This window comes from Nocardioides sp. YJ-D4 (assembly GCF_054031495.1).
Genome location: NZ_CM132932.1, coordinates 671,987 through 898,758, shown reverse-complemented (window position 1 = coordinate 898,758; position 226,772 = coordinate 671,987). Strand labels below are relative to the sequence as shown.

Genomic DNA, 226,772 nt, shown 5'->3' with positions numbered 1-226,772 from the left:
CCGACGCTCGTACGCCACCCTCACCAGCGGGACCTACGGCAAGCGCGCCGCGGAGGGATGAGCGTGTGATCGACGGCTCCGTCGGCGTCAACCGCGAGAGCGCCTGAGTGCGGTCGCCGCAGGTGCACAGCTGGGCGATCCCCGAGCGTGAGTACGCGCGCCAGGAGGCTCGCCGCGGCAGACGCCATGCGTACCAAAGCCTCGACCCGGCCAGGACCGCGCTGCTCGTCGTCGACCTCGTGCCGTTCTTCTACGAGGGGAACGCGACGTGCTTCGCGATCACCCCGAACGTGTGCCTGCTGGCCGGTGCCCTCCGCGGGGCCGGGGGCGTTGTCGCGTGGATCGTGCCGGGCGACCCCGGACCGACGGCCTGGGCGCAGGAGTTCCGCGGGGAAGAGGTGGCCGAGATGTTCCGGCGCAGCGGCGGGACCGGGCCGATCGAGGGTCGGCTCGGGCCGGGGCTGGAGGCGCGTGAGGGCGACATCCTCGTCGAGAAGACCGCGACCAGCGCGCTCTTCCCCGGCAGTTCGTCGCTGGACGACCAGCTCCGGGAGCGTGGCATCGAGACGGTCGTCGTCACCGGCACGCTCACCGAGGTCTGCGTCGCCGGTACGGCCCGCGACGCGGCAACGCTGGGATATCGCACCATCCTGGTCGCCGACGCCACGGCGGGTCGTGACGACGAGTCCCACAACGCGACGCTGACGACCATCTATCGCACCTTCGGCGACGTACGCAGCACCGATGACGTTCTCGAACTCGTCGCCGCAGGCGTACTGTCGTGACATGACCGACTACGAGGTCTCCAGGTCCGCGGTCCTTCCCGGCGACATCGGGCGCGTGCACGCGCTGCTCGACGACTTCCACCAGTGGCCGTCGTGGTCGCCGTGGGAGGAGCTCGACCCGGACATGTCGCGCACCTACTCGGGTGCCGAGTCCGGGGTCGGCGCGCGTTATGCCTGGTCGGGCAACAAGCGCGCAGGGGCCGGGGCGATGGAGATCACCGAGTCGAGGCCTGAGCACATCGAGGTCGCGCTGGAGTTCCAGAAGCCGTTCAAGAGCCGGAGCACGGTGACCTTCGACCTCGCCACCGTCGCCGGCGGCACACAGCTGAGGTGGACGCACACCGGGTCGGTGAGCGGTGTGATGGGGCTGATGACCAAGTTCTACTCGATGGAGAAGGCGATCGCGCCCGACATGGAGAAGGGGCTGGCCAAGCTGGCGACCGTGGCCGCACGCCCGGCAGGCACGGACTGATTCGGTCGGCGGGGCTCCGAAACCCGATTGCGTACGTATCCCGGGGCGGCCTACGTTGCCGGTCATGACACCTCGGCGGTTCGGGATCTGCATCGATGCCAACGATCCGGAGAAGGTCGCGAGATTCTGGGCAGCGGTGCTGGGCCGCGAGACCGAGACGAGTGGCGACGAGATCCGGCTGCTGCCACGCGCGGAGGACGATCTTCGGATCCGGTTCCTGCCCACGGACGCGCCGAAGACTCTGGGGAACCCGCACCATCTCCACCTGACCAGCAGCCTGCCCGATGACCAGCAGCGGACCGTCGACCGGCTGATCGGCCTCGGCGCGTCCCATCTCGATGTGGGCCAGCGGCCGGACGAGGACCACATCGTGCTCGGCGACCCGGAGGGCAACGAGCTGTGCGTGATCCCGGCCGGCAACCGGTGGCTGAAGGGGACGGGATTCCTGGGCGAGGTGGCCGCGGACGGGTCGCGGGAGAACGGGATCTTCTGGAGTACGGCACTCGGCTGGCCGCTGGTCTGGGACCAGGACGGCGAGACCGCGGTCGCGACCCCGTCGGGCAGCGCCAAGGTCGCCTGGGGCGGGCCACCACCGGTGCCGCGGGGGCCGCGGGACCGGTTCCGCTTCGATCTGATCGCGCCCGAGGACACCGGTCCTGCCGGTGAGATCCGCCGCCTCGTCGGGCTCGGCGCCAGGCTGATCGCCGAGACCCACGGTGGCGGGAGATGGGCCACGATGAGGGACCCGGACGGCTACGAGTTCGAGGTGCTGGCGCCTCGCTGAGCCTGTTCCTCCGTCAAGGTATGCAGCCGCGAGCTCGCTTCCCGTGCGGAGTTCCGCGCGGGATGTGTTCCTCGGTCTGCATACCTTGACGGAGGAACCGTCTCGCAGCAGGACGGCGGGGCAGAGGTGGCGACGTACAGAACATAGGATCGTCCCCATGGGTGACTACCTCGAGCTCCTGCCGGCCGTCGATGTGAAGGGCGGGCAGGCGGTACAGCTGGTCCAGGGCGTGGACGGGTCGGAGAAGCGTTTCGGCGATCCCTACGAGGCTGCCCTGAGGTGGCAGGAGACCGGAGCCGAGTGGATCCATCTGGTCGACCTCGACGCCGCGTTCGGCCACGGCAACAACCGCGAGATCCTCGCCGGGATCGTCGGCAAGCTCGACATCAAGGTCGAGATGAGCGGTGGGATCCGTGACGACGAGTCGCTCGAGGCCGCGATGGCGACCGGCTGCCGACGCGTCAACATCGGCACCGCCGCGCTGGAGAACCCGGAGTGGACTCGGCGGGCGATCGCGACCTACGGCGACCGGGTCGCGGTGGGTCTGGACGTACGCGGTCGCACCCTCGCGGCGCGCGGCTGGACCAAGGACGGCGGCGACCTCTACGAGACGCTCACCCGCCTCGACTCCGAGGGCTGCGCGCGCTACGTCGTCACCGACGTCAACAAGGACGGCATGCTCCAGGGCCCCAACCTCGACCTGCTGCGCGCGGTCTGCGAGGCCACCGACCGTCCGATCGTGGCGAGCGGGGGAGTGACCACCATCGACGACATCGAGGCGCTCATGGGTCTGGTCGAGGTCGGCGTGGAGGGTGCGATCGCCGGCACGGCGCTGTACACCGGCTCCCTGGACCTCGCCGACGCGCTCGACCTCACTCTCGGCCGGCCGCGCGGGGACCAGTCATGAGCCTTGCGGTACGCGTCATCCCCTGTCTCGACGTCGACGCGGGTCGCGTTGTCAAGGGGATCAACTTCAAGGAGCTGCGCGACGCCGGCGACCCGGTGGAGCTGGCTGCGACGTACGACAAGGAAGGTGCCGACGAGCTCACCTTCCTCGACATCTCCGCCTCCCACGAGGGGCGTGCGACGACGCTCGAGATCGTCACCCGCACCGCTGAGCAGGTCTTCATCCCGCTCACGGTCGGCGGCGGGATCCGCAGCGTCGACGACGTGGACCGGATGCTCCGTGCCGGCGCAGACAAGATCGCGGTCAACACCGCGGCCATCGTTCGTCCCGAGCTGATCGCCGAGATCGCCGACCGCTTCGGCAACCAGGTGCTCGTGCTCTCGGTCGACGCCCGGCGGGCCCCGGCGACCGACTCCGGCTTCGAGGTGACCACGCATGGCGGCCGCAAGTCCGCCGGGATCGACGCGATCGAGTGGGCCGCGAAGGCCGTCGAGCTCGGCGCGGGCGAGATCCTGCTCAATGCGATGGACGCCGACGGCACCGAGGACGGCTTCGACATCGACCTGATCAAGGCCGTACGCAGCGAGGTGACCGTCCCGGTCATCGCCTCCGGTGGCGCCGGCAAGGCGGAGCACTTCCCGCCCGCGGTCGACGCTGGCGCGGACGCGGTGCTCGCGGCGACGATCTTCCACTTCGGCAAGGTGCGGATCGGCGAGGTCAAGCAGGCGCTCTCCGGCGCGGGCACGCCCGTTCGCTGACGCCCGCACACACTTTCCCGCCATGGCGGGAAAGTGCTGCGTCCGCGGGGCGGTCTTCCCGGCAGAATCCCGCCATGGCGGGATTCTGCTTCCCATCCGTCAGATAGCCCGCGGCGCTATCGCACACCTGGGCCGTCCGCGCCGCTACCGCACAGCCCATCGCCAGGACACGCGGGCCCGGAGCATTTTCCCGCCATGGCGGGAAAATGCGCCCCGACGCCTCCCGGCTAGCTCAGCAGCGAGCTCGGGATCTGCCCGTGGCGTACGCGCTGGGGGTGGTTGCCGACGTCGAGGTAGGCGAGCTCCTCGCCGGTGCGGAAGTCGATGACGGCGACCGCGTCGGCCTCCGACAGCGATGCCCAGCAGGTGTTGCCGAGGCCTTCGGTGGTCCAGTAGGGCTTGCCGTAGTAGTGGCCGGTCGTCTCCTCGTCGAGGATGGTGTGCTCGCCCGTCGAGCGGTCGACCATCGCGACGTAGTCGTCCATCGTCCCCGCCGCACACAGGGTCTGGCCCTTGGAGTCGATCGAGAGGCCGTGATGGGCGGAGTCGTTGACGTAGAGCTCGCGCGGCAGCTGGGTGCGCTTGGGGAGCTGGATGACTCGGGTGACGGCGCCCGTGCGGGGCTCCTCGACGGAACCGGTGGAGTAGCCGACCTTCCCGTCGATGTCGGCCGCCTGGGTGTCGAACTCGACCAGGCCGTGCAGGAACGACATCTGGAAGTAGATGAACCGCTCACCGGGGGCGACCGCCATGGGGCGTACGGCCGAGGAGATCGAGGGGTAGCCCGCCTCCTCCAGCTCCTTGCCCATCTCCCAGCGCTGGGAGACCTCGAAGGAAGACTCGTCGACGATCTCGAACCAGCGGTCGCCCTTGATCGCGTCGTGGATCGGGCCGATCTTGATCGGCGGGAGCAGGTCGGTGCCGGGGATGGTGCCGAGGCCGAGCTGGTCGAGGTTGATCAGCGGCAGCGAGTCGAGGGAGATCTCCTTCTGGTCGCCGGGCAGGTAGACGCGGCCGATGGAGGCGTGGAAGATGCGCGAGCCGTCCTTGGAGTAGTTGTTCTCGTGGGGCGTCTCGCCGGACTCGAACGTACGCAGCCGCTCACCCGTCCGTGGGTCGCCGGCGCCGCCCATCCAGTACTCGTGCACCGAGCGCGAGGTCGAGTCCGAGACGAGCAGCTTGGTGCCGTCGGGGGAGAGGCCCATGTGGTCGGTGCGGTGACCGTCCATCTGCTGCTCGATCACGACGGAGTCCGGCGAGCCCGCCAGCGCCTTCTCGATGTCGATCCAGACCACGTCGGCGAGGCTGGGGCGCGAGACCGCCAGCAGCTTGCCGTCCCGGGTCGTGAACATGTCGTCCACGAGCTGGTCGTTGCCCTCGCCGGGGCCGTAGCGGACCAGGTAGTACATGGCCAGCCGCTCGGGATCCTGGTGGATCGCAGCGATCTCCTCGTCCTTGTCCGGCACCAGGTCGATGTCCTTGCGCAGCACCTCGAAGCTGCGGGCATCGACGATCGAAGCCGTCCCGTCCCAGTTGTTTCCCACGACCATCACGTCCCGCAGCTCTGGAGTCGCGCTCGCGCTCATTGCCGGAGCCGCTGCGGTGAGTGAGAAGACGAAGAGCATGGCGACGGTGACTGCTGCCGCACGACGCATCGTGGGACCTCCTGGGGGATTCGGTTATCTGAGACACAACGTCTCGGACCGCCGGGAGGTTACGGGCGTCCGCGGGAACGGGTCGTCACGCTGACGGATCCGAAGAAAGGCGTACGCCGATGCGGATCAGACTGGCGCCTGCATCAGCTCGGCGAAGGTCACTGCGTTCTTCGGCGCCTCGATCTCGTACGTCTCGCCCCAGCCCGTCATGATCGTCTCGACGCTCTGCCCGGCGATATCGAAGCTCACCTTCTGCATCAGGTCATCTGCGTCGAGCCAGTAGTCGAAGACCAGGCCGTCTTCGAGGCCGACCTTCTCGAGGATCTCAGTGTCGAAGCCGGCGTCCTCGGGAACCTTCTCCGGGTCAACAGTCACCTCGTAATGGGTGGTGTCGACGCCCCCGAGCTTCTCCTCGCCGATCCTCTCCACGTCAGTGACGGCGGGCTTGATGTCCTCGACGTGGGCCGCCGGGTTCATCGAGCCCATCTCCGAGATCGCTTCGCCGAACGGGTCGTTGGGGTCGTCGGGGTCACTGATGATCCACTGATCGCCAAGGTCGGCACTGTGGATGTACCACTTCTCCTCGACCAGCACGATCTTCGTCTCATCGCCCTCGAGATCAGCAGTCATGTCCAGGGCCATGTCCGCGTCGTCGTCTCCGAGGACCATGTCGGCCTCCAAGCCGCCCGCGGCGCCCATGTCCATCACGACGTGGACACTGCCCTCTTCGAGGCTTGCAGCGACGATCCGGTCCATGAACTCCGCCGGCGTCGGTGACTCGGCTGACCCGCCACTCGTCCCCACCGATCCGCAGGCAGCCAGGACCAACATGACTGTTCCGGCAACGGCAGTGACATGGAGCGGATTGGTGTGCTGACGCATGGGCTCTTCTCGCCTGAGGTCCCGACAGAGGACAGTCAACGCAACCAGATCTGCGGGCGCCGAGCCATAGTCCGTTCGGGCTCGTGGGGATAGCTCGAACGGTCATGCCGTGGCGTATTCAGAACCCGAGACTGGCGTTCTCCAACTGCGTGATCCGCTCCGCCGGGCCGTCGAACGTCAGGCCTCGCACCTCATGACGCCCGAAGCAGAAGAGCATGAGCTCGCCGACCGGGCCGGTGATGGTGACGGGCTCGTCGCCGGCGCGGAGGGTGGCGGTCTCGGTGCCGTTGCTCACCACGAGCGGGGTCTGAGCGGAACGGACCAGACCCTTGCCGAGCAGCTTCAGGGTGCGCCAGAGGTCTCGCTCGGCAGCCGCGGGGAGCGTACGCGGCTCCCAGCCCGGCTGGGCGCGGCGGAGGTCCTCGTGGTGGACGAAGAACTCGACGGTGTTGACGGCCCTGTCGACGGGACCGAGAGCGAACGGCGTGCCCTTCGGGTCGCGGAGACGGGCGGCGAGCGCCTCGAGGGGCTGAGCGGCGTACGCAGCCTCCGCCTTCCGGAGCACCGGCGCCAGCGGTGGCAGGAGGATGCCCGCCGCGGCCCACGGGCGGCGCTCCCGCACGAGCAGGTGCACCAGCAGGTCCTTGACCTCCCAGCCTTCGCAGAGCGTGGGGGCCGTCGGTCCGAGGGAGACGGCGGTGTCGCACAGGGCGATGCGCTCGGAGCGCGCGAAGGAAGCCACGGCCTGCACCCTATCGAGCCACTCCAGCGCCGGGCGGTCTCAAAAAAATTCGTCGCAGTCACGGTGCTGACCTAGGCTTTACCTCGAGATGAGCGACGAGGAACAAATACCCCAGCGGGCCACGACGACCGACGGGTTCAAGGTTCTCGGAGTCGCCATCCGGCGCGAGTGGGCGGTCTTCACGCTCTCGACCCTCGGCTCCGCGCTCTTCGGTGCGCTGACCGTCGCCGATGCCTGGGTGCTGGGCTGGTCCACCGACCATGTGCTGGTGCCGGCGCTGCGCGACGGTGAGATCGGTGCCGGCTGGCTGTGGGCCGTGGTCGGACTCTTCGTCGGTGTAGCGATCCTGCGGGCCGTCGGGGTCGTCGCGCGGCGGCTGGGCGCCGGGGTGATGCAGTACCGCATGCAGGCCCATTCGCGTCGCGCGGTGACCCGCCAGTACCTCGCGCTTCCGCTCGCCTGGCACCACCGGCACCCGACCGGCGAGCTGCTCTCCAACGCCAACTCCGACGTCGAGGCGTCCTGGGCGCCGATCGCGCCGCTGCCGATGGCGGTCGGGACGGTCGCGATGATGGTGATCGCGATCGGGCAGATGTTCTGGACCGACGTCGTCCTGGCCTCGGTGGCGATCCTGGTGTTCCCGGCGGTCGTCGTCGCCAACCTGGTCTTCCAGCGCTTCTCCTCGCCGCTGATGACCCGCGCCCAGCAGTTGCGCGCGGAGCTCTCCGGGATCGCCCACGAGTCCTTCGACGGCGCCCTCGTCGTCAAGACCCTGGGCCGCGAGGCCGAGGAGACCACCCGCTTCCAGGACAAGGCCCAGGAGCTGCGCGACGTCAACATCCACGCCGGCCGGCTCCGCGCCGCCTTCGACCCGATCCTGGCCGCGCTGCCCAACGTCGGGGTCCTCGCCGTCCTGGCCGTCGGTGTCGGCCGGGTCTCCAGCGGTGCCGCGGCACCCGGTGACGTCGTCCAGATCGGCTTCCTGCTCACGATCGTCGCCTTCCCGATCCGCTCCTTCGGCTGGCTGCTGGGTGAGTTCCCGCGCAGCGTGGTCGGCTACCGGCGGGTCCAGCGGGTGCTCGACGCGACCGGACGCCTGGCCTACGGCACCGCGAGGACCAGCCGCGAGCCGACCGGCGCCCGCGTCCGCGTCGACGGCATCTCCTACGCGTACGCCGACGGCCCGAGGCTCCTCGACGGGGTCGACTTCGAGGTCGAGCCGGGGCGTACGGTCGCGATCGTCGGGGAGACGGCCGCCGGCAAGAGCACCCTGACCATGCTGCTCGCGCGGCTGGTCGACCCCGAGGCGGGCCGGATCACCCTGGACGGCACCGACCTGCGCGACCTGGGCGCGGGGGAGTGGGCCCGGGTCGCGGCGCTGGTGCCGCAGACGGCCTTCGTCTTCGACGACTCCGTACGCGGCAACGTCACCCTCGGCGCCGACCTCACCGACGACGAGGTCTGGTCCGCGCTCAAGGCCGCCCAGGCCGACGGCTTCGTCACCGCGCTCCCGAACGGCCTCGACACCACCCTCGGCGAGCGTGGGGCGAGCCTCTCCGGCGGGCAGCGCCAGCGCCTCGCCCTGGCCCGAGCGCTCGTACGCCGCCCGCGACTCCTGATCCTCGACGACGCTACCTCGGCGGTCGACCCCGAGGTCGAGCAGCGGATCCTGGCCGCCTTGCGGGACGGGGCCGGCGACACCAGCCTGGTCGTGGTCGCCTACCGCAAGGCCACCATCGCGCTGGCCGACGAGGTCGTGCACCTCGAGGACGGCCGCATCCGCGACCGCGGCACCCACACCGAGCTGCTCGCCCGCGACGAGTCGTACGCCCGCCTGGTCAACGCCTACGAGACCCCGGAGACCATCCAATGACCGCGACCCTCGAGCCCGAGACCCGGGTCGGCAGCGGCGAGGAGCTCGGCGCGATCGAGACCATCCGCCGCGGCATCAAGCACTCCCCGGAGCTGGTCGAGGGCATCCGCGGCACCTTCGCGCTGGCCGTGATCGCGAGCATCGGGCAGGTCGTCGTGCCTGTCGTCGTCCAGCAGACCCTCGACAACGGCCTGAGCGGTCCGGACGGACCCGACCTCGGCTACGTCCTGCGCGCCGGCCTCGTCGCGGTGGTCGCCATCGCGGTCACCGGGTGGGCGTCGTTCAAGATGACCAGCCGGCTCTTCACCGCCGCCGAGCGGGGCCTGGCGACGCTGCGTACCAAGGCCTTCCGGCATGTCCACGACCTGCCGATGCTCACCCAGTCGACCGAGCACCGTGGGGCGCTGGTCTCGCGGGTGACCAGCGACGTCGACCAGGTCAGCCAGTTCATCGTCTTCGGCGGTCTGCTCTTCATCGTCAGCATCGGGCAGATGCTGATCGCCACCGTCGTGATGGTGATCTACTCCTGGCAGCTCGCGATCCTGGTGTGGCTCTGCTTCGGCCCGCTCTTCCTGAGCCTGCGGTTCTTCCAGCGAAAGCTGTCCGCGGCCTACACCCTCTCCCGCCGCCAGGTCGCCAAGATGCTCTCCGCGGTCTCCGAGCCGGTCGTCGGCGCGGCCGTGGTGAAGGCGTACGCCGTCGAGGACCGCACCCAGGAGCGCATCGACCGCGAGATCGATGCCACCAGCGCCGCCCAGATCAAGGCGCAGGCCTACACCTCGATCTTCTTCAGCCTCGGTGGCCTCTCCGGCGGCCTCGCCAACGCCGGTGTGATCGTCGGCGGCGTGCTCCTGGCGCTCGCCTACCAGGGCACCGGCGGCGCGCTGACCGTCGGCGAGATCCTGGCCTTCGCGTTCCTGGTGACGCTGTTCGTGGGCCCGGTGCAGATGGGCACCCAGATCCTCACCGACGCGCAGAACGCGATCGCGTCCTGGCGGCGCACGATCGGCATCCTGGACACCCCCGCCGACCTCGTCGACCCGGGCCCGGCCGGGACCGTCCTGCCCCGCGGCCCGCTCTCGATCGAGTTCGACGCGGTCACCTTCGCCTACCCCGGCGGCCGCCCGGTGCTGCACGACATCTCCTTCGAGATCGCGCCCGGCAGCCGGGTCGCCGTGGTCGGCGAGACCGGGTCGGGGAAGTCCACGATCGCGAAGCTGCTCACCCGGGTGATGGACGTGACCGACGGCCGGGTCCGGCTCGACGGTGTCGACGTACGCGAGATCGGCAACGCCTCGCTGCGCACCAGCGTCGTGCTCGTCCCGCAGGAGGGCTTCCTCTTCGACTCCACCCTGGCTGAGAACGTCCGTTACGGGCGGCTCGACGCGACCGACGAGGAGATCGAGGAGGCCGCCCGGATCCTCGGCCTGGGGGACTGGCTGGCCGGTCTCCCCGCCGGCGTCCGCACCCGTGTCGGGCAGCGCGGCGAATCCCTCTCGGCCGGCGAGCGCCAGCTCGTGGCACTCCTACGCGCCCAGCTGGCCGATCCCGACCTGCTCGTCCTCGACGAGGCCACCTCCGCGGTCGACCCCCGGCTGGAGATGCGGATCAACCGGGCGCTGGAGCGCCTGATGAGCGGCCGTACGTCGGTCACCATCGCCCACCGGCTCTCCACCGCCGAGGCGGCCGACGAGGTGATCGTCGTCGATGCGGGACACCTCGCTCAGCGCGGGCCGCACAGCGACCTGGTGGCGCAGGCCGGCTCGACGTACGCCCGCCTCCACGCCTCCTGGGTCGCCCAGCAGGGCAGCTGATCAGGCCGCCAGCACGGTGAACGGAGCCCAGGGGAGGTTGCGGACGACCGTGAAGACGACGGTCAGCGCCAGCCAGGTGTAGACCGCGGAGCGCGACCGGGCCCAGCCGGGCGCGGGAGGGCCGCCGACGCGGCCGCGGATCCAGAAGAACCAGAGCAGCGCGAGCAGCGGCAGCCCGAGCAGGAACATCAGTGCGTTGTGGCCGATCGCGCCGGATATGTCACCCGACAGCAGCGACATCGTGCCGCGCGTCATCCCGCAGCCGGGGCAGTCGATGCCGGTGAGAGCGTGGATCGGGCACGGGGGAACATAGGCGACGAGCCCGGGGGAGGTGGCGAAGACGGCCGCGAGGCCCGCCCCGCCGGCCACGACGGCCAGTGGGACGAGCCCCGCGCGCACCCGTGAGGGTGTGGTCACATGGTCCCCGACTGGGCGGCCATGCCGACGCCAAGGACGACCGAGGCGATGATGTAGAGGACGATCACGACGACGCCGGTGATGGCACCGATGAGGCCCCACTTCTTGGCGCCCTCGGCGTCACCCTGGACGGCCTTGACGATCGAGACGATGCCGAAGGGCAGGCAGCAGAAGAGCGTGACCAGGATGCCGATCACGAGGGCGCTGGTGTCGGTCTGCTTCGCCGGTGCCGGCTGCGGGGTGGGGTTAGCCATGGTGCGGTGTTCTCCAGTTTGAATAGTCGACTCGTTGAGTCGGCTGACAGGGCCGTACCGAGACCGGCCCAGATGACCGGGAGAGTCTGGCAGCCCGGCGCTTCAGGAGCGCCCGATGAGGGCCGCGACATGCCGGTTGTGTCCGTACTGTTGCCCAGCGGGATACTGGAGGCGTGACTGGACCCACGAGCGAGGGACTGGACCCCGCCATCGCCGACCGCCTCAAGCGCAACCCCGACGGGCTGGTGCCCGCGGTGGCACAGCAGCATGACACCGGCGAGGTGCTGATGCTCGGCTACATGGACGACGAGGCCCTGGCGCGCACGCTCGCGACCGGCCGGGCGACCTACTGGTCCCGCAGCCGGCAGGAGTACTGGGTCAAGGGGGAGACCTCCGGCCACCGGCAGTACGTCAAGGAGGTCCGCCTGGACTGCGACGGCGACACGATCCTGCTCAAGGTCGACCAGGAGGGCCCCGCCTGCCACACCGGCGACCACACCTGCTTCGACGGCGGCCTGATCTCATGAAGGGCGCCTTCGGCCCCACCGTCACCGCCGGACTCGCCGGTGCGGCCCTGGCCGCGTGGGCGGGTTCCAACGAGTGGGTGAAGGTGACCGCGCCGGCCCAGATGCCGGCCGACCTCAACGACTCCCCGGCCACCACCGGCCTGGCCCTGGTCGCCCTCGCGGCCTGGGGCGTGGTCCTGGTCACCCGGGGTCTCGTACGCCGCCTGGTGGCCGCCCTCGCCGGCCTGGCCGGGATCGGCGTGATCGTCACCTTCTTCGGCCATGCCGGGATCGACGCGCTCGGCCGGGCGATCGACTCCGAGGTGGTCTGGGGTGAGACCGAGCACACCACCACCCTCTGGCCCTACCTCGCGCTCCTCGGCGCGGTCGTGACCGTCGCGGCGGCCGTCGCGGCCGTACGGCTGGCTCCTTCGTGGCCCGAGATGGGCCGCAGGTACGACGCCCCGGCCGCCGCCACACCGGAGCAGAAGCCGTTGGAGGAGCAGTCCACGATCGATGTCTGGAAGTCGTTGGACGAGGGTCGGGACCCGACAACCGGGGATCAATGAATACACTGCAGCCAAGCCCACCTGGATCGCTTCGGGCTTCGCTTCAGCAAGAGAACTCGTAGAGGAGTCATCGCATGTCCGCCAGCCACGGCAACACCCCGGCAGCCTGGATCGCAGTCGCGGTCGGCCTCCTCGGCTTCCTCATCGGAAGCGTCGCCATGATGCTCGACCCGATCAGCTGGCTCGTCTTCTGGGTCGGCGTCGCCGTCACCGTCGCGGGCGGCCTGCTCTTCATCGTGCTCTCCAAGCTCGGCTTCAACGTCGAGTCACACTGAGCCTGTGAGACAGCGAGGCCCCCGGCGGATCCGCCGGGGGCCTCGCTGATTCCAAAGAGCCGAGCTCACATGGGGTGAGCTCAGTACGTGGTGGTGGTGCTGAAGTCGAGAGCACCGGACAGGTTCAGGATGAGCCCGATGACGAACAGGACGATGGCGACGATGCCGAGGATGAAGCCGGCGGTGGCCATGCCACGCCCGCCCTGGGCGCCACCGGAGGCGTCGATCTCGTTCTGGGCCATCTTGCCGAGGATGATCGCCGGGATACCGGTGAAGATTCCGCAGCAGATGCAGCCGAGGATGCCGAGGACAAGTGCCCAGATCGCCTTCTTGTTGTTGCCCGCAGGCTGACCGGGCTGCCCGGGTGCCGGCGAACCGTACGGGGGCGGCGGCGGAGGAGTTCCGTAGCTCATGTGTGTCTGACCTCCAAAGTCAGGCGAGTTGGGTAGAGATGGAAGAAACTTAACGTTTCCCGCCCGCACTGTGGCGCCAAATCGGGCGTGTCACGGTTCGGGTGAGAGGCTTTGCACGTGGGTCATACCCGGAAACGAGAGGTTTAAACATGTCGGTGCTCGAAAAGATCATCGACGGCGTACGTCTGGACTTGGCGCAGCGCCAGGCGACGGTGTCCGAGGCGGATCTGCGGGCCCGGCTGGCCGACGTCGCCGCGCCCCGCGACCCGATGCCGCACTTCCGTGCGGCGGGCAGCAGCGTGATCGCCGAGGTGAAGCGGAAGAGCCCCTCCAAGGGCGCCCTGGCCGACATCCCGGACCCGGCCGAGCTGGCCCGGAAGTACGCCGCCGGAGGTGCCGCCGCGATCTCGGTGCTCACCGAGGAACGCCGCTTCGGCGGGTCCCTCGCCGACCTGCGCGCGGTCCGCGCGGCCGTCGACACCCCGATCCTGCGCAAGGACTTCATCGTCGAGCCCTACCAGCTGCTGGAGGCTCGGGCAGCCGGAGCCGACCTCGCGCTGCTGATCGTGGCCGCGCTGGACGACGACACGCTGCGCAGCCTCTACGACCAGGCGCGTGAGCTCGGGCTGACCGTGCTGGTCGAGACCCACGACGAGGCCGAGGTCGCCCGGGCGGTCGACCTCGGCGCCGAGCTGATCGGCGTCAACGCCCGCAACCTGAAGACCCTGGAGATCGACCAGGACGTCTTCGGCCGGCTCGCGCCGCTCATCCCCGAGGACCGGGTGAAGGTCGCCGAGTCGGGCATCTTCACCGCCACCGACGTCAAGCGCCACGTCTCCGAAGGGGCCCGCGCGGTCCTGGTCGGCGAGGCGCTGGTCAAGCATGGCGACCCGCAAGGCACGGTCGCCGAGTTCACCGGAATCCAAGGCTAGGACCAGCCATGACAACTCACATCCACGAAACGACGAGCTACGACGCCGACGAGTTCGGCTGGTTCGGTGGCGAGGCCGAGGGATTCGGCGGCCGCTTCATGCCCGAGGCGCTGATGAAGGCGCTCATCGAGCTCGACGACGCCTGGCAGAAGGCGAAGGCCGACCCGGCGTTCGTGGCCGAGTTCGACGCGATCCTGCGCGACTACGCCAACCTGCCGAGCCCGCTCTACCACGCGACCCGGCTCTCCGAGCAGCTCGGCGTACGCGTCCTCCTCAAGCGTGAGGACCTCAACCACACCGGCGCCCACAAGATCCGCAACGTGCTCGGCCAGGCGCTGCTGACCAAGCGGATGGGCAAGACCCGGGTCATCGCCGAGACCGGCGCCGGCCAGCACGGGGTGGCCTCCGCGACCGCCGCCGCCTACTTCGGTCTCGACTGCACCGTCTACATGGGCAAGGTCGACACCGACCGCCAGGCGCTCAACGTGGCCCGGATGCGGCTGCTCGGCGCCGAGGTCGTCCCGGTGCCCTCCGGCAGCGGCACCCTCAAGGACGCGATCAACGAGGCGCTGCGCGACTGGGTCGCCAGCGTCGACCACACCGCCTACCTGTTCGGCACCGCCGCCGGGCCCCACCCGTTCCCGACGCTGGTCAGGGACATCGTGCGCGGCATCGGCGACGAGGCCCGGGCCCAGTCCCTCGAGCAGTTCGGCGGCCTCCCGAACGCCGTCGTGGCCGCGGTCGGCGGTGGCTCCAACGCCATCGGCCTCTTCACCGCGTTCCTAGACGACGAGGACGTCGAGATCCACGGCTTCGAGGCCGGGGGAGACGGGTTCGAGACCGGCCGCCACGCCGCCACCATCCAGGCCAACGACCCCGGCGTGCTCCACGGCGCCCGCACTTATGTGCTCCAGGACGAGGACGGCCAGACCATCGAGTCCCACTCGATCTCCGCCGGTCTCGACTACCCCGGGGTCGGGCCGCAGCACGCCTGGCTGGCCAAGTCCGGCCGGGCGAGCTACACGAGCATCACCGACAAGGAGGCGATGGACGCCTTCGCGCTGCTGTCGCGCTCCGAGGGCATCATCCCCGCGATCGAGTCGGCCCACGCGATCGCGGGCGCCATCAAGATCGCCCCGGAGATCAAGGAGCGCCACGGTGAGGGCGCCACGATCCTGATCAACCTGTCCGGTCGCGGCGACAAGGACATGGGCACGGCCATCGAATACTTCGGGTTGGGAGACACGCAGTGAGTACGTCCGTAGCGTTCGCAAAGGCGAAGGCCGAAGACCGCGCCGCCCTGGTCGGCTACCTCCCGGCGGGCTTCCCCACGGTCGACGGCTCGATTGAGGCGCTGACCACGATGGTCGAGGCCGGCTGCGACATCATCGAGATCGGCCTGCCCTACTCCGACCCGGTCATGGACGGCCCCACCATCCAGGACGCCGTGCAGCAGGCCCTCGACGGCGGCGTACGCGTCGACGACGTGTTCCGCGTCGTCGAGGCCGTGGCCGCGACCGGAGTGCCGACCCTGGTGATGACCAGCTGGAACCCGATCGAGCGTCGTGGCGTGGACCGCTTCGCCCAGCAGCTGCTGGACGCCGGCGGCGCGGGCCTGATCACGCCTGACATCACCCCGGACTTCGCGCCGGAGTGGGTCGAGGCCGCCGATGCCCGTGACCTCGACAAGGTCTTCCTGGTCGCGCCGAGCAGCACCGACGAGCGGATCGCGATGACCACGGCCCAGTGCCGAGGCTTCGTCTACGCCACCGCGGTCATGGGCGTCACCGGCGCCCGCGCCAAGACCTCCGACCTGGCCGCCCCGCTGGTCGCCCGCACCAAGAAGACCACCGACCTGCCGGTCGGCGTCGGTCTCGGGGTCAGCAACGGCGCCCAGGCGGCCGAGATGGCTGCGTACGCCGACGGGGTCATCGTCGGCTCCGCCTTCGTGCGTACGCTGCTGGACAACCGCTCCGACGAGCAGGCGGCGCTCAAGGCGCTGGCGAGCCTGACCGAGGACCTGGCCGCGGGAGTCCGCGCGCGTTGAGGTTCCTCGCTCTTCCCGTCCTGCTCGTCCTCATCGGCGTGCTCACCGGTTGCGGCTCTCCCGGCACCGGCCAGGCGCCTGCCTCGGCGATGACCGGGCAGGAGCACACGCCCTACCAGCTCTCCGACACCGCGCTGACCGACACCGAGGGCGAGCCGTTCTCGCTGGCCACCGATGCCGAGAAGCCGCTGACCCTGGTCTTCTACGGCTACACCAGCTGCCCCGACGAGTGCCCGCTGGTGATGTCGAGCCTGACCGCGGCGCTGACCCGCCTCGACGACGCGGACCGGGAGAAGGTCGAGGTCGTGTTCGTGACCACCGACCCTGCACGCGACTCCGAGAAGGTACTGCGCAAGTACCTGGACCGCTACGACAAGGACTTCATCGGCCTCACCGGCGACCTGAAGGACATCGTCACCCTGGCCGAGTCGATGCGGCTCTACATAGGGGAGGCCGACCGGCTACCCAGTGGGGGCTACGATCTCGGGGTCCACGACACCCACGTCTCGGCCGTCTCCCAGGGACAGGCCAGCGTGGTGTGGTCGATGAACACCTCTCCCAAGCAGTTCGCCGACGACATCCACCGCCTTCTCACTCAGAAGTAGCCAAGAAGGGCCCCGCATGATCCTCCCGATGTCCATCCCCAGCCCCGCCGAAGGCGTGCTCTGGCTCGGGCCGGTCCCGTTGCGCGGCTACGCCTTCGCGATCATCCTCGGCATCATCGTCGCCGTCTGGGTCTCCGAGCGGCGCTGGCAGGCCCGCGGCGGCCGGGCCGGCGACATCCAGGACATCGCGCTGTGGGCGGTTCCGTTCGGTCTGGTCGGCGGCCGGATCTACCACGTCATGACCGACTGGCAGCTCTACTTCGGCGACGGGGCCAACCCGATCGAGGCGCTCTACATCTGGCGCGGCGGGCTCGGGGTGTGGGGCGCGATCGCGCTCGGCGCGGTGGGCGCGATCATCGGCGCCAAGCAGAAGGGCATCAAGATCGTCCCGCTGCTGGACACGATCGCCCCGACCTGCCTGCTCGCGATGGGCATCGGCCGCTGGGGCAACTGGTTCAACCAGGAGCTCTTCGGCAGGCCCACCGACCTGCCCTGGGGCCTGGAGATCGACCCGTCGCGCTACCCCGACGGACCCAGCCAGTTCCCGGTCGGCACCACGTTCCACCCGACGTTCCTCTACGAGTTCTGCTGGGACATCCTCGCCTTCTTCGCGATCGTCTACCTGCAGAAGAAGCTGCGCCTGGGCGGCGGCCGTGTGGTCGCCCTCTACGTGATGGCCTACTGCCTCGGCCGCGGCATGATCGAGACCCTGCGCATCGACAACGTCCAGCTGGTCAACGTGCTCGGCCTGCGCTGGAGCGAGTGGATGTCGATCATCCTGTTCGTGCTCGCGGCCGCATGGTGGGCGTACGCCACCTTCACCGGCCGGGGTACCCTCGAGGAGGAGGTCTACAGCGATCCTGCCAAGGCCCCGGCGAACGACGTCGACGACGACACCGAGAACGAACCCGCGAGCGACACTGACGGCAACGCCGCCGACAACGGGACCGACGACGAGGAATCCTCGACAAAGGCCTGATCAGACGCAGATATTAGGCGCAACGTAGCGCCTCGCGGGAGGGTGTCCGCCGATGGACCCTCGTTCGCAACCTACGCGTGACACAGTGGTAACCTAGCCGCACTCGCGCGGGCCAACGCTGTCCCCTGCAGATTGCCAGTTTCATCCCCGCAAGGGCGCGCGCACCTGTCGCAGACATCCCCCGCTCCGGACTCGACTCGAAGCAGAGTCAGAGAACCGGGGCTATTGGGCTGCGTCGGTCGGTGCGTGCCTGAGCCCGGACAGACGGGAGATCCCGGTGCCGTACGAGCACTCGTATCCATCCCCCCAGGGCCTCTACGACCCTCGGTTCGAGAAGGACGCCTGCGGCGTCGCCATGGTTGCGACGCTGACCGGCGTGGCCAGCCACGACATCGTGAAGCAGGGCATCCGTGCCCTGGTGAATCTCGACCACCGCGGCGCCGCCGGCGCCGAGACCAACTCTGGCGACGGCGCCGGGATCCTGCTGCAGGTCCCCGACGCCTTCCTGCGTGAGGTCGTCGACTTCGACCTTCCGGCCGAGCGTGCCTACGCCGTCGGCACCGCCTTCATCCCCGGTGACGCCGACCAGGTCGAGCGCACCGTGAAGATGGTCGAGGAGATCGCGACCGAGGAGGGCCTCGAGGTCCTCGGGTGGCGTGACGTACCGGTCAACCCCGACTCGCTCGGCGCCACCGCCCTCGCGGTCATGCCGACTTTCCGTCAGCTCTTCGTGGCCGGTGCCAAGCAGCGCGTCACGGGCCTTGCCCTGGAGCGGCTCTCCTTCTGCCTGCGCAAGCGTGCGGAGAAGGAGACCGACGTCTACTTCCCGTCGCTGTCGAGCCGCACCATCGTCTACAAGGGCATGCTCACCACGCCCCAGCTGGCCGAGGTGTTCCCCGACCTGGTCGACGAGCGTGTCGCCTCGGCGATCGCCGTCGTCCACAGCCGGTTCTCGACCAACACCTTCCCGAGCTGGCCGCTGAGCCACCCGTTCCGGTTCATCGCCCACAACGGCGAGATCAACACCGTCATGGGCAACCGCAACTGGATGAAGGCGCGCGAGTCGCTGCTCGAGTCCGAGCTGATCCCCGGCGACCTCGAGCGGCTCTTCCCGATCTGCACCGAGGGCGCCTCCGACTCGGCCTCCTTCGACGAGGTCCTCGAGCTGCTCCACCTGGCCGGCCGCAGCCTGCCGCACGCCATGCTGATGATGATCCCGGAGGCGTGGGAGAAGCACGAGGAGATGGACCCCGCCCGCAAGGCGTTCTACGAGTTCCACTCCTCGCTGATGGAGCCCTGGGACGGCCCCGCGTCGGTGGTCTTCACCGACGGCACCCAGATCGGCGCGGTCCTCGACCGCAACGGCCTGCGTCCCTCCCGCTACTGGGTCACCGAGGACGGACTCGTCGTGCTCGGCTCCGAGGCCGGTGTGCTCGACGACATCGACCCCGCCACCGTCGTCCGCAAGGGCCGCGTCCAGCCGGGCAAGATGTTCCTCGTCGACACCGCGGAGCACCGCATCATCGAGGACGACGAGATCAAGTCCGAGCTCGCCGCCGAGCACCCCTACGACGAGTGGCTCCACGCCGGTCTCGTACGCCTCGACGACATCCCCGAGCGCGAGCACATCGTCCACACCCACGCGAGCGTCACCCGCCGTCAGCAGGTCTTCGGCTACACCGAGGAGGAGCTTCGGATCCTGCTCGCGCCGATGGCCAACACCGGCGCCGAGCCGATCGGCTCGATGGGCACCGACAGCCCGATCGCGGCCCTGAGCGACAAGCCGCGGATGCTGTTCGACTACTTCGCCCAGCTCTTCGCGCAGGTCACCAACCCGCCGCTGGACGCGATCCGCGAGGAGCTCGTCACCAGCCTCAACGGCACCATCGGCGCCGAGTCCAACCTGCTCAACCCGGGTCCGGCCTCGTGCCGTCAGATCGTGCTGCCGTTCCCGGTCATCTCCAACGACGACCTGGCCAAGATCCGTCACATCAACCGTGACGGCGACATGCCGGGCTTCGCGGTCCACATCGTCCGCGGCCTCTACGAGGTCGACGGCGGCGCGGAGGCGCTCCGCTCCCGCCTGGACGAGATCGCAGCCGAGGTGTCCCAGGCGATCGAGGACGGCGCGCGGATCATCGTCCTCTCCGACCGCCACTCCACCCAGGAGATGGCGCCGATCCCGTCGCTGCTCCTGACCGGGGCCGTTCACCACCACCTGGTCCGCGAGCGCACCCGCTCGCAGGTCGGCCTGCTGATCGAGGCCGGGGACGTACGCGAGGTCCACCACGTGGCCCTGCTGATCGGCTACGGCGCCGCCGCGGTCAACCCCTACCTCGCGGTCGAGTCCGTCGAGGACCTCGCCTACGAGGGCTACTACGTGAAGGCCGACGCCGAGAAGGCGATGGCCAACACGATCAAGGCGCTCGGCAAGGGCGTCCTCAAGGTGATGTCGAAGATCGGCGTCTCCACCGTCGCCTCCTACACCGGCGCGCAGATCTTCGAGGCCGTCGGCCTGTCGAAGGAGGTCGTGGACCGCTACTTCACCGGCACCACCTCCAAGCTCGGCGGCATCGGCCTCGACGTGATCGCCGAGGAGGTCGCGAAGCGGCACGCCACCGCCTACCCGCGCGACGGCGTCGCCAACGCCCACCGCGCGCTGCCCATCGGCGGTGAGTACCAGTGGCGCCGCGAGGGCGAGCCGCACCTGTTCGACCCGGAGACCGTCTTCCGGCTCCAGCACGCCACCCGCAGCGGCCGCTACGACGTCTTCAAGCAGTACACCGACCGCGTCAACGAGCAGTCCGAGCGGCTGATGACGCTGCGCGGGCTCTTCAAGCTCAAGAGCGCCGAGGAGCTGGGTCGTCAGAAGATCTCGATCGACGAGGTCGAGCCCGTCGAGGCGATCGTCAAGCGCTTCTCGACCGGCGCGATGTCGTACGGATCGATCTCCCAGGAGGCTCACGAGACGCTCGCCGTCGCGATGAACATCCTCGGGGGCAAGTCCAACACCGGTGAGGGCGGCGAGGACCCGGATCGTCTCTACGACCCCAAGCGCCGCTCGTCGATCAAGCAGGTCGCCTCGGGACGCTTCGGCGTCACCAGCGAATACCTGACCAACGCCGACGACATCCAGATCAAGATGGCCCAGGGCGCCAAGCCCGGTGAGGGCGGCCAGCTGCCCGGCCACAAGGTCTACCCGTGGGTGGCCAAGACGCGTCACTCGACGCCGGGCGTGGGCCTCATCTCCCCGCCGCCGCACCACGACATCTACTCCATCGAGGACCTGGCTCAGCTGATCCACGACCTCAAGAACGCCAACCCGAGCGCTCGCGTCCACGTGAAGCTCGTGGCCGAGGTCGGTGTCGGCACCGTCGCCGCGGGTGTCTCCAAGGCCCACGCGGACGTGGTGCTGATCTCCGGTCACGACGGCGGCACCGGCGCCTCCCCGCTGACGAGCCTCAAGCACGCCGGCGGTCCCTGGGAGCTCGGCCTCGCCGAGGCGCAGCAGACGCTGCTCCTCAACGGCCTGCGCGACCGGATCGTGGTGCAGACCGACGGTCAGCTCAAGACCGGCCGCGACGTGGTCATCGCCGCGCTGCTCGGTGCCGAGGAGTTCGGCTTCGCCACCGCGCCGCTGGTCGTCTCCGGCTGCGTGATGATGCGGGTCTGCCACCTCGACACCTGCCCGGTCGGCGTCGCCACCCAGAACCCGGTCCTGCGGGAGCGGTTCACCGGCAAGGCGGAGTACGTCGTCAACTTCATGCGCTACATCGCCGAGGAGGTCCGTGAGCTCCTCGCAGAGCTCGGCTTCCGGAGCATCGACGAGGCCGTCGGCCACGCCGAGGCGCTCGACGCCCGCGACGCGATCGACCACTGGAAGGCCTCCGGGCTCGACCTGTCGCCGATCTTCACCCGCGTGGAGTCGCCGCAGCAGTTCTCCGACCAGGCCCTCTACAACACCAAGGGCCAGGACCACGGTCTGGAGAAGTCGCTCGACGTCAACGAGCTGCTGCCGCTCGCGGCACCGGCACTCGAGCGCGGCGAGCCCGTACGCGCCCAGCTGCCGATCCGCAACGTCAACCGCACCGTCGGCACGATCCTCGGTCACGAGATCACCAAGCGCTACCGCGGTGAGGGCCTGCCCGAGGGCACGATCGACATCACCTTCACCGGCTCCGCGGGCCAGTCCTTCGGCGCGTTCATCCCCAAGGGGCTGACGCTGCGCCTCGAGGGCGACGCCAACGACTACGTCGGCAAGGGCCTCTCCGGCGGCCGGGTGGTCATCCGCCCGGAGCGTACGGCCGGGTTCCGCGCCGAGGAGCACATCATCGCCGGCAACACGCTGGCCTACGGCGCCACCAGCGGGCGGATCCACATCCGCGGAGGCGTGGGGGAGCGGGCCGCGGTCCGCAACTCGGGTGCCAGCATCGTCACCGAGGGTGTCGGCGACCACGGCTGCGAATACATGACCGGTGGTCGTGTCGTCGTGCTCGGCCCGACCGGGCGCAACTTCGCGGCCGGCATGTCCGGCGGCATCGCCTGGGTCCTCGACTTCCAGCAGCAGCGGCTCAACGGCGAGCTGGTCGAGGCCACCGGCGTGGAGGAGAAGTACGCCGCCGAGCTCGAGCAGCTGGTCCGCGACCACCTCGAGGAGACCGGCTCGGCCGTCGCCGAGGCGCTCCTGGCCGACTGGCCGAACTCATCGACCCGCTTCACGCAGGTCATGCCCAGTGACTACAAGCGCGTGCTCGAAGCCCAGGAGGAGGCCCTCGAGGAGGGTCTCGACGAGGACGAGGCAGCGCAGCGGATTATGGAGGTCCTCCATGGCTGACCCGAAGGGTTTTCTGAAGAACGGTCGTGAGGTCGCGACCCGGCGTCCTGTCGAGGAGCGGGTCAAGGACTGGCACGAGGTCTACCCGGGCAAGATCGGCAAGACCCTGCTGCCGATCATCAACACCCAGGCCTCGCGCTGCATGGACTGCGGCATCCCGTTCTGCCACCAGGGCTGCCCGCTCGGCAACATCATCCCCGAGTGGAACGATCTGGTCTGGCGCAACGACTGGGAGGGCGCCTCGGAGCGCCTGCACGCGACCAACAACTTCCCCGAGTTCACCGGTCGGCTGTGCCCGGCTCCGTGCGAGGCCGCCTGCGTGCTGGGCATCAACCAGCCCGCGGTGACCATCAAGAACATCGAGGTCGCGATCATCGACAAGGCCTGGGACGCGGGCCACGTCAAGCCGCAGCCGCCCGAGTGGCTCTCCGGCAAGGCGGTCGCCGTCATCGGCTCGGGCCCCGCGGGCCTGGCCGCCGCCCAGCAGCTCACCCGCTCGGGCCACACCGTGGCCGTCTACGAGCGGGCCGACAAGATCGGCGGGCTGCTGCGCTACGGCATCCCCGAGTTCAAGATGGAGAAGTCGCAGGTCGACCAGCGCCTGGCGCAGATGCGTCGCGAGGGCACGGTCTTCCGGCCGGGCGTCGACGTCGGCACCGACATCACCGGTGCGCAGCTCCGGGACCGCTACGACGCCATCGTGCTGGCCAACGGCTCGACCGTCGGTCGCGACCTGCCGGTCCCCGGGCGTGAGCTCGACGGGATCCACCAGGCGATGGAGTACCTGCCGCAGTCCAACCGGGCCTCGCTCGGCGAGGCGGTCCCCGACCAGATCCTGGCCGAGGGCAAGCACGTGGTCATCATCGGTGGCGGTGACACCGGCGCCGACTGCCTCGGCACCGCGATCCGCCAGGGCGCGGAGTCGATCACCCAGCTGGAGATCATGCCGCGTCCGCCGGAGGAGCGCCCCGAGGGCCAGCCGTGGCCGACCTACCCGATGACCTACCGGGTCGCGTCCGCGCACGAGGAGGGCGGCGAGCGGGTCTACGCCGTCTCCACCAAGGAGTTCCTCGGCACCGAGGACGGCCGCGTACGCGCTCTGAAGCTCGTCGAGGTCGAGTTCATCGACGGCAAGCTCACCGAGAAGAAGGGGACCGAGAAGGAGATCCCCGCCGACCTGGTGCTGCTGGCCATGGGCTTCACCGGCCCGGAGAAGGACGGCCTCCTCACCCAGCTGGGTGTGGAGTACGACGCTCGCGGCAACGTCGCCCGCGACGACTCCTTCGCCACCTCGGTCCCCGGCGTGTACGTCGCCGGCGACGCGGGTCGCGGGCAGTCGCTGATCGTGTGGGCGATCGCCGAGGGCCGCGCCGCCGCGGCCGCCGTCGACACCTACCTCACCGGCTCGACCAACCTGCCCGCGCCGATCCGTCCGACGGACCGGCAGCTGATGGTCTGAGACCCCAGCCTGAGGCACAACGGAGTGCCGACCACTGGCCCGGCACCTCCATCTCGGAGGTGTCGGGCCAGTCGGGTCTCAGCCATCGGATCGGAGGATCCGACAGCGTTCGTACACACTTGTGGCGCTGAGTTTGTGGCACACCTCCATTGCCCGCGCCTGCGGGGAGGGGCTAGCCGGCGGTGACCTCACGCCGGGCCCAGCGTGGAGCGACCACGTCTGACCCGGGCCACGGCGTAAACCTTGGATGAACGGCCTGATCAGGACGAGGTCCGGGTGCTGGTTTGAACGTTCCAGAGGGGTAGTCTGGGCTCCCGTGAGAAGAGCGAAGATCGTCTGCACCCTGGGACCCGCCGTCGGGACGGAGCGTCGCATCCGCGAGCTCGTCTACGCAGGCATGGACGTCGCCCGGATGAACATGAGCCACGGGTCCCACGACGACCACTCCAGCAACTACGCGCTGGTGCGGGAGGCGGCCGCCGCGAGCGGGCACAGCGTCGGCATCTTCGCCGACCTGCAGGGGCCCAAGATCCGGCTGGAGCGGTTCAAGGAGGGCTCCGCGACGCTGCGCCGCGGCCAGGCCTGGACGATCACCACGCGCGACGTGCAGGGTGACGACGAGATCTGCGGGACGACGTACAAGGGACTTCCCGGTGACGTGAAGGTCGGCGACCCGATCCTGATCGACGACGGCAAGCTGCGCCTGCGGGTCACCGCGGTCGACGACACCGAGGTCCACACCGAGGTGCTGGTCGGCGGGCCGGTCTCGAACAACAAGGGCATCAACCTGCCCGGTGTCGCCGTCTCCGTGCCGGCTCTGTCCGAGAAGGACGAGGAGGACCTTCGGTTCGCCCTCAAGCTCGGCGTCGACATGGTCGCGCTCAGCTTCGTGCGCAACGCCAGGGACTACGAGGACGTCCGCAAGATCATGGACGAGGAGGGGCGCGTCGTCCCGGTCATCGCCAAGATCGAGAAGCCGCAGGCGATCGACAACCTCGACGAGGTCATCGCCGCGTTCGACATGTTCATGGTGGCCCGTGGTGACCTCGGCGTGGAGTGCCCGCTCGAGGAGGTCCCGTTCCTGCAGAAGCGGATCATCGAGCTGGCCCGTCTCAACGCCAAGCCGGTCATCGTCGCCACCCAGATGCTCGACTCGATGATCTCCAACCCGGCGCCCACCCGCGCCGAGGCCAACGATGTCGCCAACGCGGTCCTCGACGGTGCCGACGCGGTGATGCTCTCCGCCGAGACGAGCGTGGGGGACTATCCGATCCACACCGTCGAGACGATGGCCCGCATCATCGCCGCCACCGAGCGCCACGCGCTCTCCTCGGAAGGCAGCCGCGCCGCCGAGCTCAGCCCCATCGACTGGGACCCGCACACCCGCTCCGGCGTCATCGCCAAGGCCGCTGCCGAGGTCGCCGACCGGGTCGGCGCGAAGTACCTGGTCGCCTTCACCACCTCCGGTGACTCCGCCCGCCGCCTCTCCCGGCTGCGCGGCGCGATCCCGTTGCTCGCCTTCACCCCCTCCGATGCCGTACGCAGCCAGCTCGCGCTCAGCTGGGGCACCGAGACCTTCCGCACCGACGAGGTCGAGCACACCGACGAGATGGTCCGCCAGGTCGACGAGAACCTGCTCAAGCTCGGCCGTGTCGAGGAGGGCGAGCTCGTCGTCATCATCGCCGGCTCGCCTCCCGGCATCCCCGGCTCCACCAACGCGCTGCGCATCCACCGCATCGGCGACGCGATCAACGAGGTCGCGCCCGCCTACGAGCGCAAGGGCTAGGTCTTCGGGCCGATGAGGCGGTCGAGCTCGGCGACTGCCTCGCGGCGCGAGACGCTGATCGTCTTCCAGGACGACCGGCGCCACGGGATGCCGACCAGATCGAGCGCCCATGTGCAGAGGTCGCGGATGTCGTCGGAATGGTTGACGAATTGCCACCGACCGTACGCGTAGCGCTTCTTCTCGCCCGCGACGACACGAGTCGCCCAGTTGTTCACCCGGCATCCGTCAGAGTGGAACAGCCCGCGTAGGAACGGTCCGGGATGAGCCGTCACGATCTCCTTCTGCCAGTCCTCCAGGGCGATGGGGCGCTCGTGTTTGCGGCCGGGGCCGAGTTGAGGAAACAGGCAGGGGAGGTGTTTCCACGAGATCGTGGTGATCACAGCTCCGGCCACGAGGCGAGTATGCGGACGACCGCCGGGTTTGAGCCGAGCCATCAGCACCGCGAGGCGCTCGTTGATGTCGGGGTACTTCCGGTCGTTGATGATGTGCAGATTGAACACACCGCGCCGGCCTTCGCTGATGTGTCCGTCCCCGAGATACCAGCCAAGAAGCTCGGAGTACGCCTTGTCATCAAGGTCGCCCCCGTCGCATCGTGGACATGGCGGAGCGAGATGGGTCTGGCCTCGGACGATCCCGCGACGTTGGTAGAGCCGGCGCCATCGACGGATCGTCTTGATCGCAACGCCGTGCTTGGCCGCATTGTCTGCGTCGCGCATCCCCTCGTCGGAGCAGCGCAGTGCACTGTCGACGACGGACTGGGGACGTACGTGGGGCATACGAGCATCATGAGCGTGGCCACCGACAATTTTGGTGCCGGATGTGGGATTCGAACCCACAAGCCCTTTCGGGCAACGGTGTTTGAGACCGCAGCGTATGCCGTTCCGCCAATCCGGCTGGATCGAGAAGAAATCTACCGGACCGTGGGCGGAATCACTGCACCGGGACGTGCCTCCGATGGCCTAGTCTGTGCTCGTGACGCAGAGCAACCCCAGCAGCACCCCGGAGAGCCAGGCGCGGCGTACGGTCGTCATCGCGGAGGACGAGGTCCTGATCAGGATGGACCTCAAGGAGATGCTCACCGAGGAGGGTTACGACGTCGTCGGTGAGGCGGGCGACGGCAAGGCCGCGATCGAGCTCGCCACCGAGCACAGACCCGACCTGGTGATCCTCGACGTCAAGATGCCGGTGCTCGACGGGATCGCGGCGGCGGAGGCGATCGCGCGCGACCGGATCGCGCCGGTCGTCATGCTGACCGCGTTCTCCCAGCGCGACCTGGTGGAGCGGGCCCGCGACGCGGGCGCGATGGCCTACCTCGTCAAGCCGTTCAACATCACCGACCTGGTGCCGGCGATCGAGCTGGCGGTGAGCCGTTTCCAGGAGCTCGCCCAGCTCGAGCGGGAGGTCGCCGGTCTGACCGACCGGCTGGAGACCCGCAAGGCGGTCGACCGGGCGAAGGGGATCCTGCAGGAGGGCCTGACGCTGAGCGAGCCCGACGCTTTCCGGTGGATCCAGAAGACCGCGATGGACCTGCGGCTGTCGATGCGCCAGGTCGCAGAGGGCGTCATCGAGCACGGCGTGAGCGGCCCACGTACCTGAATCCGTGTAAACGGCACGTCACAGATCGGTTGCGGTCTCCAATGAGGGTCAACCTGTGGCTTGTTCGTGGGTGATCTCGGCCTAGACTGCCCGCGCGGATCCGGCCGACCAGCGTATTCAGCTGGTGTCAGGGTCCGTCTTTAGGACACACAGGCAGGAGTACCCACGTGCGCAAGCGGCTCTACAGAGTCCTCGTCGCGCTCATCGGTGCGCTGATGGTGCTGTTGGTTGGGAGCCCGGGTGCCGCACAGGCAACCGAGACCCCACCGCCGGACGCCACCGCGATCCAGGTGACGCTTCAGGACGAGGCCAACAAGGATGCCCAAGGCAATCCGAAACCGATCCCGGGAGTGACCCTCGAGGTCAGCAAGGACGGCGAGAAGGCCGGTGAGGGCGTCACCGACGACAAGGGTGTGGCGATCATCGTCGTCGATGAGCTCGGGAAGTACACCGTGACCCTCGACGAGAAGACCCTCCCCGAAGGCACGGTCCTCGACGAGGACACCAAGGGCGAAGCCACCGTCCAGGTACGTTTCCAGGGGCCCAACAACCGGGCGATCTTCCCGATCGGGGTCACCGCCGGTGAGGAGTCGAACTTCGGCAAGGACCTCGCCCAGAACCTGCGCGCGGGCATCGTGTTCGCCCTGGTCCTGTGCCTGGCCGCCCTCGGGTTCTCGCTGATCTTCGGCACGACCGGCCTGTCCAACTTCGCCCACGGTGAGATGCTCACCTTCGGTGCGCTGATGGCATGGACCTTCGACCAGGTCTTCAAGACCGGTGCCCTGGCCTCGGTCTCGGTGCTCCTCGCCGGCATCATTGCGGTCCTCCTCGGTGGTCTGGGCGGCTTCGCACAGGAGAAGATCCTGTGGGGCCCGCTGCGCCGGCGCGGCACCGGCCTGATCGCGATGATGATCGTCTCGATCGGCCTGGCGATCTTCCTGCGCTACCTGTTCCAGTACTTCTACGGCTCCTCGACCCGGTCGCTGTCGCAGTACAACGGCCAGCAGCGTGAGCAGCACTGGTACTACCTCGGTCTCTCGCTCGCCGACCGCGAGGTGGTCATCGTGCTCGTCGCGATCATCACGATCACCGCGGTCTGCCTGTGGCTGGCCAAGAGCCGGATGGGCAAGGCGATGCGCGCGGTCTCGGACAACCCGGCTCTGGCCGCGTCCTCCGGCCTCCGGGTCGACGGCGTCATCACCAACGCGTGGGTGATTGGTGGCGCGCTGACCGCGCTGTCCGGTGTGCTCTACGCGATGCAGCTGCAGGTGAACAGCTTCATGGGTATGCGGATCCTGCTGGTCATCCTCGCCGCGGTCACCCTCGGTGGTCTCGGCACGATCTGGGGCGCTCTCGTCGGCTCGCTGGTGATCGGGCTCGTCTACGAGCTCGGGCCGCTGTTCGGCGTACCCGCCTCGATCAAGGAGATCGGCCCGCTGCTGATCATGATCGTGATCCTGCTGGTGCGGCCCCAGGGCATCCTGGGTCGTAAAGAGCGGCTCGGGTAGGAGAGACAATGGATATTCTCGACATTCTCCGGGCAGCGTTGCAGCAGGCACTCGGCCCGCAGGCAATCGTCTTCGCCCTGGCCGCCATCGGCCTCAACATCCACTTCGGCTACACCGGGCTGCTCAACTTCGGCCAGGCCGGGTTCGTCGCGGTGGGCGCCTACGGTCTGGCCGTCTCCGTGGTCACCTACGGGGCGCCGTTCTGGCTCGGAATCGTCATGGCGATCGTGGCCCCGCTGCTGCTCGCCGTGGTCCTGGGTGTGCCGACGCTGCGTCTGCGCGCCGACTATCTGGCGATCGTGACCATCGCCGCAGCCGAGGTGCTGCGGTTCGTCTTCGGCTCGGTGGAGATGAAGGACACCTTCGGAGGCTCCAACGGGCTCAACGGATACGCCAGGCCGTTCCAGGAGGCCAACCCCTACAGCAGCGGCCTCGACCTGGGGTTCATCTCCTTCGGGCGCAACGACCTGTGGTCGCTGACCGTCGGCTGGATCCTGGTCGCGCTGTGCTGCCTGCTGGTGTGGGCGCTGATGCGCAGCCCGTGGGGCCGTGTGCTCCGCTCGATCCGTGAGGACGAGGACGCGGTCCGCTCGCTGGGCAAGAACGTGTTCGCGTACAAGATGCAGGCCCTCGCCCTCGGTGGTGTCATCGGTGGTCTGGGCGGCATGTTCCTGGCTCTCAAGCAGGCCTCGGTCGTGCCGAGCGACTACTCCACGCTGCTCACCTTCTACGCCTTCGCCGCGCTGCTCCTCGGCGGCGCGGGCCGAGTGATGGGCCCGGTCATCGGCTCCGTCCTGTTCTGGTTCCTGATCGCGGGGCTAGGCTCGTTCTTCAGCCAGTCGGCAGGTAAGGGCGGATGGATCCCGACGGTGATCATGACCGACACCCAGGCCAGTGTGATCCGCTACATCATGCTGGGGCTGGCCATCATGCTGCTGATGATCTTCCGTCCCCAGGGGATCATCGGCGACCGTAGGGAGATCGCGATCGATGGACGCTGACATGACTGACCAGACGAGCACCGAGACGAGCGACGTGGCGAGCAAGACCGGGCCTGCGGGCCTGGTCGGGGCGAGCACGGAGCCGGGCAGCAAGAAGTCCGACCCGATCATCGTCGCCGACAACATCACGCGTACGTTCGGAGGACTCACCGCCGTCGACGTCGACCACGTCGAGATCCAGCGCGGTGCGATCACCGCGCTGATCGGCCCCAACGGAGCCGGGAAGACGACGTTCTTCAACCTGCTGACCGGCTTCGACCAGCCCAACACCGGCTCGTGGAGCCTGGAGGGCAAGTCGCTCAAGGGCGTGGCTCCCTACAAGGTCGCCCGCCTCGGGATGGTGCGCACCTTCCAGCTCACCAAGGTGCTGGCCAAGCTCACCGTGATCGAGAACATGCGCCTGGGCGCCACGGGGCAGAAGGGTGAGCGGTTCTGGGCCGCGCCGTTCAAGTTCCTGTGGGGCAAGCAGGAGGACGCCGTCACCGCGAAGGCCGACGACCTGCTGGCCCGGTTCCTGCTGGACAAGAAGCGCGAGGACTTCGCCGGGTCGCTCTCCGGCGGTCAGCGCAAGCTGCTCGAGATGGCCCGCGCGCTCATGGTCGACCCCGAGGTCGTCATGCTCGACGAGCCGATGGCGGGTGTGAACCCGGCCCTGAAGCAGTCGCTGCTCGGCCACGTGAAGTCGCTGCGCGACGAGGGCCGCACGGTCCTGTTCGTGGAGCACGACATGGACATGGTCCGCGACATCTCCGACTGGGTCATCGTGATGGCCCAGGGCAAGATCGTCGCTGAGGGCACTCCTGAGTCGGTCATGGCCGACCAGCGTGTCATCGACGCCTATCTCGGGGCCCACCACGACACCGACCTGAGCGAGCTCGACGAAGAGGTCCTCGAGGCCGAGGTCGAGGCAGAGCTCGAGGGCGACATCGCCCAAGAGGAGGACTCGAAGTGACTTCCACCGAAGCGGAGGAGTTCCGCGAGAAGCATCTGAGCGAGGCCGAGGGTGCGGTGCTCCGCGCCGACGGGCTCATCGCCGGCTACCTTCCCGGGGTCAACATCCTCAACGACACCGACCTCTACTGTCAGCCCGGCGAGCTGGTCGGCATCATCGGCCCCAACGGCGCCGGCAAGTCGACTCTGCTCAAGGCGCTGTTCGGCCTGGTGAAGATCCATGAGGGCACGGTCAAGCTGAACGGTGAGGACATCACCGGAAAGCGTGCCGACGAGCTGGTCTCGCGGGGTATCGGGTTCGTCCCGCAGAACAACAACGTCTTCCCGAGCCTGACCATCGAGGAGAACCTCGAGATGGGCTGCTACCAGGCCCCGAAGAAGTTCGCGGAGCGGTTCGAGTTCGTCACCGGGATCTTCCCGGCCCTCGGTGAGCGCCGCAAGCAGCGCGCCGGTGGCCTCTCCGGTGGTGAGCGTCAGATGGTCGCGATGGGCCGGGCGCTGATGATGGAGCCGTCGGTCCTGCTGCTCGACGAGCCCTCCGCGGGGCTCTCGCCGGTCATGCAGGACGAGGTCTTCGTGCAGACCCGCAAGATCAACCAGGCGGGTGTCTCGGTCGTGATGGTCGAGCAGAACGCCCGCCGCTGCCTGCAGATCTGCGACCGCGGCTACGTGCTCGACCAGGGCCGCAACGCCTACACGGGGGCGGGGCGCGAGCTCGCCGACGACCCCAAGGTGATCGAGCTCTACCTCGGCACTCTGGGTGCCAAGGAGGACTGAGGGGCGTACGTCCTGAAGACGGCCAGGGCCCCGGAGCAGCATGCTCCGGGGCCCTGGCCGTCGGTGCTCAGGCGACGGTGTGCGAGCGTCGCTGGGAGCGCCGGGCGGCGAGCAGCTCGCCGACGGCGCTGGACTGCTTCGGGCCGCGCTGCAGGCGGGCGTGGTGGGGCAGGGCCCGGCCCAGGACGGTGAGCCGGGAGCGTACGACCGCGGTCGGGGCCACCCGCATCACGGCCTGGGCGCCGAGGCCGATCCGGGCGAGGAACCGGTTGCCGTCACGGCCACCTGCGGAGGCCGCGGCCGCGATCGTCCTGATCCCGCGTTCCTCGGCGAAGGAGACGGCCGACTCCATCAGCATCCGGCCCACGCCACGGCGGCGGAAGCTGGGGACGACGTGGGGCGCGAAGATCTGCACCGTCGGCTCCAGGTTGAGCGGACCGAAGGTGGTCGCACGCACGTAGACCGCCCCGACGGGCTCGCTGCCGCACTCGGCGACCAGGAGGCGCTGGTCGGGGGAGGCGTCGGCGTCACGGATGATCGTCTCCAGGTCGCTCAGCTGCTCTTGGGCGTCCGCCATCCGCAGCGAGTCCTGCCAGATGCCGAGAAGGAAGAGCGCGTCGTCGGCTCGTGCCTCTCGCATCGTCACCGGCACCCTCATCGAGTCCGTCCTCCGAGAGTGCCGTGCGTACAGATGATCACAATTCCTCCACGATCGTGGCTGTTCCTGGGCGGAATCGGGTTTCCCGAGTGATTATGGGTCACCACGGCGCCGATAGTACGGAGCCGATGATGGCGGCAACCCAGGCAATGATGCCATGGGGGAGATGTAACGGATTGGTGAAAAGACAGGTCCCTCGGGTGATTCGCCCTCCATGCGTCTCTAATGTGTCTCCGCAAGGTCCGGCGTGAGCCGGGCCAGCCCATACGAAAGAGGGACTAAGCAGTGAACTCATCATCCTCTACCTGGATGAAGCTGACCGCAGGCGCCGGCGCCTTGGCGCTCAGCTTCACCCTCGCCGCCTGCGGCGGCGAGACCGCTTCCGAGGAGCCGGAGAAGAAGGCCGCCGCCAAGGGCGACGGCACTCTCACCATCGGGCAGCTTCTCCCGCAGACCGGTAGCCTCGCGTTCCTCGGCCCGCCCGAGTTCGCCGGTTCCGACCTGGCGATCCAGGACATCAACGCCGCCGGTGGTGTGCTCGGCAAGGACGTCGTCCCTGTCGTAGCGGACTCCGGTGACACCACCTCCGCGATCGCCCCCACCGAGGCCGACAAGCTCATCGACGCCAAGTCCGACGTCATCGTCGGCACCGCGTCCTCGGGCGTGTCGATGACCGTGATCGACAAGATCATGTCGTCGGGCACCGTGATGTTCTCCCCGGCGAACACCTCGACCGAGTTCGACGAGGGCGACTTCGCCAAGCCGGACCTCTACTTCCGCACGGCTCCGTCCGACATCCTGCAGGGCGCCGTCATGGCCAACCTGCTGCTCGAGGACAAGCGCACCAACGTGGCGATCCTGGCCCGCCAGGACGCCTACGGCGAGACGCTTGCCGAGGAGATCAAGGCCAACCTCGAGGGTGCCGGCTCCAAGGTCGCCACCACGGCGTTCTACTCCGAGGACGCCACCTCGTTCGACGCCCAGATCAACGAGGTCGCCGGCTCGGGTGCCGACGCGGTCGTCGTGGTCGCCTTCGAGGAGACCAAGAAGCTCATCCCGCAGCTCATCGCCGCGGGTGCCGGTCCGGCCAAGCTGCCGACGTACTTCGTCGACGGCAACCTGTCGGACTACTCCAAGGACTTCACCAAGGGTGAGCTCAAGGGTGTCAAGGGCACCCTCCCGGGCGCCGAGACCACTGGTGACTTCAAGGAGCAGCTGCTGAAGGTCGACCCGAAGCTGGCCGACTACTCCTACGCCGCCGAGTCCTACGACGCCACCATCGTCTCCGCGCTGGCGGCTGTGAAGGCTGACAGCGACGCCGGCGAGGCCATCGCCGAGGAGATCGTCGACATCACCACCGGTGGTGAGAAGTGCGAGACGTACGCCGACTGCGTCAAGCTCATCGAGGACGGCAAGGACATCGACTACGACGGCAAGTCCGGTCCGATCGAGCTCGGCGAGACCGGTAGCCCGACGGCCGCGTCCATCGGTATCTACCAGTACAACGACAAGGCGACCTACGCCCCCGTCAAGTACATCGCTGGGGAAGTCTGATCCACCCAGTGAAGGGCCCCGGAGCGACGCGCTCCGGGGCCCTTCTACGTACGTTCCTACATCGAGATCCGGTCGGCGTCGATGAGCGAGCAGGTGATCCGCGAGGTGCAGACCCGCTTGCCGCGCTCGTCGGTGATCACGACCTCGTAGGCCGCCGAGCTGCGGCCGAGGTGGATGGCGGTCGCGGTGCCGGTGACGATGCCGGAGGTCGCCGACCGGTGGTGTGTGGCGTTGATGTCGACGCCGACGGCGATCTTGCCGAGGGACGCGGCGTGCATGCCGGAGCCGGTGGACCCGAGCGTCTCGGCGAGCGCGACCGAGGCGCCGCCGTGCAGCAGCCCGTACGGCTGGGTGTTGCCCTCGACCGGCATGGTGCCGACGACCTTCTCGGCCGAGATCTCCAGGATCTTGACGCCCATCTTGTCGTTGAGGCCGCCCATGCCGTGGGGGAGCGAGGCGAAGAACGTCTCGCCCGCGGTCTTGTCGGTCGGCGAGACGGTCTGGTCGGTGGTCGATGCATCGGTCATGGATGCATCGTCGCATGTGCTGCACGGGGTCGGGGCGCGGGGGACGCGCGGGTCTCGACCCGCGGTCGCGCCGTTGTCGGTGGTCGTGGATAGAGTCGGACCGTGGCTGACGTGACGCGTGACCGACTGCTCCTTCTCGATGGGCACTCGCTGGCCTACCGGGCCTTCTTCGCCCTGCCGGTGGAGAACTTCTCGACCGTCACAGGGCAGAACACCAATGCCGTCTACGGCTTCACCTCGATGCTGGTCAACGTGCTGCGCGACGAGACCCCGACCCATGTCGCGGTCGCCTTCGACCTGTCGCGCCAGACGTTCCGGCTGGAGGAATACTCCGAATACAAGGCCAAGCGCAACAAGACCCCCGACGAGTTCAAGTCGCAGCTGCCGCTGATCCAGCGACTGCTCGACGCGCTGCACATCCGCCACCTGTCCCTCGCGGGCTATGAGGCCGACGACATCATCGCGACCCTGGTGACCCAGGGGCTGGAGGCCGGGATGGAGGTGCTCATCCTGACCGGCGACCGCGACTCGCTGCAGCTGGTCACCGAGTCCTCCACCGTGCTCTACCCGATGCGTGGTGTCTCCGACCTGGCGCGGATGACGCCGGAGGCCGTCGAGGCGAAGTACGGGGTGCCGCCGCACCGCTATCCCGAGATCGCCGCGCTGGTGGGGGAGGACTCCGACAACCTGCCCGGCATCCCCGGCGTCGGCCCGAAGACCGCGGCGAAGTGGATCAACACCTACGACGGCCTCGACAACCTGATCACCCACGCCGACCAGATCAAGGGCAAGGCCGGCGACAACCTGCGCGCCCACCTCGGCGACGTGATGCGCAACCGGCGGCTCAACGCGCTGGTGCGAGACCTGGCCCTGGAGGTCGGCCCGGCCGACCTCGGGCGGGTCGAGTGGGACCGGGCAGCGGCGCTGGAGCTTCTCGACGAGCTCGAGTTCCGCGGCGAGATCCGCACCCGGATCACCGACGTGCTCGCCCCCGAGGATGACGTCCCGGTCGATGAGAGCGGGTTCGCGCTCGAGGGCGAGACGCTGGCTCCCGGCGCCGTCGCGACCTTCCTCGAGGAGCTCGGGGCCACCCCGGTCGGCGTGCATGTGCGCGGCACCTGGGGTTCCGGCACCGGCCGCGTGGACGGGTTCGGCTTCGCGACACAGGAGCGGGCTGCGTACGTGGGGGTGGAGGAGCTCACCCCTGAGGACGAGGCCGCGCTGGCGGGCTGGCTCGTGGACGCCTCGAAGCCGAAGATCATGCACGACGCCAAGGGTCCCGAGCTCGCGATCGACGCCCACGGCTGGTCCCTGGGCGGGCTGGTCACCGACACGGCGCTGTCGGCCTACATCGTGGCGCCCGACCAGCGTTCCTACGACCTCGCCGACCTGACGCTGCGCTACCTCAAGCGTGAGCTGAAGCAGGAGGACGACGGCGGCCAGGAGTCGCTCTTCGGCGACGACGAGGTCGGCGGCGACGGTGTGGCCAGGACCTCGATGCTCTACGCCCGGGCAGTGATCGACCTCGCCGTCGAGCTCGACTCGGCGGTCGAGGCCGCCGGCGGACACCGGCTCCTGTCCGAGGTGGAGCTTCCGCTGCTGCATCTGCTGGCGCGGATGGAGAAAACCGGCATCGCGGTCGACACCGAGCACCTCGACGCCCTGGAGCGACACTTCGCCGGCCAGATGAAGCAGGCGGCCGACGAGGCCTACGGCGTGATCGGGAAGGAGATCAACCTCGGCTCGCCCAAGCAGCTGCAGGTGGTCCTCTTCGACGAGCTCGACATGCCGAAGACGAAGCGCACCAAGACCGGCTGGACCACCGACGCCGACGCGCTGCAGCAGCTCTACGTGAAGACCGAGCACCCGTTCCTCCTCGCGCTGCTGCGCCACCGCGACGTCACCCGGCTGCGGGTCACCATCGAGGGCCTGCTGAAGACCGTGCAGGACGACGGCCGGATCCACACCACCTTCAACCAGACCATCGCGGCCACCGGGCGGCTCTCCTCGACCGAGCCCAACCTGCAGAACATCCCGGTGCGCACTGAGGAGGGTCGCGGGATCCGCAAGGGCTTCGTGGTCGGCGACGGCTTCGAGTCGCTGATGACCGCCGACTACAGCCAGATCGAGATGCGGATCATGGCGCATCTGTCCGAGGACGAGCTGCTCATCGAGGCGTTCCGCTCCGGACGCGACTTCCACTCGATCACCGCCGCTCGGGTCTTCGGTGTCGACCCCGACGCGGTCTCCAGCGAACAGCGGGCGAAGATCAAGGCGATGAACTACGGCCTCGCCTACGGCCTGTCTGCCTTCGGTCTCTCCCAGCAGCTCGGGATCGAGCCGAGCGAGGCGCGAGGGCTGATGGAGGAATACTTCGAGACCTTCGGTGGCATCCGCGACTACCTGCGCAGCCTGGTCGAAGAGGCGCGGCGCACCGGTTACACCGAGACCATCATGGGCCGCCGCCGCTACCTTCCCGACCTGCTCTCGGACAACCGTCAGCGGCGCGAGACCGCCGAGCGGATGGCGCTCAACGCCCCCATCCAGGGCTCGGCCGCCGACCTGATCAAGGTCGCCATGCTGCGGGTCCAAGCCGCCATCGACGAGGCCGGCCTCTCCTCCCGGATGCTCCTCCAGGTCCACGACGAGCTCGTCTTCGAGGTCGCGTCCGGGGAGCGGGAGGCGTTGGAGTCGCTCGTACGCGAGCAGATGGGCTCCGCCGCCGACCTCAACGTCCCCCTCGACGTCTCCGTCGGCAGCGGTCTGTCCTGGCACGAAGCCGCCCACTGACCGCCGAGGCGTCGCCCCGGTCGGCCGAGGCGTCCCCCACGTCGGCCGAGACGTCAGTTGTGACGTACGAGATGGCAGTTGTGGCGAGCCGAACCGGTAGTTATGGGCGACGAAACTCGATCTTCGTCGGCCCTAGCTGCACTTTCGGTCGGCATAACTGACGTCTCGGACGCCACAACTCACGTTTCGGCCGACGCAAGTGACGTCTCGGCACGCCAGAAGTGCCATCTCGGCCGACGCAGCTGACGTCTCGGTGGGTCAGGGGCGGGAAGGAGTCTGGCTGAGGCGCCAGAAGGTGGTCGCGAGGAGGACGGCGGCGAGGACGGCGTCGACGCTGAGGACGGCCCAGACGAGGCCTTCGACGGTGGTCTGCATCGCGCCGAGGGCGAGGGCGGCGGCGACGGCCATCCAGAGGAGGTACGCCGAGAGCCGGCTGCGCCGGGCGAGAACCGAGTAGACGAGCAGCTGGAGCACGGACAGCACCATGCCGAGGATCGCGAAGACCCAGAGCAGGCCCTCGATCTCGGCGTAGTCGGGGCCGCCGATGAAGATCATCGCGAGCCACGACAGCAGCCACGAGCCGGCGATCGCACACGCGCCGAGACCGCCGACGAGCGCGAGCGACTTGATCAGCGCGGAGCGGCGGCTGGCCTCGGCCGACATCGACGGAAAGGCGATGATCACCACGAACTGCGGTAGGAACAGCACCGCCTTGGTGAGGATCAGGCCACCTGCGTACAGGCCGGAGACGTGGTCGGTGAGCACGTTGCGCGCGATCAGGATGTCGACGTTGGAGAGTGCGAAGAAGCCCAGCAGCGCGAACGAGCCATGGAGCATCTCGACGACGACGGGCTTCACCGGCCCGGGCCTCGCGTCGGTGTCGGCGCGACGTCGCAGCACCCACCAGCCGACGATCGCCGGTGCGAACTGGGCCAGCGCTACGCCGGCCATGGCGGCGCCCTCGGTGGGGCGGATCCACATCGCGGCGGTGGTGACGATGACGCGGGGGATACCGAGAGCCAGGTAGACCATCGCCAGGGCGAGCCACCGGCGCTCGCCCTGGAGCACCCCTGCCTGACCACCCATGATGGTCAGCGGTACGGCACACACCGCGACCAGCATCGCGGGATAGATCGAGTCGAGCCGCAGCACCCGCCACACCAGCGGTGAGGCGGCGAGCATGACGATCCCGACGACGATGGCCGCGCGGTAGGTCGCGCGGAGCACCGTCTGCTCGATCACGCGCTCCTGGCCGGGCGTCTCGGTCACCCGTCGCGACGCCGTCGCCTGCATGCCGAGCTGGACCACGCCGACCACGAGGAGCAGCGACATCATCGATGCGACGCCGCCGTACTGTCCGGGGCCGAGGATCCGGGCGGCGATGATCTGGAAACCGTAGGTCGCGACGTTGGTGACCATGATGCAGACGGCGAGGAACCCGCTGCTGCGGATGAGCGCGGACAGCCTGCGCCTGCGGGCGCTGGTCGGGCTGTCGGTCATCGTGGGCACTTGGAAAGCCTATGGTGCCGTACGCCACATGCCGGCACCGGCATCCGCCCAGGACCGGAACTCGATCGCCACAACTGACGTCTCGCCCGACCTAACTGACGTCTCGCCCGACACAACTGACGTCTCGCCCGGCGTAGCTGACGTGTCGCGCGACCGGGGTGACTTCTCGGCGTGGGGCTTAGGGTTGCCGCGTGATCGAACGGGCGGCCCCGACCGTGTGGGCGGGTGTGCTGGCGGTGCTGATGCTGGGGCCGGCGCTGGGGGCGGGGTTCGTGCTCAGCTACGACATGGTGTGGGTGCCGGATCTCGCGCTGACCCGGGATGTGCTCGGCCTGGGGTCGGGACTGCCGCGGGCGGTGCCCTCGGACGCCGTGGTCGCGGTGCTGGACGAGGTCGTGCCGGGCCTCGTGCTGCAGAAGCTCGTGCTGATCGGAGCGCTCGTGCTCGCCGGGGCGGGTGCCGCCGAGCTGGTGCGGGAGCGCTCGCTCGCCGCGCGGCTGGCGGTGGTGAGCCTGACCGTGTGGAGCCCGTACGTCGCCGAGCGGCTGTGGATGGGTCACTGGCCGATGCTGCTGGCCTATGCCGCGGTGCCCTGGCTGGTGCTGGCCGGCCGCCGTTGGGCCGCGGCCGAGCGTGGCCCGGTGTGGCTGCTCCCGGTCCTGCTCGTCGGGAGTCTGAGCGCCAGCGCGGGGATCGTGTCGGCCGCCGTACTGCTCGCGACCGGTCTGCGCCGGGGTCGGCGACCGGCGCTGCTGCTCGCGATGGTGGCCGCGGTCAACGCGCCCTGGGTGATCGCCGGCCTGACCCACGCGGGGGAGGCGGCGTCGGCGACCGGGTTCGAGGTCTTCGCGCTGCGCGGCGACGCTCTGCCCGCCCCGCTGGCAGCCCTGAGCCTCGGCGGGATCTGGAACACCTCGGTCGTCCCCTCGAGCCGCGAGAGCTGGCCGGCCTGGGTGGCCCTGGCGCTCCTGGTGGCGCTGATCGGTGCCGGACTGCGGCGGTGGTGGGCCGCCGACAGCCAACGGACCGCGATCCTGGGGCTGTGGGTGGCCGGGATGGCGATCGCCGTCGCCGGCTGGGCGGCGCCCGAAGCCCTCGACGACCTCGCCCAGCACATCCCCGGTCTCGCGCTGATGCGGGACAGCAGCCGCCTGCTTCCGCTGTGTCTCCCGCTGATCGTCCTGACCGCCGCGGCCGGGGTCGACGCGCTGCGCGATCGGCTTCGCGGGACCGCACCCCGATGGGCCGCCGCCGTCGCCCTGGCCCTCGCCCCGATCGCCGTGCTTCCCGACGCCGCTTGGGGTCTCGCCGGCGGCATCGGCACGGCCGACTACCCGACGTCGTGGCAGCGGGCCGGCGCGACGCTCGCCGAGGAGACGGCACCTGGTGACGTACTCGTCCTGCCCTGGTCCGCCTACCGGGTGCCGGCGTGGAACGAGCATCGTCCCGTCCTCGACCCGCTGCCGAGGATGCTGCCCAGGGCGAGCGTGACCGACGGCGACCTCGTCATCGGCAGGACCGAGATCGCGGGAGAGGACCCGCGCGCGACGGCCGCCGCCGCGGCCCTCGCCGCACCGGACCCCGAGGCACGGGCGAGCGAGCTGAGCCGCCTCGGGATCGGGTACGTCATCACCGACCGCACCGCGGGCGAGGCGCCGCAGGTGGCCGGCGAGACCGTCCACGACAGCGGCGGCCTGCTCCTGCAGCGGCTGCCGGGGGAGGCGACCCGGCCGGCCGCCTACACCATCGGCCCGGTGGCCCTGACGGCGGTGATCGTCGGGTGGGTGGCGTACGGCCTGGCCTGGCTCGGAGCCACAACATCAACAGTTCTGCTACTGATCAGTATTGTTCGCCGGCCGGCTGCTAAAGTTCGCCGCTAGGAGAGGGAGGTCACATATCCATGGGCAACATCATTGCCATCGTCGCCAGCATTCTTGTCGGCGGCGGAGTCGCCGCAGCGACCATCGTCGGAGTCGTCACCAGCAGCACGGACAACACCGTCGAGAATCCTCCGAGCGTCTCTGAGTCGACGGTTCAGTACGGCACCAACGACTGAGCTCGACGTAGCGAAAGAGGCCCGGCGGTGATCCGCCGGGCCTCTTCTCAGTCTCTACGACAGTCCAGAGCAGTCAGTCCGCGCTGACCACGTGCCCCTGGAGCGCGGAGGCGAGCACGGCGTTGAAGTTGAGCTGGCTCTGCTCCCAGGTGTGCTTGCGCGCGTGCCACCGGGCGCCCTCGGCCAGCTCCTTGCGTCGGATCTCGTCACCGAGCAGGTGGTCGAGCGCCGCCACGAAGCCGGCCTGGTCGTCGACCAGCACCCCGGACTCGCCGTCGTCGATCGACTCGGTCGTCCCGCCCGCGTCGCGGAAGGCGACGGTCGGGGTGCCGTGCTGGGCGGCCTCGGTGACGACCAGACCCCAGCCCTCCTTCAGCGACGGCAGCGCCATCAGCCAGGACCGCTCGTAGACCGCCTCCTTGGTCTCCTCGTCGACATGCCCCAGCATCTCGACGAAGTCGCCGGCCCCCACCCGGGAGACGTACGCAGCCAGCTCGTCGGCCCACCAGCCACCGCCCACGATGCTCAGCCTCAGGTCCGGGTAGGAGGCCCGCAGCGCCACCGCCGCGTCGACGGCGAGCTCGACCCGCTTGTGCGGCACGAGCCGCCCGACGACACAGATGGAGGGATGCTCGGTCTTCGCCGGCCGGTCGCTCAGTGCCGGCGCGGCGCCGTTGTGCACGACCGCGACCCGGGCGGGGTCGACGCCGAGCGTGGCCAGCTCGGCCCGGGTGGCACGGGAGACCGCGACGTACTGCTTGTGGCGGTAGAGCCGCGGCGCGAGCCACGACTCGACCCACCAGCCGATCCGTCCGGAGAGCCCGGGGTAGACCACCGGCCACTGCTCGCGGTGGACGTGGTGGACGAGCACCGTGACCGGCGCCCTGGTGCCGAGCGGGCAGAAGAACGGCAGGCCGTTCTGCACGTCGACGACGGCGTCGACGCGGCCGATCGGGCCCAGCCGGCCCAGCGCCAGCAGCAGCACACCCCACAGGTAGATGCTGAGCTTGCCGCCGCGGCGTACGTAGCGGATACCGTCGCGCTCCTCCCGGGCACGCGCGCCTGGATAGGTGGCGGTGAACACGGTGACCCGTGCTCCCGCGCCCACCAGTCCGGCGGTGATCTGGTGGAGGTAGTGCTCGGCTCCACCGGCTTCGGGATTGTCCGTGTCGCGCCAGCTGAAGACCGCCACATGGCGACCATCCAGCTGCGCTCCCTCGTTGGCGCGCAAAACTCAGTTCTCCCCTGACTCGCAGTTTCCCCGCACTGAGCGCTCCCTCCCCAGGGGTCACGCAGTTACCGGAGAGTAGGACACTTCGTGACCAAATGCACACCCGTTGGGGTAATTCGGTTAGGGTTCCCGCCGTGCCGAACCTCCTCGACCCCCGGAGCGGGGACCAGATGGACGCCCCGGTCGGCAACGACTGGCGGGCGACGCTGCGGCGCTCCGTACGCCTCTTCAGCGACTTCCGCGTGGAGCAGACCGATCCCGCGCGCTTCTACACCGCGCTGGCGGCGGACTCGGTCGGCCAGCTCGCGCACTACACCGACGGAGAGACCCTTCAGGGCACCGTCCTGCTCGACGTCGGCGGCGGCCCGGGCTACTTCCGCGACGCCTTCATGAACGCCGGCGCGACCTACCTCGCGCTCGACGCCGACGCCGGTGAGATGCAGGGCGCCGGGATCGTCGCCGAGGGCAGCATGCTCGGCGACGGGATGCGGCTTCCCGTCCGCACCGGAAGCGTCGACGCCTGCTACTCCTCCAACGTGCTCGAGCACGTCCCGACCCCGACCGCCATGCTCGACGAGATGCTCCGGGTCACAAGGCCCGGCGGCGTCCTCTTCTGCTCCTACACCCTGTGGTGGGGCCCCTGGGGCGGCCACGAGACCAGCCCGTGGCACCTGCTCGGCGGCCGCTTCGCGCGCCGGCGCTACCTGCGCAAGCACGGCCACGAGCCCAAGAACAAGTTCGGCGAGTCGATGTACGCAGCGACCGCCTCCGCCGGGCTGCGCTGGGCGCGCGCCCAGCGCCGGGCGGGCAACGCCGAGATCCTGGCCGCGGTTCCGCGCTACCACCCGGCGTGGGCGGCGTGGCTGATGCGGGTCCCGGTGGTGAGGGAGGTGCTCTCGTGGAACCTCCTGCTCGTGCTGCGCAAGACGTGACCCCGGACCCGCCGAGCCCTACTTCACGACTGAGGATCGCGGCGTACGTCGCGATCCTGACCGCGATCACCTTCACCCAGGCCCCGGGCCGGATCGTCGCGGACACCAAGTTCGACCTGAGCGCCGACCCGTGGGCCTTCCTGGCCCGGGCGCTGAACATGTGGGACGCCCAGGGCGCCTTCGGCCAGGTGCAGAACCAGGCGATCGGCTACCTGTGGCCGATGGGCCCCTTCTACGGTCTGGGCCAGCTGGCCCAGCTGCCGGAGTGGGTGATCCAGCGGCTGTGGTGGGCGCTGCTGCTCAACCTGGCCTTCCTGGGAGTCCTGATAGTCGCCCGGGAGCTGCAGCTGGGGAGGCCGTGGGCGCAGGTCGCGGGTGCTGCCGCGTACGTCCTGACGCCACGCGTGATGACCATCCTCGGCGCCAACTCGGCCGAGCTGTGGCCGACCGCGGTCGCGCCCTGGGTGCTGCTCGCGGTCATCCGCGCCAGCGGCACCACCACGACGAAGGACCTGGTGCGCTGGTGCGCTGTGGCCGCCCTCGCGGTCGCCTGCGCGGGCGGGGTCAACGCGACCGCGGTCTCGGCGGTGATCGTCCCGGGCGTGGTCTTCCTGCTGACCAGGACAGGTGCCCGGCGGTTCGCCGCACTGGCACTGTGGGGCGTGTTCACCATCCTCGCCACCCTGTGGTGGACGATCCCGCTGGTGCTCCAGGGCCGCTACATCCCGCCCTTCCTCGACTACATCGAGACCGCCGCGGTCACCTCCTCGACCACCGGCCTGCTGCCGACGCTGCTCGGCACCTCCGACTGGGTGGCGTACGCCGACCCGCTCTACTACCCGGCCGGGCAGAGCCTGCACGCCACGCCCTACCTCGTCCTCGACGCGGCCGCCGTCGTCGCGATCGGGCTCGCCGGGCTGGCCGGGGTCGGCCGCGCGCGTCGCCACCCCGAGACCCGGTTCCTGATCGGCTGCGTGCTGGCCGGCGCCGTCCTGGTCGGGATCGGCTACACCGGTGCGCTGGCCGGCTGGGGAGCCGAGGCCCGTCAGGACCTCGTCGACGGCGCCCTGGCCGCGGTGCGCAACAGCCACAAGTTCGACGCGGTGCTCCGCCTCGGGCTCGCCGCCGGGGTCGTGCTCACCGTCGAGACCATCCTCTTCCGCGCCGAGCTGGCGCGAGCCTCCGGGACGGCCACGAAGGCCGCGCAGTGGCTCCGGACGGTGTTCGTCATCGCCGTGGTGGCCGCGCTGGCCGGCCTGGCGGTGCCCTGGGTGCGCGGCCAGGTCCCGCCACCCGGGTCGATCGAGAACGTCCCGACCTTCTGGACCGACGCCGCCGACTACCTCTCCGAGAACGACGACGGCGGCGTGACGCTCGTGGTCCCGGCCGCCCGGTTCGGCGACTACCTGTGGGGCAGCACCCACGACGAGGTCCTGCAGCCCTACGCCGACTCCCGCTGGGCCGTACGCGGCGTGGTGCCGCTGGCCGAGCCCGGAAACGTCGTCTGGCTCGACCGGGTCACCGAGGAGATCGAGCGCGGCATCCCCAGCGCGGATCTCGCGCCGATGCTGGCCAAGGCCGGGGTGACCCGGCTGCTGGTACGCAACGACCTGCACTGGGGCACCACTGGTGCCCCGCCGCCCTCGCTGATGCACGCCACCCTCGCCCAGTCGCCCGGGCTGACCCGAGAGGCGAGCTTCGGCACCGAGTTCGGCAACACCACCTACCACCGCGAGAAGGGCACCCGCGTCCTCGTCGACGGGGGCCTGGCGGGGGAGTACCCGCCGATCGAGATCTACGAGGTCGACGACGCCACCTCCGACGGGACCCTCATCCCGGCGAAGACGACCGTGATGGGCGACCCGGGCGAGCCTGCCAGCGGGGCGCCGGCGGTGCTGACCGCCGACGACACCCGGTCGGCCGCCGACGGCTCCGGGGAGAGGGCCGATGTCATCCTGACCGACGGCCAGCGGCGGCGTACGACCCTCTTCGCCGGTGTCCGAGCCAACTCCTCCGCGACCCGGACGGCCGAGGAGGGCGTCGACTCCGACCAGCCCGAGAGCTTCCACCGCTACCTGGAGAACCAGGAGCGGTGGCAGAGCACGATGGTCTGGCGCGGGGTCGAGGCCGTGGAGGCCTCCAGCTCGGCGGCGACCCCGGAGGAGGTCCCGGTCGACCGCGGCCGGGCGCCCTCGGCGGCCCTGGACGGCGACCCCGACACCGCGTGGCGCACCGAGACGGGATGGGACCACGATCCCGAGGGCTCCTGGCTCCGGGTGCGGTTCGAGGACGAGACCGACCTCGGCAAGGTCACCATCACGATCCCGGCGAACGTTGTCGGGGTCGAACGGCTCGAGCTCGTCGCCGGCGCCCAGATGCGCAAGGTCTACGCCCCGCAGCCGGGGGAGGAGGCGACGTACGACCTCACCGGGTTCAGTGCGCGCAACCTCACCATCACCGCCCGCGGAGCCACCGCGTACGGCCCGTGGGGGATCAGCGAGCTCGACATCGAAGGCGTCGACGCCCAGCGCCTGGTTGCGCTCCCCGAGCCGCCGGAGGACACCACGATCCGCAAGATCCGGCTCGGTCGCGACGCCGACCGCAGCGGCTGCATCGACCAGGGTGGCGTGCTCTACTGCGAGCCGTTCCTGGCCGCCACCGGCGACGACGGCGACGATCTGGACCGGCTGATCACCCTCACCCGCGGGCAGTCGTTCGACGTCACCGGAACCGTGTCGCTGCGCCGCGACCACGCCTACGCCGCGGCGGCCGCCGCCCTCGCCGGTGTCGACATCACCGCGCCCAGCCGCGGAGACATCGCCCAGTCGGCGCTCGCGATGGCCGACGGCGACGACGGCACCTCCTGGCGGGCGCCATCGACCGGCCCGGCCACGGTGACCGTCGGGCTGCCCGAGCGGCAGCGGATCAGGTCGCTGCGGCTCATGGTCAACAAGGCCGCCCCGGTCAGCATCCCCACCGAGGTCGAGATCACCGACCTGCGCCGCCCCAAGCGCACGGTCACCCGCGAGGTCGACTCCGACGGGGACATCGAGGTGCCGAGCGGCTGGCGCACCGACCGCCTCCGGATCCGGATCACCGAGACCGACGCCGCCTACGACCAGCCCTCCAGCATGGCCGACGCGTCCGAGCTGCCCGCCGGCATCTCGGAGGTGGAGGTCAACGGCCGTCCGCTCGGCGACGGCACGCTCCGGGCGGGCTGCGCCGACGGTCCTCGCATCCGCGTGGGCGAGCGGGTGCTGCGTACGGCCGTCAACGGGTCGCTCTCCGCGCTGCTGCGCGGTGGCGAGCTGCCGCTGAGGGTCTGCGGTACGGCCCCGATCAATCTCGCCGCCGGCGAGAACACCCTGCTCGCCGACCCGGTGGACGCGCTCCGTGTCGACAGCCTCGAGCTCAGCGCGGAGGTGATCGCGGACGCGGAGTCCCCGGAGGCGGTCGAGGTGGAGCGCGACGACCGCGACGCCGCGGTCTCGGCGACCGTCTCCGCCGAGGCCTACGACCGGGTCCTCGTGCTCCCGCAGAACATCAACACCGGCGCCACCGCGACCCTGGACGGTAAGGTCCTGCGCGCCCAGCGGGTCGACGGCTGGCAGCAGGGCTGGATCGTGCCTGCCGGCGCCGGGGGAGAGGTACGTTTCGGCTTCGCGCCCGAGGGCACCTACCGTGCCGGGCTGATCGCCGGTGCGGGCGGCGCGGCGCTGGTCCTGGCGCTGGCACTGGTGACCTCATGGCGCCGCCGCGGCACCCCGCCGAGTCTGGAGTTGTTCCCCGTGGCCGCGCCGTGGCGGTGGTACGACGCCGGGCTGCTGGTCCTCGTGGCCGGTCTGCTCGCCGGCTGGTGGGGCGCCCTGGCCGCCGTCGTCGCCTGGCTGCTGCCGCGCCTGACCGGCCGCCGGCCGGCTCTCGTACGTCTTCTGGCCGCCGGGTCCGGGGCGGCGCTGCTCGCCGGCGCCTTGGCCGTCGAGATCCTCCCGACCGCCTGGGACCTGCCCTGGGACCCGCCCGCCTGGACGGCTCAGGCGCTGTCGCTGGTCGCGATCGTGCTGGTCGCCGCGGCCGCCTCGGTCTCACCGGGCTCTGACGCAGCCTCCGGCTCAGGCTCGGACCGCCGCTTCGGCCGGCGCCCGGAGGGACGCCAGCCGCGCAGCCGCATCACCCTGCGCTCGAAGAGGACGTAGGACAGCGCCGCGACCGGGATGGTGACGGCGAGCGTCATCCCCAGGACGGTCCAGAAGCGGTCGTTGAAGGTGCCGAACCCGAGCAGCTCCATGCCCATCAGCAGCACGAACATGTGGATCGAGAAGATGCCGTAGGAGATCTCGCCCAGCGCGCTGGGCACCGGACCGGCCAGCCAGCGGCGTACCGGGCCCTCGAGCTCGGGCCCGAAGACCAGCGGGAAGATGACGCACACCGCGACCGCGCCGTAGAGCACGCACTTGAGCGCGGACTCGGCCGGCGTCGGCGCATCCACCAGCCCGATCGGGCCGGTGATGGGCGTGCAGGCCGCGACGAAGAGCCCCAGCGCCAGCAGCCACCAGCCGGCCAGGTCGCGCGCGGCGGCGTCCAGCCGCGCGCGCATGCCCGGGTCGACCGAGCAGGCCGCGAGCGCGGTGCCGGCCAGGAACCACGGCAGGTACGCCGGCAGCCACTCGGCAGCGAACGGCTGGTCGAACCAGGTCCGGGCGCCGGCGGCGAAGGCCACGCCGCCGATCGAGAGCAGCAGGCAGACGACCAGCACGCGGCGTACGTCCAGGCGGTCTCGCGGCGTCAGCAGCCGCACCACCAGCGGCAGCGCGAGGTAGAAGGCGACCTCGGTGCACAGGCTCCACATGTGCGCCAGGCCGTAGGCGTGCGTGTCCTGGGTGTAGATCTGGGTCAGGGTCAGGTTGGCGATCCAGCCGCCGACGCCGACGTCGGAGTTCGCCGGCGCGGCGATCAGGCAGACGGCCACGACGACCCAGTAGAGCGGCAGGATCCGCAGCGCGCGCTTCCACAGGTAGCGTCCGGTGCTCGGCGGCGGCGCTCCGGCGGCGCTGGCCGCGAACCACGGCCGGGCCAGCAGGAACCCGGAGACCACGAAGAAGAGCGCGACGCCGAGGTCGAAGTGGGCGAGCATCGCCCCGGTCCAGCCCTGCGGGTAGCGGCCGGTGTGGAACCCGACGTGGGTCAGCACGACCATCAGCGCGCCGACGGCGCGCAGCGCGTCGAGCGTGAGGAACCGGCGATCCATCATCAGCCGTCCTCCTCGGGCCCTGAGATCGGGTCGCCGAACGGCACCACGCTGCCGACCTCGATGCCACCCAGGCAGGGCTTCGATCCCGGGGTCAGACTCTGGAGGCTGATGGTGTCGAAGCGTCCCTCGCCCGTACGCAGGTAGAGGCTGCGGAACCCGGGCGCGACATCCACGTCGTAGGAGTGGTCGCCTGCGGTCACGCGCATCCGGCCGGCGTCCTTTTCGGCAGCCACGTAGGCGACCCGGATCCACCACCCGGCGCCGTCGACGCCACCGTCCAGTCCCACCTCGAGCGGCGTCTGCCGCACCCGCAGCTTGCACTTGTCCAGGCTCGGTGTTGGGTCGACGGCGCCGACCGAGCGTCGCTCGGGCTCGACCAGAGCCGGCCGGATGTGGCCGTCCTTGTCGACCAGGTAGAGATTGTCGGTGCTGGCCCGGGGGAACGCCATCTTGTCTGACAGCGGCCGGAGCACGCGGCTCACCTGGTTGTAGGGGTACGACGCGCCCCAGACCATCCACTCGGGCACCGGCCCGTCCGCCATCGGCAGCGGCTCCTCGACCTCGGCCAGGTCAGCACGGACGGTGTCGACGTAGCGACGGGTGTTGTCGTCGTCGTGCCAGCCCTGGACGTAGGAGTAGGACGAGAACAGCCCCAGCGCGGCGACGACCGCGGTCGCCACCGCGACCCGCCGTGGGTTGTCGAGGAAGGGTGACGTACGCGTCGGGGTGAGCGTCTCCACCGCCCCGCGCAACGGCAGCGTGGCCAGCGCGAGCGCCATCGCGGTGACTGCGACCGTGTCGGTGAGGTAGCGGTAGGCGAGCGCGATGTCGGCGCCGACCCCGCCGGCCCGGATGGCGGTGATCAGGGCGATGTCGATGACGAGGATGCCGCCGACCAGCCACCAGGCCCGCAGCGCGATCGAGCGGGTGCGGGCGAGCTCGAAGGTCAGCAGCGCCAGCACGCCGACGGCGAGCACCGAGACCACCGCGCCGGGCTCGGCCCAGCCGGCGGAGTTGCCCTCGATCCACTTCCACCGCAGCGGCCCACCGACCGCGCCGGGCGCCCACGACTCCAGCAGGAACCGCTGTGCGACCAGCGCGAACCCGTTGGCGTCGGAGCTGCCCGACGCCTTCGACGATCCCGCGCCCAGGGTGAGGTAGGCGATCACGGAGCCGATCGAGACGAACCCGTAGAGGAGCACACCGGGCAGGTAGCGGCCCAGGATCGTCCGCAGCCGGGTCAGGATGTCGCCGGTCGCGAACCAGCCCAGCGCCAGCACGGCGTACGGCCAGAACAGCAGCATCGCCTTCTCGCCGAAGGCGATGGCGGCCAGGGTGATGAGGATCGTCAGCAGGGCCCAGCGGAACCGCCGCGTACGCAGGTAGTTGAGGTGTGCCCAGGAACCCCAGAAGATCGCGGCGAGGAACGGCAGCTGGGTGATCCCGGGACCCCAGGACAGGAACGCCGGCAGGCTGATCGAGCTGAACAGGAACAGCGCCAGGGGCGGCAGGATGCCGCGCCGCTTCCCGAACGCGGAGCAGAGGAAGACCAGCGCGCCCAGGTTGGCGATCGCCTGCAGCACGAGGAGCTCGACGGCCGGATAGGCCCAGGCGTACGGGTCGAGGCCGAAGTTGTAGGCCGTCAGCGCGAACGCGCCCGGCATCAGGTGCCCGGCGAACCCGTGGAAGAGCAGCTCGGCCGAGAGGCCGTCGGACATCAGCTTCGACATGAAGTTGGCGTCGTCGAAGCGGTACCACGAGCCGCTCAGCGCCCAGGCACGGAAGGCGAGCTGGGCCACGATCAGGGCGAGCGCGGTCGCCACGACATTCCGGGGAGTCGCGAGCAGGCCGTCGGCAGCGGGCGCGTCAGTAGGCCCGCCGGTGTGCCCGGCAGCGGTGGTGGTGGAGTGGGGGGAGGACACGAAGAGGAAGTGTCGCACAGCGGTTTGTGACCCGTTGCACACCGGACCGGGTATTGCTGCTACGGTTCGCGGATCGAGGGGGGAACTGAGGCCTTGGGAGGGGCAAAAACATGCGAAGAGTGATTGGTTACATCTTCTTGCTGGTCGGCGCGTTCGCGCTGGTCGCTGCCGCGGTAGCGGGCTTCTGGGGCCGGGACGCCGCGGCGACCGTGCCGCTCAACGTCAACACCACGACGGTCCTGGACGGCACCGCCAGCGGCGCGCTGGCCAAGTCGGATACCCCAGTTCCGGTGAAGTACACCCGGACCACCGAGGCGGCGCCGAAGGAGTCGACCGACGACGTCGTCGTCTTCGTCGAGGCCGGCTGCATCATGATCCAGGAGGGCGACACGCCTCCGTGCGCCCGCGCCGAGGACGACGACCGCGTGGTGACTACCACCGAACGCGCCTACGCCATGGACCGCAAGAGCTCCGAGGTCGTCGAGGACCAGGCCAAGTACGTCGGTGAGGACCGGGCCGTCGACGGCATGACCGGCCTGGCCGGCAAGTTCCCGTTCGAGACCGAGCGCCACGACTACGAGTACTGGGACGACACGCTCGGCACGACCGTCATCGCCACCTACGTCGACGACGTCGACGTCGAGGGCGTGAAGACCTACCAGTTCGAGGTCTCCGCCTCCGAGGACGACGCGTCGCTCTCGGCGGGAGAGGACGGGGTGAAGGACACCGAGGACGACATCCGGGGCACCTACGAGGCGACCCAGACGATCTTCGTCGAGCCGACCACCGGTTCCTACATCGACCAGAGCGCGACCCAGAAGATGGTCACCAGCACCGGCATGGTGCTGATCGACGCCGACATGAGCTACTCCGACGAGACCGTCTCCAACAACGCCGAGGACGCCAAGGACAACATCGCCCAGCTCAACCTGATCGGCACCTGGATCCCCGTCGGCGGCGTCGTCGCCGGCCTGATCTTCCTGCTGATCGGCCTGTGGCTGGCGCTGCGCGGTCGCAAGCCCAACGGTGGCGCCCACGCCGCCGCGGACGACCGCACCCTGGTCGACGCCTGAGGCTCAGCACGCACCAGCATCGACGTTCGCGGGCCCGGGAGCTACCAGCTCCCGGGCCCGCGCTCGGCTTTTGTGAGCGGGTCTAGCCGCCCGCCAGGTCGGCACCGAAGATCGCGGTCCCGGGGGTCAGCAGACCGCGGGTGCGCGACCAGCCGCCCCAGACCCGCTCGTGGTCCTCGGGCCACTCGGGCTCGACCAGGTCGGTGATCCGGAACCCGGCGCCGGCCAGCAACGAGACCCAGTCCCCGAGGGTGCGGTGGTGCTCGACGTACGACACCTTGCCGGTCTCGTCGTCGACCTCGACGTAGGGGGTGCGGTCCCAGTAGGACTGCGCCGCGATCAGGCCCTCGGGGCCGGGATCGTCGGGGAACATCCACCGCGTCGGGTGGGTGATCGAGAACGCGAAGCGGCCGCCGGGCCGCAGGACGCGGGCGGTCTCCGCGAGCGCGTGGGCGATGTCGCTGACGAACTGCAGCGCACCGAAGGAGCAGAAGACCACGTCGAAGGCGTCGCGCGCGAAGGGCAGATCGGTCGCGGTGGCCTGCACGGCAGGTACGACCACGCCGGTCTGCTCGTCGAGGCGCCGGGAGTGCTGGAGCTGGCGGCCCGAGAGGTCCAGGCCGATCGCGCGCCCGCCCTGGGTGTTCACCCACCGGGAGCACTGGCAGGCGCCGGAGCCGAGCTCGAGCACGTCCTTGCCGCTGATGTCGCCGAGGATGCCGAGATCGGCCTCGGTCAGGCCCTCCGGACCCCAGACGAACCCGGCCTCACCGAGGAACGGTCCGTGCGTGGCCTGGTACTCGTCGGCGTAGCGGTCCCAGTCGGGGCCGTTCGCGCGGCGCGACTCGGCTTCCCCGACCGTACGCCGCTCGGCTCTGACCACAGGGCCGGTCGTTCCGATGGTTTCGATCGCGCCGAAGGGATCGATGGGCGCCTCCGGTCGAACGACCGGGCTGATGGCTTGGTCCACGCCTACAGGGTATGCCCAGCGGGGTGACGTCGACAGTTGGACGGAGCCTGTGACTGGAGCGTAGGCTAAGAAACTGCGTCTGAAGTCTGCCCGGGTCCCAGACCTAGTGGACCTTGGCTTGCTACCTCGACCGCCGGTTCACGCCGGGCGACGAAGCCTGTTTGTGCTGGTGCCGGCGAGGGGTGGCCGACCCGAGACTTGAGCCGTGTGTGACCCGACGATATCTGTCCACCCAAGGAAACCACCTCCCTTATGACGAGCACGCTCAACATTCCTCTTCCCGACTACGACGCGCCTCAGGTCGCGATCAACGACATCGGGTCGGAAGAGGACTTCCTCGCCGCGATCGACGAGACCATCAAGTACTTCAACGACGGCGACATCGTGGACGGTGTCATCGTCAAGGTCGACCGGGACGAGGTCCTGCTCGACATCGGTTACAAGACCGAAGGTGTCATCCCGTCGCGCGAGCTCTCGATCAAGCACGACGTCGACCCGTCCGAGGTTGTCGAGGTCGGCGACAAGGTCGAGGCCCTGGTGCTCCAGAAGGAGGACAAGGAAGGCCGCCTGATCCTGTCCAAGAAGCGCGCGCAGTACGAGCGCGCCTGGGGCACGATCGAGCAGGTCAAGGAGGAGGACGGCGTCGTCGAGGGCGCGGTCATCGAGGTCGTCAAGGGTGGTCTCATCCTGGACATCGGCCTGCGTGGCTTCCTCCCGGCCTCCCTCGTCGAGATGCGTCGCGTCCGCGACCTGCAGCCGTACGTGGGTCAGACCCTCGAGGCCAAGATCATCGAGCTCGACAAGAACCGCAACAACGTGGTCCTGTCGCGCCGTGCCTGGCTCGAGCAGACCCAGTCCGAGGTTCGCCACGGCTTCCTGACCCAGCTCCAGAAGGGTCAGATCCGCAAGGGTGTCGTCTCCTCGATCGTCAACTTCGGTGCGTTCGTGGACCTCGGCGGCGTCGACGGTCTCGTCCACGTCTCGGAGCTGTCCTGGAAGCACATCGACCACCCGTCCGAGGTCGTCACCGTCGGTGACGAGGTCACCGTCGAGGTTCTCGACGTGGACATGGACCGCGAGCGTGTCTCCCTGTCGCTGAAGGCGACCCAGGAAGACCCGTGGCAGCACTTCGCCCGCACCCACCAGATCGGCCAGATCGTCCCGGGTAAGGTCACCAAGCTGGTGCCGTTCGGTTCGTTCGTCCGCGTCGAGGAGGGCATCGAGGGCCTGGTGCACATCTCCGAGCTGGCCGAGCGCCACGTGGAGATCCCCGAGCAGGTCGTCCAGGTCAACGACGACGTCATGGTCAAGATCATCGACATCGACCTCGAGCGTCGTCGCATCTCGCTCTCGCTCAAGCAGGCCAACGAGACGGTCACCTCGACCGACGTCGAGGAGTTCGACCCGACGCTCTACGGCATGCCGGCGACCTACGACGACCAGGGCAACTACATCTACCCCGAGGGCTTCGACCCGGAGACGGGCGAGTGGCTCGAGGGCTACGACGAGCAGCGCGCGAAGTGGGAGGAGCAGTACGCTCAGGCCCACGCTCGCTGGGAGGCCCACATCAAGCAGCAGCAGGAGGCCGCCGAGAAGGCTGCCGAGGCCGGCGAGGCCACCTCCTACTCCTCGGGTGGCTCGGTCGACGAGACCGTCTCCGAGGACGAGGGCGGCTCCCTCGCCTCCGACGAGGCGCTGCAGGCTCTTCGCGAGAAGCTGACCGGCGGTCAGTGATCATCGCGAGCTGATGCTCTGAAAACGCACGAATGCCCGGCCCCTTGGGGCCGGGCATTCGGCGTTTTAGGGCCACCTGACGCCTGGCAGGCTGCTCTGCGGCTCGAAGGCCGGGTCGGTGGCGTGCGACCGGGGCGCGGTCTTGGGGCGGTCGCTGCGGACGGAGGCGAAGGTGGCGTACGCGGCGACGGCGAGCAGGGCGATGAGGACGATGAGTGCTGTGTTCATGGCAGTAATTCTTCGCTACCAGGTATTCCTGCCACATTGGCAGAAATGCCTAAGTTGCGCGATTTCCTGCCAACTGGCACCCTTCTGAGGTGCTTAGGAACGTCGCTGCGGTGATCTGGGACGGTGTCGCCCCCTTCGAGTTCGGTGCGGTCTGCGAGGCCTTCGCCATCGACCGGCGCGATGACGGGGTGCCGTTCCTCGAGTTCGGAGTGTGTGCGCCGACGGCGGGCATGGTGCGCACCAACCTCGGCTTCATGCTCGAGGCGCCGCACGGTCTGGAGCGGCTCGAGGAGGCAGACCTGATCGCGATCCCCGCCTTCGGTGGTCCCAACGGGTCGCTGCCTGAGGAGGTGCGGCAGGCCCTGTTGCGCGCTCACGCGCGCGGTGCCCGATTCCTGACCGCCTGCTCGGGCGCCTTCGCCCTGGGCGAGGCTGGCCTTCTCGACGGGATCGAGTGCACCACCCACTGGAAGTACGCCACCGAGCTGCAGCGCAGGTTCCCGGAGTCGAGGGTCGTCCCCGAGGTCCTCTACGTCGACACCGGCCAGATCGTCACCAGCGCCGGCACCGCCTCCGTGCTCGACGCCGCGCTGCACATCTGGCGGCAGGAGTACGGCGCCGCGGTCGCCTCCGCCGTGGCCCGGCGCATGGTCGTCCCGCCGCAGCGCGACGGGGGACAGGCGCAGTTCATCTCCCACCCTGTGCCCGAGCCCGACGCGGAGACCCTGGGCCCGCTGCTGGCCTGGATCACGGCCCATCTCCACGAGGAGCTCGACGTGGACTCGCTGGCCCGGCAGGTGTTGATGTCGCCGCGTACGTTCGCCCGCAGGTTCCGCGCCGAGACCGGGGCGACGCCCTATGCCTGGATCACCGCCCAACGGGTGCGCCGGGCCGAGGAGCTGCTGGAGCGCACCGACCGGTCGGTGGAGTGGATCGCGGGCGAGGTCGGCTTCGGCAACGCCGCGGCACTGCGCCACCACTTCACGCGCGTGCGAGGGCTCTCCCCGCAGGCCTACCGGCGCCGGTTCGCCTGCAGCGACAGCCTCGACTCGGCCATGCCGGCCTAGGCGGCGTGAGGCGCCGACGGCGGTCCCATTAGGTTGGGGCCATGCGCGTAGGACTCACCGGCGGGATCGCCTCGGGGAAGAGCACGGTGTCGGAGCTGCTGGCCGGGTTCGGGGCGGTGATCGTGGACTCGGACAAGATCGCCCGGGAGGTCGTCGAGCCGGGCACACCGGGGCTCGCCCAGGTCGTGGCGGAGTTCGGGCCGTCGGTGCTGACCGAGTCCGGTGCGCTCGACCGGGCCAAGGTGGGGGAGATCGTCTTCGCCGACCAGGGTGCTCGTGAGCGGCTCAACGCGATCGTGCACCCGTTGGTCGGGGCACGCTCCGCGGAGCTCGAGGAGGCCGGTCGGGCGGCCGGGAAGCTGGTCGTCAACGACATCCCGCTGCTGGTCGAGGTCGGCTACGCCCCCTTCTTCGACGAGGTGATCGTCGTCGACGTACCGGTCGAGACCCAGGTCGAGCGGGCGATCGCGCGTGGGATGACCGAGATCGACGCCCGGGCCCGGATCGCCGCGCAGGCCAGTCGCGAGGATCGGCTCGCCGCGGCGACGTACGTCATCGACAACACCGGCACCCTCGACGACCTGCGGACGCGGGTGCAGGAGATCTACGACGCACTCGCCGGAACGCGGTAATGGGTGGGGGTTGCTGACATACTCGGCCGCGTGACTGGGGGCAAGCACACCGATTCAGAGGATCAGCGGCGTCGGCCGAGGCGTTGGATGCGACCGGTGATCGCGGGTGCCGTGCTGGCCCTGGCGGCCGGTGCGGGCGCGGCAGCGGTGACCGTCGGCATGCCGACGAGGGTCGAGGACGAGCCGAACAGGCCGGCCAATGCCACCACGAGGACCGACCCGACGAAGGACACCACGCCCCTGGCCTGGGGTCCCACGCGCGGAGAGCTGGCGACCGCCCGCGAGCTGGTGTCGGGCTGGGACGAGGAGCAGCTCGCCGGACAGGTGATCGTCGGTCGCTACCACGGCACCGACCCAGCCAAGGCCGCCAAGATGGTGCGCAAGCTCCACCTCGCCGGCGTCAGCGTGACCGGCGAGAACGTCGTCGACGAGGCCCAGGTGCGCGAGACGACCGCCGCGGTCTCCCGTGCGGTGGCGGCTGATGGCCGCTCGTTCCCCGCGGTGATCGGCGTCGACCAGGAGGGTGGCGTCGTCTCCCACCTGCGCGGCGTGGCCACCGAGTTCCCCGAGTTCGCGCGCACCGGCGATGCCATCGAGGCGAAGCCGGGCAAGGGAGTCACGGTGACGACCGAGGCGGCGCGGACGACGGCGCTCGAGCTGCGCGACCTGGGCTTCACCTGGGCGTTCGCGCCGGTCGCCGACGTGACCGTCGGCGCGTCCGATCCGACCATCGGCTCGCGTTCCCCGAGCGAGGACCCGAAGATCGCCGCGACGGCGGTCTCCGCGGCCGTGCAGGGCTACAACGCCGCCGGTCTGGTCTCCACCACCAAGCACTTCCCGGGGCACGGCGCGGTCACCGGTGACACCCACCTCGGGCTCCAGGAGCTCGACTTCGGGAAGAAGAAGCTCAAGCGCCGCGACCTGGTGCCGTTCGACGCCGCCGTGGATGCCGGCGCACCGGCCGTCATGATCAGCCACGTCGACGTCAAGGCCGTGGCTCCGGGGAAGCCGGCCAGCATGGCGGCTCCCATCTACGACCTGCTCCGCGAGGACCTCGGCTTCGACGGCATCGCCGTCACCGACTCCTTGGGCATGGGCGCGGTCACGACCACCACCAAGAAGCCCTCTGTGGCCGCCCTCGAGGCCGGCGCCGACCTCCTGCTGATGCCGGCCAACTCCAAGGCCGCCCACCGCAGCGTCGTCAAGGCGCTGCGCTCCGGTCGCCTCGACCGCTCGCTCGTCGAGGACGCCGCCGCGAAGGTCGTCGCCATGCAGCTGTGGCAGCAGCGCACCGCCGGTGCGGTGCCGGTTCCCGGTGACGTACGCCAGCAGGCGGAGCGTGCCTCCGCGGCTCTCTCCGAGGCCGCCTCGCAAGGCTGACGCCTCGCTGCGGCTGTTCGTGGCACCATCGACGCATGAGCGAGCGTCAGCGAGCGACCACAAGCATGACGGTGGTGCTGCACGTCGACCTGGATCAGTTCATCGCGGCGGTGGAGGTGCTACGCCGGCCCGAGCTGGCCGGCCGGCCGGTGATCGTGGGTGGGCGCGGGGACCCGACCGAGCGGGCGGTGGTCTCGACGGCCTCCTATGAGGCTCGGGCGCACGGGGTGGGCTCAGGGATGCCGCTGCGGCTGGCGGTGCGGAGGTGCCCCGACGCGGTGCTGCTGCCGGTCGACCACGTGGCCTACGACGAGGCCTCCGCGGGCGTCATGGACACGCTGCGATCGCTGGAGTGGGGCGGCGTACCTGTTCTGGTCGAGGTCCTCGGCTGGGACGAGGCGTTCCTCGGGCCCGGCCCCGACCACGGCGACCTCGGCGATCCGGCGGCCTTCGCCCAGGACGTACGCGATCGTGTGCTCGAACGCACCCGGCTGCGCAGCGGCGTCGGTGTCGGCGACAACAAGCTGCAGGCGAAGCTCGCGACGGGGTTCGCCAAGCAGCGGGTCGACGGTGCCCTCGCGCGGGAGGCCGGTGCGGGCGGTCACGAGCCCGGGCCGGGCGGACAGCTGCGGGGGACCGGCGTCTACCGGATCACCCACGAGACCTGGGACGCCGAGATGGGTCACCGTCCGACCGACGCGCTGTGGGGGATCGGGGCGAAGACCGCGAAGCGGCTCGCCGGGCTCGGGATCGAGACGGTCGCCGACCTGGGAGCGGCCTCGGCGGAGCGTCTGGCCGCCGAGATCGGCCCCACGACCGGCCCCTGGCTGCGCCGTCTGGGCCGTGGCGCCGACACCAGCCCCGTGGACCCCTCGCCGTGGGTCGCGCGCGGCCACGGCCACGAGGAGACCTTCCAGCAGGACCTCGTCGAATGGCCCGACATCGTCGCCGCGACCCGCCGCCTGTGCGGCGAGTGCCTCGCGGACGTGGTGAAGGAGGGCCGCCCGGTGACCAGGGTCGAGATCAAGGTGCGCCTCAAGCCGTTCTTCACCGTCACCCGCGGCCACAAGCTCCCCGAGCCCACCCTCGACCCCGACCGTCTCGCCGACGAGGCGGAGGCGCTCCTGGAGCGGGTCGAGAAGGACCGCCCGATCCGCCTGATCGGCGTACGTCTGGAGATGGCTCCGCCGCCCGGCGGCTACTGACCGCCCGAGACTGCAGTTGTGGCGGTCGAAACCGCAGTTGTGGAGACCGAATCGGCACCTTTGGGCGGCGAAACTGTAGTTTCGTCGCCCAGAACTACCTTCTCGGCACGCCAAAACCACAGATTCGGCGCCCCTCCTGGAGGAGCGCCGAATCTGGGGTTGGGATCAGGCCGCGAGGTCGGGGTCTGCGAAGCGGCGCAGCTTCTGCAGGGCCTCGCGCTCGAGCTGGCGTACGCGCTCGGCGGAGATGCCGTGCTTGACACCGATGTCGGCGAGCTTGTGCTGACGGCCGTCGGTGAGCCCGTAGCGGGAGCGGACGATGTCGGCGGAACGCTCGTCGAGCTGGCCGACCAGCGAGTTGAGCCGCTCGCGCGACTCGACGTCGATGACGTCCATGTCGGGCGACGGCGAGGACTCCTGAGCCATCAGGTCACCCAGCGAGGTGTCGCCGTCCTCGTCTATCGGCGTGTCGAGCGAGACATGGTCACGACCCCAGGAGAGCAGGTCGAGGACGCGGTCGATGTCCATTCCGAGCTCGGCGGCGATCTCCTCCGGCTCCGGGTCACGGCCGAGCTGACGCTCCAGGGTGCGGCGGGCGCCGCCGACCTGGTTGAGCTCCTCGACGACGTGGACCGGGAGCCGGACCACACGCGCCTGCTGCGCGATGCCACGGGTGATCGCCTGACGCACCCACCACGTCGCGTACGTCGAGAACTTGTAGCCCTTGGTGTAGTCGAACTTCTCAACGGCCCGGATCAGGCCGGTGTTTCCTTCCTGGATCAGGTCGAGCATCGGCATCTGCGCGCGGCCGTACTTGCGCGCGATGGACACCACCAGTCGCAGGTTGGCGTTGATGAACTGACGGGTGGCGCGGTGGCCTTCCTCGGCCAGCCACTCCAACTCGGCTCGGGTGGCTCCACCGGGTGCTTTCTTGCGGCCGACGCGGCCCTCGGCCAGCAGATGCTCGGCCATCAGGCCGGCCTCGATCGCCTTGGACAGCTCAACCTCTTTGGCAGCATCCAGGAGCTCGTTGCGGGCGATCTCGTCGAGATACAGCCCGACGCTGTCACGGCCCTCGATCTCTCGGGTGGCAGTGGCGGTGCGTGTCGCCATGGGAACCTCCTCACGGTGAGGTTTGTGGCCTCACGGTGGTTTCAACGCTTCGCCCCTCCCAGGTGTTCCCTGGTAGAGCGCCTGTCATCGAATCCGTCTTCGATCTCTTGTCCGGTTCGACGTACGCGGCGGGCGATAAGTTGCATCGCGAGGTGAATCTCAGGGGTTTCTCATGGAGTACCCCGAGATCCCCACAGATATGCCCTACGAAGAGGTCACCTGGTCGATCATCCAGGCAAGGCTGAACGCTCGGTCCTCCCACGCCTTGTAGCGCCCCGAGACTCCACCGTGTCCGGCCGCCATCTCCGTCTTCAGCAGTACGTCACCAGGATTCTCTGCCGTCGCGCGCAGCTTGGCGACCCATTTCGCGGGCTCGACATAGAGCACCCGGGTGTCGTTGATGCTGGTCTCGGCCAGGATCGGCGGGTAGTGCTGCCGGGTGACGTTCGTGTAGGGGTCGTAGGAGGACATGTAGTCGTACGTCTCCTTGTCGGCCTCCGGGTTGCCCCACTCGTCGTACTCGGTGACGGTCAGCGGGAGCGTCGCGTCGAGCATCGTGGTCAGCGCGTCCACAAAGGGCACCGCGGCCACGATCGCGCCCACGGCGTCGGGCGCCTGGTTGGCGACCGCCCCCATCAGCAGCCCGCCGGCGCTGCCGCCCTCGGCGATGATCTGGCTGGGCGTCGACCAGCCCGTCTCGGCGAGGTGGCGCGCGCAGGCGATGTAGTCGGAGAAGGTGTTCTGCTTCTTGAGCATCTTCCCGTCGTCGTACCAGGCCCGGCCCATCTCGCCGCCGCCGCGGATGTGGGCGATCGCGAACCCGATCCCGCGGTCCAGCAGGCTCAGCCGGGCGATGGAGAAGTACGGGTCCATGCTGGCCTCGTAGGAGCCGTAGGCGTAGAGCAGCACCGGGATCGGCCCGGTCTCGTGGAGCCCCTTCTTCGCCACGATCGAGATCGGCACCCGTACGCCGTCCTCGGCCGTCGCCCAGAGGCGGTGCTCCTCGTAGTCGTCGCGGTCGTAGCCACCGAGCACCGGGGCCTGCTTGAGCAGGGTCAGCTCGCGGCTGCGTACGTCGTAGTCGTAGACCGAGGCCGGGGTGCGCATCGTGGTGTAGCCGAGCCGCACGACCGGGGACCCGAAGGTGGGGTTGGAGCCGGAGCCGATCGTGTAGAGCTCGTCATCGAACTTCACAAGGTAGTCGTCGGCGACACCGTTCTCACCGAGCTCCAGGATGCGGAGCTGGGTCAGACCCTCGCTGCGCTGGTGCACGACCAGGTGGCCGGCGAAGGCGTCGACGTCCTCCAGGCGTACGCCCTGGGTGTGCGGGACGAGCGGCTGCCACTCGGTCCGCGGGGTCGGGGCGATCGGCACGGTGGCGATCTCGAAGTCCGGGCCCGAAGCGTTGTGGGTGACCAGGAAGACGTCCTCGCTGGCGATGGTGGCGTGCTCGATGGAGTATTCGACGCCCTCCTCGCGGGCGGCGAAGACCTGCCAGCCGGCGTCGGGGTCGTCGAGGTCGAGGAAGCGGTATTCGGCGGTGATCTTCGCGGCGGTGCCGATGAACATGAACCGGTCGGACTTGGTCCGTCCCACGCCGACCCAGAACCGGTCGTCGGTCTCGTGGAAGACCAGCTCGTCCTCGTCCTGGCTGGTGCCGAGGCGGTGACACCAGATCTTGTCGGCACGCCAGGACTCGTCGGCGGTCGTGTAGTAGAGGTTGGCGGAGTCGCGGTCCCAGGTGGCGCCGCCGTGGACGTTGGTGAGCTCGTCGGTCAGCAGCTCGCCGGTGGTGAGGTCCTTGACGCGCACGGTGTAGCGCTCGTCGCCGGTCACGTCGGTCGCGTAGGCGAGCAGGGTGGTCGACGGGCTGACGGAGGATCCGCCGAGGCTGAAGAAGTCGTGGCCCTCGGCGAGGGCGTCGAGGTCGAGCAGCACCTCCTCGCCGGGGAGAGCAGGCTGGTCGTGGGTGACGTCGGCCGGGGTCGGGGGAGTCCAGTCGTCTTCGTCAGCGACCTTCACCCGGCAGCTCGCGCCGTACTGCTTCCCCTCGAAGCTGCGGCCGTAGTACCAGTAGCCGCGCGACCGCGTCGGGACGCTCAGATCGGTCTCGAGCGTGCGCGCCTTGATCTCCTCGAAGATCTGGGTGCGCAGGTCGGCGAGGTGGTCGGTCTGCTCCTTGGTGTAGGCGTTCTCGGCCTCGATGTAGGCGATGACCTCGGGGTTCTCCTTCTCCCGGAGCCACTCGTAGTCATCGGTCCGGGTCAGGCCGTGGAACTGCTTGGACGAGGGCTTCTTGGGGGCGATCGGCCAGGGGGTCGAGGAGAGGTCGGCAGACATGAACGAGACCCTATCCCCGCGACCCTCGAAGCCCCGAGCACGGCACCGACGCGCCGGTCGCATCGCATCGCGCTATCGCACACTTTGGTCGCCTGGCGCGATACTGCACCCGCTCGCCGCGACGGCGAGATCGAGCCGGGGAGCGGGCGTCAGGACGCGCTGAACGGCTGCAGGTCGGGGTCGTCGACGGCGTACGACCTCACCGGACCGGCAGGAGTCTCGGCGGTCTCGAAGCGCACGGTCACGACACCGCGCCCCGATCCCCAGACCCAGCCGCGGCCCATCTCGGCGTGGACGACGTCCATCCCGGCCGCCCAGGTCGGCCGCCGCACCGGCTCGGGCAGCGGGAGGTCGGGCTCGGCGTCCTCGTCGGTGTCGTCGCCGAAGAGGTCCTCCTGGATCCAGTCGGCGAGTCCGGAGACGCCGACCCCGAGAAGGCGTACGCCCCCGGCGGTCTCGCCGGCAGTGAAGAGCTCGCCGAGCAGGGTCCTGGCCAGGCGGGCGATGGTGCCGGCCTGGTCGGTCGGAGCCGGCAGGGTCGCGGAGCGATTGATCGTGGTGAAGTCGTAGAGCCGGACCTTGATCGTGATCGTGCGGCCCGAGAGCCCGCTCTTCTTCAGCCGGGCGGCGACCTCGCCGGCCTGCCGGGTGAGGATCTGCTCCATGAGCGGCCGGTCGGTCAGGTCGGTGTCGTAGGTGCCCTCCACGCTGACCGACTTGGTCTCGCGCTCGGGCTCGACTCGGCGGTCGTCCTGGGCCCTGGCCAGCTTGTAGAGGTTGGTGCCGTGGGACTTGCCCACCAGGCGTACGAGCTCCTCGACGCTGACCTGCTCCAGGTCGGCCACCGTGTGGATGCCCGCGCGGCGCAGGCGCTCGGCGGTGGCGGGGCCGACGCCGGGGATGACCTTGACGTTCATCGGGCGGAGCAGGTCGAGCTCCGTGCCGGGCGGCACCACGACCAGGCCGTCGGGCTTGTCGAGATCGCTGGCGATCTTCGCGATGAACTTCGAGCTGGCCAGGCCGACGCTGGCGGTGAGGCCGCCGGTGACCTCTGCGACCTCCTCTCGGATCCTCGAGGCGGTCGCGGACACCGTGTCGACCCCGAGGTCGGGGAGCTCGGCGGCGGCGAGGTCGACGAAGGCCTCGTCGAGCGAGAGCGGCTCGACCAGCGGCGAGAGGTCGCGCAGGATCCCGAAGACCTGCTCGCTGACCTTCTTATAGGCATGGAAGCGCGGGTAGAGGAAGGCGGCGTGCCCGCACAGCGCGCGGGCCTCGCGGGTCGACATCGCCGAGCGGACGCCGAAGGTCCTGGCCTCGTAGGAGGCGGTGCTGACCACGCCGCGTCCGCCGATGCCGCCCACGACCACCGGCTTGCCGCGCAGGGACGGCTTGTCGCGCTGCTCGACCGAGGCGAAGAACGCGTCGAGGTCGAGGTGCATCACCGACGCCTGCGCTCTCATGGTGGCAACCTATCTGGCAGCGGGGACAGTCTGGCCCGGGCCGCTGACCATCCACAGGCGAGGTTGGGGAGGAGGTTGTCCACAGGCACGGTTATTGGCGCCGAAACTGTCGGTGGGTCGCGGGGAGTGTGTCCGCATGACCACGAAACTCTCCATCGCCCGTCCAGAGGACGTTCTGGCGGCAGTCCCTGTCATCCTCGGCTTCCAGCCCGAGAAGTCGATCGTCATGCTGACCTTCGGCGGTGAGCATCAGGTCCACGGCCGGATCGACCTACCTCCGCCGGACGAGGTCGAGGGCTGCCTGGACAGCCTGCTCCTGCCCGCCGTCCGCCACCAGGTGCGTGGTGTCCTGCTCGTCCTCTACGACAGTGGCCCGCGCTTCGGGGTGAAGATCGCCCGCCGTCTCGCCGAGCGGCTCGCCGAGTGTGAGATCGACCTGATCGGGTGCCTGCGGGTGCAGGACGGCCGGTGGTTCGACCCGCTCGGGTTCCACGGCGTTTCCGAGGACGGTGTGCCCTTCGATGTCGGGGCGCATCCGTTCCGCGCCCAGGCGGTCTACGACGGACATCTGGTGCGCCGCTCGCGCACCGAGCTGGCCGCCTCGATCGCCGCGGTGCCCGAGGCCGTCGCCGAGACCGAGACCGCGCTGGAGCAGGCGTCGTCGATGAAGATCTACGAGGTCGGCCGGCTGGTCGACGACGCGGTCGCCGGGACGGTGCTGTCACCCGCCCAGATCGCCTCCCTGCTGCTCGCGCTGCGCGACCCGCAGCGACGTGACGCCGCCTGGGGCGGGATGACCCGGGAGGAGGCCAGGGCCCACGTGCGTCTGTGGACCGATGTCGTACGCCGCAGCCCCGACGACCATGTCGCCCACCCCGCAGCCGTGCTGGCCTTCGCCGCCTGGCTGGGCGGTGACGGTGCGCTTGCCTGGTGTGCGCTCGACAGGTGCTTCGCGAGCGAGCGTCACCACGGTCTCGGGGTGCTGGTCGCGCAGATGCTCGAGGGTGCCGTTCCTCCGACGGCCTGGGAGGAGGTGCGATCGGATCATCCGGCCTAGGGCGTGTCTCCCAAATCCACGCCCGCTACGCGACGTTTCGCATCCGATCTGGCTGCGTTGGCGCCGCTCGACAGCCGCCAGGATGCCTTCGCAGCGCCGCCTTGCCAGATCGGCCCGAAACGCCGCTCGCGGCCGCCGTGTCTTTGCGAGACACGCCCTAGTCGTTGCGGTAGCGCAGCCGCTTCCACCGGCGACTGAGCCCGGAGCGTGGGTCGACCCACGCGTTGCGGGTCACCACGACGTACGTCAGGGGTGCCCCGATCTCCCGGAACGCAGCCCGGGCGGCGGCGAGCCAGCGGAGGTCGACGTCCTCGATCCCCAGGTCGCCGGCCCGAGTCAGCCACACGATCGGATCCGGCGCGCCGACTCGGCGGCGCATGCTGTGGATGATGTCGGTGCGCAACCAGTGGTCGGTGGGCTCGTCCTCGCGATGTGCGTGGGCGACCTCCTTGCCGCCCGGGACGCCGAGGTGTACGAGCGCCAGGAACGAGCGCCGGTGCTCGGTGGCGGTGTGGTCGAGCACAGCACGTCGCAACCGCTTCTCGAGCACTGGCGAGAGCGGCTCGTGCAGTCCTTCGATGGACGTCTCGGACAGAGTGGGCATGGTGGCCATGGGCCTAGCGTGCAACGGACGCCGGAATCCCGCGACCGTCTTTCCACAGGGCCCGGATCTCAGGCGCGGCGTGACGTCCTGGGGGTCGCCTGCCAGCTCATAGCCCAGCTTCGATGATCCGGGCGGATGCTGCGGCACCATCCGCTCCGGCGTACGCCTGCTGCACCTCCGAGGCGGCGGCGCGGATGCCCGGATCATCGAGGACACGACGCACGGCGTCGACGAACGCGGGTGACCCGACGCGTTTCGGCGATACCGCGATCGCGTTCCCGCGCCGTTCGCACATCCGCACGTGCCAGGTCTGCTCCGGCTGCAACCCCATACCGACGAAAGGGATACCGGTGGCACAAGCCGTCTGGATCGTGCCTTGTCCGCCGTGCAGCACAGCCGCGTCGACCAAGCCGCCGAGTCGGTGCGCGGGCAGCAGCCCGGTCACGTGAACATTCGGGGGAAGCGTCTCGCCAGCGCCCAGGTAGTGGGAGATCGGGGCGATCACGTTCACGGGAAGCGTGCCGAGCGCGTGGGCCGCAGCGACGGCGAGCCGACGGTTCGCCGAGGATCCCAGGCCGAGGTAGACCAGCGGCCGTGATGCGGCCGCCAGCTCCTCGACGATCGACGGCATAGGCGCCTCGATGTTGGCGAAGATCGGGCCGACTCGCTCGAAGCCTTCCGGCAGCGTGAACCCTTCGAGCTCCCAGGGCATCTCGGTGATCAAGTTGCGATCAGCGGTGAGGAGCGAGGAGATGGTCCGCATCGGAGGCACGCCGTTCGCGATTGCCACGGTCGTGAACGAGCGTGGGGCGAGCGGGGCCTTGGTATAGATCCAGCGAAACGCGGCGGTGGCCATTCGATCTATGAATCGCGCGGTGCGCCCCCTTCCCTCCACGAGGAACAGCTGCCGTGCCTGGCGCACCTGCGGCTCGGTCAGTGCGAACGGGACCGGATAGTAGAGAGGTACGCCTTCGGCACGGGCGGAGATGTAGGACGTCAGGTTCGACCCGGTCGCGACGGCCGAGGCGCCCTGCTCACGGATGACCTGCCGCTCGATCGAGACGCGGTCGGCGACCACTCGCTCGGTGAAGGGGTTCTTCAACGTCTTGCCCTGATCGAACGCGATCAGCTGCTCGCGTTCCTGGTGCGTGAACGCAGGAGTCTGCGAGATGTAGGCGAAGCCAGCGTCGCGGATGAGGTCGACGTAGTCGTCCTCATAGCCCATGAACACGGCACGGTGGCTCGGACTCAACGCTCGAGCGACCTGGATCATTCGCGTGGTCTCGGCCAGGTTGAAGGTCACCGGACAGAACAGCACGGTCGCCATCGAAACGTCCCTCCTGGACCCGGGCGGTCTCACCCCCGGTGTGCCGACTGCACGAAACCGTATCGCCTCCCTGGCGGCTGCCTTCGGCTTCGACCGCGTGTTGCTTTCCTGGATGAGGCAGGATGTCCCTTATGCCTTCTCTCCACATCACCGGCGACGAGGCCGCCGACAAGCTGCTCTCCGAGGATCCGTTCGCGCTGCTGCTGGGTATGGCCCTGGATCAGCAGTATCGGATGGAGGATGCGTTCAAGGGAGGTCACAAGCTGGTGACCCGCCTCGGCCATCTGGACCCCGCCAAGATCGCCGAGATGGACCCCGAGGAGTTCAAGACGATCGCCTCGACGCCGCCCGCGATCCACCGGTTCCCCGGCTCGATGTCGGCGAAGGTGCAGGGGATCGCGACCATCGTCACCAACGAGTACGGCGGCGACGTCACCCGGCTGTGGACCGAGGCCACCAGCGGCAAGGACCTGCTCAAGCGGGTCCAGGCGCTCCCGGGCTTCGGGAAGCAGAAGGCGCAGATCTTCGTCTCCCTGCTGGCCAAGCAGTTAAGAGTGCGGCCCGATGGCTGGCAGGAGGCCGTCGGTGACTACGCGCTCGATGGTTACCGTTCTGTGGCTGACGTCGTCGACGTTGCGTCGTTGCAGAAGGTACGTGACTACAAACAGCAGAAGAAAGCCGCAGCCAAAGCGGCCGGATGAGTTGCTGGGGGACATAATGCCCCGGATGGGGAATGTTCACCACCATCGTGGCAGAATGAATCTGCGGCTCTTGACGACCCCGGGCCCTGCCGCGCCCAAACTCAGTTTTTGATAAGTCTCGACCAAGTTCGACGGAGAGGTGTTCGTGTCCTCGAACGCGCGCAAGATACCCGCTGAGGTACTCGCCCACCCTGCCGTGAAGGCGCTGATCGACCAGGCCAAGCCAACCGGACGGGTCAGTCCCGACCAGGTCCGCCAGGCCAGCGAGGATGCCGCGGTCGAGCCCAGGCACCTCAAGGCACTGCTCGGTCACCTGAGCACGCTCGGCATCTCGGTGGACCTCGGCACCGCCGTCACCGGCCGTGCCGCGGCGGCGACTACCTCGACCCGCAAGACGACCACGGCCAAGGCGCCGGCGAAGAAGGCCGCCGCCAAGAAGGCGGCGGCTGCGCCCGCGAAGCCGGCTACCGAGGTCGCGGCGAAGAAGGCCGATGAGCCCGAGCCGAAGAAGACGACCGAGATCGACGAGGACGGCGAGGAGATCGTCCTCGAGGACGTCGAGGTCGATGTCGACGACATCGAGGTCGACGACACCGATACCGACACCGACGACGAGACCCCGGTCGTCCAGCTCGGTCCCGACGGCAAGAAGATCCTGCCCGACATCCCCGACGAGCAGTTCGAGAAGGATGTCGCCGCCGATCCCACGATCAAGGAAGACGAGAAGGAGGCCTCGAAGCAGAGCTTCGTCGTCTCCACCTCCGACGACACCGACGAGCCCGAGCAGACCGTCATGGTCGCCGGCGCGACCGCCGACCCGGTCAAGGACTACCTCAAGCAGATCGGCAAGGTCCCGCTGCTCAACGCCGAGATGGAGGTCGAGCTCGCCAAGCGGATCGAGGCCGGCCTCTTCGCGGAGGAGAAGCTCGGCAAGGGCGGCAAGATCACCCCGAAGATCCTCGACGAGCTCGAGTGGATCGCCGAGGACGGCAAGCGCGCCAAGAACCACCTCCTCGAGGCCAACCTCCGTCTCGTCGTCTCGCTCGCCAAGCGCTACACCGGCCGCGGCATGCTCTTCCTGGACCTGATCCAGGAGGGCAACCTGGGCCTGATCCGTGCGGTCGAGAAGTTCGACTACACCAAGGGCTACAAGTTCTCGACGTACGCCACCTGGTGGATCCGTCAGGCGATCACCCGCGCCATGGCCGACCAGGCCCGCACCATCCGTATCCCGGTGCACATGGTCGAGGTCATCAACAAGCTCGCGCGCGTCCAGCGCCAGATGCTCCAGGACCTGGGCCGCGAGCCCACCCCGGAGGAGCTGGCCAAGGAGCTCGACATGACCCCGGAGAAGGTCATCGAGGTCCAGAAGTACGGCCGTGAGCCGATCTCGCTCCACACCCCGCTGGGTGAGGACGGCGACTCCGAGTTCGGCGACCTGATCGAGGACTCCGAGGCGATCGTCCCGGCCGACGCGGTCTCCTTCACGCTCCTCCAGGAGCAGCTGCACGCGGTGCTCGACACGCTTTCTGAGCGTGAGGCCGGCGTCGTGAGCATGCGCTTCGGCCTGACCGACGGTCAGCCGAAGACTTTAGACGAGATCGGCAAGGTCTACGGGGTCACCCGCGAGCGCATCCGCCAGATCGAGTCCAAGACGATGTCGAAGCTGCGACACCCGTCCCGATCGCAGGTTCTGCGCGACTATCTCGACTGAATCTGGCTAAGATCTCCTCGAACGCCTTCCCGGACTTCTGGGAGGGCGTTCGCCATTTCCCGCAGACGCGGGACGCCGAGAATGCAGTTGTGGGCGACGAAGGTCTACCTTCGTCGCCCACAACTGCATTCTCGGCGCGCCAGAACTACCGATTCGGCGGGGAGGGGTCAGCTGGCGTCGGCGTTGAACTCGTTGTCGACGTAGATGTCCTCGGTGGCCGGGGCCTTCTTGATCATCTCGACCGACTCCATGAAGTCGGCGAACTCGCCGAAGCCGGTGGGGGTCAGGGACCAGGTGACGTCGGGGTCGGTGATCTGGGTCTCGACCTCGGCCGCGGTGAGCTCGCCCTCGGACTCGGCGGAGAGGAGCTCGGCGGCCTGCGCCGGGTCGTCGCTCAGCAGGGCGTTGGACTCCTTCAGGGCCGCGTAGAAGGCCTTGGTGAAGTCGGGGTTGGCGTCGAGGAAGTCGGGCTTGGCGTAGATCGCGTTGAAGGTGGTGCGACCGAAGAGGTCGTAGCTCTTCAGGATCGGGTGGGCGCCGGCCTCGGCCTCCTGGGCGACGAACGGCGGAGCGGTGAGGTGGCCGGCGATCTGGCCGGAGACGAGCGCTTGGAGGCCGTCGGGGTGGCCCATGCCGACGATGTTCTTGTCCAGGGCGTGCGGGTCGCCGAGCTGCTCACCGGCGGCCTTGCGCAGCGGCAGCGACTGGATCGAGTCGGGCGCCGGCATGGCGATCTTGGCGTCCTTCGGCAGGTCCTTCAGCGACTTGATCGCGGGGTCGGTGACCATGAGCTGGAGGTTCATCTGGTTCATCGCGGCGACCGTCTTCCAGCCGACGCCGGCATCGACGCCGACCAGGAACGGCGAGGCGCCCATGGAGGCGACCTGGACGTCCCCGGCGATGACCGCGTCGCGCAGCGCGCCACCGGAGTCGAGCTCCTGCCAGGTGATCTCGGTGTCGGGCAGCGCCTTCTCGAGCGTCTTCTGCTCCTTGATGATCAGCAGGGTCGCGTACCCCAGGCCGGGCTGGTAGCCGATCGTGATCGTGTCGGCCGGTCCGTCGTCCGCGCCGGCGCCGCAGCCGGCGAGTACGCCGGTGAGCAGGGTGGCGGCGAAGACCGCGGCCAGGCGTACGCCGCGACGCGATCCTCGGCGGGAACCTCGATAGGACATGGTGGAGCTCCTTGACGTGGGGTTGGCGGAGAGTGTCAGGCGGTCTTCATGCCCCAGCGCACGACGGTGCGGCGCTCGAGCCAGCTGAAGACGAGGTCGAAGAGGATCCCGATCAGCGCGATCGTGACCAGGCCGGCGAAGGCATCGGCGATGTGCAGGTAGGTCTTGGCGTTGTTGATGAAGTAGCCCAGACCGCCGCCCTCGCCGGCGACGCCGAAGACCAGCTCGGCGGCGATGATCGTGCGCCAGCCGAACGCCCAGGCGCTCTTCAGACCGGAGACGGTGTGCGGGAGGGCGGCGGGGACGAGGACGTACCAGACCAGGCGTACGCCGCGTAGCCCGATGTTGCGCCCGACCGCGACCACCGTGGGGTTGGCGGTGCGGAAGCCCTGGCTGACGTTGATCGCGATCGGCCAGGTCACCGCGTTGGCGATCACCACGATCAGAGCCGTGGTGTTGATGCCGAACCACAGCATCGCCAGCGGCAGGATCGCGACGGCCGGGAGCGGGTTGAGCATCGAGGTGAGCAGGACCAGGAGGTCCTCGCCGATCGTCGTCCAGGTGGCGAGCGTGGTCAGCACGGCGGCGGCCACGATCCCGATGGCAAGCGCTTGGCCGAGGATGCGCAGGGTCAGCACGGTCGAGTCGACCAGCGCTCCGCTGCGTACGCCCTCGACCATCGCCTGGGCGACGTCGAGCGGCCCGACGAGCACGAGCGGGCTGACCCCGCCGAACCGGACGCCGAGGTCCCAGGCGAGCAGCAGGGCCAGGAGCAGCAGCCCGCGACGTACGGCGGTGGGGATGTCGCCCCAGCGGGGCAGTCTCCGCTGCAGGGCGTCGGGCAGGTCGGCGGCGGTCCGGGAGGTGGTGGGCGGGGGAGCGGTCTGGGTCATGCTGCCGCCTCGCTCTCGCCGGACCCATCGACCCCGTCGCCGGCGAGCAGGGACCGCAGGCGGGTCTGGGCGGCGACGAAGGCCGGATCGGTGGGGTCGTCGAGGCCGCGTACGTCGAGGGTGTCCACGACGTGTGACGGCGGCGTCGAGAGGACGACGACCTGGTCGCCGACGTAGACCGCCTCGGCGATGCTGTGGGTGACGAAGAGGACGGTGATGCCGGTCTCGGCGGCTACCTGCTTCAGCTCGCGCTGCAGGCGATCACGGGTCTGGGCGTCGAGGGCGCCGAACGGCTCGTCCATGAGGAGTACGTCGGGTTCGAGCGCCAGCGCGCGGGCGATCGCGACCCGCTGCTTCATCCCGCCCGAGAGCTGGTGCGGGTAGCGCGCCCCCGCCTGGTCGAGCCCCATCGTCGTCAGCCAGCGGTCGGCCCGCTCCCGGGCCTGCTCGCGGGTGCGTCCGTTGGCGCGCAGCGGAAACTCCAGGTTGCCTCGTACGGTCCGCCACGGGAAGAGCTGGTCGAACTCCTGAAAGACGACCGCCCGGTCCGGCCCGGGCGTGGTGACCGAGGTGCGGCCGGAGACGGTGATCGTGCCCGACCAGGGCCGTAGGAACCCGGCCGCTGCCTTCAGGATGGTCGACTTCCCGCAGCCCGACGGACCGAGCAGCATCGTCGTCGATCCGCGTGGCACGGAGAACGAGACCCCGCCGACGGCGAGATGCGGCTCGCCGTCGACGAGATAGCCGAGGCGTACATCGCTGACCTCGAGCATGGACACGGAAGGCCTCCAGGGATGTGGTCGTCAGAGTCGACTTAGAAAACTAAGTAACTCGACTATAGCGACCTGGAGAAGTGCCCGCCGGAGTGGCCCAGGGGTCGGACTTCTCGGGTGTTTCCTGCACTTCTCGGGCATTGCAACACCTGAGAAGTGCAGGGATACCCGGTTAACCGGGTATCCCTACCGGGGGACTACCGCGTGATGACGACCCCCACGACCCAGGTGATGGTGGCGAAGGTGGCGGCGGTGGCGTCGATGAGGATGAACAGGCCCATCGCCTTCAGGGCGGTCCAAGTGGAGGTCCAGGCGGCACCGGCGTCACCACCGTGGCGGCGGAGCTCGGCGAGGAAGACGCCGACGGGGAAGCCGACGAAGATGCCGACGACGGGGATCACGAAGAAGCCGATGATGGCCAGGGCCGCGCCGACGATCTGGGTGGACAGCGGCATCCCGGAGTCCTTGAGGCGCTTGCCGGGGATGGCGTACTTGGTGATCAGCCCGATGGCGATGAAGGCGGCCGAGATGCCGAAGATCACCCACCCGGTGGACTCGCCCAGCCAGATGGCCCAGCCGAGGATCGCGGCGGCGACGAGCAGCGCTCCGCCGGGGAGGACAGGGACGATGATGCCGGCGATGCCGAAGGCGATGACCAGCGCGACGAGAACTTCGACGAGACTCACGGAGCGAACCCTAGCCCCGTGCCACCCCGCAGACGCCGAAGGCCCGGACCGTCGTGGTCCGGGCCTTCGGGGAGTCGGTGGGTGGGGTCAGTTCTTCTCGGTGAGCTTGTGGGTCTCGTCGGTGATCGAGCTCGCGATCTCCTTGAGCTTCTCACCGTGCTCGCGGGCGTGGTGGGCGCAGAACAGCAGTTCGCCGCCGGAGTGGAGCTCCGCGCGTACGTAGGCCTGCGCTCCGCACCGGTCGCAACGGTCCTCGGACGTGAGCGGCGAGCTGGTGGCAACGGCAGTGGTCACATCGGCCTCATTTCTGAATCATGATTGCGCCGGGATAACGTACGTGAGTCTTGGAAGATTCCCTAGATCGCTAGCGTTTCCTCGCGGACTCTTACCGCCGCCGCACCTCTAATCCTTGCAGTTGTCGCTCCGGGTTGGGGATCCGGGTCGGACCTACCCCGCGGGACATCGCTGTCCGTGACAGACATTCTTACCTGTCGACCGACCATTTCGTGCATCGAAACCCGCAAGTTCCACGTAACGGACCGATCACGACGAACATGTGCCGCACGATGGCGCATGGGCCGGTTGCCGCGTGCCTGCGTGAGACCCGGGCGTGTCGCACGGTAGATTTCATCCAAGAAACACCCCCACGCAGTACCCCGGGTACCACGCAGTTACGCAGGAGCCGATCATCTCTGACAACACCTACAACGCCGCGCACCTCCTCGTCCTCGAGGGCTTGGAGGCGGTGCGCAAGCGTCCCGGTATGTACATCGGCTCGACCGATACCCGCGGCCTCATGCACTGCCTGTGGGAGATCATCGACAACGGCGTCGACGAGGCGCTGGCGGGTGTCGCCGGCCACGTCGAGGTGACGATGCACCCCGACGGCTCGGTCGAGGTCTACGACGACGGCCGTGGCATCCCGACCGACAAGGAACCCCGCACCGGGCTTCCGGGCGTCGAGGTGGTCGCGACCAAGCTGCACGCGGGCGGCAAGTTCGGTGGTGGCTCCTACAACGCGACCGGCGGTCTGCACGGTGTCGGCCTCTCGGTCGTCAACGCGCTCTCGAGTCGCATGGACATCGACGTGGACCGCTCGCCGGCCCAGCAGGGGATGTCGTTCCGCCGGGGCGTGCCCGGGGTGTTCGACGGCGACGGCCCGACGGCCGCCTTCACGCCGCAGAGCGGCCTGACGCGCAAGGGCAAGCGAGTCGCCAAGGGCAAGAGCGGCACCAGGGTCAGGTTCTGGCCCGACCGGCAGATCTTCACCAAGGACGCCCGCTTCGAGCTCGAGGGCCTGCTCGGCCGGGCCCGGCAGACGAGCTTCATCGTGCCCGGGCTCGAGCTGGTCATCCGCGACCTGTCCGGCGAGGACCCGGTCGAGGAGAAGTTCCGCCACGACGGCGGCATCGCCGAGTTCGTCGACTTCCTGGCCAAGGACGAGCCGGTCAGCGGCGTACTCCGCCTGCAGGGTTCGGACACCTTCACCGAGACCGTGCCGATGCTCGACGACGCCGGCCACATGACGCCGCAGGACGTCGAGCGCGAGCTCGGCGTCGACATCGCGGTGCGGTGGGGCAGCGGCTACGACAACGAGATCCGCTCCTTCGTCAACGTGATCGCCACCCCGAAGGGCGGCACCCACGTCAGCGGCTTCGAGAACGCGCTGACCAAGACGTTCAACGACGCCATGCGCGCCACCAAGGTGCTCAAGGTCAACGACAAGGACATCGTCAAGGAAGACATCCTCGAGGGTCTGACCGCGGTGGTGACGGTGCGTCTGGCCGAGCCGCAGTTCGAGGGCCAGACGAAGGAGATCCTCGGCACCCCGGCTGCCCGCAGCGTGGTGCGCAAGGTCGTGGCCGCGGAGATGAAGACGTTCCTCACCGAGTCGCGCGGGGCGCAGAAGCAGCAGGCCAAGCTGGTGATGGAGAAGGTGTACGCCGCCTCCAAGACCCGGCTCTCGCTGCGTCAGCAGAAGGAGAACCAGCGGCGCAAGAACGCGCTGGAGTCCTCTGCGCTGCCGTCCAAGCTCGCCGACTGCCGCACCACCGACGACCGGGCCGAGCTGTTCATCGTCGAGGGTGACTCCGCGCTCGGCACCGCGAAGGTGGCCCGCAACTCGGAGTTCCAGGCGCTGCTGCCGATCCGCGGCAAGATCCTCAACGTCCAGAAGGCCTCGGTCGGCGACATGCTGAAGAACGCCGAGTGCTCCTCGATCATCCAGGTGGTCGGGACCGGCACAGGTCGCAGCTTCGACCTGGACGCGGCGCGCTACGGCAAGATCATCTTCATGGCGGACGCCGACTCCGACGGCGCCCACATCCGTACGCTGCTGGCGACCCTGTTCTTCAAGTACATGCCCGAGCTGATCGCCGCCGGCAAGGTCTACACCGCCGTCCCGCCGCTGCACCGGATCGAGATCTCCAACCCCAAGAAGGGGATGGAGAAGTACATCTACACCTACTCCGACCCGGAGCTGCAGCGGAAGCTCGCCGAGCTGAAGAAGAAGAACGTCACCTGGAAGGACCCGGTGCAGCGCTACAAGGGTCTGGGTGAGATGGACGCCGACCAGCTGGCCGAGACCACCATGGACCCGCGCCACCGGACGCTTCGCCGGCTGACGCTGGACGATGCCGACGAGGCCGCGGCGGTCTTCGACCTGCTGATGGGATCCGAGGTAGCTCCGCGCAAGGAGTTCATCGTCGCCGGGGGCGGTCAGCTCTCCGAGACCGACCTCGACTTCTAGGGCCGTGACCTCAGCGATGGACCAGAAGGCAGCCCGGACAGCGGCGACCAAGGCGTTCAAGACGGGCGGCATGCCCCTGCGCAAGGGCCATCACCGGCTCGGCGACCCCAAGAGCGACGACATCGTCTGGTACGTCGACCTGCGCGCCCAGGGCGCCGGGCCGAGCGCGCCGCTGCGCTATGAGATCGGCTGCTGGGTCGCTGCCCTCGGCCACCCGGAGCCGGAGGGCGGACCGGTCGACTGCCCGCTGCTGCTCGACCGGCCGGTCGCGGCCACCACACCCGCCGAGATCGGCGAGGAGGTCGACGAGCTGGTGACACTCGTCGCCGATCTCGACTCGGTCACCGCGCTGCGCGACGCGCTGGCGGAGGGGACGCTGGGGCGGCCGCTGGTCGACCAGTCGCTGCGTACGTTTCTGGATGGGTAGGGCCCTGGACGGCTGACGCTCGGTCAGCGCTCGGCCAGCAGGGCGAAGAGGTCGCCGACCTCGCCCAGGTGACCGAGCTTGTCGGGGTTGAGGACGTTGTGCATGCGTACGATCCGGCCGCCGTCGACGTCGAGGGCGATGACGCCGAGCAGGGCGCCGTCGGCGCCTCGGGTGAGCATCGCCGGCTGACCGTTGGCGTGCGAGAGCTCCAGACGTACGCCGAAGCGCTCGCCCTGACGCATGAGCCCGAGCAGGAAGCGGGTGACGGCGACGGCGCCCAGCATGGGCTTCTGGATGGCTGGAGCCCGGCCGCCGCCGTCGGCGACGAAGACGACGTCGTCGGCGAGCAGGCGTTCCAGGCCGGCGATGTCGCTCGCGGAGAGCGCGGCGACGAACTGGGAGGCGAGCTGGTCGCGGCGCTCGCGGGACGGGTCGAACCGCGGCGTGCCGTCGGCGATCCGCTTGCGGGCACGGGTGAAGATCTGGCGGCAGTTGGTCGCGCTCTTGTCGACGACGGGGGCGATGTCCTCGTAGTCGTAGCCCAGCACCTCCCGCAGCACGAACACGGCGCGCTCGACCGGGGTGAGGGACTCCAGCAGGACCAGGAACGCGGTGCTTACGGTCTCGTCGAGCTCGAGGCGGTGGCTCGGGTCCTCGTCGGAGACGAGGATCGGCTCGGGCAGCCACGGCCCGACGTACTGCTCACGGCGGTGGCGGGCCGAGCGCAGGGTGTCGATGGCGATCCGGGTGGTGACCGTGGTGGCGTACGCATCGAGGTTGTCGACCTCCTCGCTGCTGCGGTGCATGCGCAGGAACGCCTCCTGCACGACGTCCTCCGCCTCGGCGACGCTGCCGAGCATCCGGTAGGCGATCGAGAACATCAGCGGGCGGAGCCCGTCATGGGCGGTTGCGAGGTCCACGAACGCAGGACCTTACGCCAGCTGTCACAGGAGCGCAGGTTGTTTCGTCGGTGGGGTCAACAACGACGAAAGGAACAGAAAATGCGCATCTTCATCGCAGGCGGAACCGGTGCGGTCGGCGTCAGGATGGTGCCGCTTCTGGTGGCCGCCGGACACGAGGTCTACGGCTCGACCCGGCACGAGGCCGGGTGCGAGGCGCTGGCCGGCATGGGCGCGACCGGGATCGTGATGGACCCGCTGGACGCGCAGAGCGTCCACGACGCCGTCGCCAAGGCGGCACCCGAGGTCGTCGTGCACCAGCTCACCGCGCTGGGCGGCCTCAGCGGGAACCTGAAGAAGTGGGACCAGGACTTCGCGATGACCAACCGGCTGCGTACCGAGGGCACCGACCACCTGCTGGCGGCGTCCCGGGCGGCCGGGGTGCGGCGGTTCGTCGCGCAGAGCTTCGGCGGCGGCTGGACCTACGAGCGCACCGGCGGCTGGGTCAAGGACGAGAGCACCCCGATGATCACCGACCCCGGCAAGGAGGCGCGAGGCGCCCTGGCGGCGATCCGTCACCTGGAGGAGGCGGTGACCGCCGCCTCTGACCTCGAGGGGCTGGTGCTGCGCTACGGCAACTTCTACGGCCCCGGCAACGCGGCCTCGCGCGAAGGTGCGATCGGCGAGCTGCTGCGCGCGGGCAAGATGCCGGTGGTGGGTGGCGGCACCGGGGTGTGGTCGTTCGTCCACATCGACGATGTGGGGGCGGCGACCGCCGCGGCGGTCGAGCGTGGTGCGCCGGGCATCTACAACATCGTCGACGACGAGCCCGCTCCGGTGAACCAGTGGATGCCGTTCCTGGCCGAGCAGGTCGGCGGCCGGAACCCGATGCGCCTGCCGGCCTGGCTGGCCCGGCCGCTGATCGGTGAGTTCGGGGTCGCGCTGATGACCTCGGTGCGCGGCTCCTCGAACGCCAAGGCGAAGCGGGAGCTCGGCTGGACGCCGTCGTACGCCACCTGGCGCGAGGGCTTCCGGACCGGGATCGGCTGAGCCGGGTAGCGATCTCGTGGTTATGGTGGCGCGGTGAAGATGATCGCGTTGCAGGACGAGTGGTGGCCGACGATGACCTGCTTCGGGTGCGGGCCGGCCAACGCCGAGGGGCTCCGGCTGAAGAGCTATCCGCAGCTGGACGGGAGCGTGACCGCGACCTTTCAGCCGTGGCCGCAGCACGACAACGGCGGCGGGTTCCTCAACGGCGGGATCATCGCGACCCTGCTCGACTGCCACAGCGCCGCCGCGGTGCACCAGGAGGCGTTCCTCAACGGCTGGATGCCTGCCGAAGGGGAGTCGCTGGCCTACGTCACGGCCGGGATCGACGTACGCTACCGGCGGCCGGCCCCGCTCCGGGAGCCGGTCACGCTGATCGCGTCGACCAAGGACGCCAGCGAGGACCAGATCACCTCGCTGGTGCGGCTGGAGTGGGACGGGAAGGTCCGCGCCGAGGGCGAGGCGCTGTGGAGGCGGTGGCGCCCCCGCGACTGAGAAATGGGAGACGGCCCCCACCAGGTGAGGGCCGTCCCATTCTCTCGTCGAGCAGCTCAGTCGAGAAGCTCGGTCACGGTGCCGGCGGCGACGGTGTGACCGCCTTCGCGGACCGCGTACCCGAGTCCGACGTTCATCGCGATCGGCTTCTCCAGCTCCACTCCGAGCTCGATCGTGTCGCCGGGCATGACCAGGGCGATCTCACCCAGGTCGATCCCGCCGGGCACGTCCGTGGTCCGGAAGTAGAACTGCGGTCGGTAGTCCGCGGCGAACGGCGTGTGCCGGCCACCCTCGGCGGTGGACAGCGCGTGCAGGTTCGCCCGGAACTTCCGGTGCGGCCGTACGCTGCCCGGCAGCGCCACCACCTGGCCGCGACGGACCTCGTCGCGCTTGACGCCACGCAGCAGCACCGCCGCGTTGTCGCCCGCGTCCGCGGACTCCAGCGACTTGCCGAACGTCTCGAGCCCGATCGCCGTGCTGGTGATCGTCGCGCCGAGGCCCACGACCTCGACCGCGTCGCCGACCTTCAGCGACCCGCGCTCGACGGCACCGGTGACCACCGTCCCGCGGCCGGTGATGGTGACGACGTTCTCGATCGGCATCAGGAACGGCTCGCCGAGCTCGCGCTCCGGCACCGGCACGTAGCCGTCGATCGCGTCGAGCAGGTCACCGATCGCGGCGGTCCACTCCGGGTCGCCCTCCAGCGCCTTCAGTCCGGAGACCCGGACGACAGGTACGTCGTCGCCGGGGAACCCGTACTCGGAGAGGAGGTCGCGGACCTCCAGCTCGACCAGGTCGAGCAGCTCCGGGTCGTCGACGGTGTCGGCCTTGTTGAGCGCCACCACCAGGTACGGCACGCCCACCCGGCGCGCGAGCAGCACGTGCTCGCGCGTCTGCGGCATGGCGCCGTCCTGGGCGGAGACGACCAGGATCGCGGCGTCCACCTGGGCAGCGCCGGTGATCATGTTCTTCACGTAGTCGGCGTGCCCGGGCATGTCGACGTGCGCGTAGTGCCGGGTCGCGGTCTCGTACTCGACGTGCGAGATGTTGATCGTGATCCCGCGCTGCAGCTCCTCCGGAGCACGGTCGATGCCATCGAAGGCGATGAAGCGGTTCACGCTCGGGTCGCGCTCCGCGAGCACCTTGGTGATCGCGGCGGTCAGGGTGGTCTTGCCGTGGTCGACGTGACCCATCGTCCCGATGTTGAGGTGCGGCTTGGTCCGCACGAACTGGCCCTTGGCCATGAGAGTTCCTTTGTGTGTCAGAAGATTTCGGGGTGAGCCAGGACCCTCCGGCAAGCCCTCACAGCGCTGTCACCGCGATGAGGGGGCCGGTGCGGGCCACCCTCCTCCGCGGGTCCTGCAGAGCAGGAGGAGGGTCAGCTTCGCGCGCCGGTGCAATCGACTGACGGTGCCCACGTGGGAGCGCCCGTCAGGCTCGTGCCTGACAGGTGGTGCTCGGAAACCACGCGGAACATGCTCATCACGTTAGGCATCAACACCGGCCTCGGCAAAGTAATTCCGACGCCCCACAACCTGCCGAGTCGGCGCGTTATGACGCGCCGACTCGACGGGGATTGTGGTCAGGATGAGCCGACTCGGCCGGATTTCAGGTCAGGACGAGCCGACTCGGCGAGGGTCGAGGCGGACCACGACCGACTTCGACGTCGGGGTGCGGCTGCCGTCGGCGTAGGAGTCGAGCGGGATGAGGACGTTCGTCTCCGGGAAGTACGCCGCGGCGGAGCCGCGAGGGGTGGCGTAGGCGACGACGCGGAACCCCTCGGCCCGGCGCTCGCCGTCGGTCCAGACCGAGACGATGTCGACGGCGCCGCCATCCGCGATGCCGAGCTCGCGGAGGTCCTCGGGGTTGACGAAGACGACGTGGCGCCCGCCCTTGATGCCGCGGTAGCGGTCGTTGTAGCCGTAGACCGTGGTGTTGAACTGGTCGTGGGAGCGCAGCGTCTGGAGCAGCAGGTGGCCCGGGGGAGCCGAGACCGCGGTCAGCGGGTTGGCGGTGATCCGGGCCCGGCCGGTCGCGGTGTTGAAGGTGCGCGAGTCGCGGGGGCCGTTGGGCAGGGCGAAGCCGCCGGGCGCCTTCAGTCGGGTCTCGAAGTCCTCGAACCCGGGGATCACGGCGGAGATGTGCCGGCGGATCCGGGAGTAGTCCGAGCCCAACGTGGCCCAGTCGACACCGTTGTCCGAGCCGAAGAGCGCCTCGCCGATGGCGCAGACGATGCCGACCTCGCTGCGCAGCTCCTTCGAGCCCGGAAGCAACCGGCCGTAGGAGGCGTGGACCATGCCCATCGAATCCTCGACGGTGACGTACTGCTCGCGGCCGCCGGTCTCGTCGCGCTCGGTGCGGCCCAGGCAGGGCAGGATCAGACCCTCGCGGCCGTGGTGGAGGTGGCTGCGGTTGAGCTTGGTCGAGATCTGGACGGTGAGGCCGACGTTGGCCAGCGCGGCCGTGGTGACGGCGGTGTCGGGGGTCGCGGCGGCGAAGTTGCCGCCCAGGGCGAGGAAGACGTCGACGGCGCCGTCGCGCATCGCCTCGATCGCGGCGACCACGTCGAAGCCGTCCTCACGGGGCGGCGTGATGCCGAACTCGGCACCGACCGCGTCGAGGAACCACGCCGGCGGCTTCTCCCAGATGCCCATCGTGCGGTCGCCCTGCACGTTGGAGTGGCCGCGGACCGGGCAGGCGCCCGCGCCGGGCTTGCCGATGTTGCCACGCAGCAGCAGGAACGAGGCGATCTCGCGGATCGTGGCGACCGAGTTCTTGTGCTGGGTCAAACCCATCGCCCAGCACACGATGACGCGCTCGCGGGACTCGACCAGGTCGGTCAGCGACTCGATCTCCTCCCGGGAGATGCCGCTGAGCCGGGTGATCTCGTCCCACTCCATCGCTGCCCACGCCTGCGCCGCGACCTCGAAGCCGTCGGTGTGCTCCTCGATGAAGGGGTGCGCGATGGCGTCGCGCTCGACGAGCAGCTTGTTGATCCCGGCGAACAGCGCCAGGTCGCCGTTGACCTGCACGGGTACGTGGACGTCGGCGAGCTGTGTGCCGACGCCGGTGACGCCGCGTACGGTCTGGGGGTTGCGGAACCGCCCCAGCCCGGCCTCGCGCAGCGGGTTGATCGAGACGACCTTGGCGCCGTTCTCCTTGGCGGACTCGAGCGCGGTCAGCATCCGGGGGTGGTTGGTGCCGGGGTTCTGACCGACCACGAAGATCAGGTCGGAGTGTTCGGCGAGGTCGTCGTAGGTGACCGTGCCCTTGCCGATGCCGATCACCTCGCCGAGTGCGGTGCCGCTGGACTCGTGGCACATGTTGGAGCAGTCGGGCAGGTTGTTGGTGCCGAGCTGGCGGGCGAGCAGCTGGTAGACGAACGCGGCCTCGTTGGACGCCCGGCCGGAGGTGTAGAAGACCGAACGGTCGGCATCGGACGCGCGCATCCGGTCGGCGATGAGCGAGATCGCGTCGGACCAGGTGATGGGGGAGTAGTGGGTCTCGCCGGGGGCGACGTACATCGGCTCGGTCAGCCGGCCCTGCGACTCCAGCCAGTGGTCGTCGCGCTCGTTGAGCGAGGCGATCGAGTTGGCCGCGAAGAAGGCGCGGTCGACCCGCTTGCGGGTCGCCTCCCAGGCCACCGCCTTCGCACCGTTCTCGCAGAACTCCGCCGCCTTGCGGTGGTCGGGGTCCGGCCAGGCGCACGAGGGACAGTCGAAGCCGCCGACCTGGTTGACCTTGAGCAGCGTCTGCAGGCTGCGCCTGGGGCCCATCTCGCGCAGTGCGTACTCCATCGAGTGGGCCACGCCGGGAAGTCCGACCGCGGCCGTCTCCGGCTCCTTGATGCGGAGGGTGGGTTCGGGCAGGTCTACGGAGTGCTCGGTGCTCACCCGAGGCACACTACTCCGAGGCGATCGCCTTGAGGACGTCTTCCCTCCCCGCGCGGATGGCCGGGAGGAGCGCGGCCAGGACGCCGACGACCACGGCGATCGCCATGAAGATGGCCAGCTGGTCGAGCGGCACCCACAGGCTGGTGAGGTCGTCGCGCAGCGCGTCGCGCAGCAGCACCCCGAAGAGCACCCCGAGGGCGAGCCCGAGCACCGCGCCGAGGACCGCGATCGTCACCGACTCCAGAGTGATCATCCGGCGCAGCTGCCCGCGGGAGAGACCGATGGCGCGCAGCAGCCCGATCTCGCGGGTGCGCTCGATGACGCTGAGGCCGAGGGTGTTGACGATGCCGATCACGGCGATCACGATCGCCAGCGCGAGCAGTCCGTAGATCATGTAGAGCAGCTGGTTGACCTGCCCCTTGATCGACTCGGCGAACTCGTCCTTGTCCTGCACCGCCACCACCGGACGGTCCTCGACGAGCTTGTCGAGACGGTCGTGGACGACGGCCGGGTCGGCTCCGCGGGCGAGCATGATGCTCAGCGAGGCATCCTCGCGCGGCACCTTGGCCGCGACGAGGTCCTCGATGCGCACCGTGATGTCGCCGGTGACCTGGGTCCGGGCGATGATCCCGCTGATCTGGGGGCGCTGCTGGCGGCCGCTGACGAAGGTGAGGTCGATGCGGTCACCGAGCTGCCACTCGTGCTCCTTCGCGGCCTCGTCGGTGACCAGCACCTGGCCGGGCTTGACGTCCTCGCTGCCCTCGAGCACGTCGAGGTCATAGACCTGTGACAGGTGCTCGTCGACGCCGAAGAGGAACTCGACGTCGTTCTTCTTCGGGTTCTGCAGGTCCACCTTGCCGACTACGGCCTGGGCGATCTGGGAGCGTGAGACGGTCGCGACGCCCTCCACCTTCTCCATCTCATCGCCGATCGAGGTCGGGAACGGGGTGAACGTCGGGCTCTGCACGACCAGGTCGGGCTTGAACTGCTCCTCGACCACATCGGAGATCGAGGCGTTCATCGAGGCGGCGAGCACGCCGATGAGGGAGACCAGCGCCAGGCCGATCATCAGCGCCGACGCGGTGGCGCCGGTGCGCCGTGGGTCGCGCATCGCGTTCTGGCCGGCCAGCTTGCCGGTCATCCCGAAGACAGCCCCCGAGACCGTACGCAGCGCCGCCAGCACCGGGCGGCCCAGGAACGCGCTGATCCAGGCGACCGAGAGGATCGAGATCCCGGCCCCGACGCCCACCCACAGCGCCGGGCTGGTCGGCACGTCGAAGCCGCCGGGAAGAGTGATCTCCGGGACCCCGATCCGCGGCACCGCGGCGATCGCGAGCCCGGCGGCCAGCAGGACGAGCCCCACCGACGTACGCAGGACGGTGGATCTGGCCGGAGGCTGGGTGTCCTCGCGCATCGCCGCCACCGGCGGGACCTTCCCGGCCCGGCGGGAGGGCAGCAGGGCCGCGGCGAGCGTGACGCAGACGCCCACGGCGTAGGAGATCCAGATGGTGCGCGGGGTGAGGACGAGGACGTCGGAGGCGATCTCCAGGCCCGCCTGACGGAAGACGGCGGCCAGGGCGTGGGCCAGTCCCCAGCCGGCGAGAACCCCGACGGTGGCCGCGATCAGCGACATCACCAGCGCCTCGAAGAGCACCGAGGTGGTGACCTGGCGGCGGGAGGCCCCCAGGGCGCGGAGCAGCGCCAGCTGGCGGGAGCGCTGCGCGATCAGGATGGAGAAGGTGTTGACGATGATGAAGGCCCCGACGATGACCGCGATCACCGCGAAGACGATCAGGAAGACCGAGATCACGTCGAGGAACTCGCCGATCGCGTCCTCGGACTCCTCGACCATCTTGTCGCCGGTGACGGCCTCGAACCCCTTCGGGACCACCGTCTCCGCGGCCTCGACGAGCTCCTTCTGGGAGACGCCGGGGGCGGCGGTCAACGAGATCCCGGAGTAGACGTCCTTGCCGTCGGTGAACAGGCTCTGGGCGCCGGCCGTGCTGAAGATCAGCAGCTGCGCGCCCGCGGTGCCACCGCCGTTGAAGGAGGCGGTGCCGGTGAGGGTGACCTTGCGGCGGGTCTCGCCCTGGGGCGCGATCAGGGTGACGGAGTCGCCCACCTGGTAGCCGGCCTTCTCCGCGGTCGCCTCGTCGAGGACGAGCTCCTTGTCCCCGGTCGGCCAGCTCCCGGTGATGAGCTCGAGCGACGGCTCGCCGAGCAGGTTGGGGGTTCCGGTGTGGTTGAACGCCAGCGTCGGCGCACCCGAGCTGCTGACCAGCTTGTCGTCGGTGTCGAGCACATAGAGTCCCGCGCCCTGGACGACGCCGTCGGCGCGGGCGACCTCCGGCAGCGTACGCAGCTTCTCGATGGCCGCCGGCTCCAGCGTGGCCGCGCCGCCGCTGCCGGGGCGGCTGGCCTCGGCCGAGCTGGCGCTGTTGGTCGGGCGTACCTGGCCGTCGGGCGTGGAGCCGTTGATGATGCCGGAGAAGGTGCGGTCGAGTCCGTGCGAGAAGGTGAGTACGCCGGCCAGGAACGCCACGCCCAGGACGATCGCGAGCGTCGACATGAGCAGGCGCACCTTGTGCGCGGCGAGGTTGCGCAGCGTCAGCCGGAGCACCTCAGGCGCCTTCGCGAATCGGGTCCAGGCCCATCGCCCGTGCCTGCAGGTCGGCCATGTGGGCCAGGATCTCCTCGCGGCTCGGGTTGGCCAGCTCGTCGACGATGCGGCCGTCGGCCAGGAAGATCACCCGGTCGCAGTAGGAGGCGGCGACCGGGTCGTGAGAGACCATGACGATGGTCTGGCCCAGGTCGTCGACGCTGTGGCGCAGGAAGTCGAGCACCTGGGCGGCCGAGGTGGAGTCGAGGTTGCCGGTCGGCTCGTCGGCGAAGACGATGTCGGGCTTGGAGACCAGCGCCCGGGCACAGGCGACCCGCTGCTGCTGTCCGCCGGAGAGCTCGCTCGGCTTGTGCGAGAGCCGCGGTCGCAGATCGACGGTGTCGATGACCTGGTCGAACCATCCCGGGTCCGGCTTCTTCCGGGCCAGCGAGAGCGGCAGCAGGATGTTCTCCTGCGCGGTCAGCGTCGGGACCAGGTTGAACGCCTGGAAGACGAACCCGATCTTGTCGCGCCGCAGCGAGGTGAGGCGGCGGTCGCGCATCTTGCCGAGCTTGCGACCGCCGACGATCACCTCACCGGTCGTGGGCTTGTCGAGCGCCGCCAGGCAGTGCATCAGCGTCGACTTGCCCGAGCCTGATGGACCCATGATGGCGGTGAACTGCCCCGCATAGAGGTCCAGGCTCACGCCGTCGAGCGCGCGGACCTCTGCGGCGCCCTTGCCGTAGGTCTTGTGCAGGTCGATCGCCTGGGCGGCGATCTCGAGTCGGTCTGCGTCGGTCACGACCCCAACTCTGGCTCACCCATGGTGAGCGCGCATCGGGGTTTATACCGATTTCGTAGATCTCGACCCGCTTCGCGGGTTCGCCGGCTCAGATCTTCTGGTTGAGCAGACCCGTGTCGACGTCGTAGATGAACCCGCCGACCTTGACGTCCTCGGGGACGAACGGGTGCGAGCGGACCTTGGCGACGTCCTCGGCGAGCGCGCGGGCCTGGTCGTCGACGACGACGGTCAGGTCGAGCCAGGACGCGTCCTGGCCCGCGGACTCGGAGAGCTTGGCGCGCAGCTCGGCCTCGGTGTTGGAGGCGACCGCACAGCGGGTGTGGGGCACGATCAGGATGCGCTTGACGTTGAGGAGGTGCACGCCGAGCACCAGCGCCTCCATCGCCTGCGGGGTCACCCGGCCACCGGGGTTGCGGAAGATCTTGGCGTCCCCGAGGCTCAGTCCCAGCATGGCCAGCGGCTCGATGCGGGAGTCCATGCAGGTCACGATCGCCACTCCGGCGTGGGCGACGCCGTCGAAGCCGCCGGTGTCGAACGTGTCGGCGTAGGTCTGGTTCGCGGCAAGCAGGTCATCGAAATCGGCCATGGGGTCAAGGTAGCCGATATCGCGGCGCCTACCTCGACCTGTGTCAGATAGCGTGCGTGATGTGATCGACGCCCTACTCGAGCCCAGTGACCTGCCCCACCGCCTGCCCCGTTTCGCGGACATCTCGATCGAGGACTACGGCCCGGCGATCGAGCAGGGGATGGCCGAGCAGCTGGCCGCGCTGGCCGCGATCACGGCCTCGGCCGAGGAGCCGACGTTCGAGAACACGCTGGTCGCCCTGGAGCGGTCCGGCGAGCGGCTGGACCGGGTCCTGCGGATCTTCTTCTCGCTGCTCTCCGCGGACTCCGACGACGATCTGGACGAGCTCCATGCTGCGTACGCTCCACGGCTGGCGGCCCACCACGACGCGCTGCTCCTCGACGACGCGCTCTTCGCCCGGGTGAACGCTGTCTATGAGAAGCGGGCCGAGCTGCAGGGCGAGGACCGCTATCTGGTCGAGCGCAACCACCGCGACTTCGTGCTCGCCGGTGCTGCGCTGGGGCCGGCGGAGAAGGCACGCCTGCGGGAGCTCAACCAGGAGATCTCCGGGCTGGAGGCGGCGTTCGGGCAGGCGGCGCAGGCCGACTCCAACGACCTCGCCGTGGTCGTCGACACCGTCGAGGAGCTCGCCGGGCTGACCCCGGGGGAGATCTCCGCGGCGGCGGCGGCCGCCGAGGGCAGGGGACTGGCGGGCAAGTTCCTGATCACGCTGACCCTGTTCACCGCCCACCCCTACCTGTCGGTGCTGGAGAACCGGGAGCTGCGCCAGCGGCTGTTCGAGGCCCAGCTCGCCCGTGGCTCGCGCGGCAACGCCAACGACACCCGCGGCATCGCGCTCGACGCGCTGCGGCTGCGGGCGGAGAAGGCCCAGCTGCTCGGGTTCGACAGCTACGCCGGTCTGGTGACCGCGGACAACACCGCCGGCACCCCGAAGGCCGTCCGCGACATGCTGGAGCGGCTGGCGGCGCCGGCGGCTCGCAACGCCCGAGCTGAGCAGTCCGCGCTCGAGGCCTCGGCGGGCGGGCCGATCGAGGCCTGGGACTGGCCGTACTACGCGGAGAGGGTCCGAGTCTCGGAGTACGACGTCGACCTGGCCGTGCTGCGGCCGTGGTTCGAGGCCGACCGGGTGCTGCGCGACGGCGTCTTCTTCGCCGCCGGCCGGCTCTACGGGCTGACCTTCGAGGAGCGCCCCGACCTGCAGGGCTACCACCCCGAGGTACGCGTCTTCGAGGTCTCCCGCGACGGCGAGCCGATCGGCCTCTTCCTGCTCGACCTCTACACCCGGGACTCGAAGAAGGGCGGCGCGTGGATGAACTCCTACGTCACCGCCAACACGCTGCTGGGTGAGCCGTCGGCGGTCGTGACCAACAACCTCAACGTGCCCAAGCCGGCGCCGGGGGAGCCGACGCTGCTCACGTTCGACCAGGTCAACACGCTCTTCCACGAGTTCGGGCACGCGCTCCACGGGCTGCTCGCGCGGGCGACCTACCCGCGGTTCGCCGCGACGTCGGTCTACCGCGACTTCGTCGAGTACCCGTCCCAGGTCAACGAGATGTGGATGCTCTGGCCCGAGGTGCTCGCCAACTACGCCGTACATCACGAGACCGGTGAGCCGATCCCGGCCGACGTGCTCGGCAAACTCGAGGCGTCCGCCACGTTCAACGAGGGGTTCGCGACCTCCGAGTACCTGGCCGCCGCGCTCATCGACCTCGCCTGGCACGAGCTCGGTCCGGCCGACGTACCGACCTCGCCGGAGGCTGTCGAGGAGTTCGAGGCGGCCGCGCTCTCGGCGGTCGGCCTGGACAACCCGGCGGTGCGGCCTCGCTACTACACGGCGTACTTCAAGCACATCTTCGGCGGCTACGCCTCGGCGTACTACTCCTACATCTGGTCCGAGGTCCTCGACGCCGACACGGTCGCGTGGTTCAAGGAGAACGGCGGCCTGACGAGAGAGAACGGCGAGGCGTACGTCCGTTATGTGATCGGCATCGGCGGCACTCGGGACCCGCTGGAGTCCTATGCGGAGTGGCGCGGCCGGCCGGCCCCGATCGCTCCGTTGCTGGAGCGCCGGGGCCTGGCCTGAGGGTCAGCGGTCCCGCGGATCCGCGGGACCGGCCCAGCTGGACTGCGGGTCGCTGGCGGGAAAGGTCTCTTCCTCGGTCTCGTCCTGGCGATCGCGCTCGGCGCCTTCCTCCTCGACCCGGTCCGGGGTGGGGAAGGGGATCGGAGACTCGGTGCTCTCGTCAGCGCCGGTCACCGGGTCCTTGGTTTCCTTCTCGACCATGTTCTCTGCTCCCATCTGAAGACTTCGCTGCTGTCGTCGATGCCGTTCAGCATCCACTGTGCCACGGCCACGTCAGGATCGGCTCAGCGCGTCCTTGACACGGTCCGCGATGGAGTGGAACGGCATGGTGGCCAGTTGCTTGGGCACCGATCCGGCGGAGCCGGGGTGGGGGTGGGTCGGTGCGATGAGCTCGGTCGCGGTCAGGCGCTTGCCCATCATGTGGCGAGCCGTCTCGTCGATCGTGCTGAGAAGCAGCGGGAACTCGACACGCTCCTCCTCTTCGGCGTGCTGCTCGACCGCGATCTGGAAGATCGGGAAGGTCTCGTCGAACTCGGGGCTGTCGACGCCGACCTCCTCGAGCCGGGCCAGCATCTCGGTGGCCTCCTTCTCATCGGCGTTGAGCGCCTTGGCGAGCGTCTCGCCGCCATGGGTCGAGGTGACCGTGTGGACGACGATCTGCTCGGCGGTCTCGTGCACCGCGAGCAGGACCCGGAGGTCGTCGAACGCCTGGCGCTTGGCCGGGCCCTCGGAGTTCCCCACCGTCGCGCAGAGCTGCCGGATGCCGGCGTGCTGCTGCAGCAGGATCCTGACCACGTCTCCCTCGGGTAACTCGGAGGCCTTCCTGAGGTCTTCGGTCACGTGGGACATGGGCTGCTCCTGTCTCGGATGTGTGGACATAACCCCAGGTACCCACGGCGTGTTCTGCCCATACACCTGTCCAATCGACCACTGATCTGAGATGGTTCAGGTGTGATGAGGTCGGGCGTTGTGCAGGTCGCGGTGGTCAGCCCGCAGGAGGTTGTCGTGCGGGGGCTCGTGAGCATGCTCACGGACTTTCCCGACCGGGTGGTCGTGACCGCGCTTCCGTCGGTACGCAGCCGTGCGCCGGGCGTCGACGTGATCCTCTACGACACCTACGGTCTGTACCTGAGCGACGGCGCCGATCTGCAGCATCTGCTGCACGAGACCGACGCCGAGGTGCTGATCTTCAGCCGCGACATGCGCCCCGATCTGAGGGCCCAGGCCTACTCGCTGGGAGCCCGCTCCTGGGTGTCGATGAGCGTGCACGCCGGTGATCTCGTACGCAGCATCGAGCTCGCCGCCGCCGGCGAGCCGATCGGCGAGCACGAGGACCGGATGGGCACGCTCGCCGGGCTCAGCACCCGTGAGGTCGAGGTGCTTGCCCTGATCACCCAGGGGCTGTCCAACAAGGAGATCGCCGAGAAGCTCGTGGTGAGCGTGAACACGCTCAAGAGCCACATCCGTCAGGCCTACCGAAAGATCGACGTCACCACCCGCAGCCAAGCGGTGAGCTGGGCGATCACCCACGGGTTCGCGCCGCCCGACGAGAATTCTCTGGAGCCGGGCGCATCGGTGGTGGCACGGATGGTTACCGATAGCGTATCGACAGAGCAGTCTGGGTGACTGCCGCCTGCCACGGCACGCCGGTGGACACCACGATTGTGCTGTCGGTGCCGCGGTCTCGGCAACGGACCCGGGACCGCGGTTCTAACCCTCAGGGGTGAGTGTGCTGTGGGGGTTGAGCTCACCCCTGGGGGCCATTTCTCCCCTGAGCAGGTGTCTTTCGCACGTCCGCGCGAAAGACTCGGGTCATGGATACGACACAGGATGCATCGCCGCTGCTCCCGCCTCAGCAGGAGGATCTGGTCGTACGCCACCTCCCGATGGCACGCTCGCTTGCCGCCCGCTACTCGGGCCGCGGCGTCGAGGCCGACGACCTGCGCCAAGCCGCACACATGGGGCTGGTGAAGGCCGCTCGCCGCTATGACCCCGCCGAGGGCGAGTTCCTGAGCTATGCCGTGCCGATGGCCAAGGGCGAGATCCGCCACTGCTTCCGCGAGCTGGCCCGCTGCGTACGTCCGCAGGGTGTGGACGACGAGCTGCTCGAACAGATGGGGGAGGCCGACCCCGGCTTCGACCGCGCCGAGGCGCGAGTCGTCGTCGCCGAGGCGATCGGCGATCTTCGTGAGACGGACCTGATGATCCTGCAGCTGCGGTTCGTCGACGGTCTTTCTCAGGCCGAGATCGGCGAGCGGATCGGCGCCACCCAGGCGCAGGTCTCCCGCGCCCTGGCCCGGATCCTCCGCCGGATGCGGGTCGCCGTCGCCGCGTAACCGATGCATCGAGGGGGTACCGGAAGGTATGACTACCCAAGCCGTCATCTTCACCGTGATCGGGGTGATCGTCGTCCTGGTCGGCGTTGCCGCCTGGCTCTACGACGCCCGGCGGAACAAGCGCGTCGCCGATGACGAGGAGCGCTTCGATCAGCCGAGAAAGAGGAGGAGCTGAGATGCCGCAACGTGCCTGGAGCAAGAAGCGAGAACGCCAGTACGAGCACATCAAGGAAGGTCTGCTCGAGCGCGGTGAGAACGAGGACACCGCCGAGGAGATCGCGGCTCGTACGGTGAACAAGGAGCGTGCCCGCGGGGGAGAGTCCCGCGAAAGCAGCCGCACCTCGACCAAGGACATCTCCTCAGGCCGCCGCGGTGGCTTGCGCAGCCACCGCGGCTCCGGCGGCCGGACCAAGGCCCAGCTGTACGAAGAGGCCAAGGACAAGAACGTCAAGGGGCGTTCGAAGATGAGCAAGGCCGAGCTCGAGAAGGCGGTTGGGCGCTAGTTCCGTTCTACGGAGACCTGTGGGCCGCCGACCCGTGATCGGGTCGGCGGCCCACAGCTGTGTGCTGAGCCGGCAACCATCTATGGATGCGGTCGAGAGACGTACGCCGTCGAGGTCCGCTCGAACACGCCGTCGGCGTTGTCGGGAGGCGGGGTGGTGGGGGCTCGGTGGTAGCCGGGTCGCCCGATCGGGAGGGTCTCGGACATGATGCCGATCCGTTCGCGGGCCAGACCCAGGGTGATGCCGGCTCCGTCACGTAGCTTCTCGTACGTGGCGGCGGGGTAGCGGCCGACGACGTAGCCGGCTACCCCACCCAAGGCGAAGGTGAAGAGGTTGCGTTTCGTCCTCACTTCTTCTTGCCTCCCTTGACCTTTCGCAGCAGTGCGTCGGTGCCCTTCTTGCGGATGACCGTGGTGGCGACGGTGATCACGATCGGGGCCGCGAAGGCGGCGACGGCCGTGATCCGCTTGCCCCAGGACGACTCCTGCCACTTGGTCTTGGGCGTCGTGCCGTTCCACAGCGAGCGCTGAGCGTTCTTGGATCGCTCGCCGGTGATCGTTGAGTACGTCATGCCAGATCTCCTTGTGTCGGGGTCGGCTTTCGTGTCCCGTACCCGTCGTGGGTGCGGGTCATGCGGCGATTCCTACGCCTTCGAGCTGCTCACGGAGCTCGTCGATGATCCGGGTCAGGATCCGGGAGACCTGGGTCTGGGTGACTCCGATGGCCTCGCCGATCTCTGCCTGACTGCGGTCCTCGATGAAGCGCAGCCTGACCACGAGCTGGTCACGCGGGCACAGCACGTGAATCGCCTGCTCCAGGGCCAGACGGGTCTCGCAGTCGGCGAGTCCGCCGTCGACTCCGGGCAGCATGTCGCCGATGGTCGCCTCGGCCGAGGACTGGGCCTCGCCGGGGCGCAGCGGAGCGTCCAGCGAGGAGGGGGTGAAGCAACCGCGGGCATCGAGCGCCTCGCGTACCTTCTGCTCCGGCACGTGGGCGATCTCGGCCAGCTCCGAGGTGGGCAGGTTGCCTCGCTCCGACCCGATCCGCAGCAGCGTGCTCTGCAGCTCCTGGATGGGTCGCGGCGGCCGTACCGTCCAGCCGTGGTCACGGAACCAGCGCTTCACCTCACCGCGGATCGTGGGTACCGCATAGGTGAGGAAGTCGTCGGCACGATCGGGGTGGAAGCTCTTCGCTGCCCGGACGAGGGCGATGTACGCCACCTGCTCCAGGTCCGCACGGGGGATGCCACGGCCGGTGTAGCGGTGGGCGATCGAGCGGGCGACCGCGGCGTTGAGGAGGATCACCTCCTCGAGGATCCGGTCCTGCTCCTCACCCTCCGCGGTGTGTGCCTTCGCCAACAGCTCTGAGGTCAGACGCTGTCGCTCGGCCCGGGGTAGGTCTGTCTCGAAAGTTGTCGTCGTCATGTGTAGGTAGTGCCCGACACGACCGTCTCCCAACGGCTTCTGCGCAAGGTTCACCCCGGCGGGTGTGGGTCTTAGGGGTCCGCAACCACCCCTGCGGGTGGTAAACGGGACGGCCGGGCTGGGACGAGCGGCTGCGGGTACCGGCAGGTGAAACGGACACACGCCCTGGGAGGAACACCGATGAACGCCTGGGAAGAGTCATTGCGCGGCGCCCGGGTGGTGGTCACCGGCGGGGCCGGATTCCTCGGATCGTGGGTGAGCGAGCGACTCCTGGACGCCGGGGCCCAGGTGTGGATCGTCGACAACCTGCTCACCGGCTCGGCCGACAAGATCGAGCACCTCTTCGGCCGCCCGGGTTTCGCGATCACCATCGCCGACGCCAGCCGATCGATCCCCGACCCCGGTGGCGTCGACCTGGTGATGCACCTGGCCTGTCCGGCCTCTCCGGTGCACTACGAGCGGCTGCCTCTCGAGACGCTACGAGCGGCGAGCGAAGGTACGGTCAACGCACTCGAGCTGGCCGCCCGCCACAACGCCAGGTTCGTGCTCACCTCCACCTCCGAGGTCTACGGGGAGCCCGAGGAGCACCCCCAGCGCGAGGAGGACTGGGGCCACGTCAACCCGATCGGCGTACGCAGCGTCTACTACGAGGGCCAGCGGTTCGCGGAGGCGACCACGATGGCCTATGCCCGCGAGCGAGGCGTCGACGTCGCGGTGGCGCGCCTCTTCAGCACCTACGGCCCGCGGATGAGCCTCGATGACGGCCGGGTCGTGCCGACCTTCCTCGGCCAGGCCCTGAGCGGGGCTCCGCTGACGGTCGCGGGTGACGGCTCGCAGACCCGGTCCCTGTGCTGGGTCGAGGACACCGTCGAGGGACTTCTGCGGCTCGCCTGCGCCGACGTGGCGGGACCGGTCAACATAGGCAACGACCACGAGGTCACGATGCTCGAGCTGGCCCGGATGATCATCGAGCTGACCGGGTCCGAGTCGCGGATCCACCACGTGGCGCTGCCGACGGACGACCCGCACGTACGCCGCCCGGACCTGACCCGCGCGCGGCTGCTGCTCGGCTGGGAGCCGGAGATGCCGCTCGAGGAGGGGCTCAAGCGAACGGCGAGATGGCGCGAGGAGACGACCTCGACGGCGGCAGCAGACGCAGAACCGGTGCGCTGACCTCGGAACTTGTCCTGATTCGCCGCATCACCACAGGGCCTCCCGGGCACCGAGAGGGAATGAGAATCCTGATCTGGCACGTACACGACTCCTGGACGAGGGCGTTCGTGCACGGTCGCCACGACTATCTCGTCCCGACCACGCCCGACCGCGGCCCCGACGGTCTCGGCCGCGCCAGCACATGGGACTGGCCGCCGGCAGCCCGCGAGGTGAGCAGCGAGGCCCTCGCGGACGAGGAGATCGACGTCGTCGTCCTGCAGCGGCCGCACGAGGTCGAGCTGGCCGAGCGGTGGCTCGGCGGTCGGCGCCCGGGTCGGGACCTGCCCGCTGTCTACGTGGAGCACAGCACTCCCGTCGCCGCGGTCCCCGACACGCGCCACCCGATGGCGGGCGGCGGTGTCCCGATCGTCCACGTCACCGGATTCAACGACCTCCTCTGGGACTGCTCGGGCACCCCTACCACCGTGATCGAGCACGGCATCGTCGATCCGGGCCGCCGCTACACCGGCGACATCGAGCGCGCCGGAGTGGTCGTCAACGATCCCGTACGCCGAGGCCGCTCGGTCGGCGCCGACCTGATCCCGGCGCTGGCCGAGGGCGTCGGCGCCGACGTCTTCGGCCAGCGCGTCGAGCGCCTGCCGTCCTACGACGGGCTGCGGACGTACGAGGACCTGTCGCAGCAGGATCTGCACGATCATCTCCCGCGACGTCGCGTCTACGTCCACCTCAACCGCTGGACCTCGCTGGGGCTCTCGCTGATCGAGGCGATGCACCTCGGTATGCCGGTCGTCGCCCTGGCCACGACCGAGACCCCGCTCGCGGTGCCGCACGAGGCCGGGTTCGTCACCACCCGCCGCGACGAGATCGTCCCGGCCGTACGCCACCTGATGAAGGATCCCGACGTCGCCGAGGAGGCCGGGCTCATCGGGCGCCGGCACGCGAGAAGGCGCTACGGCCTGGAGCGGTTCCTCGAGGAGTGGGACGACGTGCTCCGGTGGGTCGCCACCGACAGCGCTCGGTGAGACCGCGTCCGAGCTCGCCCGGACGCGAGGAGATCTCCTGTTTCCGTACGGAGGGTTTGCGGGCGCGCGAGTTGGGTACCGGGCGGAGTGTAGGAACGAGAGACCTCATGAGGAGTGATCCGCATGACCACGAAGAGCGCTGAGACTGGAGTCGTCACGGGTACCCCTGACAAGGACTACAACCTCATCTGGTTCGCCGAGGCATGCCTGAACAACGCGCTGCGTCTGGACACCTACATCGAGGACGCGCGCCGCTCGAAGGACACCGAATTGGAAGACCTGTTCGTTCGCGCGCAGGCCAACTCCGTGCAGGGTGCCGAGGAGGCGAAGGCCCTGCTCCGTAGCCGCTTGGACGACAAGGTCTGAGCATCCCCCGCAACAACTACACACTGAGGTGAGATCCACATGGCACTAATTCTCTGGCTGATCGCGGCAGTCCTGGTTATCGGCGGCATCCTGGCCCTGGTACGCGGCCAGATCCTATGGGGAGCAGTCCTCATCATTGTCGGCCTGTTGGTCGGCCCTGGTGGGGTCAGCATCTTCACCTAGACACCATGCGGCCCGGGCCCTCGAGGGCCCGGGCCGCGTGGCGTCCGGCGTGAAGTCCGGTACGAAGCAAGGAAAGGACCGAACCATGGGTAAGTGCGTCACGTGCGGCAACGACTACGACGAGAGCTTCGAGGTGACGACGGCTTCGGGTGAGCACCACGTCTTCGACTCGATCGAGTGTGCTGTGGCGGTGATCGCGCCCGTGTGCGTCAACTGCGGCACCCGCATCCTCGGGCACGGGGTGCAGAACGAGGAGCACGTGTTCTGCTGCGCCCACTGTGCCCACTCGGTCGGGGTGACGGGTGTGAGCGACCGGGTCACCAGCGGTTCCTGACGGGAGGCGACCGGATGTCCCGCGATCTCGCCGCGGACCTGCTCCGGCACGGCTACCACGCGATCCCCGACGCTCGGCGGCGGGCCGGCGACCCGCCGGTCTGCCCCATCAAGCTCCTCGGGGACGATGCCGTCGTCGTGAGCGGTCCTGCCTCCGTACGCCGCTTCTACGACCCCCGGCTCATCCGCCGCTCCGGTGCGGTGCCCGCACCTCTGGCGACGCTGCTCTTCGGCCGTGGCGCCGTCCACGGGCTCGACGGTGAAGAGCACCAGCACCGCAAGGGCCAGTTCCTCGGCCTGCTCGACGATGCCGCTGCCTCGACGCTCGAGGATCTGGTACGCCACCACCTCGACACAGCGATTCGGGAACGCCACGGGGAGACGGTGAGCGTGTTCCACCTGCTGTCCGAGGTCTACGCCCGCGCGATCCTGGCATGGGCCGGCATCTCGGTGCGCCACCCCGACAGGGTCGGGCGTCGACTGGCCGGGATCGTCGACGGGTTCGGGATCTCCGGCCCCTCCTACGCGACGGCGTGGGCGGCCCGGCTGTGGGCCAACCGCTGGGCCCGGGGGCTCATCCGGGAGGCGCGCTCGGCCACGACGCAGCCCACCACGCCGGTGGAGACCATCGCCACCTGGCGGGACCCCGAGGGCGAGCTGCTGCCGGTTCCGGTGGCGGCGGTGGAGCTGCTCAACGTACTGCGGCCCGCGGTCGCCGTGGCCTACCTCGGCACCTTCGCCGTCCAGACCCTCGACGACGAACCCGCGCTGCGCCCGATGCTCGCCGAGGATCCCGGGCGACGCCACGCCTTCACCCAAGAGGTACGCCGCATCTTCCCGTTCGTCCCGGCGCTCGCCGGCATCGCGCGCCAGCACGGTGACTGGGACGGCCAGATCGTCCCGCAGGGGAAGCGGGTCGTCCTCGACGTACCCGGGACCAACCTGGACCCGGCCTCGTGGTCCGCGCCGTACACGTTCTCGACCGAGCGGTTCCTCGGCCGAGAGGTCGACGAGTTCGAGCTGGTGCCGCAGGGCGGGGGAGACCCCGCCGAGGGTCACCGGTGCCCCGGTGAGCCGTCGACGATCGCGATGATCTCGGCAACCGCCGAGGTCTTCGCCGCCGCTCCCTGGAGCGTGGTCGAGCGCGGAAGCACCTATCCGCGGATCCCCGCCCGCGAGCGGCTCCGCGTCCGGATCGGGTAGATCAGCGGCGCCCGGCGAACCGCAGGGCACTGTGGTGCTCGTGGGCCAGCCGGCGCAGGCAGAGGAGGAACTCGCCGAGGACCACCTGACCCACGACCATCTGCTCCATCATCGCCTCGCGGTCTTGGGTGTCGTCGATCTGGCCGAGCTCGTAGGCAGCGATCGCATCGACGAGGGGAAGATAGGTCGCCGCGCCTTCGGGGTCGGTCGGCAGACCGCTGTCGAGGATGACCTCGATGATGCCAGCGAGATGGTCGCGCTCCGGGGCATCGGCCCTGACCTCGGTCCACCCCGCTTGGGCGACGATCTGGTCGGCGAGCTCGCGGGTGTGATCACCCCGGGACACGGGGACGGTCGTCTCGACGCGGAGCGCGTCACAGGCCTTGCCGAACATGTCGTGCACAGACGCGGTGCGGTCCTGGGTCGCGTCGACCAGTGCCTTGAGCGCCCCGACGGGGACGGCGCCCACATCGCGTAGCACGCGGAGCAGGCGAAGGCGGCGTACGTGCTGGTCGTCGTAGTCGGCCAGACGCTCGGAGAGCTTTTTGCCGGGGGAGAGGAGGCCCTCGCGCACGTAGTACTTGATGGTCGCGACGCTCACGCCGGTCGAGTCGGCAAGCTCGGAGATCCGCATCGTTCCTCCGTGAAAGGGGTTGACGGCATTGCTGGATAGGAGCACTATCTTAGACTAGATACTAATGCTATCCAGTCAGGAGGACGGCCATGTCGAAGATCGCCCGGGGCTATCGAGGGGCTCCCGAGAACGTCCCGGACGGCGTCACGCCCGGCCACAGCGTCGCCGACGTCGGCACCGACGAGGTCGTCGTGTTCCTGATCGGGATGCGCATCCACCGCTGGCACAAGGTGCGCAGCTGGTTCCCGGCGTTCGTCGGGATGCCCCGGATGCTCGCCGAGCTCGCCAAGAACCCCGACCTCGGGCTGCTCTCGGCGCGCAGCTACTGGTCGGGGCGCGTGCTGATGACGGTGCAGTACTGGCGCAGCGTCGAGGACCTGGGCCGGTTCGCCAAGGACCCGTCCCTCACGCACGCTCCCGCCTGGGCCGCCTTCAACCGGCGCGCGGCCTCGACCGGCGACATGGGGATCTGGCACGAGACCTACCGGGTCCCCGGTGACCAGGTCGAGACGCTCTACGGCAACATGCCGGCCTTCGGCCTGGGTGCCGCCCTCGGGGCCATCGAGCGCGCATCCGGACGGCGGAACGCGACCCACGAACGGATGGGCTCGACCCGCCCGGAGTACGTCCCTACAGCGCGGTGACGGTCTCGGTGGGGGAGAGCGCCCGGGTGGGCGCGCCTCGCAGGAGCACCACGGAGAGCAGGGCCGCGATCCCGGCGCAGACCGCGGCGCCGGCGAAGACGGTGTGCTCCTGGGCGATGGCGGCGCCGATGAGCAGGTCCTGATACTCCTCGCACATGCCGCCGCCGGTGCACACCGACGACAGCGACGGCAGGTCGGCCTGGGCGGCGTAGTAACTGCGCAGGCCGATCGTGGTCAGCGCCGAGATGCCGACCAGCATCCCGACCATGCGGGCCACCACGGTGAAGGAAGTGGTCAGGCCGTGCATCGACTGCTCGGTCGTGGCCAGGATCGCCGCGTTGACCGGCGCCAGGGCGAGGCCGAAGCCGAGGCCGCCGGCGACGAGCACGACGGTCGCCGACAGCGAGCGCAGCGCGTCGGCGTCCCAGCGGGCCATGAGCACGAACGCCACCGCGGCCAGCAGCATCCCGGCACCCGCGATCACGCCCGCCGGCAGCCGCCGGGTCAGGAAGCCTCCCGCGATGGCACCCACGGGAAGCGCGACCAGGAACTCGAGCAGCACCAGGGCCGCTTTCAGCTGGCTGTCGCCGTAGATCGTGGTGCGGGCGAAGAGCGGTACGTCGATCAGCGCCGCCACGAGCGCGGCGCCGACGAAGAACGAGATCAGCACCGAGCCCCACGCGGGCGTGCGGGCGAACGCGCCCCGGGGCACGATCGGGTCCTGCGCCCGGCGCAGGTGGAAGACGAACCCGAGCAGCGCCAGTCCGCCGGCGACCAGGTACCAGGTGCCCTGCTCGGAGAAGACCGCCACCTCGGGGTCGGCGGTCGCGAAGGCCAGGATCACCCCGGCCAGCGCGAACGAGAGCAACAGCGCCCCGAGGAGGTCGACCTCGGCGGCGATCCGGCCGAGCACGCGGCGTACGCCCGGCCGCAGGCCGCACTTCACCAGGAACCCGAGGGTGGCGATGATCGTGACCAGCCCCAGCGGGGTCAGCCAGCGCGTCGATCCGGCCGCGGGCACGTAGAGCGCGCCCCAGGTCAGGTCCTGGACCAGGGCGGTCGGCTCGACCGCCAGCAGCACGAACGCGGCGCCGGCGACCAGCAACAGCAGCATTGCGATCAGGTCCGGTCGCCGTGGACGATCCCGGACGGAGTCCGCTCGGCCCAGCTTCCGGATCGCCACCGCGAGCACGACGCCCACCACGAGGTTGAGCCCGAAGATCGCCCGCCAGTCCGCGACGGCGAGGACGGCCGCGCCGATGAGCGGCCCGAGCACGGAGCCGAGCTCCTGGACCGCCGAGACCAGCCCGAGCGGAACCCCGCGGCGCTCAGCGGGGTAGAGCACCGCGACGAGCGCGAGGGTCGCCGGTACGAGTGCGCCACCGCCCAGCCCCTGGAAGAACCGCCCGACGACCATCGCTGCCAGGTCCCACGACAGGGCGGTCAGGAACGAGCCGAACGCGAAGACGACCAGCCCGCCGACGAGCACCGGCAGGTGCCCGAGCAGGTCGGCAAGGCGGCCGATCAGCGGCAGCACGGCCACATAGCCCAGCAGGAACCCCGAGATCAGCGGTGCCGCCCGCTGCAGCTCCTCGATCGAGAGCCCGACGCCCGCCATCATGTCGGGCAGCGCCAGCACCACGACGTAGGTGTCCGCGGCGGCGAACGCCACCGCGATCGCGGCGAGCCAGAGAACGGCTCTCACGGCTTGGTGATCTCCTTCTCGACGCCGTACTCAGTCACGTCGATCGTGTAGGAGTACGCCGCCTCGCCCTCACCGCTGAAGTTGCCCTCGATGGTGGCCTCGGTGAGCTCGTCGGAGTCGTTGATGATGTAGGTGACGTCGAAGTCGCCGGTCGCGCCCGCGAGGATCTTCTGGACCGCTGTGTCCGGGAGCGTGCCGGTGTAGGTCGAGAGGATCTCGTCGTTGTCGGCGCCGCCGCGTACCGACTTGCCGATCTTCACGTCCTCGGTCGCGGCGAGCAGCGAGGAGATGCCCGTCTCCGGAGCGATCAGCGCGGCCGGGTCGGGCACACCGTAGTCGGCCGGGTCGAGCTCCTGGAACGCGGTCGTGAACGGCAGCTTCGCGTAGACGACGCCGTCGACCGAGACCACCTCGACCTGCGCCTCCGTGCCCATCACCGGCACGGTCAGCGTGCCCTCGAAGGCAGGCTCGCGGGTCAGCGTCCCGGTCGCCGCCTTCAGCGTGGTGATGCCCTCGGGCAGGTCGTCCGAGGCGATCGAGAAGTTGATCCCGCTCGTCTCGTCGAGGTGCTTCTGCGCCGCCGCGAGCACCTGTTTCGGCGTACGTCCCTTGGCCGGGTCCTCGTCGCCGCACGAGGTCATCACGAGAAGCGCGGCCAGAAGGGCGACGAGAGCGAAGGCGAGGCGTGGCAGGCTCAGGGGCATGCGGGTCAGAATGCCACGCCCCGCAACCATCTTGCTGTTCAGGTGGCGTAATCAGCGGCGCTGACCGGGCGCGGCGTCTCCAGGCAGCGCCGGATGGTGGTGACGATGCTGCCGGCGGTGAAGAGCTCGTCATCTGGGGAGTCGCCCACACGTACGTCATGGATCTGGTCGACAAGTGCCGACAAGGCGTCCTGGGCGTCCACCTTTGCCCCGGGATCCGCGGTGCGCCCGTCTCCTGACTCGACCAGGTCTGCGAGAGCGAGCAGAGCTCGTGCCGTGTGCGGCCGCAGCTCTGGGCCGAGCCCGACCTGGTCGTTCTCCGCCCGTTCCTCCTCTTCGAGGAGCTGGGTGAGCTCCTCGACCAGGACGCACACTCTCTCCAGAACGGCCGCCTGCTCTAGCTGTCGTTCCAGGCGAAGGCGGTGCGGTCCCCGACGCCTGTTGGCGCGGGTCGCTTCGAGGACGAGCTGTCGTGCGGCGCGCATGTTCTGCACGGCCGGCTCCAGCTGTGCCCGATGGTCGCTCCACTCGTTCTCCGTCGGTGGCCCGTCCTCGTGCAGCGCGCGCGCCAGCCGCCGGAGCTGGACGAGCAGCTCCGCACGCACGTCGCTGATCGCGCGCTCCGTCGGAGCGAGTGGAAGCTGTGGGAAGAGCATCGTCATCAGGACCCCGATGGCGGCCCCGATCAGAGTGAGTCCGCCGAAGGCGCTCACGAACGCCACCGGGTCCTCGGTTCCGATGATCAGGACGAACAAGGCTGCCGTCGGTACCCAGTGGCCGGTGTCGTCGAGCCAGCCCCAGGTCCCCGCTATCGTTCCCACCCCGATCACCAGCGCCACCGTCGCGGGACTGGGGGAGAGCACGGCCCCGACGGCCAGCGCGATCGCCGATCCCAGCCAGATGCTGACGACGCTCTGGATGGACTTGCGCACCGAGCCCATCACGGTCGAGGACATGGCGACCACGGCGCCCAAGGGCGCGTAGTACGGGAACTCGCCAGCCGGCCGCGGGAAGACCGCACCGACCCAGAAGGCGATGGCTCCTGCGGCCGCCGTCGTCAGGGCTGGTCCCCAGGGAAGCCGACGGACTCGCGCTCGGAAGCGAGCCGATCGCTCCGTCTCGGGCAGGTCCGTCCTCGTCCCGGCACGCGTGGCCGCGGTCGAATGCGACATCACCTGACGATGCAGCGCTCAGGGCGGACGGTTCGGCCGGCGACCGTGACGACGACAGATGTGACGGCGGTTGTCATGACCCGCTCGGTACCCCGGCGGATGCCGGTTCATAACCTCATCCGGATCAGGCGGCGAGGGCTACGTCGCGGGTGAGGACGCGGCGGGTGAAGAGGGCGAGGAGGAGAGCGACGGCGCCGACGAGGACGACGGCGGCGCCGAGGCCGCCGAGGGCACCGGTGAAGGCGACGACCAGGAGCGGGCAGACGAACTCGCCGAGGAAGAGGGCGGCCGTCCACAGGCCCGTACCGCGACCGCGCTGCTCGAAGGTGAGGCCGGACTGGGCCCAGACGAGCAGGGTGGGCAGCATCAGGCCGGTGCCTGCCGAGGCGATGACCGCGCCGAGCACGATGACGGGCACCACCGAGGCGGCACCGAGCACGACCAGACCGATCCCGGCCAGCCCGAAGGCGAGCGGCAGCAGCGCGGCGGTGCCGCGGCCGGAGACCCGGCCGAAGGCGTACGCACCGCCGGCGGTGGCGAGGGAGGCCAGCGCGGTGAACGCGCCGATCGCCGGGACGGCGGTGATGCCGGCCGCGTCGAGCAGGTAGGGGAGCTCCACGATCGGGGTGTAGAAGACGATGCCGCCGACGACCGTGATCGCACAGGGCAGCGCGAGGGCGCGGACGGGCAGCGGCGGGAGCGGGGCACGCTTCCCGGTGGAGGTGGTCTCGCCGGCGGGCTGCCAGATGAGCGCCGCGGCGAGGACGAGGAAGAGCAGACTGGAGGCGTAGAGCCAGAACGGGGTGCGCCAGTCCTGGGCACCCAGTGCGCCGCCGAGGGCGAAGAAGACGGTGGCCGACAGTGCCGCGAAGACGGTCTGCATGCCGAGCCAGCGGTCGCGCTCGGTGCCGGAGAAGTAGTCGGAGATCAGCGTCGTGCAGCAGGTCATGATCGCCGCCTCGGCGACACCGACCCCCGCGCGGCTGAGGACGATCGCGCCCAGCCCGTCCAACCACAGCGGCGCGGTGCCGAAGACGGTGTAGACCGCCAAGCCGGTGAGCAGCAGCCGCTTGCGCCCGAACGTGTCCACGATGCGGCCCGCGAACGGCGCCAGCAGCGCGATCATCAGCGCCGGGACGGTGAGGGAGAGCGGGACGAGCGCGGTCGCCGCACCGCTGTGGCCGAAGTGGTCCTGCATCCGGGGCAGGACGGGAGCGAGCAGCACGGCGCCGAGGACGGGCAGGCAGCTCATGAACATCAGCAGGAAGCCCTGCGTGCGGCCGGCTTGCCGGACGGGCGTGAGGGTGTCGGACATGGGGTCTCCATGGATCAGGCCGAGATCGTGTGACAGCAGTCACAGCATCGTGGGAGATCCGGGAGGTATTGCGGAAGCCAAACCTGCTTCTGCCGGGTATCAGCCTCGTCGATACCTGACGGTCAGTCCGCCTCCAGCCGCGCGGCGGCACGCGTCATCATCCGGCGCAGCCAGCCGTGGGCCGGGTCCGCGCGATGGGCGGGGTGCCACCAGAACGCCTCCTTCAACGGGACCACGTCCCACGGGCAGTCGAGGATGCGTACGCCGGCGGCGCCCGCCAGCCGGGTGGCGAGCTGGCGCTGCAGGAGGGCGACGCGTGGGGTCCCGGCGACCAGGAACGGCACCGGGAGGAAGCTCTCGGTCACCACATGGACGTCGGGCTCGACCCCGATCATGCTGAGCTGGCGTACGGCCGGGGTGAAGGCGGTCGGGGCGTGGTGGGTGACGACCCAGGGCATCTCGGCGAGCTCCTCCATCGTGATCGTCTCGCCGACCGCTTCGTTGTCGGCGGAAACGACCAGCACCCAGCCGTCGGTGTGGAGCTCGACGGCGGGCTGGTCCTGTAGGAAACCGTGGGGGAGGATCAACCCGTCCACGTGTCGCAGCGATTCCGGCGCCTGGTCGACGTCGTCGTGGGTCTGCATCTGGAACCGGAGGCGTACGCCGGGGGCCTCGCGGGCCAGCTCGGTGGCGAGATGGTCGCCGAGGACGGTGGTGGAGTAGTCGGAGGCGACCACGGTGAACTCGCGGGTCGAGGTCGCCGGGTCGAAGCCCGGCTCGGCCTCGAAGACGCGGCGTACGCCGGCCAGGGCCGTCGTGGTGGTCCCGCGCAGCTGGGTGGCCAGGGGAGTGAGGTCGTAGCGGTTGCCGGTGCGGACGAGGAGGTCGTCGCCGAAGTGGCGCCGAAGGCGCCGCAGCGCGGCCGAGACCGCGGGCTGGCTCAGCCCGAGCCGTGCGGCTGCGCGGGTGACGTTGCGCTCCTCGAGCAGTGCGTCCAGGGAGAGCAGCAGGTTGAGATCGAGGTTGCGGAGCGGATCGGTCGCCATGGCGTCTGACTATAAACGCCGTGTATATGCGGGATAGGAAATCTGCTCTTCCCGAATAGTTGCGTGCGGTTCAGAGTGGTGCTCGTCACTCCACCATCTCGCACATCAGGGAGATCTCATGCCCGCCATCAGCTCGGTTCTCGTCATCGGTGCCGGAACCGCCGGGACGGCGACCGCCATCCTGCTCGCCGAGCGGGGCGTCTCCGTCGACCTCGTCGACGCCAAGCCGGACCTCTCCGCCCTCGGCTCCGGGATCACCCTGCAGGGCAACGCACTGCGGGTGCTCCGCGACCTCGGCGTGTGGGAGCAGGTGCGCGCCGAGGGCTACGGGTACGACACCCTCGGGCTGCGTGCGCCGGACCCGGCCGGCACGCTGCTGGTCGAGCTCGAGGACCACCGCACCGGCGGTCCGGACCTGCTGGCGACGATGGGGATGTACCGGCCCGCCCTGGCCCGGATCCTCCTCGACCGCGCCGTCGCGGCCGGCGCCAAGGTGCGCTTCGGGATCGCACCGACCGGCATCGACCAGGACGAGACGGGCGTCGACGTCACCTTCGCTGACGGGTCGCACGGGCGCTACGACCTCGTCGTCGGCGCCGACGGGGTGCGGTCGTGGACACGTCGGGCGATCGGCATCGACGTCGAGCCCGAGTCGGTGGGCATGGGCATCTGGCGAGCGTTCACGCGTCGACCGGCCGAGGTCACCCGCACCGACCTCTTCTACGGCGGACCGTCCTACATCGCGGGCTACTGCCCGACCTCGGAGGAGAGCCTCTACGCCTACGTCGTCGAGCCCGCCCAGGACCGGAGCGGGCTGTCGGCCGAGGAGGGCCTGGCGGTGATGCGCGAGCTCGCGGCGGCCTACCACGGGCCCTGGGACGAGATCCGCGGATCGCTGACCGACCCGACGCGGGTCAACCACACCCACTTCGAGAGCCACGTCGTCGACGGCCCCTGGAACCGCGGCCGGGTCGTGATCATCGGCGACGCTGCCCACAGCTGCCCGCCGACTCTCGCCCAGGGCGCCGCCCAGGCGCTCGAGGACGCTGCCGTGCTCGCCGAGCTGCTCGCCGCTGCCGACGATCTGGCCGCCGTCTGGCCGGCGTTCACCGAGCGCCGACTGCCCCGCGCGCGGGCCGTCGTCGAGGCCTCGCTCCAGCTCTGCACCTGGCTGAAGGCGCGCGAGCGCGGTGACGTACCCGGGCTGATGGCTCGCGTCGCCGCCCTCGTCACCCAGCCCGCCTGACCACCCCATCTCACGAGGAGAACACCGTGACCGAGACCATCATCGACCCAGTCATCGAGACCCCGCCCGCCGAGCGGCTGATCACCCACCTGCGCCACGTCGACCTGGCCGTACCCGACTACGAGCGGCAGCTGGAGTTCTACACGAACACCTGGAGGCTCAAGGCCGAGACGACCGACAGCGGGCTGGCGTTCCTGGCCGCGGAGGGCTCACCGGAGCACTACTCCGTCCGCCTGCGCCGCGCCGACGACAAGCGCCTGGACCTGATCGCCTTCGGTGCGGCCAGCCCGGCCGACGTGGACGCGATGGCCGAGCGGCTCGGCCGCGCCGGGGTGAAGCTCGTCAGCGAGCCGGGCCCGGTGCTGACGCCGGGCGGCGGCTACGGTTTCCGCTTCTTCGACAACGACGGACGTACGGTCGAGGTCTCCTGCGACGTCGCCGTGCGGCAGCACCGCAAGATCGAGGAGGGCGAGGCGGTCCCGGTCAAGCTCTCCCACGTCGTCATCAACTCGCCGAACCCCGAGCAGACCGTGGCGTTCTACCAGCGCCACCTCGGCTTCGCGCTCTCCGACACCCTGATGCACCCGCGGCTGGGCTCGATGATGTGGTTCCTGCGTACGAACCGGTTCCACCACAGCCTCGCGATCGCCCGCGGGCCGCACGTCGCGCTGCACCACGCCTCCTTCGAGATGCGCGGCCTGGACGAGTACATGCGCGGCACCGGGCGGCTGCTGCGTGCCGGCGTCGAGAAGATCTGGGGGCCGGGCCGGCACCTGGCCGGCAACAACACCTTCAGCTACTTCCTGGACCCACACGGCAACACCGTCGAGTACACCACCGAGCTCGAGGAGCTCGTCGAGGACAACTGGCACCCGCATCTGTACGACTTCAGCGACCCGGAGGTCTCCGACCAGTGGGGCACCGCCAACCCGATGGACGAGCTGGTCGCCGGCAAGTCCTTCAACGACCCGGACAAGGGCGTCTTCGTCGCCCCGCCGGTCTGAGCTGCGTTCGAATGAGGAGAGCCCGATGAAGCTGGCGACCTTTCGCGATCCTGAGCTCGACGTGCCGCGCGTCGGCCTGGTCACCGAGGACGGACTGCACCCGTTCGCCGTCCGGCACACGATGCGTACGCTCATCGCCGGCGGGCGCGAGGTGCTCGACCGTGCCGCCGACCACGCCCGGGCGGCCGAGGCCCTCGACCTCGCCGAGGTCGAGCTGCTGGCGCCGCTGGAGCCGGCCTCGGTGCGCGACTTCGTCGCCTTCGAGGAGCACGTCGAGGGCGTACGCCGCTCGGTCGACGGCGTCAGCGGCGTCCCTGACGCCTGGTACGACGCCCCGGCCTTCTACTTCACCAACCCGCACGCGATCCTCGGACCGGGCGCGGAGGTGCCGTTCCCGGCGGCCTGCGCGGCCCGCGACTTCGAGCTGGAGGTCGCCGCCGTCGTCGGGGCCGAGGGCCGGTCGGTCCCGCCCGAGGAGGCCGGGGCGTACGTCTTCGGCTACACGATCTTCAACGACTGGTCGGCTCGCGACCTGCAGGGCCGCGAGATGCAGGTCGGTCTCGGGCCGGCGAAGGGCAAGGACTTCGCCACCACGCTCGGACCGTGGATCGTGACGGCCGACGAGCTCGAGCCCTACCGGGACGAGGACGGCTTCCTCGACCTGCTGTGCACGGTGTCGGTCAACGGCACAGAGGTCGGCCGCGACCGGCTCGCGAACGTCGGCTGGACCTTCGAGACGATGATCGCGTACGCCTCCCGCGACTCCCGCGTGGTCGCCGGCGACGTCCTAGGCTCGGGCACCGCCGGCAACGGCGGGTGCCTGGCCGAGCTCTGGGGCCGTCATGGCTCGCAGGAGCCGAAGCCGCTGCAACCCGGTGACGTGGTCACCCTCGAGGTCGAGGGGATCGGCACCCTCACCAACACCGTCGGCGTCGCGCCGCCCGCCCCCGAGCTGCCGCCGGTGCGCCGCCGCGACAGTGCCGCACGGGCGGCTGCTCGTGAGGCGCCCCGATGAGCTCGCTGGCCGGACGTACGGTCGTGGTCACCGGAGCCGCCTCGGGAATCGGAGCGGCGGTCGCCGCCGCCGTGACCGCGGAAGGTGGGACGGCGGTGGGCGTCGACCGCGAGGCCGCGCCCGGCGTACGGAGCCTCGACGTCCGCGACGAGGACGCCTGGGCCGACCTCGCGGGCGAGCTCGCCGGACAGGTCCATGGGCTGGTGAGCTGTGCCGGTGTCACCCGCCGCGCCCGGGTCGGTGCCGCCAGCGTCGCCGACATGCGGGACGCCCATGACGTCAATGTGCTCGGGCCTCTGCTCGGCATCCAGGCGCTGGCGCCGCTGATGCCGGCCGGCGGGTCGATCGTCACCATCGGGTCGCTCGCCGCGCTGCAGGGGCACTACCCGGTGGCCTACACGACCAGCAAGTGGGCCGTCCGCGGGCTCACCCACACCGCGGCGCTCGAGCTGGGGGAGCGCGGGATCCGGGTCAACGCCGTACACCCGGGCTTCATCGAGACCGCCATGACCGCGTCCGCGCCGGTTGCGTTCCGAGACGCCTCGGTCGCCGCCGCTCCGCTCGGCCGCGTCGGCACGCCCGAGGAGGTCGCGTCGGTCGTGGTCTTCCTGCTCGGCGACGGCGCGGCGTACGTCACCGGTGCCGAGATCCCCGTCGACGGCGGGGTCGCATCGCACGCCGGCGCCAAGGCCGTCTCCGACGCCCTGCGCTGAGATTCATCGACAAGAAGAGGACAAGAGATGTTCGAGTACTTTCCCGGCAACTACGTCTGGAACCTGGGTGTGGTCGCCACGCTCAACTCCGGCGGCCTGATCGACGAGGTCGACCGCGCCTGCCGGCCGCTGAAAGAGCTGGCCGCCCAGGGCTCCGACGTGGGCACCGCCGAGTTCATGGCCGCCTGGCGTGGTGTCGCCGACCAGCTCGAGGAGCAGTCGGCCGAGGCCGAGAAGGCCGGCCACCGGCGTACGGCCGGCCAGAAGCTCTTCCGCGCCTCCGTCTACGTCTCCCAGGCCGAGCGGATGCAGAGCGCGAAGGACCCGGGCCGCAACGCCGAGTACCAGCGCAGCGTCGACCTGCTGGTCCGCTCGTTCGAGCTGCTCGACCAGCCGACGGTGAAGGTCGCCATCCCGTACGTCGAGAACGGCCGCGAGACCACCCTGCCCGCCTACTTCCACCCGGCTGGTCGGGACGGGGAGGCGACGCCGGTCATGATCGTGTGGAACGGCCTGGACTCGACCAAGGAGATGATGGTCGGCGCCGGTGTCCACACCGAGCTCGCCGCTCGCGGCATCTCGACGCTGATGGTCGACTGCGGCGGCGCCGGTGAGGCGCTGCGTCTCGACGGCCTCACCGCGCGCGTCGACACCGAGGCCTGGGCTGCGGCCTGCGTCGACTGGCTCGCGACGCGCTCGGATGTACGCGCCGACCGGATCGGGCTCGTGGGCTGGTCGCTGGGCGGCTACTACGCGCCTCGCGCCGCGGCGTACGAGAAGCGGCTGGCGCTGTGCGTGGCCTGGGGTGCCAACCACGACTGGGGCGCGGTGCAGAAGCGCCGGCTGCAGCGTGAGGGCGAGAACCCGGTGCCGCACTACTGGGACCACGTGCTGTGGGTGTGGGGGCAGCCCGACATCGACACGTTCATCGACTTCGCCGAGGACGTGAACCTCGACGGCGTGGTCGAGGAGATCACCGTGCCGTTCCTCATCGCCCACGGTGAGAACGACCGCCAGATCCCGCTCTCCTACGCGCATCGCTCCTACGACCAGGCGGTCAACAGCCCCAAGCGCGAGCTGCGGATCTTCACGCCGGAGGAGGGCGCCACGGAGCACATCGGCCTGGACCACTTCCCGCACGTCATCGGTTTCATCGCCGACTGGGTCGCCGACACGTTCGCCGAGCTGGACGCGTCGTGACCTCCCTGGATCGGAGCGACCCCGAAGGCGAGATCGCGAAGACGGTCGCTCGCGTCTCCAACTGGGGGCGCTGGGGCGAGGACGACGTCCGCGGGACGATGAACTTCCTCACCGACGCCAAACGGGTCTCGGCTGCCGGGCTGGTGCGGACCGGGCGGTCCTACTCGCTCTCGCTGCCCTTCGACATGGACGGGCCGCAGAACGGCTGGCGGCGGCGTACGAACCCGGTGCACACCATGCTCGACACCGGCACCGACGCGGTCGCCGGCATTCAGGGGTTCCCGCACGGGATCGGTGGCGCGGACGATGTCATCGCGATGCCGCTGCAGTGCTCGACCCAGTGGGACGGGCTCGGCCACATCTTCGACCACGGACGGGCCTGGAACGGCCGCCCGGCGGAGTCCGTGGTCACCTCGCTGGGCGACGGTGTCACCGGGATCGAGACGGTCGCCGACGTGGTCTGCGGTCGCGGCGTGCTGCTCGACGTCGGCCGCGCGGTCGGCACCGACGGCGAGCTCCCCGACGGGTTCGCCATCACCGAGGAGCACCTGGAGCACACGATCGCCGCCCAGGGGGCCAGCGCGGCCGTGGGCCGCGGCGACATCGTGGTCGTACGCACCGGGCAACTCTCCCGCGCCCGCCGGGGCGTCGCCGCCGGCGAGGGCTGGGGCGGCTATGCCGGGGGAGCGGCCCCCGGCCTCTCCTTCACCACCGCGGACTGGCTGCACCGCACCGAGATCGCCGCGATCGCCACCGACACGTGGGGTTTCGAGGTGCGCCCGAACGAGTTCGACGACGCCTTCCAGCCCCTGCACCAAGTCGCGATCCCGCACCTCGGACTCTTCCTGGGCGAGATGTGGGACCTGGACGGCCTCGCCTCCGCCTGCGCGGAGGACGGGCGCTACGACTTCCTGCTCACCGCGGCGCCGCTGCGCGTCACCGGTGCCGTCGGCGCCCCGGTGAACCCCATCGCGCTGCGCTGACAACGCTGGTCGAGCCGCGAGCGCCAGCGAGCGTGTCGAGACCAACACGGTCCCCTCAAGCGCCGAGGGGACCGTGTTGGTCTCGACACGGATTCGTTCGTTCCTCACGAATCCGGCTCGACCAGCGATGGCTACCTGTTGGCCACCGGTCCGGAGACGGCGTCGATGGGCTGCTCGAGAGGGATCCCGGAGCCGTCGCGGCGCGGGTCGATCTCGGGCAGGTCGATGGGCGCCCCGGAGGCCGCGGCGGCCATCGCGGGAGCGGCACCGACCCAGGCGAAGACGATCGAGTCCTCGCCCTTGAGGTAGCGGTGAGCGCGTACGCCGCCGGTGGCCCGGCCCTTGGCCGGGTACTCGCTGAACGGCGTGGTCTTGACCGAGCCGGTCTCGGTCCCGGGCAGAGCGCTCGACGAACCGGCCACGGTGACGACCGCGGCACCCTCGGGAGCGTCGGGGGAGACGACGCCGAAGAAGACGACGCGGGAGCCGTGGGCCATCCGGACACCGGCCATCCCGCCGGCGCTGCGGCCCTGCGGACGGACGACGTCGGCTGGGAAGTGCAGGAGCTGGGCGTCGGAGGTGACGAAGACCAGCGACTCGGTGCCGGTGCGCAGTTGGGCCGCGCCGACCACCTCATCGCCGTCGGCGAGCTTGATGACCTCCCACTCGTCCTTGTTGAGCAGCACCTCGGGGTTGACCCGCTTGACGACGCCGAGCTTGGTGCCGAGCGCGATGCCGGGACCGTCGGTGGCCAGCGTCGTGAGCGCGAGTGCGCGCTCGTCGGACTCCAGCGAGAGCAGCGCGGACAGCGGCAGGCCGCCGGAGAGGTTCGGGTCGCCGTGGGTCGGCGGCAGCGCCGGCAGGTCGAGCACCCCGAGACGTACGAGACGGCCGCGGGAGGTGAGCACGCCGATCTGGCCGCGCGCGGTCGCCGGGACCACCGAGACGATCACGTCGTGGTTGGCGCGGCCCGAGCCGGTCGAGAAGGGCTCGGCATCCGAGGAGCGGGCCAGGAGACCGGTCGAGGAAAGCAGCGCGAAGCAAGGGTCGTCGGCGACCTCGAGGCTCATCGCCTCGAGCGCCGGCGTGCCGGCGGAGGCGAGCAGCACGGTGCGTCGCGGGGTGCCGAACGTCTTGGCCACCTCGCCCAGCTCGTCGGAGACGACCTTCCGCAGCATCTCGTCGTCGCCGAGGATCGAGTCGAGGTACTCGATCGTCGAGCGCAGGTCGTCGCGCTCCTTCTCCAGCTCGATCTTGGAGAACTTCGTCAGCCGGCGCAGCGCCATGTCGAGGATGTACTCCGCCTGCGGCTGGCTCAGGTCGAAGACCGACATCAGCCGCTCCTTGGCCTCGCCGGCGTTGTCGGAGGAGCGGATCAGCTGGATGACCTCGTCGATGTCGAGGATCGCGATCAGCAGCCCGTCGACCAGGTGCAGCCGGTCGGCGGCCCGGTCGCGGCGGAACTGGCTGCGGCGGCGGACGACGTCGTAGCGGTGTCCCAGGAAGACCTCGAGCAGCTCCTTGAGGCCGAGCGTGCGCGGCTGCCCGTCGACGAGCGCGACGTTGTTGATCCCGAAGGAGTCCTCCAGGGGCGTCATCTTGTAGAGCTGCTCGAGGACGGCCTCGGGCACGAATCCGTTCTTGACCTCGATCACCAGCCGGGTGCCGTGCTCGCGGTCGGTGAGGTCCTTGAGGTCGGCGATGCCCTGGATCTTCTTGGACTGCACCAGGACCTTGACGCGCTCGATGATCTTCTCGGTGCCGATGTTGAACGGCAGCTCGGTGATCACGATGCCCTTGCGGCGCCCGAACGGCTCGATCCGCGTGGTGGCGCGGATCTTGAAGGAGCCGCGGCCGGCCTCGTACGCATCCCGGATCCCGTCCAGGCCGACGATGGTGCCGCCGGTGGGGAGGTCGGGGCCGGGGATGAACTTCATCAGCGTGTCGAGCTCGGCGCCGGGGTGCTTGATCAGGTGGCGCGCGGCGGCGATGACCTCGACCAGGTTGTGCGGGGCCATGTTGGTGGCCATGCCGACCGCGATGCCGGTGGCGCCGTTGACCAGCAGGTTGGGGATCGCCGCGGGGAGCACGCTCGGCTCCATCTCCCGCGAGTCGTAGTTGGGCCGGAAGTCGACCGTGTCTTCCTTGATGTCATCGGTCATCGCCTGCGCCGCCGGGCCCATCCGGGCCTCGGTGTAACGCATCGCGGCAGCCGGGTCGTCACCGCCGGGGGAGCCGAAGTTGCCGTGCCCGTCGATCATCGGCAGCCGCATCGCCCACGGCTGCGCCATCCGGACCAGGGCGTCGTAGATCGCGCCGTCACCGTGCGGGTGCAGCTTGCCCATCACCTCACCGACGATGCGGGCACACTTCACGTGGCCGCGGTCTGGACGTACGCCCATGTCGTTCATCGTGTAGAGGATCCGGCGCTGCACGGGCTTGAGACCGTCGCGGGCGTCGGGCAGTGCCCGGGAGTAGATGACGGAGTAGGAGTACTCCAGGAATGAGGACCGCATCTCGTCCCCGATGTCGGTGTCGAGGATGTGCTCCTCGAAGTCGTCGGGTACGTCCTGCTTGGTCTTGCCGCGTGCCATAAGGGGCATTGTCTCGAATCCCTGTGCGAGTGCGACATCGGGCTCGCCGACAGCGCCGATTTCTGGACGGGATCAGAGCCGGGTAGGTCTTCCGTATGCGGCTCATCCGCGTACATTGGCAGTAGAGATCAATCCGTCCGGAGTCACCGGTTCAACGCACATGGAGGTGCTTGAAGATGGCTGTCACCCAGATCGAGCTCGACACCGAGCTGCTCGAGGAGATCCAGCGGATCTCCGGCGCGACCACGCCCCAGGAGGCGGTGGAGTTCGCCGTACGCGAACTCGTCATCCGCAACCATGAGGGCGACGCTCCCAAGCACGCCCAGAAGCTGGCGCGGAACTGGGACTATGACGGCTGGCGGGTGCTCAACGAGCGCGACCGCGCCAACGTCGTACGTCACTGACACCCGGGGTGTAGACGTACGTCTACACCCCGCCCTATGATGGGTGCATGAACACGATCGGAACCCGGGATCTCAAGCAGAACCCCAACTCCGTGATCCAGCGTGTCCTGGAGACCGGGGAGGAGTTCGAGATCACTGCGCACGGCCACGCGACTGGCGTGCGCTTGGTCCCGACGCACGCTGGTCCGGCCCGCTGGGTCTTCGGCGACGTACTGAACGCTGACGAACCCGGCCTCACCCCGGCCGAGGCCGATGCGTGGCGTGCTGATGTCGCCGATACTTTCGACGACGAGGTCACCGATCCCTGGGACCGCCGGTGATCATCCTCGATACCAACGTCCTCATCGACTACGACCGCTACCTCTTCGACGCTGGTGAGGCGTACGCAGCCAGCATTCTTTCCCGTGCTGAGCTGGAGTTCGGCGTCCAGGCCGCTACGAGCCCCGAGCAGATCGCGAAACGCACCCAGCGCCTCAACCAGCTCGACGCACGGTTCGACTGGTTGCCCATGGACAAGGAATCGACGCGGTCCTATGGCCTCGTCGCGGCCGGAGCCAAGGCGACGGGCGCCAAGGTCAGAGGCAAGGACGCCCTGATCGCTGCGCAGGCACACCGCCACGGCGCCGGCGTCATGACGCTGAACGCCGATGACTTCAAGCCCTTCGCCCATCTGGTCACGGTCCTCGCGCCGACCCCACGTCTCGGTGTCGTGGACTGAGCGGCGACTGGTGCGTACCGCTAGATTTCTCTCGTGACCGCGCAGCAGACCCCGCCGTACCCCTCCCACTGGGAGGCGGACGTGCTGCTGCGCGACGGGCGGACGGCGCACATCCGTCCGATCCGGTCGGCGGACAAGGACCTGCTGGTCGACTTCTACGACCACCGGGTCAGCGACGAGTCGAAGTACTACCGCTTCTTCTCGCCGATGCCGCACCTGTCCGCGCGCGACGTCGCGCGCTTCACCGAGGTCGACCACAAGGACCGGGTGGCGTTCATCCTGACCCTGCGGGGCCGGATGATCGCCGTCGGGCGTTACGACGTGGTCAAGCCCGGCGAGGCCGAGGTCGCCTTCCTCGTCGAGGACGACTACCAGGGCCGGGGGATCGCGCAGATCCTCCTCGAGCACCTCGCCCAGGCCGGGCGTGAGCGCGGGGTCACCAAGTTCACCGCCGACGTGCTCCCCGACAACGCGCGGATGATCCAGACCTTCCGCGACGCCGGCTACAAGGTCGCCAGCGTCTACGAGGACGGGGTCATCTCGCTGCAGTTCGGGATCGATGTCACCGACACCGCGGTCGGCCGCCTCGCCCTGCGCGAGCACGAGGCCGAGTCCGCATCGATCCACCGCTTCTTCAACCCGCGCTCGGTCGCGGTCATCGGCGCCAGCCGGCGGCAGGAGACCGTCGGCCAGGCACTCGTGCGCAACCTGGTGATCGGCGACTTCACCGGCCGGGTCTACATGGTCAACCCCAGCTCCACCGCGGTCAGCGGAATGCCGGCCTACAAGAGCGTCCAGGACATCCCCGACGACGTCGACGTGGCGATCGTCGCGGTTCCCGCCGACGCCGTCCAGGACGTCGTGCTCGACTGTGCCGCCAAGGGCGTCCACGGGCTCGTGGTCATCTCCAGCGGCTTCGCCGAGACCGGCGAGGAGGGCCGCCAGCGGCAGCGGCGGCTGGTGAACCTGTCGCGCTCCTACGGGCTGCGGCTGATCGGGCCCAACGCGCTCGGCGTCATCAACACCGACCCCCAGGTCAAGATCAACGCCAGCCTCGCCCCGACGATGCCGCCGCGCGGCCGCGCGGGCTTCTTCTGCCAGTCGGGTGCGCTCGGCTCCGCGATCCTGGAGAAGGTCAACAACCGAGGCCTGGGCCTGTCGACCTTCGTCAGCGCCGGAAACCGCGCCGACGTCTCCGGCAACGACCTCCTGCAGTACTGGGAGGAGGACGTCTCGACCGAGGTCGTGATGATGTACCTGGAGTCGATCGGTAACCCGCGGAAGTTCTCCCGCATCGCCCGCCGCGTCTCGCTGCGCAAGCCGATCGTCGCGGTTCGTTCCGGGCGCACCACCCAGGGTGTGCCGATGGGTCACGCGGTCCGCAAGATCAGCGCCCCGCCGGCGGCGGTCGACGCGATGTTCCGCCAGGCCGGGATCATCCAGGTCGACACCCTCGACGAGATGTTCGACGTCGCCCAGCTCCTCGCCCACCAGCCGCTCCCGCGCGGCCGGCGGGTGGCCATCGTCGGCAACTCCGACGCCCTGGGCCTGCTGGCCGCCGACGCGGCCGTCTCGGCGGGTCTGCAGGTCAACAAGCAGGTCCCGCTGCCCACCGAGCCGAGCGCCGAGGACTTCGAGGACGCGCTCGACGCGGCCATCGACGACCCCGAGGTCGACGCGGTGATCTCGGTCTACATCCCGCCGCTCAACGTCTCCGGCGAGGAGATCGCCAACGTGCTCGCCGCGGTGGGGGAGCAGTCCGACAAGCCGCTGGTCACCAGCTTCCTGGGTGCCGAGGGTGTCCCCGAGCTGCTCCGCGTCCCCGACGTCGCCGGTTCGACCGCCGGTCGCGGCTCGGTGCCGTCCTACTCCTCGGTGGAGTCGGCCGTACGCGCCCTGGCCAAGGTCGTGGAGTACGCCGTGTGGCTGCGCTCCGCCGACGGCGAGACGCCGTGGCTCAGCACCGACGAGTGCGACCCGCGCACGGCGCGCAAGATCGTCACCGACGTGCTCGCCGCGCGCCCGGCCGGGGGCGACCTGAGCCGCGAGGACCTGGGCATGGTACTGGCCGCCTACGGGATCAAGCTGTGGAACACCCACAGCGTCAGCACCCTCGAGCAGGCGATCGGCGCCGGCGAGGACCTCGGCTGGGGTGTCGTCCTCAAGGCGACCGTCGAGAGCGTCCGGGAGCGGCCCGACCAGGCCCACGTCGTACGCAACATCGACGACGTCGACGAGATGACCGAGGCCTGGGACCTGATCACCAGCCGGATCCCGCCCGAGACCGGCGGGTTCACCGTGCAGCGCACGGCGCCTCCGGGCGTCCCGGTCGCGATCCGCTCGATGGAGGACCCGCTGTTCGGCCCCGTGGTCTCCTTCGGCATCGCCGGCCCGATCACCGAGCTGGTGGCCGACAAGGCCTACCGGATCCCGCCGCTGTCCGAGCGCGATGCCGCCTCGATGGTGCGCGAGATCAAGGCCGCGCCGATGCTCTTCGGCTACCGCGGCGGTGACATGGTCGACGTCGACGAGATCGAGCGGCTCGTCCTCAGGGTCGCCCAGCTGCAGAACGACCTGCCCCAGATCTCCTCGCTCGACCTCTCGCTGGTCCTCGTCGGGCTCGAGGGATCCGCCGTCCTCACCGCCAGCGCCAGGGTCGACCTGGTCGCCGATCCGCGCTCCGACTGGTTCGTACGCCGCCTCAACCCCGCGGTGGGCGACACACTGCCCGGCTAGGCCACCGTGGGACGCCGTGGAAGGATGGGTGTCATGAGCACCCGCACCGATGATCTCGACCGCGCCGACGACCTGCGCGCCGAGATCGACCGCACCGGCTACTACCCCGAGGTGGTGGCCGACTGCGTCGCCTCCGCAGTGGCCGGAGAGAAGGTGTCCTCCTTCTTCCTGCACCACGAGCCGACGTTCGACCGTGACGAGGTGCGCCGCCACCTCTCCGTGCTGGTGCTGACCCCGACGCGGCTGATCCTGGCCCACACCGACGAGCACGCCGGCGACGACCTCCTGCCCGAGCCCTACACCTCGACCTCGACCGAGGCCGTACGCATCGACTCGGTGAACTCCGTGGTGGTGACCCGGATGATCACCAACCCGACAAAGGGATCGAGCAAGCCGGCCGAGGTGGTCATGACCATCGGCTGGGGCGGCGTCAACCGCGTCGACCTCGAGCCCGCGGGCTGCTCCGACCCCAACTGCGACGCCGACCACGGCTACACCGGCGTGCTCACCCCGGACGACTTCTCGCTGCGCGTCTCGGCCGCGGCCGACGGTCACGACTCGGTCGACCGCCTGCTCTCCTTCGCGGAATCGCTCTCGGCTCGCACCCACAGCCGGTGAGGGGCCGGTGACCGGGTTTCTCGCCCCCGCCTACGGGGAGCGCTCACTGGGTGATGTCCTGCCGGCGGTCGCCGCCGCCATGGACGTCCCGTTGGGCACCTCCGAGGCGAGATCCGGTCTCGAGCTGCCCTCGGCTGCTGCGTACGTCGTCTTCCTCGTCGACGGGATGGGCACCAACCTGCTGCGCCGCTACGCTCACGCGGCGCCGTTCCTGGCCTCGTTGAGCGAGAACCAGAAGGACGGTACGGCCGGGGTCCCGTCGACGACGGCGACCAGCCTGACCTCGTTCGGCACCGGGCTGACGCCCGGCGGACACGGGCTGGTCGGCTACACCTCCCGGATCCCGGGCACCGAGCACCTGCTCAACGCGCTGCAGTGGCGCAAGGACATCGACCCGGTCGAGTGGCAGCCCAACCAGACCGTCTTCCAGCGCCTGAGCGAGGCCGGCGTGCCGGTCACCGTGATCAACAAGCGCGTCTTCGGCGGCTCGGGACTGACCATCGCCGCCCACCGGGGCGCGGAGTTCGTCGGAGCCGACCGGGTCGGCGAGCGGATCGCCTCGGCGGTCGCGCTCTCGCGGGTGCCTGGGTCGCTCACCTACCTCTACGACGGCGACCTGGACTGGACCGGCCACAAGTACGGCGTCGCCTCCTCGCCCTGGCTGCAGCAGCTCTCGATGATCGACGCCGAGGCCGAGCAGCTGCGAGACGCCCTGGACCCGTCCGTACGCCTCCTGGTGCTCGCCGACCACGGCATGGTCGACTCGCCCGCCACCTCCCGCACCGACATCGACGACTTCCCCGAGCTGCGCCACGGGGTCGCGCTGGTCGGCGGCGAGGCGCGTTTCCGGCATCTCTACTGCTCGCGCGGCGCCGTCGACGACGTGGTCGCGACCTGGTCGGAGACGCTGGGAGACAAGGCCGACGTGATGACCCGGGAGACCGCGATCCGGCGCGGATGGTTCGGGCCGGTCACCCCGTCGGTGCTGCCGCGGCTCGGCGACGTCATCGTCGCCTCCCACGGCGAGCACGCGGTCGTCTCGACGAGCCTGTTCCAGTACGAGACGACGCTGGTCGGGTTGCACGGCTCACTGACGCCCGACGAGATGCTCATCCCACTGCTGGTCTCCTAGCCCCGTTCCAGGCGCCCCGGCGCGAAAACCTCCGCCGGACGGGAATGCCAGTCGCTGCTAATGGTTACATCATGTATATCCATTAGCAGCGACTCGCTGTTTCCGGACGGAAGGGGTTTGTCATGGGTGAGCACAGAGTCGAGGGCCGGCGATGACCGGGCACTACGGGCAGGTCGCGTTCACGCCGCTGGTGGCAGAGCATCAGTCGATCCACGGGAGCGCCGCGGCGTACGCACGCATGGCTGGGACCGACAGCGTGCCGGACCGGATCGGGAGGGGCGAGGCCGCCTTCATCTCGTCGCGGGACAGCTTCTTCCTGGCCACCGTCAGCGAGACCGGGTGGCCCTACGTGCAACACCGCGGAGGGCCGCCCGGGTTCCTGAAGGTGATCGACGAGATCACGCTGGGGTTCGCCGACTTTCGGGGCAATCGGCAGTACATCACCCGCGGCAACCTCGACCACGACGAGCGGGTCTCCCTGTTCCTGATCGACTACCAGCTGCAGGCCAGGATGAAGATCTTCGGCCGCGCGCGGGTCGTCGAGCTCGAGGACGACCCCGAGCTGGTCGACTCGCTGGCTCCGGTCGGAAGCTCGGCGCGGGTCGAGCGCGGGATCCTGATCGACGTCGAGGCGTACGACTGGAACTGCAAGCAGCACATCCCGCAGCTGGTGCCCCTGGCGGCCGCCAGGCACACCGTCGCGGAGCTGACCGAACGGATCAGCCAGCTCGAGGCCCAGCTGGCCGTCCCGCGTGACCACATAACGCCTGAGACCTAGACTGACCATTAGATCGATGACGGAAGAGGTGGCCGTGGAGCTGCAGGTGCCCGTGCTGTATCCGACCCAACCCCGGGCCGTACGCCTCATGAACACGATCTGGGCCGAGCGGACCACCGTCCGTGACTCGCTGGAGAGCGTGGCGCATCTCCGCGCCTGGGCAGAGGTGGCGGGTCTCGGGTGCCATCCGGACCTGGACGAGCACGACCATGGCCGGGCTCGGGCGCTGCGGGACGCCCTGCGCCGGCTGGCCGCGGACGTGACCGGCGACAGCCGGCCGCACAGCGTCTCGGAGGGGCTCAGCGCCGAAGCGGCGCTCGCGGTGCTCAACGAGTTCGTGTCCCACTGCGCACCCACCCTGCGCCACGGCCGGCAGGGCGGCTACGCGCGCGGGTGGCGCACCGACGGCTCCGGCCTGCAGCGGGAGCTGAACCTGGTCGCGCTGGAAGGATCTGAGGTGCTGACCCAGCAGGCGCCCCACCAGCTGCGCGCGTGCGGTGGCCCCGGCTGCGTCCTCTACTTCGTGCGCGACCACCCACGGCGCGAGTGGTGCTCCGAGGGCTGTGGCAACCGGGCACGAGTCGCGCGCCACTACCGACGGAACAAGTCCAGCCATGAGGGTCCTGCCACGAGCCGGGGCGCGGACCACTAGGCTTCCGTGAGTGGCTGAGCTGACCTTCTGGACCGGGACGATGGACGCAGGGAAGTCGACCCTCGCGCTGCAGACCAACCACAATCACGCCGCTCGCGGCAGGGTGGGGCTGATCTTCACCGCCCACGACCGCTCCGGCGAGGCGGTGGTCACCTCGCGGCTGGGGCTGACCCACGACGCGATCGAGGTCACCGACGACTTCGACTTCTGGCGCCACGCCGTCGACTCGCTGACCCACGGCGCCCGGATCGACTACATGATCTGTGACGAGGCGCAGTTCTACACGCCCGAGCAGATCGAGGCGCTCGCCAAAATCACCGACGAGCTGCAGATCGACGTCTTCTGCTTCGGCATCCTCACCGACTTCCGCACCCGGCTCTTCCCGGGCGCCGCTCGTCTGGTCGAGCTCGCCGACCGTACGGAGGTGCTGCAGGTCGAGGCGCTGTGCTGGTGCGGCAAGCGGGCAACCCACAACGCCCGCGTCGAGGACGGCGTCATGGTCACCGAGGGCGACCAGGTCGTCGTCGGCGACACCGACGAGGCCCCCAGCGCGGTCTCCTACGAGGTCCTCTGCCGCCAGCACCACCGCCGCCGGCTGACCGCGGCCCGGGCCCAGTCGGTCTCCCTGGTGCCCGAGCCGCTGCCGTTCGGCTGACCCCCGCTGGTCGAGCCGCCACGCTGGTCGAGCCGCGAGGCCGCCTGCGGCCGAGCGTGTCGAGACCAACACGGTTCCATCGGCGCTCGATAGGACCGTGTTGGTCTCGACACGCCTCCGCCTAGCGGCTCCGGCGGCTCGACCAGCGGTGGCTAGCGGTTGAGCGTCGGCATGGGCACGTCGGCGTACCTCGTCCCGACGGGGGTGTTCTGGGTGTCGAGCTGGACGCCGGGGCGGCCGTTCTCGACGACGTAGGTCGCGCGGGTGGAGATCGGGGCGCCCGGGCGCTGGACGTACGGCACGACCCGGAAGTCGCTGGAGAGCTCCTCGGGCGTGACCTTGACGCGTACGTAGCCCCGCTGGCTGTTGAAGAACTTCAGGTGGTCGTTGGCCCGCAGCAGGGACTCGCCGCCGGTGGTCATGTCGGCACCGTCGCCGCCGCTGGCGATGGAGGTGCCGACGAACTCGCTGCCGACGACGGCCGACTCGGGGTCGTCATAGTCGGCGAGCAGGTTGCTGGCGTAGTTGTGGTGGCGGTCGCCGGTGATGACGACGAGGTTGTCGATGCCGCTGGTGCGAGCACCCTCGAGGAGCCGGTTGCGGTTGGCGATGTAGCCGTCCCAGGGATCCATGTAGAGCGTCTTGGCGGAAGTCTCGTCGAGGTCGGTCTCCGCCATCGGCGCCTGGTTGGCGAGCACCTGCCAGCGGGCGGACGACTGCCGCCAGCTGCGCTGGAGCCATGCCTCCTGCTCGAAGCCCATCATCGAGCGTGACGGGTCATAGATGTCCGGGGTCAGCTCCGGGCCGGCGGGGTCGCTGCCGTCGGCGTACGCCTGGTCGTCGCGGTACTGCCGGGTGTCGAGCACGTTGAAGTCGACCAGGTCGCCGTAGCGCAGGCTCCGGTAGATCTGCATGTCCGGACCGTCCGGCAGCGAGCTGGCGCGGAACGGCAGGTGCTCGTAGTAGGCCTGGAAGGCGGCCGTACGCCGCGGCATCCACAGCTCGCCCTGGGACTGGCTCCGCTCCTCGGGCGTCTCGTCGGCCCAGTTGTTCTCGACCTCGTGGTCGTCGGGCGCGACCACGAACGCGTGGGACTGGTGGGCGGCCATCAGGTCCGGGTCGGACTTGTAGAGGCCGTACTGCAGGCGGTAGCGCGCCAGGTCGAGCGTCTCCCCGCCGACGGCGGGGGAGACCGGGGTGTTGCGCCAGTTGTTCTCGGGGGTGACGCCGGACTCGTACAGGTAGTCGCCCAGGTGGAAGACGACGTCGACGTCCTCGTCGGCCAGGTGCCGGTAAGCGGTGTAGAAGCCGTGGCTGTAGAGCGCGCAGGAGGCGAAGGCGAAGCTCATCTGCGAGAGCGAGGAGCCGTACGCCGGGGCGGTCCGGGTGTGCCCCGTCTGGCTGACCTCGCCGGCGGCCAGGAAGCGGTACCAGTAGTCACGGCCGGGACGCAGGCCCCAGACCTCCGGGTGGACCGAGTGACCGAAGTTCGGGGTGGCGGTGACGGTGCCGGACTTCACGACCTTGCGGAAGCGCGGGTCCTCGGCGACCTGCCAGCGGACCTTGACCGGCTCCTGCGGCATGCCACCGAGACCATCGGCGGCGAGCGGTTCGGGGGCGAGGCGGGTCCAGAGGACGACGGAGTTGGGGAGCGGGTCGCCGGAGGCGACGCCCATGGTGAACGGGTAGCCGGAGAGCGACGTGGCGCCCTTGACGGACACCGCGTCGGCGGGGATCGAGCCGGTGCCGAGCAGCATGGCTGCGGATGCGGCGAAGCCGGTCGTGGCGGTGCTGGAGAGGAGGGAGCGTCGGCTCAGCGAGTCGGGCAGGAACATCGGGGGGCCTCCGAGAAGGGTGGAAGTGCTTGCCTCCACTCACTTCATCGGGGGCGCGTGAACTGCGCCCGACCCGCTGCCGACTCTGTCGGGTCGGGTCGCCGACGTAACACGGACCGGCCGATGGCCGGTCCGTGAACGGGTTCACACCAGTCGGTTCACTCCGACTTGCCGCCGCCGAACATGATCTCGTCCCAGCTCGGGACCGAGGCGCGCTTACGGCGCGCGGACGACTTCTTGGCCGGCTTCTGCTGAGCCTCGTCGGGCTGCTCGGGCTCGGCGGGAGCCTCGGCGGCCGCGGGCTCGACGACCGTCGGCTCGAGCTCGGGCTCGGCCGGGACCGGCGCCTGCTTGCCGGTCGGGGACTCGTCGCCCAAGAACGCCTCGAGCGGGGTGTCGACATCCACGTGAGCCGTCTTGGCGGTCTTGGCCTCCTTGACCGGCTGGGGAGCCGGGGGAGGAGTGACCGGAGCCGGCGCCTGGACAGGGGCGGCCGGCGCTGCCGGAGCCTGCGCGGCCGGGGCCTGGGCAGGAGGGGTCGAGCTCTGGGCGCGGCGGCGCCGCGCGGCGAGCATGTCGTCGGTGATCGGCTCGGGCTCGGGCGCTGCGGCCTCGAGCTTCTCGCCGGTCAGCCAGCGGGCGTCGTCGTTGTCGAGCTCGACGAAGTTGCCCGGGGCGTCGTAGGTCAGCTCGGCGATGCCGGAGCGCTCTGGAGTCTCGTACTCACCGGTGAGCTTCCAGCGTCCATCGGGGCGCCGGTAGGAGTCCCAGTTCACCGACTCGGGGTCGACGTACATCGTCTGGAAGTGGGCGCTGACCGCCTCGCCCAGAGTGCGGGCGGTGCTGGCGGCCTCACCGGGCCGACGGCGCACGGAAGCCTGCTGGGCGCGCTGTGCCATGTGCTCGCGCTCGGCGAGGACGGGGCCGGCGAAGGCCAAGATCTTCTCGACCGTGGTGCCGGCGACAGCGGCGACCTCCTCGGCACTCTCGCCCGAACGAATACGGGTCTGAATGTCACGGGGCCGCAGGCTGCTGCTCGGGGTCTTGTTCACGGTTTGCTCCGATCGGCGGGTCGACACAGCCTCGAGTGCTGCACGGAGACGGTCGTCGATGTCGGCGGTGTATTCACGGTCCTCGTCATCGACGAGAAGCATGCGTAAACCATCGTCACTGACCGAGATGAGCCGCAGAAGGACGGGTCCAGCCTCATCCGGAGCCTGCTCTTCGAGCTGGCCCGGAGTCAGGGGCAATCCTTCGGCTGACATCCTCTTCTCAATTCTAGATACGGGTTGTGACGACCCTACGCCACGGACCTTCATCGTATGGGGTGCCCATGCCGCGTGGCCGTGGCATTTGGGGTTTTTGGGGCGAGCGAGGCGACCATTTGGCGGTGGAACAGACGCTGACCCTCCTCGTGCTCGACCTGGTCGGGTGCTTCGTCTTCGCGCTCTCCGGCGGCCTGATGGCGGTCCGCAAGGAGCTCGACATCTTCGGCGTGATCGTTCTCGCCTGCGTCACCGGCCTCGGCGGCGGCTTCCTGCGTGACATGGCCATCGGCGCGACCCCGGTCGCCGCGCTCTCCGACTGGCGCTACCTCGTGGTGCCGATGACAGCCGGTCTGCTGACCTTCTACTTCCACCCCGCGCTGGGCCGGCTCGGGCCGATGATCAACGTCTTCGACGCCCTCGGCCTGGGGCTGTTCGTCATCGCCGGGGCGGTCAAGGGACTCGACTACGGGCTCTCCCCGATGGCGGCCGCGATCATGGGGCTGGCCACCGGCGTGGGCGGCGGGGTGATCCGCGACGTGCTCGCCGGCCAGGTGCCGATCATCCTGCGACGCAGCGTCTTCTACGCCATCCCCGCCTTCGCCGGCGCCGCGGTGGTGGCCTTCGGCCTGGTCCTCGCCCTGCCGCAGTCGCTGGTCATGGCCGTCGCCTTCGTCGTCTGCGCCGGCTGGCGCCTGCTGGCGATGTGGCGCCACTGGGAGGCGCCGCTGCCGCGAGGCTCCGCGTCGGTATGAGCCTCAGTGGTCCGAGCAGCAGGGGATCTGGTGGCGCATCTCGAACGGCACCAGACCGGTGGCGGAGCGCTGGACCAGGAGTACGCAGCGCCCCTCGCGCCACACCGGCCGCGCGAACCCGGTGAGATCGAGGGTGTCCCCGGGGTCCAGCGAGATTCCGGCCAGGCCCTCGACGGCGTCGACGACGCTGTCCGCCTCGACGGCGGCCACCGTGGTCACGGTCTCGATCGTGGTGCGTCCCGGGTAGCGGGCCAGCCGCCCGGCGCTGCGCGCGGCGGCCTCGTCGATCGCGGGGGAGTCGGTGGTGGTGACGTACGCCTCAGGGAGCCGGTCGGCGAGAAGCGCGGTCAGCTCCTCGACCGTCGGGCCGTCGGGCCAGTCCAGGATGGCGACGAGGCGGCCGGTCGGCTCGCGCACGACATGGGTGCTGATGACGTACGCATCCTCGGGCTGCCCCGCGCCGAGCACCTCGTCCAGGCGATGGACGAGATGCTCGGCGGCGGCGAGGTCCCGGGCGTCGGCATCGACGGCCAGGCGTCGGGTGGTCATCGAGTCGGGACGACCCAGACCGGGTTGGTGTAGAACCACAGGTCGACCCACGGGTCGGCGTCGCCGACGACGTCGATGGCGGGACCGGCCGGGTCGATGCCGGCGCCGAGGTAGCCGGGCTGGGACCGATTGGCGTCGGTGCCGCGGACACGTACGTAGAACGCCTCCTCGACACGACCGAGGTCGTAGCGCAGCTGGAAGGTGCCGGTGCGGCCCGAGGTGTCGGTCTGCTCGATCACCTTCGTGTCGGGCGCCTTCCAGGTGTCGCGGTCGGAGACGTACGTCGGGTCGACCGCGCCCCGGATCACGTCGACCCGGTTGAGGCTCGGGACGAACTGCGACCAGTTCGGGACGTCCTGGGCGGCGATGGTGACGACCAGCGAGATCCGGCTGCCCTTCTTCGTCTTCAGGGTGCCGCCGAGGCTCTCGGAGCCACCGTCGGAGGAGACGACGCGTACGTCGACCGACTTCACCAGCGCGCCGTGGTCGACCCAGACGCGGCCGTTGCGCAGGCCCTTCATGACCGCGCCGTAGCTGCGCTCGGAGGCGCCGACGTGGGTGCGGCTGTAGTAGCCCGGCCAGAAGTCACCGGCGGTGGTGTTCAGGGAGCCGGCGTAGACCGGGTCGCCGTAGCGGCCGTTGGCGTTGAAGGAGGCCGAGTCCGACCCGTCGGGGCGGCGCGAGGTGGTGCCCCAGTTGACGTGGGAGTCGGAGTTGGCGCTGATCGACCACGGCTTGCCCTCGGCGAGCAGCGAGTCCCACAGGCCGCCGACGGTCGAGGTGAACCAGTCGAAGCCGCCCCAGGAGCGGTAGGACTCAGCGGGGTATCCGGGGAAGGAGTTCGGGCCGGCCGAGTTGCCGTAGTAGCCGCGGGCGCTGCCCGGGCCGTAGCCGGCGGGCAGTCCCGCCGCCTGGTGGCCGGGCGCGCCCTCCCAGCCGATCGCGATCCGCGGGTCGGCGTCGCGCCAGGCACGTACCTCGTGGGGGCTGTCGATGCCGTTGCGGGCGGGGTGGTTGGCCAGGAAGAGCGCGTCCGCGACGCGGCGCTTGTCGACCTGCTTGCCGAGCCACTGGATGCCGGCGACGGCGAGCGCCTCGTTCTGCGGGGAGTTGCCGCTGGCGCCCTTGACGGAGCCGTCGTAGTCGTTCTCGAACTGCTTGAGCACCGCGACCTCGTTGGCGCCCGGCGCGACGAAGACGGTGCCGTGCTCGGCGGCCGGGATGTTCCACTCCAGACCCTGGAAGATCAGGGTGTCCTTGAGCACCTTGCGCGCGGCCACGATGTCGGGGTTGACCAGGTCGACGCCGAGCTTGGCGTGGGTCGCGCCGCCGTGGTCGGTGATGACCAGCCAGTCCAGGCCGTACGCGGCCCCGTGCTGTGCCTGGTCGATGACCCGGTACATCGCATCCGAGCTGTACTGGGTGTGGATGTGGTGGTCGCCGGCCAGCCAGTGCCGGATCGTGGCCCGGTTGCCGCTCTTCGCGGTGGCGGTCGTGGCGGTCTCGGCCATCGCCGGGGTCACCCCGGTCATGCCCGCCATCCCGGCCGTCACGGCGCCCGCGATGCCGGCGGCGCGGAGCAGGTTGCGCCGGGTCACCTCGGCGGGACGCAGGTCGCTGTCGGACGCGTCCGAGGAGGCGGCGAGGGTGATCTCGTCGACCTCGTGGGAGTGAGTGTGGTCGTGGCCGTGCGCATGGGCGTGGTGGTGCCCCTCCGGCCCGTGCGAGTGGGGGTGGTGCTCGTGTGACACGTTGAATCCTCCGCTTGGATAGGGCGTCTCCCGCGTGCCCGAGCAGCGGCGCTCAGAGCAAAGCGGCGCCGGATGGCCGACGTACGTCCACCGGTTGCCCTCCCGGTGAAATTTTGCCGAGGCGTCACCCCCGTCGGCCGAGGCGTCACTCGCGTCGGCCGAGAAGTCGCTGACGCCGACCGAGGCGTCACGCATCCTTGCAAGTAAGGCTAGCCTTACTCCCGTGATGACCACCGACCGCAGCAACGAAGACGCCGAGACGCTCGCCGACCTCCTCGGAGGCGCGCGTGGTGCGATCGACGCCACCGTCCCGCCGGTCGCGTTCGCGGCCGGCTGGCTGGTCAGCGGAGAGCTGTGGATCGCGACCGTGGTGGCGCTCGCGGTGGCCGCGGTCGTGGCCGTGTGGCAGTGGCGGAAGGGTCGCAAGCCGCGCGCGGTGCTGCTGGGCGTGGCCGGGGTCGCGGTCGCGGCGATGATCGCGCTGCGTACGGGCCGGGCGGAGGACTTCTTCGTGGTCCAGCTCGCCGCCAACGCCGCCAGCGCCCTGGTGTGGGTGGTCAGCATCGCGTTCCGCTGGCCGCTGCTCGGCGTGGTCGTCGGCCTGGTGCTGCGTCAGCGCGGGGCCTGGCGGCGCGATCCCGTCCTGCTGCGGGGCTATGCGCTGGCGAGCTGGGTCTGGGTGTGTCAGTACGTCATCCGGGTCGCCGTCTTCGGTCCGCTGTGGTGGTCGGGCGACGTGGTCGCCCTGGCGATCGCCCGGGTCGCGCTCAGCTGGCCGCTGGTCGCGCTGTGCCTGCTGGTGAGCTGGGTCGTCCTGCGGCGCTCGCTGCCCGAGGACCATCCGGGGCTGCGCCACCCGCAGGCCGCCTGAGCCCTCAGGACAGGGCGGTGCGGAGCAGGTCGTAGAGCCGCCGGGTGGCGCGCTGCTGGTCACCGTCGCGGACCACGAGTGCGAGGCCGGCGCGCACCTCCGCGTCGACGATCGGCGTCGCGACCAGGTCGGTCCCGGCCGCCATCGACTCGGCCAGCACGCAGACGCCCAGCCCGCGGGCGGTCAGCCCGAGCAGCGTCTCCGGGTTGGACCCGGACAGGTCGACCTTCGGTGCCACGCCCGCCCGCGCGCACGACTGCTCCAGGGCCGTACGGATCCCCGTGCCCGGCGGGATGCAGAGCACCGTCTCCTCGTGGAGGTCGGCGAGCCTCGGCCGGGCGCCGGCGAGGCGGTGGCCGGCCGGCGTGATCACAGCGAGCCGCTCGTCGCTGACGGACTCGGTGGCCAGGCCGTCGATGACGGGCCCCGCGTGGGAGATCAGGCTGAGATCGAGCTCGCCGGCCAGCGTACGTCGCTGGAGGCGGTCGGAGGTGTCCTCGACGAGCTCGACGCTGACCCCGGGATGCTCCCGGTGGAAGGTGGCGACGGCGTCGAGGAAGCCGGGGATGGTGCAGCCGGCGATCATCCCGAGGCGTACCTGGCCGTGGATCAGGTCGCTCAGCTCGTCGGCGCTCTGCCGCACACCCTCGATCGCCCGGATCGCGTCGCGAGCGCGGGGGAGGAGTGTCTCGCCGGCATGGGTGAGACGTACGTTGCGGGGACCCCGGACGAGCAGGTCGTGGCCGAGCTCACGCTCGAGCTTGGCCAGCTGGGCACTGATGCCCGACTGGCTGACGTGGAGCCGCTGCGCCGCGGCCGTGAACGAGCCGTGGTCGACGACGGCGACGAAGTAGCGGAGCTGTCCGATTTCCATCACTGTTGATGCTAGCAAGCAGCAGTACTATCTGTTTGAGTGTTCGCTGGAGTCGGGTCAGGCTGGGAGATGAAAGCCGAACCGACCTGAGGAGATCCCGATGACCGCATCCGCTGCCGAGCTCGCCGAGGCGTACTTCACCGCCTGGCAGGAGCGCGACTTCACCCGTCTGCGCGCGCTGCTGGCCGACGACGTGAGCTTCGCCGGCCCGCTCGCCACGATCGAGGGTGCCGACGAGTGCGTCGCCGGACTGGAGGGCATGGCGAAGGTGCTCGACAAGATCGAGGTGAAGGAGCGGCTCGCCGACGGGCCGAGCGTGATCACCTGGTTCGACCTGCACACCACCGTCGCCGAGCCCGCCCCCACCGCCAACTGGATGCGCGTCGAGGACGGGCTGATCACCGAGATCCGGGTCGCCTTCGACCCACGCGGGATCCTCGCCGCTCGCGCCTAGGCGACCTGCTCGTCGAGCCGCTGGGTCCGGGCGGTCTCGCGGATGACCTCGGCCACCAGATCGGGGTCATCGTTCATCGGTACGTGGCCGCAGCCCGCCAGCCACCGGTGGGTCGCGTGCGGGAGACGCCGCGCGGCCACCTTCGCCTGGTAGGGGAGGAGCGTGAGGTCGCGCGAGGCCCAGGCGATGGTGGTCGGGACGTACGTCTGCGTCGGCCCCGGGTAGCTGTAGCGGTAGACACCGCTGAAGAACGTCCTGATCCCCTCGCGCGAGGCGACCATGTTGGCGGTGTCGGCGGCCGCGACGGCGGGGTCGATCTGCCCCGGGCGAGCGAAGAAGCAGCCCATCGTGACCGCACGCGCCACCCGCGACTGCAGCAGCGACCCCGCCACCGGCGCCAGCGGCCGCGCGACCGCCTGGATCCCGGCGAACAGGCCCCTGACGTAGAGGTAGTCGAGGTCGTTCATCCAGAACCCGGCGGGGGAGAGCGCCGTCACCGACCGCGCGTGCCCGGCGTCGGCCATCTCCAGCGCTAGCAGGCCGCCGAGGCTGTTGCCGGCGACGTGCGGCCGCTCGATCCCGAGCTCTTCTCGGAGCTCGTTCAGTTCGTGCGCCACCGCCTCCCGCACCGTACGCCCCGCCAGATCGAACGCCGGTGACTCACCGTGCCCCGGCAGATCGATCGTGATCACCTCGAACTCATCGGCCAGCCGCTCCACCACCCCACCCCACGCCTGTCTGCGGTGCGCGATGCCATGGATCAGGAGCAGCGGCTCCCCGCTGCCGGTCCGTTCGTACGCGAGCATCTTCGCTCCTTCGTTGCGTCCACGTGTCCTGCCGATGGCCGGGAGCCTACGTCCCGGCATGGCCCGAATGTGGGTCCGGCGAGCGGATGCGCTAATGTTTCACCCGCAACGCGTGATTGGCGCAGTGGTAGCGCACTTCGTTCACACCGAAGGGGTCACTGGTTCGAACCCAGTATCACGCACAACGAAGAACCGGCCGCTGACCAGGGTTTTTACCTGATCAGCGGCCGGTTCTCATTTGGCCCTGTCTCTCGGCGCTGTTGGGGTGCCTGACAAAGTGCCTGGCTAACCGATCGCGCGGACTTCTTCTGAGACCCCGCCGCCCTGACCTGGCTCGCGGCCTTCGAGATGGTGGTGTTCATGACTGGCGCCGCGACCATGCGGTTCCGGCGTTCGTCGCCTGGAGGCGGGTCGAGCTGCAGTCCTTCTAAAACATTGACAGTCATCGATATGAGGCGCAAGATCCCATATTGATAGTCATCGATGTGTCACTCAGGAGGAGCCATGTCCCGCATCCAGCTCGCGCTCAACGTCGACAATCTCGAGGAGTCGGTCGCGTTCTACTCGACCCTGTTCGGCGTCGAGCCGGCCAAGACCAAGCCCGGCTATGCCAACTTCGCGGTCGCCGAGCCGCCCCTCAAGCTGGTGCTCGTCGAGAACGCCGGACGGGGCGGCACCATCAACCACCTCGGCGTCGAGGTGGCCGACACCGACACGGTCGACGCCGAGCAGAACCGTCTGCACTCCGCCGGGTTCGCCTCGGTCGACGAGCGCGCCACCACCTGCTGCTACGCCAAGCAGGACAAGTTCTGGGTCGAGAACGCCCCGAACGGTGAGCGGTGGGAGGTCTACACCGTGCTCGCCGACAGCGACACCTTCAACGCGACGGAGGCCGTTGACGGCGACGAGGCCGGCGGACCGACGTGCTGTGGCTCGTCCGCCGAGGCTGTATCGAAGCCGGCCACGGCCGCCTGTTGCTGACTGTCGGCCGAACAGGAAACGACGATCGTCCGAAAGGAGGAGATCCCGTGAGACCGGTAGACATCACCAGCGCGGTTGCCGAACAGCAGATCAGCGATCGGCTCGAGCATGCCCGCGAGGCGCGCCTGGCCGCGATCGCTCGCTGTTGCCGCCCCAGCACCTGGGCGAAGGCAATCACCCGAGCCGTCGCCGCGGCCCGATCTGCAACGCATCGCTCACCACGACCGCAGCCTGCCGTTTGCTGTGCGTGAACGATCGGCGCCGCGACCAGCAACGGACACCGCCGGGCGAGGGTGCCACCTTTGGCCTCGCCCGGCGGCACTCTGCGTCAACCTTCAGCCGAGCTAGCGCGCGAGGTCGGCGCGCGCCTGCTCCAGGACTCGGTCGAGCTCGACGTAGATCTCGTCGTGCCGCTCCCTGAGCTCGTCGAGTCCAGGTGCGTCGTTGAGGTCGCCGATCGCCTGACGGAGGGCTTCGAATCCTTTGGGGATCTTGCCGCCCGCGCTGAGGATGCTCAGCTGACCGATGGCCGCGCGAGCGGCGGAGTTGTTGCGGTACGCCTCCTGGCGCAGCGACTCCCGCTCGGCTGCGGGGAGGTCGGCGAGGCGCGCCTTGACGCGGCTGTAGGTGACGCGCTCGAACTCGTACAGGCTCGCGGCGCACTCGCCGTAGACGCGGACCCTGGCGTCCAGCAGCTGGAGGTCGCGGGAGTTCCGGTGCTGCCAGTACGCGCCCCACCAGGCTCCGAGAAGGGTGGCGATGATGCCCATCGCGGTCACAACCACAGTCGTAGTCACGTCGGGAGACCGTAGGGCATGCGGGTGCCGCCACGCACCGGAACCCGCGAGTGGCTGTAGCAGGAATGCCAAGCGGCCTCAGGCGTGGGGTGGCGCATCGTCGATCTCGAATGCCTGGATCAACGGCACAAGCAGGCGAACCTGGAGAAAGTCTCGCAGCATGTGCTCTGAGGGCTGCTGCCCCAGAGCGCTTCGCATGAGCGCGACGATTCGAGGTCCGCGGTCACAGGGCCTGGTCTCACGCAGAGGGGCCTCTGCGATCGTATGGCGTTCTGGGAGGACGAGGCTCGCGGCTACTCCTCTTCGGCCCTCCGGATCAGGCCGGCAGAGGCGGCCACCGAGGCCCGTACGTCCGGGCTCAACGGTGCGTGGACCTCGGTGTAGCCCCCGTCGGGCCCTCGGATGATCCGGCCGGTCTCATAGCCGGACCGGACGGTTTCCCGCTGGCGGGCCCGGAGCTCGCGGCACATCGCGACCGTGGCCAGGTAGGCGAGCAGGGGCCCGAGGACGAGGGCGGTCCGCAGTGCGTACACCTGGGTCTCGAAGCTGACGTGGAAGATCGTGGCGTTGATGTCCGTGCTCGCCACGAGCCACAGGATCCCGAAGAAGACGAGCCCAGCGACGCCCAAGCCGGTACGCCGAGGGCGGTCCCGCGGTCGGTCCAGGAGGTGGTGCACATTCCGGTCGCCGGTGACTCGCTCCTCGATCATCGGGTAGAGCGTCAGCGCACCGAGGAACGCCGCCGCGACCAGCTCGGGGACGAGCACCGAGAGTGCCCAGGTACGGCCCAGCCAGGAGAAGTCCCAGTCGGGCGGCACCAGCCGGAGGGACCCGTCGAGCCACGCGGTGTACCAGTCAGGCTGGCTGCCGGCCGAGGCACTGTTCGGGCTCGCCGGGCCGTAGCGCCAGATCGGAGCGACCGTGAGCAGCCCACCCATGGCCACCAGCAGGCCGACTGTGAGCAGGAACATCCCGCTTGCTCGGGCGGCGACGGCATGCCAGGGCAGGCCAACCAGGTTGGTCGCAGTGCGCCCGCGGCCGGGGAGCTGGGCAGGACGGGTACGCCGGGCGAGATACAGCCGGAGGGACAGCACGACTGCGAGCAGCGCGGGCAACACCGCGACGTGTAGCCAATACAGGTGTGGCACCACCTCGCCGGGGAACTCGCCGCCGAAGATCAGCATGGTCAGCCGACTGCCGAGGAACGGAGTCCCGATCAGGATGCCCTCGAAGATCCTCAGCCCGGTGCCGGAGAGCGCGTCGTCGGGGAGTCCGTAGCCGCTCCAGCCGGCGCCGAGGGCGAGGAGGAAGGTCGCCACCAGCAGCACCCATGCCAGCCGGCGCGGTCTCCGGAACGCGCCGGTGAAGAACGCGGTCCCGAGCTGCAGCATCAGCGATGCCGGCAGCACGAGAGCCGCCCAGTGATGGGTCTGCCGGACCAGCAGCCCGCCGTTGACCTCGAGTGAGTAGTGGAGCATCGAGTTGTACGCCTGGGAGACCTCCACACCGCGCAGCGGGGCATAGCTGCCTTGGTAGATGACGGGCTCGACCGAGGGGTCGTAGGCCGCCATCAGCAAGATGCCGGTGACCGTCAGGACCACGAGGCAGGCCGCGGAGATGGCTGCGAAGAGCGCCGCCCATGGGTTCGGGACCACCCGGTGGGCGAGGCGACCGTACGTCTCCGCGTACCGCAGCCGATGCCGGCGGGCGCCGACGACGGTCCTGGCGCCCGGGGTGGCGGCCCGTTCGTCGCGTGTCGTCGTGGTCATCGTCTCTCCATCTCGTTGCTGAGGTCCCTTGACGAGATGACCGGCGCGTGCGCGCGGCTGTGACAGCAGGGCGTGCCCGAATGTCACGCCGAGCGCTTCGGGTCGGTCGTGTCGAGAGTCCTGCCGATTCGAGGGAACCGGGCAGGAGGGCAACCACACGACAACGAAGGAGTGATGCGCGATGAGGATCGTGGTCATCGGTGGAAGCGGGCTCGTGGGCTCGAAGGTCGTCAAGCTGCTGGGCGAGCACGGGCACGACGCCGTCGCAGCCTCGCTCACGACGGGCTGCAACGTCATCACTGGCGAGGGTCTCGACGCGGCGCTCGAGGGCGCCGACGTCGTGGTCGACGTGTCGAACTCACCCTCGTTCGCGGATGAGGACGTGTTGCGGTTCTTCACCATCTCGACCGAGAACCAGGTCGCCGCCGAGAAGAAGGCGGGGGTCAGACACCACGTTGCGCTCTCGATCGTCGGGTGCGACCGGGCGCCGGACAGTGGCTACCTGCGAGCGAAGGTCGCGCAGGAGGCGCTGGTGCAGAAGTCGGACGTGGCGTTCTCGATCGTGCGGGCGACCCAGTTCTTCGAGTTCGGCAGGGCGATCGCCGACTCGGCCACCGTCGGGGACGAGGTGCATCTCCCGCCGGTCGGCTTCCAGCCGGTCGCCTCCGAAGACGTCGCGCGGCTCGTGGGGCGTACCGCGGCGGGCAGCCCTGTCAACGGGGTCGTCGAGATCGGTGGGCCGCAGCGCTACCGCTTCGACGAGTTCGTCGCTGCGGCGCTGAAGCGGGTCGGTGACCCGAGGCGGGTCGTCACGGACTCGCAGGCGCCGTACTTCGGTCAGGTGCTCGCCGACGACACGCTCGTGCCTGGCGAGCTCGCCGAGCTCGGTACGACGACGTACGAGATGTTCGTGGAGGGTATGTCGCAGCGCTGAGCTCCGGCTTGGCCTGTCACATCGGCGGCCGCTGCCTGGTCGTAAGAGCATGGACACTGTCAACCAGGCGGCGACCGGCAGCCCCCGGCGCATCGTCATCGTCGGCGGCGGATATGCCGGCTTCTACACGGCGTGGAAGCTGGAGAAGCAGCTGCGGCGCGGCGAGGCGGTCGTCACCGTCGTTGATCCGCTCCCGTACATGACCTACCAGCCGTTCCTCCCGGAGGTCGTCGCCGGGTCGGTCGAGGCGCGCCATGCCGTCGTCTCCCTGCGCCGGCACCTACGGCGTACGCATGTGGTGAGCGGGGCGGTGACCTCGATCGACCACGCCAGCCGCACGATCCAGGTGCACCTCATCGGCGGTGGGGAGACCACGCTGGAGTACGACGAGGTGGTCGTCACGACGGGCAGCATCACGCGAACGTTCCCGGTGCCTGGCATCCCCGATGAGGCGATCGGGCTGAAGCGGATCGAGGAGGCGGTCGCGATCCGCGACGCGATGCTCACCTCGCTCGACATCGCCGCGGATCTGCCGCCCGGGCCTGACCGGGAGAGGTTGCTGACCGTGACCGTTGTCGGTGGCGGGTTCGCCGGGGTCGAGGGTTTCGGCGAGCTGCTCGGGCTGGCGCGAGCCGTTGCCGAACGCCGCTACGGAATCGCGCGCGACGAGCTCCGCTTTCACCTCATCGAGGCCTCCGACCGGATCCTTCCGGAGGTCACGCCGGACGTGAGCGCCTGGGTCACGCGCAAGCTTCGGGCCAAGGGCGCGCACGTGCATCTGGGCACGACGGCGACCTCCGTCTCCAACAGCACCGTCGAGCTCGCGAGCGGGGAGAGCTTCGAGTCCGGGCTGGTCATCTGGGCGGCCGGGATCACAGCCACCCCCGTGATCGCCAACCGGACTGACCTGCCGACGACCGCTCGCGGCTTCATCGAGGTGCGGACCGACCTGCAGGCCGGAACCGAGGCGGCGCCGGTCGCGGGCGCCTGGGCCGCAGGTGACGCGGCGGCCGTGCCGGACCTGGTCGTCGGCGGCACGGCGGTCACCCCGCCGAACGCCCAGCATGCCGTGCGCCAGGCCAAGCTGCTCGCCAAGAACATCACAGCCTCGCTGCGGGGGCGTCGTACGCGGTCGTACCGGCATGCCAATCTCGGGGTGATCGCGACGCTCGGGCTCGGCTGGGGCGTCTTCCAGAGCGGCCCGTTCCTGATCAAGGGCTTCCCAGCCTGGCTGATGCACCGGGCCTACCACGTCATGGTGATCCCCACCTGGGAGCGGAAGCTGCGGGTGCTCTCGGTCTGGCTGCTGGCGGCGGTGCTCGGCCGCGACATCGTCTCGCTGCGCTCGGTGCAGCGGCCCGGCTACGTCTTTCGGCACCAGGGGCAGGTCTGGTTTCCCGACGCCCGCCGGCCACCGGTCGAGGCGGCCGTCGTCGAGACCGGTGCTCCGGTCGGGAGCGACGTTCACAGCGGCTGAGGCTTCCCCCGTACGCGCCGGCGCGGATGACGACAGGACGGCGGTCGCGTCCGTTTCGGATCGTCTATTCCCAGTGGGTCACCGAGATGACCCAGGAGAGCCGCCGTCGCCACGTCACCAGGTCGTCGTCCGTGAACGGCGGCCTCGCGGGAGGTGCGTCCTCGGGGGTCGGCTCGCCGAGGATGAGCGGTCGTGCGCCTGCCAGGAGCAGGTTGCACAGAAGGTCGCTGCCGATCTCGCTGACACCTGGCCTCTCGCACTCCGGGCATTCGTAGATGAGCTCGCCGCAGGCCGTCGCGGCGACATCGACCCGCAGCACCACGCTGCCGAGGTGCACAGTGATGTCGGTGAGGCATCGGGGACAGGTCATCAAGATGGTGGTCATCGGCATCGCCTTTCCGCTCGGGTCCACTCTTTAGACCGGGCGAGCAGATGCGTTGTGACGACCGGCGGCCATGAGCCAGGTCACGCCCCGGCAGAGGTAGGCAGTTCAAGCGGCGGCGGCCAACGAGCCGGGTGCCTGGGGCGGGACGCAGCCACATGTCTCGCTGCACGGCAGGTACGTGTGGCTCGCGTGTCCGCATCGGGGGCACGGGAGGTCATGTGACAGGTGCGGATGCCTGATGGTTTCCGGGATGTCCCACATGCTCAGTCCTCCTAGTCCGGCCGGACCGTTCCGGTGATGAATCGTGAAGCGAGCGCCGGGCGTCGACGACGACTTCCGCGCTTCTGCGGTGTTGCCCTTTTCGACCGTGCCGCGACCTCCGGCGTGACGTCACACCCGAGCACCGGCGTCATACGACGTCGATCACGACCAAACGCGCCCTACGGGATAGGTTTCTGCGGCATTCCCCCGATCTTGGAGTTTCTCGATGTCAGACCTGACCTATCAAATGCTGGCGTTGGTGGCCTATATGGTCGCCATGCTCGGCATCGGCGCCTGGGCGTACCGGCGCACCTCGAACCTCGACGACTACATGCTGGGCGGGCGCGATCTCGGCCCGATGGTGAGTGCGTTGAGCGCGGGTGCCTCGGACATGTCGGGGTGGCTGCTCATGGGCCTGCCCGGCGCGATCTACGCGACCGGACTGATGGAGGGCTGGATCGCTGTCGGTCTGACCGTCGGCGCCTGGCTCAACTGGAAGGTCGTGGCGCCGCGGCTGCGCACGTACACCGAGGTCTCGGGCGACTCGATCACCGTGCCCAGCTTCCTGGAGAACCGGCTCAAGGACTCCTCGCGGCTGCTGCGGATGGCCTCCGGCGCCGTCATCCTGGTGTTCTTCACCTTCTACGTGTCCTCGGGCATGGTCGCCGGCGGGGTCTTCTTCGAGAGCTCCTTCGGCACCGACTTCCACACCGGCATGCTGGTGGTGGCCGGGGTCGTGGTGGCGTACACGCTCTTCGGCGGGTTTCTCGCCGTCTCCTACACCGACTTCGTGCAGGGCGCGATCATGCTGCTCGCGCTGGTCCTGGTGCCCGTCGTCGGTGTCTTCGTGACCGGCGGGCCCGCCGAGACCCTGGACAGCATCCGCGCCGTCGACCCGTCGCGGCTGAGCATGGTCGAAGGCGCCACCGCCCTCGGCGTCATCTCGGCGGTCGCGTGGGGGCTGGGCTACTTCGGCCAGCCGCACATCATCGTCCGGTTCATGGCCCTGCGTACGGCGGGGGAGGCCGCCTCCGCGCGGCGGATCGGCATCGGCTGGATGCTGCTGAGCCTCTTCGGCGCCGTCGGCACCGCGCTCGTGGGCATCGCCTACTACCAGCAGAACCCCGACGCGAAGCTCGACGACCCGGAGGCGGTCTTCATCGTCCTGGGGCAGATCTTCTTCCACCCCTTGGTCGCGGGCATCATGCTCGCCGCCGTGCTCGCCGCGATCATGAGCACGATCTCCTCCCAGCTCCTGGTGACCTCCTCGGCGCTGGTCGAGGACCTCTACAAGGCGGTCTTCAAGAACGACGCCTCCGACCGCCAGCTGGTCCTCTTCGGCCGGCTCGCCGTGCTCGGGATCGCCGTCGTGGCCGCTGTGCTGGCCTGGCCCAAGAGCGGAACCGTGCTCGACCTGGTCGCGTACGCCTGGGCGGGCTTCGGTGCCTCCTTCGGCCCGATCATCCTGCTGGCGCTGTGGTGGCGGAAGCTCACCGCCGCCGGCGCGCTGGCCGGCCTGGTGGTCGGTGCGGTGACCGTCGTCGTCTGGGGCAACATCGACGCGCTCAGCTCGCAGATGTATGAAATCGTGCCGGGCTTCGCTCTCAACACGATCGTCGCGGTGGTGGTCAGCCTGGTGACCTACCGGGAGAACCCGGACATCGAGGCCGAGTTCGACGAGGCGATCCGGCTGCTGGACGCCGACGGCTCGCGCGAGGAGTCGGTGCGGGTCTGACGCGCCGGGCCCGGGATCTCGTGGAAACCACGATCCCGGGCCCGATGGCGTACTGTTGATCTCGTTGAAGGGATGGCTCTGTAAGCCATCCTGGCCGCACACCACGTCGCGGCTTGTATCTTTTATCTGGTTTTCGGTTCGCTGGACATCAGCACAGATGGATGTCTTCAGCGGCTTGGGACACAGTGTCCCTTGCACCGAACAGAGGAAAAAGATCATGGCTCAGGGCACCGTCAAGTGGTTCAACGCTGACAAGGGCTTCGGCTTCATCGCGCAGGACGGCGGCGGCGAGGACGTGTTCGTTCACTTCTCCGCCATCCAGACCAGCGGTTACAAGTCGCTCGACGAGAACCAGAAGGTCGAGTTCGACGTCACCGCCGGCCCCAAGGGCCCGCAGGCCGAGAACGTCCGCGTCGCCTGATTTTCAACGAAGGGCCCCGACCGCTGCTGCGGTCGGGGCCCTTCGTGCGTCCGACGACCCGGTCAGTGCAGCTGCGCCTGCCAGTCCTGCGGGACGCGATCCGCGGGCGCCGGTGCGGACTGAGACTCGGGTCGGCTCATCGGCTCGGCCAACGCCGGACCCTGGAGCGCCTCCTGGTTCTCGAAGTCCCAGAACCACGCCTCGCCGGGCTCGAAGCTCTGCATGTAGCGGTGGCCCGTCTCGCGGAAGTGGCGGCTGGCGTGCTGCGCCGGGGAACTGTCGCAGCAGCCCACGTGCCCGCACTCGGCGCACCGCCGAAGATGGAACCACCATCCGGAGTCGCTCGCGAGGCACTCGGCGCATCCGGTGCCGGAGGGCGGGGCAGCGACGTTGATCCCTGGTGTGCCGGTCATGCGCTCAGGCTATCGCGTGCGACGGCGACCGTTACGGAGCGAGGCGCACGCGTAGGTTCATCTCATCGGGTCCTAGGGTGGGAGCCGAGGAGGGCTGACATGGATCGCGACCGAAACGAGCAAGGGCGGGCACAGCAGGCCCGCCCGCGCGACGCGCTCGGCCGCCCGCTGCCCTACGGCGAGGTCGGCGTCGAGCCGATCTCCGAAGAGCCGCGTCCGCCGGCCGAGACCCTGGCGTACGCCCGCGAGCTCCTGGACGCGGGGCGCCCGTTCGCGGCCCACGAGGCGCTCGAGGTCCGTTGGAAGTCGTGTCCGGAGGAGGAGCGTGAGCTGTGGCAGGGGCTGGCGCAGCTGTGTGTCGGCCTGACCCACCACGAGCGCGGCAACGCCGTCGGGGCCTCGCGGCTGATCGAGCGGGCGGCGCGACGGCTGGAGACGTACGAACAGGGTGGCGGTCCCACCTACGGCCTCGACCTCGGAGCGCTCATCGCGTGTGCCCGAGACCGGGTATAGCTCCACCTGCCTCTTGACCGCGAAGGTCCTCGGCGTGCTTTCGTGGAGGCATGAGCCGCACGGTCGATGTCGACTACCTGGTGGTGGGTGCCGGCGCCATGGGGATGGCGTTCACAGACGCTCTGATCGAGCACGCCGACGTGCGGGTGGCGCTGGTCGACCGGCGCCATGGTGTCAGCGGTCACTGGCTGGAGGCGTACCCGTTCGTACGCCTGCATCAGGCCTCCGCCTTCTACGGCGTCGCCTCGACGTTGCTCGGGGGCGGGCAGCTGCAGCAGCGAGGGCCTGAGAAGGGTCTTCAGGAGCGCGCCACCCAGGCGGAGATCTGCGCCTACTACGCCCGGATCCTCGAGCGGATGGTGGAGCCCGGCAAGGTCGAGTTCTTCCCGAACAGCGAGTACGTCGGCGACGGCACCGTCGTCTCGCACATCTCGGGGGAGCGCTTCGAGATGCCCGGGGCCCGGATCGTCGACGCCCGCTATCTGGCGCCCAGCATCCCCGCCGAGAAGCCGCCGCCGTTCGGTGTCGCGGACGGCGCCCGGGTGCTGCCGGTCAACGAGCTCGCGCGGCTCGAGGAGACCCCGAGCCAGTACGTCGTCGTCGGCTCCGGCAAGACCGCGACCGACGCATGCATCTGGCTGCTGTCGCGCGGCGTCGACCCGGATGCGATCTGCTGGGTGCGGCCGCGCGACCCGTGGATGCTCAACCGGGCCCTCATCCAGCCCGATCCCGCGATCTTCCTCGGCATGGCCGCCGACATGATGCAGATCGCGGAGAGGTCGACGTCGCCCGAGGATCTGTTCCTCGGGCTGGAGGACGCCGGCATCATGCTCCGCATCGACCGAACGGTCATGCCGACGATGGCCAAGGCGCCGACGCTGGCGACGTGGGAGCTCGAGCAGCTGCGTACGCTCGAGAACGTCGTACGCCGCGGCCACATCCAGCACGTCGACCGCGGCAGCCTCACCTTCGCCGACGGATCGCTCGCGATTGCGGACGACGCCCTGGTCGTGCACTGTGCCGCGGACGGGCTGAAGTATCCGCCCCTGCTCCCGGTCTGGCGCCCCGAGGCGATCACGCTGCAGCCGATCCGTGCCGGTTTCCCGTGCTTCGGCGCCGCGGTCACCGGCTACGTCGAGGCCACCCGCGACGCCGACACCGAGAAGAACCGGCTCTGCCCGCCGAGCCCGTTCCCCGACACGATGGCGACCTGGGCGATGATGAACGTCCTGGGCACCCAGGCGGCCATGTCGTTCTCGTCCGAACCGGACATCAAGGCGTGGTCGGACGGGGTCGCGCTCAACCCGGCCCGGGTCCCGCCCGGGTATCCCGCGTCGGCCGCCCTCGACGACGCTCGCGAACGGCTGGCGAAGCACACCAAGCCTGCTCTCGCGCAGCTGGCCCAGCTGAGCTGAGCGCGTGATGAGCGGCCCGGATGCCCGTCACCTGCCACCTCGGACGGGTATCAGTGGTGAGCGGCCGTACCTCCTTGATCTCAGGAGGTGTTCATCATGGTGTTGAACCGTTCGCTCCTCGCTGTCATCCCTTGCGCACTCCTGCTCTTCGCCGCGTGCGGCTCGTCCGACGGAGAGTCGGAGGTGGACGTCACGGATGCGAGCTCTGCCGGGACCGGGCAGGGAGATCCTGATCCCGACGATCCCACCGATCCCGACGAGCCGGCTGTGGCCGTGCCGACGCTGCCGATCGGCGGCGGGTCGTACCCGCTCGACGGCAGCCCCGGCGTGGTCTGCGCCGACGTCAGCTGGCTCTGGCCGAGCGGTGACGACCCGTCGGTGCCCGAGGGCGTCTCGGTCGCCGTCACCGGCTACGAGGTCGAGCCGGAGGTCTTCGAGCCGACCGACGCAGCGTGCGACGGTGCGTCCTGCCTGGACGGATTCGTCTTCACCCCCGACTCGACCAGCTGCCAGGTGGCGATGCTCTCGCTGGTTCCCTGGACCGACGAGCAGGAGGGCGAGGACGCCGTGCTGCGGCTCAGCGGCGAGATGACCTGCCCGGCCGAGCCCTGCGAGCTCGAGGACGTCGAGGGTGGCGACATCGAGGCGTTCCTCACGGCGCCGGAGGTCGACACGGAGTCCGAGTCCGAGTCCGAGTCGACCGAGTCGACGGACCCGGCCGAATCAGGCTGAGCCATGACCGATACGCCGCCGACGGGGATCGACCGCTGGGTGAGTCTGGCGACGAGCTTCGTCGCGCCGGTGACCCTGATCAGCGCCGTGCTGTTCTACTTCGGGTACGTCGCCGCCCGCGCCCAGTACGACTACTTCGGCCTCGACGTCGACGTGATCGGGCTCAGCACCCGCGCCTACGTCATGCGCAGCCCACAGCCTCTGCTGACCCCGATGCTGGTCCTGGTGCTGGGCGGAGTCGCCGTGGTCGCCTTCGACCATTGGGTTCGGCGCCGTGCCGTGGAGGACTGGTTTCGTCCGCTGGTCACGATCGTCCTCGGCGCCGGCCTGGTCCTCCTGGCGGTCGGCACGGTGCTGCTGGCGGGCTTCGCTCTCGTCGGTGGTTGGACCTACTACGCCCTGGTGACCCCGGTCCTGCTCGGCGGTGGCGCGGCACTCGTGGCGTACGCCCTAAGGCTGCGCGACGGCCGGCTCGAACCTCGCATCGTGCTGCTCTGGGTGGGTGTGGCCGCCTGCGTGATCTGGGCGACGGCCACGACCGCTCAGTGGACCGGCCGTGGCCTGGCGATGGAACAGGCCCGCAACCTCCGCAGCTTGCCCAGCGTCGTCCTCGACACCCGCGAGCGGCTGTACGTCCCGGCCACCGCCGGGGTCGAGGAGGTCGTACGACCTGACGCCGGTGAGGGCGACTACCGCTTCCGCTACTGGCGGCTGAGGCTGCTGATCCAGGGCGATGACCGGATGTTCCTCGTGCCCGACACCTGGAGCGCCGGCGGCACGACCATCCTGGTCCGGCTCGATGACGACGTACGAGTGCAGTTCCAGTTCCGGAACTCGCCACCGAGCTAGCGCTCCGGCCGTCGACCAGTAGGTCGCGGAGGTCAGTTGGTCTTCTGCTCCTCAGCTCTGGTTGCGTCCAGCGTGCCCAGCAGGCGTAGCGCCTCGGCGCTGGGTGAGCCGACGTCGGCGTGGTACACGACGAGCTGTTGCCCGGGGCTGGAGCGGACGTCGAAGGCCTCCATCCGGAGCGTCACCTCGCCGACGTCAGGGTGGTGGAACCGCTTGGACTCGTGGCGCTTGCCGCGGGCATCCTGCCGCGCCCACAGGCGCGCGAAGTCCGCGCTCTGCTCGCTGACGGTGCGTAGTACCTCGAGGATGCGCGGGTCGTGCGGGGCGTCGCCGTGGAGGAGACGGAAGCCCGCCACCGTGTTCGCTGCAGCCTGCTCCCAGTCGGGGTAGAACGTACGCGCTGTGGGGCCCAGGAACAGCTTGAAGACCAGGTTGGCGCCGTGACGGAACCCGTCGAAGAGCGCGTAGGCCAGTCGGTTGCCGGCCAGGACGTCGTAGGCACGACCCAGCACGAGGGCCGGGGTGTCCGGCCACATGTCCAGCAGCTGGAGCAGCTGCGGATCGACGCGCTCGGGGAGGATCGCACGGGAGGACGCCGGTGCCAGGCCGGCGATCCGGTAGAGATGCAACCGTGCCTCGTCGTCGAGGCAGAAGACCTGACTGAGAGCGTCGAGCACCTGGGCCGACGGATTGCGTTCGCGGCCCTGTTCGAGGCGGACGTAGTAGTCGACGCTCATTCCGGCCAGCATCGCAACCTCCTCCCGACGCAGACCCGGGACACGGCGAACTCCGATGCTGGGCACGTTCACGTCGTCGGGGCTCACCAGAGCGCGCCGACTGCGCAGATAGTCACCAAGGGGAGTAGAGGCCACGGCTTCGATGCTAGGGCGAACGAGTCATCGATGGGTGGGTGCGGTGCTCCCAGGGACAGCGCGGCCTTCATGGCGGCCGTTGAACGCAGCACGGTTGACGCATGACAGAAACGAAGACATCCAAGACGGTCCTGGTCACCGGAGCCAGCAGCGGAATCGGTGAGGCAACCGCTCGGCGCCTTGCTGCCGAGGGCCACCACGTGATCTTGACCGCTCGGCGTACGGAGCGCCTCGAGATGGTCGCCGCCGAGCTCCGCGACAGCGGACACAGCGCGGAGGCCCACGGTCTCGACGTCAGCGACCGGGCCGCGGTTGCCGGTCTGGTCGACTCCGTCGTGGCGCGCCACGGACGCCTCGATGTCCTGGTCGGCAACGCCGGCGTGATGCTGCTGTCGCGGCTCGACGCGCTGCTGGTCGACGAGTGGGACCGCATGCTCGACGTCAACATCAAAGGCCTTCTGCACGGCATCGCTGCCGTCCTCCCGCACTTCAAGGCGCAGGGCGGCGGCCATGTGGTGACGATCGCGTCCATCGGTGCCCACGAGGTCGTTCCCACCTCGGCGGTCTATTCGGCCACGAAGTACGCGGCCTGGGCGCTCACCGAGGGCCTACGACTCGAGTCCGATCCGAGCATCCGAGTCACCACGATCTCGCCCGGAGTAGTGGAGACCGAACTGGCGGAGCACATCACGGATCCGGTCGCGTCAGCCGCGATGGAGGCGTACCGCGCCGCCAGCATCCCCGCGGATGCCATCGTGGGTGCCGTCAGCTATGCGATCGCCCAGCCGGCCGGCGTCGATGTCAACGAGATCGTCATTCGCCCGGCTGCTCAGCGGAGCGCTTGAGGTTGGCCCAACGCCTCCTTCAACCTGGCGGCGAAGGCACTCGGGTGGTCCACGAAACCGGTGTGGTCGCCCGGGAACCGGATGGCGGTGAGTCCGAGCCGAATGGCGAGCGCCTCGGTCGTACGCTCACACAGCTGACCAGCCGACTCCTCGCCGATGCCGAGGACGATGCGAGGGCCGCGGCGCAGCGCTTGCTCGTCGGGCTCCCACCGAACGGACGCGGGCAGCTCCTGGGCGTACCAGAACGCCTCTTCCGCCAGAGCGCTCGGGCTGCGCTCGCCGCCGAACATGGCCTCGAGCATGCCGTCCGGCACGACGATGTTCGCTTGGTCGAAGAACATGCCCCATGCACCGACCACGTCACCGTCGGCGTAGCGACGTCTCATCGCGTCCGTCAGGGCACGCTGCTCCTCCCGGTCGTCGAGAAGCTCCAGCAGCGGGGGCTCGTGCGCCACGACCGTCATGGCGAGCTCGGGATGACGCTGGGCGAAGGCGAGGGCCGTCACGGCACCGCCGCTGGACCCGAGGATGGCGACGGGGCCGAGGCCGGTACGGCGTACGAGCTCGGCGAGATCGTCCGCGCGCTGCTCGGGTGTGGAGCCGACGGACCGATCGGCCAGAACGCTCCCGCCGTGGCCGCGTGGGTCGTGGGTGAGGACGGTGTGGTCGGCGGCGAGCGCCTCGGCGAGCGGGGCGAACTCCTCGGCGGCCATCGGCGATCCGACGAGCGCGATGGCGGGCCCGGATCCGCGTAGCTCGTAGCTCAGGCGTGTTTCGGGCAGGTCGATCTGGACGGTTGCGTACATGGCGTTCTCCTTGGTGTCGGTATCGGTGTCGGTATCGGTGTCGGTATCGGTGATGGCAGTGGTCGGGTCTGGGCCAGGCGCAGGATCCTGGAGACGAGGGGCGGCGCGGCGGCCGCGAGCAGGACCGTGAGCGCGGCGGGTAGCACCATCGCGCCGGCCAGCCCCACCCCGGCGGCGAGCCCGCCGATGAGGACCGGCCCCACGAACCCGCCGAGATATCCGATCGTGGTGACGACCGAGAGCCGCCGCGGATCGATCCGGGACGCGCCCAGGCTTCCGATCACGATCGGCCAGACGAGGGCCGTGCCCGCGCCGGCGAGCGCCCATCCTCCGGCGGCGACCACGACCCGCGCACCCTCCGCGACGATGGGGGAGAGGAGGACGAGTACGAACCCGAGCAGCGTCACCCCGGCGGCCGCCGCCACCAGGGTCGGTGCGGCGACCGTGCCGCGCAGACGGTCTCCCGCGAAGCGGACCACGGTCATCGCAGCGAAGAAGACGGCGTAGATCATCGCTCCGGCGGCCGGTTCGGCGCCGAGGACGCGGGTGGTGTGGATCCCCGCCCAGTCGGTGGCCGCGCCTTCCACCACGAAGGCAGCGGCGGCCACAGCACCGGCGCCGATGAGCACGGGGCTCGGCGCGCGAGTCGGCCCCTGAGAAGCTGCCGCGTTCGGATGCGCGGCGGTGCCTGGCTCGGTGCCGGCACGGCCGGGCGGAACCCGCAGCGACAGCAGCGTGAGCAGGGCGCCGGCGCTCAGTGCGGCGGCGGGCAGGAGCAGGAGGCTGTCTCCGCCGGCACGCAGCGCGGCCGCCAGTGCGGACGACCCCAGGACGGCGCCGAGCGTCCAGCATCCGTGCATCCGGGCGATCACGGGTCGTCCCGCTGCGCGCTCGGCCGCCGTCGCCTGCGAGGTCAGCCCGACGTTGATGGCGCCGCAGCAGAGGCCGAAGACGGCGGCGAGGGCGATCATCGGCTCGGCGGCAGGCATCGCGCCGATCGTGGCGAGGAGGAGCGCAGCCATGGGGAGGGCGAAGCGGAGCACGATGGCGTCGCTCCAGCGGTGGGCGAGGTGTCCCGCCAACGGCATCGCGATCGCCGCGCCCAGCGCGAGAGTGAGGAGCAGCAGCCCGAGTCGCGTGGGGCCGAGACCGACTCGGGCATCGAGGACGGGAAGCCCCGCGCCCCAGACCGCGGTGAGCATGCCCACTCCGCCGTGCAGCGCGGTGAGGGATCGGATCGACGAGGACATGTCTCCAGATTCCTCGCGGCCTCGGGTGCGCGTCCAACACCGGCGAAGCGCGGATCAACGCACTTCTGTTGTCGATCTCCTGTCGCCGGTTCGCCGACCGGACAGAATGGGCCTGTGGCAGGCGACCTCGAGATCAGACTCCTGCGCCGTTTCGTGGCGGTCGCGGAGGAGCTGCACTTCGGGCGCGCGGCCGACCGGCTCTTCATCGCCCAGCAGGCGCTCAGCCGAGACGTACGCCGGCTCGAGGACGCCGCGGGGGTCCGTCTCCTCGACCGCTCCTCGCGCCGCGTCGCACTCACGCCGGAGGGCCGGCGTCTCCTGGACCGAGCCCGCGAGCTCATCGCGCTGCACGATCGCGCCGTACGCGACCTGCGTGCCGACACCGGCAGCCTGGTCATCGACGCCGTCGCGCGGGGAACGACGCCTGCTCGTGTCCTGGACGCGGCTCGGCGTACGGCCCCTGACATCGAGTTCATCGTCCGTTACGGCGGCGGATCCGCGGACACGGTGGTCGGGGCCGACGTCGGCTTCGGTGCCACCCCACAGGGCGTCTCGGCCCCGCGTGCGCAGGCGGTCCGTCATGAGCGGGTCATCGTGCTGCTCCCCGACGATCACGAGCTGACCGTGCTCGACGCCGTCCCGCTCGAGGCCCTCCGTACGGCCCGGGTGTGCACGCGGTCCGGCGACCACGTGACTCCCGCATGGGCCCGCGCGATGGCTCAGCTCCTCGCGCCGTTCGGTGTGGATCCGGGGGACGGGCATCCCCATGTCCTCGGCGGAGCCGAGCTCGCCGCGCACCTGCGGCTGCACGGTGCGCCCGGGCTCGCCTTGGAGAGCCAGGCGCCGCTCGAGGGCATCGTCACGCGTCCGCTCGTCGATCCCGTCGCGCTGTTTCCCTGGACGATGCGCTGGCGCGCGGACCTCGACCATCCCGGTCTCGAGGTGCTCAGACGCAGCGCCCGCGAGCTGTCCGAGGCGCAGGCATGGACCACGGTGCCCGACGGCGCCTTGCTCCTGAGCGCCTGAACGGCCGGAAGGGGCCGGCCCCTTCCGACATCCCGAGGGCGTCCGTCACCGAGTGCGAGGACGAAGGCCCCTCGTCGGCCGTGACGCCGTCGGGTTGCCTGGAAGCACCGGGTCGCCACCCTTCGGACGAGAGGATCCGCCGATGAGCACGAACGAGCCGAGATCTGACCGCGAGGGCTCTCGAGCAGGACCGCTGCCAGCCGCGAAGGCGTGGCGTGCGGTGGCTCGCTGTGTCGTCGCTTCGGCGCGCATGCTGGCCACGGGGGTCGTGCACTGGCCGCGCGTCAACGTGGGGCGCCGACTCCGGTTCGCCGACGGGACCACCGGTGAGGTGTACCGAGAGACCGCGGTCGCACTGCCACCTGCCGAGCCGTGCGTTCTGGTGGTGTGCTTCCGGCTCCGCCGGGTCCGGGGTCGTGGCCACCTGCTGTTCCGGTGGGAGAGCTGGCTGAACACCCCGCTGTTCGTGGGATTCCCCGGATTCGTCTCCAAGCTCTGGCTCGCCGCCGACGAGCAGGGTCGCTATCGCGGCTTCTACGAGTGGGACGGCGCCGAACTTGCCGAGCACTACGCCCGGTCTCTGTGGAGGGTGCTCGCGCTGGTGAGCGTGCCGGGGTCGATCGACTTCCGGGTCCTGCCCGGGATGCATCGCGACGAGGTGCTCGCGGATCCCGGCCTGCTCGAAGGCCACACCAGCCCCACGATCCCCGACTGGTGGTGCCCGGTCGGCACGTCATGAGCGCCCCGGACGTACCGTCGTCTGGGCATTGTGGGGACAAGGCGCTTGCCGGGTCCGGCCGGCGCAGGCACAGTGCGTAGCATGCGCATCCTGGGGGTATCGACGGCGGGCGCCGGCCACTTCAACCCGATGAAGCCTTGGCTGAGGCGCCTCGCCGACCAGGGGCACGAGGTGACCGTGGTGGGGCCGCCCGGGTTGGCGGCGGCCGCGAAGGGGTTCGACTTCCGAGAGGGCGCCGCGCCTGACCCCGCGTCGGTCGCACCGATCTGGCAGCGGGTGGCCGAATCGCCGATGGAGGTGGCGCGGGAGCTGGTGCTGCGGGAGCTCTTCGCGCGCATCAACTCCGGGGCGATGATCCCGGCAGTACGCGCAGCGATCGACGATCTCCGGCCGGACCTGGTGCTGCGAGATCCCGCTGAGTACGCATCGGCACTGGCGGCCGCCGAAGCGGGCGTTCCCCAGGTGCGGCTCGGCGTCAGCCTGTGCTCGGAGATCGCGTTCTTCGAAAGCGTGGCGGCGCCGGTGCTCGAGGACTGGCGATCAGGCCTGCACCGCGAGATCGTCGAGTCGCCGATCCTGACCAGGTTCCCGGCGAGCCTCGACCCCTCGCCGTTCGCCGCCACGGCCCGATACCGGATCGGCGAGCCCCGAACGCGTGAGGTCGATCCGAGCTTCGTCTACGCGACCCTCGGCACCGTCGCGCCCACGATGCCGCCGATGCGGCCGTGGTTCGACATCGTCGCCGAGGTCCTGGGCGCGCTTCCGGTGGACGCCGTCTTCACCGTCGGCCACGACCTCGACCCCGCACAGATCGCAGCCGCCCCGAACGTACGGATCGAAACCTGGGCCGAGCACGCCGAGGTCCTCTCCCGCGCGGCGGTGATCGTCCACCACGGCGGCTCGGGAACGGTGCTCGACGCCCTCGCCGCCGGCGTCCCACAGGTGATCGTGCCCCTCTTCGCCGATCAGGGCGCGAACGGCGCCGTCGTCATGAAGGCAGGCTTGGGGACCGCCCTGGTCGACTCCGGAGGCGCCGCGTTCCACGTTCCTCAGGACGGTGAGGTGGACAGGTTGCGGACGCTCGTCGCCGAGACGATGGCCTCTGACACGGTCGGAGTCCGCGCGGTCGAGGTCGCCGCGGAGATGTCCAGCCTGCCCGAGCTGGACCCTGCCATGCTCGGCATCAGCTGAGCGACGACACGTGCGAGCGGCTGGGCGAGGCACCCTGAGCGTTGCCTCGCCCAGCCGGACGGGTGTAAGCCGCAGATCCCTGCGGGCGTCAGTTGCCCCTGCATGCCTCGCCGGGTGACGGCACGAACTCCTTGAGTCCGGCGCGTACGAAGATGCCGTAGCTCTGCACCCCGTGGTAGCGGTCGTTGCCTCCCGGGCTCTGGTTGCCGCGCTCGCCCAGCGCGTCGTCATCGAAACCTGGAGGGTTGCCCTCGATGGCGTCTGCGGTGTCCTGGCCCGAGAACACGCACTCCGAGGAGGCGCGGTCCGGCGCGGGGATGTCGTCGCCGTTGCCGTTCACCTCTGCCGCGCTCGCGGCACCGGCTCCAGCCAGCACGAGCCCGGCCGCGATGGCACAGCTCTTCATCAACAGCTTCATGACCTCTGTTCCTTCCGTCTTCGATGCCCCTGACCTGACCTGCCGTGGCACCGAACCGAATGGCCAGGAAGGCCGAGATGTCGTGTGGGCTTGCACTTTCATCATCAGTCCGGCCTCGACGCGTTGCTATACGCCAATCTGGGGGCTTCCCACCTCGACCGGCTCTTCCACCGGCGCGGAGTCGAGCTCCGGCAGGAGCCGGTCCAGCCACTGCGGCAGCCACCAGTTCGCGTTGCCCAGGAGCTTCATGGTCGCGGGGACCAGCATCAGGCGTACGACGGTGGCGTCGAGGAAGATGGCCGTGGCCAGGCCCACGCCCATCATCTTCACCACCGGGTCGCTGCCGAGGACGAAGCCCGAGAAGACCGCGACCATGATCAGCGCGGCTGCGGTGATGGTGCGGCCGGTGCCGGCGATCCCTTCGATGACGGCGCGGGTGTTGTCGCCGTGGCGGCGGTACTGCTCGCGCACCCGGGACAGCAGGAACACCTCGTAGTCCATGGAGAGCCCGAACAGGATCGCGAACATGAACAGCGGGATGAACGACACGATCGGCACCGTCGACTCCACGCCGATCAGGTCGGCGGCCCAGCCCCACTGGAAGACCATGACGAGCACGCCGTACGCCGCACCGACGCTCAGCAGGTTGAGAACGACCGCCTTCAGCGGGACCAGCACGGACCGGAACAGCACGGCGAGCAGGAGGAACGACAGCAGGAGGACAGCCGCCACGAAGCGTGGCATCCGCTCCTGCACCCGGTCGCCGAGGTCGGCGAAGGTGGCGGTCTGTCCGCCGACGTGGGCGGTCGCCGAGCTGCCGTCGAGAACGGCCGGGATGACGTCGCCGCGCAGCCTCATGACGGTCTCTTGCGTGGCGACGTCCTGGGGCGACGTGGTCGGCTGCGCCACCAGCGTGGCCACGCCCGCGGAGTCATCGATGGCCGGTTCGCCGACCGCGGTGATGCCCGGGTCCGCGGCCACCGCCTCGGCCAGCGGCGCCACGACGGACCTGTCCCGCGAGATGTCGACCGCGATCACCAGAGGCCCGTTGGCCCCGGGCCCGAAGCCGTCGGCGATCAGGTCGTAGGCGCGGCGTTCGGTCCTCGACTCGGGCTTGGTCCCGTCGTCGGGGAAGCCCAGGTCGAGCGCGAGGACGGGTGCGGCCAGGGCGATCATGAAGACCGCTGCTCCGATGAGGTACGCGGTCGCGTTGCGGGTCACGTGAGCACCCCACCGGTACCAACCCGTGCTGGGTCGAGGGCTGGGCCGGTGCACTCCGTCCGCGACCCGTCGCCGGCGTCCGTTGATCCGGTGCCCGGCCAGTCCGAGCAAGGCCGGCAGCAGGGTGACCGAGGCGAGCACCATCACGAGCACCATCGCGGAGATGGCGACCCCGCCACCGGTCACGAACGGGATCCCCGCGACGAGCAGCCCCAGGATCGCCACGACGACCGTGCCGCCGGCGAAGATCACCGCTTGTCCCGCGGTCGCCAGGGCTCGGCCCACCGCTTCGGGGACGGGCATCCCCGCTGCCAGGTTCTCGCGGTGCCTGGTGACCAGGAAGAGCGCGTAGTCGATGCCGACGCCGAGCCCGACCATGGCCGCGAGCTCCGGCGCCCAGGCCGGGATGTCGATCAGGTACGTCACCAGCTTCATCGAGGTGATGCCGATGACCAGGCCGAACAGCGCCATCCCGATCGGCAGCCCCATGGCGACGAAGGAGCCGAAGGCGATCAGCAGGACGATCATCGCGACGACGATCCCCGCGACCTCGCCGAGCCCGGTGGGGGCCTCCTCGAACGCGAAGAACAGGTCGCCGCCGGTTTCCAGCGTCAGCGACGACTCCTCACGCAGGTCGGCGACGGCGTCCTTGAGGTTGTCCAGGTCGGCGGCTTCGAGGTGCTCGATCGCCGGGTACTGCACCCGTACGAGCGCGATGTCGCCGTCCTGCGAGACGCTGCTCGTCGTGCCCTGCACGTGCGGGAGCTCGGCGAGGGCCGCCTCCACAGGCACCACCTGCGTCGTGGCGTCCGGCGCTTGGAGCACGACGTGGGCGGTGACTCCGCCCTCGTCGGCCTGGGCCTCGGCGAGCAGCTCCGCGGCTTGGTAGGAGTCGAGGCCGGGCGCCTCGAAGCTCTCCTCGAGCTCACGCCCGAAGGCGGCGGAGGAGGCGATGACGACGAGCGCGAGAACGACCCAGGCGCCGATGGCGGTCCAGGGACGTGTCGCGGCGGACCGGCCTAGCCGGTAGAGGAGTTCAGACATGTCTCTACCGTGGCCGGGCGAGGAGCGATCCACATCGGGCCAAGGAGCAGTGGGTTGCTCGGCCGAAAGTACGAGGAGACGCTCGTGCTTGTGCCCCGTACGGCGAGGCTGTCCGCTCGCTAGGGTCGAGGGGTGGTGACCGCCTTCGTCCGCTCAGTCCTGGCCGAGCCCCGTGCCCCGGACCCGCCGGCGCGGGCGTGGTGGGACTGGGCCCTGGTCGGTGCCTTGCTGGTCGCGACCGCGGGCGAGGCGATCTTCCGCCCCGACGTACCGTGGCGGCCCCTGGCCACCGTGGTCGCGCTCCTGGTGATCCCGGCCCTGCTCTGGCGGCGTACGCACCCACTTCTGGCGACCGCGGTCGGCTTCGGCGGCGCGATGGTGCTGCACATCCCGTTGATCGTCGACGACGTCGTCGATGCGGGGCTCTACACCATGGTCTGCGTCCTGATGCTGCCCTACACCCTGTACCGCTGGGCGTCGGGACGCGAGGCTCTGATCGGTACGGCGATCGTCGCCGTACCGGTGACTCTGGGACTCGCCGCGACCGAGACCTTCGGGGACCTGATCGGCGGCGCCACGGTGGTGGTCGCGTCCTTCGCCCTGGGGGCCGCGATGCGCTACCGCGCGGTCGCGCGCCAGCGCGAGGTCCAGCAGGTCCGTACGCTCGAGCGCGGTGAGCTCGCCCGCGAGCTGCACGACACCGTCGCGCACCATGTCTCCGCCATCGCGATCCAGGCTCAGGCAGGGCGGGCGGTGGCGGCCACCGACCCGGGCGCGGCCGTCGAGGCACTGGCCGTGATCGAGGCCGAGGCCTCCCAGACGTTGTCCGAGATGCGCACGATGGTCCGGGTGCTCCGCGACGGCGAGGCGGCCGACGCAGTGCCGGTCGAGTACGCACCGCAGCGGGGCATCGGCGATCTGGACGAGCTGACCCGGATGAGCCCCTTGGTGGAGGTGCGGTGCGTAGGCGATCTCTCCGACCTGCCGCAGCCGGTCGAGGTGTCGGTGTATCGGATCTGTCAGGAGTCGGTCACCAACGCGATCCGGCACGCCTTCTACCCCACGAGGGTCAGCGTGGAGGTCTGGGGCGAGGCCGGCGTCGTACGGTTGCGTGTGCACGACGACGGGGAAGCGACCCGCCCTCCGACCAGCGTGGGCTATGGCCTGCTCGGGATGGCGGAGCGGGCAAAGCTCCTCGGCGGCGTGTGCCAGGCCGGGCCGGACCCGGCTGGTGGCTGGACCGTCGAGGCGACCCTGCCGCGCGAGGTGTCGCGATGACCATCCGGGTGGTGGTCGCCGACGACCAGCTCCTGGTCCGCACGGGTCTGACGATGATCCTCAACGCGCAGCCCGGGATCGAGGTCGTCGGGGAGGCCACGGACGGTCACGAGGCGGTGGCCGTGGCACGCGAGCTGCGTCCCGACGTCTGCCTCTTCGACATCCGGATGCCCGGCATCGACGGGGTCGAAGCCACCCGCCGGCTCGCCGGCCCCGGCGTCGAGGACCCGCTCGCGATCGTGGTCATCACGACCTTCGACCTCGACGAGTACGTCCACGGTGCTCTCAAGGCCGGCGCCCGGGGCTTCCTCCTCAAGGACGCCGGCCCCGAGCTGCTGGTCCAGGCGATCCACGCAGCCGCGAACGGCGACGCGCTCATCTCGCCCAACATCACCCGTCGCCTCCTCACCACGCTGGCCGGCCTGGAGCGAGCCACTCCACCGGCCCAGCCGATCGAGCCGCTCACCGAGCGCGAGGAGGAGGTCCTCCTCACCGTCGCGCGCGGCCGCACCAATGCCGAGATCGCCAAGGAGCTGAACATCACCCTGAGCACGGTGAAGTCCCATGTCGCCGCGCTGATGAACAAGCTCGGCGCCCGCAACCGCGTCGAGGTCGCGATGTGGGCGTATGAGACCAAGCGGGTGAAGGAATAGGGCCACTACCGCGTCTTGGGTAGCTGGCTTGCGCTACCGTCGCGCCGTGCCGGGATCTGTTTAGACCTGTTGCATGCGGTCGCGCGGGTCCGGCGGCCGGTCCGTCCTGCAAAGGGGATGTCCATGACTCTGGGCGATGACACCGAGACCGGGAGCGAGGACTGGGCTCGCACGCGGGACTATCTGCAGAACGACCCGACCAAGTGGGACAGCCTCTCCTGGATCGCCGCGCGCACCCTCATCGACTCGGTCAACGACATCCTGGGCCGCGGGACGCAGGGGCTCGTCGAGGACCTGCGTGCTCGCTGGACGAAGACGGACGAGCCGACGATCGACCGCTCCGAGGTCTCGAGGTTCCTGGTCATCGGCGACACCGGCGAGCAGGACGCGTCGCAGTACGTCGTCGCGCCCGCCCTGGCGCGAGCCGCGGAACAGGCCGGCTTCGTGCTCGTCCTGAGCGACGTGATCTACCCGTCCGGGAACGTCAACGACTACGTCGACGGCTTCTACAAGCCTTACCGGTCGAACCGCGTGGAAGGCCTCAAGGCGCCCGCAGACGTACGGGCCGAGTTCGCGCTTCCGGAGAACGTCCCGGTCTACGCGATGCCGGGCAACCACGACTGGTACGACGGCCTCTACGGCTTCGCCCACCAGTTCCTCTACCCGGCGGACGCGCCACCGACCTGGCCCAGCGAGCTCCTGGCGCCGTCGTTCGAGGAGCCGCTGGGGCGATGGCAGCTGATCCGGGACCGCTTCGGCCGCATCATGTGGCGCACACCCAGCGAACCATCAGACAGGTCCGCCCCGGCGCGGTGGGGGAAACCAGCCTCGGACGGCACGCCGGCACCGGAAGCCACGCTGCAGCCGGCGCCGTACTTCGTCATCAAGACGGAGCACGTGGACCTGGTGTGCATCGACACCGGCATCGACGGGACCATCGACGGCCGGCAGTTCGCCTGGCTGAGCTCGCTCGGCGGTGAGAAGCCGAAGATCCTGATGACCGGCAAGCCGCTGTTCGTCAACGGTGAGCGGCGGAAGGGGAAGGTGTCCGGAAGCCCTGACGAGACCGTGTACGACATCGTGGCCGACGAGAAGCGCGGCTACGTCGCGACGGTGGGCGGCGACACGCACAACTTCCAGCTGTACGACCCGACGATCCCGGACAGCTCGCGCGACGGCCTGTGGCACATCGTCAGCGGTGGTGGCGGCGCGTACACCCACGCCACCCATCCCATCCGAACGGCCACCGCGGACGCCCGAAGCGACCTGCGATTCCGGCCGACCAAGCTCTTCCCGCGGTCGGCCGAGTCCCTGTCGTACTTCGCCCAGCAGCTGGTCCCCAGCATCTGGCGGCTGCTGCTGACCGTCGTGCTGTTCGGCGGGGGAGTGGTCCTGGGCCGGTGGCTCGCCGACACCGGGTCCGGGGGCGTGGCCATCGCGACGATGATCGTGCTGATGCTGCTGCACCTGATGCCGCATCGTCCCGGGCGCAGTCATTTCGTACGCCGCCTGCTCCTGCGTCTCGAAGCGCTGGTCGCGGGGGTGCTGGCGACGCTGTTCCTGCACCACTACCTGCCGGATGCGGCCGGAGAGCTGCTGGTGCTGTTCGGGTCGTGCACCCTGTGGATCTGCCTCAACGCCTGGTGCGTGCGGTGGTCGAGGTGGTGGAGCCCCGTCGAGCGGGTGCCCGGCTGGCATCACGCCGCGTTCGCGTGCGTGCTGGCGGCCCTCGTGGTCCTGGCCCTGCTGCCGATGGTCTTGGACGCGGGCGGCCCGGACGAGGGACGTACGGTGTCCTGGGTCCTCGTCGTCGCGGTCGACCTCTACGCCGTCCTGGCAATCATCGGGTGGCGGAAACGGATCGTCACCACCGTGAACGGCGCGAGGGCCGCGAGCTGGCTCGAGCGCTCGGTGGTGTGGGCCGTGCTCGCCCAGGCCGCCGTCGTGGCGGGCGAGATGCTGCGCGTGATGAGCGGCGAGGGCCTGACCCTGCTGTTCCTCAGCGGCCTGCTCGGACTCGTGCCGTTGGCGGTGATCACCGTGGTGGTGCTGGCGGCCGTTCTGGCCCCGGGCCTCCTCACCCGCAGCCTGCGCGGTGAGCCCGTACGCCGGGCGCGGGCGTGGCTCCGCTGGCGGCGTCGGCTGGTTCAGCCCCTCGTCTTCCTCGCGGCGCCCGTGACGCTGGTGCTCTGGGCGTGGGTCGCCGACGCCGTCGACTCCGCATGGATGCGCGCCGCCTTCGCCCTGCCGGCGCTGATCACCGTGACTGTGATCGGCATGCTGGTCGTCGACTGGGTGCGACGGGAGCACGAGCGCCTGTACATGCCGCTGCTGGTCCTCGCCGTCCTCGCCCTCGGGGTGCTCCTGCTGGGGGCGGCGGTGCCGGGCCTGCTCGACATGCCCGGCTTCGAGGCACCCGGCCGGCTCGCGAACGAGCTCAGGACGTGGTGGCCGGCCGTGGCGGTCGGCGCGGCCCTCTTCACCGCCGTCGCGATCGGCGCCGCGATCCTCCTCGCTCACCTGGTGTTCCTCGGCGCGTACTCGCTGATCGTGGACCCCAAGGCGTGGGTGAGTCCCCGCTACCGCCCGGGCGGCCCGACGCACTACGACTTCATCAGCGAGGCAGACGCGACGGCCATCATCGAGGCCGAGCAGGAGGGCGGCCAGGCGGCACTGGTCGAGGGCGTCGGCCGGCGCATCAGACGCCGGGCGCAGATCGCCTTCCCTGGCCTGAACCCACCGTTCGGGCCGATCCAGAAGTTCGTCTCCGAGATCTACTCCCTCGACGAGCCGCCGTTCTTCAAGCACTTCCTCGAGTTCGAGACCTCAGCCACCGAGGTCGTGGTGAAGATCCACCGCGTGCGCGGCGACCAGCCGGTCGAGATCGAAGAGGTGGCCAGGATCAGTCTTACGGATGCGGCCCCGCAGGTGACTGATCGCTCCCTGCCGCGCGAGACGCGCGCGTCGGATTCAGGCCCGACAAGTCACACCACCTCAACGTTCCGGAGGTCGACGTGAGCCAACGCGACAGCGTATGCAATCCCATCCTGTTGTCTCCAGATGAGCCGGGCATGCCTCGGTTCCAGTTCGTCGCGCTAGACGCATACAAGCCGCGGGGCGACGTGACCCGCATCGAAGACGACATCAACCTGCATTCATTTCCCTGGTTCGCTGAGATCGTCGGACGCTACTCCGATCGCCAAGGCCAACCGATCGACACCTGGTGGTGCATCAACCGCATGCCGGTCGTCGGCACGGACTTCGAACTGTTGTCGGCATGCATCGACGGCGCTCCGGAGTCCCTGTTTCACGTGCTGTCTGGACGCGACCACGGCGATGCCCTCGCCGGCATTCTGAGGAGAGACTGGCCCGACATCTTCGCGATGCTCGAAGCGAGTACGTCGGGCGATCTCAGCCGGAGGCTCCTTCTCGCGGTGGACGTTGGCAACGGCCGGCAATGGATGGTCGCGGACGTCGTGGCCGGTGAAGACCGGCACAACATCGCGCCGGCGCAGGTTGAAGACCTGATCGTCACGGCTCTGTCCGTGGCCTTGCGCACCAACGACTGGCTCACCAAGCTGCCGGGCATTCTCGAGCTCGGCCCAGACCTGACCACTCGCCGGCTCCGAGGGATGGCGGGAATACTCGGGGGAGTCGCAGATGTCGGGGGAGGGCTCCAGGCGCTCGCGCAGAACAATCTCAATCCGCAGGCAATCACATCCGCGATACAGGCCGCGAGTGGGCTACCTGACCACGTTCGATCTGTCTTCCGCTAGCAAGGCGTGTGGCGCCTGGGATCTACCGCTCAGAACTGCGGTGGTGTGACGCAAGCGGTCCGTCGCGAGGCTCGCGGTAGATCGGGATGCCAGGCCATGTTTGCACTCGTCGTCGAGACAGGGTTGCTTCTCAGGCGTTGGCGTAGCCGGCGATCTGGTCTCGGATGCGCTGAAGTTCGGCCTCGTCAGAGAGTCCTTGCCAGTCCCAGCGCGGTGTGTAGGCGCGCTCGAGGGTTTGCTGCTCGTCCGGGGTCAGTTCGATGTCGAGGGAGGCCACGGCGTCGTCGATCTGTGCGACGGTGTTCGCGCCGACGATCGGGGCGGTGACGACGGGCTTGCTGTGCAGCCAGGCCAGGGCGATCTGTGCGCGGCTTGCACCGTGGTTCGCGGCGACGGTGCCGACCGCGTCGATGGTGGCATGGTCGCTGGTCTCGGTCAGCGGGGTGTAGAGCATGTCGGCGTAGCCGCCGTCGCTCTCGGAGCGTTGGGTGGAGCGCGCTTGGTCCCACGGACGGGCGAGGCGGCCGCGAGCCAGCGGGCTCCAGATCAGGGTGCCGACGCCTTCGTCGATGCAGAAGGGGATCATCTCGCGCTCCTCCTCGCGGGCGATGAGGTTGTAGTGGTGCTGCATCGTGGCAAATCGCGCCCAGCCGTTGGCTCGCTGGAGGTGGAGCGCTTTGGCGAACTCCCAGGCGTGCATCGAGGAGGCGCCGAGGTAGCGGACCTTTCCCTGCTTGACGAGGTCGTGCAGCGCTTCGAGTGTCTCCTCGAGCGGGGTCGCGTGGTCGTTGCGATGGATCTGGTAGAGGTCGATGTAGTCCGTGCCGAGGCGGCGGAGGCTGTGCTCTACCTCGGTCATGATCGCCTTGCGGGACAGGCCTGCGCTGTTCGGGCCGGAGCGCATCGGGTGGCGGAGCTTGGTTGCGATCACGATCTGGTCGCGATCGGCGAAGTCCGCCAGGGCCCGGCCGAGGATCTCCTCGCTGGAGCCGTAGGAGTAGAGGTTGGCGGTGTCGAAGAAGTTGATGCCCGACTCGATTGCGTGCTTGATCAGCGGGCGGCTGGTGGCCTCGTCGAGGGACCAGACGGGGTGGCCGCGGTTCGGGTCGCCGTAGGTCATCGCCCCGATGGCAATGGGGGAAACGTCGAGGCCGGTGGTGCCGAGCTTGGTGTAGTGCATGGGGTTCCCTTATCGTTGTGGAGAAGTCTCCGCTTACCGTAGTGGAGAGTTCTCCACTTATCAAGGGGGCTGTTGTGGTGCGTTCGGATGCCCGTGAGAATCGCGACCGAATCCTGGAGGCGGCGCGTGACGCGTTCGAAGAGGACGGGGCGACGTCGATGAACCAGGTCGCGCAGCGGGCACGCGTCGGTGCGGGAACGCTGTACCGGAACTTCCCCACCCGCGAGGACCTGGTGCTCGCCGTCTACCAGCACGAGGTCGACCGGCTGTTGGCTTCGGTCTCGAACCTCCTCGCCGAGCACCCGCCGGTCGAGGCACTGCGCACCTGGACGCTGGACCTGGTGGCGGCGATGCGCAGAAAGCACGGCCTCGGGGACGCACTGACTCCAAGTGCGCACCAGTCGATGAGCGAGCAGACCTACGGCCCCGTCATCGGTGCGATCACCGCGCTGCTCGACGCAGGCAAGGCCTCAGGCGTGGTCCGCGCAGACGCTGACCCGGGCGACTACCTGCAGCTCACCGCTGCACTGTGGCGAGCGCCGCGTGAACCCGAGGACCGGGCTCCGCACATACTCGACCTCATCCTCGACGGCCTCGCGTACGGCGCACACAACTGATCCAACCGCCGCATCGCGGTCAGGTGCCGGAAGGCCCTGAAGAGGTGGTACGACACTGGCGCTGTCGCTGACGCAGTCGTCGAGAAGGGAACGCGCCGCGGCGTCGCCCACGAGCTCCTGACGCCGCCTTCGTCCCATGCCTACCGACGTGCCGCGGCTGAGCCCGCCCGCGGGCGGGCTCGTCTGGGAGGTCGTCCTCAAGCCATCTCGGGGACGTGCAGGTGCGCGTAGGCGAGGTCGAACTCGTGCACGTCGACGATCTCGCCGCCCGTGTCGCTCGCGACCCGGCTGCGCATGTCGTCGGCCGCCGAGCGGCTGGCTTCCATCGCGGCGCGGGACTCCCAGGCCGTGGTGGCGCAACCCAGGCCGGACGACCGGTTCATCAGCAGGCTGGCGCTGCAGAACCCAGCGGTCTGCTCGAGCTGGGGAAGGATGCCTACCCGGAAGGTCTCGGCCATGGCGTCGAGGTCACCCTGCAGCCAGCTGACTCGGGCGCACTCGCCGTGATGGCTACGGTGCATGACGACGATCTCCCACTCGTCGATCTGCATGGAGCCGCCGAGGATGTCCTTCCCTCGGTCGCGCATCGGGCGAAGCTGCTCATCGCTGGCGCGCATGGCCGCCTCGTCTTCCCACGAGCTTGTTGCGATGCATCGCCCGGTCTCGCGGTCGACCAGCATCGAGAGGCCGCGACAGCCCTCGATGCTGTCGAGCATGGGCCCGACCTCGTTCTTGACGAACGTGATGCCCGCGTCGACGTTGCCGGGACTGCCGTGGAACGTAGTGGAACGTGCGTACACGGCCCGCTCCTTTCTAGGACAGGGCAGTGCCCGGACCGGCACCGCCGGTTCTTCCTTGTCTACTCCTCTGGGCGCGGGGACGCTATACCCACTCTGCGGCTCTTGGCCCCCGTCGAAAAGGTGGATGGTCGGCGCAGATGTGCTGTGCCACGATGAGGCAGTGGCAGGGCCGTGCCTTCCCGCAACTTATGCTCGACCGAGTGAATGACGTTGCCGAAGAACTGGTCCGTACGCCGCCGAGCCTCGAGGACTACCTGCATCTGAGGGCTGCTTCGGGGCTGACGCCGAAGTCGGCTGCGCAAGGCGAGGGCGCACTGGCCGGCAGCTGGCGATGGAGCGTCGTCAGGCGAGAAGGACGGGCGGTCGCGATGGGCCGCGTGATCGGTGACGGCGGCTGGTACTTCCACATCGCCGACATGGCGACGCTGCCCGAGCACCAAGGCCGCGGGCTGGGGCGGCGAGTGCTCGCCGACCTGCTGGCGCAGATCGACGAAGCCGCGCCAGCAGAGGCGTACGTGACCCTCATGGCTGACGCCCCGGGACGTCGGCTGTACGAATCGATGGGATTCGTGGAGACCGCGCCCAAGTCCCTGGGTATGCGCCGCGCGCACTGATCCGCTCGATTCCTCGCGCGGCATTCTGGGCGAAGTTGTCTACCGTGCCGCACTCGGATATCGCCATCCGTGTGCGTCCGACGCGGCGATGACGGTCAGGCGAGGCACGCCGTCATGCGGATCGAGACAAGTAAGCCTGGCATCTCGGCTCCCAGCTTGGCTGCGTAGCGGGTGGGCGGATCAGCCAGGAACCAGCGAGCGTATTCCTCGTTCATCCCTGCGAAGTCCTCCGGGTCGGTCAGCAGCACGCCTACCTCAACGACGTCGTCGAGCGTCGCACCGGCCTCCCGCAGGATGGCCTCGCAGTTCGCCAGCGCCTGGCGGGTCTGGGCCTGGATGCTGTCACCGGCCAATCGGCCCGTCCTCGGGTCGATTCCGGTGGTTCCCGAGATGAACACCTGGAAACCGGCTTTGACTCCCTGGCTGAAGAGCGGAGAGCTTGGTGCGTTAGGTGTCGTGATGATCTGACGCGGCATCTCGGAACCTCCTGTTCTGATAGTCCCATCAAGTAGATGTGCCGGGAAGTGTCCTTCGGCTACAGCGTTCGTGCGCGCCGGACAGGCGGCGAAATGATGGGGCGAGGTTTGACCGCGGAGGTCGCTTCCATGGATCTCGCGCTGCTGGGATGGGAAGCGGTCGCGGTTGTCGGGGCCGCGCCTGAACGAAACTGTCGGTACGCACGCCTAGAGTGCGCCAGGTGATTACACGATGAGCAAGGACGCCGCGATGCGGGCGATGCGCGAGGCCCGGTATCGCGAAAGGCAAGAGGCGTCGACCGCCGACTCGACGCCGACCAGGGCGGCGCTTCGACCTGCGAAGGCCCAGGCCGCCACGACGGCTGCTCCACCTTCGCCCGCCGAGGCGCTGTGTGGCCACCGTTCGATGAACGGGCGCACCTGCACACGCGAGCAGGGCCACGAGGCAAAGAGCCACCGCTACTCCTAGCGCTCAGCCGCCCTGCCCCGTTCAGGCAAGGCGCTCGCCGGTCCGTAGGAGCCGGCGCATCGAGCGCGCCGACAAGCGGCGGTGTGAAGCAGGTTCCGCCGGCGCGGAATGCGGCAGATCCGGGCGTGCACGCTCAGAGGCGCCTCGTCCTGAGCGTCGCCGTAAGTCACGTCGCTAGGTGTAGCTCCTCGACCCGCAGCGCCGACCCTTCCCGCAGCGGTTCCCACACACCGGTCGACTTGAAGCCGTGGACGACATAGAGGCGGCGCGCGACTTGGTTGCCCTCGGTCACGTGCAGACGTACGCCGAGATCGCGGTCGCGGCACCAGTTCACGAGATCGGTGAGGAGCCCGGCGGCGTGCCCACGGCCGCGTGCGTCGGGCGCCGTCCACATGCCCCAGATGTAGGCGACGGCGCTGTTCGGGGGAGTGAAGACGCCACCCATCGCTACCCTCGGCCGTCTTGCAGCACCACCAGGATCGGTGCGGACCCCTCGGCCCGCTGCCGCCAGAAGTCCTCCGGGAGCGCCTGGGCCTCGGCGAGCGTCGTTCTGAAGGCGTCGGGTGAGTCGGCCAGCGCCTGCAGGCTGACGTTGCGAAGGAGAGACCAGTCATCAGCGGCGATGGTGCGTACCTCGACGTTCATGGCATCGAGTTGACAGCAACCCTGTCGGTCCTGCCACCAGATTGCGACTCGGTTCCTGATCTTTGACCTTCTCCAGGCGGTCCCAGGTGATCACGACCCATTCGAGACCACCGTCGCGCATCGCGGAGGTCGCCGACCGCTGTCGCCCCGAGGACCGCGGAGATCGTCTTGCCCACGCCGGGCTCATCGGCCAGCAGGAACTGCCGCCCGCCCGCCGCAGCGCGCGCCGCGATGGCGTCAGCAGCCTCGTACTGGATCTTCCGCGGCTCGAGGGCGTCGGTCGGCTCGAGGCTCTGCGTCGGAAGGTCGGGATTGAGGGTGCTCTCGATGAACCGACCGAGCGTGTATGGACCCGGCGCGTAGGGCGCGAGGTGCGCCGGCAGAGCGTGCCCGACGTACAGGTGGGTCTTGACTCCCGGGTGCCAGATGGCGCCCTCGACCTGGGAGCCGTAGGGGACGTCGAGCACCCACAGCCGCTCGCCCGGGCCGACGGCCGGCAACGGACGCGTCGGTTGTCGCGGCCCGCCGGTGCGGACGCCCGCCGCGGCGACGAGCACTGGATCGGCGAGAACTGGCCACCCCAAGACGCTATCGCCTGTCGGCGAGCTGGATGCGCCAGCTCCTGTCTATGGGCGGGGCGCGCCGCTCACCTTCGGGGGCGGGGATTGTTCGTACGCGTGGTGGCCGGCGCGCTGCGGGGATCCTCCGGCCAGGCGTGCTTGGGGTAGCGCCCGCGCAGATCAGCACGTACGCCGGGGTAGCCGTTGTCCCAGAAGGACCCCAGGTCTGCCGTGACGGCTGCTGGGCGTCGCGCGGGGGAGAGCAGATGCAGCAGGAGCGGGACCCGGCCGTCCGCCAGGACCGGCGCTGCGGTCCAGCCGAAGACCTCTTGGATGCGCACAGCGAGCACCGGTTGTTCGGCGGAGTAGTCGATCCGCACGCTCGACCCACTGGGGACCTGCACTCGCTCGGGAGCCAGATCGTCGAGCCTGCCTGCCTGCGGCCACGGCACCATCGCCCGCAGCGCGGCGGCTACGTCGACGCGACGAAGATCCTGGGCCGAGCGAACCCGCGCCAGCTGAGGCCCGAGCCACGACTGGAGGTTCCGCGTCAGTGCCACGTCGCTCACATCTGGCCACGGGTCACCGAGCGCACGGTGCAGGAAGTCGAGGCGGGCGCGCAGCGCCGTGGCCGCCTCCGACCAGGAGAGGAGAGCGATTCCCTCCCTCGCCACGGCTTCTCGGATCGCGTCGGTCACGGCGTGGGCCGGTGGATCGCTGAGCGGTACGGAGCGGAGCTCGATCGCGCCCAGCAGCGTACGTCGGCGAGCCAGCACCCGCCCTCCGGTCCAGGTGACCTCGTCCACCTCGGTCCACAGGGACGGCGCCGCCTCCAGCGCGAGGTCCTCGGTGAGCGGGGCCGCCGCTCGGATCCGGGCTTCACGTTGCCCGGGCCGCCGCTCCGCGTCTCCGACCGCGAGCCACTCCAGTCCGCCCAAGGGCCCCGCAGCACGCGGATCGAGCGCCGCGCCCGTCCCGGACGCCATCAGGTAGCTCGCGGAGCTCGAGCGCTTGCGCGCAATCCGGTCCGGATGCGCCAGGGCCACCACCAGCCCCACCGCCACGTCATCGGTGAGTGCTCGGCCGTCGGTGCCCTGCTTCCCGACGACCTTCTCCAACCGGGCGACCTGGCCGCGCCACGAGCCTGCCCCCTGTCCGGCACGGAGCGACCGGAGCGCAGCAACCAGGTCGCCGCCGGGAGCGCGCACGTCCTCGCTCAGCATCGCGACCACCTCTGCGGCTCGCCTGGCTCCGACGAGACCGGCCCCGTCGATGAGGGCACGCGCCAGCCTGGGATCGGCCGGTACGCCGGCGATCACCCGGCCCCGCGAGGTGGCCCTCCCGTCCTCGGTCATCGCCCCCAGATCCACCAGCACCTCCTTGGCCGCCGACATCGCATGCGCCGGTGGCTGGTCGAGGAGCGCCAGGTCGTGCACGTCGTCACTGCCCCAGCACGCCACCTCCAGGGCGAAGGCCGTCAGGTCGGCGGTCGCGATCTCGGGCTCCGGGTGAGCGGCCAGATGCGCGTGCTCCGCCTCGGACCAACAACGCAGCACGGCGCCCGGCCCCAGCCGTCCGGCCCGACCCGCCCGCTGCTCGGCCGCTGCCCGGCTCACCGCGACGGTGACCAGAGAAGCCAGTCCGCGTCGGTGGTCAGTGCGTGGCTCGCGCGAGAATCCGGCATCCACCACGACGCGTACCCCAGGCACCGTCAGCGACGACTCGGCGACCGCGGTCGAGACGATCACTCGTCGACGCGGGCCTTCGCTGAGCGCACGATCCTGCTCGGCGCCGGACAGACGTCCGTGCAGGGCGTGCACGTCCGCGTCCACGCCGGTAAGGCGACGTACGGTCGCCTCGACCTCCGCGACACCCGGCACGAAGACCAGGACGTCACCCTCGTGCTCGACGAGCGCACGACGTACGGTCGCTGCGACATGGTCGTGGAAGGCCGGGGTGATGCCTCGGTCGTCGGTGCGGCGCACCCCCGCAGGCGGCGGGCACCAGACCGCTTGGACCGGGTGCAGCGCACCCAGGACGCGGATCACCGGAGCGGTGTGGACCCCACCGAGCAGGGAGGCGGTCCGTTCGGCCTCGATGGTGGCCGACATCGCCACCAGGGACAGGTCCTCACGCAGGTGGGCCCGGACGTCGATGAGCAGCGCCAAGGTCAGGTCGGCGTCGAGGTGGCGCTCGTGCACTTCGTCGAGCACGACGGCCCCGACGCCGACCAGCTCGGGATCGTGCTGGATCCGCCGGAGCAGCAGGCCGGTCGTGACGACCTCGACACGGGTACGCCGACTGGTGCGCCGGTCTCCACGCACGGAGTACCCGACCGTCTCGCCAACCGGTTCGCCCAGCAGGTGTGCCAGCCGACGGGCAGCGGCCCGGGCTGCGATGCGGCTGGGCTGCGTCACGACGACGCGTCCGGCGACGACCTCGGCGACCGCGGGCGGGACCAAGGTCGTCTTGCCGGTGCCCGGCGGTGCGTGGACCACCGCGACTCCGCGGGCACGAAGCGCCTGGTCGAGAGCGGCCATGCCGGCGGTGACCGGGAGATCGGGCGGCGCGGCGAGCAGATTGCGCAGAGGGTCGGACACTCCTGCAGTGTGCCTGACGTGCCTCGGCCGGTGTCGCGTCGGCGCCGAGGGCTGTCACCACGACGACGCCCGAGCAGACGAGCCCATCGTCCGACGCATCGCATCGGAGGTCACGATCTGGGACTGGTGGATGTGGGAAGCAGTACTGAAAGGGCCATGTGTCTCCAGGCTCGTCGCGTCCGCAGCCGGTCGCTATCCGGTGTCCGCAGCGCTCCAGCCGATCGGTGCAGCATCAGCCATCCGCACTTCCGTCTACCACCGCATCAAGCCTCGACACAGCTGGTGCGCCCACTGGCGGCGGTATGACCCAACTCCAGATCTACGCGACTGTGGCCGGGGTCAAGCGAGGTCTGTCCGACGCATGAAGCTAGCGACCTCGGAGAGCAGACTCGTAGACGCCCATGTCGATGGCGAGCGCAGTCCCGAGCTGTTGAAGTTGGCGGAAAAGGCGGATACCGAAGTGGATCAGCTGGTCCGCCTCGGTACTGAACTCCAGGGGGATCTCCTCTTCACGGCTCCCAAGCTCGACGGGGACGGGGGTGTAGTCGAATGCGATCGTGTCGACCGCAATGCCGATGTCGAGAGAGTCGTCCAGCCCGACGGCTGGCAGATGTTCGTGAAGCTTGGAGACCGTCGCCTCCCGGCCCGCCCACGACGTCGTCGCTGCCAAGAGCCCGCCGATGATGTGCTTGGAATGCGGGTCGGTTGCTGCATACACGCCGCCGGCGTGCTTGATGGGAGCCGAGGTCCGATGCAGGCGGCGAACTGACGCGACCTTTTCGCGTGCAGCCGCAACGTAGGTTGTGTTAATGACGGGCTTGACCTCGAAGGCAGCGTAGACCGCCTCGACCGGGACGAAGCGATAGCCGCCGTGCGACCCGAACCACAGCGGTGAGTACTGACGGTCGTAGACCGCAACGTCGATCTGCTGACTCATGGCGCCATCGGCATCGACGGCGAAGATCGGGCCGGCGATGTATCGCTCTGGCAAGAAGCCACGAAGAACGTCGAGCCAGTCGACTTCGGAATGATCACCGAGTGCAGTCGGGTGGCTCGTGACGTCTCGAATCGACGCGTGCGACTCGAGCAGCATCGCCTGCTTGCGACGAAACGCCGCGGCGATGTTGAAGGGCGGGGCGGTCATGCGGACGCCTGGTCGTTGAAAGCCGCAGTCGGGCCGAGGTCCGTGGCGACCGACATGAGCAGGTCGGCGGTGATGGGCTCATCAGGATAAGCGGTGAGAATCGCTGTTGGCAGGAGTCGCTGGGTCAGGTCCGAGTACGTGAAGCCGGGACGGCCGGAGCCCTGAGGACCAGTCGCGACGACCAACTTTTCTATGATGTCGTCGTCGAGCTCGTAGTTCTCGAACGCCATCGCGATAACCTGCCGGCGCTGGTCCTCGTTCGGGCGGCCGAAGTTGAACGTCGCCGCAGCGCGACGCTTGACCGCCGGGTCCAGTGCCTCGAGACGGTTGGTGCACATCACGACGAGTAGCGGGATGCCGGAGCCCGCGAGGCTGTCGATGGCTGCGAGGAACGCGTCAACGCCCGCGCGGTCCTCGTGGTGCATCTGGGTTGCCTCGCGGGACTGGACGAGCGCGTCGGCCTCGTCCATCACCATCACCGTGACCTTCGAAACCTTGCCCGTGCTGTAATGCCGCCCGAGCCTGGCTTCATTGGCGATCTCGTCGAAGGCAGAGCTGATCAGAGCAGTCATCTCGCCGACATGTCCCGAGCCGCGGGTCGACAGCTTGAGCCGCCACAGCTCGACCTCGACTCCGAGGTGCTCGGCCAAGTCGCCCCCGAAACTTTCGGCAAGCGCGGACTTTCCGGAGCCGACATCGCCGGCGAACAGGAGGAGGGGCGCGCGATCCTTGAGTAGGCTGAACGACTGGTCGTCGGCCTTTACCTTGGTGTGGTTCTTCGACGCCCATTTGGCGAGCAACGACGGGTCCGCGAGGACCGCTGCCTCCTTCCGCAGCCGCGTCTTGACGCTGTCGAGGCCGACCAGCCGCGCGTAGCGGTCGGCACGGACGTTGTCAGGAAGAGTGATGACGGGGTGAAAGAGGCTGGTCTGGTCGGGCATGAGGTTTCGCTCCTGAAGAGGTGGGAGGAGCCAGCGTCGCCGAGGTGGGCATATCGGCGACGCTGGCGGTTGGTCAGATGTCGAGGTAGACGCTGCGGTCGACGCCGCGACCGTTGTTCGAGAACTGCGTTCCGGTGGTCGTCGACGCACGGTTCGCTGTCGGCGCCGTCCCCGGGGTCCGGTCCGTGGGGAGCGTCGCCTTGAAGGCAGCCCGGTCCGCGGCCGACAGATCGAAGAACGCGGCGTTCTGCTCGAGGTAGCTGTGGAAGTCGTAGCCGACGACTGCCATGGCGCTCGGCAGTCCTCCCGGGGTGTCGTTGCGGAGGTAGCCGCCGGCAACGGCCGTGTATTGCAGCTTGAGCACCCACCGGCCACCGTCGCGGAACCCGAACTGTACGAAGTCCAGGTAGCCGGCCTTCAGGTACAGCGCGAGCTCCTCGGTAAACCTCTCGATGCGGCTAGGGCTCGGGTCGCCGTACTTGGAGTACAGGTTGCGCAGGTCTGCACCAACGCTGGCAGCGATCTCCCGTGCGTTGGTGATCGTGAAGGTGGAGGAGTGTGTGGAGGAGATGGTCATGTCAGACCCCCGGGAAGGTCGGGCCGAACAGGGTCTTCCAGGCGGAGACGGCGGCGGTCTTGCTGGTCGCTGCCGACGCAATGCTGACCTGGTCGAGCGCGTCGGAGCATCGCTGGACGAGGCGCTGGCGGTCGTAGTCGGTGTAGCCACGGGTCACGTTGTTCTCCGGGTTGACCGGGTCCCAGACCTGCACGGCGTCGTAGCTGGTGCCGATGTCGCTCGCTGGGTAGTAGTCGGAGAAGACGATCCGCTCCTTGAGTTCGGTCATCACGATGTAGGCAAGGAACTGCTCGAAGGCGCGCGGGTAGTCGGTGATCGCGAACGGCTTCCCCAGCCAGCCGTTGTCCCACAGGTGCGCGACGATGAGCTCGACCAGGAAGGACTTGAACCGCAGTTCCGGGCCAGAGGCGGCTGCCTGGACCTTGGCGCGGTGTACGAACGCCTTGACCAGCCGGATGAATTGCTTGTACTCGGGCCCCGCCAGCGCGCGGCGCTTGTTCAGGAACTCCTTGTGCAGCGTCACCGAGGTGAGAACGCGGTCACCGGTGCGTGTGACGAGGTATCCCCGGTCGTCGGGCTCACCCTCGTACAGAACTGGGGCGACGTCGATCTTGAGGCCGGTTCCGTGCATCGTGATACCCACGGCGTGGTGTGAGATCTCGAAGTCGCTGGCGTCCTTAGTCGCCCCGTACACCTCCATGCAGCGGTCCCGGAGCCACTCCAAGAGCTCGGTCTCGTCCGCGTTCACGCCACCGACAGCTGACGCACGCACATACGCGGCAACATCGGTGTCGGAACTGGACTTGATTGCGGTGTGTTTCGCGACACTGCCTGAACCACGCATCTTGACCAGGTTGTAGTCCGGGTGTTCGGCGATGTAACTCTCCAGCCGCCTACGAAGGTGGGCAACCTGCTCGCGGCGGGCCCGAGCCGTGTTCGTGTCGATGTTGACTTTGGCGACCGCGAAGGCGGACAGGTCCTTGTGGGAGATCTGTTCGTGCAAGGGACGTTTCCTTTGGTTGTCGTGACGTGCGTGTCACGAAGGACCAGCCAGAAGGAGACTGAAACGCATGGCCGGGTTTTGAGAAGAGCTCCCAGCGACGGCCAAGACGGTCTAGAGTGCTGTTTCAACCACGAAGTAGCACGTAGGCCCCGGTTCAGACTCGCTCTGGCCGGGGCCTTCGCTTTGTCCGGCCTGTCCCCGAGGAGTCGGCCTGCTCGCTCCAACATCCTGATGAAACGAGCATGTTCGAAGCATAGCATCCTCGATGCAAGAAATCGGCACAGAGATCCGCCGGACGCCGACGCAAGCTATCGTAAGTTGAAAGTTTGCAAGTTTTCGGCGAAACTTGTCGCATGAATGACGTTGGCGAGGAGCCGCGCCCAGTCGGCCCATCTGTGTTGGTCCGTTTCGGCGCTGAGAACGTTCGTTCGTTCCGCGACCCGTTCGAGGTCTCTCTTGTGGCGACGGCAGTGGCGGAGAAGGAGATCGTCCGTACAGTCGCGTGGCGAGAGGGACAGACAAAGACCAGCCAGATCGGAGTTCTGCCCGCAGCGGGCTTCTTCGGGGCGAACGCCTCAGGCAAGAGCAACGTCCTGCGAGTGTTGGATGACATGCGAACCATCGTGTTGCAGTCGTTCAGGTCTTGGACCAACGAGAACCACACGCAGAGGTATCCGTTCCGGCTCGATGAGGCAAGCTCGAAGCAGCCGTCGCGATTCGAGATCGATGTCATTCTTAACGGCGTATTGCACCAGTACGGGTTCGTTTTGGATGACCGCAGGATCATTTCGGAATGGGCCAACCGATTCCCGAAGGGTCGAGTTCAGCGAATCTTTGTTAGAGACGCGGGCACTTTTGAGTTCGGCACAGGGGCTGCGAGCTCCACGGTGAAAGCATCCGAAGTCGTGCGGTCGAATGCTCTCTTACTCTCCACGGCCGTCGCGTTCAAGGGCAGCGAGCTCCAGCCTCTCTACGACTGGTTCGGACGCAATCTACGGCTTGCGACTGCAGCGAACCGCGACATGCGCCAAGTGTTCACAGCAAAACAACTCGAGAACGAGAGCCGCCGCGATCGCATTTTGAAGTTGCTCCGCGCAGCCGACCTCGGGGTGATTGGCGCCGAGGAAATCGACTTTGATGGCTTTCCCGAAGAGCTTCGCGAGAAGCTTGAGAAGGTTCTTGCGATTCTGAACGAAGGATCGGACTCGGAGGTCCGGCTTGGCGATGCTCCTAACCTTGTTGCGCTCGTCCACCGTGGAGCGAATGGTCAAGCCATTCGCTTCTCCCACGACGAAGAGTCACTTGGCACTGCCGTGTGGCTCGGTATCGCCGGGCCGATCATCGATGCTCTCGACGAAGGCTCGGTGCTCCTTGCCGACGAACTTGACGCCAGTCTTCATCCAGTCCTCGTCGAGCACATGATTCGACTCTTCCAGGATCCGGAGTCGAACCCGAACCGAGCCCAACTTCTGTTTAACTCCCACGATGCCCACCTGCTAGGCGACGCGTCTGGTGACCGAACCATTGGTCGCGATCAGGTCTGGTTCACGGAGAAGGAAAACGACGGCTCCACCTCCGTGTACCCACTGTCGGACTTGAATCCGCGCCGTCAAGAAGCCGTTGCCAAGCGATACCTCGAAGGACGCTACGGGGCTGTACCCATCATCGCCCCGGGAGACTTCGCGAGCGCCGTGCGACTTGAGTCGACTCGCTAATGGCCGCGAATTCTGGACGACCGACCCGCAAAGTCAGTTCCGCTAGGGCGAAGTATGCAATTGAGATCTTCAGCGAAGGCGAGAAGACCGAGGTCCAGTACATCTTCGAGTGGCACCGCAGGCATCGGGATCGTGTAGCCATCAATTTTGCGGTTGTCGGCCACGGGCCATTGCAACTGGTTGAGGCAGCCGTACGCGACAAGGACAAAGCTGAAACTGCAGAGCGGCGGGGGCGCGGGCGGGCGCCAGACGAGTTCTGGTGCGTCTTCGACATCGACGAGCACCCAGATGTTCCCCGAGCCATCGAGCTTGCGGCGAGTCACGACATTGAGGTAGCCATCTCGAACCCGTGCATTGAGCTCTGGCTTTACCTTCACTACGTGGATCACCGTAGATGGGACCATCGTCGCGACGTCCAGCGTGCGCTCAAGGCCTGTTCCGGTATCGACAAGACGCTCGGTTCCGAGCATCTTGAATTCCTGGTCGGGAACTATGAGACGGCTCGGGGGCGAGCAATCGCGCTCGACAAGATGCACGATGCTAACGCAGCAGACGACCGTAACCCTAGCAGCGGCGTCTGGCGCTTAGTCGAAGCGATTCGAAACCCGTGAACGGTAGCGCTCGCGCCTGAGAAGAGACGGCCCAAGGAAGCAGACGGGTGTTGTGCGAGAGACTTCTCAACGGTGAACATCACCGTCCCTGGTGGCCAGCTCGTCGCGCAGGCCAACTAGACCGCATCAAACTGGGCGCTGTGGGGCGGCCATGGTGGGCGGACCTGACGTGCTCGGCCGGTGTGTCTGGAGGTTGCGACGTCAGACCCGATTTGTCGCGGCGAAGGTGTTGAGTCGGTCCTGAGCGACCGACTGTGCGGCGAGGAGCGCGTCGGAAGCTACGCCGCAGAGGCGTAGGCATGATGAGGCGATCGCGCGAGCGACCGAGGTGGTTACGTTTCGGCCGTTGGCCCGGATGCTGATCACCGCCTCGACGAGCTGCAGCAGCAGTTCACCGAGACTATCGGGATCTAAGCCGTCCGACCTCGACGAATCGATCACCGTGATGGCCAGGTCGCGATAGGCGCAGAGCAGGTCGCGCCGGCACGCGGCGTACTCTTCGGCGGCGGGTGAGGACATCACGTCGGGGATGCGGGCCAGTAGGCCGATGTTGTGGGGTGCCGTCGCGAGGGTGTTGATGTCGATGAGCGCCAGCAGATAGAGCGCGGTCGGTCGTGGGTCGTCGGCGGTCAGGGTGAGGATCTGGCCGACCTGGTCGAGTGTGGGTCGCAGGGTGCGTGCGAGCAGAGCAGCGAGAATCTCGTCCTTGCCAGCGAAGTGGTAGTAGAGAGACGCCTGGCGGATGCCAACCTTCTCAGCGATCTCGCGGGTCGAGGTGGCGGCGAACCCACGGGTGACGAAGAGCCGTCCTGCAGCGTCGAGAACCTGGTCGCGCGGGCTCAGCGTCGACGCGACGGTGGTGTGCCGTGGCCGCCCGACGCCGCGTCGTCTTGAGGTCTCGGAGACGGGGATGGCGAAGGACATGGACGAACCTCTCAACTGGCGGGTGTCGTTGGTGGTCCCAGCCGCGTGGCACGTTCGGGGGCCACACGGCCAGGACCTGAAACCACCCTCGCGCGGTGAGGGACTTGCTGGCAGGGCACTCAATTGGGCAGGTCAGGGCAATCTGCGCCGTTCAGAACGCAGCCCACTTCCATGGTCGGGGGATCTCGCCACGTAGGCAGGCGAGCCGGTGAGAGACCTCCGCCGCCGCGTCGGCGTTGTGCGCTGCCTTGTCTGCGACGAAGGCGGTCCAGCGCAATTCCTGTAGGTCTGCGAGTGTCCGGAACCAGCGCTCTTCGCGTACGTCGTAGCCGCCGTAGGCGGTGACGAAGGCGGTGTAGTCGTCGCTGTCGATGCGGGCGAAGTCTTCGTGGTCGACGGCGAGGGGGATCAGGTCCCACGCTGGGTGTCCGATCGCGACGTTGTCGAAGTCGAGAAGGATAGGTGAGCCGCTGTCGGGCACGACCAGATTGCCTTGCCAAGCGTCGCCGTGGATGACATGTCGGGAATGGGGGATGTCGGTGGTTGCCAGGTCCGTGCCCAGGTTCGCGAGTCGGTCCTGAAGCCAGACGCGGTCGGTGGTGGAGATCCCGCTCGCAGACTCGATGCGCTCAGCGACATGCCCGACCATGTCGAGGTTCGGTAGGTCGATGGTGGTCGGCGCTGGTAGGTCGTGAAGCTTGCGTAGCACAGCGCCCAGCTCGGCAGGTGTTGCGTGGCGATGGGTCGCGATGGGTGTCCACCAGCTCACGGGCCTCCCGGCGACAATGACGAGTCTCAATCCATCGATCGGGAGGTTCGCGTCTATCCCGTTGGCAGACAGCCACGAAGCGATCTGCATCTGGCGGGCGGCCTCTTCGGCCGTTCCGGAGCGGCCGACGCGGGCCACCACCCCTGCGTTCGGCAGAAGGTAGATGGCGTTGGAACCGTCCCTCAACAGGCAGGCTCCCGCAGTGTTCAATCCAATTTGCGAAGCCGCCTGGTGCAGCGTTCCGAGGTTGTCACTAGTAGTCGGTGCTGTCACGGTGGCCCTCCTAGCGGGTTCATCTGGTGCGTGCCTCGTTGGTCGCTGCGTGGTGGAGGTCTCGTGCTGCGGACGATCCGGTCGCGGCCGTGGCTGACCCCCAACTTGGGTGATCGGGCACGCGGCCCAGGAGGAACTAGCTGTACCCGGCCACCACGTTGGTCACAGGCGGCTGATCGGTGGCAGGCGTCCGAGTGAGCTGTGGTGGCGCACAGTGTTGTAGTGCTCGAGCCAGGGTGCAAGGGCGGCTGCTCGGGCGGCGTTGCTGGTGTAGGTCTGGCGGTAGGCCCACTCGGTGGCCAGCGTGCGGTTGAGGCGCTCCACCTTCCCGTTCTGCCATGGGCAGTGGGGCTTAATGAACTTCTGCTTCGCGCCCAGCGCAGCGCACACGCGCTTGACGTCGTTGGAGTACCGGTAGGCGAAGGCGTTGTCGGTCATCACCCGCTCGAGCCGGGTGATGCCCTTGGCGGCGAAGTAGGCCGCGGCCCGCTCCAGGAACGCCGCGCAGGTCTCGCCCTTCTCGTCGGGAAGGATCTCTGAATAGGCCAGCCGCGAGTGGTCGTCGACGAGTGAGTGCACGTAGTCGTAGCCGATGGGCTTCTTGTCGACGCGGGACTGGTGGTTCTCGCGTGTCTGTCCTTGGGCCCGCCAGCCCCCGCCGTCGGGGATCTTGCCGAGCTTCTTGACGTCCATGTGGACCAGCTCGCCGGGCCGTTCGCGCTCGTAGCGTTGTGCGGTCTGCTTCGAGGACCGGATCACTTCACCGGTCATCGGGTCGCACTCGCGCAGGTAGGGCACGCCGTGGCGCCGCAGGATCCGTGCCACGGTCCGGGGCGGAACCCCGACCCTGGGACCGAGCACGTCCTGGCCCTCGCGGTGCTCAGCTCGTGCTGCGAGGACCTTCTGCTCGACCTCGGGGCTGGTGCGCGTAGGCATACGGTGCGGCCGCGACGAACGTGTCTCCAGACCGGCCTCGCCTTCGGCGGCATAGCGCTCGATCCAGGTCCGCACACACTTGCGGGAGACCCCCATCGCGGCAGCGATGTGGGCCTGCTTCCAGCCGGCCTGATCGCGTTGAACGATCAGCATGCGGCCGTGGACGGTCAGACGGGCGTTACGGTGGGACACAGAGCCTCCCGGGTGGATGTGGGCCTTCGACAAGCCACACCCCACTCGGGGGCTCTACCTACGTCAACGACAACGCGCCTCTGCTACCAACCTCATGGCCGGGTACAACTAGCCGGGGGAGGAGTGGCGCTGACGCTCGCCCTACGGACGGCACGATCATCGATCCAGCCGGTGCCTCAGCTTCTGAGGAGCGCAGAACCGGTAACTCTCGGTCACCAGCTCGGCCACCTCTTCCCAGTCTGTATCGCCGTCGAGCACCATGCCGACGACGGTGGGCGACCACGGAGGCTGGTAGAACGGTGGCCCGGCGTGGACCAGGGCCAGCAGTTCGTCGCCGGAGGATCGGAAGGTCAGCACCGTCGTGGGCTCGGTCACCCCGGTCATATCGCGGTACGCCGACGTGTACCCCTCTTGGGCGACCAGGACGTGAGCGAAGGTCTTCTTCCTGACTCGCCACCTGACGCCGGTCCAGGCATCCTCCTCGTAGGCGTCGGGAAGCGACAACGCGGTCGACGCAACCTTGGCGACTACGTCGGTGGCGGGCTCGATGCGCGGCGGCCGGGACATGCCGCAAGTCTGTCAGCGACTGCGCGGATGACGGCGTGGGTAGGTCCTCGCGACGCGACCTGTGCGGAACGAGAGAGCAGTCTGGAGCTGTGTGCTCGGCCCGTGTGCCCAGGACGGTTCGTCTCTCAGGCGAAGCGCGTCGCGATCCCGGGGTAGTCGAGGACGAGCCCATACTTGTCGTACACCAACACGGCGTTGAAACCGCCTTCGGAGTGGTAGTCGAACCGGTGGTCGTCGAGGCGTCGGTAGGACTGGTCGAGGCGTCTGACCTGCAGGTCAAGTGCCTGGACGTAGGCGGCGGGCGCGGTGGCGACGTCGCCTAGCGGCAGGTCCAGCCGGTGGACGGGAAGGGTGTTGGTGCAGGCAGAGGCCTCGAGGTCGACGTCGTAGAGCCCGTCGAGCTCGGGCGCCGACCGGCCATCGACGGTCCAGGAACCTTTGCCGTCCGAGACGAGTACCGTGGACCGTCGCCCGCGAGCGGTGTCATTGTGGACGGGACTTCGCGCGTACGCCAGAGGGCGTCAACCGAGATCTCATAGTGGACCGCGTAGGCCTGGCCCGCCTCGACGGCTGAGGTGTATCCACGGATGCCGGAGGCGTCTCGATAGACGACCTCGAACCCGTCGACGGCGTCGACGAACTGCCACGCAGCGAACGGCGGGATCTCCTCGTATGCCATGTCGGGAGTAAACCAGCACACGTCCAAGCGAGGTGGCCCATCTTGTGGGCGGTACGTCTCGCCCCGTCACGCACGCGATCTCGGCGAGTCAGAGCTTCAGCCGTCGAATCCTTCGACCAGCTCAGCTGGGGCGGCGGCGAGCCAGGCGTCGACCAGCAGGTCGCGGAGGTCTCCGGGGTCGATGACGCTGAGCTCGATGAGCACGGCGGGGTAGTTGTTGAAGTGCTCGATGGTGAAGACGCCGTCGATGCCGGCGGCGAGGACGCCTTCCTTCTCGTGCAGGTCGGCGGTGTTGACCGCGAGGATCGGCGGTGCGGGCGGGGTCTGGTCGCCGAAGCGCTTGAGGTCGGCCTTGCTGTACCGGCGGAGCCAGGCGAAGCCCTTGCCGCGTACGGACCAGGTCGGGTGCCCGTGACGCTCGCCCTCGGCGACCTCGGGCAGCTCGCCGATGATCCGAGCCACGTCTTGGAGCGTTGCCATGCTTGGAGCGTAGTTCGTGGCGCTGCTCGATCGGGGTGGATCGGCCGAGCCGGTGAGTAAGGTCGGTTCGGTGAGTTCCATGGTCGACTCGGTCGTGTCCCGGCTGTTGCGGACCCGCGCTGTCGTACGCGCGCCGATCTGGCTCTATCGACACCGGGCCGGGTGGCTCCTCGGATCCCGGATGTTGATGCTCGAGCACATCGGCCGCCGATCAGGGGTCCCGCGATATGTCTGTCTCGAGGTCGTCGAGCGGCCGACTGCGGACGAGATCGTGGTGGTGAGCGGCTTCGGCACCGGGGCGCAGTGGTACCGGAACCTCCTGGCCGAGCCTGCATGTCGCGTCAGCATCGGGAAGCGTACGAGCGTCGCGGCTCAGGCGACGTTACTCTCGGAGCAGGAGTCCGCTGCGGTGCTGGGTCGCTATCAGGAGGCCCACCCGAAGGCCTGGCGGCGCCTGCGCGGTGCGATCGAGACGGCGGTTGGTCACGAGGTCGAGGGACTGCCGATGGTGAACCTGAGACTCATAGGAGACTGAGATGCGTCGCAAGTGGCTGTGGTTGATGAAGAACACGCTCAACAGGGTGACGACGCGGGTCGCTCGTTCCGGACACGGGCCGTTCTCGCTCGTGCGTCACGTGGGCCGGAAGTCGGGGAAGACGTACGAGACGCCGATCATGCTCGCGCAGGCGCCGGAAGGTTTCATCGCGGAGCTGACGTACGGCGAGGACGTCAACTGGTACCGCAACATCGTCGCCGCCGGCGGCTGTGAGGTGTTCGTGGACGGGAAGTGGCACCGGGTCTCCGCGATCGAGCCCTACCCATCCGAGGCCGGACGCGACGCCTTCGGCTATCCCGCCAAGCTGGTTCTGCAGGTGCTGCAACGGCGCGAGTTCAGGCTGCTGCGTACGGCCTGATCATCCTGCTCCGGACGGTGCCGCCGGTGGCGTGTGCTCGTCGAGCGTGATCGGCCGAAACCGGCTGAAACTCAGTCGTGGCGAGGTCGGAGTGCCCCCTACAGTTCTCCTGCGCGTTGAACGGGAGGGGAGTGGCGCATTGAAGCTTGCGGGCCAGACCTGGCGCACGACACTGAGTCACGTGTCTCTCGGCGCAGAGACCTATCGCGTGGTGCAGCCCGCGAAGACCCCGGCGCACGCGTCCTTGCACGGTGGATACCACGGCTGGCATCTGTCAGCAGACAAGCGCGCGTCGCTCGATCTGGCGGCGGCCTGGTGGCTCGCCGCCCGGTCTCGGCACTCGCTGATCTATTTGCCGCTCCGATCTAGCCCGGCACTATGCGGGCAGGAGTACAACGGGGGCCGCCTCGACCTCGTGCTGCTGCACCACACCTTGGCCTTTCCGGTTTCGCGCTGGAAGCGGGTGCGTGGCGGCTTAGGCAAGGGACGACCCCACAAGATCACGCTCCCGGAAGATGGATTCCCGAGGTTCTCGGGTGAGGAACACCGCCAGGAGTCGCACCGCGAGTTCAAGGACCGACTCGATTGGCGCGTGGCAGCGGACACGCTGTTCGTTGTCGGAAGCCAGCGGGCCTTCGACCTTCGGGCAAACGAGATTCGACGGTTGGCCGAGGAGTGCCCGGCACACCTCCACGAGAACCCCCAGACTCATTGCTGCGCCGAGATCGACATCGGCGACCGCTGGCGCTATCCCGCCAAGCGCAATGCACAATCAGAACTACACATCCAGGCGTGCAACGAGCACTGGTGACTTCGCGGGCTGCGGATCTACGCCCCCGGCGCGCTGAGTGCGCGTAGGTGGTTGCGGAAGTCGGCGCCGTCGGCGGGGGAGCGGTACTCCAGCTCGTGAGCAACCTCGCTGGCGACGAGCAGAAGGCTGGGTTGAGACCGTCGCTCGTGGTTCAAGGCGGCGCCGGCGAGCTCGAGCGCGGTGACCGGGCTGCCGTCGCGAGCGGCCAGGACGGCCTTGGTCAACTGCGCCTCGGCGAGTCGCATCGGACTGATCACGGTGCCGTCGGGGCGGGTGCTGGTGGCGATGACGGTGTCTGCCATGGCGTCGGCCATGCGTTCGCGGCCGTGCAGGGTGCGGTAGGCGTCCATCGCGTAGAAGGAGGCCTTGGTCGGGTCGACGTTGAAGTGGTTGCGTACGTTCGATGGCAGGTCGTTGCTGTCGAGGACCTCGCGGACTCGATCGAGTGCGACCTCGGTCTTGTGGCTGTCCTTCATCCGTGCGTACGCCTTGGCCTTCTGCGCATGGAGCTGGGCGGCCACTGAGGCGTTGGGAGCGCAGCGGATACCGGCATCGGCGGCCGCGATCACGTTGGGCATGTCGCCTTGGGTCAGCGCCATCCACGCCCGGATCTCCCACGTCCAAGCGGCCATCACGTTGTCGCCCAGGTCTGCGGCGAAGCCTTCGGCGGCGACCCGTGCCTGATGCGTGGCCTGCTCGTCGCCCTGGTCCCACATCAGGCATGCCCGGAGCAGCGACAACCAGCCGGTGAGGTGGATGACCCGCTCGTGGCCGGCGAGCGACACCCGCCCTTCGTGCACGAGAGAGGCGAGCTCCTTCAGCCAGTCGTCGACCTCGATGGTCAACGAGCGGGCATCCTGGGCTGAGTAGGCGGTGCACAGGCGTTCGACCTCAGCCTCGGCCTGTGCGAGATGCGCCTCGCCCACCTTTGGCATACGCAGCGCGGCGACCAGGTCGGTGAACTCGGTCGGGCTGAGTCGGTCCGGGACGTTCTGGTTCGCGAGCGGGCGCTGGGCGAAGAAGTCGGCGACCGGCAGGTCGAACATCGCGGCGATCGCCTGCTGGGTCTCGGGCGACGGATTGGCGATCTCTCCACGCCGGTAGCGCTTGAACATCGCGAGCACGGAGTCGAGCTGAGTCTCCTCGTGGAAGGGCGACAGGGCGATGTAGTGCATCGCGGTCTCCCGGTTGCTCCAGCCCTTGGCGGCCTGAAGACGTACGAGCCTCTCGTGCCACTGCTCAGCCATCCGGCCTCCCGGTGCGTTCGGTGTCTCGTCATGCGCTCCCGAGGCGACAGGACGACTCGCACAAACCTAACAACGAAGACCGAGCAGCGGGGGGACCACTGGGATCACCGGCGATGCTCCCCGGCTGCTCTCTCCTGCCCGCGGTCGTCCACGGTCATCGTGAGTGAAACACGACTTCGGACGAAAGGATCGCGATGAGCCACTACGCGCTCGCCACCGCAACCCGACCGGGTCGGCCTCGGGTGATCCCTCGGGTGGCCAGCGCACGTGCCCCTCGCGACGAGATCCTCCAGGCGGCCGCAGAGCTCTTCGTGAACCGGGGGTTCGCGGCGACCTCGACGCGGGACATCGCGGAGAAGGTCGGCATCCGGCAGGCGTCGCTGTACTACCACTTCGAAGGCAAGCCCGGCATCCTCGCTGAACTCCTCGAGCTCTCGGTGCGGCCGAGCCTCGAGAAGGTCGAGCGGATCGAGCTGGAGTGTCCGGCCGACGTCCCGGAGGCGGCGCTCTATCTGCTCGCGCTGATCGACGCGGACACCCTCGCGACGGTGCCGCAGAACATCGGGAAGCTCTATCGGATGCCCGATGTCCGGACCAGCGAGGTCTTCGAGGAGTTCGAGCCTGCGCTGCAGGAGCTGACTGCTGCGTACGGTCGGCTCGGTGCCGACGTCGTCAGCGGCCCGGTCGCCGGGACGGTGGGCGTGAGCCAGCTGGGTGGACTGCTGGTCCAGGTGGTCGAGGTGGTGATCCGGATCCGATCCCGCGGTGACGAGGTCACCGGTTCTCATGCGCAGGCGGTCGCCGCCGCCTGTCTGCGGATCTGCGGAGTGCCCGCGGAGAGGATCGCCCGTGCAGGGGCTACGGCCGACGAGCTCCTGCCGGGGTTTGGACAGGAGCGGCGGGCGTAACGAACGGGTGGAAGTTGCGGGCGCCGACCCCGCGGGCGAGCTCTTCGCTGGAACGGCGCGTGCACTTCGGGGCATCCCCTCAGGAAGTTGTGCTGATCTTCCAACTGGAGGCCGCAGAACGCTTTAGGGTGGGTCGACGCTCGGAGGTCATCAAGGGGGTGGGTTTGTCGACCGACACGGGGTCCGTTGCGACCTGGCTTAAGGAAGTGTGGCCCGCTGAGGGGCCGGCGATTGTCTTCATCGAGGGTTTCAGCGGTGTAGGAAAGAGCCGTCTAGGACGCGATCTGGTGCAGTCTTGGCCCGGCGTTGCAGTTCGAGTGGAGGTCGGCCCGGACACGCTGGGTCTCGAAGACCTTCTGCTCGAGGTGGCTATGCACCTGGACGAGCTCGGTAATTCCACGATGTCAGACCGAGAGGACTTCGATTTTGTCGTAGGACTCCGTGCTGTGATGCGTACCGGGGCTCTCTTGGTCCTAGATGATGCGCAGCATCTGCAGGACCCAGTGACGCGGCTTCCGTCGGCAGACCTGAGGCGTCTTGTCGATCTAGTGGATCAGAGCAACGCCGGACGCCTTATGCTCATCACGAATCAGGCGCCCGCCGATGGTGAGTGGTTGGATAAATGCCGACGGATCGTTCTGCAAGCTCCGCCGGAGAGCGAAGCCTTGGTGTTGCTAGAAGCTCTTCTGCGTGACACGGGCAGAGAGGCCGATATCCCCGAAAGTCTGCGGCCGGACGTCGTGCGCTGGCTCGGCGGCAACCCGCGTGCCTTACGTGCCCTAGTCGCATGCTTGGGCGACGAACCCCTCGAATCCCTGATTGAGATCGAGCCTGACGCATGGCTACTTCGAGATGAGATCGTCTCGCCTCAATTGATCCAACGTCTCGAAACGTACTTTCTGACACGGACGCTTGACCAGTTGGCAGGTAACTCCCTGCTGCTACTTGAACTCCTCTCCGTGTATAGAAAGCCGTTCCGCAAGGATGCGATCGAACGTCTCGACCGTGTAGTCGCAGAACTAAGCCAGGCGCAGTCGACGTTGCAGAGCCGGTACCTCATGGAGTTCCATGTAGGCTACTTCGCACTCCATCCCGTCATGAGGAGACTGGCGCGAGCGCGTCTGTCACAGAATCCGCGTCGCGAACACAATGCTCATCAGGCTGCCGCCGAGCATTTTGTTCGGCGACTGCGCCGCGGAACGGCGCGGCTAAGCCTCGCTCAAGCGGGTGAGTCATTCGTCGAAGCGAGGTACCACCTGCTTACCGCGGGGGCTGACTCCGAGTTCGAAAATCTAGCATCCGACTACCGTAGAGAACTTGCGCTACAGTATCGCAGCGCGAAATCTCTGCCAAAGGATCCTGGAGCTAGAAGGCAGTTGCTAGCGACTTTGCTTGCGGCCTTGACGCATGAGGATCGAGGATACGCGCACCTGCGGATCAACTTGGCGCGCCTGCTACTCGAGCGCGCTGGAACCGATGATTCCCGTCTCGCCATCCGACAGTTGACGTTGGCCTCGCGCGAGTCGAAGGATGTCTACTGCTGGAATACCCGGCTTGACCTCGCGATCTCGCTGGAGGGGCTTTCCGTCGGTAGAACCGTCGCCGAGCAAGCGGTTCTAGCGGTTGCGGAGGGAAGCAGGTGGCAGGTCTTTTACCGCTTTGCTGCGCATCTTGTCTCGCTGGAGCGGCCGATCTACGACAGAGATGCGCTCGCATGGCTCGATCGCGGCCTTATGGAGGTTCCCGCAAAGGATCAGCGACTCCTCTACGCGTTGTCCTCGTTCACGTTGTCGAGGAATCGCCGCCGCGATGAGGCAATCGAATTGCTCCTGGGTGGCTACGAGCGCCTCGGCGGTGCAACGGATGCGAACTCGTGGAGATTGCTCGAGGAAGCGGCGTTCATCGCTGCTGTGAGCACAAACCGGGACAAGAGATTAAGTGATATCCGTGAGGTGGCCGCCGACAACGCTTGGGGTGAAAGTCTTCAGGTGCTGTGCGAAGTCTTACGACTTCAAGGAATCGGGGCATGGGCGGCGGCCGCCGATGTGGCCCGTTCTGCCAACTCTCCCGCGTTGACGGCCCAGAGGGCCTTTTCGTTACTGTGCTCAGGTGAGGTGGCAGCCGCGGAAGCTGTCGTCACAGGGGAACGGATTCCCCAGAATCGTTCCACTGCTTGGCTGCGTGCGTTGATCGCTCTTTGCGCCCGACGCGCCGATCTATACGCAGAGGAGATGGCCGGGGCTGTAGATCGGCAGTTGACTCTTTCTGAAGCGAGCGATCCGTCGCTTTGGTTCAAGGTGTGGGACCGGATCCCGAGTCGCCTTGAGTCGTACCCTGCCTTCTACTTTCCACGCCTCCCGGCGAGCCTGACCGGACTACGGGTCGACCTAGTTCGGCTTCCCGAACAAGGTCCGAACCGCAACTCAGTGAGCCTTCGCGAAATTCAACTCCCGACGCTAAATGCCGGTTCTGAAGTCGTTGATGAACTAACCGAAGTCTTCCAGTCACGAACTCTGCTACTCAACATAGAAGGAAACCTAATCATGTCGAACGATTCATATAACGTTTCAGGTCAGGCGGGAGCGGTGGGGCCAGGAGCTGTTGCCTCCGGCAACACCTTCAATCAATACGTGGCGGGCCTAAATCCAGAACAAATGGCAAATCTCGCAGCGGAACTCGGAACGTTGAGACAGGCGATGCGTGCCCGCGCTGTGGCTCCAGAGGAGGACATGGCGATAGCCGAGATTGCCCGGGCTGAGATGGCAGCTGGCGCCAACGACCAATCAGTTCTTCAGAACGCGTTGATGAAGGCAGGGCGATGGGCCTGGGACACTGCCAACGCGATTGGTACGCCGATTGCGTCGGCTGCCCTGAAAGCCGCGATCGGCCTTTAACTCCCCGAGGCCCGCCGGTTAAGAATCGAGCTATCTGGGGCGGTTTGCCCGCCATGCGACACGTGCCGTATCTCGACCGGTGGGAACCGGGGCTGTAGCGGGCGCGCCTGATCCGGCGCCATCGAGACTCGGAGGTGGCTGAAAATGTGGCTGACCTGCTGCAAGTCGGAGAAAGCGTTCCGATGATCAGGGGTTGGGATCGAGGTGGGGGAAGTTGCGGTTGAGGGCCCAGTCGATCCTCACGCGCTGGCTGCGGTCCATCTGAAGGCTGGGAACCATCGTGGGATACACCCATTCCGCGTGGGTGTTCTCAGCTGATGGGGTGGGCTCGCCGGCGAGGTAGCGGCCGGCGTAGATGATGGAGCACTCCTGGCGTACCTCGCCGTTGGTGGTGTTCTCGATGCGGTGGCGGGGGTCGGTCCAGATCCCGATCAGGCCGGTCACCTCGATGGTGATGCCGGTCTCCTCGAAGGTCTCGCGGACCGCGGCAGCCGTCAGCGACTCACCGGGCTCCATCGCCCCGCCGGGCATGGTCCAGTTGCCGGTGTCATCGCGGCGGATCAGCAGGATCCTGCCCGGGTCGTCGAGCACGAAGGCGCCAGCGCTGGGTCGGATGCTGTTGACCTCGGGCGCCGAGGGATCGTTGTGCCAGTCGACTCGTCGGGCCATGCGGCTCCCGCCAGGGGCGCGAGGGCGTGGCGGATGTACAGACGTGTCCATTGTCGGCCGAGATCCCACGGTGGCGAGCATAGCCGAATTTGCCGAGGTCAAACGCACGCAAGCAGGGCCGTGCCGGCCACGAGTTCGATCCCGAAGTAGAACCAGATCGGATAGAAACCTGCGGGGGTATCGAGAAGGCGAGAGATGAGTCGGCCGCCGGCCATCCCGATCAGGGCGAGGCCGACGGCGGTCACGGCGCCGGTCCGGATGTCGCCGATGTCGAGGGCGGCGACGCCGAGCACGGCGGCCATCGCGATGCCGAACCCGCCGTAGACCGCGCGGATTTCCGATCGCGACTCGGGCGTCTTCGCCGAGAGGTGGAACGGGGCGGCGAGGGCGCTCGGGGTGACCAGGGCGTACGTCCCCATCGCGAGGAAGAAGACGCCGATGACGGCGATGGTCAGGCTGGCCACGGTGTTCACCGTGGGATCATGACGCGCATGGCGAGCGAGCCGCTTCCGGATTCGTGCTGCGACGACGCGCGGCCGACGGTCTGGCTCTGGTCGGGACATGCGGCGTACCGGGGCCCGTCGTTGCGGCTGGGCACGCACTCCGGGTCGGTCACCTGCTTCGCGCTGGGCCTGGACGCTCCCTTCCTGCTGCGATCAGGGCAGGCCGAGCCACGGCGGGTGCGGAGCGCGCTGATCCCTGCGCGTACGTCCCATCGGATCGTCGCGGGGGAGGAGCAGACGATGCTGTTCTTCTACGTCGACCCCGGCGCATCGGCGACGGCGCGCCTGCTCGGGCAGATGACCGACCGGACGAGCACGATCGCGTACGACCATCGCGACGAGGCGGCGCTGATCGCGGACTGGAGCCAGGGGCCGGTCACGGATCCGGAAATGCTGCGACGACGTCTGCTCGATGCCGGTGAGGCCGAGCCGACCGACGAGCGGATCCGCGCCATGATGCAGCTGCTTCGCGACCGACCCGGCGAGCGGGGGAGCGCGGCGGAGCTGGCCGCCGCGGTCAACCTCTCCCAGTCGCGCTTCCTGCACCTGTTCTCGGCTGAGTCGGGCACCAGCTTTCGCCGCTACCGCCTCTCTGGGCCAGGATGCGGTACGCCGCCGCGGCCGTGAGTCAGGGTGCGGATCTCTCGACGGCCGCCAGCGACGCGGGGTTCGCCTCCCCGAGCCACTTCAGCGACACCTTCCGCGCGATGTTCGGACTCACCGCCACGCAGCTGCTCGCCAACCAGCTCCGGATCGTCGTGATGGGGCAGCTGACTAGCTCGTGACAGCGCCGACCGCGGCCGACTGCACCGTACGCCGGTACTTGCCGAGCACTCCGCGCTGATACTTCGAGGGGAGTGGCTCCCAGCCGACCTTCCGCTGCTCCAGCTCCTCGGGTTCCACCTCGACCTCGAGGGTGCGGTTGACGACGTCGAGGACGATGGGGTCGCCGTCGCGGACGAAGGCGATCGGGCCGGCGTCGACTGCCTCTGGGGCGATGTGACCGACGCAGAGACCCGTGGTTCCTCCGGAGAACCGGCCGTCGGTGATCAGCAGGACGTCCTTGCCGAGACCAGCGCCCTTGATGGCTCCCGTGATGGCGAGCATCTCCCGCATGCCCGGGCCGCCCTTCGGGCCCTCGTTACGAATGACCACGACGTCACCCGCGACGATGAGCCCCGCTTCGAGGGCGTCCATCGCGGCCCGCTCGCCGTCGAAGACCCGGGCAGTGCCGCGGAAGACGGTGTCGTCGAAGCCGGCCGTCTTGACGACAGCGCCCTCGGGAGCGAGCGAGCCCTTGAGGATGGTGAGACCACCGGTGCGGTGGATCGGCCGCTCGAAGGAGTGGATCACCTCGTCATCGAGCGCGGGCGGGCTCAGCTCCGCGAGGTTCTGAGCCATGGTCTTCCCGGTCACTGTGAGGCAGTCGCCGTGGAGCAGGCCGGCGTCGAGGAGCGCCTTCATCACGACCGGGATCCCGCCGATCTTGTCGACGTCGTTCATGACGTACTTGCCGTACGGCTTGAGGTCGGCGAGGTGGGGGACCTTCTCGCCGACCCGGGTGAAGTCGTCGAGAGTCAGGTCGACCTCGGCCTCGTTGGCGATGGCCAGCAGGTGCAGCACGGCGTTGGTGGAACCGCCGAGGGCCATCACGACGGCGATGGCGTTCTCGAAGGCTTCCTTGGTCATGATCTGGCGCGCGGTGATGCCCTTGCGCAGCAGCCCGACCACCGCTTCGCCCGAGCGGTGGGCGAAGCCGTCGCGTCGGCGGTCGACCGCGGGGGGAGCGGCCGAACCGGGCAATGACATGCCCATCGCCTCGGCGACGGCAGCCATCGTGTTCGCGGTGTACATGCCTCCGCAGGCACCTTCGCCAGGGCAGATCGCCTTCTCGATGCGGGTGACCTCGTCGCGGCTGATCTTCCCCGCGATGCAGGCCCCGACCGCCTCGAAGGCGTCGATGATCGTGACGTCGCGGCCGTCGACCTGCCCGGGCATGGTCGAGCCGGCATAGAGGAACACCGAGGCGAGATCGAGCCGAGCAGCCGCCATCAGCATGCCGGGCAGCGACTTGTCACAGCCCGCGAGCAGCACGGAGCCGTCGAGCCGCTCGGCGCTCATCACGGTCTCGACCGAGTCGGCGATGATCTCGCGCGAGACCAGCGAGAAGTGCATGCCCTCGTGGCCCATCGAGATTCCGTCGGAGACGGAGATGGTGCCGAACTCCAGCGGATAGCCGGCGGCCGCATGGACGCCGTTCTTCACCGCCTTTGCGAGCCGGTCGAGGGACAGGTTGCACGGCGTGATCTCGTTCCACGACGACGCGACGCCGATCTGCGGCTTCGCGAAGTCGTCGTCTCCGAGGCCGACGGCCCGCAACATGCCTCGGGCAGCGGTGGCTTCCAGGCCATCGGTGACGGCGCGCGACCTGGGCTTGATGTCAGGTGTGTCGGGGCTGAGTGAGTTCACATGTACGAGGCTATCTCCGCGATGACCTTGAAGCGGTGAGCATCGCTTGCCCTGCTCGGACCAGCGGTCGGTTCGGGGATGTCGTCGTCGACCAGCTCTGGATACGGGCACTATGCCGCGCGGACCTCGATCACGACGGCCTCGGTGATCGCTGCGAGCACTTCGTCTTCGTACCCGGGTGTGTGGCGCGCCGCCCAGGGACGCAACTTGGACAAGAACCCGTCGACGTCGGCTTCCATGGTGGCGAGGGCAGCCTCGACGGCCTCTGGGGCGGCATCGATCCGTGCGCTCGTTCCGTCGTCGAAATCTTGGGTGATGACGACTCGTCCGTCTGTGACGGTCAGACCGGTGTCCGGCGAATGTCCGAGCCACGCGCCGGCTGACTCGCCGGCCAAGACGTCGTACACCTCGCTGCGTTCGTCGAGAGAGACGCAGCAGCCGGGAAGCATGGTCGTTCCTGAGGTTACGTCGGCGAAGGAGGGACCACCGAAGGCGAGCGGGCGGGTGGGGTCGTTGCTATTGGCCAATGCAGCGGCGACCCGACCGAGGTATACCGGGATGGACGCGGCAGCCTCATTCTTCTCATCCCAGTAGAACCAGTGGAGGATCGCCTGGACGACAGATCCGACCTGCTCGTCGTTGAGATCACCGGACAATGCGACGGGACCGAGCCGTCCGGTCCCGAGCGTGGGCCAGAAGGTGAACCCCTGGTCATAACCGACCTCGACGACTGCTTCGACCTTCAGCGCTTGCACGTAGCGCATTCTTGCTGATTACGAGCGCGTCAGCCTGTGGATTTATGTCCCGGTCGGCAGAGACTCGATGTACTCCTCGGTCGGCCCGAAGTCGGGGTCCGGGTGGACCTCGACGTACGTCGCGGGGTGGGTGAGGTCGAGGATGGCGATCTGGTTGGCGCCGGTGCGCCAGAGGGGAGCGGGAGCGTAGAGGCGGCGTTGGGGGCCTCGGCTCCATAGGCGGCCGAGCAGGGTGCCGTTGAGCCAGACGAAGCGGTCTCCGTCGCCGGGTACGGCGAGCCAGCCGTCGACGGGCGCCTCGGCGTCGATGACGGCGTGTGTGAGTCCGTCGAGGTCATCGAGGGCCCAGCGGTCGAGGGGTGCGAGGTGGTGGTCCCAGCCGTGGACGAGGCGCCGGTCGACCTGGACGCCGCCGAGGATCCCTTTGTGCTCGCCGAGCAGCGGGCCGTAGTTGACGCGGCCGAGCGCTTCGACGACGAGGGTCAGCTCGGCGACCGCGCCGAGACCGGGAAGCGTCAGCACCGCGGCTTCGGCGTCGTCGCGCTCGAGCAGGCCGAGGGCGCGCCCGTCCAGGAAGACGTACGCCCTGTCGTGCAGTCCACGCACGGTGAGTTGGACGTCGTGGCTGGGGAGCGTGACCGAGGAGCGGTACGTCACCAGACCGGCGTCGACGCCGAGCTCCTCGAAACTCAGCGGCCCCGCCGCGCGCGTCGCCGGCCCGCGGGTCACCAGGGACAGGAGGTCGGTGCCAGGAGACAGCGGCGCCGACGAGAACCCGTGGCGCAGCGGATCCGGCGGCAGCGCGGGCAGTGCGTCGACCGTGCGCCCGGTGGCGGGCGCCAGGATCTCGCGGTAGAGGCTGAACTTCTCCGAGACCCGGCCGTCCTCGCCGACCGGGGCGTCGGAGTCGTAGCTGGTGACCGTGGGCTGGATGCGGCGACCGTCGTGGTTGGCGCCGGCCCAGAGGCCGAAGTTGGTGCCGCCGTGTGCCATGTAGACGCTCACCGAGCCGCCGAGGTCGACGATCTCGCGCAGCGTCGCGGCGGCGCTCTCCGGGGAGCGTACGTGGTGGTTCTCGCCCCAGTGGTCGAACCAGCCGTTCCAGAACTCGGCGCACAGGAAGGGCTCGCCGGGCCGTCGTGATCGCAGCATCGTGTGGGCCTCCTCGGCGCGGCTTCCGAAGGTCGCCGCGGCGAGCGTGTCCTCGACCATGCCGGCGTCGAGCATGACCTCTGTCGGGCCGTCGGCGGTGTAGAGCAGCTCGGTGACGCCACGGTCGAGGAGCCCCTGCCGGAGCCAGGTGAGGTGGGCGGCGTCGTCGCCGTAGGAGCCGTACTCGTTCTCCACCTGCACCGCCACGACCGGCCCGCCGTGACCGGCTTGGAGCGGGACGAGGTGGGGGAGCAGGACATCGAACCAGCGTGAGACGGCGTCCTGGTAGACCGGATCGCTGCTGCGCGGTGCGCGAGTGCGCGCGGTCAGCCACGACGGGAGCCCACCGTTGGTCCACTCGGCGCAGATGTAGGGGCCGGGGCGCCCGATCACGTCGAGCCCGAGGTCGCCGGCGATCGTGACGAAGCGGGCCAGGTCGCGGGGCCCGGTGAAGTCCGGGGATCCCTCGTCCTGCTCGTGGAAGTTCCAGGCGACGTAGGTGTCGATCGTGTTGAACCCGGTGGCCGCGACCCGCCGCAGCCGGTCCTCCCACAGGTCCGGGTGGATGCGGAAGTAGTGGATGGACCCGGACAGGATCCGGTGGGGGACACCGTGCTTCAGGAACTCGCCGGCGCGCCAGGTCAAGGTGGGGATCACTCGCCCGAGGTTATGACAACTTTTGAGCACAACCTAGCCAATCCGCGCAAAACTCTGCATGATGGTCGGACCTCGTCAGGCCCACCCCCACCCTCGGGAGTCACGATGCCGAAGCGTTTCCCCACAGCCCTCCTCGCGTCCGTGACGGCCTTCGCCGGCGTGGCCGCCATCGCGCCCGAAAGCCATGCCGCCCCCGCAGGCGGCGGCTTCACGCTGACCTCGCCCGTGCTGAGCGTGCGCGTAGCCGAGGACTTCCCGGCCGTGCTCGGCTACCGGCACACCGCCGGTGGCCAGATCGGTGGCGCCACGACAACGCCGACCGCCGTACGGATCAACGGCACCGCGCACACGGCGACCGTGACCGGCACGCAGGTCGATTCCGACACGGCGACCTACCGACTGACCTTCGCCGACCTGCCCGGCGTCGAGCTCGACGCGAAGCTCGAGGTGGCCGGCGACGTCGTCACCTTCGCGGTCACCAAGGTGACCGACACCGACGAGCACCGGGTCGGCACCCTCGACATCCCCGGACACGATCTCCTCTCGGTCAGCTCGGACCAGGCCGGCGCGACCGTGAACACCGCCGTCGTGAGCGCGGACCGCACCACCAACGGCGACACCCATACCGAGGTCACCGCGGACCTGGCCACGACCGAGAAGCCGGTCGGATCCGCGTACGCCATCGTGGACACCGACCAGCTCGCCGCCGCGATCGAGACCAACTCGGTCTATGACCAGAGCGGCGGCGACTCGACCAACGAGCGTGGCCGGATCTGGCGCAGCGTGAGCGCCACCGACAGCGGTCGCCGGGTCGGGCTGTGGAGCGGCCAGTGGACCTACCGGGCGACCGGCTCGCCCTACACCGAGGAGCTCCCGTGGGCGAAGGTCACCGTCACCCCCGACGCCAACGGTGACCAGGCCGTCGACTGGCAGGACGGCGCGATCGCGCTGCGCGACATCCAGCGGCCGATGAACGGCGCGGAGGAGACCCCCGAGCGGGTGGTCACACACATCCCGTTCAACTTCGCCAGCCAGGCGACCCACCCGTTCCTGCGTACGCTCGACGACGTCAAGCGGGTCTCGCTGGCCACCGACGGGCTGGGTCAGCTGGCCGTGCTGAAGGGGTACGGCTCCGAGGGCCACGACTCCGCGCACCCCGACTACGGCGGCAACTACAACACCCGCGCCGGCGGGCTCGACGACCTCAACACCCTGGTCCGTGCGGGCGAGAAGTGGGGCGCCGACTTCGGCGTCCACGTGAACGCGACCGAGGCCTACCCCGAGGCCAAGACCTTCAACGAGACGCTCGTGAACGAGGGCAGTCCCGGCTGGGACTGGATCGACCAGTCCTACTACATCGACCAGCGCACCGACCTCGCCACCAAGAACATCGTCGACCGCTTCGCCCAGCTGCGCCGCGAGACGCACCCGAACCTCGACTTCCTCTACATCGACGTCTACTACTCCTTCGGCTGGCTGCAGGAGCGCCTCGCCCACGAGCTGCGCGGGCAGGGCTGGAACCTCGGCACCGAGTGGTCCTACCACTTCGAGGAGGACGCGCTCTGGTCCCACTGGGCCAACGACGAGTCCTACGGCGGCGCCACCAACAAGGGCCTGAACAGCCAGATGATCCGGTTCGTACGCAACGGGCAGAAGGACACCTGGAACCCGCACAAGCTGCTCGGGCACACCGAGATCGTCGAGTTTGAGGGATGGACCGGCGAGAACGACGTCGACGCCTTCTACGACAACATCTGGCAGACGAACCTGCCGACCAAGTATCTGCAGCAGAACCCGATCCTGCGCTGGAGCCGCGACGAGATCGTCCAGGACGGCGGCGTACGCGTGGTCAACACCGGCCAGACCGACGCGACCCGGAAGATCTATCAGGACGGCGACCTCGTGCTCGACGGCGATGCCTACCTCCTCCCGTGGAAGGACGACGCGAAGCTCTACCACCACAACACCGACGGCGGCCGGACCACGTGGAGCCTGACCGACGCGTGGAGCACCAGCAGCCGGCTCAACGTCTACGAGCTCACCGAGCAGGGCCGGGTCGCGGCGGGCAGCGTGCCGGTCCGAGCCGGCAAGGTCACGCTCGATGCGAAGGCCGGGACGGCGTACGTCCTGACCAAGGCTCCCGGCGGCTCGCCCACGCCGCAGTGGGGTCAGGGCAGCCACGTCGCCGACCCCGGCTTCAACGCCGGCGACCTCGACGCCTGGCACCCGAGCGGCCCGGCCACGACCGGGCGGACCTCGACCGGTCAGCAGGTCGCCGTCCTGGGCGCCGGCGGCAGGGCCGCGATCAGCCAGCGACTGAACGGCCTGCGCAGCGGACGTAACGCGCTGGGTGTCTGGGTGGAGGTCGAGCCCGGCCGGAGCCGGGCCACCACCGTCGCCGTCACCTCCGGCGGCAAGACCTACGCCCAACGCGTCGAGCGCTCGACCGCGAAGAACCTGGTCGCCGCAGACGAGCTGCACAGCACCTACTTCCAGCGGGTCGAGGTGCCCTTCGACGTCGGCGGCGACGGCGCCGCGACCGTCAGGATCTCCGCGGACGCGGGATCGGCGAAAGTCCGCCTCGATGACGTACGCGTCGTCGCGGTCGAGCGCGACCTGCCGGCCGCGCCCGGCGCGAACGTCATCGTGAAGGAGGACTTCGAGGAGGTCGTCCAGGGCTGGTCGCCGTTCGTCAAGGGCACCTCGGGCGGCGTCACCGACCCGCGCACCCACCTGGCCGAGCGGCACGAGCCGTACACGCAGCGCGGCTGGAACGGCAAGGTCACCGACGACGTGATCAGCGGCGAGTGGTCGCTCAAGTCGCATGCCGAGAACGGCGGCCTCGTCTACCGCACCGTCCCGCAGACCGTACGTCTCGAGCCCGGCCATCGCTACCGGGTCTCCTTCGACCACCAGACCGAGCGGGCCGACGACTACGAGTGGGTCACCGGCTACGACTCGGTCGCGAGCGGCGAGCCGCGCTCGGTCGAGGTCGCTGCCCGCCCGATCGGCAAGCAGGTCGAGACGGCCAGGTTCAGCGAGGAGTTCGTCGCCGGCGGCTGCGGCGACTATTGGGTCGGTCTGCGGACCGCCGACGACAACGGCGCGAACGGCGACATCAGCATCGACGACTTCACCGTCGAGGACCTCGGTGCGGCCGCTGACCTGCCGGCCTGCGCGACCCTCGCCGTCGACGCCGGCGAGGAGAAGCTGCTGCCGGGCGCGGTCACCGAGGTCACCACCACGCTGACCAGCGACGAGGCGTCCGAGACCGGCGCCGGAAAGGTCGGGCTCGAGGTGCCGGAGGGCTGGACGGCCGAGGCCACCACGCCGGCGGCATTCGACTCGCTCGCTCCCGGGGAGAGCCACGCGGTGACCTGGAAGGTCACGCCGCCGGCCGACGCGGCCGAGTCGAGCTATCAGCTCACCGGCTCTGCGACGTACGACGTCGGTGGCGAGACGCGCACGGTGACCCGCTCGGCCACGGTGCAGACCGCGCCGCCTCCGCCGACCGCGGACACCTACGCCAGCGATCTCGGCTGGATCTCGGCCACCAACGGCTGGGGACCGGTCGAGCGCGACACCAGCGTGGGGGAGAACGCTGCCGGCGACGGTGGGCCGATCACGCTCGCCGGCAAGGTCTACACCAAGGGGCTGGGGGCGCATGCGGTCTCGAAGGTGCGCTACTACCTGGCCGGCAACTGCACCAGCTTCACCGCCGACGTCGGGGTGGACGACGTACAGACGTCGCGGGGATCGGTGAGGTTCTCCGTCGTCGCGGACGGGACGACGGTCGCCGAGACCGGCACCCTGGGGCCGGTCAGTGCCACCGTTCCGATCACCGCCGACGTCACCGGTGCCGACTATGTCGACCTGGTGGCCGGCGATGCCGGCGACGGGAACGGCAACGACCACGCCGACTGGGCCGACGCGACCTTCCACTGCGGCCCCTGAGAGGCCGGACCTGCGTAGGCTGTCCGGGACCCAGGAAGGGGGCCCATGAGACAACAGCGACTCAACCAGCTGCTCGAGCTGATCAGCGAGCACGGGCACGTGTCGATCGCGGAGGTGGAGAGCGCGCTCGGTGTCTCGGCGGCGACCGCCCGCCGCGACATCGGGCACCTCGCCGACCAGCGGCTGGTCACCCGGACACATGGCGGCGCGACCGCGCTCGGATCGGCGTACGAGCTGCCGTTGCAGTACAAGATCGGTCGCCAGGCCGACGCGAAGCGGGCGATCGCGACCGCGGTCGCCGACCTGCTCGTGCCGGGCGAGACGGTCGCGCTCAACGGCGGCACGACCACCAGCGAGGTGGCCCGCGCGATCGGGCGCCACCCCGACCTGGCCGAGGACGACAGCATCACCGTGGTCACGAACGCGCTCAACATCGCCTACGAGCTCTCGATCCGGCCCAACGTCAACATCGTGGTGACCGGGGGGGCCGCGCGCACCCAGTCCTACGAGCTGGTCGGCCCGCTGAGCGAAGGGGTGCTGTCCAAGATCCACATCGACACCGCGATCCTGGGTGTCGACGGCATCAGCACCCGGGCCGGGCTCACCACGATCCACCCGGCCGAGGCCAAGATCAGCGCCGACTTCATCGCGGCGGCGCAGCGCACCATCGTCGTGGCCGACAGCACCAAGCTCGAGCATCCGACCTTCGCGCGCATCCGCGACCTCTCCTGCGTCTCCATGCTCGTCACCGACAAGCCGGTGCCGGAGTCGCTCGCGAAGGCACTGACCGACGGCGGGACGGAGATCATCGTCACGACTGAGCGATAATGATCATTTGTGGTGCTTTATTGACAGAAACGCGCAGCGCGTTGGATGATTCGGGTCCAGCCGGCAACACATCGGAGGGTGACCCGAGACCATGACCGCATCTGCACCGACGACGCATCTCGCAGCCGAGATCGCGACGCAGCCCGCCAACTGGCTGGCCGCCAGGAGCACCGCCGAACGATCGGCCGACGCCCTGCCGAAGGCGGGGGAGAAGGTCGCGGTCATCGGCTGCGGGACCTCGCTCTACATGGCCCAGGCGTACGCCGCGCTGCGCGAGGAGCAGGGTCACGGCATCACCGACGCCTGGACGCCGACCGAGGCCCGGCTCGACCGGGACTACGACCGGCTGGTGGCGATCACTCGGTCCGGGACCACGACCGAGGTCGTCGACCTGCTCGCCCGGATCCGGGGCACGATCCCGGCGACGGTGATCTCCTCTTCGCCCGGCACCCCGGCCCTCGAGCTGGCCGAGCCGATCCTCATGCCCGAGATCGACGAGAAGTCGGTGGTCCAGACCCGCTTCGCGACCACGACGCTCGCCCTGCTCCGCTGGCACCTCGGTGAGGACCTGAGCCTGGCCGCCGATCAGGCCCAGCAGATCATCGACGCGGGCGAGAGTGCGTACGGCCCGGCGCTGACCGCCGAGCAGCTCACCTTCGTGGGCCGCGGCTGGACCAACGGAGTCGCGCAGGAGGCGGCGCTCAAGCTCCGGGAGTCCGCGCAGCTGTGGACCGAGTCCTACCCGATGATGGAGTACCGCCACGGCCCGCTCTCGATCAGCGCCCCCGGCCGGGTCGTGTGGGCCTTCGGTGACCTGGTGCCGGGCTTCGCCGACGACGTCGCGGTCACCGGCGCCGACCTCGTGCACCACGAGATCGACCCGCTCGCCGACCTGGTGCGCGTGCATCTGCTGTGCGTGGAGCGCGCCCGTCGGGCCGGTCTCGACCCCGACGCACCGCGCAACCTCACCCGCTCGATCATCCTGAACCCGGCTGCTGCCGACCCCGAGTGAAGCGATGAGCGAGTCTCCTACGCAACCAGCCGCGGAGCGAGCTCTCGCCCTCGCGTTCGACGTCGGCGGCACCTCCGTGCGCGGAGCGGTGGTCGGCTCAGGCGACGTGTCGCTGGCGGAGTCGCGGGTGGCCACCCGCACCGGCCCGGCCGTGCTCGACGACATCGCGCAGCTGGGTGAGGAGCTGCTCGCCGGCCTGAGCCCCGCGGCCAGGACGCAGGTCGCCGGTGTCGGGGTCGCCTTTCCCGGCATCGTCGACACGGAGACCGGGACCTCCCTCAAGGCGGTCAACCTCGGTCTCGTCGACACGCCGGTGGCGGCGCCGCTGGCCGAGCGGCTCGGCCTTCCGGTCGCGGTCTCGCACGACACGGCTGCCGCCGCGGGTGCGATCTGGGCCGACGCCGGCTCGCCGGCCTCGGCGTTCGTCGCGGTGCTCGGGACGGGTGTTGCCGCGGTGACGTACGTCGAGGGCAGGCCGATCGTCGGTGCCTCCGGTCAGGCCGGTGAGCTCGGCCACCTGGTGGTGGACCCGGCAGGGCCGCCGTGCACCTGCGGGCTGCGCGGCTGCGTCGAGTCGCGCGCCGGCGCCCGCCGCATGCTGGAGAGATACGCCTCGCTGGGTGGCGACACCAGGATCACCGGCGTCGCCGAGCTGGTCGCGCGGACCGAGCACGATCGGCTCGCGGCCGAGGTCTGGTCCGAGGCGATCACCGCCCTTGCCGACGGCTTCCTCGCTGTCGGCGCGTTGCTCGCGCCGGGCGAGATCATCCTCGGCGGTGGCGTCGCCGAGGCCAGGGGCTACCTGCTCGAACCGCTGCAGGCCCGGATGCGCGAGCGCGCCGGTGTCACGGCGGTCCCGCCCGTACGCCTCTCCGCCCTCGGCGGCCGCGCCGGCCTGGTCGGCGCCGCGCGCCTGGCCCTGGCATCGACGGGGACGGACGCATGATCATCACCGTCACGCTCAACCCGGCGATCGACGTGACCTACCGGCTGCCCCGGCTGCGGGTGGGCGAGGTCCATCGGGTCGCCGAGGTCACCAGCCGGCTCGGTGGAAAAGGCGTGAACGTCGCCCGGGTGCTGCACCAGCTCGGCGAGCCGACCCATGCCGTCGGCCTCGCCGACCACGACTTCGGCGAAGCTCTCGCCCGGGAGCTGCCATCGACCTTCCTGCCCGAGCTGGAGGAGGTACGCCGCACGCTGGTCGTCGTCGCCGACTCGACGACCTCGCTGTGGGAGCCCGGCAGGCAGGCCGCCCCCGGAGCAGACCAGCGACTGCTCGACCTCCTCGCCGATCGGATCGCCGGGGCGACGGCGCTCGTCGTCTCCGGCAGCCTCGCGCCCGGCGTGCCCACCGACCTCCCGGCACGGATCGCGCGGCTCGCGGCCGCCGCTGGCGTACCGGTGCTTCTCGATCTCGACGACGCGGCGTTGGCCGCAGCGGTCGGCACCGGCGCCGTCCTGACTCCCAACGAGGACGAGGCCGCGCGCCTGCTGGGCCGGCCCCTCGACGACGCCGCCGGCGCAGTCACCGAGCTCGCGACCCGCCACGGTGGCCCGGTCGTGCTGACCCGCGGTCACCACGGGCTGGTCGCGTACGCCGACGGCAGCTGCTGGGAGGTGAGCCCGCCCGCCGGGGTCACCGGGAACCCGACCGGCGCCGGCGACGCGGCCGCCGCCGGTCTCGCCCGCGGAATGGCCCACGGCAGGCCGTGGCCGGAGATCCTGCGCGACGCCGCCGCGCTCGGCGCCGCCGCGGTGGTCACCCCGGTCGCCGGCGAGATCGACCGCGACGCGTACGCAACGTTCCTGGCCGACGTCAGGGTCAGCCGAATCGACCACGAGGAAGACTGACATGCCCCTGGTACCGATGTCGCTGCTGCTCGACCACGCCCGCGGCACCGGCCGCGGCCTGGGCGCGATGAACGTCATCCAGCTCGAGCTGGCCGAGGCGATCGTCGCCGGGGCCGAGCAGGCCGGCCGTCCGGTCGTGCTCCAGATCTCCGAGAACACCGTCGACTACCGCGGCCGGCTGGCGCCGTTGCTGCGGGCGACCATCGCGATCGCGGAGAGCGCCACGGTGCCGGTCTGCGTACATCTCGACCACGCGACCCGCGTCGAGCTCGTCGAGGAGGCCGTCGAGCTGGGGTGCCCCTCGGTGATGTTCGACGCCGCGAAGCTCGACTACGACTCCAACGTTGCCGCCACGGCCAAGGTCGCGGCCTGGTGCCACGAGCGTGGTGCCTCCGTCGAGTCCGAGCTCGGCGAGGTGGGCGGCAAGGACGGCGTGCACGCACCAGGCGTCCGCACCCAGCCGGCCGAGGCCGCGGCGTACGTCGAGGCCACCGGAGTCGACGCGCTCGCGGTCGCCGTCGGCTCCTCGCACGCGATGACGACCCGCACGGCCTCGCTCGACAACGAGCTCATCACCCGGCTCGCCGCCGCCGTCGACGTGCCGCTCGTGCTGCACGGCTCCTCGGGGGTGCCCGACGAGGGCATCGTCGCCGCCATCGCCGCCGGGATGACCAAGGTCAACATCGCCACCCACCTCAACGCGACCTTCACCCGCGCCGTCCGCGCGGCGATCGCCGACGAGGGCAAGGTCGACCCGCGCAAGTACCTCGGCTCCGGCCGCGATGCGGTGGCCGGCGAGGCCGCGCGACTGCTCGCTCTGATCGGCGGACCAAGGGTGGACCGGGCAGTGTGACCTGCGTTACAGTCGCCTCCAGCTTACGATTGATTCTGACTCTTTAGGGCGTGAGGCGATCATGTTCAATCACTCAATCAGACGGTTGTTGGTCCCAGGGGTGGCTCTGGCCGCCGCACTGGTCGCGCTCAGCCCGGTGAGCTCCGTGGCCGCCGAGGCGAGCGAGCTCGGCGACGTCACCGGCTTCGAGCGCGACGGCGACAGCTACACCTTCGAGTCCGGCGAGGCCGCGCTGCGCGTGACCTTCGAGGACGCCGACATGGTGCGCGTGCGCCTGGCCCCGGACGGCGAGTTCACCGACCCGGCCAACGACGACCCCACCGACCCCGGCGCCCCCGACGCCGACATCGTCGTCAAGCGCGACTACCCCGGCGGGCAGTCCTCGGTGAAGGAGACCGGTGCGGCGTACGTCATCAGCACCGACGAGGCCGTGCTCACCGTGACCAAGCAGCCGATCACCCTGCGACTGACCGACCCGGACGGGAAGGTGCTGATGGCCGAGGCCTCGCCGCTGACCTGGGACGACAAGAGCACGGCGCAGCACCTGCAGCGCGGCGCCGAGGAGCAGTTCTTCGGCGGCGGCATGCAGAACGGCCGGTTCAGCCACCGCGGCGAGACGATCAAGATCTCGCGCGACTTCAACTGGAACGACGGCGGCAACCCGAACGCGGTCCCGTTCTACGTCTCCTCCCGCGGCTACGGCGTGCTGCGCAACACCTTCGCGGCCGGCAGCTACGACTTCGGTGCGCCGACCACGACCACCCACGACGAGCAGCGCTTCGACGCCTACTACTTCGTCGGCGACGCCGAGCGCGTCATCGACTCCTACACCGAGCTGACCGGACGCCCGGTCGCGGTGCCGATGTACGCCCTGGAGGTCGGCGACGCCGACTGCTATCTCCACAACGCCAACCGCGGCGAGCGCGAGACCCTGCGGGACTCGAAGGCGATCGCCGACGGCTACGCCGAGCACAAGATGCCGCTGGGCTGGATGCTGGTCAACGACGGCTACGGCTGCGGCTACGATGACCTCGCCGAGACCGGTGACATGCTGAACGACCACGGCGCCGAGTTGGGGCTGTGGACCGAGGACGACCTGACCGAGCAGGAGACCGAGGTCAAGGCCGGCGTTCGCGTCCGCAAGACCGACGTCGCCTGGGTCGGCCCGGGCTACCGCTTCGCGCTGGACGCCTGCGAGCAGGCCCGCGACGGCATCGAGACCAACAGCGCCGACCGCTCGACCGTGCTCACGGTCGAGGGCTGGGCCGGCACCCAGCGCTGCGCCGCGGTGTGGAGCGGCGACCAGTCCGGAAGCTGGGACTACATCCGCTGGCAGATCCCGACGTACGCCGGCTCCACCATGTCCGGCCAGCACCTCGCCACCGGCGACGTCGACGGCATCTTCGGCGGCAGCGCCGAGACGTACGTCCGTGACATGCAGTGGAAGATGTTCCTGCCGATGACCTACCTGATGAGTGGGTGGGCGGCCTCCGACAAGCAGCCGTGGCGCTACGGCGAGCCGTACACCTCGATCAACCGGAAGTACCTGAGCCTGCACGAGCGGCTGCTGCCCTACTTCTACACGCACACGATGCGGGCCAACCGCAACGGCGTGGGAGCGGTCAAGCCGCTCTACCTCAACTACCCCGAGGACCCGAAGACCTGGGGCGACGCGGTCAAGTACGAGTTCCTCGCCGGTGACGACTTCCTGGTCGCCCCGGTCTACGAGGACGCCACGACCCGCGACGGGATCTACCTCCCCGAAGGCACCTGGGTCGACTACTGGAGCGGCCGGGTCCACCAGGGACCGACCACGATCGACGGCTACAAGGCTCCACTGGACACGCTCCCGCTCTTCGTACGCGCCGGTGCGGTCGTGCCGCAGTTCCCCGAGGGCACGCTCGACTGGCAGCAGGGCAAGAAGTCGGGCCGGCTCGATCTGGACATCTACCCGCAGGGGTCCTCGTCGTTCGTGAACTACGAGGACGACGGGCGCAGCCAGGCGCACGCCTCCGGCGAGTCCGCCACCCAGGAGTTCGAGGTCGACGCCCCGTCGCAGGGCCGCGGGCGCGTCGTGGTGCGGCTGGGCGAGGTGGACGGCTCGTACGGCGGCAAGCCCGCCTCCCGCGAGTACGGGCTCAGCGTGCACGCCGATGCCGAGCCGGGCGGCGTCGAGCTGGACGGCAAGGAGCTGCCGAAGCGGGCCTCGAAGGACGAGCTCGAGGGCGCGGCGACCGGCTGGTTCCATGACTCCGCGACGGGCATCACGCAGGTCAAGACCGGGAAGCTGTCCACCGCCACCGGGGCCGTGGTCGCGCTGAACGGGTCCTCGGCGGTCGGCGGCGGCCACCCGAGCGACCGCAACGTGACCCTCGACGCTGCCACGGCCGCGATCGCGGTCGCCGGTGAGGCCTCGGACGTCACCGCCACCTTCACCAACGACACCGGTTCCCGGGTCCAGCTCGAGTCGATCACGGCCGCTGCACCCGAGGGCTGGGACGTACGCCCGGGGGCTGCGGTGTCGGGGTCCCTCGCGCCGGGTGCCTCCCGCACCGCGACGTTCAGCGTCACGCCGCCGGCAGACGCCTCACCCGGCCGGGTGAAGATCGACGCGACCGCGACCTACGTGGCCCACGACCGGACGTACGCCGTGACGGACTCGGCCACGACCACGGTCGCCCACCCGGACCTGGCCTCGGCGTTCAACAACGTGGGTGTCACCAGGGCCGAGGATCCCGGACCGGGTGACATCGACGGCGGCGGCAGCAGCTTCCTCGCCGACAAGCTCGCCGAGAAGGGCGTCACCCCCGGCGCGACGGTGAGCGCGAACGGCTTCGACTTCACCTGGCCGGACTCGGAACCCGGCACCCAGGACAACGTGGCCTCCGGTGGCGAGACCATCCGGATCAGCGGCAAGGGCAACGCGCTGGCGTTCCTGGGGACCGGCACCAGCCTGTCGGCCTCCGCGAAGGCGACCGTGCACTACTCCGACGGCACCTCCTCCACGGGGACGCTCGGCTTTCCCAACTGGTGCTGCGCGGCGACCGACAGCTACGGCGCCAAGGTGGCCGTCACCACGCTAGGGAAGAACACCCCGAACGGCCCGGCCTATCCGACGGTCTCCTACCGCCTGTTCACCAAGACGCTGCGCACCGACCCGGCCAAGGAGATCGCCGCGGTCACCTTGCCCGCCAATGCCGCCGTGCACGTGTTCGCGATGACGATCGGCGACGAGGAGATCGTTCCGCCGGCCCTGGCGGACGGCCAGTACTCGCTCGGCAGCGTCGCCTCGGGGCTCGCGCTCGATGCCGCCGGTGCGACCAGCAACGGTCAGCTGACCACGTCGGCCGTCGGAGCGGCGGCGTCGCAGAAGTGGGTGGTCACCCGCAACGAGGACGACGGCAGCTACCAGCTGAAGAACGCCGGCACCGGTCTGTGCGCCGACGTCGCCTACAGCTCGAAGACGAGCGGCGACCCGGTCGTGGAGTACACCTGCACCGGCACGCCCAACCAGCGGTGGGTGATCGCGGCCGACGGCGCGTCGCTGAAGTTCTCGGCGAAGCACAGCGGTCTCAGCCTGGCCGCCGGCGCCAACGGACTGGTGATCCAGCAGACCGACACCGCGGCCGCATCGCAGCGGTGGCGGGCCACCCCGAACTAGACCCACCCGGTCGCACTGCTTACATGGCCTCATGAACCGCGCGCTGCGGTGACGGAGGACGGTGGTGAGCGGTGCGACCAGGGAGTCGTCGTGAGGTGGTGCTCTGCGCTGTCTTCGTCCTGATTGCCCTGGGCTGGATCGTCACCGGGCTCCGCGCCGACTCCGGAGAGCTGCACGAGGCTCCGGTGGTCCTGGTGGGTCCCGATGTCGTCACGGTTCCGCTGGTGAAGCAGGTGAACGCGGTCCCGGGGCACCCGTTCTCGGCCGGAGCGGTCGACAGCCGCGCCGAGGCGGCGAAGCTGCTGGAGCGCGGTGACGTCGTCGCCGAGCTCGCCATCGACCTGTCCGGCACCCAGGACGAGCTGCGTCTGGCCACGGCCCACCGGCCGGCGCTCGCTCGCGCGATCCAGGCCGAGGTCCAGCGGATCGAGAAGACCCGCGGACGTACGGTCGTGGTCGCGGAGCCGGCTGATCGGCTCGAGGGACGGCCGCTGTCCTGGGTCACCTTCGCGACCGCGCTGGCCGGCTTCCTGCTGGTCTGCGTCGTCTCGCTCGTATGGGGCCCGTTCGCGCGTACGCTGCCTCGGCTCCTGGCGCGGTTGACCGCCCTCGCGGCACTGGCGGTGGCAGCGGGTGTCGTCGGCTGGCTGCTCGCGGGGCCGGCGCCGGCGGGGGAGCAGCTGCTGGTGGGGTCGGTCCTCGCTGCCACGGTGCTCGCCGCGGGCGCGTTGACCTTCGCCTGCGAGATCATCGGCGGGCTGCCGGGACTGCTGTTCGCGGCGACGGTGATCGTCGCCGGGCCGGTGCCTCTGCTCCTCGCCGGGGACCGCCTGCTGCTCGCGGATGCGTGGGCGATCGGCTCCGGATGGACGATCGCGGGAGCGGGGGAGTCGCTGTTGTGGGCGGCGACCGGTGATGGGCGTGGCATCGCCCAGCCCGTGGTGACCATCGCGGGATCGGCGCTGCTCGGTCTGATCGTGCTGGTGGCGATGCGGTGGTTGGTCCGCGTCGACGTCCAACGCCCGGGTGCGCTCGCGTCGGTGCGGTCGTGGCGGCGAAACCTCGGCCTGGTCCTCGCCTCGGCCACCTGCCTGACGATCCTCGCGACCGCGCTGACCTCCGCGCTGCACAGCGAGGCGGTGCCGCGCCCGCTGGCCAGCCTCGCCTCGACGACCGAGTGTGTCCCGGCGGGACCCGTCGAGGACGTCGACGACCTCAACCGGATCACCAGGCTCCGCGCCGAGCCGGCGCTCCAGGGCGGCGACGTGGGGGTGAGCGCCCATCTGAGTGATGGCCGGAGCATCTGGATGTTCGGCGACACCCTGCGGGACGAGAAGTTCTCCGGCGCCGGTTTCGTACGCAACTCGATGCTGCTCGTCGAGCCCGACTGCCTGCAGGTCGTCCTCCCGGAGTCCGGCGGCGCGATCATCCCCGACCGGGACGACGGCGTGGGCTACTGGCCGATGTCGGTGACCACCCTCGACAAGCCGGGATACGCCCTCGTCGTGGTGGCGGCGCAGCGGGTGCGTACGACCGACTCCGAGGATGCGTTCGGCTTCGAGGCACTCGGACCGGCCATCGCCCAGTTCGTGGTCCCGGACGGGGGAGTCCCGCAGCTGATCGCCGTGACCGACATCGGTGCCGACGACGCCGACGCGCGCCGGCCGATGTGGGGCGCCGCGGCGGCCGTCTCGGGCGAGTGGCTCTATCTCTACGGCACCGCCCGCGAGCCCGACCCGCCGCTCGGCACCGGGTTCGCCCTGCACGTCGCCCGCGTCGCGCCCGACCACGTCGCCGACCCCGACCGCTGGACCTACTGGGACGGCACCGGCTGGACGAAGCGGGCAGGATCCTCGAGCGAGCTGATCCCCGCCGCCGACGGCGTCTCCCAGACGCTGAGCGTCTTCGAGCGCGACGGGCGCTGGTACGCCTTCAGCAAGAGCGATGAGTTCCTCGGGGACGACCTCGTCTTCTGGACCTCGTCGTCGCCGACAGGTCCGTTCCGAGCGCAACCGCCGGTCGGCACCCTTCCCTCCGGCGTGGCCCGCGGCGAGCTCCGCTACATGCCGCTCGCCCACCCGGACATCCTCGAGGAGCCCGGCTCGGTGGTCGTCTCCTACAGCCGCAACAGCACCGACTTCGGCGCGGTCCTGCGCAACCCGCTCCTGTATCGGCCGGCGTTCATCCGCGTCCACCTCCCGAAGCATTGACGAGCCTGCGTACGCTGACGCCATGAGCTCGGCAGTGGTGGTGGGCAGTGGTCCCAACGGGCTGGCCGGCGCGATCCGGCTCGCCCAGGCCGGGATGGACGTCACCGTCGTGGAGGCGTACGAACGGCCCGGCGGTGGCACCCGGACCAGCGAGCACACCGTCCCCGGTGTGCTCCACGACGACTGCGCCGCGTTCCACCCGACCGGGGTGGCCTCGCCTTTCTTCGCCTCGCTGGGGCTGGAGCGGCACGGCCTGCGCTGGCTGTGGCCGGAGATCGATCTCGCGCACCCGCTCGACGACGGCCGGGCGGGAGTCGCGGCCCGCGACCGGGAGCTGACCCGGCGCTCGCTCGGTGAGGACGCCGGCCGGTGGGACCGGCTCTTCGCCAACGCGACGGGCAACTTCGAGGCGCTGATCGCAGAGGTGTTCCAGCCGGTGGTGCACGTGCCGCGCCACCCGGTCGTCCTGGGCCGCTTCGGCATCGACGCCCTGCAGCCGGCGACCTGGGCGGTCCGCCGGTTCCAGGACGACCCGGCTCGCGCGCTGTTCATGGGTGTCGCCGCCCATGCGTTCGCGCGCCTCGACACCCCGCTCAGCAGCTCGGTCGGCCTGATGCTGACCGCGGCCACGCACGCCGTGGGCTGGCCGGTGGCGGAGGGTGGCACCGAGAGCATCACCCGCGCGTTGCTGGCCGAGCTCGCCGAGCTCGGCGGGAAGGTGGTCACCGGGGTCCGGGTCACTTCCCTCGACCAGCTGCGCGATCTCACCGGCGGCCGCCCCGACGTCGTCCTGCTCGACACCGCACCGGCCGGCGTGCTCGAGATCGTGGGCGACGCGTTGCCCGCCCGCGTACGTCGCGCGCTGGGCCGATACCGCTACGGTCCGGCGGCCTTCAAGGTCGACATCGCGATCGAGGGCGACATCCCGTGGACGAACGAGGAGTGCCGTCGCGCCGGCACGCTGCACCTGGGAGGCACGGCCGCCGAGATCGCCGCCATCGAGAAGGAGACGACCCGCGGCGTGATGGCCGAGCGGCCCTTCGTACTGCTCGGACAGCAGTACCTCGCCGACCCGACCCGGTCCCGCGGCTCGGTCAACCCGATCTACGCCTACGCCCACGTCCCGCACGCCTACGACGGCGACGCCACCGAGGCGATCCTCGGCCAGATCGAGCGCTTCGCGCCCGGCTTCCGGGAGCGCATCGTGGCGGTCTCCACACGCACGCCCGCCGAGTTCGAGACGTACAACCCCAACTGGGTGGGTGGCGACATCAGCGCCGGCGCGAACACCGCTCTCCAGATCGCCTTCCGGCCGCGCCCTGCGCTCGATCCGTACGCCCTCGGCGTCCCGGGCGTCTACCTGTGCTCCTCGGCGACACCGCCGGGCGGCGGGGTCCACGGCATGGGCGGCTTCCATGCGGCCGAGGCCGCGCTGAAGCGGCTGGGCTGAAGCGGCTGGGCTGACCAGGCCAGTCAGCGGGCGAGGGTATGGAGGAGGCCGGTGACGGCAGCCGCGGCGGCACCGGGGTCCTGGGCACGGATCGCGTCGAAGACGGCGAGGTGCTCGTCGGCGATCTCGGCCGTCTCGTCGTCGAGGTGGATGGTCGCGCGCAGGGTGTCCTCGAACCCGGCGTAGAGCTCGATGAGGAGCGGGTTGTGGGTCGCGGTGACCACGCCGAGGTGGAACTCCGCGTCGGCCTCGGCGAAGGCGTCGGCGTCCCCGGTCGCGACGGCAGTGGCGCGCCGTTCCATGATGGCGGTCAGGGATCGCAGGTCGTCCTCGGTACGACGATCGGCGGCCAACGCCGCGGCGCGGGTCTCGATCGCGTGGCGGACCTCGAGGACGTGCGCCAGGTCCACCCGGCCGACCTGACGCCGCATCATCGCGGCCACCTCGTTGGAGGCGGCGACATACGTCCCGTCGCCGCGTCGCACCTCCAGCACGCCGGTGTGGGCCAGGGCGCGTACGGCCTCGCGCACCGTGTTGCGGCTGACGCCGAGAGCCGCGGCGAGCTCGGGCTCGGGCGGGATGCGGGCGCCGACGGCCCACTCGCCGTCGGCGAGGAGGGCGCGCATGCCGTCGATCGCCTGGTCGACCAGGGAGCGAGGCGTGGTGGTGGAGAGCGGCACGTGCCGTCCTTTCATCCAATCATCCGATGTCTGGCATCCTAGAGGGCGTGAACTCCCGCATCCAGTCCCGCCCCGATTCTCCGCCGTCGAACAGAGCCGTTCGGTCGACGGTGTGGCTGCTGGTCGCGGTCCTGCTGGTCGCCGCCAACCTGCGTGGGGGCATCACGTCGCTCGGTGCCCTCCTCGACAGTCTCGATGGGCTCTCGGCCGGCACTCGGGCCTTCCTGACCTCGCTGCCGGTGCTCTGCTTCGCGGTCGTCGGTGCCACGGGGATGACGCTCGCGCGCCGGCTCGGCATACATCGTGGCATCGGCGTCGCGCTCGGCCTGCTGGTCGCCGGGCTGCTGGTCCGGGTGATCGGCGACCCCTGGCTGCTGCTCGCCGGCACGTTCGTCGCGTGCGCCGGCATCGCGCTCGCCAACGTACTTCTTCCCGCCGTGGTCAAGGAGGGCTTCCCGAACCGGGTCGGCGCGGTCACCGGTGCCTACAGCGCGGTGATGTCGCTGGGCGCGGCGATCGCAGCCGGGGTCACGGTGCCGATCGCCCACGCCGCCGGAAGCTGGCGGGCCGGCCTCGGCGTCTGGGCGCTGCTCGCCGCGCTGGCTCTGCTGGCGTGGCTGCCCCACCTGCGCGACCGCGGTCACCGCCGCGGCGGCGGACCCCGGGTCGCGCTGTGGCGCGAGCCCACCGCCTGGGCAGTGACGGTCGTCTTCGGCACCCAGTCGCTGTTCGCGTACGTGGTGATGAGCTGGCTGCCGAGCATCTACGCCGACGCCGGCTTCAGTCACGCGACGGCTGGGCTGCTGCTCGCGGTGAGCATCCTGGTCGGCGTACCCGTGTTCTTCCTGGCCCCCTCGCTCGCGATCCGCGCGTCGTCGCAGGGCCACCTGATCGCCGTCCTGACCGCGTTCCTGGCGATCGGGTTCGCCGGCCTCTGGCTCGCTCCCGTCGCCGGCGCCTGGCTCTGGGCCGTGCTCGTCGGCATCGGCGGCGCGGTCTTCCCTGTGGCCCTGACCCTGTTCAGCATCCGCACCGCGACGACCGCCGGCACCACCGCGCTGTCCTCGATGGCGCAGAGCATCGGCTACCTCCTCGCTGCCGCCGGCCCGTTCCTCGTCGGCCTGCTGCGCGAGTCCACCGGTTCGTGGTCGGTCCCGATCGCGCTCCTGCTGGGGCTCGCGCTCGTCCAGATCTTCGCCGGGTACGTCGCCGGGCGACCGGTCGTCATCGGAGACCCTGCCGAGGACTGAGCGGTCGGCTCGCTGATCTTGGAATAGCCGACACGTCGGTCGTCCACCCGCCCTTACGTCGCCTGAACCGCAATACTGCTGGCATGGCGGAGATCTCGGAGCGGACGGATCGGGTTGGACTCTCGGTGGTGGCGGTGGCGATCGTCGCGGGGGCGGAGGCCCTGCGGTTGGTGCTGCTGAGCCGGCTCCAGTGGGAGCTCGGCCATCCCGAGATCTACGCGTTCCGGGGTGTGCTGTTCACGCTGGTCTACCTGACGTACGCAGCGGTACTGGTCTGGCGTGGACGAACGTTCGTCCGTCGGGTCGCTGCGCCGCTCCTCCTGCTCGTGCCGTGGATCTTCGACACTTTCTGGCTGATCGCGAGCTTCCTCATGGCGCGCGGCGCGATCGACCTGCCAGTCGGTGAGTGGTGGCTGTGGATGATCCGGCTCCAGATGGTGATCACCGTGCTGTGCCTGACGGCCGCGTGGGGGATCGCGCGGCGTCGGGGCCTCCTGTGGCTGGTCGGACTGGTGGTGCCCGGAGTGCTGATGATCGGGTGGATCGGGTGGGCGGACAGGGCCTGGGAGACCCTGGGCGGCCCGCTGGTCGTGTCCGACCTCTTCATGATGGTGTCGACCGTCGCCATCCCGCTCGTCGGCTGCCTGGCCTGCTGGGGTGTCGAGGCGCTGTCGCGTACGTCGCGTCCGGCCCAGGTCGCGGCTGCCTGACCACTACCTCGCAGCCGGCGGATTCTTTGCCTTCTTGGGCAATTCGGGGTCGATCGGAGCGACTCGGACGCCGAGGGCGGAGTGGGCGTAGCTGGCCAGCTGCTGCTCGGCGCGCTCGAGGGTCAGCGACGAGTTGTGGGCGAGCAGGTGGAGGCCGAAGGCGTCCTCGAGGGCCACGAAGTTGCGGGCGATGGCCTCGGCCGAGTCGGTCAGCGTGAAGACGCCGGTGGCACGCCCGACCTCGAGCACGGCGGTGTAGAGCGAGACCTCGCGGTCGAAGAGCAGCGTCATCAGGGTCGCGTGCATCGGGCTGCGGCTCGCGTTGACCGAGATCTCGTCGAGGACCTGGCTCAGGAGAAGGTCCTCACCTCGGGGAAGACCGGAATACATCAGGCGGCCGAGCTTCTCGGCGGGGGAGAGGTCGCCCTCGATCGCCCGCTGCCGGGACCAGTAGTAGCGGTCGGTCGCGGCCTGGTGGGCGGCCTCGATGAGGCCGTCCAGCTCGGGGTAGTAGTAGGCGATCAGGCGCGGTGAGATCCCGGCCTCGGCGGCGATGTTCTTCATCGTGGCGCCGGCCAAGCCGTGGGCCGCGATCACGGTGAGTGTTGCCGCGGTCAGATGTTCGCGCCGAGCGGCCTGGTCCTTGCGTCGAGCCATGCTCAACCGTAACGCGTATGTGAAATCTGCGGGCGAATGATTGACACCTGGTGTGGCGAGGCTCATATTTGCGGTGAAGCGCAAAGAAAGGACTTGCTTGTGCACACCCACCAGGACTGGCGAGAGATCGCCGCCGAGGTCCGGCCCCGGACCCGAGCGTTCATCGGCGGCCGTTCCGTCGACACCGCGGAGGGCTCCTTCGAGAATCGCAACCCCGCCACCGGAACGCTGCTGGCCGAGGTCGCCGACGCCGGCGCCGCCGGTGTCGACGCGGCCGTGCGCGCGGCGCGGGCGGCGTACGACGACGGGGGCTGGTCGCGGGCGGGTGTCGCCTTCCGCCGGGAGCGGATGCTCCGCTTCGCCGACCTCCTCGCCGCCCATGCCGCGGAGCTCGCGGTCCTGGACTCGCTCGACATGGGCAAGCGGGTGGTGGATGCGTACGACCTCGATCTGCCGTTCTCGGTGAACCTGTTCCGCTACTACGCCGAGGCCATCGACAAGATCAACGACGAGGTGGCGCCCACCCCGCCGGGCACCACGGCGCTGATCCGCCGCGTGCCGCTCGGCGTCGTCGGCGCGGTCGTGCCGTGGAACTACCCGGTCGACATGCTCGCCTGGAAGGTCGCCCCGGCGATGGCGGCCGGCAACAGCGTCGTGCTCAAGCCTGCCGAGCAGTCGCCGTCCTCGGCGCTGCGAATCGCCGAGCTCGCCGCCGAGGCCGGGATCCCCGACGGTGTCCTCAACGTCGTCCCCGGACTGGGGGAGACCACCGGCAAGGCGCTCGGCCTCCACCGCGAGGTCGACGTGCTCGCCTTCACCGGCTCGACCGAGGTCGGCGCGTACTTCCTGCAGTACGCCGGCCAGTCCAACCTCAAGCAGGTCTGGCTCGAGTGCGGCGGCAAGAGCCCGCACGTCGTCTTCGCCGACGCCGAGGACCTCGCCACCACGGCCAAGCAGACCGCCTTCGGCATCTGGTTCAACCAGGGAGCGGTCTGCTCGGCGCACTCCCGCGTCCTGGTCCAGCGCGAGGTCCACGAGGAGTTCGTCGATCTCGTCGCGAAGGAGGCCGCGGCGTACGCCCCCGGCGACCCCCTCGACCCGGCCGCCGGGATGGGCGCGATCGTCTCGCCCGAGCAGACCGACCGGATCATGCAGTTCGTCGACGACGCCACGACCTCGACGGCGCGCCTGGTCACCGGCGGCGAACGGGTCACCCGCGACGGCAGCGACTGCTACGTCCAACCCACCGTCTTCGACGACGTCGACCCGGCCGACGCCCTCGCCCGCGAGGAGGTCTTCGGGCCGGTCCTGGCGGTCACCGCCTTCGACACCGAGGACGAGGCGGTCGCGCTCGCCAACGACACCCCGTACGGCCTGGCCGCCTCGGTCGCGACCGGCAACCTGAGCCGCGCGCACCGGCTCGCCGAGCGGATCCACGCCGGCACCGTGACCGTGAACGGCGTCGACGCCTTCAGTGCCTGGACCCCGTTCGGCGGGTTCAAGGGCTCCGGCTTCGGGCGCGACCTCTCGCTGCACGCCCTCGACAAGTACGTCGGTCTCAAGACCGTCTGGATCAACCACTGACCGCCAGCCCGACCAGCCAGGGACACACCATGACGCAGACCAACCAGCCGACCGCCCTCGCGGCCGAGCAACAGTCACATCTCCGCAAGACGCTACGACGCTTCGACATCGTCTTCCTGCTCATCGCGGCCGTCGTCGGCCTCGAGACCCTCGGGCAGGTCTCGCTCTACGGCGCCGAGGCGTTCACGTGGGCCCTCGTGCTCGCGGTCTTCTTCCTCGTGCCGTACGGCCTGATCTTCGCCGAGACCGGCGCCGCGTTCAGCGAGGAGGGTGGGGCCTACACCTGGGTCCGAGACGCCTTCGGGCGCCCCGCCGCTGCAGTGGCCGCGATCCTGACCTGGATCACCCAGCCGGTGTGGGTCGGTGGCTCGATGGCCTTCCTCGCCGCCGAGACCGTGAGCGTCTACATCACCCCGCTCGAGCACGGCTCGGTCGGCGACTACCTGTTCAAGATCGTCTTCATCTGGATCACCGTGGTCGCCGCGATCGCCAGCCTCGCCAAGGGCAAGTGGCTGCCGACCAGCGGTGCGATCCTCAAGGTCGGCCTGCTCGCATTCTTCGTGCTGACCACGGTCATCTACGCCGCCAAGAACGGCGTCGTCGACCTCAGCGGCGGCGACTTCAGCCCGACCCTGCTCGGCCTGTTCGGCTCCGTCCCGATCCTGCTCTTCGCCTACCTCGGCTTCGAGTCCTCCAACAGCGCCGCCGGCGAGATGGAGAACCCGGCCCGCGACGTACCGGTCTCGATCTTCCGCTCCTGCGCCACCGCCGCGGTCTGCTACCTGGTGCCGATCTTCGCGATCCTGCTCGTCGTCCCCAGCGACGACATCACCGGCATCGGCGGCCTCCTCGACGCCGTCGGCACCGTCTACTCCGTCTACGGCCCCGCGGCCGAGCCGCTGCTCACGCTCACCGCCGTCGTCTTCGTCTACATCCTGATGAGCCAGGGCGCGGCGTGGATGATCATCTCCGACCGCATGCAGGCGATGACCGCCGCCGACGGCTCCTTCTTCGGCGGGTTCTTCGGCCGCTTCCACGAGGGCCTCGGTACACCGGTACGGGTCAACATGCTCTCCGGCGTCGTGGCCACGGTGTTCCTGCTCGTCGCGATGCAGGTCACCGGCTCGGGCGCCTCGATCTTCGGTGTCGTCCTCACGATCTCGATCTCCACGTTCCTGCTCAGCTATCTGCTGGTCATCCCGGCCGCGATCCGGCTGCGCACCCGCTACCCCGACCGCCCGCGTCCCTTCCGGGTGCCCGTCTCCGACCGCGGCTTCGCGGTGCTCGGCTGGGTGGCCTTCGCCTGGGTCCTGCTCGGCTCGTGGGTCGCGGTGTTCCCCGGCACGCTCGAGCGGCTGTTCGGCGAGGCGTACCCGTTCAAGGAGATCTGGGGCGTGAGCCAGCTGACCTTCGAGGTCTTCACGCTCGGCACCCTCGGCTGCCTGCTTCTGCTGTGCGGAATCGGGTACGTCCGAGGTGCCCGCGTCCGCGCCGAGGTCGGCGCCCCCGTCTCGTCCGTTCCCAGCGAGGAGCCCACCCGATGACTCCATACGACATCCTGTTCGAGCCCGTGCAGATCGGGCCGTTCACCACGAAGAACCGCTTCTACCAGGTGCCCCACTGCAACGGCATGGGCTACCGCGACCCCAGCGCTCAGGCGGCGATGCGCAAGATCAAGGCCGAGGGCGGCTGGTCGGTGGTGTGCACCGAGCAGGTGGAGATCCACGCGACCTCCGACATCGCGCCGTTCATCGAGCTGCGGATCTGGGACGACCAGGACCTGCCCGCGCTCCAGCGGATCGCCGACGCGATCCACGAGGGTGGCGGCCTGGCCGGCATCGAGCTCGCCCACAACGGCATGAACGCGCCGAACCAGCTCAGCCGCGAGACCCCGCTCGGGCCCGCGCACCTCCCGGTCGCCCCCGACACCATCGCGCCGGTCCAGGCCCGGGCGATGTCGCTGCAGGACATCGAGGACCTGCGGCGCTGGCACCGCAATGCCGTACGCCGCTCCCTCGAGGCCGGCTACGACGTCGTCTACGTCTACGGGGCCCACGGCTACGGCGCCCCGCACCACTTCCTCTCCCGGCGCTACAACAACCGCACCGACGCGTACGGCGGCTCGCTCGAGAACCGGATGCGGCTGCTGCGCGAGCTCCTCGAGGACACCATCGACGAGGTCGCCGGCCGGGCCGCGGTGGCCTGCCGGATCACGGTCGAGGAGGAGATCGACGGCGGCATCACCCGCGAGGACATCGAGGGCGTGCTGCGCGAGCTCGGCGAGCTGCCGGACCTGTGGGACTTCGCGATGGGCAGCTGGGAGGGCGACTCGGTCACCTCGCGGTTCGCACCCGAGGGTCGCCAGGAGGAGTTCGTCGCCGGGCTGAAGAAGCTCACCTCCAAGCCCGTCGTCGGCGTCGGCCGGTTCACCTCGCCGGACGCGATGGTGCGTCAGGTCAAGGCCGGCATCCTCGACCTGATCGGCGCCGCGCGTCCGTCGATCGCGGACCCGTTCCTGCCGAACAAGATCCGTGACGGCCGGCTCAACCTGATCCGCGAGTGCATCGGCTGCAACATCTGCGTCTCCGGAGACCTCACCATGTCGCCGATCCGCTGCACCCAGAACCCGAGCATGGGGGAGGAGTGGCGCCGCGGCTGGCACCCGGAGCGGATCCGGGCCAAGGAGAGCGACTCCCGCATCCTCGTCGTCGGCGCCGGTCCCTCCGGCCTGGAGGCGGCCCGGGCGCTCGGCGTACGCGGCTACGACGTCGTGCTGGCCGAGGCCGGCCGTGACCTCGGCGGCCGGGTCACTGCCGAGTCGAAGCTGCCCGGGCTCTCGGCGTGGGGCCGGGTCAAGGAGTACCGCGAGGCCGTCCTCGCCGAGCTCCCCAACGTGGAGATCTACCGCGAGAGCCCGATGGCCGCCGAGGACATCGTCGAGTTCGGCTTCGAGCACGTCATCACCGCGACCGGTGCCACCTGGCGTACCGATGGCGTCGCCCGCTTCCACACCACCGCGATGCCGATCGCCGAGGGCGCCCAGGTGCTGGGGCCCGACGACCTCTTCGCCGGCCGGCTGCCCGACGGCAAGAAGGTGGTCGTCTACGACGACGACCACTACTACCTCGGTGGTGTCGTCGCCGAGCTGCTCGCGCAGAAGGGCTACGAGGTCTCGATCGTCACCACCGGGGCGCAGGTGTCGTCGTGGACCAACAACACCTTCGAGATCAACCGGATCCAGCGACGGCTCATCGAGAACGGCATCACCCGGGTGACCGACCACGCGGTGATGTCGGTCGGGACCGGCGGTGTCCGGGTTCAGGACGCCTACGCCGGCATCGAGCGTGACCTCGACTGCGACGCCGTCGTCATGGTGACCGCCCGCCTTCCGCGCGAGGAGCTCTACCTCGACCTGCTCGCCCGTCGCGACGCCGGCGAGATCGCCTCCGTACGCGGCATCGGCGACTCCTGGGGCCCCGGCACCATCGCGGCCGCCGTCTGGTCCGGCCGCCGCGCGGCCGAGGAGTTCGACGCCGTCCTGCCCTCCAACGACGAGGTGCCGTTCCGGCGCGAGGTGACCCAGCTGGCTTGAGGCGCAACCCGCCAGCTGCGCAGAGAACCGCGCCCCGGCCTCCTCGCGAGGCCGGGGCGCGGTGCTTGTCGTCCGCCGACCCGATGCCGAGTCGGCTCATCGTGACCGGATCCGGTGTTGAGTCGGCTCGTTCTGACCGGATCGGACGTCGAGTCGGCGCGTCATGACGAGCCGACTCGGCTGGGGTTGGGTTGGGGAAGAAAGACGATGGCCCGGATCCCTTTTCGGGATCCGGGCCATCGATGTGACGCGGCTGTGCGCCGTTGATCAGCCGCGCGCCTGTCGGTCGTACGCCGCGTAGCTACGCTGCGTCGCGATGTGGCCGGCGACGTGCTTGGCGTCGTGCCAGACACCCCAGATGAAGCTCGAGCCACGGCGGGAGAGCCAGGGGAGTCCGACGAAGTAGACGCCGGGCTCGGTGGAGACGCCGCGGCGGTGGGCCGGGCGGCCGTTCTCGTCGAGCGCGTCGACCTGGAGCCAGCTGTAGTCGGTCGCGAAGCCGGTCGCCCAGATCACCGTGGTGATGCCGGCCTCGGCCAGATCGAGGGACAGCAGGGGCGTGGTCGCGGCGGAAGGGCTGGGGCCGAGGTCGCGGGCCGAGGGCTCCTCGGACAGGTCGATGCCGTTGCGGGTGACGTACTCGTCGGCGGCGTCGAGGAGGGCGAGGTAGTTGGCGTCGCCCTGGGCGATGTTCTCGGCCAGGTCCTCACGGAAGGTGAGCGTGCCGGCGTCGAAACGGTCGGTCATGCCGACGAGCTGGATCCCGCTCGCCTCGAGGGCGCGGAAGTCGACGGTGTGGCCGCCACGGGCGCCGCTGACGGCGATGGTGACGTGCTCCGCGCCGGCGACCGGGGTCTCCAGATCCCACAGACCCAGGACGCCGAGCCACCAGCAGAAGTCGCGGCCGCGGTAGCTGCGCGGGGGACGGTCGTGGGGTCCGACCGAGAGGTGGACCTGGCGGCCGGAGCGCTGCAGCTCGTCGGCGATCTGAACGCCGGAGGAGCCGGCGCCGACGACGAGGACGTTGCCCTCGGGAAGCTGGTCGGGGTTGCGGTAGTCGCTCGAGTGCATCTGCACGGCGACCGCGCCGTCCGGGACGATCGGCGGGTAGACCGGCCGCTGGAACGGGCCGGTCGCCGCGACCACGAACCGGGCGTCGATGACGCCGTCGGAGGTCTCGACCCGGAAGCCCGGACGGCCCTGGTTGCGGGTCACCGAGGTGACCTCGACGCCGGTCCTGATCGGAGCGGCGATCTTCTCGGCGTACGCCTCGAAGTAGGCCGCGACCTGGTCCTTCGTGGCGAACGCGTCCGCGTCGACGTCCTGGAACTCCAGGCCCGGGAACCGGTCGTGCCAGGCCGGGCCGTTGGCGACGAGCGAGTCCCAGCGCATCGTGCGCCAGCGCTCCGCGATCCGGTCACGCTCCAGCACGAGATGGGGGACGCCGTTGTCGCTCAGGTGCTCGCTCATCGCCACGCCGGCCTGACCGGCGCCGACGACGAGGACCTCGATGTCTTCGTTTGCCATACCAAGATCCTGAGCCGCCGCCCTTGGTCATGTCCAACAGATGTTGTTGGCCTTACCCATCGGATCGACTGATGCAATCCTGATGCAATCGCAGCCGACGTCACTGCATCTGTTTCATTGACGATAGTCCTTGGAAACATCTGTTGGACACATGCTCTCGGACGAGGTGGACTGGTCGTCGTGGAGACCAACAAACCCAGCAGCATCGTCGTCGGCGGGCACACCCGGATCCGCCCGTTCAACACCAGCGTCACCTACCCCGAGCAGAACCTCGACAACGACCTGTGCCAGGCCGTCGTCGCGGGCAACACCGTCTACGTACGCGGTCAGATCGGGCAGGACCTGGACACCAGCGAGTCGGTCGGCATCGGCGACGTCGAGGCGCAGACCGAGCAGGCGATGGCCAACATCAAGATGCTGCTCGAGGAGGCCGGTGCCGAGATGGAGCACCTGGTCAAGCTCACCATCTACATCGTCGACCCGCGCTACCGCGAGACGGTCTACCGGACGATCGGCCGCTGGACGAAGGGCGTGCACCCGATCTCCACCGGCCTGGTGATCTCCGCCCTGGCCCGCCCGGAGTGGCTGGTCGAGGTCGACGCGATCGCGGTCATCCCCGAGGTGGCGAAGTGACCTTCTCCGTCCTCGCGACCGACGGCACGGGCGCCGTCGGCATCGCCGTGACCTCGTCCAGCCCGGCCGTCGCCGCGCGCTGCATCCACCTGCGCCCTGGCGTCGGCGGTGCCTCGTCGCAGAACATCACCGACCCGCGCCTGGGCACCGAGCTGCTCGACGCCCTCGCCTCGGGGCTCGATGCCCGGGCCGCGCTCGCGTCGGTCACCCAGGGCCGCGAGCACATCGACCACCGCCAGCTGACCGTTCTCGGACTCGACAGCGCCGGTGCGGCGTACAGCGGCTCCGGGTCGCTCGGCATCCACCACCACGCCGTCGCGCCGCAGGTGGTCGCCGCCGGCAACTTGCTGGCCGGCACCGAGGTCGTCGACGCCGTCGTCTCGGGCTTCGAGGCCGCGACCGGGGATCTGGAAGAGCGGCTCCTGGCTGCCCTGGAGGCCGGGCTGGCCGCAGGCGGCGAGGCCGGACCGCTGCACTCGGCGGGCCTCTCCGTCGTACGCGACGTCGCCTGGCGGGTCACCGACCTCCGCGTCGACTGGAGCGAGCGCCCGGTCGAGGACCTCCGCGACCTGCTGAAGGTCTGGCTGCCGCAGCGCGACGACTACGTGACCCGCGGACTCGATCCCACCGCCGCCCCGTCCTACGGGGTCCCCGGGGACGAGTGATGACCACCGCGAAGCAGTACGCAGCAACAACCGTCGGCAGCGACGCCGAGCGCCTGATCCGGCTCTCCGAGCAGCTGCACGCGAACCCCGAGACCGGCTGGGAGGAGCACGACTCCTCGCGCTGGGTCGCGGAGTCCCTCGAGGAGGCCGGGTTCACCGTCACTCCGGCCTACCTCGGTCTGGAGACAGCCTTCCTGGCGACCTTCGGCAATGGACCGTTCCGCCTCGGCCTGTGCGCCGAGTACGACGCCCTCCCCGGCCTCGGTCACGCCTGCGGCCACAACCTGATCTCCGCGATCACCGTCGGCGCCGCCCGCGCGCTCGCCCCGCTGGCCGACGCCGCGGGGCTCACCATCGAGGTCTACGGCACCCCCGCGGAGGAGGGCGGCGGCGGCAAGATCGAGCTGCTCGAGCGCGGCGCCTTCGCCGGGCTGGACCTGGCCATGATGGCCCACCCGGCTCCCGTCGACGTCGCCGAGGCCGAGCCGTTCGCGGTCTCCCACTCGCACGTCGAGTACCGCGGCAAGGCGGCCCACGCGGCGGCCTATCCCGAGCAGGGCGTCAACGCCGCCGACGCCTTCACCATCGCCCAGGTCGCGATCGGCCTGCTCCGTCAGCAGCTGCCGCCGACCGTACGCGTGCACGGCGTGATGACCAACGGGGGAGAAGCACCCAACGCCATCCCCGCGCGGACCGAGGGCCGCTGGTACGTCCGCGCCGAGAGCCTCGCCCAGCTCGCCGAGACCGAGGAGAAGGTCTGGCGCTGCTTCGAGGCCGGAGCGCTCGCCACCGGCGCGCAGCTCACCGTCGAACCCGAGAGCAAGCCGTACGCCGAGTTCCGCACGTTCGCGCCCGCGCTGGCGGCGTACCGGCGCAATGCCGAGGAGATCGGCCGGGTCTTCGACCCGGGGACCCCCGCTCGCCGGATGAACCGAGCCTCCACAGACATGGGCAACGTCTCCCAGGTCGTGAACGCCATCCACCCCTACGTCGGCATCAACTCGGGAACCGCACTCAACCACCAGCCCGAGTTCGCCGCGCACTGCGTCGGCGGGGACGCCGAGAAGGCGCTCCTCGACGCCGCCATCGCGCTGGCCTGGACCGCGCTCGACGTCGCAGAGGAGGCGGCGGCACGATGACCACCGTCGACGCCCCGGCCACCCGCGCCGAGCACGACTCGCTCGGCCCGTTCGAGGTCCCGGCGAGCGCCTACTGGGGCGTGCACACCGCCCGCGCGCTGCGAAACTTCCCGATCAGCGGCACCACCGTCGGGAGCCACCGCTCGCTCGTCGCCGCCCTCGGCGCGGTCAAGCTCGCCGCCGCGCGTGCCAACCACGAGCTCGGCCTGCTCGACGACCGTCGCCACGCCGCCATCGCCGCCGCCGCGCAGGAGGTCCGCGACGGGGCACTCGACGACCAGTTCGTCGTCGACGTGATCCAGGGCGGCGCCGGCACCTCGACCAACATGAACGCCAACGAGGTCGTCGCCAACCGTGCGCTCGAGATCCTCGGCCTGCCGTTCGGCAGCTACGACGAGATCCACCCGCTGGACCACGTGAACCGGTGCCAGTCGACCAACGACGTCTACCCGACCGCCGTCCGGCTCGCCCTGGTCGGCGCGATCGACCGCCTGGTCGAGGCCACCGCGGCCCTCGCCGACTCGTTCGCCCGCAAGGCGGCCGAGTTCCGCGCGGTCCCCAAGATCGGCCGTACGCAGCTCCAGGACGCCGTCCCGATGACGGTCGGCCAGGAGCTCGGCGCCTTCGCCATCACGCTGCGCGAGGAGCTGGCCCGGCTGGCCGACTCGCGGGTGCTGCTGTGCGAGATCAACCTCGGCGCCACCGCGATCGGCACCGGGATCACCGCCCACCCCGACTACCGGCGGCTCGCCGTCCGGCACCTCGCCGAGATCACCGGCCTGCCGGTGGTCGGCGCGGGAGACCTCGTCGAGGCGACCAGCGACACCGGCGCGTTCGTGCAGGTCTCCAGCGTGCTGAAGCGGATCGTCGTCAAGGCGTCCAAGATCTGCAACGACCTGCGGCTGCTCAGCTCCGGCCCGCAGGCAGGGCTCGGCGAGCTCCAGCTGCCCGCCCGTCAGGCCGGGTCGAGCATCATGCCCGGCAAGGTCAACCCGGTCATCCCGGAGATGGTCAACCAGGTCGCCTTCTGGGTGATCGGCAACGACCTCACCGTCACCATGGCGGCCGAGGGCGGCCAGCTCCAGCTCAACGCGTTCGAGCCGGTGATGGCGCACGGCCTGCTGCAGGGCTTCACCTGGACCGCCGCGGCCTTCGATTCGCTGCGGGAGATGTGCGTCGACGGGATCACCGTCGACGTCGCCAAGCTCGCCGCCGCTGCCGCGGGCAACGCCGGCCTCGCCACCGCCCTGACCCCGCTGCTCGGTTACGCGCGGTCCGCCGAGATCGCCAAGGCCGCGCTGAGCGGTGCGGGCGACGTACGGGATCTGGCGCTCGCCGCGGGTGGGCTCGACCCGGTCCTGCTCGACGCGCTGCTGCGACCCGAGACGCTCGCGAACCTCGACGCAACCGGCGCCGACGGCGTCAACGGGGCGAAACGAGAGTGACTTCGGGCAGGATGGCCCGCATGGCCGAGCCGTCCTTCACCCTGACCCAGCTGCGCTACTTCGCCGCGGCCGCGGAGCTGGGCAGTATGACCGCCGCGTCGCGGCAGCTCGTGGTCTCGCAGTCGGCGGTCTCGACGGCGGTCGCCCAGCTCGAGAAGGAGCTGGGCGTCCAGCTGCTGCTGCGCCATCACGCGCGCGGCCTGACCCTGACGGCCGCCGGCGAGGAGTTCTACCGCGAGCTGCGCAGCTACCTCGTGCACACCAGCGAGCTGGTCGAGGTGGCGCGCTCTGCGGGGCAGGCGCTCGTCGGCGACCTCGCCATCGGCTGCTTCACCACCCTGGGCCCCTTCGAGCTGCCTCGGCTGCTGGCCGCCTGCGAGCAGGACCACCCTGGCATCCACGTCTCCGTCGTCGAGGACGAGCACGCCGCGCTCAAGCACGCGCTGCGCTCAGGCAGCTGCGAGCTGGCGCTCATGTACGGCTACGACCTCGACGACGACATCGACCACGTCCGGGTCGGCCTCGCGGCGCCGTACGTCCTCATCGGCAAGGGCCACCGGCTGGCGCGCCGCAAGAAGGTCGCGCTCGCCGAGCTCGAGGAGGAGCCGATGGTGCTCCTGGACCTGCCGCACAGCGGGCAGTACTTCGAGCGGCTCGTCGAGTCGGCGGGCTTCCGCCCGCAGATCCGGCACCGCAGCGCCGGCTTCGAGACCGTCCGGGCGATGGTCGCCAACGGCCAGGGATGGTCGGTCCTCAACCAGCGCCCGGCGAGCGACACGACCTACGACGGTGCGCAGATCGTGACCCTCGAGATCACCGACCCGGTCGAACCCCTCGAGGTCGTGCTGGCCTCGATGAAGGGCGTACGCCTCACCGCCCGCGCCCAGGCGTTCGTCCGCTCCTCGGGCCGGGCAGCGCGACGGCGGGAAGGCCGCTGACCGCCTGACCGTCGAGTCGGCTCGAACTGACAAGAATCCCGCCGAGTCGGCTCGTTATGACGAGCCGACTCGGCGGGATTTGCGGTCAGGATGAGCCGACTCGACGAGCGGGTCAGGCCTGCGCGGCGATCGCCATCTCGCTCGGTGCGAGCTTGCGGCCGCGAGCCAGCAGGTAGTAGATCGGGGCGGTCGCGACGAGGCCGATGATCCAGCTCAGGTCGGCGCCGTTGAGCCTGTCCGCGACCGGGCCGGTGTAGAGCGGCGTCGCCATGAACGGGATCTGGACGACGATGCCGATCACGTAGGCGAGGATCGCCTGGCCGTTGAAGCGGCCGTAGATGCCGCCGTCGGCCGCGAAGATCGAGTCGAGGTCGTAGTTGCCGCGGTGGATCAGGTAGAAGTCGATCAGGTTGATCGCGGTCCACGGGACCAGCACGACGAGCAGCGCGAGCACGATGTCGACGAAGTGCGAGATGAAGTTGCCGGAGACGCCGATGGCGAAGTACGTCGAGGCGGCCATCACCACCAGCGAGAGCACCACGCGGCTGCGGGCGGTCGGGATCCAGGACGCGACGAACGTCTGCACGCAGGTGATGACCGAGAGCACGGTGCCGTAGAGGTTGAGCGCGTTGTGGCTGATCACCGAGAGCAGGAACAGGACGAGCAGTGGCGTACCGAACGCGCCGGTGGTGTCGCGCACCCCGGTCATCACCTCGACGCCCGGCTTCATCGCCAGCGCCACGATCGCGCCGAAGACGAACGGCAGGATCGAGCCGAGGGTGCAGCCGAGGTAGGTGGCGGTGAAGGTCGCCTTCACCCCGACGCCGGCCGGCAGGTAGCGCGAGTAGTCCGAGACGTACGGCGCGAAGGCGATCTGCCACAGGGCGCCCAGCGAGACCGTCGCGAGGAAGCCAGCGGTGCTGTAGCCGCCCTGGGTCCAGAAGCCCGCGGGCAGGCCGGAGACGAAGATTGCGACGGTGCCGAGCACGATGCCGATGCCGAGGACCCAGGTGGCGACCTTGTTGAGCGAGTGGATCACCTTGTAGCCGATCACGGCGATCAGGCCGGAACCGAGCGCCCCGAGGACGATGCCCGCCTCGACCGGGATCGGGTCGGCGATACCGTGCAGCGACTGACCGGCGAGGACGATGTTGGAGGCGAAGAAGGCCAGGTACATGACCGCCGCGATCACCACGACGATCAGTGCCCCGTAGGAGCCGAACTGGCCGCGGCTCTGGATCATCTGCGGGATGCCCATCTGCGGACCCTGGGCCGAGTGCAGCGCCATGAAGACGCCACCGACGAGGTGGCCGACCACGATGGCGACGACGCACCAGAACAGATCGAGGCCGAAGACGGTGACGCCGGCGGCACCGGTGACGACGGGCAGGGGAGCGATGTTGGTCCCGAACCACAGGGTGAAGAGGTCGCGCACCTTGCCATGGCGGTCCTCGGGTGGGACGTAGCCGATGGTGTGCTTCTCGACGACTGGCTGGTCAGACATGGTCATTCTCCAAAGGTGTGAGGCGCCCCACCATGGTCGTGACTGGGTTGTTCCTCTGGCAAACGAATCCTTTTGGCGTAAGGCATCGGCAAAACCGATGCAGGTGCGGATCGAGCTCCAACGCGAACCGAAACCGTCACATAGTCGTGCTCGCCTTCTTAGGTAAACCTTCGTAAGGTCAGGCTTACCAAATGAAAGGAAGGCCGTGAAGCCTCTCTCCGCTGTCGTGGTCTCGGTCTCCGTCGCCCTCCTCGCGACGACCCTCACCTCATGCTCCTCCGGCGACGCGCTCGTCGTCTACAACGCCCAGCACGAGCAGCTCATGGAGGAGCTGGTGCCGGCGTTCGAGAAGGAGACGGGGATCGACGTCGAGCTGCGCAACGGCAAGGACCTCGAGCTCGCCGCACAGCTGGTCGCGGAGGGCGAGAAGTCGCCGGCCGACGTCTTCCTCACCGAGAACTCCCCGGCGATGGCCGCGGTCGAGCGCGAGGGCCTGCTGGCCACGCTGCCGGACGACGTGACCGCGCCGATCCCGCAGCAGTACCGGCCGGAGAGCAACGCCTGGACCGGCTTCGTGGCCCGCTCCACCGTGCTGGTCTACAACACCGACCAGATCACCGAGGCCGAGCTGCCGGCCTCGCTGCTCGACCTCGCCGAGCCGGAGTGGAAGGGCAAGATCTCCTTCTCGCCGACCGGCGCCGACTTCCAGGCGATCGTCGCCGGAGTCCTGGCCACCGAGGGCGAGGCGGCCACCAAGAAGTGGCTCGACGGGATCAAGGCCAACGGCACGGTCTACGACGGCAACAACGTCGTGCTGGAGTCGGTCAACGCGGGCGAGGTGCCGGTCGGCGTCATCTACCACTACTACTGGTACCGCGACCAGGCCGAGTCCGGTGAGGTCAGCGACAGCTCCGAGCTCCACTTCTTCGGCAACCAGGACCCGGGCGCCTTCGTGAGCGTCTCCGGGGCGGGCGTGCTGGCCTCGGCCGAGCACAAGACGGACGCCGAGAAGTTCGTCGGCTATCTCACCGGCAAGACCGGGCAGCAGGGGCTGGCCGACAGCTACGCGCTGGAGTACCCGCTGAACCCCGAGGTGCAGCTCAACCCGCCGGTCAAGCCGTTCTCCGAGCTCGACCCGCCCGCCGTCTCGGTCTCCGAGCTCGACAGCGACGCGGTGGTCGAGATGATGACGGAAGCCGGGTTCCTCTGAGCAGCGTGCATCTCGGCACGTTTCCGGCCGCCTCCTCAGGGAGATGGCTGATGCCGGCGGTGGCCGGCACCATCGCCGCTGTCTGTCTGCTCCCGGTGGCGTACGTCGTGTGGTCGACCGCCTCGCTGGGGCCGGCGGAGGCGTACGACTTCCTGGTCCGCCCGCGCATCGGTGAGCTGCTGTGGAACACCGGTCGGCTGCTGGTCGGCGGGGTCGCGCTCTCGGTGGTGTTCGGGGTCTGCGGTGCCTGGGTGGTCGAGCGGACCTCCCTGCCCCTGGCCGGCTGGTGGCACGGAGCGCTGTGCGCGCCGCTGGCCATCCCGGCCTTCGTCAACGGGTACGCCTGGGTCGCCACGACCCACGCCGTTCAGTCCTATCTCGGGGCCGTGCTGGTCGTCTCGCTCTCCTACTATCCGCTGGTCTACCTGCCCGCGGTGGCGGCGCTGCGGCGCCTCGACCCATCGCTCGAGGAGGTCGCCGCGTCGCTCGGGCGGCGGCCACGGGAGGTGTTCCTCCGTGTGGTCCTGCCGACCGTCGCGCCGGCGGTGCTCGGCGGCGCGCTGCTCGTCGGGCTCCACCTGCTGGCCGAGTACGGCGCGCTCCAGCTGCTCAACTACCCGACCCTGACGACCGCGATCCTGCAGCAGTACGGCACCGCCTTCAACGGACCGGCAGCCACCCTGCTGGCTGGCGTGCTGCTGCTCGCCTGCCTCGGGCTGCTGGCCCTGGAGATGCTGGCCCGCGGCCCGGCTCGGCGTGCCCGCGTCGGGAGCGGCACGGCGCGGCCGGCGCCACGGCAGCGGCTGGGGCGGGCTACCGCGCCGGTGCTCGTCGGGCTCGCGGCCTTCGTCGGTCTGGCTGTCGGTCTGCCGGCGGTCAGCCTGGTGCGTTGGCTGGTCCGAGGTGCCTCGGCCGAGCTCGATCTGAGCCGCCTGCTGCCTGCCGCCGGCACCAGCATCGCGCTGGCCGCCGTCGCCGGAGTCGTCGCGACCGCCGCCGCGGTGCCGGTCGTCTGGCAGGCCGTCCGCCGCCGGACGAGCTGGTCGCTGGGCGTCGAGCGGGTCGCGTACGTCACCAGCGGGCTGCCCGGTGTGGTGGTCGCGCTCGCGCTGGTCACCGTCGCCATCGGCTGGGTGCCGGCGCTCTACCAGACGCTGCCGCTGCTCGTGGCGGCGTACGTCATCCTGTTCCTGCCGCGCGCGCTCGTCGCCGTGCGCGGAGTGCTGGAGCTGGTGCCGCCGCGGCTGGAGGAGGTCGCGCTCAGCCTCGGGCTGAGCCGGGCCGGTGCGATGCGCCGGGTGACCCTGCCGCTGCTCCTGCCCGGGCTGGCGACGGCGACCGCGATGGTCGCGCTCGCGGTCTCGACGGAGCTGACCGCGACGCTGCTGCTGGCCCCGATCGGGACCACGACGCTGGCCACCGAGTTCTGGAGCGAGGCATCCTCGGTCGCCTACGGCGCCGCGGCGCCGTACGCGCTGGCGCTGGTGCTCCTGGCGATGCCGGCGACGATCCTGCTGGGTCGCTCGTCGAGAGGGGAGGCGCGATGACCGCGGCACTGGAGATCAGCGGGCTGCGGGCCGGACACGGCCGGCGGCAGGTGCTCGACGGGCTCGACCTGACCGTCGAGGGCGGGGTGACCGCCGTGCTCGGTGCCTCGGGCTGCGGCAAGACCACGCTGCTGCGCTGCGTGGCGGGGTTCATGACGCCGACCGCGGGCGAGATCAGGATCGGCGGACGCTCGGTCGCCGGACTGGCGCCGCGCCGCCGTGGGATCGGGTACGTCCCGCAGGAGGGCGCGCTCTTCCCGCACCTCGACGTCGGCGGCAACATCGCCTTCGGGCTGCGCCGGAACGTGGCCCGTGCCGAGCGGCAGGACCGCGTCGCCGAGCTGCTCCGGCTGCTGGAGCTGCCGGCCGAGCTGGCTGACCGGCATCCCCATGAGCTCTCCGGCGGTCAGCAGCAGCGGGTCGCCGTGGCCCGTGCGCTCGCGCCTCGGCCCCGCCTGGTGCTCCTCGACGAGCCCTTCTCCTCGCTCGACGCGGGGCTGCGCGAGGAGTCCGGACGAGCGGTCGTGCGGGCGCTGCGTACGGCCGGCGCGGCAGCGCTGCTGGTCACCCACGACCAGGGCGAGGCGCTCTCGCTGGCCGACCAGGTGGCCGTGATGGCTGCCGGGCGCTTCCTGCAGGTCGGCTCCGCGGTGGACGTCTACCTGACCCCCGAGCATCCCGGGGTCGCGGCCTTCCTCGGCTCAGCGACGCTGCTTCCGGGTGAGGTGGGTGCCGACGGGCGGGTCGACTCGCCGCTCGGGGAGGTCGCGCTCATCACGCCCCGGCCCGCCGGGGCGGTGACGCTGGTCGTCCGTGCGGAGCAGGTGCAGGTCTCGGTCGACGCCACCTCCGGCACCAAGGGCGTCGTCGAGGAGGTTTCCTTCTTCGGCCACGACGCCACCATCCGGGTGCGGCTGAGCGATGACGTACGCGTCACCGCCCGGGTCGCGGGCACCGGGATCCCCGACATCGGAGCCACGGTCGCGCTCGAGGTCGTCGGGCCGCTGGTCGGCTATCCCGGGAACATGCGATGAGCTCGACCATCGCGACCGATGCCCACCTGCTCCTGCAAGGGCGACCGGGGGACCCGGCGGTCATCACCGACGAGACGACGCTGACCTACGCCGAGCTGGAGCAGGCGGTGATGGACCGCGCGGCGGCGTACGGTCCCGCCCGCGGCGTCGTGCTGCTCGAGGCGGGCAACGACCTGGACTCGGTGGTCGGCTACCTGGCCGCGCTCACCGCTCGCCGGCCGGTGCTGTTGACGCCGCCGGGTGGTGATCACGCCGAGCTGCGGACGCGCTACCGGGCGGCGTTCGAGGGCCGGGCCGATCTCCATCCCGACCTCGCGCTGCTGCTGTCGACCTCGGGCTCGACCGGGTCGCCGAAGCTGGTCCGGCTCTCCCGGGAGAACCTGACCGCCAACGCGGCCAGCATCGCTGCCTACCTCGGGCTCACCTCCGCCGACCGGGCGATGAGCTCGCTGCCGCTGCACTACTGCTACGGCCTCTCCGTGCTCAACTCCCACCTGAGCGTGGGAGCCGCGGTGATCCTCACGGACCTCTCCGTCGCCGACGAGTGCTTCTGGGACGTCGCGGCGCGTCACGGCGCCACCTCGTTCGCCGGCGTTCCCTACACCTTCGACCTCCTCGACACCTCCGGGTTCGCCGACCGCTCGCTGCCGTCGCTGCGCTACATCACCCAGGCCGGCGGCAAGATGCCGCCCGAGACGGTCCGTCGCTATGCCGCGCTGGGGGAGTCGCGTGGCTGGGACCTGGTCGTGATGTACGGCCAGACCGAGGCCACCGCCCGGATGGCCTACCTCCCGCCCGCGCTCGCCGCGAGCCGGCCGGAGGCGATCGGCATCCCGATCCCGGGTGGGCACTTCCACCTCGATCCCGTCGACGGTGCCGGGGACGGCCTGGCCGACGGTGTCGGCGAGCTGGTCTACACCGGGCCGAACGTGATGATGGGGTACGCCGAGAGCGTCGCCGACCTCGCCCGTGAACCCGAGCTCACCGAGCTCCGCACCGGCGACCTCGCCCGGCAGGCCGACGACGGGCTGTGGGAGATCACCGGCCGGCGCAGCCGGTTCGGCAAGATCCTCGGGCTGCGCATCGACCTCGACCGGATCGAGTCCGAGCTCGCGGCCTCGGCCGGCTGTGGGCCGGTGCGAGCCGTCGCTCCCGGCGCCCGGCTGCACGTGTTCACCGACGATCCGGGGGCCGCCGACCGGTTGCCGGGACTTGTGGACGGCATCGTGGCGCTGCCGCGCGCGCTGGTCCATGTCCACGTGATCGACGAGGTGCCGCGTACGCCGAACGGCAAGGTCGACTACGCCACGCTCGGTGCCTGGGCGAGCGTGGCGGACGCGGCCGGGCCACCGGATGCGGGGCTGGCCGAGGGCGCGGACGCGGAGGCGTTGCGTACGGTCTATGCCGCGGTGCTGAGGCGCCCCGATGCGACGGTGGCCGACAGCTTCGTCTCGCTCGGCGGCGACTCGCTCTCCTTCGTCGAGATCGCCACCCAGCTCGGCGAACGGCTCGGCACCCTGCCCTCCGGCTGGCAGCACCGGAGCATCGCCGAGCTCGCCGCGAGCGCGCGGAGCCCGCGGCGGTGGCTGCGGCCCGTCGAGATCCCGGTGTTGCTGCGCGCGGTGACCATCGTCGCCATCGTCGGCAGCCACGCGGACGTGTGGACCCTCCTCGGCGGCGCCCACATCCTGCTCGCGGTGGCCGGTTTCAACCTCGCCCGCTTCGGGCTCACCGCTCCCACCCGGACCCTGCGCGCGCGTCGCCTGCTCCGGGGAGCGGCCGCGGTCGCGCTCCCGGCTGCCCTCTGGGTCTGTGCCGTGGCCCTGGTCAGCGATCGCTACCACTGGCCGACCGCGCTCGGGCTCAACCAGGCGCTCGGCAGCGACGAGTGGACCCGCGACTGGCAGCTGTGGTTCCTGGAGGTCATCACCTGGTCGTTCGCCGGGCTCGCCCTCCTGCTGCTGGTGCCCGTCCTCGACCGGTGGCAGCGGCGCCATCGGTTCGGTGCGGCCGCCGTGGTGGTGGGTGCGACCCTCGCGGTGCGGTACCTGTGGGTCGGGCTCGAGGCCGGCCCGACCGAGCGCTACACGATCGGCTGCGTGCTGTGGTGCCTCGCCCTGGGCTGGGCGGCGGCGGAGGCACAGCGGCCGTGGCATCGGGTGCTCGTCGCGGTCACGGTCGTGGTCGCGACGTAC

Annotated in this window: 209 protein-coding genes, 2 tRNA genes and 1 pseudogene (2 of these 212 running past the window's edge); 126 read left to right on the top strand and 86 right to left on the bottom strand. The window is 69.5% G+C overall.

Translation table 11 applies throughout. The annotated features are described in order from the left end of the window. The 6 genes from ACW14X_RS04330 to hisF all read left to right on the top strand — a co-directional run. Window positions 1–61, top strand: partial view of a DUF1801 domain-containing protein gene (locus tag ACW14X_RS04330; RefSeq protein WP_457164840.1) — the end only. Its footprint begins 371 nt before the window's first position; only the last 61 of its 432 coding nucleotides appear in the window; the start codon falls outside the window, past its left edge; the stop codon is at window positions 59–61. Between the two features lie 46 nt (window positions 62–107). Next, window positions 108–785 carry an isochorismatase family protein gene (locus ACW14X_RS04325; protein ID WP_457164839.1) on the top strand — a complete coding sequence of 226 codons (678 nt, stop codon included), beginning with the start codon at window positions 108–110 and terminating at the stop codon, window positions 783–785. A gap of 1 nt (window position 786) precedes the next feature. Then, the gene (locus tag ACW14X_RS04320; RefSeq protein WP_457164838.1) at window positions 787–1,257 is read left to right on the top strand and encodes an SRPBCC family protein; all 471 of its coding nucleotides are present in this window, start codon (window positions 787–789) and stop codon (window positions 1,255–1,257) included. A gap of 64 nt (window positions 1,258–1,321) precedes the next feature. After that, the gene (locus ACW14X_RS04315) at window positions 1,322–2,041 is read left to right on the top strand and encodes a VOC family protein (protein WP_457164837.1); all 720 of its coding nucleotides are present in this window, start codon (window positions 1,322–1,324) and stop codon (window positions 2,039–2,041) included. A gap of 157 nt (window positions 2,042–2,198) precedes the next feature. Then, entirely contained in the window at window positions 2,199–2,948 is a 750-nt protein-coding gene (priA, locus tag ACW14X_RS04310; RefSeq protein ID WP_457164836.1) for a bifunctional 1-(5-phosphoribosyl)-5-((5-phosphoribosylamino)methylideneamino)imidazole-4-carboxamide isomerase/phosphoribosylanthranilate isomerase PriA, read from the top strand. After that, entirely contained in the window at window positions 2,945–3,706 is a 762-nt protein-coding gene (gene hisF, locus ACW14X_RS04305) for an imidazole glycerol phosphate synthase subunit HisF (protein WP_457164835.1), read from the top strand. Before priA ends, hisF begins: the two co-directional genes overlap by 4 nt. Before the next feature lie 227 nt (window positions 3,707–3,933). Here the strand turns inward: hisF and ACW14X_RS04300 are convergent, their stop codons facing one another. The 3 genes from ACW14X_RS04300 to ACW14X_RS04290 form a co-directional block, all read right to left on the bottom strand. After that, entirely contained in the window at window positions 3,934–5,361 is a 1,428-nt protein-coding gene (locus tag ACW14X_RS04300; RefSeq protein WP_457164834.1) for a YncE family protein, read from the bottom strand. 126 nt (window positions 5,362–5,487) lie between these two features. Continuing rightward, window positions 5,488–6,243, bottom strand: coding sequence for a hypothetical protein (locus tag ACW14X_RS04295; protein ID WP_457164833.1), 756 nt, complete (start codon window positions 6,241–6,243; stop codon window positions 5,488–5,490). A 118-nt stretch (window positions 6,244–6,361) separates the two neighbouring features. Next, entirely contained in the window at window positions 6,362–6,985 is a 624-nt protein-coding gene (locus ACW14X_RS04290) for a TIGR03085 family metal-binding protein (RefSeq protein ID WP_457164832.1), read from the bottom strand. An 88-nt stretch (window positions 6,986–7,073) separates the two neighbouring features. On the opposite strand from ACW14X_RS04290, the gene ACW14X_RS04285 reads away from it, so the two are divergent. Continuing rightward, window positions 7,074–8,858 carry an ABC transporter ATP-binding protein gene (locus tag ACW14X_RS04285; RefSeq protein WP_457164831.1) on the top strand — a complete coding sequence of 595 codons (1,785 nt, stop codon included), beginning with the start codon at window positions 7,074–7,076 and terminating at the stop codon, window positions 8,856–8,858. After that, the gene (locus ACW14X_RS04280; RefSeq protein ID WP_350718223.1) at window positions 8,855–10,672 is read left to right on the top strand and encodes an ABC transporter ATP-binding protein; all 1,818 of its coding nucleotides are present in this window, start codon (window positions 8,855–8,857) and stop codon (window positions 10,670–10,672) included. The genes ACW14X_RS04285 and ACW14X_RS04280 overlap by 4 nt, the downstream gene beginning before the upstream one ends. Here the strand turns inward: ACW14X_RS04280 and ACW14X_RS04275 are convergent, their stop codons facing one another. Both ACW14X_RS04275 and ACW14X_RS04270 read right to left on the bottom strand, forming a co-directional pair. Further along, window positions 10,673–11,089, bottom strand: coding sequence for a DUF2752 domain-containing protein (locus tag ACW14X_RS04275; protein ID WP_457164830.1), 417 nt, complete (start codon window positions 11,087–11,089; stop codon window positions 10,673–10,675). It lies immediately after the preceding gene. Beyond that, window positions 11,086–11,343, bottom strand: coding sequence for a CD225/dispanin family protein (locus ACW14X_RS04270; RefSeq protein WP_160024292.1), 258 nt, complete (start codon window positions 11,341–11,343; stop codon window positions 11,086–11,088). The genes ACW14X_RS04275 and ACW14X_RS04270 overlap by 4 nt, the downstream gene beginning before the upstream one ends. A gap of 173 nt (window positions 11,344–11,516) precedes the next feature. On the opposite strand from ACW14X_RS04270, the gene hisI reads away from it, so the two are divergent. The 3 genes from hisI to ACW14X_RS04255 all read left to right on the top strand — a co-directional run bounded on the left by hisI (window position 11,517) and on the right by ACW14X_RS04255 (window position 12,693). Continuing rightward, window positions 11,517–11,870 (top strand): phosphoribosyl-AMP cyclohydrolase, encoded by a 354-nt coding sequence (hisI, locus tag ACW14X_RS04265; RefSeq protein WP_457164829.1) that lies wholly within the window; start codon window positions 11,517–11,519, stop codon window positions 11,868–11,870. Next, entirely contained in the window at window positions 11,867–12,418 is a 552-nt protein-coding gene (locus ACW14X_RS04260; protein WP_457164828.1) for a Trp biosynthesis-associated membrane protein, read from the top strand. The genes hisI and ACW14X_RS04260 overlap by 4 nt, the downstream gene beginning before the upstream one ends. A gap of 74 nt (window positions 12,419–12,492) precedes the next feature. Next, window positions 12,493–12,693, top strand: coding sequence for an HGxxPAAW family protein (locus ACW14X_RS04255; protein WP_160024289.1), 201 nt, complete (start codon window positions 12,493–12,495; stop codon window positions 12,691–12,693). Window positions 12,694–12,773: 80 nt separating this feature from the next. On the opposite strand, the gene ACW14X_RS04250 is transcribed toward ACW14X_RS04255, so the two are convergent. Next, the gene (locus tag ACW14X_RS04250; RefSeq protein WP_160024288.1) at window positions 12,774–13,106 is read right to left on the bottom strand and encodes a DUF4190 domain-containing protein; all 333 of its coding nucleotides are present in this window, start codon (window positions 13,104–13,106) and stop codon (window positions 12,774–12,776) included. Between the two features lie 149 nt (window positions 13,107–13,255). On the opposite strand from ACW14X_RS04250, the gene trpC reads away from it, so the two are divergent. The 8 genes from trpC (at window position 13,256) to pyk (ending at window position 25,748) form a co-directional block, all read left to right on the top strand. Beyond that, window positions 13,256–14,038, top strand: a complete 783-nt coding sequence (gene trpC, locus ACW14X_RS04245; RefSeq protein WP_457164827.1) for an indole-3-glycerol phosphate synthase TrpC — start codon at window positions 13,256–13,258, stop codon at window positions 14,036–14,038. A gap of 8 nt (window positions 14,039–14,046) precedes the next feature. Continuing rightward, window positions 14,047–15,291 carry a tryptophan synthase subunit beta gene (gene trpB, locus ACW14X_RS04240; protein WP_457164826.1) on the top strand — a complete coding sequence of 415 codons (1,245 nt, stop codon included), beginning with the start codon at window positions 14,047–14,049 and terminating at the stop codon, window positions 15,289–15,291. Continuing rightward, window positions 15,288–16,085 (top strand): tryptophan synthase subunit alpha, encoded by a 798-nt coding sequence (gene trpA / locus ACW14X_RS04235; RefSeq protein WP_457164825.1) that lies wholly within the window; start codon window positions 15,288–15,290, stop codon window positions 16,083–16,085. Before trpB ends, trpA begins: the two co-directional genes overlap by 4 nt. After that, the gene (locus ACW14X_RS04230) at window positions 16,082–16,690 is read left to right on the top strand and encodes an SCO family protein (RefSeq protein WP_160024284.1); all 609 of its coding nucleotides are present in this window, start codon (window positions 16,082–16,084) and stop codon (window positions 16,688–16,690) included. The genes trpA and ACW14X_RS04230 overlap by 4 nt, the downstream gene beginning before the upstream one ends. 28 nt (window positions 16,691–16,718) lie before the next feature. Then, a complete protein-coding gene (lgt, locus tag ACW14X_RS04225) occupies window positions 16,719–17,669 on the top strand; it encodes a prolipoprotein diacylglyceryl transferase (protein WP_457164824.1) in 951 nt (316 codons plus the stop codon). Window positions 17,670–18,024: 355 nt separating this feature from the next. Next, window positions 18,025–22,503 carry a glutamate synthase large subunit gene (gltB, locus tag ACW14X_RS04220; protein ID WP_457164823.1) on the top strand — a complete coding sequence of 1,493 codons (4,479 nt, stop codon included), beginning with the start codon at window positions 18,025–18,027 and terminating at the stop codon, window positions 22,501–22,503. Then, window positions 22,496–23,962, top strand: coding sequence for a glutamate synthase subunit beta (locus ACW14X_RS04215; RefSeq protein WP_457164822.1), 1,467 nt, complete (start codon window positions 22,496–22,498; stop codon window positions 23,960–23,962). The genes gltB and ACW14X_RS04215 overlap by 8 nt, the downstream gene beginning before the upstream one ends. Window positions 23,963–24,278: 316 nt before the next feature. Beyond that, on the top strand, window positions 24,279–25,748 hold the full coding sequence (pyk, locus tag ACW14X_RS04210) for a pyruvate kinase (protein WP_400468141.1): 1,470 nt from the start codon (window positions 24,279–24,281) through the stop codon (window positions 25,746–25,748). On the opposite strand, the gene ACW14X_RS04205 is transcribed toward pyk, so the two are convergent. Together ACW14X_RS04205 and ACW14X_RS04200 are read right to left on the bottom strand one after the other, a co-directional pair. Continuing rightward, window positions 25,745–26,464, bottom strand: a complete 720-nt coding sequence (locus ACW14X_RS04205; protein WP_457164821.1) for a transcriptional regulator — start codon at window positions 26,462–26,464, stop codon at window positions 25,745–25,747. The two genes, pyk and ACW14X_RS04205, sit on opposite strands and share 4 nt — an antisense overlap. 92 nt (window positions 26,465–26,556) lie before the next feature. Next, a tRNA-Leu gene (locus ACW14X_RS04200) sits at window positions 26,557–26,642 on the bottom strand. Window positions 26,643–26,714: 72 nt separating this feature from the next. Here ACW14X_RS04200 and ACW14X_RS04195 point away from each other — a divergent pair. The 5 genes from ACW14X_RS04195 to ACW14X_RS04175 all read left to right on the top strand — a co-directional run bounded on the left by ACW14X_RS04195 (window position 26,715) and on the right by ACW14X_RS04175 (window position 31,581). Then, window positions 26,715–27,344, top strand: coding sequence for an ANTAR domain-containing response regulator (locus ACW14X_RS04195; protein WP_160024278.1), 630 nt, complete (start codon window positions 26,715–26,717; stop codon window positions 27,342–27,344). A 167-nt stretch (window positions 27,345–27,511) separates the two neighbouring features. After that, window positions 27,512–28,852, top strand: a complete 1,341-nt coding sequence (locus ACW14X_RS04190) for an ABC transporter permease subunit (protein WP_160024277.1) — start codon at window positions 27,512–27,514, stop codon at window positions 28,850–28,852. 8 nt (window positions 28,853–28,860) lie between these two features. Further along, window positions 28,861–29,853 (top strand): branched-chain amino acid ABC transporter permease, encoded by a 993-nt coding sequence (locus tag ACW14X_RS04185; protein WP_160024276.1) that lies wholly within the window; start codon window positions 28,861–28,863, stop codon window positions 29,851–29,853. 1 nt (window position 29,854) lies between these two features. Further along, window positions 29,855–30,805 carry an ABC transporter ATP-binding protein gene (locus ACW14X_RS04180; protein WP_350718195.1) on the top strand — a complete coding sequence of 317 codons (951 nt, stop codon included), beginning with the start codon at window positions 29,855–29,857 and terminating at the stop codon, window positions 30,803–30,805. Next, complete coding sequence (locus tag ACW14X_RS04175) at window positions 30,802–31,581, top strand: ABC transporter ATP-binding protein (RefSeq protein WP_160024274.1); 780 nt, start codon at window positions 30,802–30,804, stop codon at window positions 31,579–31,581. The genes ACW14X_RS04180 and ACW14X_RS04175 overlap by 4 nt, the downstream gene beginning before the upstream one ends. A 67-nt stretch (window positions 31,582–31,648) precedes the next feature. Here ACW14X_RS04175 and ACW14X_RS04170 read toward each other — a convergent pair whose 3' ends face one another. Beyond that, a complete protein-coding gene (locus ACW14X_RS04170) occupies window positions 31,649–32,221 on the bottom strand; it encodes a GNAT family N-acetyltransferase (RefSeq protein WP_350841544.1) in 573 nt (190 codons plus the stop codon). A gap of 327 nt (window positions 32,222–32,548) precedes the next feature. On the opposite strand from ACW14X_RS04170, the gene ACW14X_RS04165 reads away from it, so the two are divergent. Beyond that, window positions 32,549–33,793 (top strand): ABC transporter substrate-binding protein, encoded by a 1,245-nt coding sequence (locus ACW14X_RS04165; RefSeq protein ID WP_350718194.1) that lies wholly within the window; start codon window positions 32,549–32,551, stop codon window positions 33,791–33,793. A 56-nt stretch (window positions 33,794–33,849) separates the two neighbouring features. On the opposite strand, the gene ACW14X_RS04160 is transcribed toward ACW14X_RS04165, so the two are convergent. Further along, a complete protein-coding gene (locus ACW14X_RS04160; protein ID WP_160024271.1) occupies window positions 33,850–34,320 on the bottom strand; it encodes a hotdog fold thioesterase in 471 nt (156 codons plus the stop codon). A gap of 102 nt (window positions 34,321–34,422) precedes the next feature. On the opposite strand from ACW14X_RS04160, the gene polA reads away from it, so the two are divergent. Then, window positions 34,423–37,110, top strand: a complete 2,688-nt coding sequence (gene polA, locus ACW14X_RS04155) for a DNA polymerase I (protein ID WP_457164820.1) — start codon at window positions 34,423–34,425, stop codon at window positions 37,108–37,110. 258 nt (window positions 37,111–37,368) lie between these two features. Here polA and ACW14X_RS04150 read toward each other — a convergent pair whose 3' ends face one another. Further along, complete coding sequence (locus ACW14X_RS04150; protein ID WP_457166046.1) at window positions 37,369–38,610, bottom strand: lipopolysaccharide biosynthesis protein; 1,242 nt, start codon at window positions 38,608–38,610, stop codon at window positions 37,369–37,371. Between the two features lie 200 nt (window positions 38,611–38,810). Here ACW14X_RS04150 and ACW14X_RS04145 point away from each other — a divergent pair, with 200 nt between their 5' ends. After that, window positions 38,811–40,499, top strand: coding sequence for a hypothetical protein (locus ACW14X_RS04145; protein ID WP_457164819.1), 1,689 nt, complete (start codon window positions 38,811–38,813; stop codon window positions 40,497–40,499). A gap of 20 nt (window positions 40,500–40,519) precedes the next feature. Beyond that, window positions 40,520–40,675, top strand: a complete 156-nt coding sequence (locus ACW14X_RS04140) for a hypothetical protein (RefSeq protein WP_160024268.1) — start codon at window positions 40,520–40,522, stop codon at window positions 40,673–40,675. Window positions 40,676–40,748: 73 nt separating this feature from the next. Here the strand turns inward: ACW14X_RS04140 and ACW14X_RS04135 are convergent, their stop codons facing one another. Further along, window positions 40,749–41,867 carry a glycosyltransferase family 4 protein gene (locus ACW14X_RS04135; RefSeq protein WP_400468156.1) on the bottom strand — a complete coding sequence of 373 codons (1,119 nt, stop codon included), beginning with the start codon at window positions 41,865–41,867 and terminating at the stop codon, window positions 40,749–40,751. 173 nt (window positions 41,868–42,040) lie between these two features. On the opposite strand from ACW14X_RS04135, the gene ACW14X_RS04130 reads away from it, so the two are divergent. Both ACW14X_RS04130 and ACW14X_RS04125 read left to right on the top strand, forming a co-directional pair. After that, window positions 42,041–42,838 (top strand): class I SAM-dependent methyltransferase, encoded by a 798-nt coding sequence (locus ACW14X_RS04130; RefSeq protein WP_350841554.1) that lies wholly within the window; start codon window positions 42,041–42,043, stop codon window positions 42,836–42,838. Next, window positions 42,757–46,014, top strand: a pseudogene (locus tag ACW14X_RS04125) (alpha-(1->3)-arabinofuranosyltransferase domain-containing protein); the annotation flags it as partial. The gene ACW14X_RS04130 and the pseudogene ACW14X_RS04125, both read left to right, overlap by 82 nt. Before the next feature lie 857 nt (window positions 46,015–46,871). On the opposite strand, the gene ACW14X_RS04120 reads toward ACW14X_RS04125, so the two are convergent. Both ACW14X_RS04120 and ACW14X_RS04115 read right to left on the bottom strand, forming a co-directional pair. After that, window positions 46,872–48,086: an acyltransferase family protein gene (locus tag ACW14X_RS04120; RefSeq protein ID WP_457164818.1), complete on the bottom strand. Its 1,215-nt coding sequence runs from the start codon at window positions 48,084–48,086 to the stop codon at window positions 46,872–46,874. Window positions 48,087–48,088: 2 nt separating this feature from the next. Next, window positions 48,089–50,011, bottom strand: coding sequence for a hypothetical protein (locus ACW14X_RS04115; RefSeq protein WP_457164817.1), 1,923 nt, complete (start codon window positions 50,009–50,011; stop codon window positions 48,089–48,091). A gap of 110 nt (window positions 50,012–50,121) precedes the next feature. On the opposite strand from ACW14X_RS04115, the gene ACW14X_RS04110 reads away from it, so the two are divergent. After that, on the top strand, window positions 50,122–51,084 hold the full coding sequence (locus ACW14X_RS04110; protein ID WP_160024263.1) for a DUF3068 domain-containing protein: 963 nt from the start codon (window positions 50,122–50,124) through the stop codon (window positions 51,082–51,084). An 82-nt stretch (window positions 51,085–51,166) separates the two neighbouring features. On the opposite strand, the gene ACW14X_RS04105 is transcribed toward ACW14X_RS04110, so the two are convergent. Continuing rightward, a complete protein-coding gene (locus ACW14X_RS04105) occupies window positions 51,167–52,054 on the bottom strand; it encodes a class I SAM-dependent methyltransferase (protein WP_457164816.1) in 888 nt (295 codons plus the stop codon). A gap of 252 nt (window positions 52,055–52,306) precedes the next feature. Between ACW14X_RS04105 and rpsA the strand changes: the two genes are divergently transcribed. After that, on the top strand, window positions 52,307–53,788 hold the full coding sequence (gene rpsA / locus ACW14X_RS04100) for a 30S ribosomal protein S1 (protein ID WP_008361841.1): 1,482 nt from the start codon (window positions 52,307–52,309) through the stop codon (window positions 53,786–53,788). A gap of 66 nt (window positions 53,789–53,854) precedes the next feature. Here rpsA and ACW14X_RS04095 read toward each other — a convergent pair whose 3' ends face one another. Next, complete coding sequence (locus ACW14X_RS04095) at window positions 53,855–54,016, bottom strand: hypothetical protein (protein WP_160024262.1); 162 nt, start codon at window positions 54,014–54,016, stop codon at window positions 53,855–53,857. Window positions 54,017–54,105: 89 nt separating this feature from the next. Here ACW14X_RS04095 and ACW14X_RS04090 point away from each other — a divergent pair, with 89 nt between their 5' ends. The 4 genes from ACW14X_RS04090 to ACW14X_RS04075 all read left to right on the top strand — a co-directional run bounded on the left by ACW14X_RS04090 (window position 54,106) and on the right by ACW14X_RS04075 (window position 58,300). Next, window positions 54,106–55,083 (top strand): helix-turn-helix domain-containing protein, encoded by a 978-nt coding sequence (locus ACW14X_RS04090; RefSeq protein ID WP_457164815.1) that lies wholly within the window; start codon window positions 54,106–54,108, stop codon window positions 55,081–55,083. Between the two features lie 41 nt (window positions 55,084–55,124). Further along, window positions 55,125–55,715 carry a dephospho-CoA kinase gene (gene coaE, locus ACW14X_RS04085; RefSeq protein WP_457164814.1) on the top strand — a complete coding sequence of 197 codons (591 nt, stop codon included), beginning with the start codon at window positions 55,125–55,127 and terminating at the stop codon, window positions 55,713–55,715. An 87-nt stretch (window positions 55,716–55,802) separates the two neighbouring features. Then, window positions 55,803–57,095 (top strand): glycoside hydrolase family 3 N-terminal domain-containing protein, encoded by a 1,293-nt coding sequence (locus ACW14X_RS04080; RefSeq protein WP_457164813.1) that lies wholly within the window; start codon window positions 55,803–55,805, stop codon window positions 57,093–57,095. A 35-nt stretch (window positions 57,096–57,130) separates the two neighbouring features. Next, window positions 57,131–58,300, top strand: a complete 1,170-nt coding sequence (locus ACW14X_RS04075; RefSeq protein WP_457164812.1) for a DNA polymerase IV — start codon at window positions 57,131–57,133, stop codon at window positions 58,298–58,300. Between the two features lie 165 nt (window positions 58,301–58,465). Here the strand turns inward: ACW14X_RS04075 and ACW14X_RS04070 are convergent, their stop codons facing one another. The 3 genes from ACW14X_RS04070 to ACW14X_RS04060 all read right to left on the bottom strand — a co-directional run bounded on the left by ACW14X_RS04070 (window position 58,466) and on the right by ACW14X_RS04060 (window position 63,213). Further along, window positions 58,466–59,413 carry a sigma-70 family RNA polymerase sigma factor gene (locus ACW14X_RS04070; RefSeq protein WP_160024257.1) on the bottom strand — a complete coding sequence of 316 codons (948 nt, stop codon included), beginning with the start codon at window positions 59,411–59,413 and terminating at the stop codon, window positions 58,466–58,468. 204 nt (window positions 59,414–59,617) lie between these two features. Then, window positions 59,618–61,753 carry a S9 family peptidase gene (locus ACW14X_RS04065; protein ID WP_457164811.1) on the bottom strand — a complete coding sequence of 712 codons (2,136 nt, stop codon included), beginning with the start codon at window positions 61,751–61,753 and terminating at the stop codon, window positions 59,618–59,620. A gap of 149 nt (window positions 61,754–61,902) precedes the next feature. After that, window positions 61,903–63,213 (bottom strand): DNA polymerase IV, encoded by a 1,311-nt coding sequence (locus ACW14X_RS04060; RefSeq protein ID WP_457164810.1) that lies wholly within the window; start codon window positions 63,211–63,213, stop codon window positions 61,903–61,905. A 136-nt stretch (window positions 63,214–63,349) separates the two neighbouring features. Here ACW14X_RS04060 and ACW14X_RS04055 point away from each other — a divergent pair, with 136 nt between their 5' ends. Continuing rightward, window positions 63,350–64,270 (top strand): DUF4192 domain-containing protein, encoded by a 921-nt coding sequence (locus ACW14X_RS04055; protein ID WP_457164809.1) that lies wholly within the window; start codon window positions 63,350–63,352, stop codon window positions 64,268–64,270. Between the two features lie 157 nt (window positions 64,271–64,427). Here ACW14X_RS04055 and ACW14X_RS04050 read toward each other — a convergent pair whose 3' ends face one another. Together ACW14X_RS04050 and ACW14X_RS04045 are read right to left on the bottom strand one after the other, a co-directional pair. Further along, a complete protein-coding gene (locus tag ACW14X_RS04050; RefSeq protein ID WP_457164808.1) occupies window positions 64,428–64,883 on the bottom strand; it encodes a hypothetical protein in 456 nt (151 codons plus the stop codon). Between the two features lie 97 nt (window positions 64,884–64,980). Then, window positions 64,981–66,201 (bottom strand): glycosyltransferase, encoded by a 1,221-nt coding sequence (locus ACW14X_RS04045; RefSeq protein ID WP_457164807.1) that lies wholly within the window; start codon window positions 66,199–66,201, stop codon window positions 64,981–64,983. Window positions 66,202–66,323: 122 nt separating this feature from the next. On the opposite strand from ACW14X_RS04045, the gene ACW14X_RS04040 reads away from it, so the two are divergent. Together ACW14X_RS04040 and ACW14X_RS04035 are read left to right on the top strand one after the other, a co-directional pair. Next, entirely contained in the window at window positions 66,324–66,902 is a 579-nt protein-coding gene (locus ACW14X_RS04040; RefSeq protein WP_457164806.1) for an HhH-GPD-type base excision DNA repair protein, read from the top strand. A 139-nt stretch (window positions 66,903–67,041) separates the two neighbouring features. Beyond that, a complete protein-coding gene (locus ACW14X_RS04035) occupies window positions 67,042–68,616 on the top strand; it encodes an RNA polymerase sigma factor (RefSeq protein ID WP_160024251.1) in 1,575 nt (524 codons plus the stop codon). A gap of 167 nt (window positions 68,617–68,783) precedes the next feature. On the opposite strand, the gene ACW14X_RS04030 is transcribed toward ACW14X_RS04035, so the two are convergent. The 5 genes from ACW14X_RS04030 to ACW14X_RS04010 form a co-directional block, all read right to left on the bottom strand. Further along, the gene (locus ACW14X_RS04030) at window positions 68,784–69,788 is read right to left on the bottom strand and encodes an ABC transporter substrate-binding protein (RefSeq protein WP_457164805.1); all 1,005 of its coding nucleotides are present in this window, start codon (window positions 69,786–69,788) and stop codon (window positions 68,784–68,786) included. Between the two features lie 35 nt (window positions 69,789–69,823). After that, complete coding sequence (locus tag ACW14X_RS04025; RefSeq protein ID WP_457164804.1) at window positions 69,824–70,681, bottom strand: ABC transporter permease; 858 nt, start codon at window positions 70,679–70,681, stop codon at window positions 69,824–69,826. After that, entirely contained in the window at window positions 70,678–71,454 is a 777-nt protein-coding gene (locus tag ACW14X_RS04020; RefSeq protein ID WP_457166045.1) for an ABC transporter ATP-binding protein, read from the bottom strand. The genes ACW14X_RS04025 and ACW14X_RS04020 overlap by 4 nt, the downstream gene beginning before the upstream one ends. Window positions 71,455–71,651: 197 nt before the next feature. Then, entirely contained in the window at window positions 71,652–72,140 is a 489-nt protein-coding gene (locus tag ACW14X_RS04015) for a DUF456 domain-containing protein (RefSeq protein ID WP_457164803.1), read from the bottom strand. An 87-nt stretch (window positions 72,141–72,227) separates the two neighbouring features. Continuing rightward, entirely contained in the window at window positions 72,228–72,434 is a 207-nt protein-coding gene (locus ACW14X_RS04010) for a DUF7455 domain-containing protein (RefSeq protein ID WP_040756289.1), read from the bottom strand. A 469-nt stretch (window positions 72,435–72,903) separates the two neighbouring features. Here ACW14X_RS04010 and ACW14X_RS04005 point away from each other — a divergent pair, with 469 nt between their 5' ends. Beyond that, on the top strand, window positions 72,904–74,889 hold the full coding sequence (locus tag ACW14X_RS04005) for a DNA gyrase/topoisomerase IV subunit B (RefSeq protein ID WP_457164802.1): 1,986 nt from the start codon (window positions 72,904–72,906) through the stop codon (window positions 74,887–74,889). 4 nt (window positions 74,890–74,893) lie between these two features. Beyond that, on the top strand, window positions 74,894–75,316 hold the full coding sequence (locus tag ACW14X_RS04000) for a hypothetical protein (protein WP_160024247.1): 423 nt from the start codon (window positions 74,894–74,896) through the stop codon (window positions 75,314–75,316). A 23-nt stretch (window positions 75,317–75,339) separates the two neighbouring features. Here ACW14X_RS04000 and ACW14X_RS03995 read toward each other — a convergent pair whose 3' ends face one another. Then, window positions 75,340–76,236 (bottom strand): RNA polymerase sigma-70 factor, encoded by an 897-nt coding sequence (locus ACW14X_RS03995; RefSeq protein ID WP_350844334.1) that lies wholly within the window; start codon window positions 76,234–76,236, stop codon window positions 75,340–75,342. An 81-nt stretch (window positions 76,237–76,317) separates the two neighbouring features. On the opposite strand from ACW14X_RS03995, the gene ACW14X_RS03990 reads away from it, so the two are divergent. Both ACW14X_RS03990 and ACW14X_RS03985 read left to right on the top strand, forming a co-directional pair. Continuing rightward, window positions 76,318–77,265 (top strand): NAD-dependent epimerase/dehydratase family protein, encoded by a 948-nt coding sequence (locus ACW14X_RS03990; protein WP_457164801.1) that lies wholly within the window; start codon window positions 76,318–76,320, stop codon window positions 77,263–77,265. A 39-nt stretch (window positions 77,266–77,304) separates the two neighbouring features. Beyond that, on the top strand, window positions 77,305–77,757 hold the full coding sequence (locus ACW14X_RS03985; protein ID WP_457166044.1) for a PaaI family thioesterase: 453 nt from the start codon (window positions 77,305–77,307) through the stop codon (window positions 77,755–77,757). 56 nt (window positions 77,758–77,813) lie between these two features. On the opposite strand, the gene tuf is transcribed toward ACW14X_RS03985, so the two are convergent. The 5 genes from tuf to ACW14X_RS03960 all read right to left on the bottom strand — a co-directional run bounded on the left by tuf (window position 77,814) and on the right by ACW14X_RS03960 (window position 85,637). Further along, the gene (gene tuf, locus ACW14X_RS03980; RefSeq protein WP_457164800.1) at window positions 77,814–79,001 is read right to left on the bottom strand and encodes an elongation factor Tu; all 1,188 of its coding nucleotides are present in this window, start codon (window positions 78,999–79,001) and stop codon (window positions 77,814–77,816) included. Window positions 79,002–79,370: 369 nt separating this feature from the next. After that, a complete protein-coding gene (locus ACW14X_RS03975; protein ID WP_457164799.1) occupies window positions 79,371–81,650 on the bottom strand; it encodes an FdhF/YdeP family oxidoreductase in 2,280 nt (759 codons plus the stop codon). A 10-nt stretch (window positions 81,651–81,660) separates the two neighbouring features. Further along, window positions 81,661–84,270 (bottom strand): ABC transporter permease, encoded by a 2,610-nt coding sequence (locus ACW14X_RS03970; RefSeq protein WP_457164798.1) that lies wholly within the window; start codon window positions 84,268–84,270, stop codon window positions 81,661–81,663. A 1-nt stretch (window position 84,271) separates the two neighbouring features. Further along, window positions 84,272–85,051, bottom strand: a complete 780-nt coding sequence (locus ACW14X_RS03965) for an ABC transporter ATP-binding protein (RefSeq protein ID WP_457164797.1) — start codon at window positions 85,049–85,051, stop codon at window positions 84,272–84,274. A gap of 88 nt (window positions 85,052–85,139) precedes the next feature. Further along, the gene (locus ACW14X_RS03960; RefSeq protein ID WP_160024239.1) at window positions 85,140–85,637 is read right to left on the bottom strand and encodes a beta-class carbonic anhydrase; all 498 of its coding nucleotides are present in this window, start codon (window positions 85,635–85,637) and stop codon (window positions 85,140–85,142) included. A 61-nt stretch (window positions 85,638–85,698) separates the two neighbouring features. Here ACW14X_RS03960 and ACW14X_RS03955 point away from each other — a divergent pair, with 61 nt between their 5' ends. Continuing rightward, a complete protein-coding gene (locus tag ACW14X_RS03955; RefSeq protein ID WP_357358019.1) occupies window positions 85,699–87,720 on the top strand; it encodes a M3 family metallopeptidase in 2,022 nt (673 codons plus the stop codon). A gap of 3 nt (window positions 87,721–87,723) precedes the next feature. Here ACW14X_RS03955 and ACW14X_RS03950 read toward each other — a convergent pair whose 3' ends face one another. Together ACW14X_RS03950 and ACW14X_RS03945 are read right to left on the bottom strand one after the other, a co-directional pair. Further along, window positions 87,724–87,921 carry a hypothetical protein gene (locus ACW14X_RS03950; protein WP_160024237.1) on the bottom strand — a complete coding sequence of 66 codons (198 nt, stop codon included), beginning with the start codon at window positions 87,919–87,921 and terminating at the stop codon, window positions 87,724–87,726. Window positions 87,922–87,993: 72 nt separating this feature from the next. Continuing rightward, window positions 87,994–88,569, bottom strand: a complete 576-nt coding sequence (locus ACW14X_RS03945; RefSeq protein ID WP_357358022.1) for a hemerythrin domain-containing protein — start codon at window positions 88,567–88,569, stop codon at window positions 87,994–87,996. Between the two features lie 105 nt (window positions 88,570–88,674). Between ACW14X_RS03945 and ACW14X_RS03940 the strand changes: the two genes are divergently transcribed. From ACW14X_RS03940 to ACW14X_RS03925, 4 genes are all read left to right on the top strand, one after another. Further along, window positions 88,675–89,346 (top strand): LuxR C-terminal-related transcriptional regulator, encoded by a 672-nt coding sequence (locus tag ACW14X_RS03940; protein ID WP_457164796.1) that lies wholly within the window; start codon window positions 88,675–88,677, stop codon window positions 89,344–89,346. Between the two features lie 188 nt (window positions 89,347–89,534). Then, window positions 89,535–90,056, top strand: a complete 522-nt coding sequence (locus tag ACW14X_RS03935; protein WP_457164795.1) for a sigma-70 family RNA polymerase sigma factor — start codon at window positions 89,535–89,537, stop codon at window positions 90,054–90,056. Between the two features lie 28 nt (window positions 90,057–90,084). After that, entirely contained in the window at window positions 90,085–90,231 is a 147-nt protein-coding gene (locus tag ACW14X_RS03930) for a hypothetical protein (protein ID WP_160024233.1), read from the top strand. A gap of 1 nt (window position 90,232) precedes the next feature. Beyond that, entirely contained in the window at window positions 90,233–90,559 is a 327-nt protein-coding gene (locus ACW14X_RS03925) for a plasmid stabilization protein (RefSeq protein WP_160024232.1), read from the top strand. Between the two features lie 80 nt (window positions 90,560–90,639). On the opposite strand, the gene ACW14X_RS03920 is transcribed toward ACW14X_RS03925, so the two are convergent. The 3 genes from ACW14X_RS03920 to ACW14X_RS03910 are packed head-to-tail and all read right to left on the bottom strand — an operon-like array spanning window position 90,640 to window position 91,983. Further along, window positions 90,640–90,909 (bottom strand): hypothetical protein, encoded by a 270-nt coding sequence (locus ACW14X_RS03920; RefSeq protein ID WP_457164794.1) that lies wholly within the window; start codon window positions 90,907–90,909, stop codon window positions 90,640–90,642. Then, window positions 90,906–91,130, bottom strand: a complete 225-nt coding sequence (locus ACW14X_RS03915) for a hypothetical protein (RefSeq protein WP_457164793.1) — start codon at window positions 91,128–91,130, stop codon at window positions 90,906–90,908. Before ACW14X_RS03915 ends, ACW14X_RS03920 begins: the two co-directional genes overlap by 4 nt. 58 nt (window positions 91,131–91,188) lie before the next feature. Further along, the gene (locus ACW14X_RS03910) at window positions 91,189–91,983 is read right to left on the bottom strand and encodes a sigma-70 family RNA polymerase sigma factor (protein ID WP_457164792.1); all 795 of its coding nucleotides are present in this window, start codon (window positions 91,981–91,983) and stop codon (window positions 91,189–91,191) included. Window positions 91,984–92,163: 180 nt separating this feature from the next. Here ACW14X_RS03910 and ACW14X_RS03905 point away from each other — a divergent pair, with 180 nt between their 5' ends. The 6 genes from ACW14X_RS03905 (at window position 92,164) to ACW14X_RS03880 (ending at window position 96,263) form a co-directional block, all read left to right on the top strand. Then, entirely contained in the window at window positions 92,164–93,156 is a 993-nt protein-coding gene (locus ACW14X_RS03905) for an NAD-dependent epimerase/dehydratase family protein (RefSeq protein ID WP_457164791.1), read from the top strand. A 59-nt stretch (window positions 93,157–93,215) separates the two neighbouring features. Next, window positions 93,216–94,178: a glycosyltransferase gene (locus ACW14X_RS03900; protein WP_457164790.1), complete on the top strand. Its 963-nt coding sequence runs from the start codon at window positions 93,216–93,218 to the stop codon at window positions 94,176–94,178. A 123-nt stretch (window positions 94,179–94,301) separates the two neighbouring features. After that, window positions 94,302–94,544, top strand: a complete 243-nt coding sequence (locus ACW14X_RS03895; RefSeq protein WP_350844307.1) for a hypothetical protein — start codon at window positions 94,302–94,304, stop codon at window positions 94,542–94,544. A 39-nt stretch (window positions 94,545–94,583) separates the two neighbouring features. Further along, complete coding sequence (locus ACW14X_RS03890) at window positions 94,584–94,727, top strand: GPGG-motif small membrane protein (RefSeq protein ID WP_168381108.1); 144 nt, start codon at window positions 94,584–94,586, stop codon at window positions 94,725–94,727. Between the two features lie 85 nt (window positions 94,728–94,812). Further along, window positions 94,813–95,061 carry a hypothetical protein gene (locus ACW14X_RS03885; protein ID WP_160024225.1) on the top strand — a complete coding sequence of 83 codons (249 nt, stop codon included), beginning with the start codon at window positions 94,813–94,815 and terminating at the stop codon, window positions 95,059–95,061. Window positions 95,062–95,075: 14 nt separating this feature from the next. After that, a complete protein-coding gene (locus ACW14X_RS03880) occupies window positions 95,076–96,263 on the top strand; it encodes a cytochrome P450 (protein ID WP_457164789.1) in 1,188 nt (395 codons plus the stop codon). 1 nt (window position 96,264) lies between these two features. Here ACW14X_RS03880 and ACW14X_RS03875 read toward each other — a convergent pair whose 3' ends face one another. Then, window positions 96,265–96,897, bottom strand: a complete 633-nt coding sequence (locus tag ACW14X_RS03875) for a MerR family transcriptional regulator (protein WP_160024223.1) — start codon at window positions 96,895–96,897, stop codon at window positions 96,265–96,267. Window positions 96,898–96,986: 89 nt separating this feature from the next. On the opposite strand from ACW14X_RS03875, the gene ACW14X_RS03870 reads away from it, so the two are divergent. After that, window positions 96,987–97,541: a DUF4188 domain-containing protein gene (locus ACW14X_RS03870; protein ID WP_457164788.1), complete on the top strand. Its 555-nt coding sequence runs from the start codon at window positions 96,987–96,989 to the stop codon at window positions 97,539–97,541. Here ACW14X_RS03870 and ACW14X_RS03865 read toward each other — a convergent pair. From ACW14X_RS03865 to ACW14X_RS03845, 5 genes are all read right to left on the bottom strand, one after another. Next, window positions 97,528–99,246 (bottom strand): MFS transporter, encoded by a 1,719-nt coding sequence (locus ACW14X_RS03865; protein ID WP_457164787.1) that lies wholly within the window; start codon window positions 99,244–99,246, stop codon window positions 97,528–97,530. The two genes, ACW14X_RS03870 and ACW14X_RS03865, sit on opposite strands and share 14 nt — an antisense overlap. After that, window positions 99,243–99,950, bottom strand: a complete 708-nt coding sequence (locus tag ACW14X_RS03860) for an LppX_LprAFG lipoprotein (RefSeq protein ID WP_160024221.1) — start codon at window positions 99,948–99,950, stop codon at window positions 99,243–99,245. Before ACW14X_RS03860 ends, ACW14X_RS03865 begins: the two co-directional genes overlap by 4 nt. Before the next feature lie 38 nt (window positions 99,951–99,988). Beyond that, window positions 99,989–101,122, bottom strand: a complete 1,134-nt coding sequence (locus tag ACW14X_RS03855; protein ID WP_457164786.1) for an FUSC family protein — start codon at window positions 101,120–101,122, stop codon at window positions 99,989–99,991. 124 nt (window positions 101,123–101,246) lie between these two features. Then, on the bottom strand, window positions 101,247–102,437 hold the full coding sequence (locus ACW14X_RS03850; protein WP_457164785.1) for an MFS transporter: 1,191 nt from the start codon (window positions 102,435–102,437) through the stop codon (window positions 101,247–101,249). Between the two features lie 122 nt (window positions 102,438–102,559). After that, window positions 102,560–103,483, bottom strand: coding sequence for a LysR family transcriptional regulator (locus tag ACW14X_RS03845; protein ID WP_457164784.1), 924 nt, complete (start codon window positions 103,481–103,483; stop codon window positions 102,560–102,562). Window positions 103,484–103,601: 118 nt separating this feature from the next. Here ACW14X_RS03845 and ACW14X_RS03840 point away from each other — a divergent pair, with 118 nt between their 5' ends. Genes ACW14X_RS03840 through ACW14X_RS03815 form a run of 6 tightly spaced genes read left to right on the top strand, consistent with a single transcriptional unit; the run spans window position 103,602 to window position 109,644 of the window. After that, complete coding sequence (locus ACW14X_RS03840) at window positions 103,602–104,729, top strand: FAD-dependent monooxygenase (protein ID WP_457164783.1); 1,128 nt, start codon at window positions 103,602–103,604, stop codon at window positions 104,727–104,729. 26 nt (window positions 104,730–104,755) lie between these two features. Continuing rightward, entirely contained in the window at window positions 104,756–105,733 is a 978-nt protein-coding gene (locus ACW14X_RS03835) for a VOC family protein (RefSeq protein WP_457164782.1), read from the top strand. A 25-nt stretch (window positions 105,734–105,758) separates the two neighbouring features. After that, window positions 105,759–106,748 (top strand): fumarylacetoacetate hydrolase family protein, encoded by a 990-nt coding sequence (locus tag ACW14X_RS03830; RefSeq protein WP_457164781.1) that lies wholly within the window; start codon window positions 105,759–105,761, stop codon window positions 106,746–106,748. Then, window positions 106,745–107,461 carry an SDR family oxidoreductase gene (locus ACW14X_RS03825; RefSeq protein ID WP_160024215.1) on the top strand — a complete coding sequence of 239 codons (717 nt, stop codon included), beginning with the start codon at window positions 106,745–106,747 and terminating at the stop codon, window positions 107,459–107,461. The genes ACW14X_RS03830 and ACW14X_RS03825 overlap by 4 nt, the downstream gene beginning before the upstream one ends. 27 nt (window positions 107,462–107,488) lie before the next feature. Further along, a complete protein-coding gene (locus ACW14X_RS03820) occupies window positions 107,489–108,661 on the top strand; it encodes a prolyl oligopeptidase family serine peptidase (protein WP_160024214.1) in 1,173 nt (390 codons plus the stop codon). Continuing rightward, on the top strand, window positions 108,658–109,644 hold the full coding sequence (locus tag ACW14X_RS03815; RefSeq protein WP_160024213.1) for a cyclase family protein: 987 nt from the start codon (window positions 108,658–108,660) through the stop codon (window positions 109,642–109,644). Before ACW14X_RS03820 ends, ACW14X_RS03815 begins: the two co-directional genes overlap by 4 nt. Window positions 109,645–109,775: 131 nt before the next feature. Here the strand turns inward: ACW14X_RS03815 and ACW14X_RS03810 are convergent, their stop codons facing one another. Further along, window positions 109,776–112,238: a DNA topoisomerase IV subunit A gene (locus tag ACW14X_RS03810; protein ID WP_160024212.1), complete on the bottom strand. Its 2,463-nt coding sequence runs from the start codon at window positions 112,236–112,238 to the stop codon at window positions 109,776–109,778. 176 nt (window positions 112,239–112,414) lie between these two features. Between ACW14X_RS03810 and ACW14X_RS03805 the strand changes: the two genes are divergently transcribed. The 9 genes from ACW14X_RS03805 to ACW14X_RS03765 all read left to right on the top strand — a co-directional run bounded on the left by ACW14X_RS03805 (window position 112,415) and on the right by ACW14X_RS03765 (window position 119,931). Then, window positions 112,415–112,642 carry a type II toxin-antitoxin system VapB family antitoxin gene (locus ACW14X_RS03805; protein WP_160024211.1) on the top strand — a complete coding sequence of 76 codons (228 nt, stop codon included), beginning with the start codon at window positions 112,415–112,417 and terminating at the stop codon, window positions 112,640–112,642. A gap of 47 nt (window positions 112,643–112,689) precedes the next feature. Beyond that, window positions 112,690–112,962 (top strand): type II toxin-antitoxin system Phd/YefM family antitoxin, encoded by a 273-nt coding sequence (locus ACW14X_RS03800; RefSeq protein WP_160024210.1) that lies wholly within the window; start codon window positions 112,690–112,692, stop codon window positions 112,960–112,962. Next, window positions 112,959–113,360, top strand: coding sequence for a PIN domain-containing protein (locus ACW14X_RS03795; RefSeq protein ID WP_160024209.1), 402 nt, complete (start codon window positions 112,959–112,961; stop codon window positions 113,358–113,360). Before ACW14X_RS03800 ends, ACW14X_RS03795 begins: the two co-directional genes overlap by 4 nt. A gap of 33 nt (window positions 113,361–113,393) precedes the next feature. Beyond that, a complete protein-coding gene (locus ACW14X_RS03790) occupies window positions 113,394–116,096 on the top strand; it encodes a bifunctional acetate--CoA ligase family protein/GNAT family N-acetyltransferase (RefSeq protein ID WP_457164780.1) in 2,703 nt (900 codons plus the stop codon). Between the two features lie 33 nt (window positions 116,097–116,129). Then, complete coding sequence (locus ACW14X_RS03785; RefSeq protein ID WP_160024207.1) at window positions 116,130–116,714, top strand: DUF5998 family protein; 585 nt, start codon at window positions 116,130–116,132, stop codon at window positions 116,712–116,714. A 7-nt stretch (window positions 116,715–116,721) separates the two neighbouring features. Continuing rightward, window positions 116,722–117,846 (top strand): alkaline phosphatase family protein, encoded by a 1,125-nt coding sequence (locus tag ACW14X_RS03780; protein WP_160024206.1) that lies wholly within the window; start codon window positions 116,722–116,724, stop codon window positions 117,844–117,846. 151 nt (window positions 117,847–117,997) lie between these two features. Next, window positions 117,998–118,624: a pyridoxamine 5'-phosphate oxidase family protein gene (locus tag ACW14X_RS03775; RefSeq protein ID WP_457164779.1), complete on the top strand. Its 627-nt coding sequence runs from the start codon at window positions 117,998–118,000 to the stop codon at window positions 118,622–118,624. Window positions 118,625–118,640: 16 nt separating this feature from the next. Next, complete coding sequence (locus ACW14X_RS03770; RefSeq protein WP_400468268.1) at window positions 118,641–119,276, top strand: CGNR zinc finger domain-containing protein; 636 nt, start codon at window positions 118,641–118,643, stop codon at window positions 119,274–119,276. 10 nt (window positions 119,277–119,286) lie between these two features. Next, window positions 119,287–119,931, top strand: a complete 645-nt coding sequence (locus tag ACW14X_RS03765; RefSeq protein ID WP_141794014.1) for a thymidine kinase — start codon at window positions 119,287–119,289, stop codon at window positions 119,929–119,931. Window positions 119,932–120,083: 152 nt separating this feature from the next. On the opposite strand, the gene ACW14X_RS03760 is transcribed toward ACW14X_RS03765, so the two are convergent. Beyond that, the gene (locus ACW14X_RS03760) at window positions 120,084–121,766 is read right to left on the bottom strand and encodes an alkaline phosphatase D family protein (RefSeq protein ID WP_457164778.1); all 1,683 of its coding nucleotides are present in this window, start codon (window positions 121,764–121,766) and stop codon (window positions 120,084–120,086) included. Between the two features lie 158 nt (window positions 121,767–121,924). Continuing rightward, window positions 121,925–123,031 carry a septation protein SepH gene (gene sepH, locus ACW14X_RS03755; RefSeq protein WP_457164777.1) on the bottom strand — a complete coding sequence of 369 codons (1,107 nt, stop codon included), beginning with the start codon at window positions 123,029–123,031 and terminating at the stop codon, window positions 121,925–121,927. A gap of 125 nt (window positions 123,032–123,156) precedes the next feature. On the opposite strand from sepH, the gene ACW14X_RS03750 reads away from it, so the two are divergent. After that, window positions 123,157–123,786 carry a trimeric intracellular cation channel family protein gene (locus ACW14X_RS03750; RefSeq protein WP_160024201.1) on the top strand — a complete coding sequence of 210 codons (630 nt, stop codon included), beginning with the start codon at window positions 123,157–123,159 and terminating at the stop codon, window positions 123,784–123,786. A gap of 3 nt (window positions 123,787–123,789) precedes the next feature. On the opposite strand, the gene ACW14X_RS03745 is transcribed toward ACW14X_RS03750, so the two are convergent. Both ACW14X_RS03745 and ACW14X_RS03740 read right to left on the bottom strand, forming a co-directional pair. Continuing rightward, window positions 123,790–124,335 (bottom strand): hypothetical protein, encoded by a 546-nt coding sequence (locus ACW14X_RS03745; RefSeq protein ID WP_457164776.1) that lies wholly within the window; start codon window positions 124,333–124,335, stop codon window positions 123,790–123,792. Beyond that, window positions 124,332–126,086: a histidinol-phosphatase gene (locus ACW14X_RS03740; protein WP_457164775.1), complete on the bottom strand. Its 1,755-nt coding sequence runs from the start codon at window positions 126,084–126,086 to the stop codon at window positions 124,332–124,334. Before ACW14X_RS03740 ends, ACW14X_RS03745 begins: the two co-directional genes overlap by 4 nt. 226 nt (window positions 126,087–126,312) lie before the next feature. Here ACW14X_RS03740 and ACW14X_RS03735 point away from each other — a divergent pair, with 226 nt between their 5' ends. Beyond that, window positions 126,313–126,957: a DUF3159 domain-containing protein gene (locus ACW14X_RS03735; protein ID WP_457166043.1), complete on the top strand. Its 645-nt coding sequence runs from the start codon at window positions 126,313–126,315 to the stop codon at window positions 126,955–126,957. Between the two features lie 4 nt (window positions 126,958–126,961). Here ACW14X_RS03735 and ACW14X_RS03730 read toward each other — a convergent pair whose 3' ends face one another. Beyond that, window positions 126,962–127,831: a LysR family transcriptional regulator gene (locus tag ACW14X_RS03730; RefSeq protein ID WP_457164774.1), complete on the bottom strand. Its 870-nt coding sequence runs from the start codon at window positions 127,829–127,831 to the stop codon at window positions 126,962–126,964. A 100-nt stretch (window positions 127,832–127,931) separates the two neighbouring features. Here ACW14X_RS03730 and ACW14X_RS03725 point away from each other — a divergent pair, with 100 nt between their 5' ends. Further along, window positions 127,932–128,285, top strand: coding sequence for a nuclear transport factor 2 family protein (locus ACW14X_RS03725; protein ID WP_457164773.1), 354 nt, complete (start codon window positions 127,932–127,934; stop codon window positions 128,283–128,285). On the opposite strand, the gene ACW14X_RS03720 is transcribed toward ACW14X_RS03725, so the two are convergent. Then, window positions 128,282–129,091 carry an alpha/beta fold hydrolase gene (locus tag ACW14X_RS03720; protein WP_457164772.1) on the bottom strand — a complete coding sequence of 270 codons (810 nt, stop codon included), beginning with the start codon at window positions 129,089–129,091 and terminating at the stop codon, window positions 128,282–128,284. The two genes, ACW14X_RS03725 and ACW14X_RS03720, sit on opposite strands and share 4 nt — an antisense overlap. A 110-nt stretch (window positions 129,092–129,201) precedes the next feature. Between ACW14X_RS03720 and ACW14X_RS03715 the strand changes: the two genes are divergently transcribed. Together ACW14X_RS03715 and ACW14X_RS03710 are read left to right on the top strand one after the other, a co-directional pair. Beyond that, window positions 129,202–129,273, top strand: a tRNA-Val gene (locus tag ACW14X_RS03715). Window positions 129,274–129,595: 322 nt separating this feature from the next. After that, window positions 129,596–130,072 carry an ArsI/CadI family heavy metal resistance metalloenzyme gene (locus ACW14X_RS03710; RefSeq protein ID WP_457164771.1) on the top strand — a complete coding sequence of 159 codons (477 nt, stop codon included), beginning with the start codon at window positions 129,596–129,598 and terminating at the stop codon, window positions 130,070–130,072. Between the two features lie 344 nt (window positions 130,073–130,416). On the opposite strand, the gene ACW14X_RS03705 is transcribed toward ACW14X_RS03710, so the two are convergent. Both ACW14X_RS03705 and ACW14X_RS03700 read right to left on the bottom strand, forming a co-directional pair. Then, window positions 130,417–130,869 carry a hypothetical protein gene (locus tag ACW14X_RS03705; RefSeq protein ID WP_400461439.1) on the bottom strand — a complete coding sequence of 151 codons (453 nt, stop codon included), beginning with the start codon at window positions 130,867–130,869 and terminating at the stop codon, window positions 130,417–130,419. A 293-nt stretch (window positions 130,870–131,162) separates the two neighbouring features. Next, complete coding sequence (locus tag ACW14X_RS03700) at window positions 131,163–132,638, bottom strand: cytochrome b (RefSeq protein ID WP_457164770.1); 1,476 nt, start codon at window positions 132,636–132,638, stop codon at window positions 131,163–131,165. Window positions 132,639–132,819: 181 nt separating this feature from the next. Here ACW14X_RS03700 and ACW14X_RS03695 point away from each other — a divergent pair, with 181 nt between their 5' ends. Both ACW14X_RS03695 and ACW14X_RS03690 read left to right on the top strand, forming a co-directional pair. Further along, a complete protein-coding gene (locus ACW14X_RS03695) occupies window positions 132,820–133,572 on the top strand; it encodes an SDR family oxidoreductase (RefSeq protein ID WP_457164769.1) in 753 nt (250 codons plus the stop codon). A 49-nt stretch (window positions 133,573–133,621) separates the two neighbouring features. Then, window positions 133,622–135,049, top strand: a complete 1,428-nt coding sequence (locus ACW14X_RS03690) for an NAD(P)/FAD-dependent oxidoreductase (protein ID WP_457164768.1) — start codon at window positions 133,622–133,624, stop codon at window positions 135,047–135,049. 64 nt (window positions 135,050–135,113) lie between these two features. On the opposite strand, the gene ACW14X_RS03685 is transcribed toward ACW14X_RS03690, so the two are convergent. Continuing rightward, a complete protein-coding gene (locus ACW14X_RS03685) occupies window positions 135,114–135,434 on the bottom strand; it encodes a hypothetical protein (protein ID WP_457164767.1) in 321 nt (106 codons plus the stop codon). Between the two features lie 487 nt (window positions 135,435–135,921). Here ACW14X_RS03685 and putP point away from each other — a divergent pair, with 487 nt between their 5' ends. Together putP and ACW14X_RS03675 are read left to right on the top strand one after the other, a co-directional pair. Next, a complete protein-coding gene (putP, locus tag ACW14X_RS03680) occupies window positions 135,922–137,430 on the top strand; it encodes a sodium/proline symporter PutP (RefSeq protein WP_457164766.1) in 1,509 nt (502 codons plus the stop codon). 217 nt (window positions 137,431–137,647) lie between these two features. Then, the gene (locus tag ACW14X_RS03675) at window positions 137,648–137,851 is read left to right on the top strand and encodes a cold-shock protein (protein WP_141804077.1); all 204 of its coding nucleotides are present in this window, start codon (window positions 137,648–137,650) and stop codon (window positions 137,849–137,851) included. A 62-nt stretch (window positions 137,852–137,913) separates the two neighbouring features. Here ACW14X_RS03675 and ACW14X_RS03670 read toward each other — a convergent pair whose 3' ends face one another. Beyond that, on the bottom strand, window positions 137,914–138,264 hold the full coding sequence (locus ACW14X_RS03670; protein ID WP_160024177.1) for a UBP-type zinc finger domain-containing protein: 351 nt from the start codon (window positions 138,262–138,264) through the stop codon (window positions 137,914–137,916). A 99-nt stretch (window positions 138,265–138,363) separates the two neighbouring features. On the opposite strand from ACW14X_RS03670, the gene ACW14X_RS03665 reads away from it, so the two are divergent. The 4 genes from ACW14X_RS03665 (at window position 138,364) to ACW14X_RS03650 (ending at window position 141,773) form a co-directional block, all read left to right on the top strand. Beyond that, window positions 138,364–138,777, top strand: a complete 414-nt coding sequence (locus ACW14X_RS03665; protein ID WP_160024176.1) for a DUF309 domain-containing protein — start codon at window positions 138,364–138,366, stop codon at window positions 138,775–138,777. A 50-nt stretch (window positions 138,778–138,827) separates the two neighbouring features. After that, window positions 138,828–140,192 (top strand): NAD(P)-binding protein, encoded by a 1,365-nt coding sequence (locus ACW14X_RS03660; RefSeq protein WP_457164765.1) that lies wholly within the window; start codon window positions 138,828–138,830, stop codon window positions 140,190–140,192. Between the two features lie 96 nt (window positions 140,193–140,288). Continuing rightward, window positions 140,289–140,924 (top strand): hypothetical protein, encoded by a 636-nt coding sequence (locus ACW14X_RS03655; RefSeq protein WP_457164764.1) that lies wholly within the window; start codon window positions 140,289–140,291, stop codon window positions 140,922–140,924. A gap of 3 nt (window positions 140,925–140,927) precedes the next feature. Continuing rightward, a complete protein-coding gene (locus tag ACW14X_RS03650) occupies window positions 140,928–141,773 on the top strand; it encodes a hypothetical protein (protein ID WP_457164763.1) in 846 nt (281 codons plus the stop codon). A 32-nt stretch (window positions 141,774–141,805) separates the two neighbouring features. Here the strand turns inward: ACW14X_RS03650 and ACW14X_RS03645 are convergent, their stop codons facing one another. After that, complete coding sequence (locus ACW14X_RS03645) at window positions 141,806–142,645, bottom strand: helix-turn-helix domain-containing protein (RefSeq protein ID WP_457164762.1); 840 nt, start codon at window positions 142,643–142,645, stop codon at window positions 141,806–141,808. A gap of 101 nt (window positions 142,646–142,746) precedes the next feature. Here ACW14X_RS03645 and ACW14X_RS03640 point away from each other — a divergent pair, with 101 nt between their 5' ends. Continuing rightward, complete coding sequence (locus ACW14X_RS03640) at window positions 142,747–143,490, top strand: SDR family oxidoreductase (RefSeq protein WP_457164761.1); 744 nt, start codon at window positions 142,747–142,749, stop codon at window positions 143,488–143,490. Here the strand turns inward: ACW14X_RS03640 and ACW14X_RS03635 are convergent. Continuing rightward, window positions 143,475–144,296: an alpha/beta fold hydrolase gene (locus tag ACW14X_RS03635; RefSeq protein ID WP_457164760.1), complete on the bottom strand. Its 822-nt coding sequence runs from the start codon at window positions 144,294–144,296 to the stop codon at window positions 143,475–143,477. The genes ACW14X_RS03640 and ACW14X_RS03635 overlap by 16 nt on opposite strands. After that, on the bottom strand, window positions 144,254–145,546 hold the full coding sequence (locus tag ACW14X_RS03630) for an MFS transporter (protein ID WP_457164759.1): 1,293 nt from the start codon (window positions 145,544–145,546) through the stop codon (window positions 144,254–144,256). The genes ACW14X_RS03635 and ACW14X_RS03630 overlap by 43 nt, the downstream gene beginning before the upstream one ends. A 114-nt stretch (window positions 145,547–145,660) precedes the next feature. On the opposite strand from ACW14X_RS03630, the gene ACW14X_RS03625 reads away from it, so the two are divergent. The 3 genes from ACW14X_RS03625 (at window position 145,661) to ACW14X_RS03615 (ending at window position 148,502) form a co-directional block, all read left to right on the top strand. Then, window positions 145,661–146,572: a LysR family transcriptional regulator gene (locus ACW14X_RS03625; RefSeq protein ID WP_457164758.1), complete on the top strand. Its 912-nt coding sequence runs from the start codon at window positions 145,661–145,663 to the stop codon at window positions 146,570–146,572. A 142-nt stretch (window positions 146,573–146,714) separates the two neighbouring features. Then, on the top strand, window positions 146,715–147,311 hold the full coding sequence (locus tag ACW14X_RS03620) for a hypothetical protein (protein ID WP_457164757.1): 597 nt from the start codon (window positions 146,715–146,717) through the stop codon (window positions 147,309–147,311). An 81-nt stretch (window positions 147,312–147,392) separates the two neighbouring features. Then, window positions 147,393–148,502 carry a glycosyltransferase gene (locus tag ACW14X_RS03615; protein ID WP_457164756.1) on the top strand — a complete coding sequence of 370 codons (1,110 nt, stop codon included), beginning with the start codon at window positions 147,393–147,395 and terminating at the stop codon, window positions 148,500–148,502. An 88-nt stretch (window positions 148,503–148,590) separates the two neighbouring features. On the opposite strand, the gene ACW14X_RS03610 is transcribed toward ACW14X_RS03615, so the two are convergent. Beyond that, complete coding sequence (locus ACW14X_RS03610; RefSeq protein WP_160024165.1) at window positions 148,591–148,920, bottom strand: hypothetical protein; 330 nt, start codon at window positions 148,918–148,920, stop codon at window positions 148,591–148,593. A 126-nt stretch (window positions 148,921–149,046) separates the two neighbouring features. Continuing rightward, window positions 149,047–151,185, bottom strand: coding sequence for an MMPL family transporter (locus ACW14X_RS03605; protein WP_457164755.1), 2,139 nt, complete (start codon window positions 151,183–151,185; stop codon window positions 149,047–149,049). Between the two features lie 135 nt (window positions 151,186–151,320). Between ACW14X_RS03605 and ACW14X_RS03600 the strand changes: the two genes are divergently transcribed. The 4 genes from ACW14X_RS03600 to ACW14X_RS03585 all read left to right on the top strand — a co-directional run bounded on the left by ACW14X_RS03600 (window position 151,321) and on the right by ACW14X_RS03585 (window position 156,892). Next, on the top strand, window positions 151,321–152,463 hold the full coding sequence (locus ACW14X_RS03600; RefSeq protein ID WP_457164754.1) for a sensor histidine kinase: 1,143 nt from the start codon (window positions 151,321–151,323) through the stop codon (window positions 152,461–152,463). Further along, window positions 152,460–153,116: a response regulator transcription factor gene (locus tag ACW14X_RS03595; protein WP_350841874.1), complete on the top strand. Its 657-nt coding sequence runs from the start codon at window positions 152,460–152,462 to the stop codon at window positions 153,114–153,116. The genes ACW14X_RS03600 and ACW14X_RS03595 overlap by 4 nt, the downstream gene beginning before the upstream one ends. Window positions 153,117–153,239: 123 nt before the next feature. Next, a complete protein-coding gene (locus tag ACW14X_RS03590) occupies window positions 153,240–156,134 on the top strand; it encodes a metallophosphoesterase (RefSeq protein WP_457164753.1) in 2,895 nt (964 codons plus the stop codon). Next, complete coding sequence (locus ACW14X_RS03585) at window positions 156,131–156,892, top strand: hypothetical protein (protein ID WP_457164752.1); 762 nt, start codon at window positions 156,131–156,133, stop codon at window positions 156,890–156,892. Before ACW14X_RS03590 ends, ACW14X_RS03585 begins: the two co-directional genes overlap by 4 nt. A gap of 130 nt (window positions 156,893–157,022) precedes the next feature. On the opposite strand, the gene ACW14X_RS03580 is transcribed toward ACW14X_RS03585, so the two are convergent. Further along, entirely contained in the window at window positions 157,023–158,072 is a 1,050-nt protein-coding gene (locus ACW14X_RS03580) for an aldo/keto reductase (protein WP_457164751.1), read from the bottom strand. 17 nt (window positions 158,073–158,089) lie between these two features. On the opposite strand from ACW14X_RS03580, the gene ACW14X_RS03575 reads away from it, so the two are divergent. Then, window positions 158,090–158,689, top strand: a complete 600-nt coding sequence (locus tag ACW14X_RS03575; RefSeq protein ID WP_457164750.1) for a TetR/AcrR family transcriptional regulator — start codon at window positions 158,090–158,092, stop codon at window positions 158,687–158,689. A 197-nt stretch (window positions 158,690–158,886) separates the two neighbouring features. On the opposite strand, the gene ACW14X_RS03570 is transcribed toward ACW14X_RS03575, so the two are convergent. Then, the gene (locus ACW14X_RS03570; protein ID WP_457164749.1) at window positions 158,887–159,489 is read right to left on the bottom strand and encodes an antibiotic biosynthesis monooxygenase family protein; all 603 of its coding nucleotides are present in this window, start codon (window positions 159,487–159,489) and stop codon (window positions 158,887–158,889) included. A 200-nt stretch (window positions 159,490–159,689) separates the two neighbouring features. Between ACW14X_RS03570 and ACW14X_RS03565 the strand changes: the two genes are divergently transcribed. Next, complete coding sequence (locus ACW14X_RS03565; RefSeq protein WP_457164748.1) at window positions 159,690–160,103, top strand: GNAT family N-acetyltransferase; 414 nt, start codon at window positions 159,690–159,692, stop codon at window positions 160,101–160,103. A 95-nt stretch (window positions 160,104–160,198) separates the two neighbouring features. Here the strand turns inward: ACW14X_RS03565 and ACW14X_RS03560 are convergent, their stop codons facing one another. Beyond that, a complete protein-coding gene (locus ACW14X_RS03560; protein ID WP_457164747.1) occupies window positions 160,199–160,579 on the bottom strand; it encodes a RidA family protein in 381 nt (126 codons plus the stop codon). A 232-nt stretch (window positions 160,580–160,811) separates the two neighbouring features. Between ACW14X_RS03560 and ACW14X_RS03555 the strand changes: the two genes are divergently transcribed. Beyond that, window positions 160,812–161,048, top strand: a complete 237-nt coding sequence (locus ACW14X_RS03555; protein WP_457164746.1) for a hypothetical protein — start codon at window positions 160,812–160,814, stop codon at window positions 161,046–161,048. A 166-nt stretch (window positions 161,049–161,214) separates the two neighbouring features. Here the strand turns inward: ACW14X_RS03555 and ACW14X_RS03550 are convergent, their stop codons facing one another. The 8 genes from ACW14X_RS03550 to ACW14X_RS03515 form a co-directional block, all read right to left on the bottom strand. After that, window positions 161,215–161,493 carry a GNAT family N-acetyltransferase gene (locus ACW14X_RS03550; RefSeq protein WP_457164745.1) on the bottom strand — a complete coding sequence of 93 codons (279 nt, stop codon included), beginning with the start codon at window positions 161,491–161,493 and terminating at the stop codon, window positions 161,215–161,217. A 2-nt stretch (window positions 161,494–161,495) separates the two neighbouring features. Next, entirely contained in the window at window positions 161,496–161,693 is a 198-nt protein-coding gene (locus ACW14X_RS03545) for a hypothetical protein (RefSeq protein WP_457164744.1), read from the bottom strand. Beyond that, window positions 161,690–162,277 (bottom strand): hypothetical protein, encoded by a 588-nt coding sequence (locus tag ACW14X_RS03540; protein ID WP_457164743.1) that lies wholly within the window; start codon window positions 162,275–162,277, stop codon window positions 161,690–161,692. The genes ACW14X_RS03545 and ACW14X_RS03540 overlap by 4 nt, the downstream gene beginning before the upstream one ends. A 62-nt stretch (window positions 162,278–162,339) precedes the next feature. Further along, entirely contained in the window at window positions 162,340–164,853 is a 2,514-nt protein-coding gene (hrpB, locus tag ACW14X_RS03535; protein WP_457164742.1) for an ATP-dependent helicase HrpB, read from the bottom strand. 367 nt (window positions 164,854–165,220) lie between these two features. After that, the gene (locus ACW14X_RS03530; RefSeq protein ID WP_457164741.1) at window positions 165,221–165,997 is read right to left on the bottom strand and encodes a DUF6602 domain-containing protein; all 777 of its coding nucleotides are present in this window, start codon (window positions 165,995–165,997) and stop codon (window positions 165,221–165,223) included. Further along, window positions 165,994–166,938 (bottom strand): AAA family ATPase, encoded by a 945-nt coding sequence (locus ACW14X_RS03525; RefSeq protein WP_457164740.1) that lies wholly within the window; start codon window positions 166,936–166,938, stop codon window positions 165,994–165,996. Before ACW14X_RS03525 ends, ACW14X_RS03530 begins: the two co-directional genes overlap by 4 nt. A 73-nt stretch (window positions 166,939–167,011) precedes the next feature. After that, window positions 167,012–167,515, bottom strand: coding sequence for an HORMA-1 domain-containing protein (locus ACW14X_RS03520; protein WP_457164739.1), 504 nt, complete (start codon window positions 167,513–167,515; stop codon window positions 167,012–167,014). A 1-nt stretch (window position 167,516) separates the two neighbouring features. Further along, window positions 167,517–168,518: a CBASS oligonucleotide cyclase gene (locus tag ACW14X_RS03515; RefSeq protein ID WP_457164738.1), complete on the bottom strand. Its 1,002-nt coding sequence runs from the start codon at window positions 168,516–168,518 to the stop codon at window positions 167,517–167,519. A 353-nt stretch (window positions 168,519–168,871) separates the two neighbouring features. Here ACW14X_RS03515 and ACW14X_RS03510 point away from each other — a divergent pair, with 353 nt between their 5' ends. Both ACW14X_RS03510 and ACW14X_RS03505 read left to right on the top strand, forming a co-directional pair. After that, the gene (locus ACW14X_RS03510; protein ID WP_457164737.1) at window positions 168,872–170,233 is read left to right on the top strand and encodes an AAA family ATPase; all 1,362 of its coding nucleotides are present in this window, start codon (window positions 168,872–168,874) and stop codon (window positions 170,231–170,233) included. Next, window positions 170,233–170,844 (top strand): RloB family protein, encoded by a 612-nt coding sequence (locus ACW14X_RS03505; protein WP_457164736.1) that lies wholly within the window; start codon window positions 170,233–170,235, stop codon window positions 170,842–170,844. Before ACW14X_RS03510 ends, ACW14X_RS03505 begins: the two co-directional genes overlap by 1 nt. 201 nt (window positions 170,845–171,045) lie before the next feature. On the opposite strand, the gene ACW14X_RS03500 is transcribed toward ACW14X_RS03505, so the two are convergent. The 6 genes from ACW14X_RS03500 to ACW14X_RS03475 all read right to left on the bottom strand — a co-directional run bounded on the left by ACW14X_RS03500 (window position 171,046) and on the right by ACW14X_RS03475 (window position 175,664). Continuing rightward, window positions 171,046–171,768 carry a TetR/AcrR family transcriptional regulator gene (locus tag ACW14X_RS03500; RefSeq protein ID WP_457164735.1) on the bottom strand — a complete coding sequence of 241 codons (723 nt, stop codon included), beginning with the start codon at window positions 171,766–171,768 and terminating at the stop codon, window positions 171,046–171,048. Between the two features lie 151 nt (window positions 171,769–171,919). After that, the gene (locus tag ACW14X_RS03495; RefSeq protein ID WP_457164734.1) at window positions 171,920–172,810 is read right to left on the bottom strand and encodes a phosphotransferase family protein; all 891 of its coding nucleotides are present in this window, start codon (window positions 172,808–172,810) and stop codon (window positions 171,920–171,922) included. A 162-nt stretch (window positions 172,811–172,972) separates the two neighbouring features. Beyond that, window positions 172,973–173,938 (bottom strand): IS481 family transposase, encoded by a 966-nt coding sequence (locus ACW14X_RS03490; protein WP_457162611.1) that lies wholly within the window; start codon window positions 173,936–173,938, stop codon window positions 172,973–172,975. Window positions 173,939–174,094: 156 nt separating this feature from the next. Continuing rightward, window positions 174,095–174,505 carry an MmcQ/YjbR family DNA-binding protein gene (locus ACW14X_RS03485; RefSeq protein WP_457164733.1) on the bottom strand — a complete coding sequence of 137 codons (411 nt, stop codon included), beginning with the start codon at window positions 174,503–174,505 and terminating at the stop codon, window positions 174,095–174,097. Between the two features lie 125 nt (window positions 174,506–174,630). Further along, window positions 174,631–175,020 carry a putative glycolipid-binding domain-containing protein gene (locus ACW14X_RS03480; protein ID WP_457166042.1) on the bottom strand — a complete coding sequence of 130 codons (390 nt, stop codon included), beginning with the start codon at window positions 175,018–175,020 and terminating at the stop codon, window positions 174,631–174,633. Between the two features lie 260 nt (window positions 175,021–175,280). Beyond that, complete coding sequence (locus tag ACW14X_RS03475; protein ID WP_457164732.1) at window positions 175,281–175,664, bottom strand: MmcQ/YjbR family DNA-binding protein; 384 nt, start codon at window positions 175,662–175,664, stop codon at window positions 175,281–175,283. Between the two features lie 79 nt (window positions 175,665–175,743). Between ACW14X_RS03475 and ACW14X_RS03470 the strand changes: the two genes are divergently transcribed. The 3 genes from ACW14X_RS03470 (at window position 175,744) to ACW14X_RS03460 (ending at window position 177,389) form a co-directional block, all read left to right on the top strand. Continuing rightward, complete coding sequence (locus ACW14X_RS03470) at window positions 175,744–176,199, top strand: nitroreductase family deazaflavin-dependent oxidoreductase (RefSeq protein WP_457166041.1); 456 nt, start codon at window positions 175,744–175,746, stop codon at window positions 176,197–176,199. 1 nt (window position 176,200) lies between these two features. Beyond that, window positions 176,201–176,578, top strand: coding sequence for a nitroreductase family deazaflavin-dependent oxidoreductase (locus tag ACW14X_RS03465; RefSeq protein WP_457164731.1), 378 nt, complete (start codon window positions 176,201–176,203; stop codon window positions 176,576–176,578). A gap of 181 nt (window positions 176,579–176,759) precedes the next feature. After that, window positions 176,760–177,389, top strand: a complete 630-nt coding sequence (locus tag ACW14X_RS03460; RefSeq protein ID WP_457164730.1) for a hypothetical protein — start codon at window positions 176,760–176,762, stop codon at window positions 177,387–177,389. Window positions 177,390–177,406: 17 nt separating this feature from the next. Here the strand turns inward: ACW14X_RS03460 and ACW14X_RS03455 are convergent, their stop codons facing one another. Beyond that, window positions 177,407–178,636: a hypothetical protein gene (locus ACW14X_RS03455; RefSeq protein ID WP_457164729.1), complete on the bottom strand. Its 1,230-nt coding sequence runs from the start codon at window positions 178,634–178,636 to the stop codon at window positions 177,407–177,409. A 194-nt stretch (window positions 178,637–178,830) separates the two neighbouring features. Between ACW14X_RS03455 and ACW14X_RS03450 the strand changes: the two genes are divergently transcribed. Further along, window positions 178,831–179,544, top strand: coding sequence for a TetR/AcrR family transcriptional regulator (locus ACW14X_RS03450; protein ID WP_457164728.1), 714 nt, complete (start codon window positions 178,831–178,833; stop codon window positions 179,542–179,544). A 59-nt stretch (window positions 179,545–179,603) separates the two neighbouring features. Next, window positions 179,604–182,438, top strand: coding sequence for an ATP-binding protein (locus ACW14X_RS03445; protein ID WP_457164727.1), 2,835 nt, complete (start codon window positions 179,604–179,606; stop codon window positions 182,436–182,438). A gap of 186 nt (window positions 182,439–182,624) precedes the next feature. On the opposite strand, the gene ACW14X_RS03440 is transcribed toward ACW14X_RS03445, so the two are convergent. Together ACW14X_RS03440 and ACW14X_RS03435 are read right to left on the bottom strand one after the other, a co-directional pair. Continuing rightward, a complete protein-coding gene (locus tag ACW14X_RS03440; RefSeq protein ID WP_350720637.1) occupies window positions 182,625–183,107 on the bottom strand; it encodes an NUDIX hydrolase in 483 nt (160 codons plus the stop codon). A 98-nt stretch (window positions 183,108–183,205) separates the two neighbouring features. Next, a complete protein-coding gene (locus ACW14X_RS03435; protein ID WP_457164726.1) occupies window positions 183,206–183,580 on the bottom strand; it encodes a DUF4345 domain-containing protein in 375 nt (124 codons plus the stop codon). Between the two features lie 9 nt (window positions 183,581–183,589). Here ACW14X_RS03435 and ACW14X_RS03430 point away from each other — a divergent pair, with 9 nt between their 5' ends. Together ACW14X_RS03430 and ACW14X_RS03425 are read left to right on the top strand one after the other, a co-directional pair. Next, window positions 183,590–184,237: a hypothetical protein gene (locus ACW14X_RS03430; RefSeq protein WP_457164725.1), complete on the top strand. Its 648-nt coding sequence runs from the start codon at window positions 183,590–183,592 to the stop codon at window positions 184,235–184,237. After that, window positions 184,234–184,395 carry a helix-turn-helix domain-containing protein gene (locus tag ACW14X_RS03425; RefSeq protein WP_457164724.1) on the top strand — a complete coding sequence of 54 codons (162 nt, stop codon included), beginning with the start codon at window positions 184,234–184,236 and terminating at the stop codon, window positions 184,393–184,395. Before ACW14X_RS03430 ends, ACW14X_RS03425 begins: the two co-directional genes overlap by 4 nt. Here ACW14X_RS03425 and ilvD read toward each other — a convergent pair. The 3 genes from ilvD to ACW14X_RS03410 form a co-directional block, all read right to left on the bottom strand. Continuing rightward, window positions 184,385–186,079, bottom strand: a complete 1,695-nt coding sequence (gene ilvD, locus ACW14X_RS03420) for a dihydroxy-acid dehydratase (RefSeq protein WP_457164723.1) — start codon at window positions 186,077–186,079, stop codon at window positions 184,385–184,387. The two genes, ACW14X_RS03425 and ilvD, sit on opposite strands and share 11 nt — an antisense overlap. 110 nt (window positions 186,080–186,189) lie before the next feature. Continuing rightward, window positions 186,190–186,834, bottom strand: coding sequence for a hypothetical protein (locus ACW14X_RS03415; protein WP_457164722.1), 645 nt, complete (start codon window positions 186,832–186,834; stop codon window positions 186,190–186,192). Between the two features lie 42 nt (window positions 186,835–186,876). Next, window positions 186,877–188,643, bottom strand: coding sequence for a glycoside hydrolase family 35 protein (locus tag ACW14X_RS03410; protein ID WP_457164721.1), 1,767 nt, complete (start codon window positions 188,641–188,643; stop codon window positions 186,877–186,879). Between the two features lie 105 nt (window positions 188,644–188,748). On the opposite strand from ACW14X_RS03410, the gene ACW14X_RS03405 reads away from it, so the two are divergent. The 9 genes from ACW14X_RS03405 to ACW14X_RS03365 all read left to right on the top strand — a co-directional run bounded on the left by ACW14X_RS03405 (window position 188,749) and on the right by ACW14X_RS03365 (window position 204,462). Continuing rightward, the gene (locus ACW14X_RS03405; RefSeq protein WP_457164720.1) at window positions 188,749–192,597 is read left to right on the top strand and encodes an endo-alpha-N-acetylgalactosaminidase family protein; all 3,849 of its coding nucleotides are present in this window, start codon (window positions 188,749–188,751) and stop codon (window positions 192,595–192,597) included. A 45-nt stretch (window positions 192,598–192,642) separates the two neighbouring features. Continuing rightward, window positions 192,643–193,425 (top strand): DeoR/GlpR family DNA-binding transcription regulator, encoded by a 783-nt coding sequence (locus ACW14X_RS03400; RefSeq protein WP_350720624.1) that lies wholly within the window; start codon window positions 192,643–192,645, stop codon window positions 193,423–193,425. 91 nt (window positions 193,426–193,516) lie between these two features. Continuing rightward, on the top strand, window positions 193,517–194,437 hold the full coding sequence (locus ACW14X_RS03395; protein WP_457164719.1) for an SIS domain-containing protein: 921 nt from the start codon (window positions 193,517–193,519) through the stop codon (window positions 194,435–194,437). 4 nt (window positions 194,438–194,441) lie between these two features. Next, window positions 194,442–195,383: an ROK family protein gene (locus tag ACW14X_RS03390; protein ID WP_457164718.1), complete on the top strand. Its 942-nt coding sequence runs from the start codon at window positions 194,442–194,444 to the stop codon at window positions 195,381–195,383. Next, the gene (locus ACW14X_RS03385; protein ID WP_457164717.1) at window positions 195,380–196,288 is read left to right on the top strand and encodes a 1-phosphofructokinase family hexose kinase; all 909 of its coding nucleotides are present in this window, start codon (window positions 195,380–195,382) and stop codon (window positions 196,286–196,288) included. Before ACW14X_RS03390 ends, ACW14X_RS03385 begins: the two co-directional genes overlap by 4 nt. Window position 196,289: 1 nt before the next feature. Continuing rightward, the gene (locus tag ACW14X_RS03380; RefSeq protein WP_457164716.1) at window positions 196,290–197,141 is read left to right on the top strand and encodes a class II fructose-bisphosphate aldolase; all 852 of its coding nucleotides are present in this window, start codon (window positions 196,290–196,292) and stop codon (window positions 197,139–197,141) included. 100 nt (window positions 197,142–197,241) lie between these two features. Beyond that, entirely contained in the window at window positions 197,242–200,802 is a 3,561-nt protein-coding gene (locus ACW14X_RS03375; RefSeq protein WP_457164715.1) for a TIM-barrel domain-containing protein, read from the top strand. Between the two features lie 95 nt (window positions 200,803–200,897). After that, entirely contained in the window at window positions 200,898–203,012 is a 2,115-nt protein-coding gene (locus ACW14X_RS03370) for a hypothetical protein (RefSeq protein ID WP_457164714.1), read from the top strand. Between the two features lie 22 nt (window positions 203,013–203,034). Further along, window positions 203,035–204,462 carry a phytoene desaturase family protein gene (locus ACW14X_RS03365; RefSeq protein WP_457164713.1) on the top strand — a complete coding sequence of 476 codons (1,428 nt, stop codon included), beginning with the start codon at window positions 203,035–203,037 and terminating at the stop codon, window positions 204,460–204,462. Between the two features lie 23 nt (window positions 204,463–204,485). Here the strand turns inward: ACW14X_RS03365 and ACW14X_RS03360 are convergent, their stop codons facing one another. Continuing rightward, on the bottom strand, window positions 204,486–205,142 hold the full coding sequence (locus tag ACW14X_RS03360) for a FadR/GntR family transcriptional regulator (protein ID WP_457164712.1): 657 nt from the start codon (window positions 205,140–205,142) through the stop codon (window positions 204,486–204,488). A 47-nt stretch (window positions 205,143–205,189) separates the two neighbouring features. Between ACW14X_RS03360 and ACW14X_RS03355 the strand changes: the two genes are divergently transcribed. Both ACW14X_RS03355 and ACW14X_RS03350 read left to right on the top strand, forming a co-directional pair. Continuing rightward, window positions 205,190–206,392 carry an MFS transporter gene (locus ACW14X_RS03355; RefSeq protein ID WP_457164711.1) on the top strand — a complete coding sequence of 401 codons (1,203 nt, stop codon included), beginning with the start codon at window positions 205,190–205,192 and terminating at the stop codon, window positions 206,390–206,392. Between the two features lie 83 nt (window positions 206,393–206,475). Then, window positions 206,476–207,102: a hypothetical protein gene (locus ACW14X_RS03350; protein WP_457164710.1), complete on the top strand. Its 627-nt coding sequence runs from the start codon at window positions 206,476–206,478 to the stop codon at window positions 207,100–207,102. A gap of 3 nt (window positions 207,103–207,105) precedes the next feature. On the opposite strand, the gene ACW14X_RS03345 is transcribed toward ACW14X_RS03350, so the two are convergent. Further along, window positions 207,106–207,759 carry a TetR/AcrR family transcriptional regulator gene (locus ACW14X_RS03345; RefSeq protein ID WP_160024111.1) on the bottom strand — a complete coding sequence of 218 codons (654 nt, stop codon included), beginning with the start codon at window positions 207,757–207,759 and terminating at the stop codon, window positions 207,106–207,108. A 99-nt stretch (window positions 207,760–207,858) separates the two neighbouring features. On the opposite strand from ACW14X_RS03345, the gene ACW14X_RS03340 reads away from it, so the two are divergent. From ACW14X_RS03340 to ACW14X_RS03330, 3 genes are read left to right on the top strand one after another with little or no spacing between them, the layout of a single operon-like run. Next, a complete protein-coding gene (locus tag ACW14X_RS03340; protein ID WP_457164709.1) occupies window positions 207,859–209,343 on the top strand; it encodes an aldehyde dehydrogenase family protein in 1,485 nt (494 codons plus the stop codon). Window positions 209,344–209,372: 29 nt separating this feature from the next. Then, window positions 209,373–210,887, top strand: a complete 1,515-nt coding sequence (locus ACW14X_RS03335; protein ID WP_457164708.1) for an APC family permease — start codon at window positions 209,373–209,375, stop codon at window positions 210,885–210,887. Continuing rightward, window positions 210,884–212,935 carry an oxidoreductase gene (locus ACW14X_RS03330; protein ID WP_457164707.1) on the top strand — a complete coding sequence of 684 codons (2,052 nt, stop codon included), beginning with the start codon at window positions 210,884–210,886 and terminating at the stop codon, window positions 212,933–212,935. The genes ACW14X_RS03335 and ACW14X_RS03330 overlap by 4 nt, the downstream gene beginning before the upstream one ends. A 267-nt stretch (window positions 212,936–213,202) precedes the next feature. Here ACW14X_RS03330 and ACW14X_RS03325 read toward each other — a convergent pair whose 3' ends face one another. Beyond that, entirely contained in the window at window positions 213,203–214,462 is a 1,260-nt protein-coding gene (locus ACW14X_RS03325) for a flavin-containing monooxygenase (protein WP_457164706.1), read from the bottom strand. A 180-nt stretch (window positions 214,463–214,642) separates the two neighbouring features. Between ACW14X_RS03325 and ACW14X_RS03320 the strand changes: the two genes are divergently transcribed. Genes ACW14X_RS03320 through ACW14X_RS03300 form a run of 5 tightly spaced genes read left to right on the top strand, consistent with a single transcriptional unit; the run spans window position 214,643 to window position 219,282 of the window. Then, a complete protein-coding gene (locus tag ACW14X_RS03320; protein WP_201451046.1) occupies window positions 214,643–215,095 on the top strand; it encodes a RidA family protein in 453 nt (150 codons plus the stop codon). Then, window positions 215,092–215,760 (top strand): DUF1028 domain-containing protein, encoded by a 669-nt coding sequence (locus ACW14X_RS03315; RefSeq protein WP_457164705.1) that lies wholly within the window; start codon window positions 215,092–215,094, stop codon window positions 215,758–215,760. The genes ACW14X_RS03320 and ACW14X_RS03315 overlap by 4 nt, the downstream gene beginning before the upstream one ends. Further along, a complete protein-coding gene (locus ACW14X_RS03310; protein WP_457164704.1) occupies window positions 215,760–216,899 on the top strand; it encodes a M20 family metallopeptidase in 1,140 nt (379 codons plus the stop codon). The genes ACW14X_RS03315 and ACW14X_RS03310 overlap by 1 nt, the downstream gene beginning before the upstream one ends. Beyond that, a complete protein-coding gene (locus ACW14X_RS03305) occupies window positions 216,896–218,344 on the top strand; it encodes an aspartate ammonia-lyase (RefSeq protein WP_457164703.1) in 1,449 nt (482 codons plus the stop codon). The genes ACW14X_RS03310 and ACW14X_RS03305 overlap by 4 nt, the downstream gene beginning before the upstream one ends. Before the next feature lie 20 nt (window positions 218,345–218,364). Continuing rightward, entirely contained in the window at window positions 218,365–219,282 is a 918-nt protein-coding gene (locus ACW14X_RS03300) for a LysR family transcriptional regulator (protein WP_160024103.1), read from the top strand. A 112-nt stretch (window positions 219,283–219,394) separates the two neighbouring features. On the opposite strand, the gene ACW14X_RS03295 is transcribed toward ACW14X_RS03300, so the two are convergent. Then, complete coding sequence (locus tag ACW14X_RS03295) at window positions 219,395–220,786, bottom strand: purine-cytosine permease family protein (RefSeq protein WP_457164702.1); 1,392 nt, start codon at window positions 220,784–220,786, stop codon at window positions 219,395–219,397. Window positions 220,787–220,991: 205 nt separating this feature from the next. On the opposite strand from ACW14X_RS03295, the gene ACW14X_RS03290 reads away from it, so the two are divergent. The 4 genes in view from ACW14X_RS03290 to ACW14X_RS03275 are tightly spaced (at most 50 nt apart) and all read left to right on the top strand, a layout consistent with a single transcriptional unit that may run on beyond the window. Then, window positions 220,992–221,996 (top strand): iron ABC transporter substrate-binding protein, encoded by a 1,005-nt coding sequence (locus tag ACW14X_RS03290; protein ID WP_457164701.1) that lies wholly within the window; start codon window positions 220,992–220,994, stop codon window positions 221,994–221,996. 50 nt (window positions 221,997–222,046) lie between these two features. After that, entirely contained in the window at window positions 222,047–223,543 is a 1,497-nt protein-coding gene (locus ACW14X_RS03285) for an ABC transporter permease (protein WP_457164700.1), read from the top strand. Further along, window positions 223,540–224,577: an ABC transporter ATP-binding protein gene (locus ACW14X_RS03280; protein ID WP_457164699.1), complete on the top strand. Its 1,038-nt coding sequence runs from the start codon at window positions 223,540–223,542 to the stop codon at window positions 224,575–224,577. Before ACW14X_RS03285 ends, ACW14X_RS03280 begins: the two co-directional genes overlap by 4 nt. Next, window positions 224,574–226,772, top strand: the 5' portion of a protein-coding gene (locus ACW14X_RS03275) for a non-ribosomal peptide synthetase (protein WP_457164698.1). The gene runs 285 nt beyond the window's last position; only the first 2,199 of its 2,484 coding nucleotides appear in the window; the start codon lies at window positions 224,574–224,576; the stop codon falls past the right edge of the window. Before ACW14X_RS03280 ends, ACW14X_RS03275 begins: the two co-directional genes overlap by 4 nt.

Bases quoted from the DNA above. Each gene is read 5' to 3' on its own strand.
- ACW14X_RS03305 (WP_457164703.1), top strand. From the start codon at position 216,896: ATGACCACCGTCGACGCCCCGGCCACCCGCGCCGAGCACGACTCGCTC.
- ACW14X_RS03805 (WP_160024211.1), top strand. From the start codon at position 112,415: ATGGCTGTCACCCAGATCGAGCTCGACACCGAGCTGCTCGAGGAGATC.
- ACW14X_RS04050 (WP_457164808.1), bottom strand. From the start codon at position 64,883: ATGGCCACCATGCCCACTCTGTCCGAGACGTCCATCGAAGGACTGCAC.
- ACW14X_RS03985 (WP_457166044.1), top strand. From the start codon at position 77,305: ATGATCGCGTTGCAGGACGAGTGGTGGCCGACGATGACCTGCTTCGGG.
- ACW14X_RS04170 (WP_350841544.1), bottom strand. From the start codon at position 32,221: ATGCGAGAGGCACGAGCCGACGACGCGCTCTTCCTTCTCGGCATCTGG.
- ACW14X_RS03530 (WP_457164741.1), bottom strand. From the start codon at position 165,997: ATGACCGCCCCGCCCTTCAACATCGCCGCGGCGTTTCGTCGCAAGCAG.
- ACW14X_RS03930 (WP_160024233.1), top strand. From the start codon at position 90,085: ATGACTACCCAAGCCGTCATCTTCACCGTGATCGGGGTGATCGTCGTC.
- ACW14X_RS03725 (WP_457164773.1), top strand. From the start codon at position 127,932: ATGACCGCATCCGCTGCCGAGCTCGCCGAGGCGTACTTCACCGCCTGG.
- ACW14X_RS03885 (WP_160024225.1), top strand. From the start codon at position 94,813: ATGGGTAAGTGCGTCACGTGCGGCAACGACTACGACGAGAGCTTCGAG.
- ACW14X_RS04315 (WP_457164837.1), top strand. From the start codon at position 1,322: ATGACACCTCGGCGGTTCGGGATCTGCATCGATGCCAACGATCCGGAG.
- ACW14X_RS03915 (WP_457164793.1), bottom strand. From the start codon at position 91,130: ATGACGTACTCAACGATCACCGGCGAGCGATCCAAGAACGCTCAGCGC.
- ACW14X_RS04070 (WP_160024257.1), bottom strand. From the start codon at position 59,413: ATGGCGACACGCACCGCCACTGCCACCCGAGAGATCGAGGGCCGTGAC.
- priA (WP_457164836.1), top strand. From the start codon at position 2,199: ATGGGTGACTACCTCGAGCTCCTGCCGGCCGTCGATGTGAAGGGCGGG.
- ACW14X_RS03385 (WP_457164717.1), top strand. From the start codon at position 195,380: ATGATCATCACCGTCACGCTCAACCCGGCGATCGACGTGACCTACCGG.
- ACW14X_RS03870 (WP_457164788.1), top strand. From the start codon at position 96,987: ATGTCGAAGATCGCCCGGGGCTATCGAGGGGCTCCCGAGAACGTCCCG.
- ACW14X_RS03760 (WP_457164778.1), bottom strand. From the start codon at position 121,766: ATGTTCCTGCCCGACTCGCTGAGCCGACGCTCCCTCCTCTCCAGCACC.
- ACW14X_RS03500 (WP_457164735.1), bottom strand. From the start codon at position 171,768: ATGTCCTTCGCCATCCCCGTCTCCGAGACCTCAAGACGACGCGGCGTC.
- ACW14X_RS03450 (WP_457164728.1), top strand. From the start codon at position 178,831: ATGAGCCACTACGCGCTCGCCACCGCAACCCGACCGGGTCGGCCTCGG.
- ACW14X_RS04065 (WP_457164811.1), bottom strand. From the start codon at position 61,753: ATGTCTGCCGACCTCTCCTCGACCCCCTGGCCGATCGCCCCCAAGAAG.
- trpB (WP_457164826.1), top strand. From the start codon at position 14,047: ATGACAACTCACATCCACGAAACGACGAGCTACGACGCCGACGAGTTC.
- ACW14X_RS03660 (WP_457164765.1), top strand. From the start codon at position 138,828: ATGAGCCGCACGGTCGATGTCGACTACCTGGTGGTGGGTGCCGGCGCC.
- ACW14X_RS03880 (WP_457164789.1), top strand. From the start codon at position 95,076: ATGTCCCGCGATCTCGCCGCGGACCTGCTCCGGCACGGCTACCACGCG.
- ACW14X_RS03555 (WP_457164746.1), top strand. From the start codon at position 160,812: ATGAGCAAGGACGCCGCGATGCGGGCGATGCGCGAGGCCCGGTATCGC.
- ACW14X_RS03950 (WP_160024237.1), bottom strand. From the start codon at position 87,921: ATGGTCGAGAAGGAAACCAAGGACCCGGTGACCGGCGCTGACGAGAGC.
- ACW14X_RS03325 (WP_457164706.1), bottom strand. From the start codon at position 214,462: ATGGCAAACGAAGACATCGAGGTCCTCGTCGTCGGCGCCGGTCAGGCC.
- ACW14X_RS03580 (WP_457164751.1), bottom strand. From the start codon at position 158,072: ATGCACTACACCAAGCTCGGCACCACCGGCCTCGACGTTTCCCCCATT.
- ACW14X_RS03825 (WP_160024215.1), top strand. From the start codon at position 106,745: ATGAGCTCGCTGGCCGGACGTACGGTCGTGGTCACCGGAGCCGCCTCG.
- ACW14X_RS04110 (WP_160024263.1), top strand. From the start codon at position 50,122: ATGCGAAGAGTGATTGGTTACATCTTCTTGCTGGTCGGCGCGTTCGCG.
- ACW14X_RS03720 (WP_457164772.1), bottom strand. From the start codon at position 129,091: ATGCTCGCGTACGAACGGACCGGCAGCGGGGAGCCGCTGCTCCTGATC.
- ACW14X_RS03330 (WP_457164707.1), top strand. From the start codon at position 210,884: ATGACTCCATACGACATCCTGTTCGAGCCCGTGCAGATCGGGCCGTTC.
- ACW14X_RS03310 (WP_457164704.1), top strand. From the start codon at position 215,760: ATGACCACCGCGAAGCAGTACGCAGCAACAACCGTCGGCAGCGACGCC.
- ACW14X_RS03710 (WP_457164771.1), top strand. From the start codon at position 129,596: ATGTCCCGCATCCAGCTCGCGCTCAACGTCGACAATCTCGAGGAGTCG.
- ACW14X_RS04045 (WP_457164807.1), bottom strand. From the start codon at position 66,201: ATGGCGACCGTGCTGTTCTGTCCGGTGACCTTCAACCTGGCCGAGACC.
- ACW14X_RS04215 (WP_457164822.1), top strand. From the start codon at position 22,496: ATGGCTGACCCGAAGGGTTTTCTGAAGAACGGTCGTGAGGTCGCGACC.
- ACW14X_RS03505 (WP_457164736.1), top strand. From the start codon at position 170,233: ATGGCCGCGAATTCTGGACGACCGACCCGCAAAGTCAGTTCCGCTAGG.
- ACW14X_RS03395 (WP_457164719.1), top strand. From the start codon at position 193,517: ATGACCGCATCTGCACCGACGACGCATCTCGCAGCCGAGATCGCGACG.
- ACW14X_RS03670 (WP_160024177.1), bottom strand. From the start codon at position 138,264: ATGACCGGCACACCAGGGATCAACGTCGCTGCCCCGCCCTCCGGCACC.
- ACW14X_RS03935 (WP_457164795.1), top strand. From the start codon at position 89,535: ATGGATACGACACAGGATGCATCGCCGCTGCTCCCGCCTCAGCAGGAG.
- ACW14X_RS03875 (WP_160024223.1), bottom strand. From the start codon at position 96,897: ATGCGGATCTCCGAGCTTGCCGACTCGACCGGCGTGAGCGTCGCGACC.
- ACW14X_RS03365 (WP_457164713.1), top strand. From the start codon at position 203,035: ATGAGCTCGGCAGTGGTGGTGGGCAGTGGTCCCAACGGGCTGGCCGGC.
- ACW14X_RS03745 (WP_457164776.1), bottom strand. From the start codon at position 124,335: ATGACCACCCGACGCCTGGCCGTCGATGCCGACGCCCGGGACCTCGCC.
- ACW14X_RS03685 (WP_457164767.1), bottom strand. From the start codon at position 135,434: ATGACCACCATCTTGATGACCTGTCCCCGATGCCTCACCGACATCACT.
- ACW14X_RS03905 (WP_457164791.1), top strand. From the start codon at position 92,164: ATGAACGCCTGGGAAGAGTCATTGCGCGGCGCCCGGGTGGTGGTCACC.
- ACW14X_RS03560 (WP_457164747.1), bottom strand. From the start codon at position 160,579: ATGCCGCGTCAGATCATCACGACACCTAACGCACCAAGCTCTCCGCTC.
- ACW14X_RS04060 (WP_457164810.1), bottom strand. From the start codon at position 63,213: ATGAGAGCGCAGGCGTCGGTGATGCACCTCGACCTCGACGCGTTCTTC.
- ACW14X_RS03605 (WP_457164755.1), bottom strand. From the start codon at position 151,185: ATGTCTGAACTCCTCTACCGGCTAGGCCGGTCCGCCGCGACACGTCCC.
- ACW14X_RS03940 (WP_457164796.1), top strand. From the start codon at position 88,675: ATGAGGTCGGGCGTTGTGCAGGTCGCGGTGGTCAGCCCGCAGGAGGTT.
- ACW14X_RS03595 (WP_350841874.1), top strand. From the start codon at position 152,460: ATGACCATCCGGGTGGTGGTCGCCGACGACCAGCTCCTGGTCCGCACG.
- ACW14X_RS04205 (WP_457164821.1), bottom strand. From the start codon at position 26,464: ATGCGCGACGCAGACAATGCGGCCAAGCACGGCGTTGCGATCAAGACG.
- ACW14X_RS03620 (WP_457164757.1), top strand. From the start codon at position 146,715: ATGAGCACGAACGAGCCGAGATCTGACCGCGAGGGCTCTCGAGCAGGA.
- ACW14X_RS03285 (WP_457164700.1), top strand. From the start codon at position 222,047: ATGCCGGCGGTGGCCGGCACCATCGCCGCTGTCTGTCTGCTCCCGGTG.
- ACW14X_RS04020 (WP_457166045.1), bottom strand. From the start codon at position 71,454: ATGCTCGAGGTCAGCGATGTACGCCTCGGCTATCTCGTCGACGGCGAG.
- ACW14X_RS03730 (WP_457164774.1), bottom strand. From the start codon at position 127,831: ATGGAAATCGGACAGCTCCGCTACTTCGTCGCCGTCGTCGACCACGGC.
- ACW14X_RS03845 (WP_457164784.1), bottom strand. From the start codon at position 103,483: ATGGCGACCGATCCGCTCCGCAACCTCGATCTCAACCTGCTGCTCTCC.
- putP (WP_457164766.1), top strand. From the start codon at position 135,922: ATGTCAGACCTGACCTATCAAATGCTGGCGTTGGTGGCCTATATGGTC.
- ACW14X_RS04180 (WP_350718195.1), top strand. From the start codon at position 29,855: ATGACTGACCAGACGAGCACCGAGACGAGCGACGTGGCGAGCAAGACC.
- ACW14X_RS04080 (WP_457164813.1), top strand. From the start codon at position 55,803: ATGCGACCGGTGATCGCGGGTGCCGTGCTGGCCCTGGCGGCCGGTGCG.
- ACW14X_RS03830 (WP_457164781.1), top strand. From the start codon at position 105,759: ATGAAGCTGGCGACCTTTCGCGATCCTGAGCTCGACGTGCCGCGCGTC.
- ACW14X_RS03280 (WP_457164699.1), top strand. From the start codon at position 223,540: ATGACCGCGGCACTGGAGATCAGCGGGCTGCGGGCCGGACACGGCCGG.
- ACW14X_RS03525 (WP_457164740.1), bottom strand. From the start codon at position 166,938: ATGCCCGACCAGACCAGCCTCTTTCACCCCGTCATCACTCTTCCTGAC.
- ACW14X_RS04255 (WP_160024289.1), top strand. From the start codon at position 12,493: ATGTCCGCCAGCCACGGCAACACCCCGGCAGCCTGGATCGCAGTCGCG.
- gltB (WP_457164823.1), top strand. From the start codon at position 18,025: ATGGTTGCGACGCTGACCGGCGTGGCCAGCCACGACATCGTGAAGCAG.
- sepH (WP_457164777.1), bottom strand. From the start codon at position 123,031: ATGTCAGCCGAAGGATTGCCCCTGACTCCGGGCCAGCTCGAAGAGCAG.
- ACW14X_RS04285 (WP_457164831.1), top strand. From the start codon at position 7,074: ATGAGCGACGAGGAACAAATACCCCAGCGGGCCACGACGACCGACGGG.
- ACW14X_RS04250 (WP_160024288.1), bottom strand. From the start codon at position 13,106: ATGAGCTACGGAACTCCTCCGCCGCCGCCCCCGTACGGTTCGCCGGCA.
- ACW14X_RS03735 (WP_457166043.1), top strand. From the start codon at position 126,313: ATGACCACCGACCGCAGCAACGAAGACGCCGAGACGCTCGCCGACCTC.
- ACW14X_RS04160 (WP_160024271.1), bottom strand. From the start codon at position 34,320: ATGACCGATGCATCGACCACCGACCAGACCGTCTCGCCGACCGACAAG.
- ACW14X_RS04025 (WP_457164804.1), bottom strand. From the start codon at position 70,681: ATGACCCAGACCGCTCCCCCGCCCACCACCTCCCGGACCGCCGCCGAC.
- ACW14X_RS04055 (WP_457164809.1), top strand. From the start codon at position 63,350: ATGACCACGAAACTCTCCATCGCCCGTCCAGAGGACGTTCTGGCGGCA.
- ACW14X_RS03655 (WP_457164764.1), top strand. From the start codon at position 140,289: ATGGTGTTGAACCGTTCGCTCCTCGCTGTCATCCCTTGCGCACTCCTG.
- ACW14X_RS04295 (WP_457164833.1), bottom strand. From the start codon at position 6,243: ATGCGTCAGCACACCAATCCGCTCCATGTCACTGCCGTTGCCGGAACA.
- ACW14X_RS03615 (WP_457164756.1), top strand. From the start codon at position 147,393: ATGCGCATCCTGGGGGTATCGACGGCGGGCGCCGGCCACTTCAACCCG.
- ACW14X_RS03990 (WP_457164801.1), top strand. From the start codon at position 76,318: ATGCGCATCTTCATCGCAGGCGGAACCGGTGCGGTCGGCGTCAGGATG.
- ACW14X_RS03960 (WP_160024239.1), bottom strand. From the start codon at position 85,637: ATGGCCGATTTCGATGACCTGCTTGCCGCGAACCAGACCTACGCCGAC.
- ACW14X_RS04150 (WP_457166046.1), bottom strand. From the start codon at position 38,610: ATGACCGACAGCCCGACCAGCGCCCGCAGGCGCAGGCTGTCCGCGCTC.
- ACW14X_RS03695 (WP_457164769.1), top strand. From the start codon at position 132,820: ATGAGGATCGTGGTCATCGGTGGAAGCGGGCTCGTGGGCTCGAAGGTC.
- ACW14X_RS03840 (WP_457164783.1), top strand. From the start codon at position 103,602: ATGCCCGCCATCAGCTCGGTTCTCGTCATCGGTGCCGGAACCGCCGGG.
- ACW14X_RS03775 (WP_457164779.1), top strand. From the start codon at position 117,998: ATGACCGGGCACTACGGGCAGGTCGCGTTCACGCCGCTGGTGGCAGAG.
- ACW14X_RS03650 (WP_457164763.1), top strand. From the start codon at position 140,928: ATGACCGATACGCCGCCGACGGGGATCGACCGCTGGGTGAGTCTGGCG.
- ACW14X_RS03785 (WP_160024207.1), top strand. From the start codon at position 116,130: ATGAGCACCCGCACCGATGATCTCGACCGCGCCGACGACCTGCGCGCC.
- ACW14X_RS03455 (WP_457164729.1), bottom strand. From the start codon at position 178,636: ATGGCTGAGCAGTGGCACGAGAGGCTCGTACGTCTTCAGGCCGCCAAG.
- hisF (WP_457164835.1), top strand. From the start codon at position 2,945: ATGAGCCTTGCGGTACGCGTCATCCCCTGTCTCGACGTCGACGCGGGT.
- ACW14X_RS03300 (WP_160024103.1), top strand. From the start codon at position 218,365: ATGGCCGAGCCGTCCTTCACCCTGACCCAGCTGCGCTACTTCGCCGCG.
- ACW14X_RS03545 (WP_457164744.1), bottom strand. From the start codon at position 161,693: ATGAACGTCGAGGTACGCACCATCGCCGCTGATGACTGGTCTCTCCTT.
- ACW14X_RS03345 (WP_160024111.1), bottom strand. From the start codon at position 207,759: ATGGCTCGACGCAAGGACCAGGCCGCTCGGCGCGAACATCTGACCGCG.
- ACW14X_RS03510 (WP_457164737.1), top strand. From the start codon at position 168,872: ATGAATGACGTTGGCGAGGAGCCGCGCCCAGTCGGCCCATCTGTGTTG.
- ACW14X_RS03810 (WP_160024212.1), bottom strand. From the start codon at position 112,238: ATGGCACGCGGCAAGACCAAGCAGGACGTACCCGACGACTTCGAGGAG.
- trpC (WP_457164827.1), top strand. From the start codon at position 13,256: ATGTCGGTGCTCGAAAAGATCATCGACGGCGTACGTCTGGACTTGGCG.
- ACW14X_RS03860 (WP_160024221.1), bottom strand. From the start codon at position 99,950: ATGCCCCTGAGCCTGCCACGCCTCGCCTTCGCTCTCGTCGCCCTTCTG.
- ACW14X_RS04075 (WP_457164812.1), top strand. From the start codon at position 57,131: ATGAGCGAGCGTCAGCGAGCGACCACAAGCATGACGGTGGTGCTGCAC.
- ACW14X_RS03690 (WP_457164768.1), top strand. From the start codon at position 133,622: ATGGACACTGTCAACCAGGCGGCGACCGGCAGCCCCCGGCGCATCGTC.
- ACW14X_RS03820 (WP_160024214.1), top strand. From the start codon at position 107,489: ATGTTCGAGTACTTTCCCGGCAACTACGTCTGGAACCTGGGTGTGGTC.
- coaE (WP_457164814.1), top strand. From the start codon at position 55,125: ATGCGCGTAGGACTCACCGGCGGGATCGCCTCGGGGAAGAGCACGGTG.
- ACW14X_RS04165 (WP_350718194.1), top strand. From the start codon at position 32,549: ATGAAGCTGACCGCAGGCGCCGGCGCCTTGGCGCTCAGCTTCACCCTC.
- ACW14X_RS03635 (WP_457164760.1), bottom strand. From the start codon at position 144,296: ATGTACGCAACCGTCCAGATCGACCTGCCCGAAACACGCCTGAGCTAC.
- rpsA (WP_008361841.1), top strand. From the start codon at position 52,307: ATGACGAGCACGCTCAACATTCCTCTTCCCGACTACGACGCGCCTCAG.
- ACW14X_RS03890 (WP_168381108.1), top strand. From the start codon at position 94,584: ATGGCACTAATTCTCTGGCTGATCGCGGCAGTCCTGGTTATCGGCGGC.
- ACW14X_RS03335 (WP_457164708.1), top strand. From the start codon at position 209,373: ATGACGCAGACCAACCAGCCGACCGCCCTCGCGGCCGAGCAACAGTCA.
- ACW14X_RS04120 (WP_457164818.1), bottom strand. From the start codon at position 48,086: ATGGATCGCCGGTTCCTCACGCTCGACGCGCTGCGCGCCGTCGGCGCG.
- ACW14X_RS04005 (WP_457164802.1), top strand. From the start codon at position 72,904: ATGTACATCGGCTCGACCGATACCCGCGGCCTCATGCACTGCCTGTGG.
- ACW14X_RS03675 (WP_141804077.1), top strand. From the start codon at position 137,648: ATGGCTCAGGGCACCGTCAAGTGGTTCAACGCTGACAAGGGCTTCGGC.
- ACW14X_RS04280 (WP_350718223.1), top strand. From the start codon at position 8,855: ATGACCGCGACCCTCGAGCCCGAGACCCGGGTCGGCAGCGGCGAGGAG.
- ACW14X_RS04260 (WP_457164828.1), top strand. From the start codon at position 11,867: ATGAAGGGCGCCTTCGGCCCCACCGTCACCGCCGGACTCGCCGGTGCG.
- ACW14X_RS04320 (WP_457164838.1), top strand. From the start codon at position 787: ATGACCGACTACGAGGTCTCCAGGTCCGCGGTCCTTCCCGGCGACATC.
- ACW14X_RS03475 (WP_457164732.1), bottom strand. From the start codon at position 175,664: ATGGCAACGCTCCAAGACGTGGCTCGGATCATCGGCGAGCTGCCCGAG.
- ACW14X_RS03405 (WP_457164720.1), top strand. From the start codon at position 188,749: ATGCCGAAGCGTTTCCCCACAGCCCTCCTCGCGTCCGTGACGGCCTTC.
- ACW14X_RS03800 (WP_160024210.1), top strand. From the start codon at position 112,690: ATGAACACGATCGGAACCCGGGATCTCAAGCAGAACCCCAACTCCGTG.
- ACW14X_RS04270 (WP_160024292.1), bottom strand. From the start codon at position 11,343: ATGGCTAACCCCACCCCGCAGCCGGCACCGGCGAAGCAGACCGACACC.
- ACW14X_RS03850 (WP_457164785.1), bottom strand. From the start codon at position 102,437: ATGTCCGACACCCTCACGCCCGTCCGGCAAGCCGGCCGCACGCAGGGC.
- ACW14X_RS03700 (WP_457164770.1), bottom strand. From the start codon at position 132,638: ATGACCACGACGACACGCGACGAACGGGCCGCCACCCCGGGCGCCAGG.
- ACW14X_RS03855 (WP_457164786.1), bottom strand. From the start codon at position 101,122: ATGTCGCATTCGACCGCGGCCACGCGTGCCGGGACGAGGACGGACCTG.
- ACW14X_RS03550 (WP_457164745.1), bottom strand. From the start codon at position 161,493: ATGGGTGGCGTCTTCACTCCCCCGAACAGCGCCGTCGCCTACATCTGG.
- lgt (WP_457164824.1), top strand. From the start codon at position 16,719: ATGTCCATCCCCAGCCCCGCCGAAGGCGTGCTCTGGCTCGGGCCGGTC.
- ACW14X_RS03895 (WP_350844307.1), top strand. From the start codon at position 94,302: ATGACCACGAAGAGCGCTGAGACTGGAGTCGTCACGGGTACCCCTGAC.
- ACW14X_RS03610 (WP_160024165.1), bottom strand. From the start codon at position 148,920: ATGAAGCTGTTGATGAAGAGCTGTGCCATCGCGGCCGGGCTCGTGCTG.
- ACW14X_RS03470 (WP_457166041.1), top strand. From the start codon at position 175,744: ATGGTCGACTCGGTCGTGTCCCGGCTGTTGCGGACCCGCGCTGTCGTA.
- ACW14X_RS03640 (WP_457164761.1), top strand. From the start codon at position 142,747: ATGACAGAAACGAAGACATCCAAGACGGTCCTGGTCACCGGAGCCAGC.
- ACW14X_RS03630 (WP_457164759.1), bottom strand. From the start codon at position 145,546: ATGTCCTCGTCGATCCGATCCCTCACCGCGCTGCACGGCGGAGTGGGC.
- ACW14X_RS03400 (WP_350720624.1), top strand. From the start codon at position 192,643: ATGAGACAACAGCGACTCAACCAGCTGCTCGAGCTGATCAGCGAGCAC.
- ACW14X_RS03465 (WP_457164731.1), top strand. From the start codon at position 176,201: ATGCGTCGCAAGTGGCTGTGGTTGATGAAGAACACGCTCAACAGGGTG.
- ACW14X_RS04185 (WP_160024276.1), top strand. From the start codon at position 28,861: ATGGATATTCTCGACATTCTCCGGGCAGCGTTGCAGCAGGCACTCGGC.
- ACW14X_RS03520 (WP_457164739.1), bottom strand. From the start codon at position 167,515: ATGACCATCTCCTCCACACACTCCTCCACCTTCACGATCACCAACGCA.
- ACW14X_RS03910 (WP_457164792.1), bottom strand. From the start codon at position 91,983: ATGACGACGACAACTTTCGAGACAGACCTACCCCGGGCCGAGCGACAG.
- ACW14X_RS03665 (WP_160024176.1), top strand. From the start codon at position 138,364: ATGGATCGCGACCGAAACGAGCAAGGGCGGGCACAGCAGGCCCGCCCG.
- ACW14X_RS04040 (WP_457164806.1), top strand. From the start codon at position 66,324: ATGTCCCTTATGCCTTCTCTCCACATCACCGGCGACGAGGCCGCCGAC.
- ACW14X_RS03900 (WP_457164790.1), top strand. From the start codon at position 93,216: ATGAGAATCCTGATCTGGCACGTACACGACTCCTGGACGAGGGCGTTC.
- ACW14X_RS04140 (WP_160024268.1), top strand. From the start codon at position 40,520: ATGGGCAACATCATTGCCATCGTCGCCAGCATTCTTGTCGGCGGCGGA.
- ACW14X_RS03925 (WP_160024232.1), top strand. From the start codon at position 90,233: ATGCCGCAACGTGCCTGGAGCAAGAAGCGAGAACGCCAGTACGAGCAC.
- ACW14X_RS03295 (WP_457164702.1), bottom strand. From the start codon at position 220,786: ATGTCTGACCAGCCAGTCGTCGAGAAGCACACCATCGGCTACGTCCCA.
- ACW14X_RS03440 (WP_350720637.1), bottom strand. From the start codon at position 183,107: ATGGCCCGACGAGTCGACTGGCACAACGATCCCTCGGCGCCCGAGGTC.
- ACW14X_RS03380 (WP_457164716.1), top strand. From the start codon at position 196,290: ATGCCCCTGGTACCGATGTCGCTGCTGCTCGACCACGCCCGCGGCACC.
- ACW14X_RS03350 (WP_457164710.1), top strand. From the start codon at position 206,476: ATGGCGGAGATCTCGGAGCGGACGGATCGGGTTGGACTCTCGGTGGTG.
- ACW14X_RS03430 (WP_457164725.1), top strand. From the start codon at position 183,590: ATGACGCGCATGGCGAGCGAGCCGCTTCCGGATTCGTGCTGCGACGAC.
- tuf (WP_457164800.1), bottom strand. From the start codon at position 79,001: ATGGCCAAGGGCCAGTTCGTGCGGACCAAGCCGCACCTCAACATCGGG.
- ACW14X_RS04030 (WP_457164805.1), bottom strand. From the start codon at position 69,788: ATGTCCTATCGAGGTTCCCGCCGAGGATCGCGTCGCGGCGTACGCCTG.
- ACW14X_RS04095 (WP_160024262.1), bottom strand. From the start codon at position 54,016: ATGAACACAGCACTCATCGTCCTCATCGCCCTGCTCGCCGTCGCCGCG.
- ACW14X_RS04300 (WP_457164834.1), bottom strand. From the start codon at position 5,361: ATGCGTCGTGCGGCAGCAGTCACCGTCGCCATGCTCTTCGTCTTCTCA.
- ACW14X_RS03945 (WP_357358022.1), bottom strand. From the start codon at position 88,569: ATGTCCCACGTGACCGAAGACCTCAGGAAGGCCTCCGAGTTACCCGAG.
- ACW14X_RS03390 (WP_457164718.1), top strand. From the start codon at position 194,442: ATGAGCGAGTCTCCTACGCAACCAGCCGCGGAGCGAGCTCTCGCCCTC.
- ACW14X_RS03590 (WP_457164753.1), top strand. From the start codon at position 153,240: ATGACTCTGGGCGATGACACCGAGACCGGGAGCGAGGACTGGGCTCGC.
- ACW14X_RS03485 (WP_457164733.1), bottom strand. From the start codon at position 174,505: ATGTCCCGGCCGCCGCGCATCGAGCCCGCCACCGACGTAGTCGCCAAG.
- ACW14X_RS03770 (WP_400468268.1), top strand. From the start codon at position 118,641: ATGACGGAAGAGGTGGCCGTGGAGCTGCAGGTGCCCGTGCTGTATCCG.